The following is a 219444-nucleotide window of genomic DNA, read 5'->3' as shown; positions in this document are numbered from 1 at the left end:
CGCAATCTCACCACGGTTCGCTATCAATATCTTCTTAAACTCAGACATGGGGGTTCCTTGTAAGTGCAGGCAGGTCAGCGGGTCACGAATAGTTTTTGTTGCGCGACATTTTCCCGATACCGGGGTTCATGCTGTTGGTGGGGTCGACCGATTTATAGAAGGCCGCCAGATCGGGCTTGGCCGGGTAGAGGTGGCCGACATTGTGTTCGGCCGGGTATTCAGCGCCGCGTTTGTCCAGAATATCCAGCATTGCTGCTTTGAGCGCTTTCGGGTCTGCGCCTTTCTTGACGATGTAATCCTGATGCAGAACGTGGCACATGAAATGGCCGTAATAGAGCTTGTGAACCAGCTGATCTGTGATCTGTGGCGGCAAGTCTTCGAACCAGTTTTCATCATTGCGGCGCAGGGCGATGTCCAGCGCGATGATATCTTGGACCTGTTTGTGATGCACCGCCATATAGCGCACAGCGGCCCCGGCGGCGGCGAAACGGTGCAGGCCGGCGATCTTGCCCTCACGCGGGGTGCATTCAAAGAAACTGAGGCTGCCTTCGTCCTGCATTTGGGCCAGCAGCGCGCGGGCTTCGTCAATGCCCCCGTCGCGCATCTTGAGAATCAGGTGATGGGGATATTTTGCCCGGAAGGCGCGCATGCGTTTGGGCAGGATATCGGGCCAGAACCGCATCGCGAACTGCATGAACCGGTCGGTGAAATTAGCCATGCCCGGCACGTTGGCCAGACGGGCATCCACCGCGCCTTTCATGGCAAAGAACATCGGCAGGCGGTCGGTGCCCAGCTTGTCGATCATCACCATCGTGTCTTTGCCATAGAGGTCTGAGATATCGAACACCTCTTCGTGCATATATTCGGCACTGATCGGCAGGGTTTTGAAATCGGCCAGAATACGGCGGCGCAGGGCGGTCAGCGCGGCGGTGTCTTTGGTGCCGATATAGAAGCTGCGTTCCTGTTCGTTCTTTTCATAGGTGTCCAGACGCACGGCGAACACCGCCAGTTTTCCGGCGCAGCCTGCGGCCTCATAGAGGCGGCGTTTGTCGGCGTTGAACCGGGCGGGCGTGTCGGCATTAACATCGCGCACGCGTTGGGCATAGTCAGTATCGGAAGCCTTGCGATTGTCGGTGCTCACGCCTTGGGGCGCATAGGCGGCGTTTTCCAGATTGGTCAGAATTTCTTCGGGGGTTGTGCCCAGATCGACGCCCAGATGGTTGACCAGTTCCAGTTCGCCATCGCGGGTAATCCGGGCGTGCAGGGACAGTTCGGTATAGGCCGGGCCGCGTTCCACAAGTGAGCCGCCCGAGTTGTTACAGACCCCGCCCACAATGGATGCCCCGATGCAGGAACTGCCGATCACCGAATGGGGCACGCGGCCCAGCGGCGCCAACAGTTTTTCCAGCGCAAACAGCGTGGCGCCCGGAAAGCTGATCACCTGTTTGCCATCGTTGATCAGTTGCAGCTTGTCCATGCGGTTGGTGTTGATCAGCACCACATCGCGGTCATAGCGGCCTTTGGGCGTGGAACCTTCGGTCAGGCCGGTGTTGGCGGCCTGCATGATCACGATCTTATCGGCGGCAACGCAGGCTTGCAGGACTTGCCATTGTTGCAACAAGGTGGCCGGGCGCACAACGGCCAGCGCATCGCCCTCGCCCGAGCGAAAGCCTTTGCGGAACCGTTTGGTGGCCCGATCCGAGGTCAGAACATGGCGTTTGCCGCAGACCTGACGCAGGCGGGCCAGAAGGTCGTGATCGTTCATGCTGTCCTCTCCTTAGCGAAAGCGTAGGTTTTGAGGCCCCAGTTGATCAAGGGAAGTGACCCCCATCAGCTTCATGCCGCGCTCAATCTCTTCGCGCATCAGGCCCAGCGCGCGGTCGACCCCCGCCTGCCCCGCCGCCGCCAGCGGATAAAGATAGAACCGCCCGCCGCCCACGGCTTTGGCACCCAAAGACAGCGCCTTGAGCACATGGGTGCCGCGCTGAATGCCGCTGTCCATGATCACATCAATCTGGTCACCCACGGCATCGACCACTTCTTTGAGCTGATCAAACGGGGTGCGCGAACCATCCAATTGTCGCCCGCCATGGTTCGACAAAACGATGCCGGTACAGCCGATTTCCACGGCGCGTTTGGCGTCTTCGACGGTCATGATGCCTTTGAGGCAGAACTGACCATCCCAATCGCGGACCATTTCAGCGACGTCATCCCAGTTCATCGAGGGGTCCAGCATCTCGGTGAAATAGCCGCCGATCGAGCTGGCGCCGCCGCCCATGTCGACGTGGTCTTCCAACTGGGGCAGGCGGAATTTTTCATGGGTCACATAATTGATGCCCCACATCGGTTTGATCGCAAACTGGATCATCCCGCCCAGGGTCAGACGGAATGGGATCGAAAAGCCGGTGCGTTTGTCGCGTTCGCGGTTGCCGCCGGTGATGCTGTCGACGGTCAGCATCATCACATCCACCCCGGCCTCTTTGGCGCGTTGCATCATCGCCTTGTTCAACCCGCGATCCCGGTGAAAGTAAAACTGGTAAACCTGCGGCGTTTTGTGCTTTTGGCGCATTTCTTCAAGGCTGACCGTGCCCAGCGACGAAACCCCAAACATGGTGCCGTGTTTTTCGGCCGCTGCTGCCACGGCACGTTCGCCCTGATGGTGAAACAGCCGCTGCAACGCCGTGGGCGAACAATAGATCGGCATATCCAGCTTTTGCCCCATCACCGTCACCGACATATCGACCTGATCCACCCCGGTCAGCACCGAGGGCACCAGATCGCACCGTTCAAACGCGCCGGTGTTGTGGCGCAGGGTGACCTCGTCATCCGCGCCGCCATCTATATAGTTAAAGATGGGGCCCGGCAGGCGCTTGCGCGCCAGGGTGCGAAAGTCCTGAAAGTTGTGGCAATGGGTCAGACGCATGTGATTTTGCTCCGATCAGTAGGCGACAGATGGCAACCAGGTTGCCAGCGCAGGCCACAGGAAAACCAGCGCCAGTCCGGTCAACTGTAGCAGCACAAACGGGATGATGCCCTTGTAAATGTCGGTCAGCTTGATCTCGGGCGGGCAGACGCCTTTCAGATAGAACAAGGCAAAGCCGACCGGTGGCGTCAAAAAGCTGGTTTGCAGGGTCACAGCCACAAGGATCACGAACCACACGAGTGCCGGTTCATCAATCGCGCCAAAGCCGGGGATATCAAGGCCCAGCGCGTTGATGATCGGACGCATGAGCGGCAGCACGATCAGGGTGATCTCGATCCAGTCCAGCACGAAGCCAAGCAAGAACACGATCGCCAAAATCACGATCACCGTGCCATTGGGGCCAAGGCCGGTGCCGTGGATCATATCCTCGATCAACGCATCGCCGCCCAGTTCGCGCAGCACATAGGAAAACACCGTCGCGCCAAGGAAGATCGCAAAGATATAAGCGGTGGTGTTGAAGGTGGATTTCAGCACATTGATCAGCTTGCGCAGGGTCAGCTTGCGATAGCCCAGCGCCAGCAAGGTCGCCCCCAACGCGCCAACGCCCGACGCCTCGGTCGGGGTGGTCAGACCCGCAAAGATCGAGCCAAGCACCGCCAGGATCAGCGCAAGGGTCGGCAGCACCGCGATCAGCACGTCTTTGACGGCATCCCAATCGGGGGCCTTTGCACCCTCGGGCACGGGGGCCACATCCTTTTTGATCTGTGCGACGATGAAGATATAGGTCAGGTACAGGCCGCCGATGATCACACCGGGGAAGACCGCGGCCATGAACAGATCGCCAACGGACAGGGCCATCTGATCGGCCATGATCACCAGCATGATCGACGGCGGGATCAGAATGCCCAGCGTGCCCGAGGCCGACACCACCCCTGCCGCCAGCGACGGGTTGTATTTCTGTTCCATCATCGAGGGCAGCGACAACACACCCAGCAGCACGACGGACGCCCCGATGATACCGGTTGAGGCCGCAAGGATGATCCCAATCAGGGTCACGGTGATCGCCAGACCGCCGCGCACCGTGCCAAACAGCCGCTGCATCGACGTCATCAGACGTTCCGCCACGCCGGATTCATCCAGCATCAGCCCCATGAAGATAAACATCGGCAGGGCCACCAGAACCGCATTCGACATGGTCGCATAGACCCGGTTCACCACGGCGCCCAGTGTCAGGTAATCAAGCCCGGTCAGGGTTTCCTCGAGCCCGGTCCAGTTCATCATGCCGTTGTCGAACAGATAGGCCAGCCCGCAATAGGCCACGCCAACCCCGGCCAGCGTCCACGCCACCGGAAAGCCGGTGAACAAAAGCGCGATGAAGGTCAGGAACATCGCGATGACCAGCTTTTCCTCGGTGGTTTCCACAAGGAAGGTCAGCGCAAAGGCCACCACGCCAAAGCCGATCAGCGCCCAGGCAATCATCCGCAGCCCCCGGCCCCGGCGTTCCTCTTCAAGGTTTGCGGCAAGCGCGTGGATGTCGTGGACCAGCCGCGCCAGTGCGGCCAAAGCCAGCAGGATAAAGCTGATCGGGATCACCGATTTCAGCGCCCAGCGCGCTGGTAATCCGGTCGGGCTGTCCGAGCGTTCATTCACCCGCCAGCTTTCATAGAAATAGTCATAGCCCTGATCGACCATCAGATAGAGGAAGGGCACCAACAAGGTCAGGATGCCCAGAACCTCGATGATCCGCTGCGCGCGGCGCGACAGCTGCATATGCAGCAGGTCCACCCGTACGTGGCTGTCGGTGACCAAGGCATAAGAAATGCCGATCATCGTCACCAGCCCATAGAAATGCCACTGGATTTCATCCAGCTTGGGGTAGTTCTGGTTCAGCGCATAGCGCATGGAAACCTGTGCTACGATCGCTGCCACCAACAGCAGGTTGGCCCACATCACGACGTGACCAATCGCCTTGACGGTTTGATCCAGTGCGACGGCCGCTTTCTGGCGGTCTTTGTCTTCGTGTTCCTGGATCTGTTCGTAGATGTCTACCGGGTCGTCGTTTTGCGACAGCTGATCAGCCATGGTCTCCTCCTGAGGTCATGTCGGCCTTCGACCCGTCGGGGAAGGCTGAAAAAAAGCTGCGGGGGACGGGTGCCCCCCGCAGGTCGGTGTTGGTTGAAGCGGCTTACTTGCGCGGCAGGAAGGCGTTCTCTTTCCAGACGGCATAGCCATCGCGGAACTCGGTCAGATCCGCCAGAACCTTGGCGAAGAACGCGTCATTTGCGGCCTCTTCGGCGGCAACTTCATCCCACGTGGTACGGAAGGTGTTCAGCATGTCTTCGTTCCACTGTTTGATCTGAACACCGTTGTTTTCAACGTTGTCGATCAGGGCTGCGTGCTGAATGGCCTCGCCTTCAGCAAAGCTGTCAGCCATGGAGGCCTTACAGGTGGTTTCAATGATCGCCTTGTGCTGGTCGCTGGCTTCGTTCCAGACGTCTTTGTTGATCATCAGCTCAAACACCGTGGCTTGCTGGTGCCAGCCGGGGAAATAGTTGAACTTGACCAGTTTGTGGAAACCAAGACGCGCGTCGATGGCGGGCATCGAGAATTCAGTCGCGTCAATCGCGCCTTTTTCCAGCGCAGGGAAGATTTCACCGCCCGGCAGCAACGAGGTGGCAACGCCCAGCTTTTGCATGACTTTGCCGCCCAGACCGAAGAAGCGCATCTTCAGGCCGTCCAGATCTTCGGGGCTGTTGATTTCCGAAGCAAACCAGCCCGAGGTTTCCGGGGCGATGATCGCACAGGGCATAACTTTGACGTTATAGCCAGCTTGATCGTACATCTCTTGGTACAGGGTCATGCCGTTGCCATAGTAGAGCCACGCCATGTATTCGCCCGCTTCGGGGCCAAAGGGCACGGCCGAGAACAGCGGCGCGGCCGGGATTTTACCCGCCCAGTAACCAGCTGTGGTGTAGCCCGAGTTGATCTTGCCCGATGATACGGCGTCGAGGATTTCAAACGGCGGAACCAGCTTGCCCGGTTCATAAACTTTCATCTTCAGCGTCCCGCCGGACATCAGGTCCAGCTGCTCAGCCACGCGCGGAATGGGCGAGCCCAGCCCGGGCAGCGCGGTGGAAAATGCAATCGGGGTTTTCAGCAGAATCTTGTCGGCGGCCATTGCCGCGGGCGCGGCCAGCAGAGCAGCAGCGGCAGCAATCGTTGATAGGGTCTTTTTCATAATGTCTCCTCCAGAGTGACAGACGCCAAAGGGAGTTGGCGCTCGACGTGGTAACTATTGTTTACCAGTATAATCGGTCAATAATTTAATTTACCTCTGGTCGCAAAAGATGAGGTTTCTAAGTGCGCTTTAAGAGCAGGAAAAACTGGATCAATGTCAGGGTTTTTTTAGAAGTATCATTATTTTCATAGGGATATAAAATTTGACGCATCCGTATTTTTGGGTAGTTTCGAGTTGCCCCCAGCCCTTCAGGTGGTAAAATAAAAAGACAACCGAAAAGATATCAACCTGTGCTACCGTCGCCCCAACCATGACTGACTCAAGCCCATTTGAACCCATCGGCCACGAATCAATCGCCGAAGCTGTTGTCGAGCAAATCGAGACAATGATCGTTGACGGCATCCTGAAAGAGGGGCGCAAACTGCCCTCTGAACGCGAGCTGTCCGAGGTGATGGGCGTGTCGCGCCCCAAGCTGCGCGAGGCGCTGCAAACGCTGGAAAACCGAGGCCTTGTAAACGTGCGCCACGGTGAAGGCACGTTTATCGCCAACCTGACAGGTCGCGCCATGGCCCCTGCCCTGCTGGCGCTTTATGCCCGCCACGGTGAAGCATTTTACGACTATCTGGAATATCGCCGTGCGCAGGAAGCTTTTGCCGCGCGGCTGGCGGCAGAACGGGCGACCACGTCTGACAAAGCCCGTCTGGGCGACATCATCGCCGACATGGAGCAAGCTTGGGAAAAAGACGATCACGAAGCCTCGCAAGAGGCTGACATTCGTCTGCACAGCGCGATCGTGGATGCCAGTCAGAACACCACGCTGATCCATATGATGGCGTCAGTCTATGATCTGACGCGGCAGGGAGTTTTCTATAACCGGCGGTACCTGCGGTCTCTGGATGGGGCGGGTACGAAACTGCTGGCACAACACAAAACGCTGGTCGACGCGATCATCGCCGAAGACCCAGATGCCGCCGAAGCCGCCGCACGCGATCACATGGATTTTGTTGAACAAAGTTTCCGGGTCGGTCAGGAAAAGGCCCGCCGCGAGGCGCGCTCGGCCAAGCGGCGGCAGTTTTCGACCTGACCCCCGGCCACGCCGGACCCATCGCCCATACAAGGAAGACGGTTGCCTGAGCCGTTGGTCCTTGCCTAAGGTGTCGGGCAACATTGTGTTAAACTTATTTCGTGGTCAGAAGCAGGGAGCTTGTGGTGACCAGTCCAACCAAGCGCGCGCTTTCACATGAGGGCAATATCGCAACGCTCAAACGCAAGAAATGCGCACAGCAGTTTATGATGTTCGCCGGGCTCTGGCGCGACTATATGAGTGCCGCGCCTGACTTTCTGCGCAACAGCGGTATTTCGGATCGCAACACCATGGTGCTGCGCGACCCCTATGACACGTTTTATGAACGTGGTGTCAGCAGTGATATCTCGTCCAGCGAGTTGCTGACCGAATGGATTTACAATTATCTGCGCAAAGCCCCTCATATCCGCGAGGCCTATACCGTGGGCAATTCGGCCGGGGCCTATGCCGCCATTTATTTTGGCTGCAAGCTGGGCGTCGACGAGGTGTTTGCCTTTGCGCCATCAGGGCTGAATCGTCTGACGATCCTGATGGACGCCATTGAACAGGCTCCGTCACACACCAAGATCAACGTCTTCTACGACACGCGGCATGAGCGCGACACCTATTTTGCGACGCAGCTTGGGCAAAGTGATCGGGTCAAGCTGGTGCCCTCGCCCGAGGACGAGCCAGACGGTCATTGGGTTATGATCCGTAAGCTTGAGCGCAACCAGCTGCGTGATATCTTTCCGCCTTATCGAGCAGTCGATAGCGCTCCGGCCTCGGGCGGGTAAGAGCAGCCCTATTTAGGCTGTGCTGCGATTGCGCCCTGCAGGCGCGCAATGTCTTCGTCAGACAGTGCCAAACCAAGCCAATCATATACGATCCGCATCTGTTCCAGGGGGCTGGCGCGCATCGACTCGAACTGCAGTTCCAGCACCTGATCGCGCGGTATCGTGGGCGCCGCTTTTTCAAAGCGCGCCATACCCTGATTGAAAGCGTGCGCGCTTATTTCGTGAACCCGTGCCGGATCGCTGCGTCGGGCATAGATGTCATGATTGGCCTGAACGAGGCTGCTGTAAGAGGCGATCGAGTCTTGCGCCGGGCGTTTGATGCGAATGAACTGCGCGTCGGGATAGACCTGCATCAACCCCTCGGCCCCCCATAAATGGGTCGGGCATTTCAGCACCCAGCGCTGGTCCGTTGGGGGGAGGCTGCGCAGACAGGCATCATAAGCCTGATAGGCGGTCTGCATTTGTGCCAAGCCCAATCCGCCCAGCCAGTTCAGATAGGTTTCAAGCGGGGCCAGAAACAGAAATGAAGCAGAGGCGAAAGACGTTTCAAGAAACCCGGCGCATTCTTCGGGGCTTTGGGCATCTGTGGGATGCAGCGCTGACAGTTTCGGCGACATTTTATTGGTCTGCCGAATAAAGAGATCCACAAGCGCGACCCGCTCGGCCTTGGACAATGTTCCGTTTGGGCCGACGGGCGCAACGGCGACCTCCCAGGTTTTGGGGGCACGCAATCTTGGATCCTGACCCAACACGCGGTGCAAAAATGTTGTCGCGCTGCGATAGGGTGAGAGGATGAAGATCGGGCGGGAAATTTCTGGCGCCTGAGGCGGGCGGGACAAGGCCCAGCCCCGTTTGACCAGAGCGTCCAGCACCGCGTTTTGAACCAGCTTTTTGCCGGTGAAGCTGAGGCTTGGCGCGGCGGCTTCCAAGTCTGCGCACAACAGTTCAAAGCCCTGCTGCGCAACCTGATCAAGTGGCACACTGCCCCCCAGCCGGTCCTTTGCAACGTCCAAAAGCCGGGTTGGATCAAACAGCGGCGCCGCGCCAGAACCCCCCGGAGCCAAGCGCCCAAACGGGGCAGGTGTCGCCTTGGCCGTTGGGAAAACCTGTCGCGACATGACGCGCCTATGCGGATTGTTCGACGTAGCCCTGAACCACCGCGGCAAATGTGTCGAGATCCTTGAAGTTTTCAGGCAGAAAGTCGGCATCCGAAAATTCTATGTCGTATCGTTCTTCGATATGGCTGATCAGTTCGACAACGGCGAAAGAATCCAGCTCCAGCCCGCCTTCAAAAAACGGGGTTTGCGCGGTCAGCTTAATGTCGGTGATACGGGCTTCGAGATCGTTGTTAATAATGCCCTTCATCGCATCCAAAATCGCCTGTCGCATTGGTTTGAAATCCTTAGGTCGCCGCGCATCAATATCTGTCACTGTTGCGCATCCCCAGAAACGGGTCAACTCTCGCGCCGCGCCAGTTCAACCAGCGCCGGGCGGTCTGGTTTGCCTGATGCAAGACGGGGCAATGCATCCAGTTGTATGAAACGATCCGGCACCGCGCGGCTGGGCAAGGTGTCGATGCAATGACGGCGCAAATCTTCGCAAATCAGCGCCGCGCGTGGTTTGGGCGTGTAAAACGCCACCAGCCCATCGCCGCGCCGCGATTGCCCTGACACCACGACAACGGTGTCGGCCACGCCTGCGCACTGCGCAATACTGGCTTCGATATCACTGAGATGCACCAGCAGCCCATCCCGTTTAAGCGCGTGATCCCTGCGTCCGATGATACGCAGTTGCCCCCCCGGCAAAAGTAGGGCGATGTCGCCTGTTTCGTGCACGTCGGGTTGTTTGTTGGCTACCGCGCCATCGCTGCCCGCGATGCCAAGGCACATATCGGGATGACGCAATCGCAGGGGAAATGGCTGCTCAGGGTCTTGCGGATCATCGCCGAGCCTAACACCCGGAAGCAGGCGACCGGCGCTCTGGTGTCGGATGTCGGCAGTGTCTGAGGGGTCATTGGCCGCGGTTACCCCCGTTTCACTGGACCCATAGAGGCTCAGAACCGGGCCATGCAGATTTTCGCAGCGCGCGGCCTCTTCGGGGGACAGTTTATCCCCTGCAATACACAGGCCCGCATAGGGGCGTGGACGCCGACGCATCGCCAGAATTGAGCGCACCTGACTGGGTACGAAATAGGCGAAATTCGGGTCAAAGTCGCGTTCGGCCCCGAAGACCTCAAGCGGATTGCCCCGTTGCACAAGATGGATAGAGGCCCCGGTCAACAATGCAGGGATCAACGCCGCTCCCAGCCCGAACATGTGGTGGATCGGGACAGGAATCAGGATACGCCGTTGCGGGGTATGGCCCAATCGCTTGCCGGCAGATTGGGCGTTGCGGATCAGGCGCGCGGTGTCATGAACCAGCCACTTGGGGGCGCCGGTGCTGCCAGAGGTTGCCACATAAAAGCGCTCGGGATCGGCCGTGTTTCCGGCCTGCTCAAGCCGCTTTATTTCGGGGGGCTGTGCCGCGCCTGTCGAGGTCACGAGATGGTTGCAAAAGGGCGGCAGCCGCTGGTGCAGGTTCTGGCCCGGCGCGATCAGCGCAGTGGGCAGGCCCGCGTCCAGCGCCGCCAGCAAAAGCGAGACCCCTTCAAGGGTGTTTTCAGGGACAAGGCCAAGGCAGCTGTGTTGATCTTTGGGCAGCGCGGATTGCAGGCGGGCCGCAAGCGCCGCCAGTTCGCCATACCCCATTTGCGCCCGGGTATCAGAGATGGTTTGAGTGTCGCCGCGCGCCGCGATCATATCCAGCAGCATATATGCCCCCGTTTGCGCCCGCTTTTGGGCCACTTGCAGCCTAGCCCGCAGGGGGGGCGCGCGGCAATCTTAAGTTGTTGTGGCCCCGCCCGAGGCTCGCCTTTGGGCACCATTTCTGCTAGGTCCGGGCTATGATGGCGCTCGATAAGGGTAGCGAAAGGTCTGGACCATGCAGCAACGAGTGATCGGTGCCGGTACGCGCCGTGCTTTGGCGCAGACCATAGCCAAGATCGCACCCGCCGGTCCGGTTCTGGTGATGGGCGGTTCAAACAGTTATCCGGCACGCGCGTTGGCCGATGTGTTGGACGAACTTCCACATCGCCCTGCCCTGCTGCTGAGCAGCGGCGCGCTTCCCGACACCCAATCGCTGCGCCAATGCTGGGAACAGATTTCGGACCTACCGGGCTGTATCGTGGCTGTCGGTGGCGGGCGTATTATGGATTTGGCGAAATTGCTTTCGACGGGGCTGCGCAATGTTGATGATCTGCTTGATCGGGTCAAAGACGGCGCACCGCCCCCGCGCAAGTTGCCGCTAATCGCGCTTCCGACAACGGCAGGGTCGGGAAGCGAAAGCACGCCTTTCGCGGTGCTGTATGATCACGCCAGAAAGTATTCGCTGGATCACCCCAGCCAGCTGCCCGATGCCGCCATCGTCGATTGTGACCTGATGCGTTCGGCCCCGCAAAGGGTGCGGGCGGCGTCGGGGCTGGATGCCTTGTGTCAGGGCATCGAAGCGTTGTTGTCGCGCAAGGCAACAGCACAGAGCAACGCCTTGGCCCTGCGCGCGATCAAACAGGCCAAAGGCGCCTTGCTTGCAAGTTTGGCGGATGATCGAAAAGCCGCCGCAGAAATGGCACAGGCGGCCAATCTGGCGGGGCGTGCCATCGCGACCACCCGCACCACGGTGCCCCACGCCCTGTCTTATTCACTGACCCAGGAATATGGCGTGGCGCATGGGCATGCTGTGGCGCTCTCAATGGGGGCATATCTCCGGCATTTCGGCAACGCGTTGCGGCGAGATACGCATCTGAAGCCATGGACCGCATCTTATGGTGGCGTGCTTGAGATGCTGGATTGCAGCGCGCCAGACGAGATCCCGGCCACCTGGGCAACATTTCTGGCGCAAACCGGCCTAGAGCCAGATTTGACCTCGCTTCACCTGCCATCCAGTGCGCGGCTGGTGGCAGCGCAGGCCGTCAATCCTGACAGGTTGCGCAATTCACCCCTGTCGCTGGACACCGCGACACTGGCTGATCTATTCGCCTGACCGCAAGCCGTCCGCTGACCAATCTCCACCTTGTGGCGATTGTTGCTCTGCTGTTCGAAACGTGCAAAGCTTTTCGAATATTTGGGAATGATATTTACTTCAGAGGCTGGGGTGCACCCGCGCAGGTCGTTGTGTTTAGCGCTGAACCTGAGCGTTGTTTGGTGGACGCCCCATTTCATGGCTCAGAGCCCCTCTGCACGTCGCAAGGAGGCGCTGATTGATGACCAAGTCCGTTTATGTCGGAATGTCGGCGGATCTGATCCATCCGGGCCATATCAACGTCATACGACGGGCGGCTGAACTGGGCGAGGTCACGGTTGGCTTGCTGACAGACCGCGCGATCGCCAGTTACAAACGGCTTCCCTTCATGACATGGGATCAGCGGCGCGACGTCATCAGCGCCCTGCAGGGCGTGGCGCGCGTGGTCGAACAGACTACTCTGGATTACGGCCCCAACCTGCGCGAATACCGCCCTGACTTTGTCGTGCATGGCGACGATTGGCGCACAGGGGTGCAGGCCCGCACCCGTCAGGCGGTGATTGATACACTGGCAGAATGGGGCGGTGAGCTGGTTGAGGTCAGCTATACCCGCGGCGTATCGTCAACCGGGTTTCATGCCGCCCTGAAAGAGTTGGGCACGACGCCAGACCTGCGACGGCTGGCACTGCGTCGCCTGCTGAACGCCAAGCCGATGATCCGCCTGATGGAAGCCCACAACGGCCTGAGCGGATTGGTTGTCGAGGAAGCCGAGGTTGAGACCCCGGCAGGCCCGCGCAGGTTCGATGGCATCTGGTCGGGGTCTTTGACCGTGAGCGCCTCGAAGGGGAAACCGGATGTTGAACTGGTGGATACCTCGGCGCGGGTTGCCAACCTGAACGAGGTTCTGGAAGTCACCACCAAGCCGATCATCTATGATGGAGACACCGGCGGGCGGCCTGAACACTTTGGCTTCACGGTCAAAACGCTGGAACGTCTGGGCGTGTCGGCGGTGTTCATCGAAGACAAGATGGGCGCCAAGCGTAACTCTCTTTCCGCAGAGCACGTCGCGCATGAGCTGGAAGACATCGACGCCTTCTGCGAGAAAATCCGCACCGGAAAGGCGGCGCAATCCACCGAAGAATTCATGATCTTTGCGCGCTTGGAAAGTCTGGTTCTGGGGCACGGGCTTGATCATGCATTGCATCGCGCCGAAGCTTTTCTTGCGGCGGGCGCTGACGGGATCATGGTGCACAGCCGTCAGGAAACCCCGGATGAAGTCTTTGCCTTCTGCCGCGCGTATCATTCGCTGGGATTTGATCGCCCGCTTGCCGTTGTCCCGTCGACCTTTGACATGGTCGATGATCACGAATTCGAAGCTCACGGCGTGAACATCGTCATCTATGCCAATCAGCTTTTGCGCAGCGCGTATCCCGCGATGTATCAGGTTGCCCGCTCGATCCTGACGAACGGGCGCGCAGGCGATTGCCGTGCAGAACTAATGCCGGTCCGTGACCTGCTGGACCTGCTACCGGAGAAACGATGACCGTTCCCCCACAAGCATTTCTGACCGCTTTGAGGGGCGGCGAAACCGGGGTCATCACCGGCGTGCCGGATTCGGTTCTCAAGGATCTATGCGCGCATATCAGCGCGACTGTCCCGGGGGATCGGCATCTGATCGCGGCCAACGAAGGCGGGGCGATTGCCTTTGCGGTTGGGGCTTGGATGGCGACGGGGGAAACCCCGGTGGTCTACATGCAGAATTCGGGATTGGGCAATGCGGTCAATCCACTGATGTCGCTTGCGCACCAAAGCGTTGCCGCGGTCCCAATGGTCCTGATTATCGGATGGCGGGGTCAGCCTGGCCGCCCCGATGAGCCGCAACACCTTGCACAAGGGGCGGCGACGCCCGCCCTGCTTGAGGCTCTGGGGCTGCCTTGGCGGGAGCTGCCCCCTGAAGAAAACGCTGCCGTTTCCGTGGCCAGCTGGGCGCGGGAAACGGCGCAGGACCGGCAGGGGCCGGTTGCAATACTGGTGCCGCGCGGAACGTTTGATTCTTCGACGCAAAGCGCCAAAACCGCAGCCCAACCTGCTGGTTTGGCCAGCCGTGCTGCCATTCGCCGGGTGCTTGACGTGCATCGCGGCCCCGTTGTGGCCTCGACCGGATATACCGGGCGCGAGATTCTGGCGATCCGCGCTGAACAGGGGGCGCCTGACGATCAGGACTTTCTGAACGTGGGTGCCATGGGCCATGCCAGCCAGATCGCTTTGGGGCTGGCCACACAACGGCCAGAGCTGGATGTGTTGTGTCTGGATGGGGACGGTGCGGCGCTGATGCACCTGGGGGCACTGGCCATCAACGGCACGCAGCCCCGGGGGTGCATGCTTCATGTGGTGCTGAACAATGGCATGCATGCTTCGGTGGGTGGACAACCGACGGTGGGGCATCAGATCGACTTTTGCCCGCTTGCAACGGCCTGCGGTTATGACGCGGTCGAGCAGGTCTCGACCTTGCCCGCATTGGATCAGGCATTGACGCGCCTTCAGCCCCTTCGAGGCATGCGATTGCTTGAAATCCGCACTTTGGCGTCACAGGGTCCGCTGCCCCGCCCCGAAACACCGATTGCGCAGGCAACGCGCCGGTTTCAGGCGCGTTTTAGTCAGCCCGCGCAGGACGCAGATTGAATTACCTCGACGCATAACAGTTATGGATATCCGGATGAAAAAACTTGATTGGGACTATACGAATTTGGCCAAGGCCTATGTGAACCGGCCGGACTATTCGGATGCCGCGATTGACGCGATCCTTGCCATTGCCAAACCGGATGCGGATGCCCCGGTTTTGGACCTTGGTGCGGGGGCGGCCCACCTGACATTGAAACTTGCAGAACGCGGGCTGAATGTCACTGCGCTGGAACCCAACGACGACATGCGGGGTCAGGGGACCGCGCGAACCGCGCACTACCCGGATCTGGACTGGATCGACGGTATGATGGAGAACACCGGCCTGCGTGCGGGGCATTATGCGATGACGACCTATGGGTCCTCTTTCAGCGTTGTTGATCGGGGCGAAACGCTGGACGAGTCCGCGCGGCTGCTGTGCCCCGGCGGGTGGTTCGTTGCACTGTTCAATCACCGTGATCTGGATGACCCGTTGCAGGCGGAAATAGAAACGCTGATCAAGGACGCAACGACCGGCTATGCCTATGGTCCCCGGCGCGAGGATCAGACCCCGCATATCGACGCCAGCGGCCATTTCGGCCCAGTGCATCGGCTGGAATGCCCGATCCACCACGACGTGCCCAAGCAGACTTGGCTGGACGCGTGGCGCTCGCATGCCACGTTGCAGCGTCAGGCCGGGGCGCGGTTCGAAGAGATTTGCGCCGCGATTGACGCCCGGGTCGCGCAAGAGCCGGGCGACAGCTTGCGCATTCCCTATGTCACACGGGTCTGGATGGCCCAGCGGACCCGCTAAATGGCCAACCCTGTGATCGCTCCGCGCGCCTATACCCCCGGAGTCATTTGGCTTACCGGGCTGTCGGGGGCGGGCAAATCCACGCTTTCATCGGCGCTTGCGCAGGCTTTGGGCGCTGATGGATACGGGCCGGTGACCCTGTTGGACGGCGAAGAGGTTCGCCGCCGCCTGCCACACCGTTACGGTCACAGCCTAGAGGACCGCGCGCAGGTCGCCAGACACGTGATCGACCTCGCCGAGGCCGAACTGACGGCAGGGAACATCGTGATCGTTGCATCAATTTCCCACCAGCTTTGGATGCGTCAAACCGCCCGAACCCGGCTTGGCCGCTTTCTTGAGGTCTATCTGGATTGTCCGGCCCAGACCTGCGCGGCTCGCGATGTGAAGGGGCATTATGCCCGCGCCTATCGCGGCGAAGAAGCTTGCTTCATTGGGGTTACGCATGACTATGAATGTTCAGAGAAACCTGATTTGACCCTCAGCACAGGCACGCAAAGCATCGCGTCTTGTCAGGCTGAATTGCGGGCGCGGGCGCGAGATTTCCTGAACAACCCCTAAGGGCTTTTTCGGGCCTCGCGACGCTGGCGCATCAGATCGCGCAGGGTGTTCATATGTTGCGATGCCCCATCTGCAAACACCGCGTGCAAGGCTGCCAGATGATCCGCAAGCCCGGCATCAAAGGCGGTATCGAACTCCTGCAAAGCGTTCAGCAATGCGCGGCAGTCCGCCGGAGGATACCCGGCATCTTTGAGATCCTGTTCGCGCAGGTTGCGGGCGAACGACAGGATGCTTGCAGGCGCGGTTTCAGGCCCGCCTGTACCGGCGCGCACCCGCTCGGCCTGCGTGGTCAGGACAACACTGTTAAACATCTTCAGATGCCGCAGCTGCGCTCCATAGCGCGGCGCCGGGTCATCGACGTTTGCGGCCACTTCATAACCCAGTTCAGACAAGAGCGCCCCGCATCGGGTGCCAATGGTTTCAACGGCGGCCGCGATCTCCTCGCGGTTTTGCCAATCCCCGACTTTGCCGGCACGATTGGCCACCTCCCAGTCGCCCGGATGGCGTGCGCGATAGATCGCTTCGGCGGCTTTTGCCGCATCAAGGCTGGAGTTTTCAACCGCGCGCACAATGTCTTGGGGCGCATAGTCGAGGCGCAGATCAGCCAGAATTCGTGTCAGCAGCGCATGTGCATCCTGTTTGTAATCTTCAAACCGATAGACCCGATCGCCAACCATGGCCCGCCAGCACTGTGCGAACAGCAACCAATGATCCGCCATCGGCATCAACGAGTGTGGGTTCGGAAATTGGATATAGTCGCTAAACGGCATGTTCGCCTGACGCCGCCGGTAACGTGAATAGATCGCATCGCGCGGGTCGCGGATGAAAAACACCGGGGTTTCAGTAGCGTTTTGCGCATTGGGGAAATCCTGAACATAGTTCACGGCCACATCATCACGAAACTCAAACCGGTCTCGATGGACAAGGGTTGGCATCCACTTACCCAGCACCGCCGCGCGCGGATGCAGTTGCCATGTCTTGCCATCGCGCTGCCACAGGCGTTGTTCCGCAGGCACGTCACCCGAGCGCCGCCACAGGTTGCGCGCGCCGGGGGTGTGATCGACACGTATCCCCAGTTCAAGAAAACAGTTCACCAACCAGGAAGCGCCTGAAGGTTCAATTGGTGAGGCCAGCGTAATGGTACGGGGGGACATGTCGTGATAACCCTGAAAACGGTACTGGATCAATTTGGCCGCAGTTTGCCGCCCAAAGCAACTTTTATGGTGTCAGGACCATGCCTTTCGACATTTCCTGCACCTCGCCAACGCGGGCTTTCTGGCAAAGGTTTATTCAGGCACCACAACTGAACCAGTAAGAGCCTGTTTGCACCGTCCATATTCTGTGATGTCTATTGCTTAAGCGATGCGCCACATCTGGCGGCGTGCCCCCGCGCGACTTGTCCGCCCCACGACAAGTTGAGTTGCACCCGGGAACTTGTTGCGTGCAAAAGCGCTGAGACTTTGAAACCCGGGAACTTTCTATGACCGATCTTCGTGCCGCTGATGTGCTTGCAAAACGCTTATTTGATGCCGGGTGTCGCTGGGCCTTTGGCATGCCCGGCGGTGAGGTGCTGACTTTGGTCGATGCTTTGGAAAAAGCGGGCATCACTTTTGTTCTGGCCAAGCATGAAAACGCCGCAGGGTTTATGGCCGAAGGCACCTATCACCGCACTGGCGCGCCGGGCATTCTGGTGGCCACCGTCGGCCCCGGCGCGTTGAATGGGATCAACTCGGTCGAAAATGCCCGTCAGGATCGGGTGCCGCTGATCGTGCTGACCGGGGCGGTCGATGCCGATCTGGCACAGACCTATACCCATCAGGTGCTGGATCAGCCGCAGGTGTTTCGCCCGATCACCAAGGCGACGTTTACGCTTACGGCCGGTGCAGCCCATGTGATCGCAGACAAAGCCGTGACCATCGCAACCGAAGGCCAGCCCGGCCCGGTTCACATCGACATCCCGATATCCGTCGCGGACGCGCCCGCCAGCGGCACAGGCGTGCTGCGCGCCCCCGTCGTGCCGGTTGCCCCGGTATCGGCCGAGGCCCGCGCCGCGCTGGCCCGCTCCAAACGTCCTTTGATCGTGGTGGGGGTGGACGCCGTGCATCAAGGCGCCCAGAGCGCCGTTCTACACGCCGCCGAGACATTGCAGGCCCCTGTGATCACCACCTACAAGGCCAAGGGCATTATTCCTGAATCCCACCCTTTGGCTTTGGGCGGCGCTGGTTTGTCGCCCGTGGCCGACAAGACATTGATGCCCCTGATCGCACAGGCTGATGTGATCCTGGCGATCGGCTATGACCCGATTGAAATGCGCACGGGCTGGCAAAGCCCTTGGGATCCGGCGTACCAGACGGTGATCGACATCACGGCGGCCCCCAACCACCACTATATGCATCAGGCGACGTTCAATGTGATCGGGGATTGCGCGGCCTCGGTTCAGGCGCTGCTGCCGGATGCGCCGCTGGCCCAGACTTGGCCCGGCGGTGAGCCCGCCAGCGCGCGCGCGATGCTGCGTGAAACGTTTGCCCGCCGTGAAGATTGGGGGCCGGATGCGGTGATCTCTATTTGCCGCGAGGCGCTGCCCGCCGACACTTTGGCCACCGCCGATAGTGGCGCCCATCGCATTTTGCTATCGCAGATGTGGCAGTGCGAATTCCCGCGTGCTTTGACCCAGTCATCCGGGCTGTGCACCATGGGGGTCGCCGTGCCTTTGGCCATGGGCCAAAGCGTGGTCGAGCCGGACCGCTGTGTTGTGTCGTTTTCCGGGGATGCAGGGTTCCTGATGGTAGCGGGTGAACTGGCCACCGCCGCCGAGCGTGGATTGAAAACCATCTTTGTGGTCTTCGTCGATGCCTCGCTTGCGCTGATCGAGCTGAAACAGCGCCAACGCCAGATGGCGAATACCGGGGTTGATTTCGGCCATGTTGATTTTGCCGCCGTGGCGCGCGGGTTTGGCGGTGCAGGCCACCGTGTAACCAACGAAACGGAACTGCGCGAAGCATTGCAGGCCGCGCAAACCGCCGATACCTTCACCGTGATCGCAGCCGAGATCGAAAGGAAGGCCTATGACGGACGGTTCTAAGGGCGCGCTGACCGGCGTCGTTGTTCTGGATCTGTCGCGCATTCTGGCCGGGCCTACCGCAACACAGATGCTGGGCGATTTGGGCGCGACGGTTTACAAAATCGAGAATCCCAAAACCGGTGGCGATGACACCCGGGCATGGGGGCCGCCCTATGCAGAGACACAGGATGGCAACAGCGACTTGTCGGCCTATTTCATGGCCGCCAACCGGAACAAATACTCGATCCCTGCCGACCTGAGCACAAAAGAGGGCCGCGACTTGGTGCAAGCCATCGCCGCGCAGGCCGACATTGTGGTGGAAAACTACAAGCCCGGTGGGCTGGAAAAATACGGCTTGGATCATGCGACGCTCTGCGCGGCGCACCCCGGGCTGGTCTATTGCTCTATCTCTGGGTTCGGCCAGACTGGCCCAAACCGAGACAAACCCGGTTATGATTTGATGGCGCAGGGCTATGGCGGGATCATGTCCCTGACCGGTGATCCGGAAGGCGCCCCGACAAAAGTCGGCGTCGGGATCGCCGACGTGATGTGCGGCATGTATGCCTGCATCGCAATTCTGGCGGCGTTGCGCCACCGCGATGCGACTGGTGAAGGGCAGCACATTGATCTGGCTCTTGTGGACACGCAAATGGCGTGGCTGATCAATGAGGGTACGAACTATCTGACTTCTGGGCAAAATCCGCGGCGCCGGGGCAATGCCCACCCCAACATCGTACCCTATGATGTCTTCGCCACGCGGGATGGCCACGTGATCGTGGCGGTCGGCAACGACCAGCAATTCCAACGGTTCTGTCAGGCAGTGCAACGCCCGGATTTGGCGCAGGACACGCGCTATCAAACAAACGCTCAGCGCATCAAATATCGTAACATTTTGACCAAGGAATTGAGCGCCACGCTGACGAAGCTGGATCGGGACGCGATTATTGAAACATTACAGGCGGTGAAGGTGCCGTGCGGCCCGATCCACACGGTGGCGGATGCACTTGCATCGGATCAGGCGCAGGCACGCGACGCGGTGGTCAATATGCCCCGCGACGACACCACTGCAGGCAATGTGCAACTCCTTGGCAATCCAATAAAATTTTCCAAGACCCCGGTGCAGTACCACCGGGCGCCGCCGCGGTTTGGACAGGACGCACACCTGATTCCGGGGCTGTTAAAAGGCCCAAAACCACCCCAAAACTGACGCCCGCAATTGGGCTTGCTTCACGAAACAGTGAGGCATCTTCACGTTCCTGCAAGGTGCCGGGGACGTGAGGTGCCTCTTGGCGAACCGGCTTTTAGTTTTTGATCAACCGCAACGCCTAGCATCAGCCACGAGAACATACATGAAAACAGATATTTGCACCTGTCCAATCAGCCTAAGTTCTTCAACCGCATTGAAGCATTGGGATAACATGGTTCGGGGCTTTCTTGCCCATACTGCTGTGACACCCGAACACCTTGGTGCGGTGCTGCACGAAGAGCCCGGGTTCGCCATGGGAATCGCAGCGCGCGGGCTGTTTTCACTGATGTTGGGTCGGCGCGAAATGGTGAGCGTTGCGCGGGACGCGCATCGCGATGCTGTGGCGGCTCTGGCGCATGGAGGGGCCACCACACGCGAACAACTTTGGGTCTGTGCGTTGGGGGCGTGGCTGCAAGACGATCCTCGCGGTGCGGTTGATTGTATGGAACAGGCGATGCGGCTGAACCCTGCGGATACGCTATCGGCCAAAGTCAGCCATGCCATCCGTTTTATTCTTGGTGACAATCTGGGGATGCGCCGGTCGTTGGAACGCGTGCTGGACGCCCATGAGGAACATCCTTTGCGGGGCTATCTGCTGGGCTGTCTGAGTTTCGCCCAAGAGGAAACCGGCAGCTACAGACAGGCCGAGGCCACGGGGCTGGAAGGGCTTTCGCTGGTCGGGGATGACGCGTGGGGCATGCATGCGGTCGCCCATGTCTATGACATGACCCATGATCCGGCCAAGGGCATCGCCTTGATCGACTCGCACAAGACGGCTTGGAACCACTGCAACAACTTCCGCTATCACGTCTGGTGGCATAAGGCGTTGCTGCATCTGGATCAGGGCGAGTCAGATCTGGTTTTGTCACTTTATGACACCCGCATCCGACAGGATAAAACCGATGACTATCGGGACTTCTCGAACGCGTCTTCGTTGCTTTTACGCCTAGAGCTTGAAGGGGTTCACGTCGGTGACCGCTGGGAAGAGCTGGCCGATCTGGCCGAAGCCCGCGCGGATGACGGCTGCCTGACCTTTGCCGATCTGCACTATATGCTGGCCTTGGCTGGCGACAAACGCCACGACGCGGCCAACCGGATGATTGCCCGCGTGGCTGAGAAAGCCCATCTGCCGGGTCACACCACGCATGTCATGGGTGACCCCGGCCTTGCCGCCGCCGAAGGGCTGGCCGCATTTGGCGAAGCGCGCTATGACACCGCGTTCAAAAAGCTTTCAGCGGCCCAGCCGAAGTTTCAGGTGATCGGGGGCAGTCACGCGCAACGGGACGTATTCGAACGCGTCACCATTGATGCCGGGCTGCGTGCCGGGCATCTGGATCAGGTCGAAGCGCTGTTGCTCAAGCGCCGTGATCTGCGCAAGGGCGCCAGCGACACCTTCTCTGACACCCGGCTGAGCGCGATTGGAAAGCTGCGTAACATCAACCACGCGACGGCTGCACAATAAATGTCTCTTACTTTGTCTTACGAACAACAGGCCAAGGTCGCGGTGCCGCGCCCTCATGCCACGACCCGCGACCCGAGACTGGATTTCTTTCGCGGCATTGCGATGTTCATCATCCTGATTGCCCATATCCCGAACGACTGGCTGGCGCTTTGGATTCCGGCCCGGTTCGGCTTTTCAGATGCGACCGAGACCTTTGTGTTTTGTTCGGGCATGGCCAGCGCCATTGCCTTTGGCAAAGTCTTTCGTGACCGCGGGCTGGCCATGGGCAGCGCGCGCGTGGCCTATCGCGTTTGGCAGGTGTACTGGGCGCATCTGGGCCTGTTCTTTGCAATCGCCATGACCATGGTTGCGTTGAACATGGCTCTTCCTGAGGGACGCGATTATATCGCCCAGCTGAACCTCTATCCGTTCTTCAAAGACACCCAAGCACAGCTGGTTGGGCTGTTCACCCTGACTTATGTGCCCAATTACTTTGACATCCTGCCGATGTACCTTGTCATTCTGGCGATGATGCCGCTGGTTATTGGTTTGGCGAAACTGCACAAACTGGCCGCGGCCGCTTTCGTGGTCGGGCTTTGGGCCGTTACTCAGGTAAGCGGGCTGAACCTGCCGGCCGAGCCGTGGTCTCAGCGTCAGTGGTTCTTCAATCCGTTTGGCTGGCAACTGATCTTTTTCACCGGCTTTGCCTTTATGTCAGGATGGCTGCCCGCGCCGCCCAAAAGCCGTACTTTGTTCTGGATCGCGGTGGCTGTGATCGTTTTGTCGCTGCCCTTTGCCTATTTCCGCATCCTGCGTGCCGTCAGCTTCTTTGCCGAGACCCGCGCCCTGCTGGGTGATTTGATCGGCAAAACCAATTTCGGCCTGCTGCGGTATGTCCATTTCCTTGCCACGGCATATGTTGCTTGGGTGTTGGTTGGACCGAATGGCGACAATATTCGCGCAACGGATGGCCCCGGCTTGCTGCACAGCACCTGGCGCGCAGTGCTGGCGATGATCATGAAGGTCGGCCAGCAGTCGCTTGCAGTGTTTATCTCGTCGATGTTCCTTGCACGCTTGCTGGGCGTTCTCTTTGATCAGGTGGGGCGCAACGCGTTTTCGATGTTCTGGGTCAACCTGTTGGGCTTTGCCCTGATTGTCGGCGTGGCCTATGGCACAGCGTGGTTCAAATCTTCCCCGTGGAAACCCAAAAAACAAGAGTTGCCCAGATGATCCGCCGTGAATTTCTGGCAGGGGTGATGGCCCTTGCCGCGTCCCCTGCCCTTGCAACCGATGCCAGTCTCTCTGACCAGCCGCCTTTGCAGTTGGGCAAACCCGAGCCGTTTTCGCCCGACCAGATCATCGCCATGGCACGCCAACTGGCAAAGCGCCCTTATCAGGAACGCCCGGCAATTCCCCAAGCCTGGCAAAACATCAGCTATGACCAGTACCGGAATTTCCGGTTCGACACCCGGCGCGCGCTTTGGGCGGATGATCCGCAAAGCCCGCTGCGGCTGGATGTATTTGCGCCCGGCCTGTACTTCCCGCGCCCGATCTCGGTTCATGTGATTGAGGGAGAAGTGGCGCGCCCCTTGCTGTTTGACCCCACAGTCTTCAATCAAACCGGCGTCTTCAACGACCTGCCGATGGATGACACGCTGGGGTATTCTGGCCTGCGCCTGCGCAGCGAGCTGCGCCGCCCGGGGCAGTTTTCGGAATTCGCCGTCTTTCAGGGCGCGAGCTATTTCCGGGCCATCGGCACCGGCGACACCTACGGTCTGTCGGCCCGCGGTCTGGCGATCGACACGGCTGAACCCACCGGCGAAGAGTTCCCCGACTTCACCCATTTCTGGCTGGAACAACCGGTCATGGGCGATACGCGTCACGTCGTGCATGCCTTGCTGGACAGCCCAAGCTGCACCGGGGCCTATCGTTTCGTAATCCGACCCGGACAGCCATTGACCATGGAGGTCGAAGCGACGCTTTTCCCACGACAGGACATGCCGCATGTGGGGATCGCGCCGTTGACCTCTATGTTCCAGTTCGACGAAACCAACCGCGATAGGTTCTCGGATTTCCGACCGGCGGTTCATGACAGCGACGGTTTGTTGATCCGCAATGGCGCGGGCGAAACCCTGTGGCGACCGCTTGCCAACCCGAAACACCTGCAAATCAGCGCCTTTGTCGACACCAACCCCAAGGGGTTTGGCCTGATGCAGCGGGCGCGCAAGTTCAGCGATTTCGCCGACCTTGAAGCGCTTTATCACAACCGCCCATCGCTGTGGGTGGAACCCGGCGAAGGCTGGGGGCGCGGCGCGGTAACCTTGGTGGAAATCCCAACTGACCGCGAAATCTATGACAATATCGTTGCCTACTGGCGCCCGGATCAGCCCTTAACTGCGGGTCAGGAACATAAGCTCAGCTATAACCTGACCTGGGGTGCGGACAACGGCTTTGGCCGCGGGATGCGGGTGCTTAACACCCGGATCGGTGACGCGTTTGAAACCGGCATTATCATCGCGATTGATTTTGAACCCGGCCCTGACCTGCCCGAGGATCTGGACGATCTGACCAAGGTCATTCGCAGCAGCGCGGGGAAAACATCTCCGGGGGTGGTGCAGATCAACCCAGAAACCGGCGGTCCGCGTCTTGTGTTCAAGTTCGAACCCGAAGACGCGACGCTGATTGAGTTCCGCGCCGAGCTGCGCCTGGATGACCGGCTTTTGACTGAAACCTGGCTGTACCGGTGGACCGCATGACGCCCTATGCTGCGATACAGATGCCACCGCGCGCGCCACTTGCGCTTACCCAGCAGGATTTTGGCGATAGGCCCGAGCCACGTCGCAAATTCCGCAGCTCATGGCCGGATCGACTTTGGCGCATGGCCGCTTTTGGCCCCGCGCTTTTGGTCACCATCTCGTTGATGGTCGGCTTTTTCGACTGGTTTCAAGCCGGCGGAGTCACCCTCACAGAGACCGTAGCTGTTGCATTGATTGGCCTGACCTTTGTCTGGGTTTCGCTTTCTGTCAGCTCGGTCATGGTGGGATTGGTACGGCTGATCTTTGCGCGCCGCCCGCTGCGCCAAAGCCGCGTTCCACATGATCCGCAGACCGTGGCGCTGTTGGTTCCCGTCTATAACGAAGCCCCTGAGGATGTCTTTGGCAACCTGCAGGCAATGCTGAAAGAGCTGGCCCAAAAGCAAAGCCGCGATCGGTACTGTGCTTTCATCTTGTCAGACACCTTTGATCCGGTGATCGCGAAACAAGAAGAACAGGCCTTTGCCGCCCTTTTGCAACAGGCGCCCGCCGCGATTGACGTGTATTACCGTAGGCGGCTCAAGAACACCGACAAGAAGGTCGGCAATATCAGCGACTGGCTGGAAAACTGGGGCGGCGCGTTTGACGCCATGGTGGTTCTGGACGCAGACAGTTTGATGAGCGGCTCTGCCATCCGTCATTTAACCCGCGCCCTGGCCAGCGACCCCGAAGCCGGACTGATCCAGAGTTTTCCCATGGTGATCGGCTCGGAAACCTTGTTTGGCCGCATTCAGCAGTTTTCGAACACGATCTACGGCTGGCTGTTGGCCGAGGGCCTGTCGGCCTGGTCCCAGCGCGAAGGCAATTACTGGGGCCATAACGCCATCATCCGCACCCGCGCTTTCGCCGAAAGCGCCGCCCTGCCCTATCTGCGCAGCTGGCGTGGGCGTGAAAGCCTGATCCTTTCGCATGACTTTGTCGAAGCCGGGATGTTGCGGCGCGCAGGATGGGCCGTTCGTTTCCTGCCCCATGTCGGGGGCAGTTTCGAAGAGGCCCCTCAGACATTGATCGACTATGCGCTTCGGGACCGTCGCTGGTGCCAAGGTAATCTACAGCATTTGCGGTTGCTCTCGGCGCGTGGGTTTCATCCCATCACCCGCTTTCATCTGCTTCAGGGCGCGGTGGCTTTCCTGTTGTCCCCGGCCTGGCTGGCGCTGATCGCGATCTGGGCCATGATCGGTATGCATAGCGATGCGGCAGAGGGCTATTTCAACGCGGCCAACCCGCTGTATCCAATCTGGCCGCAGACCGAACAAATGGGCGGTGGCGGCTTTTTGATCTTTATCTATGCCATGCTGTTGATCCCGAAACTATCCAGCATGGTGGCGCTTGGGCTGAATCCGCGTGTGCGCCAAAACTATGGGGGGTTGCTGTCCTTTGTGGCCAGCGTTCTGGTCGAGATCATCCTGTCGATCCTCTATGCTCCCATCCTGATGGTGCAGCAAAGCATCGCGGTCTTGCGCGCCCTTCTGGGGCGCGGCGGCTGGAGCCCGCAATCGCGCGGTGCGGCGGGCTATGGGGTGGCTATGACGCTGCGGTTTCACATGTTGGAAACCGGGCTTGGGCTGGCGATGTTCTGGGGCATGCAAACCGGCGCCCTGTCATTCTGGCTGGTGCCGATCGCGACCAGCCTGACATGTGCGGTGCCGCTGTCATTGCTAAGCGGTGCGCGCATTGCCAACGGTCCGGTCCGCGCACTGCGGCTGGACACGCCACATAGCCTGAATGAGCCTCGGATTATGACCGCGGCGCGGGCCGAACGCCAAGTCTTGCGCGATCATTTGCAAGGCAGCGTGATCACCCCGGCAGAGTGATCCACCTTACAACAGAAAACCGCCCCTGCGAACAACGCCTGCAGGGGCGGTTCAACCCTTTCATCAAGGTTCAGAGCGTCAAAGGCTTTCGAACCAGTCCAGCACCATATCCGACCAGCCTGCCGGGATCACATGCCCGCCCGGGAACAGCGCAAATTCCAACGAAGATCCGGGCACGCAGCGATCCCACCCGCGAATCCAATAGGCGCCCTCGGTCTTCATCCGGTCGGCCTTTGCATGGATGCAATCATTGCTTTGGCGCCAAATATCCATGGCATGAAAAACATCTCCTTGGGCGAAAGCACCGATATCGTTGATGTCCTCGCCCCGGATCACCCGCCCTTCCAGCGGCACCGTGCCGTCATTCCATCCGTGCGTGTGAAACAAACGCACATCACCCTCGCATGTGGTGGGGTGCGGACGCCAGAAGCTGCCGCCAACGGGGGCATAGGCGTGGAAAGCATCAGGGGTCTGGCACGCCACATAGCTGGCCATAGAGCCACCAATCGAAAAGCCCGACAGCAAGATATCCTCTTGTGTGATGCCAAACCGCTCGATCACGTCATCCTTGACGGTGTGGATAAAGGCCACCTCATCGCGCCGTTGATACCGCTGGGGATGGAACGACCAGTTCCCGCCGTTGCGTCCCTCCATGGTCAGGCCATTGGGTGCGACCAACATATAACCGCGCTCTAATATGGCATTGATCATGCCCGAGTTGCGCAACACACCCGCAGCGCTGCTGCCATAGCCATGGATGAACATCACTGCGCCCTTTGGTGGCCCATCAGGAAGCGCGACAAGGTACTCGCCGCCCTCAACCGGGCAGGCGCTGTCAGGGCCGCAGGCGGACGCGCCGGTCGCGAAAAGCGCGACACCCGCCAGGGTCATCGCGGCTAGAGTCGTCTTGGTCTGGGTCATGGTTGATCCATCATCCTTGCTGAAACTCGAATGTCACGGGAAGCCCGCGGGCAAGCCAGCCCGGACCCGCGCGGGACCCAAGCATGCCTTCGGGGATATCAATGATGTTGCGCAGACCCTGCGCCTCCATCTGGGCCACCACTCTGCGTGACCGGACGCCACGTGCGCAAATCATTGCGACGGGGGTATCGGGTCGGGCGATGATTTGGGCCCGCACCGCTTGGGCGAAGTCTTCGCGCCGCATGTCCACCGCAACGGCGCCTTGCGCCACGCCGGTCGCAGCCCATTCATCGGGCCGGCGAATATCGACCAAAATCAGGGCGTTCCCCGCAACGGCATTCAGCGCCTGAGGCGGGGTCATCTGAACCAGCGCCTCGGGCGGGCGCGTCCAGTAATAGCCAGCCGCCCCAGCCGAAACCAGGGCGGCACCGCCAACAAGAAATCCACGCCGTTTCACGGGTTACTTCACCGGCGCCGGAGAGGTGAACTTGGGCACCTGAATGTCCGAAGCCGCATCGGGTTCGATGCCGACCCAGTTGTTTTCCGCCAAAGACAGATTGCCTGGGATGTCTTCTTCCCAGAAGCCAACAACCTGCTTGGTGATGTTCAGATACAGCTTGTCATCAACGATCCGCCACAGGTGCGGATTGCCCGGCACTTTGCCGCCACGCGACACGCCATAAGCACAGTGCCCATCATACTGGGGGGCGTATTTTTCAGGCGATGCAACGAACTTTTCCAAATTCTCCGGGGACGAGAACGCAAACTTGGCCCCGTTGTACTCTGCCGTCAAATCAGCTTTCCCGGGGATCGCTTCGGGCTGAGACTGACCAATTTCGGACTGTTCCAGAGAGAAATAGGCCACAACGTCATAACCCGACGCGGCGTATCCGGTTTGGTCCAGATACTGCGGCCCGGCGAATGCTGCACCGGACGTCAATGTGAAGGCGGCTGCCAGAGCGAGATGTTTCAACGTGACTGGTCCTTTTTGTTGAGAGGATGGCGAAAGCCTAGCCCAAGGGCCTGATACAAAACAGGCCGACACTGTTCACAACTACTGACGGAATCGTAAGCGGCTGATCACAAAACCAAGAGGTATGTTAAGCGCAGATAAATTTTCAAACCTGCCCCAAGGCGCAGGCTAAGGCCCAAGGTAAATGATGCCGCTTGTCAGTGCCCATTTTCGCGACCGGGGCGATCAGCGGACTAGACCAAAATCCTATTCTGCTCCCCTTGGATTAAGGTCATAGTCTGCGCATGAAAAAAGGTCTTTTCGTTGTTTCCGTCTTAGCTTTGGCGATGTCCGCGGTTTTGTTTCTGCGTCCAGATCCCTGGACCGTTGCCAAAGACTATGCCCGCCAAAACGCGGCAGAACTGATTGCGCTTGTTCCTAAGAATGACCTGATTGGCGTTCGGGTAGCCGAGCATGGCGCCTTGCTTCAACTGGCACTTTGGGATGCATCGGGGACGGTGCTCTATCCCTTGCCAGACAGCTTCAGCCCGCTGAAAAACGAGCTTGATCAGTATGATCTGAACGATGTGCGCGCGGTCTTGACCGAGGCCGATGAAACGATCTGGACCCCGTTTGATCGCGAAGGACGGCAGGTGCTCTATTGCCAACGCGCGCCTGCGGCCTGCCTGATTTATGACCGCGCAGAGCTTGCGGCGCTGCTTGGCTTCGCAAATCTGGACACGCAAAGCGCGCGCATCAGGCATGGGGCGGCGGTTGCGCTGGCCATGACTTCGGCTGCGCTGGCCGGTCTGGCCCTGTGGCGACAACGACAACAGAAGCCTGTTTCTGCAGGGTTTGAATTGCTCCCTGAACAATTCAGTGCCCGCCGGGACGGCCGGGAGATTCAGCTAACCAAACGAGATACCAAGCTATTGGTTTTGCTTCAGGCCCGCGCGGGCACTGTGGTGACCCGTGATGAACTTTATGATGAAGGCTGGGGGCGCGAATTCATGCCGAATTCACGCGCATTGGATCAGCATATCATTAACCTGCGCCGCAAGTTGGACCCGAACAAGGACCACCCCGAGCTGATCGAAACTGTGCGCGGGATCGGCTATCGCTTTGTCGGGTAGTTTTTGCGAATTTTTTGCAGAGATTTGGCGAGAATCTCACACAATCCCGGTCTGTTGATGCCCTGTTCGTCGTCGTAGCGACGAAGGAGGCAAAGCGTGACCCAGGTTGGACGCATTACAGAAATCTGCAGGTATCCCATCAAATCCATGGCCGGAGAAACGCTTGAGAGCGCTGACCTGACCAGCGCAGGCATTTGCGGGGATCGGGCATTGGCCATGCTGGACGCCGAAACGGGCAAGGTGGCCAGTGCCAAAAACGTGCGGGACTTTCCCGATCTCATGGCCTGTCACGCGGCGTTTGAAACACCGCCGATACCGGGCCAGCCGCTGCCGAATGTGGAAATCACTTTGGCCAATGGTCAGGCGCTCGACAGCAAAGCAGCAGACGCCGACCAGAGCCTGTCAGATTTCTTCGGGCGCGAAGTTCGGCTGATTGGTGATGCCCCTGATGACTTCATGGTGGACCAGTATCACCCTGACCTGCCTGACCTAAATCCAGCGGGCAATCGCGACATTGTCGTACCCCAACCCCTTGGCGCCAGTCTGTTTCGCGCGCTTGGCCAACAGGCCCCGCTGGGCCCTGAATCGTTGCAGGATTTGTTCCCGCTTTCGGTGATGACAACGTCAACCGTGAACGCGTTGCTTGATCGGGCGCCTTCGATGGACTTTTCCACTGCTCGGTTTCGCATGAATGTCATCGTCGAAACAACGGATGCGGGCCCGGTTGAAAACGGGTGGTGCGGACAGGCAGGCGCGCTGGGAGAGACCATAATCCATTTTGCCATGCCTGACCCGCGCTGTGTCATGGTGACCCGTCCCACCGGGGGCCTGAGCGAAGACACCGGCGTTCTTCGTTCGATCACTGCCGCAAACCGATTGGAAATCCCTGGGATTGGGGCCTACCCCTGTGCTGGCGTCTATGCCGTGATTGCGCAGGGTGGGCCGATCAGGCTGGGCGATACGCTGGCTCTGCAGGGCTGAGATATGGCACTTAGAATTCTTGCTTGGCTCCTCGCGCAATCCCTTCTTCTGGTCGTTGCCGCGCAAGCCGCGCTGGCCAAAGAGCCGCTTTCTCCGGATCAGATCGCGACCTATCTGCCGGTGGGGTATTCCGTGGGGGAATTGCTGTCTGATGATGGTGTCTACAGCTTGATCTCCTATACGGGATCTCAGGCTGGCTATGTGTTCGAAACTGGCCCGATCGCGCCATTATCCGGGTTCGCCGGTGCACCGATTGAGATGTTGGTGATGGTCGACAATGACGCGCGGTTCATCGACGTACAATTGATCGACCATTTCGAGCCGATGTTTGTCGCGGGGCTTGGAAATGCCCGGTTTCAGGCATTTCTGGACCAATACGCCGGGCAAGCAATCACCGAACCCTTTGTCGTGGGAAACCCCTTTGGCAGCGCCAAAGATCAACAGGCTTCGGCGCTGACCTACCTTGATGGGGTAACCACCGCGACGGCCAGCGTGCGGATCGCGAATGAAACGCTCCTGACGGCGGTTAAAAAGGTCGCCAAAGAACGGATGCAGGGCCTTTCGGCTGGCCCCCCTGCCCAGCCCGACCCTTTGGTTCAAGAAAGCCTGAGTTGGGACGATTTGGTGCGCCAGGGCATTGCCGCGCGCACGATCATCACCAACGCCGAGGTCGAAGAGGCCTTTGCAGGAACGATTTTCGCCGGGCAGGACCCAGAGGCTCTGGCCAACCCGCAAGCGCCCTATCTTGATTTGTGGATCGTAGACATTGGGCCACCTTCGGTGGCACGCGCGGCCCTGTCACAAGACACCTTGGCAGAGCTGGAAAGTTTCCATGATATCTATCCCAACGACGAGCCGATCCTGCTGATCGAAACGGCGCGCCATGGCCTTGTGACCGAGGACTTTATCCGCAACACGGTTCCGTCCCTTATTTCCGCCAAACAGGGCGGTTTTCCTTTCGCGCTACGGGATTCCGACCTGTTGCTGGAACTGGCCGATGACGCGCCTCAGGACGGGATTGCCATGGTTTTACGCACCGACAGGCGTTCGGGGTTCAACCCGATAGAACCTTGGGAAATTTCGCTGCAGGCAAAGCGGGAAAAAGGGGTTGTCCAGCCCAAGATCGGGACCATTTCCCTGACCACAACCTATGCCGCGCCGGCCCGGTTTTTCGTCACCCCCAAGCCGCCGCGCGTCGTGCCCCCGTGGGTCAGTGCGATAGAACAAAGATGGGTGGATATGGTCGTGTTGGCGGCTGTGTTGTTTGGTGTGTTTTTGCTGTTGCTAAGGCGCATGGAATGGCTTGCCGGATTGGCGATCTATACACCCGTTAGGCTGGTTTTTTTGGCCTGCATGATCGGGTTTGTTGGGTGGTATGGGCAGGGACAATTGTCAATTGTCACCCCTTTGGGGGCGCTGCGATCTGTGGCGGCCGGGCAGAACCTTGGGTTTCTGCTCTATGACCCGTTTTCGATCCTGATTTGGGGGGTCGTGATCTTTGGGTTTGTTGTCTGGGGGCGCGGACTGTTTTGCGGCTGGCTCTGCCCCTTTGGCGCGATGCAGGAATTCATGCATCACCTTGGTCGTTGGCTGCGCCTGCCACGTATTGAGCCGTCCCCGATTTGGGACACCCGCCTGAAGTGGCTGAAGTACGGGGTCTTGGCAGGACTGGTGATGGTGACGCTGCTTGTGCCCAGCGCAATGGACAAGGCAGCCGAGGTAGAACCCTTTAAAACGGCGATCTCAACCTACTTTAAGCGCGAGTGGTATTACGTCGCCTATAGTGCGTTCTGGCTGATCGCGGCGACGATGCTGTTCAAGGGGTTCTGTCGGTACGTCTGTCCGTTGGGGGCGCTGATGGCAATTGGCGGTTTGTTGCGCCGCCGGGAGTGGATCGCGCGGCGTTCCGAATGTGGAAGCCCGTGTCAGCTTTGCAAGGTCAAGTGCAACTACGGTGCGATCACAAAAACCGGGCGCATCCGATACGACGAATGCTTTGAATGCCTAGATTGCGTGACGATCTACAACGATAAGACCCAGTGCGTGCCGCTTATCCTCAAGTCGAAAAAGGAGCGTTTGTCATGAGGCGCCGTCATTGCGCCTGCTAACACCTCAACCTTTGGGGCGGCGGGAAGGCCGGGCCAAAGCGAGGCCCGGCAGATGGGCTTACCAGCTGTTATAAGACAGGTATTTTCCAGACATCTCGACTTTGACCCGGTCCCCCTTGGGGTTGGGGACGCGCGTGACCGTCATGTCAAAGTCAATCGCCGACATGATACCATTGCCGAATTTTTCTTCGATCAACGCCTTCAGAGTCGGGCCATAGACGCCAACAATTTCGTAGAAACGATAGATGCAGGGGTCGGTGGGGACAGATTGTTCCCAGACCTTGGTGGGCGGCTCTTCCAGCACGCTGGCGGCTTCCTGCGGCAGGGCCATGGCTGTGACCAATGCAGCGGCTTTATCGGCGGGAAAGGCGTTCATGCCCATGCAGGCTGAGTGCGTCCAGACCGGTGACATGTCGATCTTTTCAGCGATCTCCTCCCACGTCAGACCGGCCTGCTTCTTAGCTGACAGGATCATCATGGTGACGTCCTCTTTCGTCATCATCACGGGTACCTCAAAGCTGTCTTTCATCATCTACTCCTTTATGAATTCAGGGTCACAGACCAAGCTCGGTCAGGCCGGGGTGGTCATCGGGGCGCCGCCCTTGCGGCCACAGAAACAAGCGATCTGCTTCGGCGATGGGCACATCATTGATGGACGCATGGCGCACATCCATGTGGCCGGTCTCGGCGAACTCCCAGTTTTCGTTGCCATAGGCGCGATACCACTGGCCGTTTTCGTCATGGTATTCATAGCAAAACCGCACCGCGATCCGGTTTTCAGAATGCGCCCATATTTCTTTGATTAGGCGATAACCGGTTTCGGTGGCCCATTTGCGGGACAGAAATTCCTGCACTTCGGACCGGCCTTTAGGGAATTCAGACCGGTTGCGCCATCGGGTGTTTGGCGTATAGGCCAGCGCAACTTTTTCCGGGTCGCGGCTGTTCCATGCATCTTCGGCCATGCGCACTTTCTGCACGGCTTCGTCGTAGGTGAATGGAGGCACCGGCGGACGGTTTGCTTCTGTCGTCATGTCTATTACTCGTTCACCGCGCGCAAGGGCGCGGCAGGGTCTTCAGGAGCCTTTTCAGGCGGTTCAGTTTTGTCGATTGAAACGGCGGTGGGGCGTTGATCCGCCCCGCCCGAGGGTTGCCCGGCCAGTTCCTTGGAGCGCTGCCCAAGGAACTGCACCAAATGGTTGCGGATGGCGTAATAGTTCGGGTGATCGACGATTTCGGTCCGGTTACGCGGGCGCGGAATGGTGATCTCCACCGATTCCGCCACGCGTGCCAAAGGCCCGTTGGTCATCAACAGGATACGGTCGGCCAGCAGGATCGCCTCGTCGATGTCATGGGTGATCATGAACACTGTCTGTTCGGTCCCGCCCCAGATTTTCAGCAGTTCGTCCTGAATGGTGCCCCGTGTCAGAGCGTCAAGCGCGCCAAAGGGTTCGTCCAATAACAAGAGCTTGGGGTGGTTGGCAAAGGCCCGCGCGATGGAAACCCGCTGGCGCATGCCGCCCGAAAGCTGGCTGGGTTTGCGATGCACCACATCGCCCTCCAGCCCAACCATCGCAAGATATTCTCGGGCGTGCTCTTCGACCTTGGCTTTTGACCAGTCCGGGAAACGCGCCCGCACCCCGAAAGTTACGTTTTTCAGCGTCGAGAGCCAGGGCAGCAGCGAGTAGTTTTGAAACACCACACCGCGATCCAGTGAGGGGCCCGAGACCTCAAACCCGTCCATTTTCACGACACCCGAGGTCGGCTCGGCCAACCCGGCAAGGATGTTCATGATGGTGGATTTGCCGCAGCCCGAGTGGCCAAGGATGCAGACAAACTCGCCCTTTTCAATGCCGAAGGTGGCATCTTCGAACACGGTCAGTTCGCCGCCTTGACCGTCCGGGAATTTCTGCGTCAGACGCTCGATGGAGAGAAATGGTTTCGACATTGGTCGCTCCTTATTCCGCGTAGGCCACGGCGCGTTGCAGGATGCCGAAAGCCGCGTCCAGCAACATGCCCACGACACCGATCATCAAGATCGAGAAGATCACCGAGGTCAGGTCCAGATTGTTCCACTCGTTCCAGACGTAGTAGCCAATGCCAGTGCCCCCAACGAGCATCTCGGCCGCGACAATCACCAGCCATGCGATGCCGATGGAAATGCGCATCCCGGTGATGATGGTGGGTGCGGCGGCGGGCAGGATCACGGTGAATGCGGTTTTGATCGGGCTCAGCTCGTGGGTGCGGGCCACGTTGACCCAGTCTTGGCGCACGCCCGCGACGCCAAAGGCGGTGTTGATCAGCATCGGCCAGATGGAGCAGATGAAGATCACGAAGATCGCGCTGGCCTCGGAATCCTGGATGATGAACAGGGCCAGCGGCATCCACGCCAGCGGCGAAATGGGGCGCAACACCTGAATGAACGGATTGAAGGCCTTATAGGCGACCTGGCTCATGCCAATCAGGAACCCCAGCGGGATCGCCACCATGGCGGCAAGGAAATAGCCGGTCAAAACGCGATAGATCGAGTATCCGATCTGGATCCCGATCCCTTTGTCGTTCGGGCCTGCATCATAAAACGGGTTGCTTAACTGCTCCCACGCTTTGGCAAGCACCTGACTGGGCGGCGGCACACCGGCTTTGGGTGCGCCTCCCCCTGTCAGTCGTTCGTATTCTGTCAGCTCTTCGGCGGCCTTTTGTGCCGGGATGGCGGCCTCCCATATCAGGAGGCCCACCACCAGCATAATGATCGACAAAAGCGCTGCCTTGTGATTCACAGACAGAGTCTTCGTCATGGATCAGCCTTTCCCGATAGCAAAGCTGGAAACGTAGGCTTCGGGCTCGGCCGGGTCGAAGGTTTTGCCCATGATCGTGTGCGACTTGTAGGTAATGTCCGGGGCTTCATAGCCCAGATCATTCATCACCTTCTTACAGTCGGCGGCCAGATAGACCTCTTCGGCGACTTTCGAGTAGTCGACATCGCCTTCGATATAGCCCCAGCGTTTCATCTGGGTCAGGATCCACACGCCCATCGAGTGCCACGGGAATGGATCAAAGTCGATCCGGTCAGGCACTTGTTTCACCTCGCCCAGACCATCGGCATAGGTGCCGGTCAGCACCTGCTCGATCACCGGAACCGGCTGGTTCAGATAGTTGGTCGGGGCAATCGCCGCCGAGATTTCCTTGCGGTTTTCGGCCTTCGACGCGAATTGGGTGGCGTCGATGATCGACTTGAGCAACGCGCCATAGGTGTTGGGCAGCTCTTGCGCGAAAGACAGCGGCGCGGCAAAGGCGCAGCACGGGTGGCCTTCCCAGATGTCTTTAGTCAGCGTGTGCAGGAAGCCGATGCCTTCCCAAACGGCACGCTGGTTGAACGGGTCGGGCGACAGATAGCCATCAAGGTTACCGGCGCGCAGGTTGGCGACCATCTCGGGGGGCGGCACAACGCGGATCTGGATATCAACATCCGGGTCCAGACCGAATTCAGCCACGTAGTAACGCAGCAGGAAGTTGTGCATCGAGTATTCGAACGGCACACCAAAGGTGAAGCCTTTCCACTGTTTCGGGTCACGCTTGTCGAGGTGTTCGTTGGACAGAACAATCGCCTGGCCGTTGATGTTTTCAACGGCGGGCATGATGTAGGGCGTGGCGACCGAACCCGCGCCCAGCGACATCGCCAACGGCATTGGGGTCAGCATGTGGCTGGCGTCGTATTCGCCCGACAGCGACTTGTCGCGCGCAACGGCCCAGCCTGCGGTTTTGATCACCTGAGCGTTCAGGCCATAGCGTTCATAAAAGCCCATCGGCTGTGCCATGATGATCGGCGTCGCACAGGTGATCGGCACGAAACCGATGTTCAGATCGGTTTTTTCAGGCGCGCCCAGATCGTCCAGAATGGCGGCCTTGGCCTTGTCCATCGGAAAGACCGAGGCCAGAGCGGCGGCCATGGTGCCCCCGCCCATCATCCCCATGAACGAACGGCGGCTGATGTCGTTTTGACCAAAGACAGACCGCACTACCGCGCTTTCAATCGCACGGTCCAGCATGTCTTCGGAAGACATCTGTGTGGCTTCGATATGGTCTTTGTCGTGGCCGTGGCCCGACAGGCAGGTGTCGCAACCGCAGTCTGCACCATGGCGCAGATCGGTCTTTGCCGAGAATGGATTTCCAAGACTCTTGATCGTCATTTTCGTCCCCTATGTTGTGGCTTGCCTCATGTTGACACCGCCACGGGGATTAAAAAAACCCACTGCTTACTTTTTGATCAGCCCAATTATATCTTTATTATCAATATGTTGAATTGAAACCTCACGTGCAATAATTATGATTATTCATAATTTATGAAATTTCACAACACCATAAGGCAATAGCTCGTTAACGTTTGCACCATGACACCCGAAACTCTGCTTCCCGATTCCCTGCTGCATGCCCTGCCCGAAGCGGCAGTGGTTTTGGACACATCTGTTGATCAGATTTTGGCCTGGAATCCACCCGCCGCTGAACTGCTGGGCGCACAGGCCAGCTCAACGCCGATCCACTTCTCTCAGTTTGTCCGCAATGATTTGCCCAATTTCGTTGTTTTCGCCAGCGAGGTAGATCACCGCGGCGAAGGCTGGACACGTGACATCCGCCTGACCAAGCGCGACGGTACGCCATTGAAATGCGAAATTCGGGCCCGGCAAATCGCGGGTCACCAGAACTGCCTGCTTTTGCTGATAAGTGACTTGCGCGATCTGGAAAAAAGGGCCGAGATCACCGCAGCAGCAGAAATCTTTCGCGCCGGACTGGCAGATTGGAAGCGCACCGAAGCCTTTTTTGCCGAACTGGAGCGCCAGAACCAGTTGATCCTAAACGCCGCGGGCGAAGGCATCTATGGCGTAAACGCCGAAGGCAAAACCACCTTCGTCAATCGCGCTGCCCAAGAGATGCTGGGATGGACCTCCGAGGATCTCTTGGGGCATGACATTCATTCGAAAATTCACCACCAGCGTCTGAACGGTGAAAAGTATCACTCTCATGATTGCCCGATCTATCGGTCGTTCAGGTTTGAACAGGTGCATCGGATCGAAGACGAGGTGTTCTGGCGCAAGGATGGGAAACCCATTCAGGTAGAATATGTTTCGACCCCGATTTACGATCAGCAGGTGCTGGCTGGCGCGGTGGTCATTTTTCGCGACATCACAGAACGCAAAGAAGGAGAGCGCAAGCTGCGCGAGGCCATGGATGAAGTGGCCGAATTGCGGGATCGTTTGGAGCAGGAGAACGCCTATCTGCAAGAGGCCATTACCAGCGAACGCGCCCACCATGACATCATTGGCAACAGCCTGCCCACACGGCAGTTATTGACCAAGATTGATCTTGTCGGCCCGACAGACGCAACGGTGCTGATATCGGGCGAAGCGGGCACCGGCAAAGCCCTGATCGCAACGGCCATCCACAAGGCTAGCGCCCGCAGCCAGCGCCCTTTGATCCACTTCAACTGCGGCTCGGTCGCGCCCGACGCGCTGGAAGCCGAATTGTTTGGCCAGGTACGGGGCGGCTATCAGAACGCGTTGCGCGACAAGCCCGGAAAGCTGGAGCTTGCCCATGGGGGCACCCTGTTTCTGGACGATATCGAAGAATTGCCGCTGGAGGTACAGGGCCGCCTGCTTGATGCTTTGCGCAGCCGCACGGTCACGCGCCTTGGCGACACCCGCGCCCGAGACATTGACCTGCGCGTGATCGCCGCCACCTCTAAAGATCTGGAGCGCGCTGTTGCGGCAGCCCGATTAAGAGAGGACCTGTACCTTACCCTGAACGTATTCCCGATTACCTGCCATCCCCTGCGTTCCCGCAAAGAGGATATCCCCGAGCTTACGCTGCACCTTCTGGCCATGGCCTGCAAACGGCTCAATCGGCCGCTGCCGATCGTGACCGAAGGGGTGATCCAACGCTTGTCATCCTATGACTGGCCCGGAAACGTACGCGAACTGGGCAATGTGATCGAGCGCGGCATCATTGTTTCAAATGGTGGCAAACTGATCGTCGAGCTTGGCGATGGCAAGACACCAGAGCAAACCGGCATCAGCCACGCGAAAACCGAACACGAAATGCAGGCCGAAATACGCGCCAACTTACTGAACTGCTTGAAGGAAGCCGATGGCAAAGTTGCCGGACCAGGCGGGGCGGCGCAACTTCTGGGCGTCCCCGCGCCCACCTTTTACTCCAGATTGAAGCGCTATGGCTTGTCCAAGACGGAATTCAGCCCCTAAGCGGAACATGCTTTGCCGAACATGTGCCTCGTCCTTTGCTTCCAGAATTACCAAGCAAAGCGTCTACAAATCTACGGGCACCTCAGTGTGATCAGCCAGTCAGCGCCTCCAAACGGTCGACTTGGTAGACTGGAAGTTCGCTCGTCAATCCCGTCCTTGATTGACAAGGTCGTTGTTTACCCCAAGGAGGCTAGACAAGATCTTGTGAGAGATATTGAACTCACCGCTCCCAACGGTGGTGGTGGGGAAACGATGGTGCCTGGGGGGCAGCATATTTTTGTTGTTCTTCCCTGTCCGCCGGTGTCCGGAAGCGCCATCTACACATCTGATATTAATACACTAATTGTCTCAGCCTGTCTTGAACTGTACGGATCTATCCGCTACCTCTAGGGGGATAAAAAGGTGGATGCATGAGCATGGTGCACATGCGTGCGCGCAATCGACTTTCGGCAACATTCGTGAAGACCGCCCCGGTCGGCAAGCATTGTGACGGAGCTGGTCTGTGGCTCGTGAAGCGCGAGGACGGGGGCGCTCAGTGGGTGCTGCGAACGACCGTCCATGGCCGAAGACGCGAGATGGGCTTGGGCGGGTATCCCGATGTAAGCTTGGCCCATGCACGTGAAGCCGGGGACCGCTGGCGCGCCGTCGCCAAGTCCGGACGTGATCCGGTGAAGGAACGCGAGAAGGAAGCGAAGGCGGCGCGGAGGGAGGACATCTCGCTCTCGGTGATCACCCAAGACGCATTCGAAGCCCGCATGGCGGAGTTGAAGGGCGATGGGAAGGCGGGCCGCTGGATGTCGCCGCTCGAAAACCACGTCCTGCCGAAGCTGGGGAAGGTTCCGGTGACCGACCTCGACCAACGCGACATTCGCGACACACTCGCTCCGCTTTGGCACACGAAAGCCGAAACGGCGCGCAAGGCGCTGAACCGGCTCTCAATCGTTCTTCGCCACGCGGCGGCACTGGGCCTGGACGTCGACTTGCAAGCGACCGAGAAGGCAAAGGCGTTACTGGGCAAGTCCCGCCATGTTGCGAAGCACATCCCTGCGATGCCATGGCAAGACGTGCCGGACTTTTATGCCAGCTTGTCGGAACAGACCCCGTCGCATCTTGCCTTGCGGCTGTTGATCTTGACCGGCGCTCGCTCCGCTCCTTTGAGGACCCTGCATCTCGATCAGATCGATGGGGATGTCTGGACGATCCCCGGCGAGGCTATGAAGGGACGCAAGGGCGCGACTGAAGACTTCCGTGTTCCCCTGTCGAGCGAAGCTCTGCACGTGATCGACGCCGCCCGCCCCTTCGCCCGAAATGGCTTCCTCTTCGCCAACTCCCGCAAGGGCGTGATCAGCGACATGACGCTCTCACAGCTTATGAAGCGGCGGGAGCTGCAGGCTCGCCCGCATGGGTTTAGGACGTCGTTGCGGACGTGGCTGGCAGAAGCGACCGACGCCCCGCATGAAGTCGCGGAGGCGATGCTGGCTCATTTGACCGACAGCAACGTAGTGCGGGCTTATCGGCGGACCGACTATCTCGATCAGCGGCGGGAGCTGGCCGAACGCTGGGCCAACCATGTTTCCGGCAGTTGTAAATGATCAATTTCGGCAGATGTAAACCATTGATGTTTGATGTATTTTTTCCTTGCGCCATCTGATCGCACCTGATAGGAAAAACAAGCGATACGGCGCTCCCAAGGCTCGTCACATGGGGGTTAGCTCCCGTCCCGCGAGGGGGAGCAGCGTCATAACCTGACTAGACAGTTGGAGTATGACGTGATGGGCGATGTCCCAGACAACATTGAAGACTTGATCCGCGAGAGGGTCGACGAGCGCGTCAGCGAGGCTCTCGACCACGCCAGAGTCGTCGTGCCGATGTGGCTCAACACCTCGAAGGCGTCGGAATACCTTGGCATCAGCAAGAAACAACTTGAAGCGTGGCGATATGAGGGGCTTGGTCCCGAATACGTGAAGCGTGGTCGGCTGGTTCTCTATCCTCGCGTTGGCCTCGACCTCTGGCTTCGGGAGGGCACGGCATGAACAGGTATCTGACCCTCGCTGAAGTTCGCGAGAAGCTGGGAAACCGCTCGCGCTCTGCGATCTACGAAGACCTCAACGCTGGACGACTGCCCAAGCCGCTGAAGTTGGGCGGGAAGCTTTATTGGCCCGAAGGCGAACTCGACGAACACCTTCGCGACCTTCGCGAGAACGCGGGGGCATGACGATTGCAGACGAAAGACTTCCTCAACCGTTTGGGCATCACCCGCCCGACCCTCTCCTTTCGAAGCCAAGATGGCGTCTTTTGGACCCGGCAATATGACGGCATCGACGACGCGATCCGCGACGCGATCTATTGGAATGGGCGCGGCTGCTGTGTCTAATTCGTCCTAAACGATCACGACCGCTCGCCTCACGAGTGGGTCATGTCCGGACCGAGCGTCCGCCATGGGAAGCTCGCCAAGCCCAGAGAAATCGACGTTATTGCCGTTCGGGGTCTCGCCATCGACGTCGACAATGTGACCGACTGGATCGCCGCGAGGGCGCCGGTCGTGGACTACCTCCCGCCCACCTTGGGCTGGATCACTGGCGGCGGGATGCAGTTCGTCTGGCTCTATCCTGAACCGATGACCGACGTCCCGCGAGCCAAGGGTCAGAGCGAAGCGTTCACCGAAGAGATGCGCGAGGTCGTCGGAGAGTTGGGCGTCGTGGACAGTACCCAGAGCGTGGACCACGTTTTCCGACTGCCGGGGTTCGTGAACCGGAAGCCCGAACGAAAGGGGCGGCGCGCGCGTCTTCCTCGAAGACTGGGACCAGCGCATCGACCCCGACGAAATGTCGGAGGCGTCCGCCTCGGTTGGGCTGAAGGGGATCGTCCCTGTCAACCTGTCCATCGATCACGATGTCTGGGACGAAGAGGCAGTCCGGACAGTTCTGGATGCCTCTGAAGCTCCTGACCGACTGTAGCGGCTACGGCAGCCGGTCGGAGTGGATGTTCGCGTTCATCGGCGGGGTTCTGGGCGGGATGGATACGATCCCGGACGAGATGGAGGACATGGTCGCCTCCTGCCTTCTCAATCCGCGATGGCCGATCTCGGACTATGCCTACGTCGACAGCGCCGGGAAGCCCAGACGGGACCCGGAGGGCGAGATCGAACGACAAATCGGAAAATGGCTCGCCAAGAACGGCTTCAAAGCGGTGGAGGGCTGAACCATGGCACACGCTCGCACCGAAAACATGAAGGATCCCGTCGCCGTCGGTCAGATGATCGCGGAGACCGCGCCGCTCGTCGTCTTCGACGAGGATTGGCTGATGCACACCGGGGACCATTGGAAAAAGACCCGCCTCGGATCGATCAGCTTCAAGCAATTCGTGAACCGGTTCGCCGTCCAGTTGATGGGGGAGACGCCTAAGAAAGCCAAGTTCGCGGAGATCATCCACGCGATGGAGACGGCGGTCGAGATGCCAGAGGCGTTCGAGCCGGTCCCGGGGAAGATCGCCTTCCGGAACGGCGTCCTCGACATCGCCTCCAGGAAGCTGGAGCCGCATTCGCCCGAATTCCGGAACCGCCACGCGATGCCCTTCGATTTCGATCCCGATATCGGCGACGCAGTCGAGTGGTTGAAGTTCCTCGACAGCGTGTGGGATGGCACGCCGGACCTGATCGAGTTCCTTCAGCTCTGGATCGGATACAACCTCTTGGACGACACCAGCCAGCAACGGTTCGTGAACCTCGTCGGGAAGACCCGGAGCGGAAAGGGGACGATTGCCCATGTGATGACACGTCTCAACGGGTCGGCGAATGTCGCGGCGCTGGAACTGGAGGGGATGGAGGGCGCGTTTCCCTTCGAGGGCGCACATGGCAAGAAGATCCTGATCATGTCCGAGACGCGGATCGACCGGGCGGACGTTTCGACTATCGTCAACCGGCTCCTTCAGATCACCGGCGAGGACATCGTCGAGGTCAAGCGGAAGTATAAGCCGCCCCTGCCGACCGAGAAGCTCCCCGGACGGATCACGGTCCTCTCCAACGAGACGATGAAGCTCCGGAAGCCAGTGATCATGTCCCGGATGATCGTCCTTCCCATGCCCAAGAGCTTCTTGGGAAAGGAGGACCCCAAGTTGAAGGAGAAGCTCGACGCGGAGCTTCCGGCGATCCTTCACTGGGCGCTCGAAGGTGCTCGGAAGATGCTCGCCGGAGCGAGGCTCGAACAGCCGGAGAGCGGTCAGGCGGCTCGAGATGGGCAAGCGGACGACATGATGGGACCTGTCGCCCGGTTCGCCGAAGAGATGCTGATCAATACCAGCGAAACCAAGGGCGACGCATGGACCGCGAATAACAACCTCTACCGGGAGTTCCGGGAGTGGTCCGACCGGCGCGGGGATCGCCTTCCGGTGGCCCACGACACTATGATCGCCGAACTGCGGAAACTGGGCTTCGAGGAACGTGGTGCGAAGTTCGCGATGAAATCCCGGTGTGAAGCCCTTGCGACACCCCTGCGACGGGTCATGCGACAGGCCAAAGCCCAAGGAAACAAGCCAATGCGACACCTGCGACACCCTATCCAGAAAAGTTTGAAAAGATGAGTATGACGGCTGGAGAATTACACAGAGAGAGTTTCCCCGTTGGGGTGTCGCAAGGGTGTCGCTAGCCTTTACTTTCATGGCTTGGAGGGTGTCGCATTGCGACGCCTTTCGGCTCGATTTCCCGCCCAATTCGCTTGATCCGCCACCTAAAAGGCGGTAGAAATTCAAAGGGGGATATATAGGTGGATATAACTTTTACGATACTAAAATAAACGTATGTAATCAATATCTTCCTGATCCAACTTGGTGCCTTACATGGAAATCTAACCTGTCGCTGCAGTTAGCAGCGCAACGGTCTGGGCGGCCTATGAATGTATGGGGGCATTTGCTGCCTGAACCACCAGATAGGAGACGACGACATGTCGCCAGCCTTCGCCGACCGGTTTGGACCGCCCACTACGAAGTTTAGCGCCGGTTCAAAGCACCCCGACCTCAAGGAGGCTCTGAAGGAATGAGCGAACCGGCAGTCATAAAGAACGAAGGCGGCCACACTCGCCGCATCGGCAAGAAGGGCCTCCAAATGATCGAAGAGATGGCGGCTGGCGGGATGTCCATGACATCAATCGCCAAGACGCTGCGGATCGGGAGTCGCACGTTCTACGACATCCGACGGCGCCAGCCGGAAGTCGTAGAAGCACTGGAGCGCGGCTACTCTGCTATGGAGGATCAACTGGTGAGCGCTCTGAAGGAGCGCGCCCTCGACCCAGACCGAAAGGATAGCACGGTCGCCGCGATCTTTCTCCTGAAGTCGCGGCGCGGCTACGAGATAGGTGACCAGAAGATCCCGTCCCACCTGACCATCGTCAACAACGACAATCGCCAACAGGTGATCCAGCTACCCTCACCTGCGGATCGCCAAGCATACCTGAAGCGGATCGCGGAGGTCGAAGATGGAGCGACTTAGCGCATTTCAAGCCTCAACCCTAGAAATCCCAGAGACGATGAACCTCGCTCTCTTGGGCGCGCGGGGTGGCGGCAAGACGACTGCCGGTACGGCGATCTCCTTCCAGCATGTCGAACGCTACGGCTCCGCCGCCTCGGTCTTAATCGTCCGCCGGACCTATAAGGCGCTCGCGGACTTCGAGGACGAACTTCTGGGCATGGCGAACCAGCTCTTCGGCGGCTCGTTCACCTACAACCGCTCCGACAAGATTATGCGGCTCGCGAATGGCGCAAAGATCACCCTTCTCGCTCTTGAGCGGGAGAGCGACTATTTTGCGAAGGTTCAGGGCAAGAATGTCACGCTCCTGATCGTCGATGAGGTCACCGCTTACCAGTCGGAGCGCCTCCTTCGCATTCTGCGTTCAAACCTCCGCGCCCCACAAGGGGTTCCCACTCGAGTCGTGTATCTGGGAAACCCCGGCGGACCTCTCCATGCTCGCATCTTCGAGCGGCACGTCCGGGATCGGCGGAGCTAGGTCCCGTACACAATCCAGCACGAAGGCGACGAGAAAGGCGGCGAGGAATGGGTCACGGTCTTCTCCGGGCCAGCAGACAATCCATTCATTGACCAGCAAGCCTACATTCGGAAGCTCCGGGAGGCGTGTCACGGCGATCCAGTCCGGTTAGCTCAATGGCTTTTTGGAGACTGGACGCAGGGCCAGGGCTTGATGTTCCCAAGCTTCGATCCGGAGATTCACATCGCCCGTGCAGAGGTCGGCGCCATTGATCCAGATCGGTGGATCGTGAAGGTCGCCATAGACTGGGGCATCTCGTCTCCATCAGTTGGGCTGTTGGGTTCGTTCGCCAAGCGCGACATGAACTTCACCGATGGCAGCGTTCTACCTCGCGGGTCCGTCATCATCGAGGCCGAGGTAAATGATGCAATCTTCGGAGAGGAAAGTCTGAACAACTCAAAGGAGTGGACGGCGGACCGGCTCGCGGAGCGTATTACGAGCGTCTGCGCAGACTACGGCGTGAAACGTCCCCATGCGGTCGTCGATGATGCTCGCGGGCTTCAAGGCGAGAGCGTGATCGAGATGATGCGGTCGACCGGCGGCTTCTGGAACATCTCGAAACCCAGGAAGGGACGCCGGTCAGAAGGTTGGGCCCATATCAACTCGATGCTTCAGGCGGCGGCGGAGAAGAACCCGGCCCGCCCGCATCTCTACATTAACGAGCGCTGCAAGCTGCTTCTCGCCACCCTGCCGAATGCGGTTCGGGATGAAAACGACCCGGACGATTGGAACGACACTCCTCACTGTCCGGACCACGCGGGGGATGCACTCCGCTACCTGCTCGCAGAGAGCCTGGTCAAGCCCATCACCGTCGGTCGGACCGTCGGCCTTTATTGACTTCGCAGTTGGATAGAAACGAGTGCGAAGTGGTCAAATCAAGTGAGAGGATGATTGCTAAGCTTTTGGGCGCGCAATCAAGCGAGTTGAGTTCAGTGTTCTTGCAGATCTCCGGTCAATGCTCTGCGAAGTGCCTTGTGAATGGCAACCATCGCCCAGGTATCGAGTGTGCAGTATTCAACAAGATCAGCATAGACCTTCTCCCGCTCCGGGGTGTCCGGATCGGTTAGTGTCACGTTTTTCCAAAGGCGCGAAGCGCTTCCGCCTTCCTGGATATCGAGATCAGAGTATGTGACCTCCGGTACCAGTACCGGCAACACCGCCTTGATCGACGCACTGCCCCTAAACGCCGGATCAGTAATCATGCCTTCCGAAAAGGGTTTCATAAGATCGATCACGCGCGCGTTCACATCCTTCAAGAACGCAGCGTATTCAGGGAAGGTATCCGCCATCTCTTTGTTGCGGGCTTTCTCGAACCCCTCATACCAAACCAGGACCGAGCCCGTATCGCCGATATCTTCGCGCAGTCGCGACAAAAGGGCCGGCATCGGGTTGCTTCGATCGCGGTGCAGATACTCGCGATGCTCGATCTCGCCGCGAGGTTCTCGCTGAATGTGAAGCGCATACTGAAACGGCACTTGCTGATAAGGTCGCGTCCCATTCCAGGGCGGCAACAGGCTCTGCGATGTCTCGTAATCAAAGTAGTAGACTGGATAGACGATCTCGCTAAGAAAGCTGCTAAGCCTGTCCTTTTCGACACAGCGCTCTCCCCGCGCAAGGGCGCTTAAGTATCGCTTGGTCGACTTGCCAAGAATTGACGCATCCTCGATCTGATCGATCTCCGTGATCCCGGTCTCGATGAGCTTGTAGGCCTTTTCGGCGGTCATAAAGGGCAGCCTGTGAATGCTGTTGTCCTTAAGGGGCGGGTCGAGCTTCTCTCGGATCGTTAGCCACTCGTCGTAGGACTTCAGCTTGGCTCGCTCGGGCCCGGGATCAAACATGCTCCCGCTGGCGGCAACATCCAAGGCGTGGTCGATCCTTATCTTGGTCTTTTCGAGTTGGCCTTCAACTTTGTCCGTGATATCGGTGATGCTAACCAGTTGCCCAGGGTCGATCTCACCTTCTTTCACATACTTGTTGTTCACATGCGCAACTTCACTGCGTGTGATCGGAAACCCTGCGGCCTCAAGCACCACACGCTGAAAGGCGAGGTCGAAAGTATGTTCAGTCTTGGCTGACGTACTGCTTTTGATTTCTGTCAGGACGTAACCGTCACCATCGCGGCTTACGATGTCGGATATGCAGGTGATCGGTCCGTCCTCGTACCGACCTTGCGAGTTCTGTCTTGTAGAATGCCTTGTCCCGGTTGGGGCCGGAGCGCCGCCGAACCACCACGCAGGTGAGACGGAGTCATTTTATGTCATTGATGGACAGATTGGTTTCATGGTCGACGGCAAGGAAATCCTGGCAGGTCCTGGCGATCACGTCGCAATTCCTGATGGTGCCGTTCACGCGTTTCAGGCTGTTGGAGACAGACCGGCCCGCCTCTTGATCTTCAACGCCCCCGGACACATGCACGACAGATTCTTTACCGGAATCGGACAGCCGCTTGCCGAGGGCCAAACGGAACTGCCCGAACCCGGCGAGCCGGATATTCAATCAGTGTTATCCATCGCGGAGAGTGTTGGCATGACGTTTGTGGCTCCGGACGAAGCGCCGGCTTGATACGGTCCGCAAATCGTGAGCACGACAGGCACGGGACGCAGACAGCGCCCGCACATGCACTACCCAAACATGACAAAGTCGGCGTGTCCTGCAAATTGTGAGCTCAACCAGCCTCATATGCTTCCCTTGAAGAAATTGGCCGGTAAGCGGGCGGAGCAGATTGTTGTTTGCATCCGAGAGAGTGCGCGCCCGAAGCACAACGCCGCCCACGCCACAACAATGCCCAAGGTTGGCAAGGCGCCGTTCCGGGGGTCGGAACGGCGCCGATACTATCCCGATCCGATAGTGGCTTATTCGATCAGGCCGATTTGCTTGTAGAAAGTGTGATTGTCCCAGAACAGGTATTCTTCATCCATCACTCCTTCGTCTGTCCAATGGCCGATTGTGGCCATGGTCAGCTTGTAGCTTTGGCCGGTGGGTTGGATGAACTGGTCGCCACCGATCGGCATCGGCTCTGAAAACGTGCCTTCGATCACACCGACGACGCCGGTCCATTCACCCTGGCCGATGCGAACCGGGTGGGTCTCGATCCGGGTATCCGGTGCAAAGACGAAAAACGCCTTGAGGTCTTCGATGTGCACGTCGAGGCCTTCGGTCACGCGGCCATCGGGCCAGTGCAACTTGATGTCGTCGGCGTGGCTTTCATGCAGCCGGTCCCATTGCTGGTTCGAAAACACTTCGAAATCGAGCATGTCGAAGGTTTCCAGGTTCCGGGCTATGCGGGCGTCTTCGGCCTGGCGCTCGGCCAGTTCGGTCAGCGCAGCAATTGTGACCTCGTTGTCCTGTGCGGGGGCGACGGTGCCAAATGTAGCGGCCATGACGGCGGCGGTGATAAGGGTTGCGGTTTTCATTTCAGCTTTCCTTTGCTCTGTGACCTGCATCTCATTGATGCGATGAACGGAACATAGGACCGCTATTTTCGGCCTTAAATGTTGAATTTATGGTATCACTTGGAACAATTTATTCATAATATGCGACTACAACACATCCGAGGATTTTATGTCTTCGACGGCAAAGTCGATCAGCGCACGGATTTTCCGGGGCAGCGCCCGACCCTCCAGGTAGACGGCATTCACGGTGGTCGTGTCGCCGGCATAGTCCTGCATCAGTTCAACAAGTGTACCGGCCGACAGCCCGTCGCAGATTGCAAAACGCGGGGCATAGGCGATGCCGAGCCCGTTGGCGGCCAGTTCTGCCGCGGCGCGTGCAGAATTGACTTGGAAGCGCCCCTGCACCTGCACCTCCAGATCCTCTTGCGCCTTATGAAAGACCCAGCGCCGCGGCGCGCGGCGGTTGGTGTCGACGATGCAGGCATGTTGCACCAGATCCTCGGGATGTTCGGGCGGGGCTTGCGCGGCGAGATAATCGGGGCTTGCCACCAGACGGGAGCGCAACTCCCCCAGTTTGCGTTCCTTCAGCGAGAGCATGTCCGAACGGCCGATGCGAAAGGCCAGATCGATTCCGTCACGCGCGAGGTCCACATAAGCGTCGCTGAGACGCAGATCGAAGGTCAGGCCGGGATTGCCGTCGGCAAAGCGGCGCAGCATCCCGGCGACGTAGAGCTCGCCGAAAGTGACCGGCGCCGAGACGCGGATCACCCCGGTAAAGCCGCGTGACCCCTCCGACACCTCGGCCAACAGGTCATCAAGATCATCAAGCAAAGCAGGCACGCGCGCCAGAAGGTCCTCGCCTGCCGGGGTCAGGCCGACCTTGCGGGTTGTGCGCTGGAACAGCCGCACGCCAAGCCGCGCCTCAAGCTCGGCCACATATTTCGAGGTCAGACGGTTCGATACGCCAAGCTGATCGGCTGCAGCGGTGAAAGACCCGGTTTGAGCCGTCGCCACGAAGGCCTTGAGTTCATCGGTCAGGTCCATGGTAGCCCATTGCGAACAATTTGTGGATAGTCATTCTATAGCTTCGCTATTTTGTTGATTGTTTGCAAGCCGTAAATAGGGGGCAGACCACAGGCCACCGTGATGTGGCGAACGAAAGGAGTAAGGACATGAAAATCGCAGTTATTGGAAATGGTAATGTCGGGTCCGGCCTTACCGCAGTATTGGCCAAGGCAGGTCACGATGTCGCTGCCTATGGCAAAGAAGACGATCTGGCCGCCGCCGTTGAAGCCGCCGAGGCCGTGATCCTCGCCACGCCATTTGGCGCGGCCAAGGATGTGACTGGACGAGCGAACTTCACCGGCAAACTGGTGATTGACGTATCGAACCCGGTGACAGACGATTTCTCGGGCCTACAGGTCGCAGGCAACAGCTCTGCCGCAGAAGAGATCGCAGCTCTGTTGCCCGGTGCCTCGGTCGCAAAGGCGTTCAACACCATTTTCGCTCAGCACTACGGCTCCGGTTTGACCATCGGTGACCAGCCCCTGCAAACCTTTGTGGCCGCGGATGATGACGCCACGCGCGCGCAGGTGAAATCCCTCGCAAGCGAGATCGGACTTGTCCCGGTGGATGCCGGACCTCTGAAAAACGCCCGCTACCTTGAACCGCTGGGTTTCATGAACATCCAGTTTGGCTATGTGCTGGGGCAGGGCGCTGAGATCGCGCCGCAGTGGCAGGCCGCGTAACCCCTGAAAGGAGACAAAATCATGACCCACTCTTCCAATGCCGACTACGCGGCAACCGTCTTGCGCGTGTCCAGCGGCGTGCTTTTTCTGGCCCACGGGCTACTCAAGGTGAACGTTTTTACCGTTGCAGGAACCGTCGGCTATTTCGAAAGCCTGGGCCTGCCCGGCCTGTTGGCCTATCTCACAATTTTCGCTGAACTGGCCGGCGGTGTGGCCCTGATCTTGGGCGTGGCCACCCGGTTGACCGCGCTGGCGCTGATCCCGGTGCTGCTTGGCGCAACCTGGGTGCACTCGGGCAATGGCTGGCTGTTTTCGGCGGAGGGCGGCGGATGGGAATTCCCGCTCTACTGGGCCGTTGTGCTTGGCGCGACCGCCCTGCTTGGAAGCGGCGCCTTCGCATTGAAAACCCCTGGCCTGCAAAATACATTGGGCCGTTTCGCCTGAACATACAGGGGGCGTTTTCGAGCGCCCCCCAAAATCAACGGAGCACCGTTATGAACACCGCGCAATCCCTCAATGACCTCAAAGAGCGGCTCTCTCCGAGCGAACGGATGCCGCTGGTATTCCTTGGTCACGGCAGCCCGATGAATGCCATTGAAGACACAGAATACAGTCGCACCTGGACCGAGCTGGGCAAGACACTCCCCCGGCCCAAGGCCATTCTTGTCGTGTCAGCGCATTGGATGACCAAGGGTACAACGCTGGTGGATGTGTCGGCAATGCCGCGCACGATCCATGATTTCTATGGCTTTCCAGACGCCCTGTTTGCACAGCAATATCCCGCCAGCGGCGACCCGGAGCTGGCGCGCGAGGTGGTGTCGTTGCTGGCCAGCCACCATGCCGAAGAGGATGAGACCTGGGGTCTCGATCACGGGGCCTGGACGGTTCTGAAGTACCTGTATCCCGGCGCGGACGTGCCGGTTTTTCAGATCTCGATCGATATGCGACAGGATCTTGGCTATCAGCTTGAGATCGGTCAGACCCTGTCCGAGCTTCGCGACCGGGGAGTTCTAATTCTCGGATCGGGCAATGTCGTGCACAACCTCGGCGCGGTCCGCTGGGCCGCGGGCAGCGCGCCGCATGACTTTGCGCTCGAATTTGACAGGCTGTTTGCCGAAAGGTTGCAAGATCGGGATTTTGCTGCATTGGCGGATCGCAAGGGCCTTGGATCGCTGCTGCGCATGGCGCATCCGTCAGTAGATCATTATTTGCCCGCGCTGACCATCGCGGGGGCCTCGGACAATCGCGACGCCCTGAGCTTCATGACCGACGATATCGACCTCGGGTCGATCTCAATGCGCTCCTTTGTATTTCACGCGGCTTGAGGGGGACGAAACGATGCTCGTCGATGGCAAATGGATGGAAAACTGGCAGCCGGTGCAGAAAGCCGATGAAAAGGGACGCTTTATGCGGCAGGTGTCCAGCTTTCGCAACTGGATCACGCCCGATGGCAGCGCCGGTCCGACCGGCGATGCAGGCTTTAGGGCTGAGCCTGGGCGGTATCGGCTCTATGTTGCGCTGATCTGCCCATGGGCGTCACGGACACTGATCGCTCGCAAACTCAAAGGTCTGGAAGACATGATCCCGGTCACGGCGGTCAACCCGACGCTCAGCGATCAGGGCTGGGCCTTCGGCGGTTATCCCGGCAGCGATGAGGACCCCTTGTTCGGTGCGCAGTATATGCATGAAATCTACACACGGGCCGACCCGCATTTTACCGGGCGTGCTACAGTACCGGTGCTGTGGGACGAAAAGCTTCGCGTGATCGTGAACAATGAAAGCGCCGACATCCTGCGCATGTTCGATACGGCTTTCGAGCATATCGTGCCGTCCACCTACCGGCTGTACCCGGGGGCAAAGGCCGCCGAGATCGACGTGTTGAACGCTGTGGTCTACGAGAAACTCAACAATGGCGTTTATAAATGCGGTTTTGCCGGCACGCAGGAGGCTTATGACGAAGCTGTGGAAGGCGTGTTTTCAACGCTCGACATGTTGGAGGCCGGTCTGGACGCGGATTACCTGTTCGGCGACGACCTGAGCGAGACCGACATTCGCCTGTTCGTCACGCTGATCCGATTTGACGCCGCCTATCACGGCCTGTTCAAAACGAACCGCCGTCAGATCGCAAGTTACCCGCGGCTATCGGCGCTGATGGATCGTATCTATCGCCTGCCGGGCATCTCTGAAACGGTGAACATGGATCACATCACGCGCGGCTACTACTCGATCAAAGCGCTTAACCCAACGGGCATCCGTCCCGTTGGCCCCGCTCACATCACAGCGCTGATCTCGGAAAACTAATCGCGTGTGCACAGAGCCATTGATCGTTGTCCGTGTAGGCCAAAGGCCGCCGCTAAGTCAGGAACGCGCTTGCATCATCTGCATGCGAGGGCGTTTCAACTGCGCTTGGCCGCTGCAAGACCGGTCGCGGCGCCTTTGAGCATGGATTGATCAGATCCGCTTACGAACAATGTTATCCCCTTGTCATGCCAATCAGGGATGTGCGCGGCATTTCCAACAAACAGACCAATCGCTTTGTCATGTTTCAGGCCAGCTGCGACGACGCGAAGTATCGCCTCGTCCAGTTCGTCCGATGGGTAGCTAGCCTGCATCGACTGCGCCAGATCGGCAGGGCCGATGAAAAGCATGTCAACATCTTCGATGGCTGCAATTTCGTCCAGATGATCCAACGCGCTGGCGTCCTCGATCTGGACCATCACCACGCTGGAGGCATCGCAGTTGCTCCGATAGTCCGGGATGCTCATGCCGCCGTAGTTTCCGGCGCGGGGGGATGGAGAAAGCCCGCGTTTTCCGCGCGAAAACCGAACCGCATTGCAGACCGCCTCCGCATCAGGGCCGTCCATCACATGGGGCACCATGACCCCGGCCATTCCCAAATCCAGAAGTGGCGCGATCCAATCGCGGGATGCGCCCCAGCGGCGGGACAATATCGGCATCCCTACCGCGCGCGACGCCAGTGCCATCATATCCATCTGGGCAATGCCAATCGGAGCATGTTCCTGATCAACAACGGCGAAATCGAGCCCTGCCTCTCCCAGGATCTCCACAATATGCGGGGCCGGTGTCTTGATGAATGTGCCGATCAAAAGCTCTTTGGCTTTGATCCGGGACCTGAGGTCTTGCATCTTTGCCTCCTCAGTTGTTCAAGCCGATGACATCGGCGGCGTTGCTGGCCATCATCTGACGGATTTCATCATCCGAACAGCCGAGCGCAAGGCAGGTCGCAACCCCGCGCTGGAACCCTTGGAACGGCGCAAGCGTCCCGACCTGTCCCAGATCCGAGCACAGAATTGTCCGTTCCGCCCCGACCAGATCGATAAAGGCACGCAGCTCGTCATTGGTGCGGGTCCTGAACTTGGACCCTTCGAGAAAGAATGCAAGCGAGTGTTCAACATAAGCGCCCATATCGGCGATTTCCTTGGTGTCCTCCATTGAGGCGCCAACGATGTCCTCGGGATGGGTAAAGATCAGCCGCTCAACCCCGCGATTGCGCGCTTCGGCAAAGACGGCCTTGGTTTCCGAGACATGGATATGGCCGCTGGCAAGCGCCATGCCGGTGGCGGCCATCACATCCAGAAGGTCAAGAACTTCGGGCCGCAGCTTGCCGTTTTCAAAGAGAGGCACCGGTGAAGCCTGGCGGATTTTCAGTGTCGAGGCCGGATGCGCCCAGCCCGAGGATTTTTCCCATTCCAGGTGGTTTTCGGCGGCCAGTGTCGGAAGCCAGACGATCCGCCCGCCCATCGCGCCAGTATGTTCAACCGCATGGGGGTTGATGCCACCTACCACGTTATTCAGCACGATTCCCGAAAACACCTTGGTTTTGAGGTCAGGAAAATGATCCGCAATCATCCGCGCACAGATCACGCCGGAATAGTCGTGATCCTTGGTAACCATGGCGGCAAAGCCGTTCTCTGAATAGATGCGCGCCAGTTCCAGATGGTCGACCGCGCGTGGCGCGATAGAGGGGCCGGAATGCACATGTGGATCAACCGTGCCCTTGAGGAGCTCGGCAATGCGCGCGGCTTCGTTGATTTCGATCTGTTCGACTTCGCTCTTATCTGGCTCGCTCATGTCAGGGCCTCCTTTTCCGTGGGGTTCGATATGCTTTGGGCTGGTCTCATCCTTTGCGTGACCAGGCTTCTTCAGGGACACTGTCAAGGGCGGTGCGCCATGCATCGCTGCGCTCGCAGGGCTGTTCGGCCTGGGTCAGCGCGGCCTGGGTTGCGGCAGACAAATAGGCCTGGCGTGCGGTGTCATCGGTGCGCGGCACGCCATAGCTGACAACCGGCTCGGCCACGTCAAAGCCCATATATTCCAGCGCCAGTTTGCGGATTGGCATCAAAAGCGGGCCAATCGGCCCATAGGCCCCGCCCTCGGAAAACCTCTCGGGCGTGCCGCCTGTGGTGACACTGATCATGGCGCGCCGCCCGCGGAACAGGCCGGTGTCAAAGCGCCGCCCGTCGACATAGGCAAAACCATAGCTCAGCACCCGGTCAATCCAGCCTTTCATCAGTGCGGGCGGACCGCCCCACCACAGCGGAAATTGCAGGATCAGATTGTCGGCTTCGGCCACGCGCGCCTGTTCCCGCGCGATATCGGCGGCAAAGCCGTCATGGCGCGCCGCATGGGCCTGTGCGGCCTGAATATGAAACTGGTCCTGGTCGGCCATGTCCCGCATGTCGTGACGGCCAATATCGGCGCGGAATCCCTCGGCGGCCAGGTCGGACACCGTCACCCGATGCCCAGCCCCTCGCAGCCCATCGGCCATGGCGCCAACCAGCGCGTGATTGAATGAACCCGGCGCGGGATGGGCCACGACAATCAGAATGTTGCGATTGTCGCACATGGTCTAGAACTCCACCCGATCAGCACCCTTGAGGTTGAGCATGGCGCGCGCCTCGTCCGGCGTTGCGATCTCAAAGCCCAGACTTTCGGCCAGCTCGCGGGCGATGCGCACCTGTTGGGCGTTGCTTGTGGCCAGTTCTCCGCGATTGGCAAAAAGCGAATCCTCAAGTCCGACCCGCATATTGCCGCCCAGCAACAGCGATTGCAGCGCGACTGGCATCTGGTGCCGCCCGGCACCGAGAACCGACCAGTGATAGTCATCGCCAAACAGCCGATCCGCCGTGCGGCGCATATGGGCGACATCCTCGGGATGCGCGCCAATGCCGCCCAGAATGCCAAAGACGCTTTGCACAAAGAACGGCGGTTCGATCAGGCCCCGCCCGACAAAGTGATGCAGCGTATAGAGATGGCCGATATCATAGCATTCCACCTCGAACCGTGTGCCGCTGGCCGAACAGGTCCTGAGCACATGTTCGATTTCGGCAAAGCTGTTGTGGAAAATTCGTGACCGTGAGCCTTCGATAAAGTCTTCTTCCCAATCGAACTTGAAGTCCTCAATCTTGTCGAGAATGGGGTAGAAGCCAAAGTTCATCGTGCCCATGTTCAGCGACGCGATCTCGGGCTGGAAGGTTGCAGCGGGCCGCAGGCGCTCTTCCACGCTCATCTGAGGCGAGCCACCGGTGGTGATGTTGATCACCACGTCTGAGCGTTGCTTGATCACCTTCAAAAAGGGTTCGAACCGATCAGGCGATTGGTCCGGGCGCCCGGTTTCCGGGTCACGCGCATGCAGGTGGACAATCGCTGCCCCGGCCTCGCGCGCTTCCAGCGCGGCAGTGGCGATCTCTTCTGCCGTGATCGGCAAATGGGGCGACATGGACGGTGTGTGAATACCGCCGGTGACGGCGCAGGTTATGATGATTTTGGGTTTGGTCATATCGGCTCTCAGAACAGCGCGCGGGGAATGAACAGCGTGAGTTGCGGCACCAGCGCGATCAATGCCAGAACACCGAGACAGATACCCACAAGCGGGAGCGCCTCACGGATGACACGCGTGACGGGTTCGCCGGAAATGGCCGAGGCGATGAAAAGTAATATTCCCACCGGGGGGGTGGCCATACCGATCACCACATTGAGCACCACGACCGTGCCGAACTGCACCGGGTCCATGCCGATCAGGGCCTGCATTTTCAGCAGGATCGGCATGGTCAGGATCAGGATCGAGATCGGTTCGAGGAACATGCCCAGGACCAGAAGAAAAATGTTGAGCAGCAGCAGGATCATCCACGGGTTCTCGGTGATCTGCAGCATGGCGTTGGCAATCAGGGTCGGGACCTGTTCGAGCGTGAAGACGAAAGACACGATGCTGGCCATGGAAGTGATGAACAGGATCGAAGCAGAGACCAGCGCCGTGGCAATCAGCGCGTTCCAGACGCGTTCGATGGTCAGATCTCTGTAGATAAACCCGATGACCAGCGCATATGCGACGGCGACGGCGGCGGCCTCGGTTGGGGTAAAGATGCCAGCCTTGATCCCGACCAGAATGATCAGGGGCAGGATCAGGGCAGGCAGCGTGCGCCGGGTGGCGGCCAGCCTTTCGGCCAGACCCATTTTTTCGGTCACTGGAAAGCCGTCGCGCCGCGCACGCCAGCTTGCATAGATCAGCAGGCCCGTGGCAATTGCGATGCCGGGCACTACACCGGCCAGAAAGAGCTGGCCAATCGACGCCCCGGAGAGAACGCCATAGATGATCATGGTAATCGAAGGCGGAATGATCGGCCCCATGACCGAGCTGACAGCGATCAGCGCGGCGGCGTAGGCCGAAGGCATACCTTGTTTCGACATGGTGGGGATCAGGATGGTGCCAAGCGCCGAGGCCTCGGCCGTGGCGCTGCCGGATATGCCTGCAAAGAAGCCCGACGACAGGATCGATACAGAGGACATTCCGCCGCGCCGATGCCCCACCATGGCGCGGGCAAAATTGACGATCCGGTCGGTGACACCGCCTACGTTCATCAGCGACCCGGCCAACAGGAACAGCGGAATGGTCAGCAGGACAAACTGATCAATGCCCGCGATCATCCGCTGCGGCAACATCAAGGCCATCATGCCGTTGCCCGACAGATAGAGATAGGCTGTGCCGCCAATCCCCAGCGCCAGCGCGATGGGGATGCCACTGGCCAACAGACCCGCGAAAACCAGAAAGAAACTGCTCATCAAGACGTCCCTTCAGACGGGGCAGGGCCGTCACGTAATGTGTTGTTCAGGAATTCGGGTCGAAACCGCGCGACCAAATCCGCAACGACATGCAGGGCCATCAGCGACAGGCCAACGGTGACCGAAACATAGACCCAGCGGATCGACAGCCCCAAGGGTGCGCCCGTAAGGGACTCCCAGATGAAATCCAACGCCGGAATGGTCTGGCGATCAAAGCGTGAGGCAAAGTCGTAGCCGTGCCACGCCATCAGCCCCTGAAAGAACAGGATCGGCACCGCCATCACGGCACTGAGCAACCACTTCCCGCGCGGGGGCAGTTGCGCGGGAAGGAAATCCAGCGACACAAATTCACCGCGGGAATAGGCCAGTCCCAGAACCAGAAAGGTTTGCCAGATCAACAGATAGCGGCACAGTTCTTCGGCCCAGATCAGCGAGTCACCGATCACATAACGGGCAAAGACCTGTGCGATCATGATACCCACGATCAGTGCCATGCACAGGCCCGCCAATACGCGCACGGTGCGGACATAGGCGCGGATGATCCACGGGGGGTGGGACACAGATGTCATGACTGCCTTTCTGGTTGTGCCCCCGCGATTTCAGGCCGCGAGAGGCGTGGGCTGCGGCGATTAACCAGCGGCGGCGACCAGTTCAGCAATCAGCGGATCCTTGGCCGCCCACTCTGCGGTCATGCCCGACACCTTGGCGCGCATCGCATCCTGATCCGTCAGCGCCAGCACTTCGACCCCTTTGGATTTGAGCGTCTCGCGTCCTTCGGCATCCTGGGTCTTGGCATAGGTCAGCGTGGCGGTGACGGACCGGCGACCGGCTTCGGTCACGGCAGCCTTTTCTTCGTCGTTCAGCGTGTTCCAATACCGGTCCGACATGATGGTCGTCATATGCCAGGGATAGTGGCCGGTCAGGGTAAAGTGTTTGCCGACCTCCCACAGGTTTTCGCCCAGCATCGAAGAGACGTTGATCTCCACCGCATCCAGAACACCGGTTTCCAGCGCGCCGTAGATTTCACCATAAGGCAGACCGACAGGGGAGGTGCCAAGCGTTTCCCAGATCTGCTTATGCAATGGCACAGGCACAATACGGGTTTTCATACCGCTCAGATCATCCAACGACGCCACCGGGTCTTTCACAGACAGGAAATGGCGCTGGCCGGTGTCGGCGGTGGCCAGGCTGACCAGACCGGCTTCGCGCAGATCGTCCTGAATTTTCTGGCCGACTTCTCCCAGAGCCAGTTCGCCGAAATGGTCGTAGTCCCGGACAAGGAAAGGCAATTGCCAGGCGTTCATGCCCTGACGGCCTGTCACCAACGGGATCAAAACTCCGGACACGGCGGTAACATCCATCGTACCCGCCACGGTCCCTTCCAGAAGCTGTTTGTCCCCGCCCAACTGACGGTTAGGGAAAATGGTGACATTAAACGCGCCGGGCATCAGCTCTTCCAGCGTTTCGGCAAAGCTCGTGGCGAGCTTGTGCCCCGGATGCACTTCGTTGGCAGCGTGAGCGATCTTCATGGACTTGCCCGCAGCCCGCGCCACATGGGGGGCGGCAAGTGTTGCGGAAAAAGCGGCTGCGCCAGTCTGTAAAATGGCTCTTCTGGTGATCATCGGTTTCTCCTCCCAAGTGATCGAGTATATCTGATTACTCGCCGGATTTATCCGGCGATGTCGGTTTGGTCTGGTTATGTGTCCCCTGGCATGGGGTAATCGTCGGCGTTCAAGACCCAGCCCGGCTTCATTGAGAAATCCATGCGGGGCGGACTGAAAATGTCGATAAGCTCATTGCAGCCTGCCCCTGTTGCGCGAGTGGTGTGGATGACTGGAGGGGGAATCACCAACATCGAAGGCGACGTCATTTCGACGGCCTTGTCCTCGCGCCAATCTGCCATATCGCTGGTCCAAGCCCATCGCAGATAGTGGGTAAAACCACCCTGCAACGCCAATGACCCCTGTTCGAAATCGTCGTGGTGATGCGGTGACATCTTTGACGGGTCGCGGGGCCCCTCAAAGGGCTCGAGCACATTGATCATCAGCGTGGTGCATCGAAAAATGCGGCCGAAGCGGCCCTCTTCGGACGGCACATCCAGACTGTAGGCGTGGATTTTCCAACCGCCCTTGGGTTCCGGCCACGGTTGAAAAGGTGGGATATGGGTTCGGGGCGTGTCATAGGCCCGCGCGTTGCCGCAGGCCTCAGCCAGATCGGTGTTTTGGGTCGAGAAGAGCCGCACCAGAACCCCGCCCTCGGGCAGTGTTACCGTGCTGTCACCGGGTGGCACAAAAACAAGACTGTTGCCCGGAACATCCAGACGCGTTCCATTCCATTCGATCACCGCGCCGACCTTCGGCAGGATAACGGCATATTCATCGATCTGCGCTTTGCGTTCGAATGTAGCGCCCCGTGCTGCCTCGGAATAGGCGACCAAAAAGTTATGACCGCGGTGCAGCCAGCTTTTGCCGGCGTCGGTCAGGACTTGCGGATCAGAGGCATAGAAGTACCCCTCTTGCTGCTCGGCGATCAGCCCGGTTTGCGCCATCGCATTTGTCGATGATTTGGGCGCCAAAGAGGAGCGCGGGTCAGACTTGTCATACATCGCTCATTCCTCTCGTGAGATGTCGAAGAGAGGAGAGCGGTTGCATTGGTTTATGTCGAACATTTGCCGTTCCCCCCTTGAAAGTGTTTCGCTAGACGATACACTGTATCTAGATGCGAAACATATGATCTAATCGGGATTGCTGTCAAGCGTGGTAACCGACAGGCAATTCGCCCCCTCTGTCACAGGCGGTTTTATGAGGAGAACGACAATTGAGTTCGGAAATTGACGACAAATCAGATGTGATACAAAGCGTGGCTCTTGCCTTGCAGCTGCTTGAAACTTTGGCAGAAACCGACACCGAGATTGGCGTTACTGCCCTGGCGAACGCCCTTGGAACAACCAAAAGCCGCATCTATCGGCATCTGCGTACGCTGGTGAAGCTCGGCTATATCTCCCAATCCGAAGAAACTGAACGCTATCGAATCGGTGCCCGATTGATCGCTTTGGGCAAGGCGGCATCTGGATCGGCTGACCTGTCATCTGTGGCCCTGCCGCACATGCGCGTCCTTCGCGACATAACGGGACATGCGGTCAGCCTTGGACAAGTCGAACAAGACGGCATCCGTATCCTCAATACGTTGGCCGGCAACATGCAGATCGAAGTGGGCGTTCGCCCCGGTTCGTTGCTCGGATTCACCAATTCAGCACAAGGCAAAGTTGCGCTGGCGTCAATGTCTGACCAAGACCGTGCCGCCCTGATCCCCTCAGAGTTGCCCGCTTCCACAGAGTTCACCATCACAGACCAAGATGAGTTTGGGGCGCATATAAGCGCGGTTCGCGATCAGCGTTGGGCGACTGCACCCAGCGAAGCAATGCGAGGCCTCAACGCGTTGTCTTGCCCGATTTTCGATGCAGACGGGAACACAGTCGCTACGATCGCAATCGTCAGTCTGACGCAGTATATCGAAACCCCGCCTGATCCAATGCAAGTACGGGCCGTTTCCGAGGCTGCCGGGCGCATATCAACCCAACTCGGCTGCCCCAAATATATTTGGGAAATTTGACGGCCTGAGTCCTGACGACCAACGCAGAAAAACCTCCCGATCCGATAGCGGAGATGTTGATTGCGTAGACCGCCGCCCCCAAATTCGGCAGCGGGCGATCAGTTCCTCGGCCTCGAGACTATCGACTGTTTTGGAGTTTCCTCCCTCAAATCTCGCCGCGAATGGCCCCGACTCCAGAACATGGCAGGAGCCGCCAAAATGGCGACCCATCCTCGTCCGTAGATTCAATCCTGGGCCACTCCTGAGGTGGGTGGGCAGTGGGAAGCCATGAGCACTGGCTCAGGACCAAGTCGCAGTGTTAGCTGAAGGTTCATCGCGGGTTCCATCAAATCTTCGAAACCATCACGCGTCGAGGCGCTCGAGAATCGTCTGCGTCTCAGGCAACCGTTTCAATGAGTTGCCGATATGCTCCCGCCAGCGCGGTCCGACCTCCATGGCAGTATGATAGGCCAGCGACAGATCATCGGGCCGGTCCTCGGCCATCGCCTCGATCAGGAAAGCGGCCTGCTCCCGGTCCTTAGCGGATTTAAGGCTGCCTGCGGCTTTGTTGCACAAATCGGATGAGGGATTCACTGTTTGAATCCATGGTGGTAGCTGGCAGCCATGAGCAGTTGGTACCCCACGAAGTACAAGACGAAGAACTGGCGGTCGTATAATTCAGCACTGAAGCAGCGCGGTTCTCTTTCGATCTGGTTTGATCCCGAGATGCCGTGGCATGCGGCCCCGACTGGCAGGCGCGGGCGGCAACCTGAGTTCAGCGACGCAGCCATCCAAATCTGTCTCACGATGAAGGTGCTATTCGGTATGCCCCTTCGGCAGACCACCGGGTTCGTCGAAAGCTTATTGTTGCTGGCTGGGCTCGACTGGAAAGTGCCAGACTTCAGCACCCTATGCCGCCGTCAAAAGACACTCAACGTCGCCATCCCTTATCGTGGCGGATCTGGGCCACTGCATCTGTTGATTGATGCGACCGGGATCAAGGCCGAGGGTGAAGGCGAGTGGAACGCCCGCAAGCATGGCGGGCCAAAGAAGCGCCTTTGGCGCAAGCTCCATCTCGGCATGGACGAAGAAACACTGGAGATACGTGCGGTCGAGATCACGAGCAGCAATGTCGGCGACGCCCCGACGTTGCCTGACTTGCTGGAGCAAATCTCCCCAGATCAAGAGATCGCCACCGTCACCGCCGATGGAGCCTATGATACGCGCAGATGCCACAACGTAATCGCTGCTCGAGGGGCCACCGCCATCATTCCACCGCGTAAAAACGCCCAACTTTGGAAACCAACCACTGCAGGGGCTGTGGCGAGAAACGAAGCCGTAAGGGCCTGCAAATATCTGGGCCGCGCGCTTTGGCGAAAGTTGACCCGCTACCACCGCCGCAGCCGCGCAGAGACGAAAATGCACTGCGTCAAATTACTTGGCCAAGGCCTCATGGCGAGGGACTTCGACCGACAGGTCGCGGAACTCCAGATCAGGATAGCGGTGCTCAACTGCTACACAGCCCTTGGCATACCCGTCACAGAGCCCGTAGGATAAATCCGTCCGGGGAAAGGGGACGCTCGCACTTCAAACGATTTGTGCAACAGAGCCGATTTAGAGGATCAAGTTGTATCTCTTGTAGTTCCGCGAATTCGATTGCGCCGGTCATGCCTTTTCCAATTTGCCTCGCGGATTCAACTGTGTACAGCGAGACGCCCCATTGTAACAACGTGTCATCATCCGGAGCGTCTAGGTGTGCCCTTCCGGGCTAGCAGGTCGAGTCCGTTTCTTCTGAAAAGTTTCATCTTTAGACATGAATAGCTCAAGTCAATGCGTTTGTCCGGCAGATTTTCGCAAGAGCACATTATGGGACGTGCTGTCGCTAACCGCGCCTGTCTTCTACGATCTCGGCTGAGCGGATCGGATCAGGGATCCCTTTGCAAAAAGCCAGCTACAATTGGCAGGTCTTGCCCGCGGATGACTGGGCAGACTGAGAACCCGAGCGCGCGCGTCAGATGACTATAGATTAATAGGTGGGTATTTCGGGGGACAGCACCAGATTCAGTCTCTGTAAATACAATAAAATCAACAACTTGCGTGATTTAAGTGGTGCCCGGGGGCGGAATCGAACCACCGACACGAGGATTTTCAATCCACTGCTCTACCCCTGAGCTACCCGGGCATGGGTGAACGTCTTACGTTCGGGTCGCGGTGTTCTAGACGTGGGGCGGCTTGGTGTCCAGAGGGTTTTCAGGAAATAATCAGGTTTTTCCGCCTATCCGCCTACAGCGTCAATCAATGCGGTTTTCGGCTCTCATGCTCTAGGGCTTGGATGGCTTCTTCGAGGGATTGAGAATCGTCTGCAGGGGTGCTGTAACTGCCATTCAGCCACTTGGCCAGGTCCAGATCGGCGCAGCGGCTGGAGCAAAACGGGCGGTATTTGGCGACCGGATCTTTTTGGCAGATTGGGCAGCTCATTCAAACAGGCCTGTGTCGGTGGGCGCGCGTTCGCGCTTGCGTTGAAGCTCATAGTTACCCAGCGGTGTCCAACCGGCAAGCGAGGTGTCCACCGGATCGGATTTGAACGCCGCACGCAGGGTTTGTTCCAGCTGGCGGCGGTCTTTCTTGGGCATGGGGGCAAAATCAACCACCACCTGACCGCCCAACCCCAGCAAGCGTAGCTGGCGCGGCAGGTCGCGGGCGGCAGCCATGTTGGCCTTCAGTCCGGCGGCGGGAGAGGTATCGCCACCGGTGTTCACGTCTACGGCGACAAGGGCGCGTGTGGGTTCGACTGACATTGAACCACCGGATATCCGGCCCGAGGCCAGCCGATCCAGTGCGTCCAACACACCCGTGCGCTCGAAACTGCCTGGAGCATCGTCCAGCTGATCGGGCTGCGGCCAGTCGCGCCATGCGCTGAGATGTGCATCAGGTGCATCTATCAGCAGTTCAGGAGCGCCCTGCGCGTCGGCCAGCACCTGTTCAGCCATGGCCCGCATGCTGGCGATGTCTTCGCCGATTTCATCGCTGTCGGCGCCCAGACAGACTGAACGCAGGATCAGCCCAAACTCGCTGCCGTCCATTTCCTCATGAGCGATCTCTAGCAGGCGTTCGCGCTCGTCATCGTCCCGGATCGAGCGTGAAATATTCAGTCCCGGTGCATCGGGCGTGACAATGGCGTAGCGGCTTTTGAACAGCACTTTGGTTGTGACCGGCACCGCCTTGCCAGGTTCCGCCCAGCCGGTAACCTGCACCAGCAAAACCTGCCCCGGTGCAAGGCCCTTACTTTGCCGCAAGAATGCTTTTTGGCCCTCGGGCAGGTTCAAAAATACGCCCCCCTGCCCTTTCATCTGCCGATCAACAGACCCGCGGTAGATCGCGCCGGGGGCGGGGCGGTCATCAGAAGGGTCGGCTAGCAGGTCTTCCAAACGGCCATCGACCATCAGCGCAGCAACGCGACGGCCTTTGAGTTCATCCAGTGCTACCAGTGTGCCTTTCATCAGGCCTCCTTGCCCAGCGGATAGCCCGCCGCGCGTAACAGATTTGCGGTTTCAGCTAGGGGCAGGCCCACGACGGCCGAGAACGAGCCGCTGATCCAAGGCACGAATGCCCCCGCCGCGCCCTGAATGCCATAGGCGCCGGCTTTGCCTTCCCACTCTCCAGACTGCAGATACCAGTTCAGCTCATCGTCAGAGAGGCGCTTAAACTTGACCGCCGTTACCACGTCGCGCTCCCAAATCTGGTCCCCCAAACGCAGCGCCACGGCGGTAATCACCTGATGACGGCGCCCGCCAAGTGCGACTAGGTATTCGGCAGCCTGCGCCATGTCGTGCGGCTTGCCCAAAATGCGACGGCCCAGTGCAACGGTGGTATCCGCCGTCAGAACCAGTTCATCGTTTGCGGACTGCACCGCGCGGGCCTTTTCCACGGCCATGCGCGTGCAATAGGGGCGCGGCAGTTCCGACTTAGTGGGGGTTTCGTCAATGTCGGCAGGCCGGACATCATCCGGCACTACACCGATTTGTGCCAGCAAATCGCGGCGTCGCGGGCTGGCAGAGCCGAGAACAAGTTTCATCGGCCATCCATTTGGTTGGAAAAGGCCGCGGGCCAATACCCCAAAGGGTCTTTAAGCGCGCAGCCCATCAGTGCTTACTTGAAGCGATAGTTGATCCGACCCTTGGTCAGATCATACGGTGTCATTTCCACCTGAACTTTGTCGCCAGCCAGAACACGGATGCGGTTCTTGCGCATCTTGCCTGCCGTATGTGCGATAATGGTATGGCCGTTTTCCAGCTCGACCAGGAATGTCGCATTCGGCAGGAGTTCCTTCACGACACCGGGGAATTCGAGCAGTTCTTCCTTGGCCATGTTTACTCCATCATTGGTTACCCGCCAAAGTGCGGGCGTGGCCTTAAATGCGCCCGCAAGGGGCGATTTTCAAGGTCTAAATCCCTAAAGCCGATGTAAAAACCGCGTTTTCACCGGAAATTGCATCCCTTCCGCGGGGATCACTTTTGGTTCTTGGTTCGCGGTTTACCAAAACGCTGAACCAGTCGTTCCACGATCTGGTCCCGGGTCTGCCGATAGGCGTCAAGTTTTGCCGCGCGGCTTTCACCCATGCCTGTCGGATCAAGAATGGGCCAGTATTCAACATCGATATGGGCATAGCGCGTCAGTTCCAACGCAAGTCGCTGACTTGCCGGGGACAGGGCAATGATCAGATCATAGCTGGACAGATCATCCCCCCATTCTTTCATTTCCTCAAAGGAACGGCTTCGGTGACGGTCCAGCGATACGTTGGCTTCTTTGCAAACAGCAATGGCAAACCCGTCGATTTCAAGGTCGTTGTGCACCCCTGCGGACTGCACGAAAATCTCTGACCCATAAAAGCGCCGCGCCAGACCTTCAGCCATCGGAGAGCGCACCGCGTTGTGATCGCAGCAAAACAAGACAGACTGTGGTGCTCCTCCCTCTGTCACGTTCACCCTCCGAAGTGCAGAACACAGATTAGGGTGAAAAGGCGCCGCGCTGTATCGTGGTCGATCTCGGCCTTGCCCTCCAGTCGTTCGTCCAGAACCCGCGCGCCTTCATTGTGAATACCGCGCCGGGCCATGTCGATGGCCTCGATCTTGGCGGGGGGCAGGGTTTTAACCGCGTCGTAGTAGCTTTCGCAAATCTGGTAGTAGTCTTTGACAACCTGGCGAAACGGTCCCAACGACAAAAGGAACTGCGCGACGGGGTCGCTTTTTTCGGTTGTGACATCGAACACCAGCTTCTTTTCGCGGATTGCAAGGTTCAGATGGTATGGCCCCTCAGGCACCGTCTGCCCTTCCCGCCCCGGCAGGGCAAAGCTGTTTTCTTCCAGCAGGTCGAATATCGCGACCTTGCGTTCCTGTTCGATCTCAGGCGTTGGGGCGGCAAGGCCGGTATCATCGATCTCGACTTTTGTAAGACGATTGGAGTTGGTCATGATGCACCTTCATTGAGGCGGTCCAGGCGCGCGCGCACAGACAGACCATGGGCCTCAAGACTTTCAGATATGGCAAGGCATTCTGCGGCGGGGCCAATCGCCTTGAGCGATTGCGGAGTCATCCGCGCCAAGGTTGTGCGTTTGACGAAATCCATTACCGACAGGCCCGAACTAAAGCGGGCAGAGCGCGCCGTAGGCAAGACGTGGTTGGGACCACCGATGTAATCCCCAATGGCTTCGGGTGTCCATTGGCCCAGAAAGATCGCTCCGGCATGGGTGATCTGCTGACTCAGCCCTTCAGGGTCCTCGACACATAGCTCAAGGTGTTCCGGTGCGACACGGTTCGACAATTCAGCGGCTTCTGCCAGATCGCGCACAGTGATCACCGCGCCAAAATCACGCCAGCTGGGGCCTGCGATGGCGCGACGCTCCAGCGTTTCCAGACGCGTCTCAACCGCCTGCGCCACCGCGCGGCCAAAGCTGGCATCATCCGTGATCAGGATCGACTGGGCGCTTTCATCATGTTCAGCCTGGCTGAGCAGATCAACGGCGATCCAATCAGGGTCGTTGCGCTTGTCGGCAATCACCAAAATCTCAGAAGGCCCGGCGATCATGTCGATGCCAACTTTCCCGAACACACGCCGTTTTGCGGCTGCCACAAAGGCGTTGCCGGGGCCGGTAATCTTGTCGACGGGCGCAATGGTGTCAGTGCCATAGGCCATCGCCGCGATGGCCTGTGCGCCACCGATGCGATAGACCGTATCCACGCCCGACAGTTTTGCCGCCAACAGCACCAACGGGTTCACCACCCCGCCCGGTGTCGGCGCACAGATGATCAACCGCTCTACCCCGGCCACTTGCGCCGGGATCGCGTTCATAAGAACCGACGACGGATAAGAGGCCAGACCGCCGGGCACATACAGCCCTGCCGCCGACACCGGGGTCCAGCGCCAGCCCAGCTCGGCACCGCTGACATCGACCCAGCGTTCGTCCTTTGGCAATTGACGTTCGTGATATGCGCGGATGCGATCAGCCGCCAGTTCCAACGCAGCGCGTTCGTCAGCGGGCACTTTGGCGCATTCAGCCTCGATCTGTTCGGCACTGAACGCCAGAGTCTGTGGGGTCAGTTCCAGCTTGTCGAACTTGGTGGTCAGTTCAATAACCGCGTCATCCCCGCGGGCACGCACATCGGCAATAATTCCAGCAACAACATCATCGACATCGGGGCTGTCTTCGCGTTTCGCACCCAAAAGTGCGGCGAATTTCGCCTCAAAGTCGCTGTCTGAACTGTCAAGAAACTGGGGCATTGAATTCTCCTTGCGGCCACAGATACCTGTGGGCGACGCAAGCCTCAAGGGCTGGGCGGGTCAGTCGTGTTCAGGTGCCTTGCGCGACGGCGCGATATAGGGCCGAGTCACATCGCGCAGGGTGATATTCAGGCACTCTACATCCAATGCAATCGCGCCATCACCAGCAAGGGTCAGAACCACCTGCCCCTCCCCGTCGTCGCCCGGTTCAAACGCAATAGAAAGCACCGACAAAACCAAATCTGAATCGCTGCGGTCAAAACCTTGGGTGCGCACCGCTTGAACATCATCAATTGCCAGCACTGCCTGCACCCGCTCATAGGCACGGCCAAGACGTTCCGCAGCGGTTTTATCTTCCCAGCGAAACCGGTTGATCAACAGCGCAAACCGGCGCGCGGCGGATTGGTATTTCATCTCGGTCACCGGCAGGATCGCGTCCTGAGCCAGCGTAGAAATTACCTGCAAATCCTCGGCATCGGCGGCAGTCAGGTTCAGGGGGCGCTCTGCCCCGTCTTCAAAAGTTGCATCAACACTCATCCCAACTGCACCCGTTCAATATGAGCACCACAGGCGCTGAGTTTCTGTTCCAGACGCTCATACCCGCGATCCAGATGGTAGACCCGGCTGACAACAGTTTCCCCCTCGGCGGCCAAAGCCGCAAGGATCAGAGAGACCGAGGCCCGCAAATCAGTCGCCATCACCGGCGCACCTTTCAGGCGCTCGACTCCGGTCACGGTGGCTGTGCCGCCGTGCACGTCGATCACCGCCCCCATACGTGTCAGTTCGGGCGCATGCATGAACCGGTTTTCAAATATCTTTTCTTCCAGCACGCTAGCGCCCTCGGCCGTGCACAAGAGCGCCATCATCTGCGCCTGTAGGTCAGTTGGAAAGCCGGGGAAGGGTTCAGTTACCACATCCACCGCATTCACCCGCCCATTGCGGCGGCTGACTTTCAGGCCGCGCGCGGTTTCTTCGACATTGATCCCCGCGAGATCCAGCTTTTCAACAAAGCTTTGCACCAGATTCAGTCGGCCGCCGATGCATTCCACCGTGCCGCCGGTGATCGCGGGGGCCAACATATAGGTGCCCAGTTCGATACGGTCAGCAACCACGGGGTGGGTCGCGCCATGCAGCTTGTCGACGCCTTGAATGGTGATTTCCGAGGTGCCGTCGCCGTCGATCTGCGCGCCCATTTTGCGCAGGCAGTCGGCCAGATCAACGATTTCAGGCTCGCGCGCGGCGTTTTTGATAACTGTCGTGCCCTTGGCCAAGGTGGCGGCCATCAGGATGTTCTCGGTCGCCCCGACCGAAGCGAAGCTCAGCTCGACCAATGCCCCCTTCAAGCCGCCGGGGGCTTTAGCGTGCAAATAGCCATCTTTCAGTTCAATCTCGGCGCCCAGCGCCTCTAGCCCGTGAATGTGCAAATCCATCGGGCGCGCGCCAATGGCGCAACCACCGGGCAGCGACACAACAGCATGGCCCAGACGTGCCAGCATCGGCCCCAGCACAAGGTTCGAAGCCCGCATCTTGCGCACGATGTCATAGTCGGCCACGTGGTTGTCGATGTTGTGGCTGGACAGCGCTATCACTTGCCCGTCCTGCAAGACGCTAGCTTCGGCCCCCAGCGACCCCAGCAGCTCGATCATCGTGCGGATATCCGACAGGCGCGGCGCGTTGGTCAGCGTCAAAGGCTCTTCGGACAAAAGCGTCGCCGGCATCAGCGCCAGACAGGCGTTCTTGGCCCCGGCGATTGGAATCTCGCCATTCAGCGGACCACCGCCTTTGATAACAATCGAATCCATTTAATCTGCCTCTTTGTCCTGCTCGGATGCCGCCTTGCGTGCCCGCGTCTGTGCCTTGCGCCGCGCCAGATTGGCCTTGAGCGCCTGTTTCAGACGATCTTCGCGGGTCTGGGCCGTTTGGCCGGGTTTGGCTTTGCCGGGTGTGTCACTCATGGCGCATCTCTAACGCATGGGTCAAAACCCGTCCAGACTGGCTGAAACACCCAACCGCCGCCGTGCCATTTAGTGATCAGACAAAACAGCGCATTTTTGCAATCCAAACCTGCGGCTCAACTTTGCTGCTTTCAAGGCCTGGACCAGTGGATCGCTCAGGAACACCACGCGCCGGATGTAGGGATCGGTCCACAAATCCGCGCCCTTCAGGGCCGCGGCTCGAACGGCCAGATCTCCATCCTGCGGGTCTGGACGCAGGATCCAGGAATTTGGCTTGGCAAACCGTGGTATCTTGGCTCCAGGAGACTGCTCCGAGACTAAGAATTGCTGCCGCGCACCAAGGTTAAGGCAGAAATATTCGCCCTCCACAGGGGTTTCACGATCGAATTGAAACAACTTTGTTGGATAAACACAGCCTTCGCCCAAATCAAAACGCTGTAAAACCTCTGCCACCGCAGAGGAAACACACCAAAATCCACCACACAAAAAGATGTCAGGCTGTTTTTTGATCTTCTTGTGGCGACTGTCGGAATAGAACTCTTGGGGAAATGCTTCAGCAGCGATGTTCAGGCCTTCTTGATGCATTTCCATCCGTTGCAACGTCGCGTCTTTGTCGCGCTCAATCGCATCTGAGGTGAAGGCCTTGATCAACGTCGAATCCATCATGATGCGGCTGACCCAAACGGTGGGTTTTGCAGCGCTCACATTTGCGCCTTCGGATCATGGAAAAAACAAAGCATCTGCAGCCAACCTGTGAAACAATATAGCTTCAGAACACGACAGGACGCACAGCGCGTCAAGCGTTCATCACAGTCTGGGTTAGGAAATGGTGCTGCTGGAGAGAATTGAACTCTCGACCTCTCCCTTACCAAGGGAGTGCTCTACCTCTGAGCTACAGCAGCAGTGGGGGAGCGTTTAACTTCCCCGTTTGGCGCCTGCAAGCCCCTTTTTATCGTCATGCTGGATTTTTCCGAACCGCGATTGGGAAACCGCTACAGGTTGCTTGCACACGGATGAAGCGGTTTGGCGGGCGGGGCGGGATGGCGTTGCCCGAGCATGGCCAATAGCGCGAAAAAACCCACCAACGGCGCCGCTATCACGCCAACAAAAACATATGCCAGAACCGCGACCCAAATCGCCCCTCCGGCCAGGGCCACCAACACTGCTGCCAGCAACCCCATGGCGAAACCGATCACCAAAACACCCATTTCCTACCCTTTCCGCATGTTTGAACCGTTGTTCGAACCCTGCGCACCAAGGGTGGAGAAAAGATGAACCGAAACGCTAAATTCGGTCTAGCTGGCCTCCGCCCATTCCCAAGGCCGGGTGAATTCGCCCAGCAGGTGGGTAATTGCATCGCGGTCGACCTCGCCCTCGGCGACCAGCTGCGCCACAAGTCCGCGCTTCTTATCCTCGATCACGGCGGCGACATGCACGTTGTGTCCGGCGTCAGACAAGGCCTTATCGTAAATCCGGCTGATCGCACGTTTACGCAGATCAGGCTTAAATACCTTGCCCACGGCGGTTTTGGGCAGTTCGTCAAGGATTTCAACGTATTTGGGAAAGGCCGCGCGCTCGTGGATATGCACTTTGGCATAGTCTTTCAGCTCTTCGGCGCTGGCCTGCGCACCATCGACAAGTTCGACATAGGCGCAGGGCAGTTCACCAGCAAAGGCATCCGGCTGACCGATTGCCCCGACGAAAGCGACGGCTGGATGACCTGCAAGGGCCTCTTCGATTTCGGCGGGGTCGATGTTGTGGCCACCGCGGATGATCAGATCCTTGGCGCGCCCGGTGATATACAGATACCCATCCGCATCAATGCGGCCCAGATCACCCGTGCGAAGATAACGATCCTCGGCAAACAATCCGGTGTTCTTGGCGTCTTCGGTGTAGGTCGAGCCTTCAAAGACACCGGGGCTGGCGATGCAGATCTCTCCTACCTCGTCTACGTCGCATTCCTTGCCGACGTTGCCCATTTCATCGCAATGCAGAATCCGAACGTGCGTATGGGGAAAGGGTACGCCAACCGAGCCAATCTTCTTGTCCCCTTGTGGTGGGTTGCACGACACAAGACAGGTGGCCTCGGTCAGACCATAGCCTTCGACAATGGTCACACCTGTGGCTTTTTCAAACCGGTTGTAGAGCTCTATCGGCAACGGGGCCGACCCCGAGAACGCCACTTCCAACGAGGACACATCGGCATCCACCGGTCGCTGCATCAGCGCCGCGATCGCGGTGGGAACGGTGATTACAAACGTGATCTTCCAGCGTTCAACCAGTTTCCAGAAATTGTCGAACACGCCGTCACCGCGATAGCCCTGCGGGGTGGGGAAGACCACATGCGCACCAGAGGCAATCATCGACATCAAGATCACATGGCATGCGAAGACATGGAACAGCGGCAGAGGGCAGATAATGTTGTGATCTGGCTCAAACAGCAGTGTTTTCCCGATCCAGCCATTGTACAGCATGCCTGAATGCTTGTGCTGTGCCACTTTGGGCATGCCTGTCGTGCCACCGGTATGGAAATAGGCGCCGATGCGATCGGCATCCGGTTCCTGAAATGACAAGGCGTCAGCGCTTTCACCCGACATCTCGGCGACGAAATCCAGAACATCTGCGTGGTGACCGCCGGGGTTCTTGGGCCGGATCAGGGGCACGATCCAGCTTTTGGGTGGGGTCAGATAACGCAGCAGGTCGATCTCGAGCACGGTATCGACATTGGGTGCGTGTTTGACGGACTCGGCGACCTTTTGCGCCACATCGGTTTTCGGGAAAGCACGCAGGGTCACAACGACCTTGGCGTTCACCTCGCGTAGGATGGCGGCGATCTGTTCTGCCTCCAATAGCGGATTGATGGGGCAGACGATCCCGGCCGTCATGCCACCCAGCAGCGTATAGACCGTTTCATTACAGTTGGGCAGGATATAGGCGACTACATCATTTTCGCCGATGCCCAGACGGCGGAACATGTTCGCCGCCTGCGTGACCTTGCCATGCAATTGCGACCAGGTCAGGGTTTCAGCCTTGTCCTTGGGGCCCGAAAACATCTGATAGGATACCGCGTTGCGGGACCCGTGTTTTTGCGCCGTACGCGTCAGCATCCCAAAGACGCTGGACGGAAGATCGCGCTCCTCCCAGCTGCTTTCAGCTTCGATCGCATCGCGATCGGCCATTGAACAAAATTGTTTGGCCATGTGGTCTCCTCCCGTAAGCCTCTGGCGGGCTTTCATTGTGCTCAGGATGAAAAGAAACGAGACACGAAGCAAGCCCCGGCACAGGTCAATACGCAGCGTAAAACAGCAAACAGGGGCGACAGGCGCCCCTGTTCGTTACGTCACTATATCAGGGATTAGGCTTGCGGAATGCGCAAGACTTGGCCCGGATAGATCAGATCGGGATCTTTGAGCATCGGCTTGTTTGCCTCGAAAATCTCGGTGTACTTGGCACCGTTGCCCATTGTCTTCTCGGCGATTTTCCACAGGTTATCGCCCTTTTCGACGGTGTGGAAAACGGCCTCGGTGGCCTCGGCCTCAACCGCGGCCACGCCATCGACGTTGCCCACGGCCAGAATGACCTTTTCTTTCATTTCAGCGCTGACCGCATCGCCCGACACTTTCACGGTGTCGCCTTCGATGGTGATGTCCAGCCCTTCGGCGTCCAGCCCCAGATCAGCCACTTCTTTTAGCAGAACATCCTCTTGCGGCATTTCCGATGCTTCCGCCGCGCCGAACAGTTTCTTGCCGGAATCTTTTACAAAGCTCCACAGACCCATGATGTACCCTCTCTGTTATTGGTTGTTGGTCTGCTGCAAACTTAGCGGCAGGCTGTAACAGGTTTAAGGGGAATTCACGCCGCGTCTTCCGCCCCATGCGTAAATTGGAGCCGCGCCAAGCGTGCATACAAGCCGCCCTGCGCTACAAGTTCGTCATGGGTGCCTACTGCCACGATCTGGCCTTCGTCGAACACCACGATCCGATCTGCCTTTTTGACGGTCGCCAACCGGTGCGCCACAACCAGCGTGGTCCGGTTTTGTGACAGCTCTTCGACTGCGGCCTGCACAAGGCGTTCAGATTCAGCATCCAACGCCGATGTGGCCTCGTCCAGCAACAAAACCGGCGCGTCGCGCAGGAAGGCACGGGCAATGGCAAGGCGCTGCTTCTGACCACCAGACAGCATCACGCCCCGTTCGCCAACATAGCTGTCATACCCATCCGGCAACTTATCCAGGAATTCATGCGCAGCGGCGGCGCGCGCGGCAACCTCCACCTCGGCATCGGTGGCATCGGGGCGGCCGAAACGGATGTTTTCACGCGCGGTGGCGGCAAAAATCACTGGATCTTGCGGCACCAATGCAACGGCGCGGCGGAAGTCGTCGCGCGCCATGTCAGCAAGGTCGATACCGTCCAGCATCACCTGCCCCTGCTGCGGATCATAGAACCGCAAAAGCATTTGAATAACGGTGGATTTACCGGCGCCCGAGGGCCCCACCAGCGCAACGGTTTCGCCCGGCTTGACCTCGAGGCTGACCCCTTCTAGCGCCGATTGATCGGGGCGGGAGGGATAGTGGAAGGTCACATCCTTGAAACTGATCTGACCCTGCGCCGGTACCGGCAGAGCCTTTGGGGCGGCGGGGTCTTTGACGCTGTCTTCTGATCTCAGAAGCTCTACCAGACGTTCGGTCGCACCGGCAGCGCGTTGCAGCTCGCCCCAGATTTCAGACAGTGCACCGACTGAACCTGCCACCATGATCGAGTAGATCACGAACTGAACCAGCTCCCCTACGCTCATGCCTCCGGCACGCACATCACGGGCGCCAATCCACAGCACGGATACCACCCCGGCAAAGACCAGAAAGATCACGATCACGGTCATCAAGGCCCGTGTCCCGATGCGCTTTCTGGCCGAGACAAAGCTTCGTTCGGTTACATCGCCAAACTCGTCCCGGCTTTCGCCCAGATGTGTATAGGCCTGCACGGTCTGAACCGCGCCCAGCGCCTCGCTGGCGACGGCCGAGCTGTCTGCGATCAGATCCTGATTTTCACGGCTTAGTCCGCGCAAACGGCGCCCCAGCCCAACAATCGGCACAATGATCAACGGCACCAGCAGCAGCACCATCCCGGTCAGCTTGGCCGAGGTCAGCAGCATCAGCACCAAGCCACCCAAAAAGATCAGTACATTTCGCAGCGCGACCGACACTGACGAGCCAATCACCGACAGGATCAGCGTTGTATCGGTGGTGATGCGCGACAGGACCTCTCCTGTGCGGATGTTCTCAAAAAACGCGGGTGACATGCCGATAGTGCGGTTAAACACGGCCATGCGGATATCAGCCACAACACGTTCGCCAAGACGGGTCACCATGTAATACCGCAACCCGGTGCCCAGCGCCAAAAGCCCGGCAATCGCCAACGCGGCAAAGAAGTACTGGTCCAGCAGATGCGCGGCTTCGGTTTCAAACCCGTCGACCACCCGACGCACGGCCAAAGGCAGGATCAACGACACAGCCGCCGTCAACACCAGCGCCAGACCGGCAGCCACAATCATTAGCTTGTAGGGGGCCATGAAAGGCGCCAGGCCACGCAGCGCGCCAATGCGCTTCGACTTTGCGCGCTCTTCGCCGTTTACATTCGCGCCTCTGGCCATGCCTCTATATCCCCTAGTGTCCCGTTCCCTCCAAATAGGCCAACGCGCGACAGACAACAAGCAAGCGTTTCCCTGCGCAATCAAACCAGCCCTTTGGGAGGGTTTGGGGAATTTACATGGTGCTTTGGAAATTGCTGGAGCGGGTAGCGGGAATCGAACCCGCACCTTAAGCTTGGAAGGCTCTTATGATACCATTTCACCATACCCGCTCGAAGCCAGAGCTTCCTAGTTCAGCCTCTATGGGAGGTCAACAGGGACTTGCACTGTTGCCCGTTCCAGGCGCAACTGCCTAACGAAACATTGGGTTTACTCAGCAGCACTTTTAAGCGCAGCCATCAGGCTGTGGAACTTTTCGCCTTGAATCGCGACATGGCCACGCAGCGCATCGGCCGCGGCTTCGGGTTGTCCATTTTCAAGCGCTTCCACGATGATCCGGTGCTCTGCCATAGATTGATCCATACGCCCGCGCAGCCGCAGCTGTTGGCGGCGAAACGGTTTCAGGCGGCGGTGCAATGCACCGGCTTCAGAGGCCAGAAAACTGTTGCCCGATTGCTGATAGATGATGTGGTGGAAACGCTCGTTTTCAATGTAGTAGGTGTCAGGTTCCAGCGCGTCGATGGCCGCCTGACACTTGGCGTTGGCGTCATGAAGCTCTTGCAAAGCCGCATCCGAAATGCGCAGCGCGGCAAGGCGCCCGCACACGGCTTCGATCTCGGCCATGACTTCGAACATCTCCATCAATTCGACCGGTCCGGGCTGGCGCACAAACGCCCCCCGGCGCGGAATCAGCTCTACCAGACCTGAGCGGGCCAGCCTTTGCAGCGCCTCGCGCAGCGGGGTGCGCGACACGCCGAATTGCTCGGACAGGCGCACTTCGTCAAGACGGTCCCCATCCGAGAATGTTCCATCAAAAATACGCTCTTCCAGCGCTTCGGCGATGATATCAGCACGACGTTGCTCCATTCTTTTTTACTATTTCTTTCACATGTTAAATTCAAGAAGACTATTTTTGTATACAAGATTATTGACTAAAAATACAAAGCTTGCCTATGCTGAGAACGCCCCCGGAAACTACCGGGTCGGATTCGTTGGGAGGAAACTATGAAATCCATGCTAAAAACCGCCGTTGCCGCTGTCGCTCTGGTGTCTGCCGGTTCGATCGCGTCTGGTGCTGAACTGCGCCTGTCGCACCAGTGGTCGAACAAGGACATTCGCCATCAGGTTGCCCAGATCGTCGCGGATGAGGTCGCAGCCGCAGACGTAGACCTGGAGATCAAAATTTTTGGCTCGAAGTCGCTCTTCAAGCCGCGGGAACAATACAAGCCGCTCAGCCGCGGACAGTTGGATATGACGGTTCTGCCGCTGTCATATGCCGGAGGCCAACAGCCCGCTTATAACCTGACACTAATGCCCGGTCTGGTGAAGAACCACGATCACGCAGCCCGTCTGGCCGCATCGCCTTTCATGGAAGCGCTTGAGGCCAAGATGGCCGATGATGATGTGATGGTGCTGGTGCATGGCTATCTGGCTGGTGGTTTCGCGGGCAAAGACAAGTGCATAACCAAGCCCGAAGATGTGGCTGGCCTGCAAACCCGCGCCGCGGGCAAGTCGTTTGAACAGATGCTGGCGGGCGCGGATGCGTCGATTGCCTCGATGGCATCTTCAGAAATCTATAACGCGATGCAAACCGGCGTGCTTCAGGCTGCCAATACCTCGTCTTCGTCCTTCGTCAGCTATCGCATCTATGAACAGGTCAGCTGCTACACCCCGGCGGGCGATGTTGCGCTGTGGTTCATGTATCAGCCTCTGCTGATGAACAAGAGTACCTTTGATGGGCTGAACGACGCGCAACAAGCCGCGCTTCTGGCCGGTGCCGAAAAGGCCGAGGCTTACTATCTGGAAGAAGCCAAGAAACAGGATGCTGCGTCGGCTGAGGTCTTCAAAGAAGCCGGTGTGGAAATCGCTGAAATGTCGGCCGAAGATTTCGAAGCCTGGCGCGCGCTGGCGATGGAAACCTCGTACAAAAAATTCGTCGAAGAAGTGAAAGACGGGCAGGATCTGCTCGATCTGGCACTGGCCGTCGAATAAGCTGTCTGGCGGGCGGCCAAGGTCGCCCGCCACCGCCCCACTCACCTATAAAATTCAAGGAGGCGCAAATGGCTGGCCAAAGCTCTGCCGTTGCTTCCCATACTGGGAAAAACCCCTTTCTTCGCGCGGTTGCGGCGGCGTCCACTTTCGCGGGCTGGTGTTCTGCCGGGATGATCATGGCCGCCGTGGCGATCACCTGTCAGATGATCGTTGTGCGTTTCGTGTTGAATGGCTCGACCGTCTGGCAAACCGAAGCCGTGATCTATCTGGTTATCGCTGCCACGCTTGTGGGCCTGCCCTATGTGCAACGCCTGCGCGGGCATGTGAACGTTGATCTTATCCCGATCTCACTGCCCAAACGCGCGCGCTTCTTTATGGCGATCCTGACCTCGATTTTATCCATCACCATTGTCTCGATCATGCTTTGGTACGGCTATGAATACTGGCATTTCGCCTGGGATCGCGGCTGGCGTTCGGACACCGTCTGGGGCGTGCGTTTGTGGATTCCCTATCTGGCAATCCCGGTGGGCTTTGGCCTGCTGCTTTTGCAACTGATCGCAGATCTGGTCGCTGTGCTGACCGGAGTTGATAAACCCTTTGGGCTGGAGGACGTCTGATGGACCCGCTTTTGCTTGGTGGGATCGTGGCAATTGCCACCATCCTTGTACTGTTCTCGGGCGTGTCAGTAGCCATTGGCCTGCTGATCGTTTCTGCCGGATTCCTGATTATCTTTGACGGTCCCCGCTCGCTTGAGCTGATGCCCGAGATCTTCTTTGGCAAGCTGGACAATTTCGCGCTGCTGTCGATCCCGATGTTCATCATCATGGGGGCCTCGATTGCCTCGACCCGTGCAGGCGCTGACCTTTATGAGGCGCTGGAACGCTGGCTGACCAAAGTGCCCGGTGGGCTGGTCGTGTCAAACCTTGGCGCCTGCGCGCTGTTTGCTGCCATGTCGGGCTCAAGCCCGGCCACCTGTGCCGCCATTGGCAAGATGGGCATCCCCGAGATGCGTAAACGCGGCTATCCAGATGGGGTGGCCGCAGGCTCCATCGCGGCGGGCGGCACTTTGGGCATTCTGATCCCGCCGTCGGTCACCATGATCGTTTACGGCATCGCCACCGAAACCTCGATTGGCCGTCTGTTTCTGGCCGGTGTGATCCCCGGGTTACTGCTGGTAGGGCTTTTCATGGCATGGTCGCTGTATTCCACCTGGAAGTCGGGCGATGCCACGCGGCTGGGGTCGGGCAGTTACACATGGGCGGAACGGTTTGAGATTCTGCCCCGCGTCCTGCCCTTTCTGGCGATCATTCTGGGGGTTCTCTACGCCATGTACGGCGGCGTTGCGACGCCATCGGAAACCGCCGCAGTGGGGGCCCTGTTGTGCCTGCTGATCGCAATGGTGATCTACAAACTGTGGCATCCCCGTGCAATCTGGCACGTGCTGCGCGACAGCACCAAAGAGTCGGTGATGATCCTGTTCATCATCGCTGCCGCCGGGGTGTTCTCGTATATGCTCAGCTCGCTGTTCATCACCCAGTCGATCGCCGAGTGGATCGGCACGCTGGACGTGAACCGCTGGGTGCTGATGGGCGCGGTCAACATCTTCCTACTGATCGCCGGGTTCTTCCTGCCCCCCGTCGCGGTGATCCTGATGGCAGCGCCGATCCTGTTGCCGATCATCACCACCGCAGGGTTTGACCCGATCTGGTTCGCCGTCGTTCTGACCATCAACATGGAGATCGGGTTGATCTCTCCGCCTGTTGGTCTGAACCTCTATGTGATCAACGGCATTGCCCCAGACATCTCGCTGAAAACCATCCTCACGGGGTCCTTGCCCTTTGTGGCCTGCATGGTGATCGCGATTATCCTGCTCTGCCTGTTCCCAGGTCTGGCGACATGGTTGCCCGATGCGGTGATGGGAGCAGCCGTATGACCCTGCTTGCCGATCTTCTGAACACGGTGTTCGAACGGCGTCACCGCCGCCAGACACCGGAGACGGCCGAGGATGGCCGCCCGCTGACCGAACTGGCCATGGCGCTGGTTGGCTCGGCGGGCGAGACATCGGGCCTTGCGCTGGCGCGGGAAATCCTGTGCCGCTACGACCTGCTGGAAGACGCCGACAAGCTGGACTTCTTTCAGGTCCTTGCCTCGTCCATGAACATCGATCCTGAAACGGTGCGCTCGTCGCTTGACGAATACGAACGCAACCCGTCCAAATCCAGCTATCGCGCTTTTGCCAGCGCCGTCGAACCGGCGCGTCAGGAATTGATCCGCCGCCTGAACCGGGTGCCCGGTGCAACCGACAAACTGGTCAAAATGCGCGCTGATCTGCTGCGTCTGGGCGGCGACCAGCCCGAGCTACAGGCGCTGGACCTGGACTTTCGGCATCTGTTTGCCAGCTGGTTCAACCGCGGCTTTCTGGTGCTGCGCCCGATCAGTTGGGAAAGCCCGGCGCATATTCTGGAAAAGATCATCGCCTATGAAGCCGTCCATGCCATCGACAGCTGGGATGATCTGCGCCGCCGGCTGGAACCGACAGATCGCCGCTGTTTTGCGTTCTTTCACCCCTCGATGCCGGATGAACCGCTGATCTTTGTCGAGGTTGCCCTGACCAAAGGCATCCCCGGCTCAGTGCAGGCGCTTCTGGCCCAGGACCGCGCCGCCCTGCCCGCCGATGAGGCCGACACGGCAGCGTTTTACTCGATCTCGAATTGTCAGGCCGGGCTGGCCAGCATCTCTTTCGGGAACTCTCTGATCAAGCAAGTGGCCTCGGATCTGGCGGCAGAGCTGTCAAACCTGACCACCTTTGTCACCTTGTCGCCTATCCCGGGCCTGACCAAATGGTTGCACCAGACCGGCCTAAGCTGGAACCCGGAAGAACCAGATACCATGCAGGCGCTTGCAGCGCATTACCTGCTGAATGCCAAGTCGCGTGGCGGGCTTCCGTTTGACCCGGTCGCACGGTTCCATCTGGGTAATGGCGCGATTGTGCACGCCGTGCATGCTGATGCGGATGTGTCCGATAAAGGGCGCGCGCAATCGGGCGGCACCATGGTGAACTATCTTTACGACCTGCCCCGGGTCGCCCAAAACCACGAAAATTTTGCTAACACGCGCGAAGTCGTTGCGACAGCCGAGGTTCAGGCGCTGGCCGGCCCCGTTGCACTTCCCAAGACCGAAGAAAGGTAACCCCATGGCGAACCCCCTCTATGATGGTCTGTTCGGCATTCATGCCGGCAAATCCACACCTTTCCTGCACCTGCTTAATGGGCAGACGGTGACACATCAGGACTTCCTTTCGATGGCTGCACAGATCGCCAATGTGATGGTTCAGATCGGGCTGCAGCCGGGCGACCGCGTGGCCGTACAAGTCGAAAAATCCCCACAGTCTCTGGCGCTCTATGCCGCCTGTGCGCAGGCTGGTTTGGTGTTCTTACCCCTGAACACGGCCTATACGGTCGACGAGCTCAGTTATTTCATTGAAAACAGTGGCGCCGCCCTGATCGTTTGCGATGGCCAAAGCGAAGAGGCGCTGTCCAAGCTTGCTGCCGATCTTGGGGTGCAGGCCGAAACGCTGAACGCAGATGGGAGTGGCACCCTGATGGCACAGGCCCAGGCGATGCCGTCCAGCTTTGCCACTGTTGAGCGCAGCAAGGACGATTTGGCCGCGTTCCTCTATACCTCGGGCACCACGGGTCGCTCAAAGGGGGCCATGCTGACACAGGACAACCTTTTGTCCAACGCCCAGACCCTTGTGCAAGAATGGCGCTTTTCTGAAGATGACGTGTTGATCCATGCATTGCCGATCTTTCACACGCACGGGCTGTTCGTCGCTACGAATATCACGCTCGCGGCAGGTAGTTGTATGATCTTTATGCCTAAATTCGACGTGGACGCGGTTATTGCTCAGATGCCCAGAGCCAGTGTTTTGATGGGGGTGCCGACATTCTACACCCGCCTTTTGGGAGATGATCGGTTCACCAAGGATCTAACCATGCATATGCGCCTGTTCGTGTCAGGATCGGCCCCGCTTCTGGCTGAAACCCATGTGCAGTTCGAACAGCGCACCGGCCATCGCATTCTTGAACGCTATGGAATGACCGAAACCAACATGAACACCTCAAACCCCTACGAAGGCGAACGCCGCGCGGGGACGGTTGGCTTCCCGCTGCCGGGCGTAGACCTGAAAGTCACCGACCCGGAAACGGGCAACGCCCTGCCAGATGGCGAGGTCGGCCAGATTGAGGTGCGCGGTCCCAATGTCTTCAAAGGCTATTGGAAAATGCCCGAAAAAACCGCCGCCGAGCTGCGTGAAGACGGGTTCTTTATCACCGGTGATCTGGGGCGAATTGATGAAGATGGCTACGTGCATATCGTTGGCCGCAACAAAGACCTGATCATATCGGGCGGCTACAACATTTATCCCAAGGAAATCGAGCTGGTGCTGGACGACCAGCCCGGCGTTCTGGAAAGCGCGGTCATCGGCGTGCCCCACCCAGACTTCGGCGAGACTGTTTTGGGGGTGATCATTCCCGAGAACGGCGCAACGCCGGACACCGAAGCGATGATGGAGGCGGTGCGCCAATCTCTGGCGCGGTTCAAGCATCCCAAAGAATTGGTGGTGTTGAACGAATTGCCTCGGAACACCATGGGCAAAGTGCAAAAGAATATTTTGCGCGATCAGTATCAGGGGATGTTTACTGCGTGAACGCGCCCCTGCTTGATGAGCGTGTTCTCCCCCACGCTCATCATCCCTCCCTTTTTCAGGTTTCTAACGTTTGAAATCCCGCTTCGCCATTTCGATCTTGGCATCCATCAGCGACATTTCTTTCATGATCTCACGGCGACGGGTGCGGTCACCGGTCTCGGCAAGTTCATCCCGCAACCGCGACAGTTCGCGCGATAGCGATACATATTCCGGCGCCGCCCCGTTTTCCCGCAGAATGCGGTTCATCATCTCGGCGTCCGGATCATCAACGCGCGGCAAAGGCTTGCCCGCCCCTTCGAGATTGTCGAAGGCGCCGTCTGCCTCGGCCTGCTTGATGCGGGCATTGATCAGGTCAATCAGCGGGTGGTCCATGGGGGCAGAGTGCCCGGCGTTCTGCCAAAAGAAAAGCCCTGCCCGCATCATCGCGGACAGGGCACAATCTTGTCACGACAGTTACTGCGCGATCCGACCGTCGGTGTAAGGTTCATAGGCCCCCTGCGCAGCCATGTATTCCACCATGACCTCGGCCAAATCGGGGCCAAAGTCATAGACATTCATCGCCTCGGTTTCGAACATGCCATAGCCATCGCCACCATTGCGGACAAAGTCGTTTGAAACCACTCCGTAAACCTTTTCCGGTTCGACCGGCACCCAGGTTTCACCTTCCATCACCATCATGGCCGAGATCCGCTCGCCAAAGGGTTTGGCAGCATCAATGCTGTATTTCAGCCCCGAGACCTGCGGAAAACGCCCGTCCTTTTCGGGGTCATCATACTGACGCATCCCGTTTTCAAGCGCATCCTTCAGAACCGCCCCGGTCACCTGAAAGGTCGACAGGGTGTTTTGGAACGGCAGCACAGAGTAGACCTGCCCCATCGTCACCGGACCGGCCTCGATGCTGGCCCTTACCCCGCCGCTGTTTTGAAAGGCGATCTGGATGCCCTGATCGCGCACCCGGTCCAGCATGGCGTCGGCCACAAGATTGCCCATCGCACATTCTTGATGACGGCAGATATCGCGGTTGCCTTCGATGTTGGCCGCGGCTTCGGCCACGACCTTGTTGCGGATTTCATCCAGCGGCACGGCCAGTTCGGCAATCCGATCCACTGTATCAGCGTCTTCGGTCACGGCCGCATCCATGATCAAAGGCTCACCCACGGCCGCCGTCACAACCCCGTCGTCGTCGAAGGTCACGTTAAGTTCGCCCAGAAACTTGCCATAGGCATAGGCATGCACAATCGCCGTATCGCCCACCATCGTCGGGTACGGCCCCTCGGCCCGATCCGAGGTGTTGGACAGCAATGTATTCGTATGTCCGCCCACGATCACATCAACGCCGGTGGTGTTGGCAGCGACTTCTTTGTCGATGTTGTAGCCCGAATGGGACAGCAGGATGATCTTGTTCACCCCCATGGCAGTCAGCTTGTCGACCTCTGCCTGCACCGCTTCGGTTGGGTCCGTGAATTCGACATGCTTGCCCGGGTTGGAAATTTCATGCGTGTCTTCTGGTGTCAGCCCGATCAGGCCCAGCTTTTCTCCGCCACGCTCGATGATCGTGGATTTCAGCAGCTTGTCGGCCAGAAAAGGCTCATCCATGAATTCCGCATTGGACATCAATACCGGAAAATCCACCGCATCCATAAAGCCGCGCAAGACTTCGGGGCCATCGTCGAATTCATGGTTGCCCACGGTCATCGCGTCATAGCCCATCTTGTTCATCATCTCGGCCGCGACTTTACCCTTGTAATAGGTGTAAAAAAGCGTGCCCTGAAACTGATCGCCGCCATCCACCAGAATGTGGTTGTTGGTGCGCGCTTTGGCACTCTCCACCGCCGTGACCAACCGGGCCGAACCACCAAAGCACTTGCCTTCGGCATTATCCCCTTCGCGGCAGCCTGAGTTGTACTTTGAAATCGGCTCAAATCGCGCGTGGAAATCGTTCGTGTGCAGGACAGTCAGTGAGTAATCGGCAAGCGCAGCACCGGCATTCAAAGCAAGCGCCGCGGTCGAAGCCGCAAGCAGACGCGTAAACATGAGGAAACTCCCGGTTGGATGTATCATTTTTATGACCAAAGCGTGGGCGCAATTGACCAATGAGTCAAAGTTGACGCAGCGGCATGAGCCAATTCTGGCCGAAACTAAAATCGCGATGCATTTAAGTCAGGCAGATGATCCATCTGGCAGGCACCAGCCGCGCAAAACATCATGGGCCAGCTTCGCAGGGTCCGTAACCGCAATCCGCCCCGTCATCAGATGCATCCACGCATTGGCCATAATCAGATCCGCCAGCGCCTCGGAGTCGGTATCAGCCACGAGTTCGCCCCGCGCTTGGGCGCGGGACACCAGCGCAGTCAGATCCGCCAGACGTTCCTGACGATAATCTTGCAAAGCATCGGCGACATCCTCGTTTGATTGGGCCTCTGCGATGATCAGGGGGAAAAGTCGGCCCGCTGGTGTTTGCCAAAACCCAAAGACATAAGAATAAAAACCGGCGATGGTTTCAGGCAAGCTGCCCAGATCGGTATGGCGGTGTTCCCCCTTCGACGCATGATACAACGCCACCAGCAACGCCCCGCGGCTGGGCCACCATTTGTACAGGGTCGCCTTCCCGGCCCTTGCGCGTTTGGCCACGGCCTCCATCGTCAGCCCGCGCAGACCTTTTTCTTCGACCAGCTCCTGCGCAGCGGTCAGGATCGCGGCTTCGGTCTCGGGATTGCGACGCGCCCCGATGGAGCGTCTTTGCGGCTGTGCACACCTGTCTGTGTCACTGGGCACAGAACATCTCCTTTTCATATCAGAACGGATCGTTCACATATAACGGAACGCTTCGTCTTGTTAAGGATTATCACATGTCTGCCCCGCGCCCCAACCGTATTCGGTTTAGTCTTTTCGTCTTTATCTTCGTCTACCCGCTGGTCACTGGTGTGATCTATGCACTCGCGCCACTAACGACCGACTGGTCGGTCTGGCAACGTACGCTGATCATGGTCCCGATTATCGTCGTAGCGATGGTCTTTGTGATCATCCCTTCAATCTACAAACACCTGGGTCGCTGGCTGTAAGACAGCGACAGCCCATTGACCCGGCCGCGCAGCACTGGCATTCGGAAGCCATGCTGATTTTCAAAATCTTCCGCCGGTCCGAATGGCAGGACTTTCAGACCCAAGGCACCACCTTGGGCGCGCCAGTCGATCTGGAGGACGGGTTTATCCATTTCTCGACCGCTGCTCAGGTGGTCGAGACCGCCGCCAAGCATTTCGCTGAGATCAGCGATCTTGTGCTGGTGGCGTTTGATGATGGTGCCCTTGGCGACGCGCTGAAATGGGAACCCTCGCGCGGGGGGGCTTTGTTTCCGCATCTGTATCGGCCGCTCAAGCTGGACGAGGTCGTCTGGGATAAATCCCTGCCACTTGGGGCCAGCGGTCATATCTTTCCCGAAGGTGTTCTATGAACCTGTCTGAGCGTCTGGGCCTTGCCCTGCTGCATAAATTCGATCCCGAACGCGCCCATGCGATGTCACTTACAGCGCTGAATTGCGGGCTAGCACCACTGCCGGGTCCGATCACCTCGCGCCGTCTGGCGACTGAAATCGCCGGACTAAAGCTGGCCAACCCCGTGGGGCTGGCAGCGGGCTATGACAAGAACGCTGTGGCGCTGAAACCTCTGGCACAGGCTGGCTTCGGCTTTGTCGAAGTCGGGGCAGCCACGCCGCGGCCGCAACCGGGCAATCCGCGCCCACGCCTGTTTCGTCTGACTGACGATAAGGCCGTGATCAATCGGTTTGGCTTTAACAATGACGGAATGCAGGCGATTGGCAGCCGTCTGGCTCAGCGCCCACAGAACATGGTTCTGGGCCTGAACCTGGGTGCCAACAAAGACAGCGACGACCGCGCCGCAGATTTCGCCAAGGTGCTGGCCCATTGCGGCGGGCATCTGGATTTCGCCACGGTGAACGTTTCGTCGCCCAACACCGAAAAACTGCGCGATCTTCAAGGCAAAGAGGCGCTATCGGCGCTGCTGGCAGGGGTGATGGAGGCGCGTGCCGCGCTGACGAAACCCATCCCCGTCTTCCTGAAAATTGCCCCCGATCTGAACGATGCCGAACTGGCCGAAATCGCCGAAGTCGCGCTGGAAAGCGGCTTGGACGCGGTGATTGCCACCAACACCACACTGGACCGCACCGGGCTGACAAGCGCGCATAAAGACCAAGCCGGCGGCCTGTCCGGCGCGCCCTTGTTCGAGAAATCCACCCGGGTTTTGGCGCAGCTTTCCAAGCTGACCGATGGGCGCATTCCGCTGATTGGCGTCGGAGGGGTGGGTTCGGCGGCGCAAGCCTATGCCAAGATCCGCGCCGGTGCGTCTGCGGTGCAGATCTACTCGGCGATGGTCTATGAGGGCCTGTCGCTGGTGCCGCGCGTGGCGCAGGGCCTTGAGGCCTTGCTGGAACGCGACGGTTTCGCAAATGTAGCCGACGCCGTCGCCACCGGTCGGGAGGATTGGCTATGATCACCATCTGGCACAACCCGCGCTGTTCCAAATCGCGGCAGACTTTGGCCTTGTTGCAGGAACACGGCCATGCCCCGATCGAGAGGCGCTATCTGGACGATGCGCCCAGCGTGGACGAATTGCGCGCTGCGCAGGCCGCACTTGGGGTTTCAGCCCTGCAGATGTGCCGCACGAAAGAGGCCGAGTTCAAACATGCCGGACTGTCACGTGACAGCGATGACGAAACTGTGCTGGCGGCCATGGCTACCTTTTCGCGCCTGATCGAACGGCCCATCGTTTTTGCCAATGGCAAAGCCCGGATCGGCCGCCCTCCCGAAGCCGTGTTGGAAATTCTCTGAGGCCAAAGAAGTTACGCCACCGAATGCTCCATGCGGTGGTATTTGGCACCCAGGGTCAAAGCGCGTGTAACATTCAACACCATCAATGCCATCCAGAGCCCGTGGTTCCCCCACCATGGCACCAGGATGACCAATGCAAGCACATAAACTGCGCTGGATTGCATCGCCGCTATGCGCATCTCGCGCGTCCAAGTTGCGCCGATATAGACGCCATCCAGCATCCAGGCAGCAACACCCAAAACCGGTCCGGCCACCAGCCACGGTAAATACTGCCGCGCCGCTTCTCGGACATCGGGGGCGGTGGCCATCAAGTCGATAATAGCACCGCCGAACAGCCAAAAGACCGCCCCCAACAGCACGGCGCCGCCCAACCCCCACTGGGCCGAGATCACGGCCGCCCGGCGCAGGCTTGCGCGGTCACGCGCGCCCATGGCAGCGCCAACCAAAGCCTCGGCAGAAAAGGCGAAGCCGTCCATCGCAAAGGCGGTGATCTCTAGGAACTGCAATAGCACTTGATTGGCCGCCAGCGTGACGTCCCCAAGATCGGCACCCAGAAATAGAAAGGTGGTGAAAGCTGCCGTCAGCAGCACAGAACGCACCATAATGTCAGCGTTGACTGCCAGCATGCGTTTAAGACGTTCCGGGTTGAACACCCGCCCCCAGTCACGCCATTGCGCCCCGGAAAATGCGGCGCGGCACAAATACAGGCCCAGCGCGGCACCAGTGTATTCGGCGATCAGCGTGGCAGTTGCCACGCCCTCGACGCCCCAACCAAGGCCCAGCACGAACCACAGATCCAGCGCGATGTTCAGGCCATTCATCCATAGCTGCAACCCCAACACACCGCGGGTGCGTTCCATTCCGATCAGCCAGCCGGTGATAGCATAGATGCCGATCGCAGCCGGTGCGCCCCAAATGCGGATGGCCAGATAATCGCGCGCCAGGCCTTCGACCTGCTCGGACGCGGGCGCCAAGGCGAAGGCGCCCCAAAACAGCACCAGTTGCAGGGCCACCAAAACCACCCCACCTGTCGCGCCAAATAGCAACCCGCGCATCAGCAAGGCGCCCGTTTCGGCGGTATCCCCTGCGCCTTTGGCTTGTGCCACCATGCCAGTGGTACCCATGCGCAAAAACCCGAAGATCCAGTAGATAGACGACAGGATGATTGCGCCAATGCCCACCGCGCCAATCGGAGCCGCCCGCCCCAACTGCCCGACCACGCCGGTATCTACTGCGCCCAAAATGGGAATGGTCGCATTAGACAACACAATCGGAAGCGCAAGCCGCAGAACGCGGGCATGAGTCACATCGCCTGCAGGCATCTGTCAGCCGCCATTCTCTGGCATCAGGAAATGACCTGTTGCCTGGGCAAACAGGCGATCCCTTTGGTCTTGCCAACCTTCAACATGAACCGAGGCATAGCGCCGCCCCGAACGGTTCACCCGGGCCCGCGCATAGGCATCGCGCGGCAGACCTGAACGCAGGAAATCCACGGTAAAGTCGATGGTTTTGGGCAGCCGTGGCAGGTTCTCAGGGCCCAATGAGATCGGGTCTAACGCACCGCTTTCCATTTTGTCCCACATGATCGCCCAGCTTAGCCCGATGATCGCAGTGACCTCCAGAAAGGCCGAGGTGACCCCTCCATGCAGCGCGGGCAACATGGGGTTGCCGATAAGCTTGTCATCGTAAGGTAGGATCGCTGTCAATTCGTCCCCGCGACGATCAAATTCGATGCCCAGAAAATTGATATAGGGCACCCCGTGCACCAAAGCGGCCAGCGCTGCATCTCGGCGTTGTTTGACGACTTGCATAGGTTCGGGGCGGGGGCGGCTCATGGTTTCTTTCCGGGCAGACGTTCAACAGTAAACGCGCCCGAGGCCGATGCGACAGGCCGTGCCGTGTCTTCATCGGTCGCGACCGCGCGCACAAAAGCGACAGAACGGGTCATGTGATAGCATTCAGCCCGCGCGCTGATGCGCTGCCCCGGCGTTGCCGGGCGCATATAGTCGATCCGCAAATCAATGGTCGCCGTGCCTGCACCCGCGCCCGGATGCGACATCACCGCTGCGCCACCGCAGGTATCCATCAAAACGGACACCGCACCGCCATGAATAACGCCGGTTTCGGGATCGCCGACCAATTTTTCATCATAGGGCATAGAGATCTGGGCAACGCCTTCTTCAAGCTCGTCCAGACGCATCGACAGTGCCTGCGCATGAGGAATAGCCTCTATGAATTGACGGGCCATTTTGATCTTGGTGTTGTCCATCCAGACCTCCTTCTTAAGTTTATTGGGGGTTGCACTTGCAGCATCAAGTGTTATTTCTTGCTATTGAGAATTATTCGCAATTTAGGCTAAGCCAAGATGACCCAGGAAACGATGCCCTCGAACACAGACGTGACCGACGCGGCGCAGCCGGCTGCCACCTTGCGGTCCCTTGGCGCCCTGCGCCCCAAAAGGCTGCTGGTCGCTGCAGTCTTGGTCGCGCTTGCGCTCTTTCCCGGAGAGCTGGGTACATTGACGCGTGAGCTGCTGACCGATGCCTATGTGCAGGTCAGCGTTTTTGTCGCCGCGACATTGCTTTTGTTTTATGGGTCTGAACGGGTGTTCAACTATGATCTGGGCCAGACATTGCACAAAGCCAAAGGGCTGCAAGTGCCCTTGGCAGCGGTCCTTGGGGCGACACCCGGATGTGGTGGCGCGGTGGTCGTGGTTGCGGCCTATAGTTCGGGCAATGTTCGGTTTGGCGCGGTGGTCGCGGCCCTGACGGCAACTATGGGCGATGCGGCGTTTCTGCTGATCGCCACCCGCCCTGATGCTGCACTTGTTGTATTACCGCTTTCCCTTGCGGCAGGTATCATCACCGGATGGCTGTGTGACCGGTTCAACGCCGTTGACCCGTCCATGAACGCCAATACCGAGTGCGAGCTTGCCCCACGTATCGGGAAGCTGCGCCTGCGCGACATCGCCTATTTGATCCCCGCCGCTCCGGGCCTTGTTGTGGGCGCGGCACAGTTGGCACAAATAGAAATCGGTGCAGTCTTTGGTATCCCGGTCCTGTGGATTGCTTTGGCTGGAACGGCGATCGGGCTGTTCGTCTGGGCCACCTCGCCGCTTCAGGCAATGACCCACGCCAAAGATTCACCGCTAACCCGAATGGCAGAAGAAACCAGCTTTATCTCCATCTGGGTGATCGTCGCCTATCTGGCCTATGACTATGCCGCTGTGTTCGCCGGGCTGGACATTGAGACATGGTTCAAAACCATCGCCCCCTTGCTGCCGCTCATCGCGATTGTGATCGGCTTTGTTCCGGGATGTGGTCCGCAGGTTCTGGTGACTACACTTTACATCAATGGTGCGGTCCCGTTTGCTGCGCTGATGGGGAACGCGATCTCGAACGACGGCGATGCCTTGTTCCCGGCAATCGCTTTGAACCCTAAAGTGGCTGTTCTGGCGACACTCTATTCCGCCTTGCCCGCCCTTCTGGTTGCCTATGGGTTCTATTTCTTTGCGCCGGGCTTCATGAACTGATTTACAATCAGGCGGTGAACAGTCTACCGTTTAGCCGACACGAAGTCTGGGGAGAACCATGTCCGCCGAACGTCTTACCTTCAAAGAGATGTGCGACAAGTTCGAAGTAACGCCGCGCACGTTGCGCTATTATGAGTACATCGAGCTTCTGAGCCCCGAGAAAGAAGGGCGGTCTCGCTTTTATACCCCCCGCGAAACCGCGCGCATGACCCTGATCTTGCGCGGCCGGCGCTTTGGTTTCAGTCTGGAAGAGATTCGTCAGTGGCTGCTTCTGTATGAAGAAAAAGGCACGGACGAACAGAACCGCGCCTGGATTGTTATGGCGGATGAAAAGCTCGAAGACCTTATCAAGCAGCGTCAGGATCTGGACGAAGCCATCGAGGATTTGACCAGTTTGCGGGATCAGGTCGCCAGTGGCCTTGATACCTGACAGCGTTACCTGAACCTAGTGCTCAACTGACGACTCGGGCATGTGACGCAAAAGCAAAGACACCACGCGCGCACTGCTTTCACCGGTTGCCGGTCTGTCCTGCGCAGGTTTCAAATACATGTCGGTGGGCACCGGATGGTGCGTGTCATCCCATGAAAACCTGATGGCGCTTGCATCATCGGGCAGGAACATGCCCCCGGGGATCATCAACCTTGGCGTGACCATCACGATCAAAGGATTGCCGGTGAAGCCGAAGTTGTGAATCGCTGAAACCGTCAACGATTGTTCCCCCGAATCCATGTTGAACCGGCCATGCACCGGATCGGCCAAAATCGTGATCGCCTGAATTTCAGTGGTCATCCCCTGACGCCGCACAGGTGTCGCCGTCACCGGCGGCAGCCATGTTTCTTTGGCAATCAACAAGCTTTCAAAATGCTGGGACATGTCTGGTTGATCAAAGGCGCTAAACACCTCCATCTCGACCCCGTCGGGCACCCAAAGCGTCGGGACGTCCGCCGGATAATTTCCACCGCGCCGCCACAGGCCTTCGGTCAGCTCGGCCACATATTCTGACAGCTCTCCGCCTGCCGTCATGTGCAGCCCATCAATAAAGTATTCGGCGCGCGCCTGCATCGTGCCTGTCTCGGCGGCATAGGCCTGCGGAAGGTTCACAACCTCCAACTGATAGTGGCTACACATGTGAAGAATTCTGCTGGCGAACTCCTCTTGCTGAACCATCAGATGTTGAGGAAACGTGTCGATCAATACCGGAAGAAACCGCGCTCCGGCGGCGCGCGTGATCTGGATCATACGTTCCACCGCTTCCAACATACGGGCTTCGTCATAGGGGCGGCTGCTCAGACAAAAAGCATCGTTCGTCGCATTCGACCAGATGACCACATCGTCTTTTTTCAGGATGACATCTTCCATCAACCGGGTCAGAGCATTGATCGAATTGGTGGCACCAAGGGCAAGATTTTGAACCGGAACCCGGCGCATCACCTGTTGCGCGAACGAGGTCGCCCAGCCGTTTTTCATCGCGGTATTGGAACCACCAAAAATATAAACCGTCATTGGCGTATTGATCTTCCTAACAAAAGCACAGGTCGTGCTGAATAAATTGGCAGACCGAAAATGGCTAGGCCCCGCGCAATCAAATAGCCGTGTTTGCGATATGACGTGACGTTCTGTTTACGCGCACGTAAACTTTCGTTGTAGCCTCTCGTTGTCCGCCCGATATAAATGGGCAGGCTCCCCACCGTTCGGGGACAGGAAGGCGAGTACGATGACACAGGATCAGATGACCATTCGCGAAATGTGCGATGCGTTCGATGTAACGCCACGCACCTTGCGGTTTTATGAGTCCAAAGAACTGCTTTTCCCGATCCGGGAAGGGCAGAAACGATTGTTCACCAAACGCGACCGCGCCCGGCTCAAGCTGATTTTGCGCGGCAAACGGTTTGGCTTCAGCCTGGAGGAGATTCGCCAGCTGCTGGATCTTTATGACATCGGCGATCAGCAGGAAACACAGCTAAACCGCACGCTGGATGCAGCAGGCAAACACCTGAATGAGCTGGAACAACAACGCGAAGCGCTGGATGACGCGATTGAGGACCTCAGAAGCCAGATCAACTGGGTAGAGGACCGCCTGTCAGCGCTCAAAAAATAACGAACGAGAGGCTGAGACCTCTACGTTTGATACGACCAAGGGAGAGAAGAATGCCGGCTTATACCGCCCCCACCAAGGATATGCAGTTTGTACTGCATGATCTGCTTAAAATCAGCCAATCGGACATTCCCGGCTATGAAGAGCTGGAGTCGGATTTCACCTCGGCAATCCTCGAGGAAGCAGGCAAGATTTCTTCTGAACTGCTGATGCCCCTGAACACCGTAGGCGATACCGAAGGGTGCACCTATGAAAACGGCGTGGTGCGCACCCCGACCGGCTTTAAGGATGCGTTCGAGCAGATGAAAGCTGGCGGCTGGACCGGCCTTGACCTGCCCGAAGAATATGGCGGTCAAAACATGCCCTATCTGATGGGCACCGCAGTGGGCGAGATGTTCAGCGCTGCCAACCAGGCCTTTACCATGTATCAGGGTCTGACCCACGGTGCGGCTTCGGCCATTCTGGCGCATGGGACAGAAGACCAGAAGCAAAAGTGGTTGCCCAAGATGGTGTCCTGCGAATGGACCGGCACCATGAACCTGACTGAACCGCATTGCGGCACCGATCTGGGCCTGATGCGCACCAAAGCCGAGCCGCAGGGCGACGGCAGCTATAAGGTGACAGGGCAGAAGATTTTCATCTCGGCAGGCGACCACGACATGTCGGACAACGTCGTGCATCTGGTGCTGGCCAAAATCCCCGGCGGGCCCGAGGGCATCAAGGGTGTTTCACTGTTCATCGTGCCGAAGTTTCTGGTCGACGACGATGGCAATGTCGGCGCCCGCAACGGTGTTTCGGTCGGCAAGATCGAAGAAAAGATGGGCATCCACGGAAATTCCACCTGTGTGATGGATTACGACGCGGCCGAGGGATACCTGCTGGGCACTGAACACAAAGGCATGCGCGCCATGTTCACCATGATGAACGAGGCCCGTCTGGGCGTCGGGATGCAGGGGTTGGCGCAGGCTGAAGCCGCTTATCAGAACGCCGTGCTCTATGCCAATGACCGCCTGCAAGGGCGTGACGTAACCGGTGCGAAAAACCCCGATGGCCCGGCTGACCCGTTGATCGTTCACCCCGACATCCGCCGCAACCTGATGGATCAAAAGAGTTTTATCGAAGGTGCGCGCGCCTTTTTGATGTGGGGCGCGATGATGATCGACAAGGCGCATCGCGGGCAGGATGCCGACGCGGATGGGCTGATCTCTCTGCTGACGCCTGTCATCAAAGGCTTCATGACGGATCGCGGGTTTGAATGCACCGTGAATGCCCAGCAAGTCTATGGCGGCCACGGATATATCGAAGAATGGGGCATGTCACAGTTCGCTCGTGATGCCCGTATCACCCAGATTTATGAAGGCGCGAACGGCGTTCAGGCGCTTGATCTGGTAGGCCGTAAACTTGGCGCAGACGGCGGCAAGCACGTGATGGCCTTTTTTGAGATGGTTAAAGCCTTCTGCAAAGAAAACGGCGACGCAGACGGGATGGAAGAATTCATTGCCCCTCTGAAAAAGGCGTCGAAAGACCTGCAAGCCGCCGGCATGTTCTTCATGCAAAACGGTATGAAGAACCCCAACCATGCTTTGGCCGGTTCGTATGATTTCATGCACATGATGGGCCATGTCTGTCTGGGTCTGATGTGGGCACAAATGGCCAAGGCCTCGCTTGATGCGCTGGCAGACGGCGCCTCGGACGCGGCTTTCTATGAAACCAAGCTGGCCACAGGGCGCTACTACATGGCGCGGCAACTGCCCGCCACGGGGCTGCATCTGGCGCGTATCGAAACCGGTGCCGACACTGTGATGGCGCTAGAGGCCGCAAGCTTCTAACCTTGGTGGTGGGGCACCCTGCCCCACCCTTTAAGGAGACGAGAATGCCCAAACGCCTGCGCCTGACCCGCCGCTTTCCGATCGCGATGTCCGAGGATGGCTATCGCCGTCTGCGACGCTTCGCACAAGAGGCCGGCCTGGACGAAGGAGAAGCCCTGTCATTCCTGTTCGAAAACTTCGACAGCGTGACAGACCACACGAATTTGACCCACCGGCTTAGGCTGTTCAACGCCGAGCTGGAGGCCCGCAAACGCTGATTTAGCGCACGAGGAGACGCGCATGACCATTCAACTGTATTGCTTCGGGGAAAGCGGCCATTCCTACAAAGCCGCGCTGGCGCTGGAGCTGTCGGGACTGGACTGGGAGCCGGTCTATATCGACTTCTTCAACGGCGAAACCCGCACCCCCCAATACCGCGAAAACGTCAACGAAATGGGCGAGGCGCCGGTTTTGGTCGATGGCGATGTCAAGCTCACCCAATCAGCGATCCTTCAGGACTATATCTCTGAAAAGTCTGGCAAGTTCGACGGTAAAGACAAAGCCGAGGCACGCGAAATCCTGCGCTGGCAGATTTGGGACAACCACAAACTGTCGTCCTTTGCAGGCATCTGCCGGTTCATGATGAACTTCCTGCCCGAGAACAAACGCTCCGATGAAGTGATCGCGTTTCTGCAAGGCCGTCTGGCGGGGTCGTATGACATCCTGAACAAGCATCTTGAAGGGCGCGACTGGATCGTTGGCGACAGCGTAAGCAATGCCGATCTGACATGCTGTGGCTACTTGTTTTACGAAGAACCCTTCGGTTTTGACCGCGCCCAGTGGCCCAACATCGACCGGTGGCTGTCCAACATTCAAGCCCTGCCCGGCTGGAAACATCCCTATGATCTGATGCCCGGCTCGCCTGCCGACCGTGGCCTGTAAATGAGTGAGGCAAAGATGACCGAAGCCTATATCTATGACACCATCCGCACCCCCCGGGGCAAAGGCCGCAAGGACGGATCATTGCACGAGGTGACCTCGCTGCGCCTGTCCGCGCAGGTTCTGGACGCGCTCGCCGACCGTAACGATCTGAACGGCCATGCGGTCGAGGACGTAATCTGGGGCAACGTCACCCAGGTCGGTGAACAGGGCGGCTGTCTGGCGCGTTCGGCGGTTTTGGCGTCCAAGCTGGACCAATCCATTCCGGGCCTCGCGATCAACCGGTTTTGTGCCAGCGGCATGGAAGCTGTCAACCTTGCCGCCAACCAGGTGCAAGGCGGTGCGGGAAGCGCCTATATCGCGGGCGGCGTTGAGATGATGGGCCGTGTGGCCATGGGCAGTGATGGGGCCGCAATTGCCGTCGATCCCAGCCTTGCCATGGAAAGCTACTTTGTACCGCAGGGGATCTCGGCCGATATCATCGCGACCGAATATGGGTTCACCCGTGATGACGCTGACGCACTGGCCGCCGAAAGCCAGCGCCGTGCGGCAGAAGCGTGGGAAGACAAGCGCTTTGATAAATCGATCATCACGGTGCGGGATATCAATGGTCTGCCTATTCTGGATCATGACGAATACATGCGTCCGGGCACCGATATGCAGTCGCTGGGTGCCCTGAAACCGGCGTTCAAAGACATGGGCGAGGCCATGCCCGGTTTTGACAAGATCGCGCTGATGAAATACCCGCATCTGGAGCGCATTGAGCATATCCACCACGCCGGCAACTCCTCGGGCATCGTGGATGGCGCGGCGGGCGTGCTGATCGGCAACAAGGAGTTTGGCGAGGCCCACGGGCTGAAACCCCGCGCCCGTATCCGCGCCACCGCCAAGATCGGCACTGACCCGACGATCATGCTCACCGGCCCCGTGCCCGTGACCGAAAAGATCCTGGCCGACAGCGGCATGTCGATTTCCGACATTGATCTGTTTGAGGTGAACGAGGCTTTTGCTTCGGTGGTGCTGCGCTTCATGCAGGCGTTTGACGTGGACAGCGACCGGGTGAACGTCAACGGCGGCTCGATCGCCATGGGCCACCCGCTGGGTGCCACCGGCGCGATTATCATCGGTACCCTGCTGGACGAGCTGGAACGCACCGGCAAAGGCACCGGGCTGGCGACGCTGTGCATTGCCTCGGGCATGGGCGCCGCCACAATCATCGAGCGCGTCTGATGCCATTGATCGACAAAAGCACATGCCCCGTCAAATCTGGGTCGATCTATCCCGGGAAGCTGGCCGATGAGATGACGGGACGGTCGTCTTTGCGGCTGGGCGATGCCGGAGGATTGACCCAGTTCGGCGCCAATCTGGTGATGCTGGAACCCGGCGCGCTGTCTTCCTTGCGCCATTACCACATGGAACAGGACGAGTTCGTCATGGTCACCCAAGGCACCTGCACCTTGGTCGACGACAACGGCGAACATGAAATGCAGGTCGGCGATTGCGCCGCCTTCCCGGCGGGCGACGAAAACGGCCACCATTTCATCAACAAAACGCAGGCCCCTGCCGCCTTTTTGGTCGTGGGCACCCGTACCGAAACAGAGACCGCATTTTACAGCGATATCAACATGATGGTGAAGATGGGGCCAGATGGCGCCGCGTTCACCCGCAAGGATGGCTCGGCTCTTTCGACCGCCGAGTTGGGAGAGGACTCATGAAAGATTTCACCTACGAAGTGGACGCCGACGGCGTCGCCATCATCACCTGGGACGTGCCCGGAAAGTCGATGAACGTGATGTCGCTGGAGGGATTGGCCGAGCTGGAATCCTGCATTGACAAGGTGCTTGCCGACGACGCTGTGAAAGGTGCCGTGCTGACCTCGGGCAAAAAAGATTTCGCAGGCGGGATGGACCTGAACATCATCGCCAAGATGAAAGAAAGCGCGGGCGACAACCCCGCCAAGGGTCTGTTTGACGGTGTGATGGCTATGCACGCGTTGTTGCGCAAGATCGAACGTGCAGGCATGGACCCCAAAACCAACAAAGGCGGCAAACCGATTGTCGCGGCCCTGCCCGGTACCGCGCTTGGCATCGGGCTGGAAATTCCGCTGGCCTGTCACCGTATCTTTGCGGCCGACAATCCGAAAGCCAAAATCGGCCTGCCCGAGATCATGGTGGGCATCTTCCCGGGTGCGGGTGGCACCACCCGCCTTAGCCGCAAGCTTGGTGCGATGGCCGCTGCCCCCCTGTTGTTGGAGGGCAAGTTGAACGCGCCCAAAGGTGCCAAGAACATGGGCGTGATAGACGAGGTCGTCGCCCCCGACGATCTGCTGACCACAGCCCGCGACTGGGTCTTGAACGCCAAGGATGCCGATATCGTTAAACCTTGGGACCAGAAGGGGTATAAATTCCCCGGCGGCGCACCTTATCATCCGGCGGGTTTCATGACTTTTGTCGGGGCTTCGGCCATGATCAACGGCAAGACCAAAGGCGTTTACCCCGCCGCCAAAGCGCTGCTTTCGGCTGTCTACGAGGGCGCGCTGGTGCCCTTTGACACCGCCACCACGATCGAGGCGCGCTGGTTCACCAATGTGCTGATGAACCCTTCGTCCAGCGCGATGATCCGGTCTTTGTTCATCAACAAAGAGGCCTTGGAAAAAGGCGCGAACCGCCCCAAAGTCGACGACCAGACCGTGCGCAAAGTTGGCGTTTTGGGCGCGGGCATGATGGGCGCGGGCATCACGCTGGTGTCGGCCATGGCGGGCATCGAGGTTGTGCTGATCGACCAAGCGCAAGAGGCCGCTGACCGCGGCAAAGCCTATACCGAAACCTACATGGATAAGGGCATCAAGCGCGGCAAAGCGACGGCGGAAAAGAAAGAGCAGGTGCTGAACCTGATCACCGCCACCACCGATTACGCCGCCCTTGAAGGCTGTGATCTGATCATCGAAGCTGTTTTTGAGGACCCCGCCATCAAGGCCGAGGTCACCGCCAAAGTCGAAGCCGTCACCGGCGATGACTGCATCTTTGCCACCAATACTTCGACCCTACCGATCACCGAACTGGCCAAGGCCAGCAAACGGCCCGAACAGTATATCGGCATCCACTTCTTTAGCCCGGTGGAAAAGATGATGCTGGTTGAGATCATCAAGGGCAAAGAAACTGGCGATGTCGCCGTGGCCAAAGCTCTGGATTACGTCCGCCAGATCCGTAAAACGCCAATCGTGGTGAACGATGCGCGGTTCTTCTATGCCAATCGCTGCATCATCCCCTATCTGAACGAAGGCATCCGCATGGTCGCCGAGGGGATCGCCGCACCGCTGATCGAGAACGCCGCCAAGCTGGTTGGCATGCCTTTGGGTCCGCTTCAGCTGACCGATGAAACCTCGATTGATCTGGGGGTCAAAATCGCCAAAGCCACCAAACAGGCCATGGGCGACGCCTATGACGATGGCGCGGATGAGGTGATCTTTAAGCTGTTCGATGAAGAACGACTGGGTCGCAAATCCAGCGCTGGGTTCTACAGCTATGATGAGCGTGGCAAACGCACCGGGCTGTGGGGCGGGTTGGCCGAAAACTGGCCGCTGACCAAGGATCAACCCGAGCTGACCGAAGTCCAGCACCGGTTGCTTTTCAGCCAAGTGCTTGAAGCCGTGCGCGCGCTGGAAGAAGGCGTGCTGGAAGACATTCGCGAAGGCGATGTCGGCGCGATCCTGGGCTGGGGCTTTGCGCCATGGTCTGGCGGGCCGTTCAGCTGGCTCGACATCATCGGCGCAGCGCGCGCGGTGCAGATCTGTGACGACCTGACCGCAAGGCACGGTGCGCGGTTCACCGCCCCTGCCCTGCTGCGCGAAATGGCCGACAATGGCGAAAGCTTTTATGACCGCTTTGGCCCAGAGGCCGAAGCTGCAGCCTGATTAGTGCTGAACGGCGGGGGCCATCGCATAGCGGCGGGCCCAGCCCTCGGCGGCGGTTTCCGCCGTGCACCATTGGCCTTCGCGCGCCACCCAAACGGTGTCATAGGCATCGGCGTGCACTGTGATCATGCCCGGCTCGGATGTGACAGGGGTTGCGCTGATGATGTTCAGGAAAAGGGCCAAAGCCTCGGGTGGGATGCACATGGGATTGCTCCTGTGGCTGTCGAGGGCAGCTGCCCCCGGGTGGACCTCCCATGTCTTAGTGGGTCATAGCATATGACATATCGGCCCCGGCCCCACGCACCGGGGCTTCTACATCGTCAAAACAAGGGCGCGACGGTATCTCGTGCGCAGAAATGCGGCACTGTTGCCTTGAATTTAGCCATTCCAACGGCAAAACGCGGCCCTTGAGCCGCGTTTTACTTAGCCGTGGATTCGAGATTGGCTTAATGCACCGCCTGTGGCGCGGGGCGTTCAGCCGGGCGAGGCTCTAGATCCTGCACAATTGCCTGAGCCTGTAAGATATCCAAAACCTCATAGCTTCCCGAGCGCGTCATATCACCGCCAAGCGCCGCCGGACACAACACCAATGCCGACCCGTTCACGAAAACCACTTGTTCTTGTTCAAAATGCAGGGTGATGACCTCTTGTTCCATCTGCGGCGCGCGGCGCGCAATGCCCAGCCGACCTTCCAAGGCGCTGGCTGGGATCAACGCAAAGGGATCACCACTGTATTCCTCGGCCAGATCGGACTCTACCATGACCGTTTGATGCGGCATCAAGGTGAACTCTGCCTCGTTACCCAGCGCGCCAGCAGGCACCCAAAGCGGCCAATCCGTGCGCGCGCCGATATTGTGCGCATCGTCCAATACACTGCGGCGCAGCTCGGTGATCGGTTGCAGCCCGGCATCGAAGGTTAAAACCATATCTCCGGGGCAGAGATTTTCTACGGCGCACCATCCGCGATTGGTTGCCACCTGGGTGCCCACGGCAAGGCCGATTGGTGCTCCATAGCGGTAACGGTTCTGCTGTGCAGAAACACCAGCGTCCCATGCGCCGGTTGTCGACTCTGACATCCGCGCAGTAGACCGGCCACGGGTGGACTTCCAACTCATAAACATCGCCGCATTCCCTTCGTCCATTTACACCGCTGATCTTGTTGCGGTTGCTTTAAGGTTAATGAAACGTGGCGAAGGGTCGTCAATTCGGCGCAAATCCGTCTGAAATGTGGCATTGAGGAGGCGAAAGTGGACAATTCCGGCAAACCGCCGCCAGAGTTTCCCCTGTCGGGACAATCAGGGCGTGTTGTCGAAGCGATAGCCAAACCGCGTGATGTCGGACTCGCACAGCTGGTAAACCACGCGCGCCGATTCGTCAGAGTAGTACCTGCGGTAATCCCGCTTGCGGTCCGATTGATTGACCTTGGGTAAGGTCAGAGCAAACCCAAGGTGCGCTTCAAGGGGTTTTGCATCTGCAGAAAAATCTTCCAGTTTTATAAAGAGGTTACAGTGCTCTTGCCCATCTGGCCCTTGCACATATTGGCCATAGCTTTCCGCCGCGAACGCCGCCCGCGTCTGGGGGTGATTTAGGAATTCTTCAAAGGGCAGGCTTTGCGCCAGTTTGACCGACGGATGACTAAAGCTTTGGACTTGCAGCCAGTGATAGTAACTGACCATCCGATCCCAAGGGTTGCGCACAAGGGTGAACACAAACAGCTGATCAAGCTCTTCGGTCGAGACCAGCCCAATTATGTCGCTCAGGGTAGAGTGCTTCCACAATCTGCCTGCCGTCTGAACGTCTTTCAATCGACGCTTTCGGCGCTTTGCCTTGGGCGTATCACCAATAAGAATGTCATCTGCTTTGGCGCGATCTTCCAGCGCAAGCGCTAAAGAGGTCCCGCCAGTTTTGGGAATATGAACAAATATGTAACGCCGACCATGAGAGATAATCATGATCGCACTCTATCTTTTGAAAGAAACGCTCAATAGCCCCCTTTTCATTCCGCGTGCAACACGCCAAACTTTGGTCCCATAGACATTTGGGGAGGAATGGCTATGGGATGGCTGGTCGATGAAACCGGTTTGGAAAAATGTGCGGCAAACCATGTTGCGTTGTCGCCGCTTTCATTCCTGAAACGTGCCGCAGGCATCTATCCGCATCGCGAAGCTTTGCTCGACCGGTCCCGGTCGTTCACCTATGCGCAGATGCTGGCCCGCGTCACGCAGCTGGCTTCGGCGCTTGCCAAGCGCGGCGTGCGTCCGGGGGATGTGGTTGCCACGCTGTTGCCCAACATCACCGCTCAGGTCGAGGCCACTTGGGCTGTGCCAGCCTGTGGCGCGGTTTTGAACACGATCAACACCCGGCTAGAGGTCGAAACCGTCCAGTACATCTTTGAACATGCCGGGGCGCGCGTGGTTCTTGTCGACAACTCTTTGCTGCCCATCGCCGAAGCCGCCATTGCCCGCATGGACGCCCACGATGTCCCTCTGATTATCGAAGTCGCTGACCGCGAAGCCGGATTTCAGCCCGATGGCCGTCACCCCGAATACGAGGAATTCCTGGCCGAAGGTGACACCGGTTTCGACTGGATCCAGCCCGAGGATGAATGGGAAAGCATCGCCATCAATTACACCTCGGGCACCACCGGGCGCCCAAAGGGAGTCGTTTATCATCACCGGGGCGCCTATCTGGCGGCGATCGGCAATATGATGTCCTGGAATATGCAGCGTCACCCGCGGTATTTGACGATCGTGCCCCTGTTCCATTGCAATGGCTGGACGCACACGTGGATGATCCCGGCCGTCGCGGGCACGGTCATCTGCTGTCGCGATGTGACAGCCAACAATATCTACCATGCGATCTCAGTAGATGGCGCCACGCATTTTGGCGGCGCGCCAATCGTCCTGAACGCCATCGTCAACACCACCGAAGAAGAACGCTTGCCGTTTGACCATATCGTGCAGGTGTTCACTGCTGGCGCGCCGCCCCCGGCAGCAACCCTGGCCAAGATCGAGCCTCTGGGTTTCAACGTCACGCAGGTCTACGGATTGACCGAAGTATATGGCCCCGCCACCGAATGCACCTGGCAGGACGACCTTTGGAACGGTGTGGAACCGGCCGAACGGGCCGAAATCAAAGCCCGCACCGGTGTGGCCATGCCCGTGCTGGAGGGCGCGACCGTCATGGACGAGCACATGAACCACGTTCCCCACGATGGCGAAACCGTCGGTGAAATCATGATGCGCGGCAATATTGTGATGAAAGGCTACTATAAAAACCCGGCTGCGACTGCCGAGGTCTTCAAAGACGGCTGGTTCCACTCGGGCGACATCGCGTTTCAGCACCCAGACGGCTACATCAAGATCACCGACCGCGCCAAAGACATCATCATTTCCGGCGGCGAAAATGTCAGCTCTGTCGAAGTCGAGGGGGCCTTGATGCACCACCCCGCTGTCGAACTTTGCGCCGTGGTTGCCAAACCAGACGAAAAGTGGGGCGAAGTGCCCTGTGCCTTTGTTGAATTGCGTTCTGGCGCCAAGGCGACCGAAGCAGAGCTGATCAAATTCAGCCGCGAACATCTGGCCGGGTTCAAAACTCCAAAGCGCGTTGTCTTCGAAGACCTGCCCAAAACCTCAACCGGTAAGATCCAGAAATTCGCGCTGCGCGAACGAGCGAAAACCCTTGCGGATTGATCGCACCCCATTGTTTCACCCTTTGGTTCAGGGCTATCATGCAGCGTTGAGGACATAACGGGCAGGATAAGCCGCGCATGACGGCGCTTTCACAGTTTGATCGGCTAGAGGCCCCCGGCCTTTGGCGTGACACCGAGGACACGCAGCGCCGGGATGTGATCATCTCGTTTGGCGATGCATCTTTGGTGATCAGTGACCAGAATGAAACCGCTTTGACCCACTGGTCCTTGGCAGCGGTGACGCGCCTGAACCCCGGCGCACGACCGGCCCTGTTCAGCCCGGACCCCGACAGCGAAGAGACGCTTGAAATTGACGACGAGGTGATGATCGGCGCGATCAACAAGGTCAGCGCTGCCATCGAACGCGCCCGCCCCCATCCGGGGCGCCTGCGGGTGTGGCTTTTGGGCGGGGCGGCATTGGCCGTGACAGCGTTGGCAGTTCTGTGGTTGCCCAACGCCGTGCGACGTCACACGGCCTCGGTTGTTCCGGCGACAATGCAATCAGACATCGGCGGGCGTTTGCTGGGTCACATCACCCGGATCAGCGGCGCGCCCTGTCGCGCGCCTGAGGGACGTCAGGCGCTTTCCGTACTGGGCAGCCGTGTCTTGAAACGCGCTGACGCTGTGGTCGTTGTACCGGCAGGCGTGGCGCAGGCCGTACATCTGCCGGGCGGCGCGGTGGTTCTGAACCGCGCGATCATCGAAGACTATGACGATGCCGATGTTGCCGCCGGGTTCATTCTGGCCGAAGACGCCCGCGCCGCGCAAAAAGATCCGATGCTGGATTTGTTGGATCATGCCAGCTTTTGGACCAGCCTCAAGCTGCTTACGACCGGAAAACTTTCAGACGACGCCCTGCAAGCCTATGGCGAGGCTTTGCTGACCCGCGCGCCCACCCCCGTAAACGACGAAGCTCTGTTGGCGCGCTTCACGCAGGCCAAAGTGCCCTCAACCCCTTACGCGTATGCGCTGGACGTGTCCGGTGAAACGGTTCTGGGGCTGATCGAAGCGGATCCGATGCGCGGCCAATCACGGCCCCCGGTCTTGTCCGACAGCAACTGGGTGCGGCTGCAAGGGCTGTGCGGCGAATAGAAAACGCCCCGCCGATGAAGGACGGGGCGCTGTCTTAGAACCGGGAATTTGTTAACGCACAAAGGCGTCCCGGTACCCTGCCTTACGGACCGCGCCCAGCGCGGAATTCAGTTGCGAGCTTTTGACAGGCCCCGCGAAAATCACATCAACCGGTTTGCCCTTGATCTTGGCCTTGGAAACCCGCACCGGCAATCCCATCGCCTGAAGACGCTGGATCGTGGCCTTGGCATTGCGCGGGTCGCCGTAAGAGCCAACCTGGATCAATCGCGCAGATGTGGTCGCCTTTGTCTTTGGAGTCGGGGTCGCCAGAACGCGTTTTTTCTGAACCACCACCTTTGGTGCCTTGGGCGCGGATTTGGTGGAAACGCGTGCAGCCAAGGATGGCTCTGGGCTTGCCGCCACACGGACGCGAGGAACGGTCTGGCTCCAGACCTGATTCATCGCGGCTTCGCCCTGCGCCGTGCCAGTACCCCGGTTCGGGTTCAGCCGGTCATCGCTCCAGGCCACTTTATACCCTTTAGGGACCTGCGGGGCAGGCAATCGTGCCACCTGCCGCGTCCCATCGGGCGCTAGCAACGCGCCACTGTCATAGGGGCTGACGGTTTGAGGGCCGCAGCGTGCGCCGCCGTTAATATAACGCTGTGACAGCTCTGATGCGCCAGGGCAGACAACACGTTTCTTTTGCTGCGGCACGACCTTTTTCTTGATGACCTTCTTTTGGGTCGGCGCGGCGGGTGCCGGGGCTGCTGCCACCGGTTTGCGCACGACTTTCTTGATGGTCTTGGTCTGGGGCGCGGGTTTTGCCACGGTTTGGGTCTTGGCCTTTGGTGCAGGCTTCGCAACCGTCTTGGCGGCCGCGGCCTTAGGCGCCGGCGCTGCCGGTTTGGCCTTGGCAAAGGTTGGCCGGAACCCACACATGACGTCACGCCCGCGCGTCACGCGCGGCACCCAACTCACCTGTCCGGCATAGCCCGCGCGAATATACACGCAGCCTTTGCTGTCTACATACTGATCAGACTTATAGCTGGACGGAGGTAGCTCCGCCGGGCCATCGTCTTTCCTTAGGGTCTGCGCCTGTACGCCAACAGTGGCCATAAAGACCACCGTCGCGGCGAGGGCGCCCCGTTTTACTGCTCGCATCTGTGCCCCCACACATGATTAGGGCAACCATGCAGGTTCCGTGCGAATCAGTAAAGGGGGAAATTACCTTATTTTGTGCCGAACATACGGTCACCCGCATCCCCTAGCCCAGGGACAATATATCCATGGTCATTCAGCTTTTCGTCTACAGATGCTGTGACGATTGGCACGTCAGGATGGGCCTCTTGCATGCGTTTTATGCCTTCTGGCGCCGCCAGCAAGCACAAAAAGCGAATATTCGTGGCCCCTGCTTTCTTCAGCAAATCAATCGCCGCAACCGAGGAATTCCCTGTTGCAAGCATCGGATCCACCGCGATCACCATTCTGTCATCAAGGTGTTCAGGGACTTTGAAATAGTACTGAACCGGCTCCAGCGTCTCTTCGTCGCGGTACAGGCCGACAAAACCGACCCGCGCCCCGGGAACCAGTTCAAGGATCCCATCCAGCAAGCCGTTGCCCGCCCGTAGGATCGAGATCAGTGCCAGTTTCTTGCCCGCCAGAACCGGCGCGTTGATGGTCTCGATCGGCGTTTCGATCCGGCGGGTTGTCATCGCAAGTTCGCGGGTGACCTCATAGGCCAGCAACTGCGAGATTTCCCGCAGCAACCGTCGAAACTCGGCACTGGGTGTGTTTTGGTCGCGCATCAGGGTCAGCTTGTGCTGCACAAGCGGGTGATCCACGACAGTCAATGGGTCAATCATCTGTCTGCTCCAGTTTCTTAAGCACCCGTGCACGGGTCTCTGTGTCACAAAACGCGGCATGGGCCGCGACAATATTGAAGTCTCTAAAGCTGTCTTCATTCCAGCCAAAAGCGTCAGCCAGCCGGTCGTATTCGCGGGTCATCGTGGTATGAAAGAACGGTGGATCGTCGGTTGAGATCGTCACCTTTACCCCGCGCTCGCGCAGCCGTTCGATTGGGTGGTCCTGCCAGTCGGGGTACAGGCCCAACGCGATATTCGAACCCGGGCAAACCTCTAGAACGATTTCGCGCTCTGCCAGATGATCTACCAACGCGTCATCCTCTATGGCGCGCACACCGTGACCAATCCGTTCGACCCGCAGGTCGTCCAAAGCATCGCGTATGGATTGCGGGCCGCCCCATTCTCCGGCGTGGGTGGTCAGGCGCAAACCTGCCTCGCGCGCGCAATCAAACGCCCAAGCGAAGTCACCCTGCTTGCCCGACTGTTCATCGCCGCCCATGCCAAAGCCGGTGATGAAATCCCCCGCCGTCTCGGCCGCGCAAAGCGCGGTTTCGCGCGCCTTTTCCGGCCCAAAGTGGCGCACGCAGGTCACCACCGCGCGCAGAATAATCCCCATCTGCGCCTCGGCCTGTGCGGCGGCCTCCTGAATGGCGTGCAGGTATTCGCGCCAAGCAGACAAATCCCGCCCGCCGCAAAAGTCGGGCGACATAAAGCTTTCGGTATAAATCACCCCATGCGCGGCGCTTTCTTCCAACACGGCAAGCGTCAGGCGGTGGTAATCTTCAGGCGTGGTCAGGGTAGATGTCGCAGCCTCATAGACCTTCAGAAAATGCCAGAAATCCTTGAATGCATAGCCGCCATCCGGCGCGAAAACGCCGGAAATATCCATACCCTTTTCCTGCGCCAATCCACGGATGAAAGCGGGCGGGGCCGCGCCTTCCAGATGCGTGTGCAGCTCGACCTTGGGCAGTGACTTCAACGTTTCACCCTTCCTTGATTGGCGAAATCGCCAAATGATCAGCAACCAAGTTTGCAACCTCACTAAACCCAACCCGCCCCAGAGCGCGCGCGCCCACGCCATAGCCCAAAACCGGCACGCGTTCCCGGGTGTGGTCAGTGCCGCGCCATGTCGGATCATTGCCATGATCTGCGGTGAAAAGCATCAGATCACCGGGGCGCATTTTGTCAAACAAACTGGGCAGTTGACGATCAAACCATTCCAGCGCCCGGGCATAACCTGACACGTCGCGGCGATGCCCGTAGAGGCTGTCAAACTCGACGAAATTGGCAAAGGTCAGGCTCCCGTCTTCGGCACTGTCGACCAGATCAGACAAGTGGCCAATCAGTTCGGCATCCGTTCCCTTTCGGACATCATCAATCCCCTGCATTGAGAAAATGTCCCCGATCTTGCCCACGGCGTGAACTTTGCCCCCTGCCGCCTGCACCCAGTCACAGACAGTCGGCGCGGGCGGCGCAATCGCATAGTCATGCCGGTTTTGCGTACGTGTGAACCCGGTTTCGGCATCGCCGACAAAGGGCCGCGCGATCACCCGTCCAACGCGCATAGAATGTAGAAAAGGTGCAAGCTCGCGACAAAGCCGCAGAAGGTTTTCCAACCCGAAATGGTCTTCATGAGCGGCGATCTGAAACACGCTATCGGCCGAGGTATAGCAAATCGGCCAACCTGTTGCGCAATGTTCGGCGCCCAGTTGGGCAACGATTTCAGTGCCCGAGGCATGGCAATTGCCCAATGTTCCATTCGTGCCAGCGATTTTTTGTACCTGCGCCACCAGATCGGGCGGGAAACTATCCTGTGTATCGCGGAAATAATGCCACTCCCAGGGGACCGGCACGCCTGCCAGCTCCCAATGGCCCGAGGGCGTGTCCTTGCCCCGGCTTACTTCGGTTGCGCAGCCCCACAAACCATTGTGCCGCACCCCCAACCCCGGCACCGACATGCCCGAAGCCAGCTCAATCGCCGCGCCCAGACCCAGCCGGTCCAGCCTTGGCAGCCGCAACGCACCCGAGCGCCCTTCTTCGGCTTCGCCGCGCGCGCAGGCCTGCGCGATATGTGCCAGCGTGTTGGCACCGGTATCCGGCACGCCTTCGTTGAAAAACTGGTCCGCGTCCGGCGCTCCGCCACAGCCAACGGAATCCATCACAACCAAGAACACCCGCGCCATCACGCCACCTTCTGATAGATCAACGGCAGAGAGGTAACGGGCGCGGTGCCAATTGTATAGGCCGCCCGGACCATCGAAACCGCCCGTTCGGCCGTGGCCTCATCCGCGGCATGAACCATCGCCAAGGGGGTGCCCGGCCCGATCTCCTGCCCAATTTCCGTCAGCTCTGACAGACCGACCGACGGATTTATAAGGTCGCTTTGGCGTTTGCGCCCGCCACCTAGCTCGACCACGGTCATGCCCAACGCGTGGCCATCTATACGTTGCACAATGCCGGCTTGTGCCGATGCAACCGCTCGTATCACCGGCGCGGCAGGCAAGCGATCCGCCCAACAAGTTAAAAAGTCAGTCGGGCCACCCAAGGCGGCGACCATCTGCCTGAATTTTTCCGCCGCTGCTCCGCTGGACAAGGCTTTTGCAATTGCAGCTTCGCCCGCGACAGCATCATCGGCCAAACCGCCCAGCGCCAATACGGCGCCGCCCAAGGCGCAGGTCAACTCTGTCAACCGCCCCGTTGCGGTACCGGTCAGCGCCTTCATGACCTCGATCACCTCAAGCGCATTGCCCGCCGCGGGCACGACGGGCTGGTTCATATCGGTGATCAAAGCAATGGTCGGACATCCCGCACCCTTGGATGTGCGCACCAGACTACGCGCCAGTCGCTCGGCATCGGCCATGTCTGTCATGAACGCCCCTGACCCGGCTTTGACATCCAACACCAGCCCGTCCAGCCCTGCGGCCAGCTTTTTTGACAGGATCGAAGCCGTGATCAAATCAATGCTTTCGACCGTGCCCGTCACATCCCGGATCGCATAAAAGCGCCGATCGGCAGGGGCGATGTCGCGCGTCGTACCGACGATGGCGCAGCCAACCTCACCCACCACGCCGCGCAGACGTTCGATGCCCACCTCGGCGTGATAGCCGGGAATGGATTCCAGCTTATCAAGCGTGCCGCCTGTATGGCCCAAACCGCGCCCTGAAAGCATCGGTACATATGCGCCACATGCGGCCAGCGCCGGGGCCAACATCAGCGAAACGCAGTCACCCACCCCACCCGTGGAGTGCTTGTCCAACACCGGCCCCGGCAAATCCCAGTGCAGTATCTCACCGCTGTCGCGCATGGCCTTGGTCAGGGCAATGCGCTCGTCTTCTTCAAGACCATTCAGCACCACCGCCATGGCAAAAGCCGCCGCCTGAGCATCCGATACTTCTCCCGTTGCCAGACCCTTGGCAAACCACGTGATCTCGGCAGCACTTAGCAAGGCCTGATCGCGTTGTTTGGCAATGATCTGAGCGGCGTTCATCCCGGGGTCTTGTCCATATGGTCTGCCCCGAAAGCACCGGGCAGCAAATCTGATACCGTCACGGTTTTGTTGACGCCATCGGTGGTGGCCATCGTGACCTCGACATCGCCCGCAGCGAATTCTGCCAGTTTTTGGCGACACCCACCGCAGGGCGGGACCGGGGTCGGGCTGTCGGCAATTACCGCAACTTTGACGATTTTGTATTCACCTGCCGCGCACATCGCCGCAATCGCGCCCGCCTCGGCGCAGGTGCCTTCGGGGTAGGCAACGTTTTCAACATTGCACCCCACATAAATCTCGCCGCTTTCCGTTTGGATCGCAGCACCCACCTTGAAATTTGAATAAGGTGCGTGAGCCTTCTCGCGCACGTCGCGTGCAGCTTGCAGTAACAACATCGGCGAACCTCCTGTTCTCAATCTGCGGAGCAGAGGCCCCAGATGCAAGCCCGACCTGCGCCTGAGACGCTGGGTATGCCGACCTTGGGAACAATCCACCATTGTTGGCGTAAACATGGTACACAGGCTTGCGGCAGCTCTGAACCCGGCGTATGGGAGTGTCAGGGAACTAATTCAGCCATTAAACCAATTTTTTCGGGAGGGGAAAATGGACAACCAGAAAGCCAAGAGCAACCGTGATGCGGCGCTCCACTACCATGAAAACCCGCGCCCCGGGAAACTGGAAGTGCGGGCGACCAAGCCGCTGGCGAACGGACGTGATCTTTCTTTGGCTTATTCCCCCGGCGTGGCTGAAGCCTGCATTGAAATCAAAAATGCTCCAGAAACCGCAGCAAAATATACGGCGCGGGGCAATTTGGTGGCCGTCGTCAGCAACGGAACGGCTGTTTTGGGATTGGGAAACATCGGCGCCCTGGCCTCTAAACCGGTGATGGAAGGCAAGGCCGTCCTGTTCAAAAAGTTCGCCAATATAGATTGCTTTGATATTGAACTTAATGAAAGTGATCCCGAAAAACTGGCCGAGATTGTTTGCGCGATGGAGCCCTCTTTTGGTGCCATCAACCTCGAAGACATCAAAGCGCCTGACTGTTTCATCGTCGAAAAGATTTGCCGTGAGCGGATGAACATTCCCGTTTTCCACGATGATCAGCACGGGACCGCCATCGTGGTCGGCGCGGCCGCGACCAATGCTTTGCACGTCGCTGGCAAAAAGTTCGAAGACATCAAAGTCGTTTCTACCGGTGGCGGCGCGGCGGGCATCGCCTGTCTGAACATGCTGCTGAAGCTGGGTGTAAAACGTGAAAACGTGTGGCTGTGTGACATTCACGGACTGGTCTACGAAGGCCGTACTGAAGACATGAACCCGCAGAAGGCCGCCTTTGCTCAGAAATCGGATCTGCGGACTCTGGACGAAGTGATCGGTGACGCTGATCTGTTCCTTGGCCTGTCCGGGCCGGGCGTTTTAAAGCCTGAAATGGTCACAAAAATGACCGACCAGCCGATCATCTTTGCGCTGGCAAACCCGACGCCCGAAATCATGCCCGAACAGGTGCGCGAAGTCGCCCCTGACGCAATCATTGCCACTGGCCGGTCGGACTATCCCAATCAGGTTAACAACGTGCTGTGCTTCCCGTTTATCTTCCGCGGGGCGCTGGACGTCGGCGCAACCGAGATCAACGACGCCATGCAGGTAGGCTGTGTCGAGGGCATCGCCGCCCTTGCCCGCGCCACCACCAGTGCCGAGGCCGCAGCCGCCTATAAAGGGGAGCAGCTGACCTTTGGTTGTAACTACCTGATCCCCAAACCGTTTGACCCGCGTCTTATGGGTGTGGTGGCCAGCGCCGTCGCCAAAGCTGCAATCGAAAGCGGTGTTGCCAAACGCCCGATCGAAGATTTCGAAGCCTATAAAGAAAAGCTGGACGGCTCGGTCTTTAAATCCGCGCTGATCATGCGCCCGGTCTTTGCCGCCGCAGCCAAGGCCGAACGCGACATCGTGTTTGCCGAGGGCGAGGACGAACGCGTATTGCGTGCCGCGCAGGCAATGATCGAAGAAACCACCGACCACCCGATCCTTGTGGGCCGTCCCGATGTCATTGCCCAGCGTTGTGAACGGGCTGGTCTGACCATCAAACCCGGCACCGACTTCCGTATCGTGAACCCGGAAAACGACCCGCGTTATTACGACTATTGGAATGAATATCATAAGCTGATGGCGCGGCGGGGTGTCACGCCCGATCTGGCCAAAGCGATCATGCGCACCAATACCACCGCGATTGCGGCGATCATGGTGCATCGTGGCGAGGCAGACAGCATGATCTGTGGCACCTTCGGCCAGTATCTGTGGCACATGAACTATGTTCGTCAAATTCTGGCGCAAGGCGGGCTTCACCCCGTCGGCGCGCTGAGCTTGATGATTTTGGAAGATGGGCCGCTGTTCATTGCCGACACCCATGTTCACCCCGAACCTACGCCCGAGCAAATCATGGAGACCGTGATCGGCGCGGCGCGCCATGTGCGCCGTTTCGGGATGGAGCCAAATATCGCCCTGTGTTCACACTCGCAATTCGGCAATCTGGACATCGACACCGGCCGCCGGATGCGCGCCGCCCTTGAACTGTTGGAAGCCACCGAGCCTGACTTCTCATTCGAAGGCGAGATGCATATCGACAGCGCGCTGGACCCAGAATACCGCAACCGGATTTTCCCGGATGCGCGTCTGAATGGGCCGGCCAACGTGTTGGTTTTTGCCAATACCGACGCGGCCTCTGGCGTGCGCAACATTCTGAAGATGCGCGCGGGCGGGCTTGAAGTGGGGCCCATTTTGATGGGCATGGGCAATAAAGCGCACATTGCGACGCCTTCGATCACAGCACGTGGCCTGTTGAACATGTCGGCCCTCGCAGGTACGCCCGTCGCCCACTACGGCTAACCTCTATTCCAGCAACTCGAGCCGGTCGCTGAACACCTGAAACCGCTTGGCACAGGGTTCAGCACCGACCAGCCCGCAGGCCCCGCCGTGCAAATTCAGGGTGATTTGCCCTGACCCATCTGCAGACAAACCATGGATATTGCTGCGTAAAACCCGCACGTAGCGCCCGTTGTCCTGTCCGATCCAAAGCGAATGCAAGCAGCCCGCCGAGCCGCAGACCAGCGACGGCGCGTTCAGACAGGGCACAGCCCCGTGATTGACCAACAGGTCAATCGGGGGGATGCCGTCGGCATCGACCTCGGTCACGAATCCCTCTTGCGGCGCGCCTGGGGTGGTGCCCGCATCGCGACATTGTTCTGCCATCTCAAGACGCACCGCAGCTTGAGGATCATCCCGCGTGCGCCGTTCAAGATCACGCGCGGCAAAGTCAGGCAGGGGGCACGCCGCCAAAGCCGCATCAATTGCTTTGCTGGATCCTCTAAGCGACACAGGCCCCTTGGCGCCTTTCAACACCGGTCCCATCCAAAAGATCGCCTCGGCCCGACTACCGGCTTTCAGCCGGTCCAGCCCCGGCAGATGCCGCTCCTCGAATGGGGCGAAAAACAGCCCTACTTCCCCAGCCAACAGGAATTCGATCGCCGGAAGCAACTGCCGTGACACGCTAAGGTTCAAACGGATCTTGTTGGCCTCGGAAATTGTGGAATGCTCAAGCGCGTTCAGATGGAACATCAGATCGCCACCTTCAACACAGCCCAGCTCAAGACAGTACCGCCCATGGCTGACCTGTCCGCAGGACATCGCGCTGTGACTAAGAATCCGGCCGGGTGCATCAAACGCCCAATCAGCCAAAGCCATGTGTGGGAATAGGGAAATCAAGAATGCAAAGAGAAAACGCATGGGGCCACTCCGAAATAGATTGATTCAATCATTTAATCTTACGCCAATTCTACGTGGAATTCTCGATTTATTCGCCGCACAGCGATGGGCAGACCCTCAAGAAAGCCCCGCAAGGCACTGCGCGAAGTGAGCGGCAAAACGCAAATTCTGGCGCCTTTACCGCCCACGGAGGCTTCTTGCACATGTCGACCCTTGCAGGAACGCCCGTAGCCCATTACGGGTAATATTCAAATCTCTGCACAGAATCGCAGCGTACTCCTCCACACTGCGACGCGGATGATTTCGAGCATGATTGCACCAGGGACTCCGGATGGCGATCCGAAGGGCAGGTGCGGTCGCGGTGCTGCTATGCGCCGATGGTTTTGATGTCGCAGGAGCGTCGGGCCTTGCCCGGCTGATTTGCCTGCCACGGAGGAGAATACACATGTCGTACGCCGACGTTTATGCCGGTTGGAAAGCGGACCCCGAAGGTTTTTGGATGAAAGCCGCCGAGGAGATCGATTGGGTCAAGAAACCCTCCAAAGCACTGTTTGACGACAACGCCCCGATTTATGAGTGGTTTTCGGATGGCATGGTCAACGCCTGCTACAACGCCGTTGACCGCCATGTCGACAATGGCCGCGGCGAACAAACCGCCATCATCTATGACAGCCCGATCACCCACTCCAAGCGCGAGATTTCTTATATAGAGCTGCGCAATCGTGTGGCCTCTTTGGCGGGCGCTCTGCGTGCCAAGGGCGTCGAAAAGGGCGACCGCGTTATCATCTATATGCCGATGATCCCCGAAGCGCTGGAGGCCATGCTGGCCTGTGCCCGCCTTGGCGCCGTGCACTCCGTGGTATTTGGCGGTTTTGCGGCCAACGAACTGGCCGTGCGGATCGACGACGCCAAGCCCAAATGCATCATCGCGGCCTCCTGCGGGCTCGAGCCGGGCCGCGTGGTGCACTATAAGCCGCTGCTGGATGGGGCGATTGAACTGTCAGAGCACAAGCCTGACTTCACCGTGATTTTTCAGCGTGAACAAGAGGTTGCGCAGCTGGAGGAAGGTCGTGACTATAACTGGCATGGGTTCCAATACGGTGTTGAACCGGCGGAATGTGTGCCCGTCGAAGGCAACCACCCGGCCTATATCCTGTACACATCAGGTACCACCGGTCAGCCCAAGGGCGTCGTGCGCCCGACTGCGGGCCATCTTGTCGCGCTGAACTGGTCGATGAAGAACCTGTACAATGTTGATCCGGGCGATGTGTTCTGGGCCGCGTCGGACGTCGGTTGGGTTGTGGGCCACTCCTACATCACCTACGGGCCGCTGGTGCATGGCAACACCACCATCGTGTTCGAGGGCAAGCCCGTGGGCACCCCCGACGCAGGCACCTTCTGGCGCGTGATTTCCGAGCATAACGTCAAGAGCTTCTTCACTGCCCCCACGGCGTTCCGTGCGGTAAAACGTGAAGACCCGATCGGCGAATTTGTTGGCAAATACGACCTGTCCTGCCTGAATGCCGTCTATCTGGCCGGTGAGCGCGCCGACCCCGACACCATCACCTGGGCACAAGACCAGCTGAAAGTGCCGGTGATTGACCACTGGTGGCAGACAGAAACCGGCTGGGCCATTGCCGCCAACCCGCTGGGGATCGAAGAACTGCCCGTGAAACTGGGGTCGCCGTCGGTGCCGATGCCCGGTTACAATGTGCAAATTCTGGACGAAGGCGGCCACCCAATGGCCGCGGGTGAACTTGGCGCGATTGCCATCAAACTGCCCCTGCCCCCCGGCACGCTGCAAAACCTCTGGAACGCCGAAGCGCGGTACAAGAAAAGCTATCTTGAGCACTTCCCCGGCTATTACGAAACCGGCGATGCAGGCTATATCGACGAAGACGGTTACGTTTACATCATGGCGCGCACCGATGACGTGATTAACGTCGCGGGGCACCGCCTGTCGACCGGCGGTATGGAAGAGGTTCTGGCCGCCCACCCCGACGTCGCCGAATGCGCGGTGATCGGCGTCTCCGACAAGCTGAAAGGTCAGATGCCCATGGGCTTCTTGTGTCTGAACGCGGGCGCAGGACGTGACCACGGTGATGTGGTTAAAGAGTGCGTCAAAATGGTGCGTGATCAGATCGGCCCGGTGGCGGCCTTTAAGCTGGCCACGGTGGTGGATCGCCTGCCCAAAACCCGTTCGGGTAAGATCCTGCGTGGCACCATGGTGTCGATCGCCGATGGTAAAGATTACAAGATGCCTGCCACCATCGACGATCCGGTCATTCTGGATGAAATCACCGACGCGCTGAAGGCCATGGGCTATCCCGCGGCGGGCTAAGCCCTGCGCGTTTGAACACCGCTCTGACCTGTCTGAAATTACAGGTTGGAGCGCCCCCCCCATCTGCGCTAAACATAGTCAGTGCTGCAACTTAAGCGAGTACATGGGGTGAGGACTAAAAATATCGGGTTTGGGAGCATTCCGTGACATCTCCCGAATCCGAAAACCGTCACGATACAAAGCGTGCGGCATTGCTGGGACATGACATTCGCAATGCGGTGTCTGACATTCTTGGTGGGCTGGCACTTGCGGATCTGACTCCGCTTGATCTCCATTCTCAACAACAATTGCAACGGGTACGCAGCGCCGGCGAACAGCTGGCGCGCCTTAGCGACGAGTTTCTGGCCCTGATCATGGGGGACCGCGCCCCGCATATGGCGCAGATTTCAACGCTGATCCTGCACAGCTATCTGGATGAAATCGAGGCCCGCTGGAGCGCACGCGCGCGCGAAGCTGGTCTGAATTTCACGCTCGAGCTGGCCGCCGACCTGCCAACCGAAATCGGGACGGACAAAGGCGCGCTGGACAGGATTCTGACCAACCTGATCGGCAATGCCACCAAACACACCCCGAAAGGCGAGGTCATCCTCTCGGTCGGGATGCGCAGCCACGAAACCCTGTGTTTGAAAGTACGCGATACAGGCGCGGGCTTTAGCGACGACGCCCTTGCGATGCTGTTCGAAGTAGGCGGGCGCCCGGCCGATACCGAAGTGCCCGGCAGTGGTCTGGGGCTGCATATCGTCTATGAGCTGGCCGAGCAGATCGGCGGGCGGGTTGAGGTTTCAAACCACGCGTTGGGCGGGGCGCAGGCCGCCCTGTTGCTGCCGCGCAAAGCCTGGGCGCCGGGGATGACCTCTCCGACTGTCGCGCCCAGCGAGCTGCCCAATCTTGCGGGCCAATGTGTGCTTGTCGCCGAGGACAATCAGACCAATCAATTGCTTGTACGCCAGATGCTGGAAACCATGGGCGCGGATTGCCGGATCGCGTCTGACGGGGTGACCGCCCTTCACCTTTTGGAAGAACAGCATTTCAATCTGGCACTGATTGATATCGAGATGCCGCGCTTGTCCGGTCTGGACCTGATCCGGGTTCTGCGCGAACGCGAACGCGAACAAGGCCCTGATGCTATGGTGCTGCCGGTTTTGGCAATCACGGCCTATGTGCTGCGTTCGAACCGGGATGAAATATACGAGGCAGGCGCCGACGGCGTATTGGCCAAACCCATCATGAGCATCGAGGCCTTCGGGCATGCCATCAACGCGGTACTGGCCCGGCGGGCATCTGAAACCGCCACCCTGCCCCCCGCGCAGGACGACACCGCTGCATTGAACAACCTGCATCTGGACCGCTTGCTTGCCCTTGCCGGTGAACACAATAGCCGCGAGCTGCTATCACGTCTGCTGCAAGACTTTCGCACCGTGCAATCTGGTCTGTCTGAGGGCATGCAACAGACAGACTTTTCCCTGATCCGCGCCCGCACCCATGTGCTGATTTCGCTGGCCGGGGCGGTTGGTTCAGATCACCTGCAATGTCTGGCAGAGAACCTGAACAACGCCGCCCACAACAAGGATCACAATCTGACCCGTGTGCTGACCCCGCGTATATCGCAACAGATCGAACGTGTTCTGGATCGGCTTGAAGGCGAATTTGCCAGTCGTTTCAACACCGCGTACGATGCCTCAGAGGCAAACACATGACCCCGCTATTGTTGATCGAAGACACGCCGTCTTTGCAAATGGTCTATGAATCGGTGCTTAAGGGCGCCGGGTATGACGTGGTCACTGCGGGCACGGCGCAGGACGGTCTGCGCCACTTTCAGACCCTGCGCCCCAATGTGGTGCTGCTGGACCTGATGTTACCGGATCGCTCTGGCCTTGACCTGATGCGCGACCTGCTGGAGTTCCACCCTGAGACCCACATTATCGTGGTCACGGCCAATGGCTCGATCAACCGCGCGGTCGAAGCCATGCGCCTTGGGGCCTATGACTTTTTGCTGAAGCCGTTCAATGAACAGCGTTTCTTGCATGCCGTTGAAACGGCACTGGGCGATGCGGTGCGTCCCGGCGACCGCGTTTCCGACCGCAGCCCGGTTGCGTCTTTCGTGGGCAGCTCCCCCGTCATGACAGCGGTCTATGACCGGATCGCCTCGGTTGGGAAATCCATGGCAACGGTCTTTATCACCGGTGAAAGCGGCACGGGCAAAGAAATATGTGCCCAGGCCGTGCATGCGGGATCAAGCCGCGCTGCGGGCCCTTTTGTACCGCTCAATTGTGGTGCCATCCCAGCTGATCTGTTGGAATCCGAAGTCTTCGGGCATCTCAAAGGCTCTTTTACCGGTGCGATCGCAGACAAGCCGGGCGCCGCCGCGCTGGCCGATGGTGGCACGCTGTTTCTGGACGAAATCTGCGAAATGGACCTGAACCTGCAGACCAAGCTGCTGCGGTTTTTGCAGACCTCTTCGATTCAACCTGTTGGCGCGCCCAGCGCGCGCAAGGTCAATGCCCGTATCATCTGCGCGACCAATCGCAACCCTCTGGAGGAGGTCCGGCGCGGGCGCTTTCGCGAGGATTTGTATTACCGTCTGCATGTGGTCCCGATCCACCTGCCGCCTCTGCGCGAACGCGGCGAAGACCCGGTGTTGATCGCAGAACAGACCCTGACCCGCTTCGCCGCCGAAGAAGGCCGCAATTTCACCGGCCTCTCAGACGAGGTCAAAGAGCTGTTCCGACGGTTCCGCTGGCCCGGCAATGTGCGCCAGTTGCTGAATGTCCTGCGCCACGCGGTAGTCTTGAATGACGGCCCTGTACTGACGTTGGACATGCTGCCCATCGAGTTGCACCATGAACGCGAATGGTTGGATGACGCGCTCCCCAACGCGCCAATTACTGCTGAAGCTCCGCCTCAGGTCACGCTGGATGGGTTGATGGGGAAAACTCTGTCCGAAGTCGAACAACTGGTGATCGAAGAAACCATCGCCCGGCATGGAGGGTCTGTCCCCAAGGCCGCGCGGGTGTTGGATGTGTCCCCTTCGACGCTCTATCGCAAGCTCGAAGCCTGGAAACGCAGCGGCTAGGCGTCAGACGAACTGTTCGCGGATCAGGCGTTCTTCCAATCCATGTCCCGGATCGAAAAGAATGCTGTGGCTGACGCTTGGGTCGCTTTCAATTTCGACAGAGATCACCACGCCTGCGGTTCGGCTGTCAGCATCTGCCATGACCGGGCGTTTGCTGGGCTGAAGCACGTCGAATCGCACCTTTGCATCGGTGGGCAACAGCGCCCCGCGCCAACGCCGGGGCCGAAAGGCCGACATTGCCGTCAATGCCAGAACATCCGACCCAATCGGCAGAATCGGGCCGTGGGCAGAATAGTTATACGCCGTGGACCCGGCCGGGGTGGACAGCAACGCACCGTCGCAAACCAGCTCCTCCATGCGGACTTTTCCATCTATTGAAATCCGCAGTTTTGCAGCTTGCGGACCCGCACGCAGCAACGAGACTTCGTTGATGGCCCAGGCCTCGGTCACTTTCCCCTCGGGCGAAATCGAGCGCATTTTAAGCGGGTGGATCACCTCTTGCTCGGCCTCGGCCAGACGTTCCAACAGCCCGGGTTCGTGATATTCGTTCATCAGAAAGCCAACAGTGCCGCAATTCATGCCATAAACGGGTTTTCCCATAGGCTGCACATGCTGAAGGGTCTGAAGCATAAAGCCATCCCCTCCAAGTGCTACAACAATGTCCGCCTCTTGCGGGGGCAGGTTGCCATACTGCTTGCTCAGGTGACGCCACGCTGTCTGGGCCACCTCGGCATCACTGGCCATGAATGAGATCTTGGGATCAGCCATATACCTGTCCTTCCATGGGTCATTGATTTCAGGGCTTTGGGGCAAACTCAACCCCAAAGCGCGGGCGCAGGGGTGGCAAATGTTTCGCATAAGCGGCGCAGGTTTCGTCCAACCTGCGCACCTGCGCGGTTTTCGACCCTTTCGTGACAGTAATTTGTCAGTTAAAAGCGCGGCCAAATCGCTGCTTTCAGGAGAGCCTCATGACCGCCACCCACCGCGACGCCGGTTTCTTTACCGAAGCCCTGTCTGACCGTGACCCCGAGATCGCCAAGGCCATCGGCCTGGAGCTGGGCCGTCAGCGCGACGAGATCGAACTGATCGCGTCGGAAAACATCGTAAGCCGCGCCGTGATGGAAGCCCAGGGCTCGGTCATGACCAACAAATACGCCGAAGGTTATCCGGGGCGTCGCTACTACGGTGGCTGCCACTTTGTGGACATCGCGGAAAACCTGGCGATTGATCGCGCCAAGGAACTGTTTGGGTGTGAATTTGCCAACGTGCAGCCCAACTCGGGCAGCCAGGCCAACCAGGGTGTCTTCACCGCGCTGCTGCAGCCGGGCGACACCATCCTTGGCATGTCGCTGGATGCAGGCGGCCACCTGACCCACGGCGCCAAGCCCAACCAGTCAGGCAAGTGGTTCAACGCCATTCAGTACGGCGTGCGCAAACAAGACAGCCAGATTGATTATGATCAGGTGCAGGAACTGGCCACTGAACATAAACCCAAGATGATCATTGCCGGTGGCTCGGCCATCCCGCGTCAGGTGGACTTCGCCAAAATGCGCGAAATCGCCGACAGCGTTGGCGCCTACCTGATGGTCGACATGGCCCACTTTGCCGGTCTGGTCGCGGGTGGTCAGCACCCCTCGCCCTTCCCCTATGCCGATGTGGCCACCACCACTACGCACAAAACCCTGCGCGGCCCGCGCGGCGGCATGATCCTGACCAACGATGAAGCCATCGCCAAAAAGGTCAACTCGGCGATCTTCCCCGGCATTCAGGGCGGCCCGCTGATGCATGTGATCGCGGGTAAAGCCGTTGCTTTTGGCGAGGCCCTGCGGCCTGAGTTCAAAGACTACGCCGCCCAGGTCATCAAGAACGCGCAAGCGCTGGCGGATCAGCTGATGAAGGGCGGTCTGGACATCGTCACCGGCGGCACCGACACCCACGTTCTGTTGGTTGACCTGCGCCCCAAAGGCGTGAAGGGCAACGCAACCGAGAAAGCCTTGGGTCGCGCCTTTATCACCTGCAACAAGAACGGCATCCCGTTTGACCCGGAAAAACCGTTTGTTACCTCGGGCGTCCGTCTTGGCACCCCCGCCGGCACCACCCGCGGCTTTGGCGAGGAAGAGTTCCGCCAGATCGCCGACTGGATCGTCGAAGTGGTCGATGGCCTTGCCGCCAATGGCGAAGAAGGCAACGCCGAGGTCGAAGCCAAGGTCAAAGCCGAAGTTCTGGAACTCTGCGCCAAGTTCCCGCTCTATCCGGGCCTTTGATTGCCAAGGCATAAGTTGTTAAAGGGGCCTCTCTAGGCCCCTTTTTCTTTGGCACGATGACACAGCAGCACAGCTCTACCGCCCGTCTGGAACGGCTCTTAGGCGACCGCGCCCGCGCATATCTTCCGCATGGGTTGGCCGAGTTCGTGATGTTCGGCCTGAAACAGGGCTGGGCCTGTTTGTTTGGCGGATTGCTTTTGGCGGCGATCCTGATCTCCAAAGCCATCTGGCAGCCCGATTGGGCCTTGGCCCGCTATGACGCGCTGTTTGTGTTCGCCATTACCACCCAAGCCCTGTTCCTGATCTTCAAGCTGGAAACATGGGCCGAGGCGCGGGTGATCTTGCTGTTTCACGTCACCGGCACCTTGATGGAGCTGTTCAAAACCCATGTCGGCAGCTGGGCCTACCCCGAACCCGGGGTGTTCAAACTGATGGCCGTGCCGCTGTTTTCGGGCTTCATGTATGCCAGCGTCGGCAGTTACATCGCGCGGGTCATCCGCATCTTTGACATGCGGTTCGCCCCCTATCCGCCACTTTGGGCCAACTGGCTGTTTGGCGTGGCGATCTATGTGAACTTTTTCGCGCATCACTATCTGCCCGACATCCGGCTGGCGCTGTTTGCCACCAGTGTGGTCCTGTTTGCCCGCACCCGCATCTGGTTTCGGGTCTCGCGCCATCACTATTGGATGCCGATGCCGCTGGCGGCCCTCCTGGCCGCGATGTTCCTGTGGATCGCCGAGAATGTCGGAACCGCAACCGGCACATGGCTCTATTCCGGGCAACTCCCCGGCGAAATGGTCAGCTTCGCCAAACTCGGGTCATGGTATCTGCTGCTCTATGTGGCTTTTGCCACCGTCACCGTGGTCAGCCGTCAGGCGCTCAGCCGGACGCCTTGGCAGCCCTAGATAAATCCGCGCCAAGCCAGCACCCCGATCAGCAGCGTGAACACCACCACGACACTAATCGCCACACCGCCCAGAATAGAAAGGGCCATGTCTATGCGCGCTTTGTTGCGATCCACCGTGGCCAGCCAGTCTTCAACCCGGCTGGTGGCCGCTTTGACGGTTTCGATATCCAGCTGGCGCGATAGCTTTGGATGGGCGGCGATCTGTTGGGCATCAATCAGGGTCTGAATGTCATGCCTGATCCAGCCCGGCACCCGGCGTCCGGCACGTTTCAAACGCCCGCGCAGCCCTTTCCCCCCGACGCGCAGTTTCTGCGCCATCAGCGCCTCGATCCGCTGCGCCAGCATATCCACATCGCTGCCCTGCATCGTCATCCTTTGATATGGCCCTGCCCGGGCCAACACGGTATCACACCCCCATGCTTAACACCGTCCTCATTGGCTCCGCCACCGCTCATCCCCCACTTTTGATCGTGCATGGTCTGTTTGGTTCTGCCCGCAATTGGGGGGTCATCGCCAAACGCATGTCCGAGGACCGTCAGGTCATCACCGTTGACATGCGCAACCACGGCGAAAGCGCTTGGTCTGACGAGCACAGTTACAGCGCCATGGCACAGGATCTTGCGCAGGTGATCGCCGCCAATGGCGGACGCGCTGACGTGGTGGGGCACTCGATGGGGGGCAAAGCGGCGATGATGCTGGCGCTGAGCGCCCCGGACATGGTCAACCGTCTGGTTGTCGCCGACATCGCGCCCGTGACCTATACCCATGACAACGTGCCGCTGGTGCACGCCATGCGCGGGATTGATTTGTCTTTGATCGAGCGCCGATCAGACGCGGACAAACAACTGGCGCGATCGGTCGATGACCCCGGCATTCGCGCCTTTTTGTTGCAATCTCTGGACGTCAAAGAACGCCGCTGGCGGTTGAACCTTGATGTGCTTGAGGCGCAGATGGGCAATGTCATCGGCTGGCCCGAAGGCGTCAGCGGCTCTTACGCCGGTGCTGCGCTGTTTCTCTCGGGCGCGAACTCGGACTATGTGCTGCCCGAATATCGCACCACGATCAAAGAGCTGTTTCCGGCCGCTAAATTCGCCAAGCTGCCCGGCGCCGGCCACTGGCTGCACGCCGAAAAACCGCGCGAATTCGAAGCGGCGCTCAAGGCTTTCTTGCCGGTTTAAGCCGCCAGAACCGCCTTGGTCACGACCCATGTGGCCGGGATCGACAGGGCAAACCCGGCAGCAATAGCGATTAGCAAAGGCATCAACGTGGTGAAACCCGCGACAAGGGCGATCACAATACCCGTGCCCATCAATGTTGTGGAAATCAGCGAAAACAGGATCATCGCAAGACGCATCATTTGGGTTGTCTCCTAGACAGGCGCGTTCCTGACGCCTGCCTAAAGAGACATTGAAGATGCGACTTTGATCTGGCGCAAATTCTCGCGCCCTGCGACCGCGCGTCGCGGGGCTTAACCCTCCAAAGCGCGCAACCGGCGGATGAGGCTGGAGGTATCCCAGCGCCCGCCGCCCAGGGTCTGCACATCCTTGTAGAACTGATCGACCAAAGCAGTGACCGGCAGGCTTGCCCCGGTTTCCTCGCCCGTGGCCAGACAGATCGCCAGATCCTTGCGCATCCAGTCGACGGCGAAGCCGTGGTTGAACTCGTCATCCAACATGCTTTCAAACCTGTTCACCATCTGCCAGCTGCCCGCAGCACCTCCGCCGATCACATCGACCACCGCGCGGCCATCCAGCCCGGCTTTTTGGGCGAAATGCAGCCCCTCGGACAGACCCTGTACCAGCCCGGCAATACAGATTTGGTTGACCATCTTGCACAGTTGCCCCGCGCCACTGTCGCCCAATCGTTTGCACAACTTGGCATAGGCGTCGATCACCGGCTCGGCCCGGTCGTAATCGGCCTCAGTGCCGCCGCACATGACAACCAGCTGACCGTTCTCGGCACCCGCCTGCCCGCCCGACACCGGCGCATCGACAAAGCCAAACCCGGATTCGGTTGCGACCATCGAAAGCTCACGCGTGACCTTGGCTGACACGGTCGTGTGATCGACGAACAAAGCGCCCTCGTCCATCACAGAAAACGCGCCGTCGGTGCCCACGCAAACCTGCCGCAGGTCATCGTCATTGCCAACGCAAGCCAGAACCATATCAGCCCCCGCCGCAGCCTCGGCCGGGGTATCGCCCAGCGCGCCGCCATGTTCCTTGACCCATTTTTCGGCCTTGGCCGTGGTGCGGTTGTAAACGGTAACATCATGCCCGGCAGCGGCCAGATGCCCTGCCATCGGATAGCCCATCACCCCAAGGCCCAGAAATGCCAGTTTTGCCATGATCGCCTCCTTGTCTGATACAACAGACTTAGGCGCAAATCACCGCAAGGCCAAGGCAAAGGGCAGGTTCGCGGCCCCGTCACGATACCAGGCGCGCACCATGGCGCGCTCCTCGGGTTCCATATAGGTGATGTTACCGGGCGGCATCGCGTGGCTGACGCCCGATTGCAAATAAACCTGTTTTGCGGCGCGTGCGATGTCAGCAGGGGTCTCCAGCAACACGGCCTTTGGGGCGCGCACGATGCCATAGGATCCCGGCTCTCGCCCGTGGCACATCGAACAGCGCCCGGCAATCACACCCGCGACATCCTCGAACCCTTCAGCCTGGGCGAATACCGCCTCAACCCCGCGCAACTCGCGCGCCTCGGACTGTTCATAGGTGTCTTGGCGCAAGGGTGCGGTCGACAGCCACATGATGGCCAAAAACAGCAAAGCAGTGACCGCCCATGTCCATGTCGGTTCGCCTTTGCGGGCGTGCATAGAGTTAAAATAGTGCCGGATCGTGACCCCCATCAGGAACACCAGCGCCGCGATGATCCAGTTGTACTGGGTCGCAAAGGCCAGCGGGTAATGGTTGGAAAGCATCAAGAACACCACCGGCAAGGTCAGGTAGTTGTTATGGGTCGAGCGCAGCTTGGCGATCTTGCCGTATTTCGCATCCGGCGTGCGTCCGGCCTTAAGGTCATTCACCACGATGCGCTGGTTGGGCATGATGACGAAGAACACATTGGCCGTCATGATCGTGGCGGTGAACGCGCCCAGATGCAGCATCATCGCGCGCCCGGTAAAGATCTGCGCATAGCCCCAGCCCATCACAACCAACATGCCAAACAACAGCACCATCAACAGGGTCGGGGTCTCGCCCAGTTTGGACTTGCACAGCGCATCATAGATCAGCCAGCCGATGGTCAGCGACGCGGCTGAAATCGCAATGCCCTGCCACAGGCTCAACGGGCTTTCGGCCTCCAGCAGATAGAGCTCACCCCCGGCCCAATAGACGATCATCAGCAAGGCCGCCCCGGACAGCCAGGTGGAATAACTCTCCCACTTAAACCAGATCAGGTGTTCGGGCATGTTTTCAGGCGCGACCAGAAACTTGCGGATGTGGTAAAACCCGCCGCCATGCACCTGCCATTCTTCGCCATGGGCGCCAACGGGCAGGTCCGGCGCTTTGCGCAGGCCCAGGTCCAAAGCGATGAAATAAAACGACGACCCGATCCAGGCGATTGCGGTGATGACATGCAGCCACCGCACTGCAAAGCCCAGCCAGTCCCAGATGATTGCCAGATCCTGCATGTTTTTGGCTCCTTCTCATGCGTGGCCCGCGCGCTTGTGCATTAAAACCTGCTTACGCAGTCGGCAAAACTGCAGTATCTTAGGTGGGCCGTTCTGGCCCCTTTTCCGATCTGCGTTTGTCAGCTGCCCGCCCTGATGCCCAATCTTTGGGCATCGTCAAACAGATTGAGTCATGGATCGGAGATTTTCCTAAGGCCCGTCAAGCCTTTGTGGTTTATCAAATGGTAAAAAAATGACCGGAGATGAAAAATGAACCGCTACCCTCGTGATCTGCGTGGATATGGCCCCAATCCACCGCATCCCCAATGGCCCGGGGATGCCAAGGTCGCCGTGCAGTTTGTGTTGAACTACGAGGAAGGCGGCGAAAACTGTGTGCTGCATGGCGATGCCGCGTCTGAGGCGTTTTTGTCCGACATCCCCGGCGCCGCCCAATGGCCCGGACAGCGCCATTGGAACATGGAGTCTTTGTACGACTACGGCGCGCGGGCGGGGTTCTGGCGGCTGCATCGCCTGTTCACCGGCGCGGGCATTCCGGTCACCATCTATGGCGTGGCCTCGGCCCTTGCGCGCAACCCCGAACAGGTTGCCGCCATGCAATCCGCGGGGTGGGAGATCGCCAGCCATGGCCTGAAATGGGTCGAACACAAAGACATGCCGCCCGAGGATGAACGCGCCGCGATTGCCGAGGCCGTCCGCCTGCACACCGAGGTCACCGGCGAAGCCCCACGCGGCTGGTACACTGGGCGCTGTAGCGAAAACACCGTTGATCTGGTCACAGAACAGGGCAGGTTCGATTACATCAGCGACACCTATGACGATGACCTGCCCTATTGGCGCCAGCACGCTGGCCGCGATCAGCTGATCATCCCCTACACGCTGGAAGCCAACGATATGCGGTTTGCCACCGCCCCCGGTTGGGTGACGGGGCAGGACTTCTTTACCTATCTGCGCGACGCCTTTGATGTGCTCTATTCCGAAGGTCAGGCGGGCGCGCCCAAAATGATGAGCATCGGCCTGCATTGCCGCCTGATCGGCCGCCCCGGCAAGATCAAAGGCCTGATGCAGTTCATCGAACACCTTCAGGCGCATGAGGGCGTCTGGTGCCCGCGTCGTATCGAGATCGCCGAACATTGGGCCGCAACCCACCCGCCACAGGCGCGCACGCGGCCATCGACCATGGATCGCGATACGTTTGTCGGCGCCTATGGCGGGGTGTTTGAACATTCCGCATGGGTCGCCGAACGTGCCCACGATCTGGAACTTGGCCCCGCCCATGACAGCGCCGTGGGTCTGCACAACGCGCTTTGTCGTGCCTTCCGGTCTGCGACCGAGGATGAACGCCTTGGCGTGCTGCGCGCCCACCCCGATCTGGCGGGCAAACTGGCGCAGGCCAAGCGCCTGACGGCCGAAAGCACCGCCGAACAGGCAGGCGCCGGGCTGGATGCCCTGACGGATGCCGAACGCGATCAGTTCACCGCGCTCAATGATGCCTATGTCGCCAAACATGGCTTCCCCTTCATCATCGCCGTCCGCGACAATGATAAGGCAAGCATCCTGGCGGCGTTTACGCGCCGCATCGACAACCCCACGGAAACGGAACTGGCCGAGGCCTGCAAACAGGTCGAACGCATCGCGCAATTGCGGTTGGAGGACATGCTGTGACCCGCTACGCCTTCCCCCCCGGCGGTCACCCCGGCCAGAACCAAAACCCCGAAAGCACTGCCGTGTTCACCGAGGCCTACGCGGTGATCCCCGCCAGTGTACAGCGCGATATCGTGACCTCGTTCCTGCCGCGCTGGGTGGATACCCGTGCGTGGATTCTGGCCCGCCCGTTAACCGGCTTTGCCGAAACCTTCGCCCAATACGCGCTGGAACTGGCGCCCGGCGGCGGCAGCTCGGAACCCGAACCCGATGTTCATGCCGAGGCCGCCCTGTTCGTGGCCCACGGCACCCCGCGCCTGACGCTGGGCCAGGGCCGGTTCGACCTTCGCCCCGGGCATTACGTTTATATCCCGGCCTCGGCTGTCTGGACGCTCTGGAACCCCACAGATGAGACTTGCGGCGTGCATTGGATCCGCAAACGCTATCGCCGCATGCCCGATGCCAGCCCGCCCGAGGCCTATATCCTGCATGAAACCGATGTCGAACCGGCCTCCATGCCCGATTGCGACGGGCGTTGGGCCACCCAGCGTTTTGCGGATCCATTCGACATGCGCCACGACATGCATGTGAACATCGTCAATTTCCAACCCGGCGCCCGCATCCCCTTTGCCGAAACCCATGTGATGGAACACGGGCTCTATATTCTGGAAGGCACTGCCGAATACCTGCTGAACAAGGATTGGGTCACCGTCGGCCCCGGTGATTTCCTGTGGCTGCGCGCCTATTGCCCGCAGGCCTGTATCGCCACCGGTGATGGGCCGTTTCGGTATTTGCTTTATAAAGATGTGAACCGCCACCCGGAGCTGAAGCTTTGAGAACACTGTTCACCAAGCCCTTGACGATCGAAGCTTTCGCGCCCTTCGGCGACATCCTCGATTGCGCGGGCGAGGCAGACAAGATCATCAACCAAGGCAAATGCGGCCGCTTCCACGACCGCGCAGCGCTGGATTTCGGCGCTGACGGGCGCGCCGGGATCAGCCTGTTCAATGCCGAGCCGCGCCCCCTGCCCTATGAGCTGGACATGGTCGAGCGCCACCCGGATGGCTCTCAGGCGTTTATCCCGATGCATCAAAACCCTTGGCTGGTGATCGTGGCCGAGCCGGGCGATACACCGGGCCAAATCCACGCATTCATTGCGGGCACAGGCCAGGGTGTGAACTTTCACAAAGGCACATGGCACGGGGTGCTGACACCGCTGCACGCGCCGGGGCTGTTTGCGGTGGTCGACCGCATTGGCGATACGCCGAACTTGCAGGAATACTGGTTGCCTGAACCTGTTGTGATCGCCTAGGCGCGATGCGCGCCGTCTGACAGCGATTTGACAAAGGCCAGAACCTCATTCACCGGTTTGCCCGCACCGATTTGGCTGACAATGGCCGAGCCGACAACCGCGCCATCGGCGACCGATGCAATCGCCTCGGACTTTTCGGGCGTGTTGATGCCAAAGCCCACGATAACCGGCAGGTCGGTCGCTGCTTTGATCCGTGCAACCTCGGGGCCAACCTCACCGGCCTGCGCCTCGGCCGCGCCGGTGATGCCGGTGACCGACACGTAATAGACAAAGCCACTGGTGTTTTGCAGCACCTTGGGCAGGCGTTTGTCATCGGTCGTGGGCGTGGCCAGACGGATAAAGTTCATCCCCGCCGCCTGCGCCGGAATGCACAGTTCTTCGTCCTCTTCGGGCGGCAGATCGACCACGATCAACCCGTCGATCCCGGCGGCCTTGGCGTCGACCAGAAACTGATCCACACCACGGTTATAGATCGGGTTGTAATAGCCCATCAGTACGATCGGCGTGGTGTCATCCCCCTTGCGGAACTCCGCCGCCAGATCGAGCGTCTTTTGCAAGGTCATCCCCTGCTCCAGCGCCCGTTGCCCGGCCAGCTGAATGGTCGGCCCATCGGCCATCGGATCGGTAAAGGGCAAGCCCAGCTCGATCACATCGACACCCGCCCCCGGCAGGCCTTTGACCACTTCCAAAGAGGTCTCATAATCCGGGTCGCCCGCCATGACATAAGCCACGAAAGCCTTCTTTCCCTGCTCTTTTAGGGCGGCGAATTTAGCGTCGATACGGGTCATGGAGCGTCCTTCGGTCAATCACCCGCCCGATGTGCAGAAAATACGTGGGAAAATCAATGGTGGTCCGCTTAAAAAGCCCCCCGGATTGATACCGCCGCAGGCAAACGGCCAATCTGTAGCGGCCAGAGCGCCTCTCTGAATGCCCCCGCGCACCACTGATCTGGTTCTGACATCGCACCCACAAGAGTGCCCAAAAGAAATCAAATCTGTCCGTCGTCAGGGTTTTTGGAACCAATGGGGGCCAAAGATAAGAGAGATTTTGGCTCATCGGGTTGGTTTAATTATGCGGCTTGTTTGCGGTGATGCAAGCGTCGCGCTTCGAGTGTCTTCCGTTTGATCCTTTCCCTTTGCTTTAGAATGGCTTTGTCACGCCCGAAGTAGACGTCGGCGGGTGTGACGTTGTTGATGCTCTCGTGATATCGCTGATGATTGTAGTGATCGACGAAGGCTTCGATTTGCGCTTCGAGGTCACCCGGCAGGAAGTAGTTTTCTAGCAGGATGCGGTTCTTCAGGGTTTGGTGCCATCGTTCGATCTTGCCTTGCGTTTGCGGATGATATGGTGCGCCGCGTGAGTGCTTCATGCCTTTGTCTTTCAACCATTCTGCCAGGTCGCCTGAGACATAGCTGGACCCATTGTCGCTGAGCAGACGTGGCTTGTGAACGACATGCCTGATCACAGCCCGATGCCCCCAACGCCATGTCCAGCGTGTCGGTCACGTCTTGCGCCCGCATGTTGGTGCAGAGCTTCCACGAGACGATGTAGCGGCTGTAATCGTCGAGGACCGTGCTGAGATAGAACCAGCCCCAGCCCAGAACCTTGATGTAGGTGAAGTCGGTTTGCCAAAGCTGATTGATCGCAGTTGTTTTGTTTTTGAACTCGCTGGCGGCTTTCATGACGATGAAGGCTGGGCTGGTGATCAGGTCATGGGCCTTGAGCACGCGATAGACAGTGGATTCTGACACAAAGTACCGTTCTTGATCCGTGAACATCACTGCCAGTTCGCGGGGTGACAGCTCCGTCTCTTTCAAGGCGAAGTCGACAACATTGCGCTTCACGTCGTTAGGCACCCGGTTCCAGACGTGTTTTGGCTTGGGAGATTGGTCCTGCAATCCGGCCTCCCCGCGCTGAAGGTACCGGTCATACCAGCGATAGAACGTGGTGCGAGGGATGCCTAGCTTGCCCAAGGTCTGACGCGCTGACAGATGGCTTTCTTCAACCAGTCGGATGATTTCAAGCTTCTCAGATGCAGGGTATCTCATTCGTGGTCGCCCCCACCGTCGAACATGCTTTTTTTGAGAAGCCGCAGTTCGAGCGTCTGCTCCGCAACCACCTCCTTCAGGTCCTGAGCCTCGCGACGCAGTTCCTTGACCTCATCAGTGTTAGCGGCCCGTGCCGTGCCCCCAGCAAGCCGCTTCTTTCCAGCTTCCATGAAGTCCTTCGACCATTTGTAGTAGATGCCCTGCGATATCCCTTCACGGCGGCACAGCTCAGCAATGCTGTCTTCACCACGCAGACCATCCAACACGATCCTGATCTTCTCTTCAGATGAATAGTGCTTGCGCGTTGCACGTTTAATATCTTTCACGATCTTCTCGCCGGGGCTCTTCGTTGTCTTTCTCATCGTCCACTCCTCGGTGGCTACGATGAGCAACAAACCCTCTCTTAGCAAATAGCCCTAAATGGACCCATAGGCGCTGACGTCAGACAGAGGCATCTGGATTGCGACCATTGCGCCGCCTTCGGGCGGTGTCGGACTCGTAACATCATTGGCGGGTGCAGGGCGTAGTAAGAAATAGGCAGCAGCGGCTGTCACGGCGCATGCACCGATCAGGAGATATTTTCGGTTCATGTAGTAATCCTAACCATGTGAAACTTGGGCGAGCCGCGAACACGTCGCGGCACATCGGGACGCGTTCACAACCGTGAACGGCGTCGGAAATCTGTTTCAGAGGTTAGGTGGTCTGTCCGGGTTGTCCGGTTCTTCAAGCGTCGAGAGGCTTGAAACCTGCCAAGCCAAAGTGGCCTCAGACTGGTCAAAAACTGCTTCAGATGAAACTACGGTGAGCGCGAGACCATTGCACAATATCGGACTGCATTCATCATGCTCCATTGCGTGCGATCCTCGCGGGGTGCTATCCGTTGCTCCCCCCGAAACGGGTCCGGCATGGTGTTCCATAACGGTCGCGGACATGTGGTCATCGCAATGCCCGTTAGCACAATCATTCGACAACGCATGTGTTGCACCGCCCAGTCCCGTCACCAAGACCAGAAAAGCTACGAGCACCAATGAAATTATGTGTCGAAAGTATTTCACACGGAGAAGCTATATTAAGTCCCGTCGCACTGCAACGGGAGCCGACATTTGTGCATTACGCAACATTGGGCAAGTTGGCCTCGTTGCCGACCTCGGATGCGACGCAGCATCCTGTGATATGGTAGCATCGTCAACGTCGGGTTGTCGCTTTGGGAGCGCATGGCGGATCGGAGGGTCAGTCATGCAAACACCAAACCTACCAGCCATTCGTGCGCTTCGCCCTGCTTGGAACAAGGGACGCATCGTCGGTCAGAAGCGGCCACTGAAACCAAAACACGTCTGGGCAATCCGTGTTCGACTTGAACTGGCCGAGAACCATCGAGACCTCGCGCTGTTCAATATGGCAATCGACAGCAAGCTGCGCGGCTGTGACTTGGTGAAGATGAAAGTCGTGTACGTCATGGCGTCTGGTCAGATCAAAGAACGGGCATCGGTGCTACAAAGCAAGACACAGAAACCTGTGCGATTTGAGATATCCGAAGGCACACGCGCCTCTGTCGCCAAGTGGATGGAAGATGAGCTCATGGTCGGCTCGGAGTACCTATGGCCAGATCGGTTCCATGAACGTCTACACATCGCGACACGCCAGTACGCCCGGATCGTCAAGGATTGGGTCACGTCGATCGGTCTGGAGGCCAGCGCATACGGAACGCATTCGCTGCGGAGGACAAAAGTTACACAGATCTACAAGAAGACCGCCAACCTGAGGGCGGTCCAGCTGCTACTTGGGCACACAAAAATGGACAGCACAGTCCGGTATTTCGGCGTTGAACTGGAAGATGCTCTTGCGACTGCAGAGGCCATTGAAATCTAACAACTTGGCCGTCTTCACGTACGGCCCATTGCCGACATTTACATTTACCATCGTATGCTGCGGTGCGGACCTGCAACCAGACGTCCATAGCTGTAGCATGATCTCAACTAAGGATTTGCCTCGGAGTTTTTTTCCAGACTACCCAAGACGCACTTTGTTCCCGGCGGAGCAATGATGTATCAATTGCGCTGAAACTCATTCATTAAAGTTCATGGCCACCAGTTTCTCACTCAGCAAATATTATATGGATGCGGTCACGGAAGCGGGCGAATACTTCATCGGGTATTTCGCGGAGCTGCAGTTTGCCGGGCTATACCTTTGCTATGCTGATACCGTTCATTCGGTCGGCATTCGTGGTCATTCGCAAGGGCCCAAATTTGATCGCAAAGGGGCTCCGGTAGCTGCGGGGAAGTCCTTGAAATGGCATCATGCCGGATTGGGAGTGGATGGCCAATGGGAGCCGTTGTGCTATCCGGTGCACAAGGAGCTTCTCTCTAGCCCAGACGGGCGGGTGGATTGGCATTGCATGCAGCCAGGCTCCAGGGTGCATTTGTCCACTGCCGGCGGGATGCATGTGGAGGCTTTGGGCTATTGCGAACGGCTGGATTTGGACATTTTGCCGTGGCGACTTGGCTTGCAGGAATTGATCTGGGGGCGGTTCGTCTCGGAAACCGACACCATTGTTTGGATTGAATGGAAAGGCGAACACCCAAGGTGGCTGCTGTTTCACAATGGCGCGCCGGTGACACTTGCCAGTCTCTGTCAAAGCCACGTGCAGGGGCCGGATTTTCGGCTTGAGATTGAGCCGGTGGAAACGCTGCGTCAGGGCCATCTGGGGCCAAATATCCTGTCAAAAGTGCCCGCAGTACACAAACTGGCGCCGGCTGCGTTGCTGCAGGTCCACGAGCACAAACAGCTGGGCCGTGGCGCGCTAACTTTTCAGAACGGCAAAGTGATCGAAGGATGGGTAATCCATGAAACCGTTGTCTGGCCTGAATGAAACGGCCTTTTGGGGTAAGCTTCTATATGGATTGCTGTTTTGCCTGCTGGTGCCGGTGTTTCTGGTGATCTGGGCGATTAGGCTGGAGCCTCTGCAGACACCAATGGTCCCCGCTGTGCCCTATGTTGGCCTGTTTCTGATCGGTATCGGTCTCATTCTGATCGCAGCCGGGATGCAGGCGCTCTGGGTGCATGGGCGCGGGCTTCCGATGAATGCATATCCGCCAACGAACTATGTCCGCCAAGGTGTGTTCCGTTGGCTCAGCCATCCGATCTATGTGGGGTTTGTTCTGGCCTGTTTTGGTGTCTCTCTTGCGGCCGGTTCGGGCGCGGGATTGTGGGTGGTCACGCCAATCGTTGTCTTAGCCTGTACCTCTCTGGTCTGGGGCTATGAACGTCCGGATCTGGTTCGCCGGTTTGGTGATCAGGTGACAGCGCCGTGGCTGCGCTTGCCATCGGCCGGCACGACCGAGCCCAGTTGGCAGGACCGTATATCAGTGGTGGCCCTGGTTTTGCTGCCGTGGCTAATGATCTACGAAATGGTCGAATATATAGGCGTGGTCCAACCGGTGCTGACCTCTACGCTTACCTTTGAGACAGACCTGCCCGTCTGGGGAGCTAGCGTCATACCCTATGCCCTGGTCTACCCTTTAGTGGCCTTGGCGCCATTTGCAGCCCAGCGCCAGAGCGTGTTGCGTAATTTCGCGGTTGGAGGGCTTGTGGCCACGGCCCTGACAATTCCGTTCTACTTGACGGTCCCCGTGGTGGCGCCGTTCCGGGAGCTGGGCGCAAATACCCCACTCAGTGATCTGCTCTTGCTTCAGCAACAGTTCGATCGTCCTGTCACCGCATTCCCGGCGTTTCATGTCATCTGGCTGCTTCTGGCCGTCCGGCTTTATATCGGCACCTTCCCGGGTCTGCGCATCTGGCTTTGGTTGTTCGCAGGGTTGGCCGTGATCAGTTGCTGGACAACCGGCATGCACGCCATCGCAGATGTTGTAGCGGGCATTGCGGCCTATGTGGCGGTCACCGCACGCCAGCGCATCTGGCGTTGGGTGCTGGTGGGTACCGAGGGCATCGCGAACTCATGGAAGGAATGGCGCATAGGCCCGATCCGGATCATCAACCACGGGATATACGCGGGAATGGGGGCTACGGTTGGCTTTTTGATCGTGGGCTATTTCCTGGGGGGCGAGGCCTTCTGGGCGAGTCTGATGATCAGCGTCTCAATCGTAATTTGTGCCGGAATATGGGGGCAGATCCTGGTCGGCTCGAAAAAGCTTCTCAGACCTTTTGGGTATTATGGCGGGGTGATCGGGGCTGGGCTGGGCATTGTGCTGGCAAACTGGGTGTTCGCGCAAAATATGCTGGCTATCGGTGCGGCCCTAGCCATAGCCGCTCCCTGGGTCCAGGCCATAGGCCGCTTTCGTTGTCTGGTGCAGGGCTGCTGCCATGGTGCCAAGACCTGTGACAGTGCCGGAATTTGCTATCGGCACGAGCGATCAAGGGTTCTTCAGGTCTCGGGTCTGGAAGGGCAGCCTTTGCACCCGACCCCGGTCTATTCAATGCTGAGCAATGTGCTGATCGGTCTTATACTAATAAGACTGCTGCTGATCGGTGCCCCGGCCAGCTTTGTTATCGGGTGCTATTTGATGTTCAACGGTTTGGCCCGGTTCGTGGAGGAAGCTTATCGCGGTGAACCACAAACCCAGATCATTGGCGGCCTCAAGATCTATCAGTGGACTGCGTTGACCAGCTTCATGGCGGGCAGCATCTTCACCATGTTCCCAAGCGCACCGGTCAGTTTGCTGGATGTCGGTTTTACGTCGACGGTGTGGATCGGCTCAATCGCCATGGGGGTGTTCGTCTCCATAGCCATGGGTGTGGATTGGCCAGAGTCCAACCGGCGCTTTTCCCGCTTGATATAGAAGCGCTGGGATGCCGCGGACAAACGCTGTCGGGTAGTTCACCGCTGTATTGAGGCTTCCGGCACCTGTCGGGCTCCCAAACTAAACGGCCCAAAGCGGCCATACCAGCCCACTCGCCCAAATGTCCGCTCTGTGCTCAAGTTTAAAAGCTCAACTTTCCGAAATAGGCACCAGAAAAGATCTAGCGGCTTAACAAAAGCAAGGCACCGGTGAAAACCATCACCGCGACTACTGCATGACGCAGGTGTGGCCGCTCTGGACCTATGCCCAACAATCCGAACCCAACGGCCCAAATCGGGGTTGTCGAGATCAATGGAGCAACGACTGTCACCTCGCCATGCATCAATGCGAAGTTTACGCAAAGAATGCCCAAACCGTTGACCAGCCCGCTGAAAAGGAAGCGGTTCTTACCCGGCCCTGCGAAGACTGCTTGGCCGCCACGACCTGTTGCTACCAATAGGCAGAGCAATACCAAGGCTGAAACGCTTGACTGCAGGAGCGTTGCAAAAACCGCATTCCCACCGATCGACAAACCTGCACTTGTTACCGGCTGGACAATCCCCCGGGCCAAGGCCGCCCCCAAGGGCAAGGCTAATACCCAAAGCGGAAAACTGCGCGCAACACCCTCTTTCGGCCATGCGGCGAATATGAGCCCTCCAACCATCAAAGTCATGGCAAGCGTGCCCTGAAGACCCAATGACTCTTCAAGAAACAGGACCGCAGGCACTGCAGCAAAGAACGGGACAAATGATCCAATTGCGGCTGTAAGGGCGGGGCCGACCCGCTGGATCGAAAAGATTTGAAAGCTTTGCCCAAGTGCGGGAAAGACCAATCCACCAATCGCAAAGAAGATGGCTGGCGTTGACCAAAACCAATCTAACTTGATGAAGAACGGCGAGATTAGCCAAAACAATCCGGCCATTGCCGCGACAGAGTAAAACGCACCGACAAGAGGGTCTGTTGAGCCAAGCGCTGATCTTTGCACGTGGATGTTTGCCCCGAACAGGGCACCAGCAGTCAAGGCTGCAGCGGGTGCAAGAAGTGTATCCACTGGTCGTTGCGAGAAGCGCGAGGACTGCTTAATGTTGCGCGCTATCCGGCCTCCCAAATGCCAATACCAGCGGTTTCAATCAGTGGACCTTCCACCAGTCTTGAGGCTTGCCGATCCCATTCCTCGCGGATTCTGCCGACAGCCGCCATCGCGTTGACCTTGGTTTCCCAGACAGCAACCACAGTCCAACTGCCGTCCTCGTTCGGGACATGAGAGGTGCTAATCAGCCCTTCAATATTTTCGGGCCGGATATTGGCGCGCATTTCCCCTTCAAACTGGGCTTGCCCGTCAGGCGTGTCGAAATCCGGAGCAAGCCGGTAGGTGGTTCTGCGGATAAACACAGTTTTTTTCCTTCGCCGTGATAGGGTCCGGGGCCCCTCCTTGGGCCCCGGACGGCCGATGTTACTTCAGAACACCGACTTCTTTGTAGTAACGCGCAGCGCCAGGGTGCAGGGGCATGTTGGCCAGCGACTGAGCCGCGAACTCTAGGTTCAGCACTTTGGCCCAAGGCGCATCCGACGTGATGCCGCCGACGTTGTCCCAGAAGGCCTTGGTCACTTGATAAATGGTCTCTTCATCAAGGTCAGCGCGCACACCGATGCCCACGGCCGTGTCATTCGACATGACAGGACCTTCGTTGACTTGGTTTTCGTAGAGACCGTCCGGAATTTCCGCAAGATAGCGGAAGTTGCCCAAGAATTTGGTCACCGCTTCGCCTTCGTGGCTTTCCGGCCCAATGAAACGAATGCTTTCAGTTTCGGTAAACTGGATGAACTGCTGGCAGGGGTCGATGCAGCCGTTCACGTACATATCGATCTTGCCATCAAGGAAGGACTGAAAGCCGGTCGCCCAGTTGGCGGTGATGGCCTCGTAATCCTCTCCAGCGACAAGTCCCGTGGTTGCCGCGATCCAGCCTTTGGCTGCGTTGAATGCGCCGCCGCCTGCGGGGCCAAGGAAGACGGTCGCGCCTTCGATGTCATCCAGCAGTTCTAGGTCGCTGTCGCCGCGAACGGCGTAGTGATACTGGCCATAGGGGAACCACATCAGCAGGGCAAGGTTCTTTGACGCCTCGGCTGCGTCGGCCTCGTTCTTGTACATGGCCGCGCCTTTGGAGATGAAATTGTAGATGGTGGGAGACACCATGTACATGTCAAGGTTCCCGCGTGCGGTTTCCAATTGGTGGACGGTCGCGGCACCACCACCGGCGACCTCAATCTGAACATCGTCAAGATGTCCGTTCACCACGTTGGCGAAGGTGGCCATCGTAATGGCTTGGCCAAGGCTGGGCTCGATGGTGGCCATTTTAAGGGTCGTATCGGCGAGGGCGGCACCGGCCGTTAGGGTTGTGGCAGCAATGGCTGCAAGGGTCATGTTTCGCATCGGGTTTCCTCCCTATTCGGTGCGATTAATTTAGTTTAGTTGGTTGCAGGTCCTGCGTTCTTTGCCAAACGAGGCCCAATTACGATCAGGGCAAGCCCTGCTGCGGCTGTGGGCACCGCGATGGCCAGTTGCGGCAACAAGGCCGCGCCGCCAAGCGCGATGCGCAGGATGCGTTCGACAGGCGTCAATCGTTTTCTGTCGAATCCTGCCAGAGCTGAAGCGATCAACCACATGGCAAGAATAAAGGCGACGACGATCCATCCGAAGTCGAACCAAGTGACGGTCGAGACATCGATCATCGCTTTCGAGCTGACCCGGTCTTCACCAAACCACTCGAAGAGGACCTGTAGCTTGTACAGAACCGCCGGGTGATAGACGAAGACGAAGGGGATCAAGAAACCCGCAAGCGAGATCTTGGCTGCTTCGAACCCGGTGCGGATCGGGTCGGCCCCGGCGATTGGCGCGGCAGCAAAAGCGGCCAAGGCAACCGGGGGTGTTACCGTCGACATCATGGCGAAGAACACCACGAACAGGTGTAAGCTAAGCGGAGCGATGCCTACGGTGTCGATGCCCGAGCTAAGCGCGATCACAATGATAAAGTAGGTGGCACCCGGTGGCAGCCCCATCCCCAGAACGATGGCACCCAAGGCGACAACCAGCAACACGATTGGCATCGGCCCAGAGGCGACCTCTGCCAACAGCAGCGACAGGCGACCGGCAAAGCCAGAGGTTTGGATTAGCCCAACGATCAGGCCAATCGCGGTCACGATCACGACAATGGAAGCAGCCATGCGGCCTGCATCCACAAAGGCGCGCCAGATTTTGTCGCGCGAACGGAACTCGCGGAACAGTATCGTGGCGGACAGAAGAGCGACGATCAGACCATAGAAGCCAGCTTTCGGCACAGAGGGCTGGGCGAACAGAAAGTAGCTGAGCGTGCCCAGTGGTGCCACGAAAACAAGGCATTGCACCCTTTCCTTGCGGGTCAGTTTCGGACGTTCATGTTCTGGCAGGGCACCGATGCCTAGTTTGCGAGCCTCGAAATAGACCGCCAAAAAGGTGCCGAGATAATAGAAGATCGCGGGCAGGATCGCTGCAACGACGATATAGCGATATTCCAACCCGATCTGGCCAGCGACGAAGAAGGCGACGACGCCCATCACCGGTGGCATAATCTGGCCACCGGTCGACGCAGCTGCCTCGACGGCCCCGGCAAATGGTGGGCGAAAGCCTGCTTTGCGGATCACGGGGATGGTCATGACGCCAGTCGAGACCACGTTCGAGATCGCTGCACCTGACAGGGTGCCAAAGAGCGCCGAAGACGCAACGGCCGCATGTGCCGCACCACCAACGAAGCCTCCGGTTAGGCGGTTCGCGATTTTCATCAGCAAATCACCTGCTCCGCTGGCCATAAGCACGGCGCCAAAGACGATGAAAATCAGAACGTTGCCGGTTACCACCTGGATCGGTTGGCCGAACATGCCTCCGGTCTGCGCCCAGAACTGCAGGATCATCTGGCGCAGGTTCTGCCCGAAGGTGGATTCGGACCCGGCAAGGATGCCAGTCCATTCCGGCAAGAATCCTTTGACGAAGAAGTAGATCACCCAGAATAGACAAAAGGCCACGATGAACCCACCAAATAGGCGATAGGTCAGGTACAGGGTGATCACTGATGCGAGCGGGAACATGACATAGTCGAGCGCACGGGCCGACGGTAGAACACCAGCGTCGCTGGCAAAGATCACGACAATCCAACTGACGAACGCAGCGACGGCCAGACCAGCCATTGTCCAGTTGAGCCAGCGCAGACCTTCTTTGCGGTGCAGGGTCAGAAGTGTGACGACAAAACTAAGTACAATGGGCAGGCCGATGATCAGACCTGTTGGCAGCAGGAACGATTGCTCGAAGCTGCGATAGGTGCTTCCCAACCAATGTTCGCGCAAAAAGACGCGCTGGTCCCTGCGGCTCATTTCGTCAAACGCGGGCGTGGTCGTCTCGATAAACCAACGAACGAATTCGCTGATCGGACCAGATGCGGAATACAGGACGATGACTGCCGCGAAGAGAACAGCGATACGATCGGCAAAGTGTTTATCGAACACTTGGCCCTTGTTAGGGGGATCAATTTCCATGGTTTTCCTCCTCGCTCTGAGTCATTGGAACGAACGTCTGGCGGACTGGGCCGTGGTACTTCTGCGTCAGTTCAGCTGGTACTTCACTTCCATCAACAAGGAAGGGCATGATGCCCCGCCTCAGGGAGGCCCCGCGCATATTCTGAATATCCGTGTCAGACACCGTCACGCGTTGCGACATGCGCCGCCCCCAAGCGCCAAGGTAGCCATACAAGCGGTCGATTTGGTCCTGAAACGCGGGATCTGCGCCAAGATCTGTGAACTCATCAGGGTCTGTTTCCAGATCGAACAGCATCGGGCGGAATCCGCCTTCGAAATGGATCAGTTTCCAGCGGCCATCAAAGACCATGAACATGCGTGCATCGCGGGGGCTGACACCCAGGGCTTTGCAGCGCGGCGTGACCGAATAGTCATATTCGCTGATGACATACTCTCGCCAACCGTCGATCGTTTCACCACGCAGCCACGGCATCAAGGATTTGCCCTCAATGATATGGTCTGGCACCTCGCCACCTGCGGCTTCGACAAAAGTCGCCGCCAAGTCGATTGACTCTACCAGCGCATCGCACGTCGTACCGCGCGTAGAGTCTGCGCCGGCCCGGGGATCGAATATGATCAGAGGAATTTTAACGGCGGCCTCATGGAAGAAGTCTTTCTCGCCCAACCAGTGGTCGCCCAGATAGTCACCATGATCTGACGTCAAGACGATCATGGTGTCCTTCATCTGACCGCTGGCTTCCAGATGGTCCAACAGACGACCCAGCTGGTCATCACATTGTTTGATTAGTCCCATGTAGGCAGGGATGACTTTCTCGCGGACATCATCCTGTTGGAATGCAGTGGCTACGCGCGTGTCTTGATAGGCGGCCAAAACGGGGTGCGGCTTATCAAGCTCCGACGCATGACGCCGTGGCTGCTGAATTTGGTTGTGACCGTACATGTCGTGATACGGGGACGGCACAATATAGGGCCAATGCGGCTTAATAAACGAGACATGGGCGCACCAAGGGCCTTTAGTCTCGTCGATAAAACGTATCGCTTCCGAAGTGAGCCAGGGTGTTTCGCTGTCCTCTTCGCGGATATTGGCGGGTTTGTCGGCATTCCGGAACATCCAGCCAGAGGCGATCTGATCATCGCTAATCCCAGCATTTGCGTAGTCCGCCCAAGGGTTTTCCCCATCATATCCCTTGGATTTTAGATACTCGTTGTAAGGGGACCGCTTACTGTCATAGAGCCCATCGGGCCCTTGCCCCCAAAGACCATCATCGCGCGCCCAGGCATCGAAGCCGCAATCGGATTGCCGTGCACCTATGGTGCTGTCTGCCGACAGGCCAAGCCGTGCCATCCCTTTGGCATCAGCCTTCATATGGGTCTTGCCAAGAAGCCAGCAATCCATGCCGTGTTCTCGCAGGTGATCACCCAGCGTCACTTCTCCTACACGTAAAGGAAAGCCGTTCCACTGCGCTCCATGCGACGAGACATAGCGCCCGGTATAAAAGCTCATCCGCGACGCACCGCAGATTGGTGACTGAACATATGCGTTTGTGAACCGCACGCCATTTGCCGCGACGCGGTCGAAGTTCGGGGTATGTAAAAAGGGATGGCCCGCACAGCTGAGGTAATCAAACCGCAGCTGGTCATACATGATGAATAGAATGTTCATGTCTCCCTCCCCAATTTCCGGCAGCCCCAACGGGCGCTGATCCAGACTAGGAGAAACTACAGGACACGGGCCTCACCTGGGAGGTCTCAAATGTTTATGGATATTACCTTTAGGAATATGTCAGCCGAATTCGTTCTTTGACACCTGCAGCGCACAGTCGCAGAAATATTGAACCGCAGGTGTTGGGGGGCGTTCTGATGACATTGTAATGGCGACACGGGCGGATTGCAGCGGCTCGCGTAAATCAAGTGCCCTGATCCGCCATTTGGTCTCTGCCTCATCAAGCAACATTTCCGGAAAGGTGCACAGTAGGTCGCTGTCCTGAACCATTGAGAGCACGCTAATAATCGAATCTGATGTGATCATTGGCTCAGGCGGGGTTAGGCCAAGTCCAAAAAAGCGCTGCTGTAAAAACGGAAGCCGCGCGCGCGTTCCAATCATCAGCCAGTCCCCCTCAAGAACGTCCGCTAGCGAGGTTGCGTTCTTCCATTTCGACGTAGAACCAGTGATGACCACAATCGAAGTTTCCACCAAAAAATGTACAGACAATCCGGCAGAATCGGATTCATGCGGTTCCGGGCCAATCACAAGATCGACTTGCCCTTCGCGTACAGGACCAAAAGCCATCGGCTCATGCCCACTGCTGATCTGAACATGTACGCCCGGAAATTTGCGTTTAAACCGCTTGATGGTGCCGCCGACGATCCGACTGGCGGCAAGAGGGGACACGGTGACGTTCAGGCGCCCCGTCGCTAAACCGCGCCGTTGGTCCACGTCTTCCTGCAACTTTCGAAGTTCGGATTGGATAACCCGCGCGCGTCGAAGGACAACTTTGCCCTCTTCGGTAAGGACGACTCCGCTGGCCGCGCGTTTGAATATCGCAACGCCCAGTTCGGACTCTGCCTGACGCAACGCCTTGGTCACAGCGGGCTGTGTTTTGCCCAACAGCTTTGACGCCGCGCGAATGCTGCCCGCGCGATCAATCGCCAAGAGCATTTCGATATGCTGAACCTTGATCATTTAACCCTATATCCAAATTTCATACCCGTTACTTTTTCTGAACTACCCCCAACTTGGCAAGAACGATATCCGCACCCCACACGTAATAACGCCTGATCAGGCGCTTCTCTTGGTCAAGCGTCGTAAGTTGGAGGAGCCATGCACGGGATAGTGCGGAGTGCCGCCCGATATATTGCCAGCATTTCACTGTTCCCCGATTGGATCGGGCGGATCTCGCCGCGCAGCCTGCGCGCTGACCTCTTCGCGGGATTGACAGGCGCGTCACTGGTTCTGCCTCAGGGCGTAGCCTTCGCAGCCATTGCAGGACTTCCGCCAGAATACGGTTTCTACACGGCGATGATTACTCCGGTTGTCTCAGCCCTAACCGGGTCAAGCTGGCACGCGGTTTCCGGCCCAACGACAGCGATTTCTGTTCTTGTATTCGGAGCATTGGCGGGCACACACGCGCCCGGCTCACCCGAGTTCATCGCAAACGCAATCTTGCTGGCACTGCTTGTGGGTATCATTCAGCTTGCTCTGGGCCTTGCGCGGCTTGGGGCCTTGGTCGATTTCGTTTCCCACTCGGTCATGACCGGCTTTGTTACCGGTGCAGCGATCCTGATTGCGCTAAGCCAAATGGACAAGGCTCTGGGGATCGATCTGCCTCGCCCCGATGATCTTGGCGCCTACGTCAGTGGCCTCGCGCGCGGAATTGGTATGGCCGACTGGCGCGCGGTCACCATAACGGGCGCGGCATTTGGGGCGGGCCTTGCGGTCAAGGCATTTCGTCCGACGTGGCCCAATTATTTGATCGCATTGTTCCTCGCCACACTTCTGAGCCTTGGCATGGGTGGGGCGGAGACTGGGCTTGCCACGATCGGTCGTATCGACGGGGTCGTCCCCGAATTCTCCTTTCCTCAGATCAGTATAGGTGCTGTACAGGACCTGAGTTCTTCTGCCATGGCGATCGCCATCGTTGGCTTGCTTGAGGCGATGTCTGTCTCGCGCGCTATCGCGCTTAAATCTGGCCAGATGATCGATGGGAATCGAGAGTTCGTTGGGCAGGGCCTGTCCAATATTGTAGGCTCTCTATTCCGTTGCTATCCCGGGTCGGCTTCGTTCACGCGTTCAGGCGTCAACTATGATAGCGGCGCAGCAACCCCTCTCTCAGCACTCTTCGCCGCGATCTTCCTGTTCCTAATTTTGTTGTTCGTTGCTCCACTCTTTGCCTATGTCCCAATATCAGCGATGGCGGGCGTTATTCTTCTGGTGGCGCTCCGCCTTATTGATCTTCGAGAAATCCGTCACATCCTGACAACTTCAAAACCAGAAGCGGCGATCGCGCTGGTAACTTTTGGCTCTGCACTCTTGCTTGATCTAGAGTTCGCCATCTACGCGGGCGTCCTGCTGTCGCTCGGCCTGTTTCTGAACCAGACAGCTCACCCATTCGTCGGTGTCGGGGCGCCAGACCCGTCTACACCGACCCGTATGTTCAAGAACGCAGAATCGAACAACTTGCCAGAATGCCCGCAACTTATGATCTCGCGCCTTGATGGTCCGTTGTATTTTGGTTCTGTCGAACATATCCGGCGCCAGTTTCGGCGTTTTGAACAGGATCGCCCCCAGCAAAAACACATGATCTTTATCGTTAAAGGCGTGGGAGAGATCGACATGCCCGGCGCCGACTTGCTCATCGAAGAAGCAAAGCGCCGCCATGGCCGTGGTGGCAGTTTCCACCTGCAGACCAAAACCCCCAAGACGATCTCCAAGCTGGCTCGTTTCAAGGTCATGAAAGCTCTTACCAAAGAGCACATCCACCTTTCAAAACGCGACGCGATCGCCGAAGTTCTTCCGTTGTTGGACCCAAAGGTCTGTGCGAATTGCGAACACCGGGTTTTTCAGGAGTGTTCCGCAGTTGGTGTTGGAAAGGGAAAACTTTAGACAAAGATTTGTAGTCCTAGAAATCGAAACAGACCTTCAAGTTTATCGCAGCGAACGACCGCTCTCCGCCCACACAGGATGTTTAAACCGACACGTCAAACCAGGTTTCGTCTGACTGCACGCGACTTGGGCTATGCCACCCCGAAATCACTGACAAATCGGCAAAACCCTTGGTGGCTGCTTGGGCAGCGACCGGCGCCAGTCGTTGATGATCGGCTGCAGCTTGCGTTTGGGCCAGAACTTCGGCGTGCCGATTTTGCCCAAGCACGAGGCATTCCAATAAAGCCCCTCTGCGCCCAACGAACGCCCCTTTTGCACCGCGCGGGCGACGGCGTTGATGTCTTTGCCCTCGGGGTAAATATACAGCGCCGCCGGGTTGCCCTCGACCATCCCGACAATCTCGGCTGAAACCTCCTCGGACCATGTCGTACACCCGTTGCTGCGGCCACTGGTGTAATCCACCAGCCGCCCGTAAGGCACATACCCCTCCGCATCGGCATGAGAGCTGCCGGGGTTCTCAAACCGGCATTGCCAGCGCAAAAACGCCGCCCTGTGCCCACCGATGGCGCGTTCACGCGCGTTGCGGGTCTCGCCCTCACCATCGAACAGAATGAAGGTGCGGTAAAACGGCGTACGCTTGCCCGACTGGGTGTGATAGCCCTTGAACGAGGTCCGCGTTTCCGCCGTCACATAATTCCCGCCCGCCGTCAGTTTCGATCCTTCGGCATTGCTGAAATTGCGCGCGCATTCGCGGCCATTGGCGAAATTCGCGCGCTCCAGCTTGCGGCCATTCCCATAGCCCGAGGAGGTCGCGCGAAAGGTCCGGTCCCCCTCGCAGATCACGTAAAACCGCCGCCCCGGCTGACCGTCGCTGCCGGTGCTGGGGCGGGTGGCGTCCATGGCAAAGTAACACGGGTTGCGCACCGCACCCTCGGCCCGCTTACGTTGGTGCAACTCCCGCGCGCGCTGCAACACCACCGGCGCGATCTGGCCTTCCCCCACGCCCACATGCCGCTGCAACCAAGCCGGGATATCGCCCGAGGCCCACCCCGGCCCCGCCGCCAAAGACAGGGCGGCAATCACACTGAAACGACGCAATACGCTGATCATCACACGATCCCTTTGCAAACCTCACTGCCCCAGCCTACCGCAAAACCGCCCGGATTTCTAACGCACCGAGCAGACCTTACCCCGCCCGCCGCGCTTCGATCTTGGCGATGTTAGCATCAGTGATTGCCAGATACTGATTGGCCCCGGCCTGCGCGAACACCTCCCGCGCCGCCTGGGAGTGGTTCAACGCCTGATCCAGATGCTCGGCCTCATCCGTCACATCAAAGAACGCGAGATGTACATTGGCCAGATTGCCTTGGGTCTTCGCCCAACTCATCGGCACCCTATCTTGGCTGAATTCTAGAAGCGCATCCTCATGGGCCATTTGAGCCAGTTCAAGTTGGCCAGGATCGCCCTGGAGCATCCCAAGCAAACGTAGGGCGCTGCCCCGATTGTCTTGGGTCTCAGCCCAAGCAAGCGGCTGTTTCTCTCGCCGCCGCTCTCTCAAAGCAGACTCGAAGGCTTGCAACGCCAATGTAAGATAGGTTTGATCCTGCGCGTGTTTTGCAAGCTCAATATATGCTATTCCTAAATTACTTTGAGTTGCCGCCCAGTCGATTGGGTTTCGGGTAGGGTGTCGTTCCTGCAATGCCTTTTCAAACGCATCAACCGCAGCCCGAAGTGTTGCAGCACTGTTCTGGCGCATACCTAATTCTTGGAGTGCAGCCCCTAGATTGGTTTGCAGCAAAGCCCAGCGAGCTGGTGAGCGTTCTTGAGAGCAGGTTTTCAACCCATCTTTGAACGCGGAAACAGCTTGCGCCATCAGCGCTCCGCTGTCTTCGCGTCCTCCCAGTTGCCCCAGCGCAATTCCAAGATTGTTTTGGGTCATTGCGAGTTCTTCACGCGAGCAGCCATCCGCGGCAAATCCAAGCGCCTCTCGAAAGGCATCGACAGCCCGCTCCAATCCTGACGGATCAACTTGATGTGCTCCTGAGACCTGCAATGAGAGCCCGAGAATGTTCCAAGCTGCGCAGCGTGTCCCACTATCACGACTGCGCGAGAGTATTATCCGCGCCAAATCTATCGCGATGTTCAAATCCAACGCCAGCCCTTCGTCACGGCCTCTTTCGTAGAACGGCTTATGCAAAGCCCGTAGTTCTTGGTACCCAATTGAGCCCTCGGCCTCGGCCTGTTGCACCAGCAGCGCGGCGGTGCGGGCGCTGTCCCCGGCCAGCATCGCCATTTCAATGCCCGAGCGCAGCAGCCGGGCTTTCTCGGCCTCGACCTTGGCCAAAGCCTCGGCGATCTCATCCCCGGCCTGGGTGTATTCACCCTCCGCCGACAGCGCCGTCACGCGTTTCAGCACCTCATCCACGAAATCCCCGTGGTTTGACGGCACCCGCCCCTCCTGCTGCACTCGCACCGCGATATCCATGGCATTTTGCAGCTCCAGCCAGGCCCGGCCCAGATCGTCGGTTTCCCCCGCGATCCGCTGCGCCAGCCGGATGATGGCTTTCTCAGTTATGCCTTCATCGCGCATACGGTCCGCATCACCGGATTTTTCCGAGCGCGCCAGAAGCTCGGCCAGCATTCCTTCGATCAGCGTGTCGGGGGTCAGAAACGGGGCAAGGGTTTCGCGCATCACTTGTGCATATGCATCAAGTTCATCGTCGCCTTTATGGACCCCGTCGCGGGCATTTGCCGCCACAAATGCGCGCATGTTGTTCGCGATGGTGCTTGCCACCATGCTGCCTCGTGCCAGATCTTCGATCCCCGGCGGAAAGATCGACAACATCTGCGTGACGTGTTTGCGGCGGTCTTCGGGCATGTCGGCCTCCGCAATGCTGGCCTGCATCACATCCGTCATCTCTTTGGCCAGCGACTTTTGCGCGCGGTTGGCGTTTTTGAAAAGCTCGGTCCCCGATAGCGCGCCTGAGATCAACGCCCCTGCCACGCCAAGGGTCAAAGGGTCCGCCGCCGCGCTGGCAACGGTGGCAAAAGCAACGGCAACATTTCCGGTATGAAGCGATCTATCAAACATAAGCACCCCGTCCTGTGGGCAGCTTAACGCAGGTTCGGGGTCGATCAACCACCGGATGCGCGATCTGCGGGGCGTATGCATGGAATGTGCATCGGTTGTGCATGGGATGTGCATGCCCCGAAACGGCCCCTCGCGCGCGCAGCTAAGATTTCTTCGCGCGCCCCTCTTGCCCCCCGTCGCCAGTCTCGATAAACGGGTCGACGGAGACGTGGCCGAGTGGTCGAAGGCGCTCCCCTGCTAAGGGAGTAGGCGGGAAACCGTCTCGAGGGTTCGAATCCCTTCGTCTCCGCCACCATACAGTTTTGTGTGTTTGATTGGGTCGCCTCGGGCGGCCTTTTCTTTTGTTTTTCCGGACTTGAAGCAAACCCTGATTGCGTAGGATTTCTTTCGATTTCCCGCGCTTGCTTCCCTTGCGTGGCATGCGGGCGGTGGCAGCACTTTTCCTGAGTAAATTCTTGGTACTTTAAGCAAGAGCCACCGCATTTCTGCAAGCACGCCAGTCACTTAGGCTGATCGAGCACCAAGATGCGCAATCCGGGGCCCTTTTGGGGCCAGGACCGTCACAAGTCGACACCTTCCTTGCCTTGTTCTCCGCTTGGCACAGGAAACATCTCTTCTGGGAGGTATCAGGTATTGAACAAGAAGTGCATCACGTCGCCGTCTTGCACCACGTAGCCCTTGCCTTCCGCGCGCATTTTGCCGGCCTCTTTGGCGGCTTGTTCGCTGCCGGCGGCGATGAAGTCGTCATAGGCGATGGTTTCGGCGCGGATGAAACCTTTTTCGAAATCGCCGTGGATGACGCCTGCCGCTTGCGGGGCCGAGGCGCCGATGGGGATGGTCCAGGCGCGAGCCTCTTTGGGGCCGACGGTGAAATAGGTTTGCAGGTTCAGCAGGGTGTGCCCGGCGCGGATCAGGCGGTCGAGGCCCGCTTCTTCAAGGCCCAGTTCGCCCAGGAACATCTCGGCCTCATCCGCGTCCAACTGACTGATTTCCTCTTCGATCTTGGCGGAAATCACGACCGAGGCCGCGCCTTGATCAGCGGCCATCTTAGCGACAGCGGCAGAGTGTTCGTTGCCCTCAGACGCTTCGTCTTCGGCCACGTTGCAGACATAAAGGATCGGCTTGGTGGTCAGCAGTTGCAGCATGGCCCAGGCTTTGGCGTCTTCTTCGTCCACCTCAACCGTGCGGGCCGGTTTGCCGTTTTCCAGCGCGTCCATCGCGGCGCGCAGCAGGCGTTCTTGTTGAACCGCTTCTTTGTCGCCGCCGCGCACTTTGCGCACGATGTTTTGCAGACGCTTTTCGATGCTTTCCATGTCGGCCAGCATCAGCTCGGTCTCGATCACCTCGGCGTCTTCGACGGGGTTCACGCGGCCTTCCACATGGGTGACATCGCCGTCTTCGAAACAGCGCAGGACGTGGGCGATGGCGTCACATTCGCGGATGTTGGCCAGGAACTGGTTGCCCAGGCCTTCGCCCTTGGACGCGCCTTTCACCAGACCGGCGATGTCCACAAAGGTCATGCGCGAGGGGATGATCTGTTTGGAGCCCGCCAGTTCGGCCAGATTGTCCAGCCGCGCGTCGGGCACGGCCACTTCGCCCACGTTGGGTTCAATGGTGCAGAACGGGAAGTTCGCCGCCTGCGCCGCTGCGGTTTTCGTCAGCGCGTTAAACAGGGTCGATTTGCCCACGTTGGGCAGGCCCACGATACCGGTTTTGAACCCCATAGCGGGCCTCCATCATCTGATTTTGGGGCCTTCTATGCGTTTGTGGTCGGTTGCGCAATGCGGGCTGTGCTAGGCTGACGGGGCGAAAGGTTAAAATTACGAGGTTCCCATGCCCTTTATCCCCTATATCCATTTCGAGGACTGCTGCGCCGAGGCGATGGCGTTTTATATGAAGGTGTTTGGCGGTTCTGACATGATGTCGATGACCTATCACGACGCGCCCGAAGATGCAGGCATGCCGCCCTCGGACCGGATCATGCATGCGCAGTTCGCTTTGCCCGACGGGTCGTTGCTGATGGCCTCGGACAACCCGGTGGGCTTTCCGGGGTTGCCGCAGCAGGCGGTGTCGGTGTCGTATAGCTGCGACACGGTTGAAAGGGCCAAGGGGCTTTATGATCAGCTGAATGAGGGCGGCGAGGTCATCATGCCGTTTGAAGCCACGTTTTTCAGCCAGGGATTTGGCATGACCAAGGATCGTTTTGGCACCCATTGGATGATCATGGGGCCTGACGCCACCTAAGCCCTTCACCCCGAGAGTTTGTATATGCTCTGACAGCCCCACGTACGCCTGCTGATCCCGCCTAAGGGCCGTATACTTGCAACCGGTTGCGTTTCAACGCGCCGGCGTTCATGGTGCGGTCATCATCTGAACCGTCAACCCAATGGGGGCTGCTTGCAATGGCCGTCACGCTGAAAGAGGTCGCCGAACGTGCCGGAGTGTCCCGCTCGGCCGTGTCGCGCACTTTTACCGATGGCGCCTCAGTCTCGGCCAAGATGCGCCGCAAGGTGGAAAAAGCCGCAAAAGAACTGGGCTATAGCCCCAACGCGCTGGCATCGTCCCTGACCACCGGGCGCACGAAACTGATCGGGCTGGTGTCGAACAACTTCCACAACCCGATCTTTCTGGAGGTCTTTGACCGCTTTACCCGCGGCCTGCAAGACAGCGGATTGCGCCCACTGCTGGTGAACCTGTCAGACGAGGTAGACCCGGAAAACTCTGTCCGCATGATGCGGCAATATTCGGTGGATGGGGTGATCGTGGCATCGTCGACCTTACCAGCATTGTTTTCCAAAGCCTTCCGCGATGCGGGCATCCCGGTGGTGCATGCCTTTGGCCGGTCGGCCACAACCCCGCAGGTGCATGTCGTCGGGATCGACAACGTGGAATGCGGGCGAATGGCGGCGCGCGAACTGGTGGCGCGGGGGTACAGCCGGGTGGCGTTCCTTGGCGGGCCGCAAAGCGCCACCTCGACCCAGGATCGCCATACCGGGTTCATGTCACAAATGGCAAACCACCCGCAGATCGCAACCACTTCCAGCTTCGCCAGCGCTTATTCGTTTGACGCGGGCCGTCAGGCGATGATGCGCCTGCTGCAGGACACCCCGGCGCAGGCGTATTTCTGCGGCGATGATGTGCTCTCGATCGGGGCGCTCTCGGCGATCAAGGACAGCGGGCTGTCCTGCCCGGATGATATCGGGATCATCGGGCTGAACGACATGGAAATGTCGCGCTGGGAAAACATCAACCTGACCACGATCCACCAGCCAATCGGGCAAATCGTGGACTCCTCGATCGAACTGATGGTCGCGATGCTGGACACGCCCGAGCGTCTGCCCGAGGCGCGCATTTACCCCTGTTCAGTGATCGAGCGCGCCACCCTTCGGCCAAAGCCGTAAGCGCGCCCTGCTCTAATCCCTGAAGATCGAAGGCCGGGCGTCCAACCACGCTCCGCCCTCTTGGGCGGACGCCACCGCCGTGTGCACCGCCGCCATCGACCGCACGCCATCAGCGGCATTGGGCAACCCGTCGCGTGCCTCGCCCGCAATCGCATCTGCCAGATCGCAATAGATATTGGCCACGGCCAAAGGAAACCCTTCGGGGTGCGCGATGGCGACACGGCTCAGCCGCTGCGCATCTTCATGCAGCCCGCTTTCGCCTTTTTCGATGATCTGTGTGCGTCCCCCCACGGGGGTATAGATCAGCTGGTTGGGCTGTTCCGAGGCCCAGCGCAGCCCTCCGGTTTCCCCGAACACCTGAATGTCGAACCCGTGCTGCCGCCCAATCGCAACCGAGCTGGTCCACAACCGCCCCACCGTGCCGCCTTCCATCCGGAAATTGACCATCGCGTCATCCTCCAAGACGCGGCTTGGGATGGTTGACGCGAAATCGGCGCTCAGCGTTTTGACCTTATCATCGCAGATGAAACTGGCCATGTGCAGCGCATGAATGCCGCAATCGGCAAACTGGCCTGAAACGCCAGCCATCGCCGGATCATAGCGCCAGCGCACGCGCGGATTGTCGGCATCCGTGGCATCGCCGTGATGGCCGTGGGCGAAATTGGTCACGACCAGCCGCACCTTGCCGATCTCTGCTGCGCGCACCATGGCGCGGGCCTGTCGCACCATGGGATAGGCACTGTAGCAATAGTTCACGGCGCAGATCTTGCCGGATTTTTCGGCCACGCGGACGATCTCCTCGCCCTCCTCCACCGTCATGGTCATCGGCTTTTCGCACAGCACGTTAAAGCCCGCCTCCAGATAGGCTTTGGTGATCTCAAAATGCGTGGCATTGGGGGTGGCGACGGTCACCAGATCAATCCGATCCTTCCGGTCCTTTTCACCCGCCAGCATTTCCTGCCAATCGCCATAGGCGCGGTCGGCCGCGATCCCAAGTGTCCGGGCATAGGCGCGCCCGGCCTCGGGCCGATGATCCAGCGCACCCGCGGTCATTTCAAACCGCCCGTCTGCCAGCGCGCCCAACCGGTGTGCCGGTCCGATCTGGCTGCCTTCGCCGCCCCCGATCATGCCCCATTTCAGTTTCGTCATGGCATTGCTCCCTACTGCCAATCCGCACCGCGTATGCATGGGATGTGCATCGCTTGTGCATCACTTGTGTATCGCTAAAAACCGATGCTTTTCAGGTATTCGCGATTGTATCGGTTGTCCTCACGCGGGGTGACATCCAGCGTCGGGTCGATGTCCTGTTCGACTGTACACCAGCCGCTGAACCCCGCATCCAACAGCACCTGCCGCACCGCCGGAAAATCCACATCCCCCTGCCCCAGCTTGCAAAATATCCCCTGACCGCAGGCGTCATAGAACCCGGTGCGATTGGCGATTACCCCGGCCTTGACCTTTGGGTCTATGTCTTTGAAATGCATATAGGAAATACGGTCTGCATGCCGCTTCATGAAGGCCACCGGATCATAGCCCGCATAGGAGTGATGACCGGTATCGAAACAAATCTTTAGGATCTTTTCGTCAACCTCGTCCAGCAGGCGTTCCAGCTCTGGCTCAAAGTCGATGAACCCGGCGGCATGGGCATGAATACCAACCGTCAGGCCGTATTCCTCAACGCCGATGCGGGCGCTTTGGGCAATGCGGTCGCGAAAAGCGGCCCACTCTGCGGCCTCCATCTGCTCTGCCTCTGCCGCACGGCCCGCCGTGGGTGCACGGCGCGGCGAAATCGAGTCGATCAGCACCAGATGCTGCGCCCCATGCGCCCTCAGCGCACGGGCAGTGCGATGCGTAGCGTCCAGCACCTCGTCCCAGGCAGCCGGATCATGGAACGGGCGAAACACCACGCCGCCGACAAGTTCAAGATCATGCTCGGCCAAGGCGTCGCCTAGAACAGCGGGGTCTTCTGGCATGAAACCCACCGGGCCCAGCTCAATGCCGGTATAGCCCGCTTGGGCGCATTCTTTCAGCACCGTTTGCCAAGACGGGTTGCGCGGATCATCCGCGAATTCAACCCCCCAGGAACAAGGCGCGTTGGCAATCTTGATGCTCATTCGGGCGAGCCTCCATTGTTCAGAAGTCTTTGATAAACTTCCAAGTTTGCGCCGCATCCGAGGCAAACCCCGCTGCAATCACCCGGTTGACCTCGTGGCCGTCCCGAAAGGTGGGCCAGACCGGCGCGCCAGTTTCAATCGCCTGCAAAAAGTCTCGCGCTTCGATGATGATCTGATCCTGATAGCCCGTGCCATGGCCGGGCCCTTGGCAGAAGGGTTCGTAATCTGGGTGGGCAGGGCCGGTCAGGATTTTGCGAAAGCCACGTTCCGCCTCGGGCTCGTCCATCCGATAGAGCCACAGCGCGTTCTGATCCTCTTGATCGAAACGGATCGCGCCTTTTGTCCCTGATATTTCATAGGCATAACCCATCTTGCGCCCGGTTGCGATGCGGCTGAAATACATCGACCCCATCGCGCCATTGGCAAAACGCACCATCATCTGCGCGTGGTCGTCGTTCGTGACTTTGCCACCGGGTCGGGTCGCGTGAACGGTTTCAACCTCGGCCAACACGCGCTCTATTGGCCCCATCAGCGCCAGCGCGGCGTTGACCATATGTGGCGCCAGATCGCCCATCGTACCATTGGCCTTGCCGCTGGTACGCCAAGTCGCCGGGGTCTTGGGATCAGCATAGAAATCTTCGGTATGCTCGCCACGAAACCACGTGATTTCACCGATTTCCCCCGCAGCGATCAGCTGCCGGGCGTATTGGCTGGCCGGGGTTCGGATGTAGTTAAACCCGACCATATTTGCCACGCCTGCGGCCTCGGCGGCGGCGACCATCGCGGCACTATCGTTCAGTGACGCGCCCAACGGCTTTTCACACAAAACCGGCTTCCCCCTGGCAAAGGCAGCTTCGGCGATGGGGCGATGCATTTCCTGCGGCGTCGCGATGACAATGGCCTCGACCTTGTCGTCCTCTACCAACGCCCGCCAATCGCTAGTGGCACGCGCAAACCCATAGGACTGGCGATAGCGCTCGGCGCTTTCATCAGTCGTTGCGCACACCATTTCAAGCCGCGGCCGCAGCGCCGTATTGAATACAGCCCCGACCGAAGACATGGCCACGGCATGGGCCTTGCCCATGTAGCCACCCCCCAAAATACCAACGCCGATCTGAGTCACTCCTCGGTCCTCCCTGACTCATTTCACGGTTTGCAACCGGTTGCAAAAACCGTACCGCGAGTCTACAAAGCGCGCAAGCGCCATTCAGACGCCCGCCAAAGTTTTTTCCCAGACCGGGGCGACGGATGCAGGCGCATGAACCTGTATGGCAAGGCAAAAAGGGCTGCGCAGATGAAAGTTTTAGACGCCATTCGCAAAGGAGACTTCGCCGTGTTCGGGCGGGCGGGCATGGATGTTTTCGCTGATCCGGTTGGGGTAAAAAGCGAAGATGCCAAAGCGTTTCGCGCAGATTTAGGCGGCTCGTCTGCCAACATTTGCGTCGGGCTTACGAAACTTGGCTGCACCAGCGCATTGGTGACTTCGGTATCGGATGACGCGGTCGGGCGCTTTTGTATGAACCGGCTACGAGACTACGGCGTCGACACCCGCTATGTGCGCACCGTAGGGGGCGAGGCGCGAACCTCGCTGGCCGTTTATGAAAGCCGTTTAGAAGACTTTCAAAATGTCATTTATCGCAACGGGGCGGCCGACTTTCAGGTCACCGCCAAAGACATGGACGCGGTCGATTACACCCGTTTCAGCGCACTGATCACCGCCGGTACGGTTTTTGCGGCTGAACCTTCGCGCAGCGCTACTTTTCATGCGTTTGAACAGGGCCGAGCTGCCGGGTTGCCTGTGATCTTTGACATTGATTACCGCCCGTACAGCTGGCCTTCGGCGGATGTGGCGGCGCAGGTGTTAAGCCGCGCCGGCGACGAAAGCGATCTGATCGTCGGCAATGACGAGGAGTTTGGTTTTATGGCGGGCGGTTTGGACAAGGGGTTGGATAAGGCCCGCGAACTGGCCGCGAAAGGCAAACTGGTGATCTATAAAATGGGGCATCAGGGCGCGATCACCCTTACGGCACAGCAGGAAATCCGCACCGGCATCTTCCCCGTCACTGCCGTTAAACCTAACGGCGCCGGAGACAGTTTCATGGCCGGAATGCTGGCCTCTGTCGCGGCGGGGCATGACCTGCGCAGCGCGGTCCTGCGCGGCTCGGCCTGTGCGTCGATCGTTGTGTCACAGCCCGGCTGTGCTGGCGCCATGCCCACCACAGCCGAGCTGGAGACCTTTTTGGATTCGCATCCCGGCGCCACCGATTGCTGAAAGGACACGCCATGCATATTGCCCCTTACGACAACAAGAACCGGCCCATCGTCGATGTCGAGGACGCGCGGGTGCCCCTGAACTATTTCAACATCGTCAAACTGAACCGGGGCGAGGTGTTCGAGTACGCCCTGCCCGGCTATGAAACCTGCATTGTACCCGCCACCGGCACGGTGGATGTTAAGGTGGACGGTGCTCGCTTTCATGATCTGGGCAACCGCACTGCGGATGTTTGGGATGGCGACCCAGAAGGTGTCTATGCGCCGGTCGGTGCCAAGGTGCGCCTTACCTGTAAAACCGACACCACAGAGACCTTCATAGCCGGAGCCAAATACGACAAAGTGCTGGCGCCGTTCGATGTGCGCGCCGATCAGTTGGATGTGGTTCAGTATGGCTCTGACGACACCAAGACCCATCGCAAAATCAAGCATATTCTGGGCGCCGACTGCCACGACCGCGTCGGTCGTCTGCTGGTCAGTGAACTGTATACGGTTGGTGAAGGGGGCTGGTCGGGGTTTCCGTCGCATAAGCATGACACCGACCGCCGCGACGCGGATGGCACGCTGATCGAAACCCGCCATGACGAAACCTATAACTTTCGCTTCAAGCCGCAATATGGCTCGGGGCTTCAGATGCTTCAGCGCGCCGAGAACACGCCGGGTGACGCCTATCACGTCGTTGATGGCTCAACGGTCCTGATCGACAAAGGGTATCACCCCTGCGCCGTTTTGCCCGGATACCAGATGTATTACTTCACCATTCTGGGCGGGCTTAGCCAGCGATCACTGACGCAGTATTTTCAACCAACCCATGCAGCGCAGCTGCAAACAATTCCGGGAATTATGGATATGGTGGCAAAGTTCAAATGACCTTAGCAACACTGAAAGACGTCGTTCAACCAGCCCTGTCCGGGGGCTATGCGGTGGCCGGGCTGGTCACTTTAGGCTGGGAGGAAATGCGCGCCTATGTCGCCGCTGCTGAGGCCGAATCTGTGCCTGTGATCTTGCAGGCGGGGCCCAGTTGCCGCGACCACACGCCCCTGCCTGTGTTGGGAAAAATGTTCCGCCATCTGGCAGAACAGTCCAGCGTGCCCGTCGTGGCACACCTGGATCATGGCTATACGTTTGACGAGTGTAAGCAAGCGTTAGACAGCGGGTTCACCTCGTTGATGTTCGACGGGTCGCGCAAGCCGCTGAACCAGAACATCGACGAAACCGCGCGGATCGCAGAAATGGCGCATGATGCTGGGATTTCCTGCGAAGGTGAGATCGGGTTTGTCGGCTATTCAGGGGGTGAAAACTCGGCCGGGACCGACCCAGATGACGCCGCGCAATTTGCCCGTGAAACCGGAGTGGATGCGATGGCGATATCGGTGGGCAATGTTCACTTGCAGCAGGACAAAGAAGGCGGGCTGGATGAGCAGCGCATCCGCGCGATTGAGGCTGTCACCACGGTGCCATTGGTGATCCATGGCGGCTCAGGCGTGCCTGTGGCGCAACGCTCGGCACTGGCGCGCGGCTCCAGTATTTGCAAGTTCAACATCGGCACAGAGCTGCGCATGGCCTTTGGGCAGGCGCTGCGCGACGCGGTAAACGCTGACTCTGACCGGTTTGACCGGGTGCAAATCCTGAAAGACACCCATGATCCTGTCTTTTTTGCCGCGCGGCGCGTCCTTGCCGCGTTCAAGCCCGCCGAACCTGCGGACGCATCGAAACTGTAGTCAGAACACTGATCAAATCTTGGTCGCTGATGAATTTCGGCGACCAGACATTTCATCATTTCTCGCCGGACCACTTTACATTCCGCGTTCCAGCGCCTGTGATCATCGAAACGAAGACCACATGGAAGACCTCATGGCCATCAAGGCGAGCATCCACCACCTCACCCATTACAAATACGACCGCCCAGTTACGCTGGCGCCCCAGATCATCCGGCTGCGCCCGGCGCCGCATTCGCGCACGCGGGTGATCTCGCATTCGCTGAAGATCAGCCCCGAAGGACATTTCGTAAATCACCAGCAAGACCCGTACGGCAACTGGATGGCGCGCTATGTTTTCCCAGAGCCGGTGACCGAACTGAAGATCGAGGTCGATCTGGTGGCCGATATGACGGTCTATAACCCGTTCGATTTCTTCGTGGATGAAGAGGCCGAGAGCTTCCCCTTCGACTACCCCGAAGAGCTGATCGACGATCTGACGATCTATCGCACCCCTGAACCGGCCGGGCCGCGCCTGAAAGCGCTGCTGGACACGGTGCCGCGCGAAGCAGAACGCACGGTGGATTTTCTGGTTGGGCTGAACGCGCAGCTGGAAAAGGACATCGGCTATGTGATCCGCATGGAACCGGGTGTGCAAACCCCCGAAGAGACCCTGCAGCACGGGCGCGGTTCCTGCCGGGATACCTCGTGGCTGTTGGTGCAAATGCTGCGCCATCTGGGCTTTGCGGCGCGGTTCACCTCGGGCTATCTGATCCAGCTGAAACCCGATCTAGAGGCCTTGGATGGCCCTGCGGGCACCGACCACGATTTCACCGATCTGCACGCTTGGTGCGAGGTGTTCCTGCCCGGTGCGGGCTGGATCGGGCTGGACCCGACTTCGGGCCTATTGACGGGCGAAAGCCATATTCCGCTGTGCTCAGCCCCGCATTACCGTAATGCCGCGCCGATCAGCGGCATGGCCAGCTTTGCCGAAGTCGATTTCAACTTTGAGATGGAGGTGAAACGGGTCGCCGAACACCCGCGCATCACCAAGCCGTTTTCGGATGAAGCCTGGGACGCGCTGGACGCGCTTGGCAACAAGATCGACGACATCATGGCCAAGCAGGATATGCGCCTGACCATGGGGGGCGAGCCGACTTTCGTGTCGATCGACGATTTTGAGGCCGATGAATGGAACACAGGCGCTGTTGGCCCCACCAAACGTGATCTGGCCGATAAGCTGATCCGACGGTTGCGCAGCCGTTTCGCACCAAATGGCTTCCTGCACTACGGTCAGGGCAAATGGTATCCGGGCGAAACCCTGCCGCGCTGGACCTATTCGCTGTATTGGCGGCGCGATGGCAAACCGGTGTGGAAGAACCCTGATCTGGTTGCGGGGGAAACCCCCGATCCGTCCACGGCCACGCCCGAAAATGCGGATCAGTTCCTGACCAAATTCGCCGAAAACCTTGGGATCGGTCCCGACTACGTGCGCCCCACCTATGAGGACCCCGCCGAGTGGATCCTAAAAGAGGCCGGGTTGCCAGAAAATGTCACCCCCGAAGACTCCAAGTTGAAAGACCCCGAGGTTCGTGCCCGTATCGCGCGGGTGTTCGCGCGCGGTCTGGATACGCCTGCAGGCTATGCAATGCCCATCCAACGCTGGCAAAGCAAAGCAACGGGCAAGCGCTGGCGCTCGGAAGCATGGAAAACCCGGCGTGGGCATTTGTTCCTGATCCCCGGTGACAGCCCGGTGGGCTTTCGCCTGCCGCTGGGCACGCTGCCGCATGTCCCGCCCGCTGAGTACCCGTATATCTATACGACTGACCCCTCCGTTCCGCTTGCCCCCTTGCCTGACTTTCACGCCGAGTGGAGCCAGAAACGGCGGGAGATCATGGCAGAACTGGAACGCATCGCGCGCGAAGAGGCCGACACGCTCCCTGAGGTGACACCCGAACATGTGCAACCGTCATCGGCCCCGCGGGACGAAGGGCAACCACGCCAACGGATCATAGAGCAAGGCATTGATCCAAAAGATGGCGCGGTCCGCACCGCCATTGCGATTGAACCACGTGATGGCAAGCTGTGCCTGTTTATGCCGCCTGTCGAAGCGCTGGATGACTATCTGGAGCTTCTGGCGAACGCCGAAGCCACCGCCGAGGAACTGGGCCTGCCGATCCACATCGAAGGCTACACCCCGCCCGATGACGCGCGGCTAAGCGTGATCCGCGTGGCGCCTGATCCGGGCGTGATCGAGGTCAATATCCAGCCCGCCCACAGCTGGCAGGACTGCGTCGACATCACCACAGGCGTCTATGAGGACGCCCGTCAGACCCGTCTGGGGGCCGACAAGTTCATGATTGATGGCCGCCACACCGGCACCGGCGGTGGCAACCATGTGGTCGTAGGCGGTGAAACGCTACACGACTCGCCGTTCTTGCGGCGGCCCGATCTGCTGCGCTCGCTGATCCTGCACTGGCAACGCCATCCGTCTTTGTCGTATCTGTTTGCCGGGTTGTTCATCGGGCCGACGTCGCAGGCCCCGCGTATCGACGAAGCCCGCCATGACACGCTGTATGAGCTTGAGATTGCGCTGTCGCAGATCCCCTCGCCCGACGAAGGTGTTCCGCCCCAGCCATGGCTCCTGGACCGTCTGCTGCGCAACATCCTGATTGATGTCACCGGCAACACCCACCGGGCCGAGATTTGCGTCGACAAGCTGTTCTCTCCCGACGGCCCCACCGGGCGCTTAGGGCTTGTTGAATTCCGCGGTTTTGAAATGCCGCCCGATGCCAAGATGAGCCTTGCCCAACAAGTGCTGCTGCGCGCCTTGATGGCGCGGTTCTGGGACAAGCCGCTGAAGGGCAAACCGGTGCGCTGGGGCACGGCATTGCATGATCGTTTCATGCTGCCCTACTTCCTGTGGCAGGACTTCATGGATGTGCTGCGTGATTTGTCCGATCACGGGTTTGATCTGCGCGCTGATTGGTTTGAAGCCCAGCGCGAGTTCCGCTTTCCGTTTGCCGGCGAAGTGGAATACGACGGCGTGCATCTGGAGCTGCGTCAGGCACTGGAACCATGGCATGTGATGGGGGAACGTGGCGCAATTGGTGGCACGGTGCGCTATACCGACAGTTCCGTGGAGCGCATGCAGGTGCAACTGACCACAACCAACCCTGAACGCTATATCGTGGCCTGTAATCAGCGCCAGATTCCGCTGCATGCCACCGGCGAAAGCGGTGTCTCGGTCGGCGGGGTACGGTTCAAAGCCTGGCAACCGGCCGAGGCCTTACATCCGGTTTTGCCCGTCAACGCGCCGCTGATCTTTGATGTCTTTGACACCTGGACAGGGCGCGCGCTTGGCGGGTGCACCTATCACGTCGCGCATCCCGGTGGGCGCAACTATGACACGTTCCCCGTCAACACCAACGAGGCCGATGCCCGCCGTCTGGCGCGCTTTGAAAAGATGGGCCACACGGCGGGCAGTTACTGGCCCGCGCATGAATGCCCGCATCCCGAGTTCCCGATGACGCTCGATTTAAGGCGCGCGCCCGGACTATGATCCTTGGGGAATCCTTTCGCGGCAGGTAACAAGGCGGGATGAAAGCGTTGCTGAATCATTACGCGCCCCCAAGCGGGGTCGCGGACGAGCTGTTTGAAGACGGGGCTTTGCGCCCGGTCTGGTCGCCGCTGGTGCGCCATCTTGCAACGCAAAGTTCAGACCAACTGGCGGCCCGTTTTGCCCGGGGCGATCAATATCTGCATGACGCCGGGGTGTATTACCGTCAGTTCACCGGGCCGGAGTCCGCCGAAAGAGACTGGCCGCTTAGCCACGTGCCGGTGATCATCTCGGGCGACGAATGGCAGGGGGTGGCTGACGGCATCATCCAGCGCGCCGAGTTGCTGGAGCAGGTCGCTGCCGATCTCTATGGCGCGGGCACAATGGTGCGCGATGGGCTGCTGCCCGCAGAGCTGGTCGCGCGCAATCCCGAATGGCTGCGGCCTTTGGTTGGGGTACAGCCGCGGTCGGGCCATTTTCTGCATTTTCTGGCATTTGAGATTGGCCGTTCACCCGATGGTGGCTGGTTCGTTCTGGGGGATCGCACTCAGGCGCCTTCAGGCGCGGGGTTCGCGATTGAAAACCGCATGGCCACCAGTCGGGTCTTTAGCGAACTTTTTGCCAACTCCAATGTTGAAAGACTTGGCGGGTTCTTCAACCGCTTTCGCAGCGCGCTGAATGGGCTTCGCCAAGAGAGTGAGGGCCGCGTCGGTATCCTGACCCCCGGCCAGCACACCGACACCTATTTTGAGCATGCCTATATCGCCCGCCATCTGGGGTTTGACCTGCTGGAAGGCGGCGACCTGAAGGTCGAAAACGGCACCCTGACTGTACGCACCATCCACGGGCGCGAGCCAGTAGGCGTGCTGTGGCGGCGGCTGGACTCGCGTTTTGCCGACCCGCTGGAATTGGATGAAACCTCAGCCCTTGGCACGCCGGGGATGGTCTCGGCGCTGCAGTCAGGCGCGGTGGCAATGGTGAACTGCCTTGGCTCGGGCGTTCTGGAATCGCGCGCCCTGATGGCCTTTTTGCCGCGGATCTGCGAGCAGTTGACCGGCGCACAGCTAAAGCTGCCAAACATCGCCACATGGTGGTGCGGGCAAGAAAAAGAACGCGCTTTCGTTCTGGACAACCTTGACCGGATGATGATCGGGCCTGCGATGTCCTCGCAGCTACCGTTTGAACTGGGTGCAACCACCGCCCTTGGAGGCAAGTTCCGCGACACTGCCCAGCGCCCGGTCGCCGAATGGCTGGCCGCTGAAGGAGGCAAGCTTGTTGGGCAGGAAGCCGTATCGCTTTCGACGACGCCCGCCATGATCGACGGCAAACTGGTGCCCCGCCCGATGGTTGTGCGGGTCTTTGCCGCGCGCACCGAAAAAGGGTGGACAGTGATGCCCGGCGGCTATGCCCGGATCGGCAAAACCACCGACCCCACGGCGCTGGCGATGCAAAAGGGCGGCACGGTGGCCGACGTCTGGATCGTCACCGATCAGCCCGGCAAACAGGCAGCTCTGACCGATCATCAGGCCAAGAAACCCTTCATGCGACGCCTGCCCAGCCAGTTGCCCGCCCGCGCTGCAGATAACCTGTTCTGGCTGGGCCGCTATGTGGAGCGGGCCGAGGCCAGCATGCGCCTGCTGCGGGCCTATAACCGGCGGCTGGCCACACATGGCCCCGATGCTCTGCCTCTGGTCGAGTATTTCGCCGAGCATCTGACACAGTTTGGCCTGTCGCCAGACCGCGCAGTCCCTGACGGGATTCTGGACATGTTGGGGGCGTCGGTCGCGTGTGCTTCGGAAATCCGCGATCAGTTTTCCACCGATGGCTGGAACGCCCTGAACGATCTGCGCCGCGCCAGTGCCGATATCTCCACGCGGGCGCAACTGGGCGATGACGCGATGCATGCCATGTCAGTGCTGCTGCGCAAAACCGCTGGCTTCTCGGGCCTTGTGCATGAAAACATGTTCCGCTTTTCGGGCTGGCGTTTCCTGACCATGGGCCGCGCTTTGGAACGCGCGGATCAGATCGCCGCGACGCTGATCCGGTTTACCGCGCCCGATGCGCCCACCGGCAGCCTGGATGTGGCATTGGAAATCGGCGAAAGCACCTTGGCGCACCGGCGTCGGTATTCGGTGGAAAGCAGCCGCAATACGGTGGTGGATCTGCTGGCGCTGGATGATGACAATCCGCGCTCGATCCTGTTTCAGGCGCATAAACTGCATGACGAAGAACGCCGTCTGGCCAACGCAGTGCAGCGCGTAGCGATGTCGGATGTCGAACGGTTGATGCTGAAACTGCAAACCGATCTGGCCATTTCATCCCCACAGGAGATGACCGGCGAGCGTCTTGCAGGGGTACGCGGCGAACTGGCGGGAATTTCCGATGCCATCACCGCGTATTATCTGGGCTAGGGGGAGGATGCGATGCAGTTCGATATCCGTCTGAGAATCGCCTATGACTATGACACGCCCGCTGCCGTGCATCGGACATTGTTGCGCCTGCAACCCCGCATTTGCCCGGGGCAAAACCTTGTTTTCAGCAATGTCACCGCCACCCCGGCCGCCAGCAGCCGGGCCGAGCGGATTGATTTCTTTGGCAACAAACTGTCCGAACTGGTGCACGAGCGGCGCCTTGAACGGGTCGAGTTCACCTTTGAGGGCCGGGTGCAACGCGACGCCAAGGGCGGGAGGCTGGATCTTAGCTGCCCACTTGCCGGAATGGCGGCCGAGGTCGGCGCGGTGCAATCCATCGCGAACTGGTCCCCCCATCACTTTTTGGGCAAATCACCCCGCATCGCTTTGGAGCCCGACATCGCCGCCTTCGCCCGAGAGCTGGTGACGGCGGACATGTCAGTATTGGCCGCTGTCAAAACCGTCAGCCAAGCGGTGCATCAACATTTCAGCTTTGATCCAAGTGCCACGGATGTTTCGACCACGACGCTGGACGCGTTTCACGCCAAACGCGGTGTGTGTCAGGACCTCAGCCATGTGATGATCAGCGCGCTGCGCAGTCTGGGCATTCCGGCGGGGTATGTGTCGGGCTTTTTACGCACCGATCCCCCGCCGGGCCAACCCCGACTGGAAGGGGCGGATGCGATGCATGCCTGGGTACGGGCGTGGTGCGGTGCGGAAACCGGTTGGATCGAGATCGACCCGACCAATGACACCCTAGCGGCGAATGATCATATCTCGGTTGCGATCGGGCGAGATTACAGCGACGTCGCGCCGGTAAAGGGGGCGTTGAAGTCGGAGGGCGGTCATCAGACCGCCCATCAGGTGGATGTCATCCCGGTTTAGCCTAGCGCAGCGTGTTTTCGTCCGAGGACGGTACGGCAGGCACCAGCGCGCGCACCAAGTCTTTCATCTTCAGCACCCCGACGTCTTCGCCATCACGCTGCACCTTATAGGCATGGGTGGTGTCGCCGCCGGAAATCTCGATCAGCTTTTCCAGATTGTCATCGGCATCCACCACGCCCTCAAAGCTGGTGGTACCATTGATCGGCTTCATGACCGAGCGCACCCGCAACACCCGCGCCCGGTTAATATCGCTGACAAAGTCCTCGATATAGGGGTCATTGGGGTTCAGCAGGATGTGCTGCGGCTCGCCCTGTTGCACCACGTAGCCGTCTTTCAGGATGACCAGATGGTCGGCCAGTTTCAGCGCCTCGTCCAGATCATGGGTGATAAAGACGATGGTTTTATGCAGCTCTTCCTGCAGCTCAAGCAGCAGGTCCTGCATGTCGGTACGGATCAGCGGGTCAAGCGCCGAGAACGCCTCGTCCATCAGCATGATGTCACTGTCGCTGGCCAGCGCGCGGGCGATCCCGACACGTTGTTGCATGCCGCCCGACAGCTGATGTGGATAGTGATCCTCAAAACCCGCCAGCCCGACACGATCCAGCCACTTGGCGGCGGCTTTTTCGGCATCGGCCTCTTCTTCACCGCGCACGATCCGCGCCATGGCGGCGTTCTGCAAAACGGTGCGATGTGGCAAAAGCGCGAATTTCTGAAACACCATCGACATCTTTTCCTGCCGAAGGCGGCGCAGCTGGGCCTCGTCATAGTCCAGCACGTTTTCGCCATCGATCAGAACCTCCCCGGCGGTGGGTTCGATCAGACGGTTCAGGTGACGGATCAAGGTCGATTTGCCAGACCCTGACAAACCCATGATCACCGTGGTTTCCCCCGGGGCCATGTCGACGTTGATGTCCTGCAGGCCCAGCACGTGGCCGTGCTGTTCCAACAGATCGTCTTTGCCGATCCCGTCATAGACGGCGGACAACATGGCCTCCGGCGTGGCCCCGAAAATTTTGTACAGCCCCTTGATCGAGACTTTCGCTTGTTTGCTCATCTGTCTCTCTCCTTATCGGGGTTGCGCGGCGTTGATACGATTCAGCGAGGCCTTGGTGACGCGGTCCAGCAAGATCGCCAGAAGTACGATACCAAAGCCCGACACCAGCCCGACACCCAGCTCAAGGTTGCGAATGCCGCGCAGCACCAGAACGCCCAATCCGGGGGCCGACACCAGCGAGGCGATCACCACCATCGCAAGGCTCATCATGATGGTCTGGTTGACGCCTGCCATGATGTTGGGCAGCGCCAGCGGGATCTGAACGCCAAACAGTTTCTGCCGGCTGGTCATGCCAAAGGCATCGGCCGCCTCGATCACATCCTTATCGACCAGTCGAATGCCCAGATCCGTCAGGCGGATCACCGGCACGATGGCGTAGAGGATAATCGCCACGCCATAGAGTTTCGATTCCGTGACCGAGAACAGAAAGATCAGCGGGATCAGATACACAAAGGTTGGAAGGGTTTGCAGCATGTCCAGCACCGGCAGGGATATGCGCTGCAACGTGTCAGACCGCGACATCAAAATGCCGATGGGAACGCCCAGCGCCACGCTGAACCCGGTACAGACAAAGATGATCGACAAGGTCTGGATCGCAGGCGTGTAGTGGTCGATGAAGGCCAGAAACAGAAATGATACTGCCACCCCGCCCACCAGCGCCAAAGACCGCGTTGCAAACCAGACGATCAGCAACAATGCCGGGATCACGACAAACCACGGCAGGGTCTCAAACAACCAAAGTGAGCCATCCAGCGCCCAGCTGAGCGGTTGGGTGATTGGGTCGAGCACCAATTTCAGCCCGTCTTTCACAGACAGAAACAGGTTCTCTACCCAGCTGGTCATATCGCGCGTGCGGGCGATTGCGTCGCAGGACTGGTTCAGCTCATCCAGCGAAGGGAACGGGGTCTCCCAGAATGGGGTCTTTTCCTCGGCGCCGCCGTTACTTTGGGCCAGCAGCTGGGCCATGGTCATGGGGCCGCCAGAACTATCTTTTTCGCACCAGTCGCTCAGACCGAGTGCCTCGAACATGCCATCATAGGTGGCCATAAGGTATCCTCTTGTTCCGGACGCGTCCGCACCCGAAGCGCAGACAGCAAAGGGGGCGCCAACAGCGCCCCCACAAGTCCGGTGATTTTACTTCAACAACGCGGCCAGCTTGGCCTTGGCATCGTCGTTGATCCAGCCCGCCCACACATCTTTGTAGGTCGACAGGAAGTACACGGCGGCCTCTTCGTTGGAGGCGCTGTTGGCGTCTTTCCAGGCAAGCACCTCACCCATCTGCGCGTTGGTAAAGGCAACATTGCCCATCAGCGCCGCGATGTCGGGGTTCTTGGACGAGAAGTCCGTGGTCACCACGGTTTTCACAGGGCCAACCGGCCAGCTGGATTTGCCATCCGTATCGCATTCCGCGTCAGCGGCACACAGGAAAACTTCCTCGTCATAGGGCACACCCAGATCGATCGAGACCATCGGGTATTTGCCCAGCAACGCAGTCGGCGCCCAGTAGTACCCGATCCAAGGCTCTTTGTTTTCAAAAGCCGAGGCGATCGAGGTTGCCAGCGTTTCACCCGAGCCATGCAGGAATATTTCAAAGCCTGCATCGACCAGACCAAAGTTGCGGGTCAGCTCGTTGTTGGTGTTTTTACAGGCCCAGCCATCGGGGCAGTTGTGGAAACGGCCGCCCAGCAGGTCTTTGTTGGCCAGAACGCCCTCGACAGTGGCGAGTTCGGGGTGTTCATCGACCAGATACTGAGGCACCCACCAGCCTTCGATCCCGCCATCCGACAGCACGTCGGCGACAGTTTCGATCTTGCCTGCGTCCTGCAGTTCACCATAGGCCGGTGCGCCGTTCGTCCACAACTCGGTCACAATGTCGGGCGTACCGGTTTCGGCGACCGACACCAAAGCGGGAACGGTCGAAGAAGGCACGGTGCTGACGGTGCAGCCATAGCCTTGCTCCATCAGGAACTTGGAAACATGAGTAACCACTGCGCTCGACGCCCAGTTCATTTCTGTGATGGTGACTTCGCCGCATTCTGCTTGGGCCGCTCCGGCTGCACATGCGCTCAGAGCGATGGCCGCACAAGCTGTGCGGATTCGGAATGTCATATGGATTTCTCCCTGTGTCTTTGACATTTTTCGAAGGGTCGGACCTTCGTTTTTTTTCTAGTTACATCCAGCAACAGGAATCACCCCGGCCGGTTCGACACAGCTTATTATAGTGCCCCCAGACGGAATTTGTTGATTTTCTGGGAAAAAATTCCCCGTAAGCGACGAAAGCATCGATTCGGTTGGCCCTAACCTGCGGAAATCCGGGCTTGATTTCTTGGGGTTTACAAAGCCGTGTTCCTGTCAGTAACGTTACGGAAATCCGTTGGGGTGCCTGGGAAACCGGGCTGAGAGGCGCAGGCCAACCCATCGAACCTGATCCGACTAACATCGGCGTAGGGAACGGAGCTCGGCCTTGGGAAACCCCGCAAAAAGGCCGCGTGTCATCCGGTTCCTGCGCTTGGGAGAGAGCCATGACACAACACCCCGCAGCCCTGACAATTGCAGGCTCTGACAGCGGTGGCGGCGCTGGAATACAGGCCGACCTAAAGACATTTTCTGCGCTTGGCGTGTTTGGCACATCGGCCATCACAGCAATCACAGCGCAAAACACTGTGGGCGTTTTCGGGGTCGCGGCGATCGCGCCTGAGCTGGTGGCTTCGCAGATCAAAGTCGTGCTGGATGACATCGACATCGGCGCCGTGAAAATCGGCATGTTGGCCTCGGTTGAGGTGATCGAGGCCGTGGCGGGCGCTTTGGAAGGCTATACCGGACCCATCGTTCTGGACCCGGTGATGATTGCCAAATCCGGTGATGCTTTGCTGGCAAACGAGGCTGTCAGCGCGTTGCGTGAAACCCTGCTGCCCCGTGCCACCGTTCTGACCCCCAACATCCCCGAAGCCGCCTGCCTGCTAAACCAACCCGAAGAACTTTCGCCCAATGGTTTGCAGCGCCAGGGGCGGGAATTGCTGGCATTGGGGCCCAAGGCGGTGCTGATGAAAGGCGGCCATGGTGCCGGAGATATCTGCACCGATTGGCTGATCAATGGTGCTGAAATCGCGCTGAAAGCCGACCGGATCGAAACCCGCAACACCCATGGCACGGGCTGCACTTTGTCTTCGGCCATTGCTGCCGGGCTGGCGCGGGGGCAGTCTGTCGACACAGCCGTGCGCGCCGCGCACGGTTGGTTGCATCAGGCGATCCTGCGCGCCGATGACCTGAACATTGGTGCCGGGCATGGGCCGGTACACCACTTCCACAAGGTGTGGTCATGACCGCGCCGATCACCATTTTGGGTGCGGGCATCGTGGGCCTAAGCGTCGCCACGGAATTGCACGCCCGCGGCGTGGCCCTACGCGTCTATGATCCCGCACCCGCACCGGGGCCGCATGGCTGTTCGTGGTGGGCAGGTGGCATGTTGGCGCCGTTTTGCGAAGGCGAAAGCGCGGAAGAGCCTGTCGTGCGGCTTGGTCAGCTGGCGGCGGACTGGTGCGCGCAGCACGGTGTGGACGTTGTTCACAATGGCTCGGTCGCCGTCGCGTTAAGCCGCGACGCACAAGAGCTGGACCGGTTCGCCCGCCGTACCGAGCGCCATGAAACGCTGGATCGCAGCGCGCTATCGCAAATTGAGCCGCATTTGGCGGATCGTTTCGACCGCGCGCTGTTCTTCAAGGACGAGGCCCACATCAACCCGCGCCAGATGTTGACCCATCTGCGCACTCAGCTGGAAGACGGCGGGGTAGAGTTCATTTCTGAGGCGGGAACTGCGCAAGGTCAAACCATTGACTGCCGCGGATTGGCCGCCCGCGATGCTCTGCCCGATCTGCGCGGGGTGAAGGGCGAAATGGTGATCCTGAACGCGCCGGATGTCACGCTCAGCCGCCCGGTACGGCTGCTACACCCGCGCTATCCGCTGTACATCGTGCCCCGTGGCGACGGGCATTACATGCTGGGCGCCACGCAATTGGAAAGCGAAGACCGCAAACGCGTCACGGTGCGTTCGGTGCTTGAATTGCTTAGCGCTGCCTATGCGCTGCATCCGGGGTTCGGTGAGGCCGACCTAGTGGAAATCGGCACAGACGCCCGCCCGGCCTTTGCCGACAACCTGCCGCGCATTCGTCGTATCGGCGATGTGATCCACGTCAACGGTTTGTTCCGCCACGGTTATTTGCTGACCCCCGCCTTGGCGCAGTTGGTAGGCGATCTGATTTGTGACGGCAAAACCCCGGAGGATTTCTATGAAGATCACGGTTAACGGAACCGACACCGACGTGGCCGCAAACACGTTGGCACAAGCGTTGCATGAACTGGGCTATGGCGATCAGCGGGTGGCCACTGCCGTGAACGAAAACTTCGTCCCGGCCACCGCGCGCGACGCCCAGGAATTGGCAGAAGGCGACCGGCTTGAGATCGTCACGCCGCGACAGGGGGGATGAGCATGGTGGATTTTTACGGCACCCAAGTGGACTCGCGGCTAATGCTGGGCACGGCGATGTATCCGTCGCCTGCCATTCTGGCCGATGCTTTCCGGCGCTCTGGCGCTGGCATCGCGACCGTCTCGGTTCGGCGCGAAGCTGGCGGAGACCGCGCAGGCGGCGCCTTTTGGGATTTGATCGCCGATCTGGGCGTCAAGGTTTTGCCCAATACCGCAGGTTGCCACTCGGTACGCGAAGCCGTGACCACCGCCCAAATGGCGCGCGAGCTGTTTGATACCAACTGGATCAAGCTCGAAGTCATCGGCCACGCCGATACGCTGCAACCCGACCCATTCGGGCTGGTTGAGGCAGCCCATACCTTGGCTGAGGACGGGTTTCAGGTGTTTCCCTACTGCACCGAAGACTTGGTTCTGTGTGATCGGCTGGTCCAGGCCGGATGCAAGGTCTTGATGCCGTGGGGCGCACCGATTGGCACCGGGCTGGGGCTGAACAACCTTTACGGGCTACGCAGCCTGCGCGCCCATTTCCCCGACATCCCGCTGGTGGTTGATGCCGGTTTGGGCCTGCCCAGTCAGGCGGCTGCGGCGATGGAAATGGGCTATGACGCGGTGCTGTTGAACACCGCCGTGGCCAAAGCGGGCGATCCGGCCGCCATGGCCGAGGGCTTTGCCCGTGCGCTCGAAGCCGGGCGACTGGCCTATGAGGCCGACCCGATGTCGCCCCGCGATATGGCCGCGCCTTCCACCCCGGTTTTGGGAAAGGCATTTCTGGAATGAACCTGCACCCGTTTTACCCGATCTTCGATGATATCACCTGGCTGGAGCGCCTGCTGCCGCAAGGGATCAAGCTGGTGCAATTGCGCCTGAAAGACCGCTCTGAAGACGTGCTGCGCGATCAGATCACCCGCGCCCGCGACCTGTGCCATGAACACGGCGCCACATTGGTGGTGAACGACTATTGGCCACTGGCGATTGAACTGGGCTGTGATTGGATTCATCTGGGACAAGAGGACCTGGACGAGGCCGATCTGGACGCGATCCGCGCCGCCGGGCTGCGCCTTGGCGTGTCGACCCATGACCGCGCTGAACTGGACCGGGTGCTGGCGTTGCAGCCGGACTATGTCGCGCTGGGTCCGATCTATCCAACGATCCTGAAAAAGATGAAATGGCACCGTCAGGGCGTTGAAAAACTGACCGAGTGGAAAGCGCTGATCGGGGATATCCCACTGATCGCCATTGGGGGCATGTCGGTGCCGCGTGCGCCCGGCGCGTTTGAGGCCGGCGCGGATATCGTATCTGCCGTCACCGACATCACGCTGAATGACGACCCTGAGGCGCGCGTGCGCGAATGGCTTGAGGTCTGCGTATGAGCCGTTACGCCCGCCAGATTGCCGTGATTGGCCAGCCCGCGCAGGATCGCCTGCGCAAGGCCCGCGTGCTGATGGTGGGCGCGGGCGGGTTGGCCGCACCCTCCCTGCCCTATCTGGTGGGGGCGGGTCTTGGCGCGGTGCGTTTGGTGGATGCCGACGTGGTATCGCTGTCGAACCTGCACCGGCAGACATTGTTTGCCGAGGCCGATATCGGCCGGCCCAAAGTCACCGTCGCCGCCCAGCGCATGAAAGCGCTGAACCCCGACTGTACGGTCGAGCCGGCTCCGGAGGTGCTTGACCCGGCCAATGCCGCCGATCTGGTGGCAGGTTGTGACGTGGTGTTGGATTGCGCCGACAGTTTCGCGGCCTCTTACATTCTGTCAGACACCTGCCAAGCAGCGGATGTGCCACTGATCAGCGCCTCGGTCGTTGGGCTGGAGGGCTATGTCGGTGGGTTCTGCGCCGGTGCGCCCAGCTTGCGCGCCCTGTTCCCTGATCTGCCTGCGCGTATGGAAAGCTGCGACAGTGCCGGGGTGTTGGGGCCGCTGGTCGGGATAATTGGTGCGTTGCAGGCGCAGATGGCCGTGGCGGTAATTACCGGCGCACAGCCCAACCCGCTGGGCCAGCTGACCACCTATGATGCGGCCACGATGCGCTTTGGCGGCTTCCGCTTTGACAACGCGCCCGAACCGGCCCACCGCCCGGCGTTCATCGCGCGTACGGCCCTGTGTGATGACGACCTGATCATCGACCTGCGCGCCGCACACGAAGGCCCCCTGCCCCACAGCGCCGCGCACCGGATTGCGCCCGGCCAGCCAATGCCTGAGCCCGAACAAGGACAACGCATGGTGCTGTGCTGCCGCTCAGGCCTGCGCGCCTGGAACGCCGCCGAAGGCGTGGCGAAGCAAACGAACATAGAAATCGCATTACTCGCCCTTGGCGACGAAACAGGAGAAGGAAACCCATGAAACTCGCATCTATCGCCGCAGCTGCGCTACTGGCCGCCAGCCCGGCCTTTGCCGCCGACAAGTTCACCGTCATGCTGGACTGGTTCATCAACCCCGACCACGGGCCGATCATCGTGGCGCAGGAAAAGGGCTATTTCGCCGATCAGGGGCTTGAGGTCGAAATTGTTCCGCCCGCAGACCCGTCTGACCCGCCAAAGCTGGCCGCCGCTGGCAAGGCCGATCTGGCGGTTTCGTACCAGCCGCAACTGCACCTGCAAGTGGCCGAGGGCATGCCGCTGAAACGCGTCGGCACGCTGGTCGCCACCCCGCTGAACTGCCTGCTGGTGCTGGAAGACGGCCCCGTCAAAACCCCCGCGGATCTGAAGGGCGGCAAGATCGGCTATTCGGTTGCCGGTGTCGAAGAGGCCCTGCTGACCGCCATTTTGGCGAAATACGGTCTGGTGATGGACGATGTTGAGCTGGTCAATGTGAACTGGTCGCTGTCGCCGTCGCTGATGTCGGGTCAGGTGGACGCTGTTCTGGGCGCCTATCGCAACTTTGAACTGAACCAGATGGACATCGAAGGCGTCCCCGGCAAATGTTTCTACATCGAAGAAGAGGGCGTGCCGACCTATGACGAGCTGATCTATGTCGCCAACCCCGAGCTGATGGACAAAGACGCCGTGCGCCGCTTCCTGCGCGCCACTGAACTTGCCACCCAGTACATCGTCAACCACCCCGAAGAAAGCTGGGAGATTTTCGCCGGCACCTCGAAAGAGCTGCAAGACGAGCTGAACGCCCGCGCCTGGGTCGACACCCTGCCGCGTTTCGCCCTACGCCCCGAAGCGCTGGACGAAGATCGCTATGCGCGGTTTGAAACCTTCCTGAATGCCTCGGGTCTGGTTGAAGGCACCCGGATGGTGGACGATCTGGCCGTGGATCTGGGCGAACAATGACCGATTACGGCACAACCTTTCCCCAGTGGCGCGATGCCGCTGGGGAGGCATGGCCCGCCTATACCCGCCATGCCTTTGTCGAAGGCCTGCGCGACGGCACCCTGCCGCGCGCGGCCTTCCTGCATTATCTGGTGCAGGATTACGTGTTCCTGATCCATTTCTCGCGCGCTTGGGCCTTGGCGGTGACCAAGGCGGAAACGCTGGACGAAATGCGCGCCTGTGCGGCGACAGTGCATGCGCTGATCGACGAAGAAATGAAGCTCCATGTAAAAACCTGCGCCGAGGCCGGGATTTCTGAACAACAGCTGTTTGACGCGGTCGAGCGGCCCGAGAATCTGGCCTATACGCGCTATGTGCTGGACGCCGGGCATTCGGGCGATTTCGTCGATCTGCTGGCGGCCTTGGCGCCTTGCGTTCTGGGATACGGTGAAATTGGCGCGCGGTTACTGGACGAGAAAACCAGCGACGCATACGCCGAATGGATCGAAACCTATGGCGGCGAGGACTATCAACAGGTCTGTCGCGATGTCGGCGCGTTGATCGACGGCGCTGTGGCGCGCCGCGTGGGCGATGCCTCCAGCCCCCGTTGGGATGCGCTTTGCCAGACTTTCACCATCGCCACCCGGCTTGAGGTCGGGTTTTGGGATATGGGATTGCGTCCATGACCCCCGCCCCCGCCCTGCATCTTTCCGGCAGCGCGCGCTATGACGGGGCGCCGGTCTTTGGACCGCTTGAATTCACCGCGCCTGCGGGGACGTGGACCTGCCTGCTGGGCCCGTCGGGCGTGGGTAAATCCACCATGTTGCGGCTGTTTGCCGGGCTGGACAGTGGTGTGACATTTGAAGGTTCGTTGGGGGCCGAAGATGGCGCCCCCTTGCAAGATCGTATCGCTCTGATGGCGCAAAGCGATCTGTTGCTGGAATGGCGCACGGTGCTGGACAATGTCACGCTGGGGGCCGCGCTGCGTGGCGCAATGCCCGATACCGAGCGCGCGTTGCGCGTGCTGACCCGTGTCGGACTGGCAGATCATGCCAGCAAGAAGCCCGGCGCGCTTTCGGGTGGGCAGCGCCAGCGCGTGGCCCTTGCCCGCACGTTGATGGAAGACCGCCCGGTTGTTCTGTTGGACGAGCCGTTTTCCGCCCTTGATGCGCGCAATCGCTCCCTGATGCAGGATCTGTCAGCGGAACTGCTGGCGGGCCGCACCGTGGTGCAGGTCACCCATGACGCCGCCGAGGCCGCCCGCATGGGCGACAAAATTCTGGTGATGTCGCAGGACAGGCTGACCGAGGTGCCACCCCCCGCGACCACCCCGCCCCGCCAATTCGATGCCCCTGACACGCTGGTCTATCAAGGCCAGTTGCTGCGCCTGTTGATGGAGACCGCCTGATGACCCCGACCCAAATGATGCAATCCAAATGCACCGACGACTGGCACGCGGCCACCCACCACGCCTTCACCGATGCGCTGACCAATGGCACGATAGAGCGCGATATCATGGCGGGCTACCTGCAACAGGATTACCTGTTTGTCGAAGAATTCGTGCGCCTGCTGGCCTCGGCCGTGGCCCATGCACCGACGCTGGCGGACGGCGTGCCGGGCGCACAGTTTCTGGGCCTGATCTGCGGGCCAGAGAACACCTATTTCCTGCGCTCTCTCGAAGCCTTGGGCGTGCCCGAGGCCAACAAAGCCGCGCCCGAAACCGCAGCGTTTCAAGCGCTGATGGCCGAGGCCCGCACCTCGGGCAGCTATGCGCAGATGCTGGCGGTGCTGAGCGTGGCCGAAGGGGTGTATCTGGATTGGGCCTCCCCCTTTGCCGACCGCGCCAACGACCTGCCATTCTGGCTGGGCGAGTGGATCACCCTGCATTGTGGCGCAGGGTTTGAAGGCGTCGTGGCGTATTTGCGCGGGCAGTTGGACAAAGCCTGGCACAAGCTGGACGCCGCCGAGCAAGCCAAGGTCGAAAGCCTGTTCACCCGCGCCGTTCAGCTTGAGCGCGCGTTTTTCGACGCGGCATGGGCTGGTTTTGAGGTCGCCAAGTGATCGGCGCAGCGCGCCTTCTGGCAGCCGGGATTTTGGTTCTGGCGATCTGGCAGACGGTTGTCTGGATGACGGGCGTGCCCTCGTTCCTGTTACCCGCCCCCGCCAAAGTCGCCCAGACGATGTGGGACAGCCGCGCCTTGCTGGCCGAGCACAGCGTGGTCACCATCACCGAGGTGCTGGTGGGCATCGTTCTTGGCGCGGGGCTGGGCGGATTGTCCGCCATCGGGCTGGCGGCTTCGCCACTGGCGCGGGCGTTGATGCGGCCGATGTTGGTACTGTCGCAGGCGATCCCGGTTTTCGCACTGGCGCCTTTGCTGACCCTTTGGCTGGGCTTTGGGCTATGGTCGAAAGTGGCGATGGCGTTGATCATCATCTACTTCCCGGTCACATCGACCTTCTTTGACGCGCTGATGCGCACACCGCCGCAGATGCTGGAACTGGCCAAAGTGATGGGCGCTACGCCGCGCGCGACAATGTGGAAAATCCGCATCCCGGCGGCCTTGCCCGGCTTTACTTCGGGCCTGCGATTGGCGGCGGTTTATGCACCCATCGGCGCAATCATTGGCGAATGGGTTGGGGCCAGCAACGGGTTGGGATACCTGATGCTGCTGGCCAATGGTCGCGCCAAGACCGACCTGATGTTTGCCGCGCTGATCGTGCTGGCCGTCTTTACGGTCTGCCTGCATTACGCCGTCGACCGGGGGTGTACCGCCGCGCTGAACCGCCGACTGCGCTAGGCCTTGCCGCTGCGCATTTGGGTTGCTAGCAATGCCCTGAAATAGGGAGCCCTCATGCCTGTGATCACCTGCATTGATGACCTCAAACGCCTGTACAAACGGCGGGTCCCAAAGATGTTCTACGACTATGCGCAAGCGGGCAGTTGGACCGAACAAACCTTTCGCGAGAACACATCGGACTTTGAAAAGATATATCTGCGTCAACGGGTTGCCTTAGATATGGAGGGACGTTCGACCACATCGAAAATGATTGGTCAGGACGTTGCCATGCCCGTGGCCTTGGCCCCCGTCGGCATGACCGGCATGCAGCACCCGGACGGAGAGATAAAAGCCGCCCGCGCCGCCGAAAACTTCGGGGTGCCCTACACGCTTTCGACCATGTCGATCTGTTCAATTGAAGACGTCGCCGAGCACACCAGCACGCCCTTCTGGTTCCAGCTGTATGTGATGCGGGATGATGATTACATCACCCGGCTGATCCAGCGCGCCAAGGCGGCGGAATGTTCCGCGATGGTTTTGACGCTGGACCTTCAGATTCTGGCTCAACGCCACAAAGACCTGAAGAACGGCTTGTCGGCCCCGCCAAAGATGACCCTGCCGGTGATGGCCGATCTGGCCACGAAATGGCGTTGGGGTTTGGGCATGCTGGGCACACCGCGACGCGGGTTCGGGAATATCGTTGGCCACGCCAAGGATGTGGCGGATATGACCTCGCTGATGGATTGGACGCACAAGCAGTTTGATCCACGGCTTGATTGGGAAAAGGTCAAAGACTACCGCCGCCGCTGGGATGGCAAATTGATCCTGAAGGGCATTCTGGACGCCCAAGACGCGCGCTTGGCGCTAGAGGTCGGTGCGGATGCCATCATCGTTTCCAACCATGGCGGGCGTCAGATTGATGGGGCCCTGTCGGCGATCCGGGCTCTGCCAGAAATTCTGGACGCTGTGGGCGACAAGGTTGAGGTCCATCTGGACAGCGGCATCCGGTCAGGTCAGGACGTGCTGAAGGCTTTGGCCATGGGCGCGACCGGCACTTACATCGGCCGCGCCTACATATACGGGCTGGGCGCGATGGGCGAACAGGGAGTCACCAAAGCGCTGGAGATCATCCATAAAGAACTGGATACCACCATGGCCCTTTGCGGGCGCAAGTCGGTGCAAGACCTGAACCGCGACGTATTGCTTGTGCCCGAAGGTTTTTCGGGCCGTTGGGAGTAGCTCCTATACCGCGCGCGCTGCACGCCCCCAAGGCGGCAACGCCATGGCTACGATGGCTTTGATCCCCTGAAGGACCGGATTGGGAACTGCGCGCAACCGCAACCGCGCCACCACCATGTCTGCCACAGGCAGCAACCGAGCGCCCTGATGTTCTGCCACGGCCAGCATCGCCTGATTTTCCGGTGAGATCAGCAAGGTCACGCGCCTGATCCGGTGGTCTTGGGCATGGGTCAAAGCGGCCTCGGTCAAGGCAGCGCCCAGCCCTTTTCCGCGCCAGTCCCGCGACACGGAAACCGCCAGTTCAGCGCAGCGCGCCCAGCGCGGCAGGGTTGGGAAAAGTTCGGCCACCCCAACCAGTTGGGCGCCATCGAACTGACCAATCAGCACCGCGTGCCGCCAGTCGATCGCGTCTACATAGTCGGAAATCACTTCGTTGCTTGGTTGACCGCAAAAGCGCATTCGGCGCCCGTTTGGCCCCAATCCAATCAGGTGATCGCGCAGATAGCGCCGATCCCGCCGACCGAGGCGTCGCAAAACCAAGCGCCGCGCTGGGGCGTCGTCTGGTGTATTCTTTGGCATTTTCGAACGTCTGAGCATTGTGGAGACCTCGTTGTTAAAGTCCTCCTCCCGGCTCTTGGGCGGCTTATGACTGCTTCGCTTGGTTGTGCCACCCGATGTGTAAACAGCCTGCCAGCCCTGCGTGCGATTGCAATTTCCGACGCGCGGATACCGTAACTGCGCAAGTTCCCGCGCATCGCCCCCGCCCGATTCCCCGGCAAATCCGGCCTCTTGCTGAAATGTCAGGCAGCTCTCGCCGCTGTGAACAGGCCAAAAACAAGGGAAAACCAATGATTTTGACCGGGTTTCCCTCTTTCCAAATGCCTGATTGTGCCGTATACGCGCGGCTTCAATCGGGCATACACCCTGGAGGATGCCCATAACTTAGGAGTTAGAAACATGGCTGGTCAGATTCCTGATCTTGAAGTCACGGTTCGCGCGGGGACAGGCAAGGGAGCCGCTCGTCAAGCACGTCGTGAAAATATGGTACCCGGTGTCGTCTATGGCGGCGGCGAAGACCCTGTATCGATCAACATCCCCTTCAACGAGCTGTTCAAGCGTCTGAAGCAGGGCCGTTTCCTGTCGACGCTGTTCAACATGAAAGCCGAAGGCATGGAAGACGTCCGCGTCATCTGCCGTGGCGTTCAGCGTGATGTGGTCAAAGACCTGCCGATCCACGTCGATTTCATGCGCCTGCGCCGCAACTCGCGCATCAACCTGTTTATTCCGGTTGAGTTCACCGGCGAAGAAGTATCGCCCGGCCTGAAAAAAGGCGGTGTTCTGACGGCTGTACGCCCTGAGATCGAACTGAAAGTAACTGCTGGCGATATCCCCGAGAAGATCGCAATCGACATCAGCGAGCTGGATGTGGGCGATATTGTACACATCAACGATGTGACCCTGCCCGAGGGCACCCGCCCGATGATCACCGACCGTAACTTCGTCATCGCGAACATCTCGGCTCCGTCGAGCCTGCGTTCGGCTGATGATGAGGGCGAAGGTGGCGAAGAAGCAGCGACCGAAGAGGCAGCGACCGAGGAATAATCCTCAGCCTCTCTCAGATTTTCAAAAGCGCGGCCTTCGGGTCGCGCTTTTTTGTTAGGACGTGTCAGCTTTCGTGCAGAACCGTTTCAAAGCCTTCGAAGTTCGGATGTCCGGCCATGACCCCGCGGCTGCGTCCCTGCCCGGCATTCTTATGCGAGTCGCGAAACTGCTGAGATTTGGTCCATGCTTCGAAATCAGCGCGGCTGTCCCAGATCACGTGACTGGAATAAAGCGTATATTCGTCGGTCTTCGCGCCTTTCAGCAAGCGGAACTCCACAAAGCCTTTCATCTCTTTCAGGTTTCGGTCCCGGTTGCGCCAGATTTCTTCAAAATCTGCCTCACGGCCGGGGGTGATTTTAAAACGGTTCATCGCAATAAACGACATTTTGGGGGCTCCATTCTCAGGGGATAAATCTGGCTTGGAACGCACCGTGCGTCCTTGCTGTGCCGCAATAGATTGAATTCCTGCGGTCAGGTCAATATCGTCAGCCCGAATTCAATGCACCATCGGGGCAGGTTATGAAACTCTTGGTTGGGTTGGGCAATCCAGGCCCGAAATACGCGGGAAACCGGCACAATATCGGCTTTATGGCGCTGGATCGCATCGCCGAGGATCACGGCTTTGCGCCGTGGCGGTCCAAGTTTCAGGGGCTGTTGGCCGAGGGCCGTCTGGGGCGAGAGAAAGTACTTTTGCTAAAGCCCGAAACCTTCATGAACCGGTCCGGCCAATCGGTGGGTGAGGCCATGCGCTTTTACAAGCTGACACCCGAGGATGTCATCGTGCTGCATGACGAACTGGACCTGGCGCCGGGCAAATGCCGCGTCAAGCAAGGCGGCGGGCATGCTGGCCACAACGGGCTGCGCTCGATCCATGGGCATATCGGCGAAAGCTATGGCCGGGTGCGTCTGGGCATTGGCCATCCGGGCCATAAGGACCGCGTTTCAGGCTATGTGCTGGCCGATTTTACCAAGGCCGATCAGAGCTGGCTGGAAGACCTGTTGCGCGGGATCAGCGACGGCGCAGGCCACCTTGCCGATGGCGACAGTGGCAAGTTCATGAATGCCGTATCGCTGCGCACTGCACCGCCCCGGTCATCGACGTCAAAACCCAAGGAAAAACCAGCGCCCGTACAGGCTGTCGCGCCAGAAGACACGCGCTCGGCAATGCAAAAACTGGTCGACAAGTTCAAATAAACTCCTGACCTTGCGCCAAACCTGCAAACCTGACAGGCTACGCGCGCACCCGCTATGGAAGCTTACCCATGCAAATGGACCCGTCTGAAAACGTCTATGGTGACCCGCTTGAGCCCTGTGGCTACAGGCCAAAAACCGGGTTCTTTCGCGATGCACACTGCAATACCTGTTCGGAAGATGCCGGAAGTCACACCGTTTGCGCGGTGATGACGGCCGAGTTTCTGGCCTATTCCAAATATGTCGGCAATGACCTGTCTACGCCGCGCCCAATGTTTGAATTTCCCGGCCTTAAACCGGGCGACAGCTGGTGCCTTTGTGCCAGCCGTTTTTTGCAGGCCCATGACGAAGGCTGCGCGCCCAAGGTCAACCTGCGCGCAACCCACCGTCGCGCCTTGGCCATCGTACCTTTGAATGTGTTGGAGCTTTACGCGACCGCCTGATCTTTGACCAACGCGTCATCCATCAGGTCGTCGATGAACAGGCTCAGCAATTGCGGTCTGCCCGATACACCCGCTTTGCGGTAAATCGCATTGGTCTGCGCCTTCACCGTGCCCTCAGAGGTTTGGCGCAAAGACGCGATCTCTTGTGTCGACAGCCCCTTTATCGCGAACAGGGCAACGTCGCGTTCAGCTGGGGTCAGTTTCCAGTCGACAAATCGTTCTTCCATCAGCTCGATGAATGCGCCCGAGGCCAGCCGCAACTTCTCTTCGGCGGCCGCGGTTTGGCGCATGGTTCGGTGCAACGCGATCGCACCCAGCATCACGCCCAGGATCAACCCCAGTGCCGCGCCAATCTCCATCATCTCGCGAATGTGCCATGCAACCGGGCGTGCACGCGCACCAAATACGGTCAGCACGATATCGGATACAAAGAAGATCGCACAGGCAACCTGTACGCATAACACGACAATGATAAATCCTTTGCCGCTCACCTTCTCCCCCGGACCTTGTCTGTTGCTCTTTTCGTTTATCGCATTCACCTAGCGCCCAAAACGATCTTCTACTGCGTCACGCACATCACCCCTGTCGCGATCATCTCTTTCATCGTTTTCGTCATCTTCATCATCTTCGTCGTCTTCGTCATCATCTTCATCGTCGCCGTCGTCATCATCATCATCGTCGTCGTCGTCATCATCTTCATCGTCGCCGTCGTCATCATCATCATCGTCGTCGTCGTCGCCATCTTCATCGCCGCCAGACCCAGCCCCACCGCCGGACGCGCTTTCATGGTCATCATCATCGCCTGGGTTCAACAAAGGCAGATTGTCATCGTCGTCAATTTCCCAGAAATCTCTGAGTATTTCTCCGGTGCGCGGGTTGAAGATGATCTCGCGCTCGATCCCGTTGCCTTCAGCCTCCAACCGGACACGACCCAAAAAAGTCCGCGACCGTTCGATCCGCGTGTAGCCCTGCGCCTTGAGTTCGGCGATCAGGGCCTGCTCAACTGTTTGTGCAAAACCCGCTCCGGCCGAGGCCAGACTAAGCCCGGTCGCTAGCGCGATCCGCATCAGGTTTTGCGAGAAACTAGGCATATAAATCTCCGGTCATGACCGACGGACGATCCGATGGAGCGCGGTTGCGCGCTCCATCTTCACGATCCTGGTCAAACGATTAACCGCCGAAGCGACCACCCGATTTGCCATCACGGCCTTTGTCATCATCGTCGTCATCGTCGTCGTCGTCATCATCATCGTCGTCGTCGTCATCATCATCGTCGTCGTCGTCGTCATCATCATCATCGTCGTCGTCGTCATCATCATCGTCGTCGTCGTCATCATCATCATCGTCGTCGTCGTCATCATCATCATCATCATCGTCGTCGTCTTCGTCAGCTGGCTCAATCTCTTCTTTGATCAGATTGCCTTCGCTATCGTACTTGCGCTCAATCTTCTGACCATCTTCGATGATCTCTTCTTCGATCAAGTTCCCGTCTTTGTCGTAGGTGTACTCAGCTTTGCTGCCAGTTCCCCCCGACGCCTCAATCTCATAGGTGTTGCGCTTCTTTTCAACTTCGATCCGGGTATAGCCCTGCGCGGCCAGATCGGCGGCGATATCGTTCAGAACTTCGTCTGTGGTTTGAGCCAGCGTTGTGGTCCCCATCAAAGCAACCGTCGCAGTAACAGCCGAGAGTGTTTTCAGTTTCATAGTCCAATCCTTTCACAGTCAGCCCGCCCCATGCGTGCCGTCGCGAAAGAGATGCCAATCATCGCAAACCGAAAAAATCGGCCTCCGGTTTATTCTGACCTAATTAAACCGGGGGTCGAGGGCCATAAACTTGGGTTTAGGGCTGAAAAAAGAACCCCCCGCGCAATACGGCGGGGGTTTTGGGGGTTACTCGACCGTGCGCCCTTCAGTGTCGGACATGTCAAAACCAAGATGGGCCGCGACGGTTTGCACGTCTTTATCGCCGCGTCCGCACATGTTCATCACAAGGATATGATCCTTGGGCAGATCAGGCGCGATCTTCATCACATGGGCCAGCGCGTGGCTGGGCTCCAGCGCCGGGATGATCCCTTCGGTCGAGCACGACAGTTGGAACGCTTCCAGCGCTTCACGGTCAGTGATCGAGACATACTCGGCGCGGCCGGTATCATTCAGCCAGCTGTGTTCAGGACCAATGCCCGGGTAATCCAGCCCGGCCGAAATCGAGTGGCCTTCCAATATCTGGCCATCATCATCCTGCAGCAGATAGGTGCGGTTCCCATGCAGCACGCCGGGGCGGCCGCCGGTCAGGCTGGCGCAATGCTCCATCTTGTCATTCACGCCCTTGCCGCCGGCTTCGACACCAATGATGCGGACTGATTTGTCGTCAAGGAACGGATAGAACAGGCCCATGGCGTTGGAACCACCACCGATCGCAGCAATGATCGTATCGGGCAAGCGGCCTTCGCCTTCTTGCTCTTCCAACTGCCAGCGCACCTCTTTGCCGATGATCGACTGGAAGTCGCGCACCATCGCAGGATAAGGGTGCGGCCCGGCCACGGTGCCGATGCAGTAGAAGGTTTCGCGCACGTTGGTGACCCAGTCGCGCAGCGCGTCATTCATCGCGTCCTTCAGCGTGCCACGGCCACTGGTGACGGGCACGACCTCGGCACCCAGCAGACGCATGCGGAAGACGTTGGGCGCCTGACGCTGCACATCATGTGCCCCCATATAGACAACGCATTTCAGACCAAAGCGGGCACAAACAGTGGCGGTGGCCACACCATGCTGCCCTGCGCCGGTTTCGGCGATGATGCGGGTTTTACCCATGCGTTTGGCCAGCAAAATCTGACCCAGCACGTTGTTGATCTTATGCGCGCCGGTATGGTTCAGCTCGTCGCGCTTCAGGTAGATCTTGGCACCGCCCAGATGATCCGACAGGCGTTCGGCGTGATACAGCGGCGAGGGGCGGCCGACGTAGTATTTCCACAGATAGTCCATCTCGGCCCAGAAATCGGGATCGTCCTTGGCCTTATCGTACTCTTCCTCAAGGCTCAGGATCAGCGGCATCAGGGTTTCCGACACAAAGCGGCCACCATAGATGCCAAAGCGGCCCTTTTCATCGGGTCCGTTCATGAAGCTGTTGTACAGGTCATCGGCCATTTTGCTCTCCCGTGTGCTGCCCTAGCGCGTTTAAAGCCTATATAGGGCGCGGTAAAGCCACACACAGGAAAATCACTCGGCGTTCAGCTCTTCGAACCAGCTTTCAGCTGCTTGAGCCGAAGTGGGCAGCCTGAGAGAGGGATAGCTGATCGTTTGCGCTTCGGGCATCTCAGGGGTGAAGGCTGCGGCAGCCTCCTGATTGTCCCAGACGCTTAGCACAAAGACAGCCCCCTTTTTGTGAAACACCTTGGATGCGGTGTTGCCCGGGGTGGACTTTGCTGATCGGCACTGACGCCGCGCGCCGCCAAGCGCCGTGACTGTCGCCCCTAACCCCCTGACCTTTCGACCTGACACCAACACCGTATACATCGCCAACGCCCCCTCAGATCACTTCAGGCTGGGCACGGGGCCCGTTTGCGCGGCCTTGATAAAGGCGCGGATTTTGTCCGCGTCTTTTACCCCCGGCGCGCTTTCCACACCCGAGGACACATCAACCTGCTTGGCACCGGTCATCTGCACGGCGGTGGCAACGTTTTCCGGCGTCAGCCCGCCTGCCAGCATCCACGGCACGGCCCAGCGGCGCCCTTCCAAAAGGCGCCAGTCAAAGGACAACCCGTTGCCGCCGGGCAAGTCTGCGTTGCGAGGCGGCTTGGCATCGACAAGGATCTGATCGGCGACATAGGAATATTCGGCCAGCGCTGGCAAATCTTCGGCATCCGCGACGCCAACGGCCTTCATCACCGGCAACCCATAGCGCGAGCGGATTTCCTGCACCCGCTGAGGGGTTTCGGCGCCATGCAATTGCAACATGTCCAAAGGCACTTTGTCGGTGATCTGATCCAGCAGGGTATCGTCCGCGTTCACAACCAAAGCAACCTTGGCGACGCCCACGGGCACCTCTAACGCCAAAGCAGCAGCTTGTGCGACCGACACGTTGCGCGGCGACTTTGGAAAAAAGACAAAGCCCACATAGGCCGCACCGGCCTGTGCCGCCGCCGCGACATGGTCTGGCTGCGTCAGGCCGCAGATTTTGACACGAGTCTGGAGGGTCATATCGCGCGTTTAACGCGCAGCGCTGTCGCCATCAAGCAGCGCCAGCACATCATCGCCCTTGGCCGGGTCAGGCTGGCGCAGCTTTTTCACTTCGCGCTCCAGCTTTTTGGCATCGCGTTTGGCACGGTCGCCTTCGGCACGCAAACGCGCCTCACGCAGCCATTCCCAGACAAACCCGATCAACAAACCCGCGATGATCCCGCCAAAGACGACGACAAACATCGGCAGTTGGATATCCAGTTGCATGCCGGAAAAACCGGCGATGTCTTCGGGCAGCAGTTTAAGGTGAACAAGCTGGCGGTTGGCCAGTGCAACAGTGACAAGGCAAAGCCCAAGGGCTGCCAGAAACAAGTAACGCAGGTAGCGCAGCATAGATCAGTCCGATTCATTCCCATTGAGGCGGTCACGCAAAAGCTTACCCGTTTTAAAGAACGGAACAAACTTCTCTTCAACCTCAACAGCCTCGCCGGTGCGCGGATTTCGGCCAGTGCGCGCATCGCGCTTCTTGACCGAGAACGCGCCAAAGCCGCGCAGTTCAACCCGGTCACCATCGGCCATCGCCGAGATAATCTCTTCAAAAACGGTGTTCACGATACGCTCAACATCCCGCTGATAAAGATGTGGGTTTTCGTCTGCAATCTTCTGAATCAATTCAGACCGGATCATTGAAGCCTTCCCTCCCCCGTGACGCCGCGCGTTATTTCGCGTTCGAGCATGTCTTATAAGCCTGCCAACTATAGGCACTTTTTAAGCAGGCGACAAAGAGAAAGCGTTAATAATCAAAGAGAACCATGCGATTTCCTGCGATCTGAACGGCAAATGGCCCGCTCTTGCCAGCCCCTGCGACCCACCACAGCACCCCGACTGACCGATGCCGCGCTGCGGCCCGGGCTTTTTCCGCGCCTGCGAAGCCCTTGATTCGCAGCCCCGCCCGTGCGCGCCACGCCGCTTTCCCCTTGTCGCGCTCGGCCAGAGCGATACACCATCTGTCAAAAGACATGTCCAAACCAGGGACCAAGCCGATGGACTATGAAGGTATTCTGGCGCAAATCGCGCAAGAGATCGCGGCCCAAACCGATCGCGGCACCCCGGCGGACTATATTCCCCAGCTGGCCTGCGTGGACCCCGCCCATTTCGGGATGGCGGTAGCGTTAGCGGACGGACGGGTGTTTACAACCGGCGAAGCCGACACGCGTTTCTCGATTCAGTCTGTCTCCAAAGTGTTCACCCTGTCATTGGCCTTGGGGCGGTTCGGAGACCGGCTATGGAGCCGGGTCGGAAGAGAGCCCTCTGGCCTACCATTCAACTCGATCCTGCAGTTGGAACATGAACAGGGCATTCCAAGAAACCCGTTCATCAATGCCGGGGCGCTGGTCGTCACCGACGCCATTCTTGCCGGCCATGCCCCGCGCGAGGTGTTGGGAGAGTTGCTGCGCTTTATCCGCGCCTGCGCCGAAGACGAGGATATCCACATCGACGATGCGGTGGCGCGATCAGAAACCCGGCACGGGGATCGCAACTTGGCGCTGGCGCATTTCATGGCGGCTCATGGCAACCTTCATCATGTCCCTGCCCTGACATGTGGCACCTACTTTCACCAATGCGCCATTGAAATGACTCCGCGCCAACTGGCCATGGCGGGCAGGTTTCTGGTTGGGGCGTCAGGCTTTCCGTCACAGATTTCAACGGGCAGTGTGCGCCGCATCAACGCCTTGATGTTGACCTGCGGCCATTACGATGGTTCGGGTGACTTTGCCTATCGGGTCGGATTGCCCGGCAAAAGCGGGGTCGGCGGTGGGATTCTTGTGATCGCGCCGGGGCGGGCTTCTATTGCGGTCTGGTCACCGGGGCTGAACGCTCAGGGAAACTCGGCTTTGGGCACTCTGGCGGTTGAACGTTTCGCCCAGAAAACCGGATGGTCGGTTTTCGGATAAAACGGGCATAAAAAAGCCCCGCAGATTGCTCTGCGGGGCCAATTTTCAGATATCAGGCGAGGTTTACTCGTCGCCCTTCAGAGCGGCACCCAGGATATCGCCCAGCGATGCACCCGAATCCGACGAACCGTACTGTTCCACGGCTTCTTTCTCTTCGGCGATTTCGCGCGCTTTGATCGACAGACCCAGACGACGGGTTTTGCCATCTACGTTGGTGACACGTACGTCGACCTTGTCGCCCACGCCGAAACGATCGGGGCGCTGCTCGGCACGGTCACGCGACAGATCGCTGCGGCGGATGAAGGACTTCATGCCTTCGTAATCCACCTCGATGCCGCCTTCTTCGATCGCTGTCACTTCGACAGTGATGATCGAACCGCGCTTGACGCCTTCGACAGCTTCCGAGAACGGATCGCCGCCCAGCTGTTTGACCGACAGGCTGATGCGCTCTTTGTCGACATCGACCTCGGTGACAACGGCTTTGACAACGTCGCCCTTGCGGTAGTTCTGGATGGCTTCCTCGCCGCGCTGATCCCACGACAAGTCCGACAGGTGAACCATGCCGTCGATGTCGTTGTCCAGGCCGATGAACAGACCGAATTCGGTGATGTTCTTGACCTCGCCCTCGACCTCGGTGCCGACAGGGTTGTTGTCTGCGAACACATCCCACGGGTTGCGCATGGTCTGCTTGAGACCCAGCGAAACGCGGCGCTTGGAGGTGTCGATCTCCAGAACCATGACTTCCACTTCCTGGCTGGTCGAAACGATTTTGCCGGGGTGAACGTTCTTTTTGGTCCAGGACATTTCCGAGACGTGAACCAGACCTTCAACGCCGGGCTCCAGCTCAACAAATGCACCGTAGTCGGTGATGTTGGTGACGCGACCGGTGTGGACCGATTCCAGCGGGTACTTGCCTTCGACGGTGTTCCACGGATCGTCCTGCAGCTGTTTCATGCCCAGGCTGATACGGTGGGTTTCCTTGTTGATCTTGATGACCTGAACCTTGACGGTTTCGCCGATCGACAGGATCTCGGAAGGATGGTTCACACGGCGCCAGGCCATGTCGGTGACGTGCAGCAGGCCGTCCACACCACCCAGATCGACGAATGCGCCGTATTCGGTGATGTTCTTGACCACGCCGTCCACGGCGTCGCCTTCAGCCAGTTTGCCGATAACTTCTGCACGCTGTTCGGCACGCGACTCTTCCAGAATGGCGCGACGCGACACAACGATGTTGCCACGGCGACGGTCCATTTTCAGGATCTGGAAGGGCTGCTTCAGACCCATCAGCGGGCCAGCGTCACGTACGGGACGTACGTCAACCTGCGAGCCGGGCAAGAAGGCCACGGCGCCGCCCAGATCGACGGTAAAGCCGCCTTTGACACGGCCAAAGATAGCACCTTCGACGCGCTGTTCGTCGGCATATGCTTTTTCCAGGCGGTCCCAGGCTTCCTCACGGCGGGCTTTGTCACGGCTGACAACAGCTTCGCCACGGGCGTTTTCAACGCGCTCAAGGAAGACTTCCACGTCGTCGCCAACGGCAACTTCGGGGGCTTCACCAGGATTTGCGAATTCTTTCAGTTCAACGCGGCCTTCCATTTTGTAGCCGACGTCGATGATGGCCTGACCGGCCTCGATCGCGATGATCTTACCTTTGACAACCGAACCTTCGGCAGGGGTGTCAATTTCGAAGCTTTCGTTCAGGAGGGCTTCGAATTCCTCCATTGATACGTTTTGAGCCATGTGGTCTCAGGTTCCTTTTTCAAACGTTTTATCTGGCCGAGCGGTTGTCTCCGCCGGTCTTGGTTGGTGTCCGCCTTGGGCGGAACGAATTGGTCAGACGTGCCATAAACAAAGAGGGCCGGAGGTTCCGACCCTGCTCGTCTCTTGTTTTTATGGCGTTGTTCGCCTTGTCGACGCGCGTTCTATAGAGGGAATCGCCTATCTGGGCAAGCCCAATGGGTCATCGCGGCGCAATGTGGCGATTTCTGCGGCCTCCAGACGGGCCAGGGCCGCCTCGGCCCCGCCGTCCTGCACAGCTTTGTTCCAAATGCGCCGGGCAGAACGGGCCGACCATGGCAAACGCGCCTGCGACAGCCATTGGCGCAGTTCGGGCGGCAAGGCGTCGTACTCTCGCATCGGGTTCACGGAGCGACGGCGGCGCAGTTGGGAGGAAAGGTTTCGGATCGTCATGCCAGCTGTAATGTTATGTTATACCATAACATCACGGGGTCGCGGATTTTGCAAGCCATTGCCAAGCTGCATCGGGCACCGGCCAAAGGATACCTTGAGTCTTCCTCTGGCCGGCTTCTGCGCACCTAAGTTTAGTCTTGGGAAAGCCTAAGGTATTGTGACCCCTTAAAGATATAGCAGCGCCCCCATTTCGTGGAATCCAGGCCTGCATCCGGGTTGTCCCATTGCGTCCCGGTTGGCCAGCCATCGGGGGATTGCGGCATGATGCCACCGCCATCGTTTCCGTGGCCCATCCTGTAGCCCGCCCATCGGCCCTGCCCCATGAAAACCACGTCGCGGGACCCAGTAGACACGGCACATTTCGCGCTTCCGACATTCATCAAATGCCAACCGTTAAACTCGTTCGCGGTGATCTTGGGGTAGTCATCATCCACGCCGACACCCGGGGCGTAGCGAATGTATTCATCGCCCTTGAAGAAATAGACCTTGCGCTTGGAACCGCTGTAAAACGCCGCGTCCACACGGGTTTCGCCATCGTCGTTAATCCAGGAGCTTGGCCAGCCAGTCCATACATCCACGATATTGCGCGGATAATCGTCATCCATCGTGCGGCGCTTTGGATCGTAGCGGCAATATTCAGAACCTCTGAAAAAGTAGAACTTGCCATTTGGGTGATGCAGCGCGGCATCCAGCCGCGTCACGCCTGGTTCGATCAGCCAACTCTCGGGCCAACCACCCCAGTTATCCACGATGTTTTTGGGATAGTCTTCATCTACCTTCAGCTGAGAAAATTGATATGGAAAAATGTCAGTCACGGTTTCCTCCTCTTGTGTGAAGGGAACCCTAACCGATCCGCGCCGCGATCATAACGAATTTGAGCACATCGGGGAATGCGACGGGGTTTGGGGCTATGCCCGGTCGTCTTTGCGCTGCTCGATCAATGCCAACGCCTGGGCCACTGCATCATTGATACTAAGGGTGGATGTATCCAGAACTACCGCGTCATCTGCCGCTTTCATCGGCGCTGTCGCACGTTCAGCATCACGTGCATCGCGTTCTTTCACATCTTTCAGAACTTGCGCGCGGGTGACGTCCTGCCCTTTGTCCGCCAGCTCCAAATAACGACGTTCGGCGCGGACTTCGGCGCTGGCCGTGATGAAAAGCTTTGCCTCGGCGTCGGGGCAGATCACCGTGCCAATGTCGCGCCCATCCAAAACCGCACCGCCCGCACGCCGGGCGAAGGCACGCTGGAAATCGACTAGCGCCGCACGAACCTCGGCAACTACCGCCACTTTGGAAGCCGCCTGCGCAACGGCAGGCGTGCGCAGATCACTGCGTGCAAGCGCTTCTGGTGTCAGCGATTTGGCGGCCTTGATGGCGTCGAGCCCATCCAATGTCTGCGCTCCAACGGCGCGATACAGCAAGCCGGTATCAAGATGCGCAAACCCAAAATGCGCCGCCACAGCCTTCGAGATCGTGCCCTTGCCTGCAGCCGCAGGTCCGTCGATTGCTACGGTGAAGCTCATGGTTCGATCTCCTTGTCGCCGCGATCTTGCGCCCAACATGGCAACGCCTGCCCGGCGCGGTAATAGTCGCCTTTGTCGGCGTAAAAGATATGCCCGTCCATGGTCAGGCCGGTGTCGCCATCCAGCGTGCCTGCCATGATATAAACCTTACCGTCATACTCTTCCCAAAACAGGTACGATCCGCAATTGGGGCAAAAGCCGCGCCGCGCCTGAGGCGAGCTCTCGAACCATTTCAGCTCCCCTTCGACGGTGACATTTTCCCAATCTGCAGGCGCCGCAGCCACATAATGACCGCTGATCTTGCGGCATTGGGTGCAATGGCAGGCAGTGACCGGCCCAAGCGGCTGATCAACCGTGTAGCGCAGCGCGCCACACAGGCAGCTGCCATTGAAGCTCATTCCGAGCGTACCAGCTGCGCGCCCAGACTCTCCATTAATGGTTCAAACACCGGGAAAGAGGTCGCAATCGGCCCCGCATCATCGACCGAGATCGGCTGTTGCGATGCCATACCGCCGCACAGAAAGGACATGGCAATACGGTGGTCCAACCGGGCCTCGGCTGTGGCCCCACCGGGAACACCACCCGGCCCCATCCCATGCACGATCAGCGTGTCTTCGTCTTCTTCAATGGTCACGCCACAGGCTTCCAGCCCGCGCGCCATCGCGTCAATCCGGTCAGATTCCTTGACGCGCAACTCTTTGACGCCGCGCATGACAGTTTTGCCATGGGCAAAGGCCGCCACAACCGACAGGATCGGGTATTCATCAATCATCGAAGGCGCGCGTTCGGGCGGCACCTCAATCCCCTGCATGTTGTCCGAGAACCTGGCGCGCAGATCGGCGACAGGCTCGCCGCCCTCTTCGCGCATGTTTTCAAACACCAGCTCGGCGCCCATTTCCTGTAAGGTGGTGAACAGACCTGCGCGGGTCGGGTTCAGGCCAATGCCCGGCACCAAAACGTCCGAGCCTTCGACGATCAACGCCGCGCACACCGGGAAGGCGGCGCTGGAGGGGTCACGCGGCACGACGATGGTCTGGGGCTGCAATTCAGGCTGTCCGGTCAAGGTGATCACGCGGCCTTCATCGGTGTCTTCCACCTTCACTTGCGCGCCAAACCCGGCCAACATCCGTTCAGTATGATCGCGCGTGGCTTCTTTCTCGATCACCACGGTTTCGCCCGGCGCGTTCAACCCGGCCAGCAAAGCCGCCGATTTCACCTGTGCCGAGGGCATGGGCACAACATAACGCGCCGGTACGGGCTCTGCCGCGCCAACGATGGTCATCGGCAAACGCCCACCATCGCGGCCATAGGATTTTGCGCCAAACGCGGCAATCGGATCGGTGATCCGCTTCATCGGGCGTGATCGCAACGAGGCATCGCCAGTGAACGTGGCACTGATCGGGCAGGTCGACATGGCCCCCATAATCAGCCTGACGCCCGTGCCCGAGTTGCCGCAATCAATCACATCCTCAGGCTCGGCAAAACCGCCAACGCCCACGCCATGCACGGTCCACTCTCCGGGGCCGTGATGGGTGACTTCAGCACCAAAAGCCCGCATCGCTTTGGCGGTATCCAGCACATCCTGACCTTCCAGCAAACCGGTGATCTTGGTCTCGCCCACCGCCATCGCTCCCAGGATCAGTGACCGGTGCGAGATAGACTTATCGCCGGGCACCTGCGCCTCGCCCTTTAAAGGGCCGGATTTACGAGCGGTCATCGGGATCGGATCACCATGGCTAGACATGCACAACTCCCCTGTATCTTGCGGTGTTTGCCCTAACCCATGGCGCCGCAAGCGTCCACTGCAATTCTGCGCGACACCTCAATCTGCCCCCACCCGAGGGGCAGACAGCCCCGAGACGTCTCTTGCGCGCATCGCGCGCACCGCTTGGCAAACGATCAAACCTTGCGGAATGTCAGATAATGGGGCACCCGCCCTTCGCGCAGGGCTTTTTGCTCATAACGGGTCGAATACCAATCGCCCCATGGCGTGCGCCAATCGTCGGGGCGCTCGGCCAACCACTCAAACCCGTGCTTCGGCACCTGTTCCATCGTCTGGCGCACATAATCAGGAATATCCGTCGCCACGCGGAAAATCGCGCCCGGCTTTAACGCGCGGTGCAAAGGCTCCAGATACTCGGGTGTCACGAACCGACGCCGGTGATGACGCTTTTTGGGCCAGGGGTCCGGGTACAACAAAAACGCCTTGGAAATACTCTCATCCGGCAGCACATCAAACATGTCGCGCACATCGCCCGGATGTACAGCGACATTCTCGACCCCTGCCTCGCGGATTTTGCCCAACAGCATCGCCACACCATTGATGAACGGCTCGCACCCAATAATGCCGACATTGGGGTTCTGGCTCGCCTGATGCACCATATGTTCGCCGCCACCAAAGCCGATCTCCAGCCAGACATCCTTGCCGCCAAACAGCCCGTCCAGATCAATCGGGTTGCGCTCGGGGTTTTCCTCCCAGCCGACAGCGCCCGGTGACAGCGCGGTCAGATCCGTCTCAAGATACGACTTGTGATTGTCGCGCAGGGTCTTGCCATGAATACGGCCATAGAAATTGCGCCACGGCGCGCCGGGATGTTTGTTCGAGCTGGTCATGGCCGCGCGTTTAACAAGCCTTGGCCCGCGCGGCAACGGGGCCTAGGCCACGAACAGGGCGCGGCGTGCTTTCAGGTCGGCCCGGATCGCCTGACGCAACGCCGTCACCTTGGCCGAGGGCCAGACGTCGGGGTGCCCCACCAGCCAGATATCCATGTACGGTGTAGGCGGCAACAGCGGCACCTGTACAAGCCCGTCTAAGGACCGGCCCAGAAACATCGGCATCCGCACCACGCCCAAGCCTGCCTGCGCCGCACCAGCCAAGGCAATCATATCATCGAACCGATACCTGATCCGACTGCTGGGCGAGGTCTGCAACACATGTTTGGGCAAGGTCGCGTGGGCCTCATAAACGATCCAGTCAATGGGCGCGGTCGGGTCCTCGGCAATCCGCGCCGCCCAATCCGCGCTGGCAAAACTGGCACTGTCTTGCGCGGCCAGCCGCAGCCCCGTCAGCGTATCCCCCGGATCGCGACTGACGCGCACGCCCAGATCGGCCTCGCGCCGGGTCAGGTCCAACAAATCGTTGGTTGCCTTGACCCGCAGATCGACATTTGGATGCGCCTCTGCAAAGGTCTGAAGCGCGGGCGCCAGCACATGCGCAATCAGCAACTGCGGTGCGGTCAGGGTCAACGGACCAGACAGGCGTTCATCGCGTCCTGCCAAGTGCCGCAGCAGGGTGTCTTCGCTTTGCTGCATCTCGCCAGCGTGGCGGGCGACCAAAAGCGCTGCTTCGGTCGGCTGATAGCCATCGGCCAGCCGTTCAAACAAGACTTCCCCCAGCGCAGCCTCCGCCCGCGCCACACGGCGCGCGACGGTGGTATAATTCACCCCCAACTGCGCCCCTGCACTGGCGAGCGACCCATGCCGGACAAGCTCCAACACGGTTTTCAGATCATCCCAATGTAAATTCATGCATGCATTTTCGCACGTATTGCATGCAAACACACGCGTTTTCGCGCAATTCGGGACGCCGTAGTTTGCCCCCACCCAAGCAAGGAGACCCCAAATGATCTATGCAACCGTAGAACTGACCATCACCGCCCCTGAAAGCTTCGCCGCCTATGGCGCCAAGGCCGGGCCGGCCCTGTCGAAATACGGTGGCCAGCCGATCGCCATGTCTGGCGAAGCCATCCGCATCGAAGGCGACGCCCCTGTTCCCAGCCGTGCGGTGATCTTGTCTTTCCCTGACAAAGAAGCTGCTCTGGGCTGGATCAACGATCCTGAATTCGCAGAAATCCACGCTCTGCGCCGTGGGTCAGGCCAAAGCGAAATCCTGCTACTGGCCTAAGCTATGCAGCATGCAATCTAGTGATCGAAAAAAGAGGCGCGCCCCAAATGGGACGCGCTGAAAAGGGGTGGATTGATCTTTACACCGCGTTTTTCAACGCGTCCGCCAGATCGGTACGCTCCCAGCTAAAGCCGCCATCGGCCTGCGGGTCGCGGCCAAAGTGGCCATAGGCCGCCGTGCGTTGATAGATCGGGCGGTTCATGCCCAGATGTGTCCGAATACCGCGCGGGGTCAGGTCCATGACCTTGCCAATGGCGGCCTCAATCGCGGCGTCATCCACCTGACCGGTGCCCATGGTGTCGACATAGATCGACTGCGGCTCGGCGATGCCAATCGCATAGGACAGCTGCACAGTGCAGCGATCCGCCATCCCGGCAGCAATCACGTTCTTGGCCAGATAGCGCGCGGCATAAGCCGCCGAGCGGTCCACCTTGGTGGGGTCTTTGCCGGAGAATGCACCACCGCCGTGGGGCGCGGCGCCGCCATAGGTGTCGACAATGATCTTGCGCCCTGTCAGGCCCGCATCGCCATCGGGGCCGCCGATCACGAACTTACCGGTCGGGTTGACGTGCCACACGGTGTTGCCGGTCAACCAGCCATCAGGCAGGGTTTCGGTAATGTAGGGCTCAATGATGTCGCGCACATCTGCGCTGCTCAAAGCCTCGTCCATGTGCTGGGTCGATAACACAATCGAGGTAACCTCGACCGGTTTGCCATCGGCGTACCGCACCGAAAGCTGCGACTTGGCATCGGGGCCAAGCGCCGGTTCCGCGCCCGATTTACGCACTTCGGCCAAACGTTCCAGAATGCCATGGGCATACAGGATCGGGGCCGGCATCATCTGAGGGGTTTCATTGGTGGCATAGCCAAACATGATACCCTGATCACCGGCACCTTCGTCTTTGCCCTCGGCTTCGTCCACGCCTTGCGCGATATGGGCCGACTGTTCATGCAAAAGGTTGGTGACTTCGACGTCACGCCAATGGAACTTGTCCTGCTCATAGCCAATGTCGCGAATGCAGTCGCGCACGATACTGTCGACACTGTCCTTCATTTCGACCAGCTTGTCAGCGTCGCTCAGCCCCACTTCGCCGCCCACAACAACACGGTTGGTTGTGGCGAAGGTCTCGCAGGCGACGCGGGCTTCAGGCTCGACAGACAAAAACGCGTCAAGCACAGCATCCGAGATACGGTCACAGACCTTATCGGGGTGCCCTTCCGAGACCGACTCGGAGGTGAATACATAATTCTTACGGCTCATGAGAAGTGCTCCATTGATTATACCCCCGCCACGTCAGGAAGCCGTTGTGACGGTTAATCCACCCCCGATAGGCGGGGCAAGCGCCCGGGTCAATCAGAAAGTCGTCCTCGTCGCGCCACACAGGCAGCAAGTGCCATAAGGATCAGCACCAATGCAGGCCAATCTCCCCAGCGGGCATAGACGGTGGGCGGCAAGGCGGGCGGAATGGGGGCGGTCAGTTGCCCTGCGGTGTTCAGAGGCAAGGCATGGGTGACACGCCCTCGCGCGTCGATCACCGCCGAGACGCCGGTATTGGCACTGCGCAGCATCGGCAGGCCCTGCTCCACCGCGCGCAAACGGGCCTGGGCCAGATGCTGATAAGGCCCTGAGAAATTTCCGAACCAGGCGTCATTGGTGATCTGTAACACCCAGTCAGGCCGTTCGGGGGCTGCGCGCAGATCTTGGGGGAAGACTGCTTCATAGCAGATCAGAGGCAGCACTTTGCCAAGCGGTCCAAGGTCCCACACCTGTGCACCCGGCCCGGCAGAGTAACCATAGCCCTGCCCCGCAGCCAGACCGAACAGCCCGAAGCGGGCGAAGATGTCAGCAAAGGGCATGTATTCGCCAAAGGGTACGAGGTGATGTTTGTCATAGCGCTGAACGACCGTGCCGGTTGCATCAATAACCGCAGCCGAATTATAGGCCCGCCCCGCTTCGCGCCGCTGTACCCCAAATACAATCGGTTTACCTGCCCCGGCCCGCGCCATTTCGCGCAACAACGGCTCCGCGCTACGCAGGGCATAGGCCACCGAGGTTTCCGGCCAAACGATCAGGTCTGGTGTGCCCGGCGCCTGCGTCAGGTCAAGCTGGCGCTGGAAAAACACCGGTATCTGGTCGCGTTCCCATTTCAGATGTTGCGCCGCATTGGGTTGAATTAATCGAACGGAGGGGGCCGGGTCCGAGATGGATTCGACCGGCCCATTCAGCAACACACCCCAGCCCAGAACGCTGGCCAAAACCATTGCAGCAGCCACCCCACCTACAAGGCCGAACGCAACAGGAAGCATTGCGACCAAAAGCGCCAGCGCTGTCAGTAAGCTTGGCCCACCCAGCGCCGCCAGCTGCAATACCGGGCTGGCGATCCACAGATGGCCAATTGATGCCCACGGAAACCCGGTAAGCACATATGTCCGGGCCAGCTCTGCGGCGCAAAGCGTGGTGATCAAAGCAATGGATCGTGCCCGACGCGGCGCAAAAAGCCATGCCGCGGCAAAGGCTGCAGCTGCCCAAAACAGTGCCAGACCGAACCCAAGCAGAACGATGGCGAAAGGTGCCATCCACCCGTGACGCGCGATGTCGACCAGAAAGGGTTCGATGATCCAGCTTAGCGCAGCCATGAAATAGCCACCCCCGCCAATCCACATCAAACGCGCGGCGCGACCGGGGGTCTGGGCCGGAAGCACCAGCCAGAACAGCGCCGCAAATCCAAGCAAGGCAAGGGGCCACAGGTTCAGCGGCGCTTGCCCGGCAGCCGCCAGCCCCCCCGACAGGAAGGCCGCGAACATCGCGGGGCGGCGCGCTGAACCGTCGCTGATCGCCACGCGCCCGATTCTCATGAATTAGGTCGCTTTCTGGATGTCAGCGGGCAGACGCACCCGCAGCCGTTTGATACGGCGCGGATCGGCATCGACCACTTCGAACTCGGCCCCGCTTTCATGCTGAACAACCTCGCCCCGCGCGGGAACCCGGCCCGACAGCATAAAGACCAACCCGCCCAGCGTGTCGATCTCTTCTTCGTCCTCTCCATCCAACAGCTTGAAGCCCAGCTCGGTCTCGAATTCATCCAACGGGGTACGTGCGCGCGTCAGGTAAATTCCTGGCTTTTCAAGGGTCCAGAACCGGCCCTCGGCCACGTCATGTTCGTCTTCGATTTCACCGACGACCTGTTCGATCAGATCCTCGATCGAGACCAGCCCGTCCACACCGCCGTATTCGTCGATCACCAAAGCCAGATGCATCCGTTCGGTCTGCATCTTTTGCAAAAGCACCCCAATCGGCATGGACGGCGGCACGTACAAAAGCGGGCGCAACAAAGGTGCGATTTCAAACTCGTTGCCGACGCCGTTGAAGCCGTACTTCAGCGCAAAGTCCTTCAGGTGCACAAAGCCGCGCGGCGTATCCAGCGTACCGTCATAGACAGGCAAGCGGCTCTTGCCGCTGTCGCGGAATACATCCACCAAATCCGCTTTAGAGATGTCTTCCGGCACGGCCACAACCTCGACCTTGGGAATGGCCACATCATCCACGCGCAGTCGGCGTAGGTTGACCATGCCCGGTGCGGGCTGCTCAGGCGGCAGCGTCGTGGCAGGCAAATCTGGTTGAGGTTCTGTCGAAGAGAACATGGCGCTGACGCGGCTCCAAAAGCCGCTGTTGCGTTTGTTGGTTTCAAGCAGCGCGCTCTGCGCCGCGTTAGAAGACCCGTCGGTCTGGTCGCCCATCGTTCCTTACCAATTTATCGCGGTATCATGACCCGCTTTTATTCATATGGGTCTGAAATGCCCATTTTAGCAAGTATTTCAACCTCTAGCCGCTCCATCAACTGAGCATCTTTCGGCCGAATGTGGTCAAAACCCAACAAATGCAGGGTGCCGTGAACCAAAAGATGCGTGACATGGTCTGCGAAAGGCTTGCCCTGCTCTTGTGCTTCGCGGGTACAGGTTTCAAAGGAGATGGCGATGTCGCCCAGTTCCAAGGGCATATCCGGGAAGTCAGGTTCCGGTTGCGTGGGCTGCCCGCCGTCCGCTTGGGCTGCCAGCTCCTGTGCGGGCCACGAAAGAACATTGGTCGGTGTCGGCTTGTCACGGAAATCGGCGTTTAACACCGCAATGCGGGCATCATCACAGCCCAGCAGGCTGATTTCGGTGTTACCCAACCGCAGATGCGCAACTACCGCGCCACAGGCGGATCGCGCCAAAGGCCCAAGCTCCGCCGCGTCCCAGCGCGGCTCTTCGATCAGAATATCAAGCTCCATATACGCCCCATACTGCCGAAATCGGCGCAGGGAAAGGCATCAGGCCTTTTTGGCCTGCGACTTCATGTCTGCGGCGTCATAAGCCTCGATGATCTTGGCGACCAGCGGGTGGCGCACGACGTCTTTCGAGGTGAAGTAGTTGAAGCTGATCTTGTTGATGCCCTTCAGCAGGTTCTCGGCATCGCGCAGGCCCGATTGCACACCGCGCGGCAGGTCCACCTGGCTGCGGTCACCGGTGATCACCATGCGCGACCCTTCGCCCAGGCGGGTCAGGAACATTTTCATTTGCATGGTGGTGGCGTTCTGGGCTTCATCCAGAACCACAAAGGCATTCGCCAGAGTGCGCCCCCGCATAAAAGCCAGCGGTGCGATCTCGATCTTTTTCTCTTCGATCAGTTTAGTGACTTGCTTGGAAGGCAGGAAATCATTCAGCGCGTCATAAAGCGGCTGCATGTACGGGTCGACCTTGTCTTTCATGTCACCGGGCAGATAGCCCAGCTTTTCGCCCGCTTCGACGGCGGGGCGCGACAGGATGATCCGATCCACATGACCGCCAATGAACATGTTCACAGCAACCGCCACTGCCAAGTAGGTTTTACCGGTACCCGCAGGACCGATCCCAAAGGCCAATTCGTTTTCAAACAAGGACGTCACATAAGCCTTCTGCGCATCTGTGCGCGGCTCAATCGTTTTTTTACGGGTCTTGATCTCCACGGTGCCACCTTTGAACAGCTCCATCTGATCGCCGTCCCGCGTGCCAGTACCTTCGGCAGAATCTCCCATACGGATGGCGCCATCTACGTCACCGGCCTCGACCTGCTTGCCACTTTCGAGACGGGCATAGAGCTGTTGCAGCACCATGGCCGCCTGTCCGCGGGCCTCGCCATCGCCCACGATGGCAAGCTGATTGCCCCGCCGCAGAATATGGACACCCATCTTGTGTTCTACCTGAGCGAGATTGCGGTCAAATTCTCCGCACAAATCAATCAAGAGACGGTTGTCAGGAAACTCCAGAAGAAGTTCGTGTGCTGCTTCTGCGTTCGGCGGGGGTGTGAGAGCGCTTATGCCCAAAAAGGACTCCGTTGGTTAGATCCTACATAGATATGGTGGCCCTCAATATAGATTCACGCAAGCACTAGGTTTCGCATTTCACGAATTTGATACGAAAAAGGCCGCAACCCGGCGGGATGCGACCTTTTTTGAAACAGTTTTGATGCGAAATCAGATCGGATCTTCGATCGCAGAGCCACTTTTGTAGGGGCCGACGGCCGTTTCGGGCGGAGCAATGCCCGAACACACCGGTTTACCGTACTTATCGAGTCGCGCCGACAGATAGCCTTCGGCGCCGTCGTCGATGATCCAGTGGTCACAGCCCTGCGGATCAACCCAAATCCCGGCGCGCAGCTGGCTAAGATCCTTGCGGTCGATGCCATAGTCGCGGGTCTTGTCCCGTTTAGGGGCGTCGATACAGCCTGCCAGCAGCAAGGCCGACATGCCAAACGCGATTGCTTTGATCGGTTTCATGATCGCCTCTCCTTAACGCAAGCAGATGATTTCAACACGGCGGTTGCGCGCCATGCCGGATGCGGTCTTGTTGCTGGCCACCGGTTGGCGTTCCCCGTACCCGCGCACATCGGCAATGCGGGCACCCACGCTGCGGGCAACCGATGCGACCGAGTTCGCACGACGCTGCGACAGCGCCATGTTATATGAATCCGAGGCGCGGGCGTCTGTGTGTCCGACAATGATGAACGACGTCGCGCTGCTCTCATTGAAGAACTTCTGCAAACGCGCTTTGCCCGAAGCGGTGATGTGGTGTTTGTCGGTTGTAAACAACTGATCCGACGCAATCACACCGCAGGTATTGCCACGGCGGCAAACCGGAATGCCATCACGGTTGACGTGCGGGGTCATGTAGCCTTCCCAGCCATCATCCATAACCCAGTGTTCGCATCCGTCCGGGTCAACCCAAATCGTCGGCGTATAGCGTTCACCCTTGATAACCTTCTGCTGCGCCTGAGCAGCCCCCGCGCTCACGGTCAGGGCCATGGCCAGCGCTGCAGCGCCTCCTAGCCCAACCCGAGCTGCCTGAATAATCCTCGTCACCACTTTTCTATCCTTCGCAGAAAATCACCGGGCGCATTACATGATACGAACAGCGCCCACACCGCATCATTTGCGAAAGTCTAGCAAATTTTGTATGTATGTGAAGAAAGATTTACCACATATTGTATCAATTTTCGCAACAATTCCCGCAAACTGGCGAAATTTACCCCCAAATATGAACGATCCCCGCTGCAGCGCGGCGTTTGTGTCAGATCAATTCGCCGGCCAGAGAATTTGAGGACGTTCCGGTAATCCGCACACGCGCCACCTGCCCCAGCAGGCTTTCAGGTGCCTGAACGTAAACCGCATGCAAGTGATCCGACTTTCCGACCATCTGCCCGGGCAGCCGACCTTTCTTTTCAAACAGCACGCCAACCTCGCGCCCAACCATCGCGGCCTGAATCTCAGCCTGCTGCTGGTTCAGCAGCGCCTGCAACCGTTGCAGCCGCTCTGATTTCACGTCTTCGGGTAGCTGTTCACGCTCTGCCGCCGGGGTGCCGGGTCGGGTGGAGTATTTGAAACTATAGCATTGTCCATAACGGACCTGTTCAACCAGTTTCAGCGTGTCCTCGAAATCGGCATCGGTTTCTTCCGGGAAGCCGACGATGAAATCGCCCGAGAGCAGAATATCGGGGCGGGCTTCGCGAATCCGGTCAATCACCCGCAGATAGCTTTCCGCAGTGTGGCTGCGGTTCATCCGCTTCAAAATGCGGTCACTGCCCGACTGCACCGGCAAGTGCAGATAGGGCATCAGTTTTTCACAATCGCCATGGGCGCGGATCAGGTCGTCTTCCATGTCGTTGGGATGGCTGGTGGTATAGCGAATACGCTCCAGCCCATCGACTTCGGCCAGTTCGCGGATCAGTCGGGCAAGTCCCCAGTCACCACCCTGCGGTGCGTCGCCATGATAAGCGTTGACGTTTTGACCCAGAAGCGTGATCTCGGCTACGCCGCGTTCGACCAGATCGCGGGCCTCGGCCAACACACGTTCAGCGGGGCGCGACACCTCGGCCCCGCGGGTATAGGGCACCACGCAGAAGGCGCAGAATTTGTCGCAGCCTTCCTGCACCGTCAAAAACGCCGAAGGTGCGCGACGCGCTTTGGGGCGCGATTTCAGCTTCTCGAACTTGTCTTCCTCGGGGAAATCAGTGTCGAGCGCTTTCTCGCCTTGCTGGGTTTTCGCCTCCATCTCGGGCAGGCGATGATAGCTTTGCGGGCCAACCACCAGATCGACCAGCGGCTGACGGCGCATGATCTCTTCGCCTTCGGCCTGCGCCACGCAACCTGCAACCCCGATTTTCAGATCAGGTTTGTCCGCCTTCAGCCCTTTGAACCGGCCTAATTCAGAATAAACCTTTTCCGCCGCCTTTTCCCGGATATGACAGGTATTCAGCAAGATCATGTCGGCATCATCGGGGCTGTCGGTCGTGACATAGCCCGCGCCGCCCATGGCTTCGGACATGCGCTCGCTGTCATAGACGTTCATCTGACAGCCATAGGTCTTGATAAAAAGCTTCTTTGGGTCGGCCATGATCCTGCCTCGAGGTTTTCAAGGCGCCTGCTTACACAATGCCGCGGCGCGCCGCAACGCTTGCAATGTCAACCAAATTGCAGGACTTTTGCGACAAAGCCAAAGTGCGGGCAGCAGGGGCCATTTATGAAGTATCCGAGTTTGAACAAGTTTCTGGCTGATGGCACTGGCGTGCTGTCAAAGGGTCCGATTGCGCTGATCCTGGTGGAAGACCCGGTCGAGGTCGACACGACAATCCGCCATCATCTGAACATCGGCTTCAAAGCGGTGGTCGTTCTGGCGCCCGTCGGGATCGAGCTACCGGATGATGTCACCGATCGGGTGCATCACGTCACTCTGGACGTCTATCGCGAAGGCGCTTTCATTCGCGCCATCAACCGGATTATCGAATCCGCCCCCGGCCAGTGGTTCTATTACTGCTACAATGCAGAATACCTGTTCTTCCCGTTTTGCGAGACCCGCACCATCGGCGAGATGCTGACGTTCCATAACGAAGAACGTCGTGACGCGATGCTGACCTATGTCATCGACCTTTACGCCAAGGATTTGGATCAATACCCCGATGCGGTTTCCCTTGAGACCGCCCAGTTGGACAAATCAGGATATTACGCTCTGGCCCGCCCTGACCCGGGCAACAATGATCATCCCCGAGAGCGGCAGCTGAACTTCTTTGGCGGGTTGCGATGGCGGTTCGAAGAACACGTGCCTAAAGCGCGGCGCAAGATTGACCGCATTGCGTTGTTCAAAGCAAAGCCCGGACTGCGCCTGCGCGCAAATCACACCTTCAGCGATGAAGAGTACAATACCTATGCCTGTCCCTGGCACCACAACATCACTGCGGCAATCTGTTCGTTTCGAACTGCTAAAGCGCTGAAGTCAAACGCCGGGTCGACCTTCGATATTCACACCTTCACCTGGCACAATTCCACGCCGTTCAACTGGTCGTCGCAGCAATTGCTTGATTTGGGATTGATGGAACCCGGCCAGTGGTTCTAGGGCCGAAAACCTTGGTCGAACGTTATTCACCACATAATTTTCGACGGATGTTATGGCTGGGGTCTTAAGCTTTGCGCAGACGGATCACCACGTCGATGCGCGACAGTTCCGCCCCTTCGGGCAACTCGGGCAATGACGCAATGCGCAAACCATCCGCAGAAGCATCTTCCAAGGCGCCGTTCTCTTCCCAATAGAAATGCGGATGTTCATCCGTGCGGGTGTCAAAATAGCTTTTGGACCCATCCACCACGACTTCACGCATCAGCCCTGCGTCACAAAAAGCCTTGAGCGTGTTATAGACCGTCGCCAGCGAAACCTTCTCGCAGCTCTCTACCGAAGCGGCAAACAGACTTTCCGCGGTGACGTGGCGGTTCTGACCATCCCCGACAAGCAATGCCGCCAATTGCACGCGCTGCCGCGTGGGGCGCAGGTCTGCGCTTGCCAGCCATTTGGTACCACGTTCGATTGCGTCGGGTGTCATTCTGCCTATCCGCGAACTTCTCATGGCGCTTTATAAAGCCTTTTTGGGGATATTTTCAATGCACCTCAGCTTTGGTGCCCCAGCGCACCAGCTATTGCAACGCCTTCGAACGCAGTGTTACAGGAACATTGCAATGCAAAACGAACATAAGGGCGGGGGCTGAATGAGCGACTTTCCAAGTAGCTTTAGCAAAGATGATCTTCTGAAATGTGCACGTGGGGAGCTGTTCGGTCCGGGCAATCCCCAGTTACCTGCTCCGCCGATGCTGATGATGGACCGCATCACTGACGTAAGCGCAGAAGGTGGTGCCCATGGCAAAGGACACATCACCGCCGAGTTCGACATCTCCCCCGACCTGTGGTTCTTTGACTGTCACTTCCCCGGCAACCCGATCATGCCCGGCTGTCTGGGCCTGGACGGGCTGTGGCAGCTGACCGGCTTCAATCTGGGCTGGCGCGGCTGGAAAGGGCGCGGTTACGCCTTGGGCGTTGGCGAAGTCAAACTGACCGGCATGGTCCGCCCCGACCGCAAGATGCTGACTTACTATGTGGATTTCACCAAAGCTATCCAAACCCGCCGCCTGACCATGGGTGTGGCCGATGGCCGGGTTGAGGCCGATGGCGAGGTGATCTATCAGGTCAAAGACATGAAGGTCGCCCTCTCCGAGAGCTGAACCCAACAAAGAGGAGTGCGCCCATGCGCCGCGTCGTTATCACCGGGATGGGGATCGTCTCGCCGATTGGCAACACTGTTGCCGAGGTAGAAGCCAGCCTTCGCGCCGGCAAATCCGGCATCCGGGCCGAAGAGGAATACACCAAGCACGGCTTTCGCAGCCAAGTTGCCGGGATCCCGCAGATCGACCTGACCGCGGCCATCGACAAGCGCCAGCTGCGTTTCATGGGACCGGGTGCAGCATATAACTACATCGCCATGGAGCAGGCCATTGCGGACTCCGGTCTCGAAGACAGCGATGTTTCGAATGAACGCACCGGCCTGATCATGGGCTCGGGAGGCCCGTCCACCTCGAACTTCTTCTCGGCCCATAACATCGTGATCGAAAAAGGCGCGCCCAAACGTATGGGTCCCTTTATGGTGACGCGCTGCATGAGCTCGACCAACTCGGCCTGTCTGGCGACCCCGTTCAAGATCAAAGGGATCAACTATTCGATCACCTCGGCCTGTTCGACCTCGGCCCACTGCATCGGCAACGGTGTGGAGCAAATCCAGATGGGCAAGCAGGACATCGTCTTTGCCGGCGGCGGCGAAGAGGTCGATTGGACCCTGTCGTGCCTGTTTGACGCGATGGGCGCCATGTCGTCTAAATATAACGACGCGCCTGAAACCGCCTCGCGCCCGTTTGATGCCACCCGCGACGGATTCGTGATCGGCGGCGGCGGCGGTGTTGTGGTTCTGGAAGATCTGGATCACGCTCTGGCGCGCGGTGCGAAAATTTACGCCGAGGTCACCGGTTACGGCGCCACCTCGGACGGCCACGACATGGTTGCACCGTCTGGCGAAGGCGGCGAACGCTCGATGCGGCTGGCCGCCAGCACCCTGCCCGAAGGCCGCAAGATCGACTATATCAACGCCCACGGCACCTCGACCCCCGCAGGCGACGTGACCGAGGTCAAGGCCGTGCGTCGCGTCTTCGGCGAAGGCTCGACCCCGCCGATTGCCTCGACCAAGTCGCTGACTGGTCACAGCCTGGGCGCCACCGGCGTGCACGAAGCGATCTACTCGCTGATCATGATGCAGGGCAACTTCATCGCTGCCTCGGCCAACGTCACCGAGCTCGACCCCGAAATTAATGAGGGTGAAATCGTCACCGAGCTGCGCGAAAACGTGGAACTGGACAGCGTCCTGTCCAACAGCTTCGGCTTTGGCGGCACCAACGCAACCCTCGTCATGAGCAAATACCACGGGTAACCGATATGGCTGATCTGATGAAAGGCAAACGCGGCCTCGTAATGGGTGTCGCAAATGAACGCTCCATCGCCTGGGGCATCGCCAAAGCGCTGGCTGCTGAGGGCGCCGAGCTGGCGTTCTCTTACCAAGGTGATGCGTTTGGAAAACGGGTAGAACCGCTGGCGGCCAGTGTCGGCTCCAACCTGCTGCTGGATGTGGACGTCACCGACGACGCCTCGCTGGATGCGGCCTTCGCCAAGCTGGAACAGGAATGGGGCAAGCTGGACTTCGTCGTGCACGCCATCGCCTATTCCGACAAGAACGAGCTGACCGGCCGCTTCATCAACACCAGCCGTGAGAACTTCAAAAACTCGCTGGTAATCTCGTGCTACTCGCTGATCGACGTGGCGCGGCGCGCCGCCCCGCTGATGTCTGAGGGCGGCACGCTGCTGACCCTTACCTATGCGGGCTCCAACCGCGTCACCCCGTTCTACAACGTGATGGGCGTGGCCAAAGCAGCGCTGGAAAGCACCGTGCGCTATCTGGCCAATGACCTGGGTCCCGATGGCATTCGTGTCAACGCCATTTCGCCCGGCCCGATGAAAACCCTGGCCGGGGCGGCGATCGGCGGCGCACGCAAAACCTATCGCTACACCGAAACCAACGCGCCGCTAGGGTCGAACGCAACGCTCGAAGCAGTGGGCGGTACAGCCGTCTATCTGGCCTCGGACAACGGCGCTTGTACCACCGGCGAGATCATCAATGTCGATGGCGGGGTTCACGTGCTGGGCATGCCGCAGCCAGACAACCTCTAAGCCTGAACGCCCCCCTCACCGCACACACCAATCCGACGCGCCCCGACTAGGGGCGCGGAGACATCTCTTGCGCGCCTTGGCGCGTTCTATTTGGCAGGATGCTCTTCGCGCAGCTTCGCCAGCTCGGCACGTAAACGGGTCAACTCGCCGCGATAATCCCCCGCGTCGCCGTAATCCAGAAACCCGCCATACAGATCATGCGTGTCATGCAAACGCCGCGCATGTTTGATCGGGCACCAGTATTGCTCGGTCCGCGCGGCGATCTCGCGCACATAAGAGATCACCCCGTTGCAATAGCCGCAGTAGATACAATTGAGCCGTTGCAATCCGTTCAGATAGGCCAAGTGCTGACGATCAATTGCGATGTGATCCGCGCGCTTTACCTTGGCGATGCCATAAACCGGAAAACAGATCGCGTGATAGAGCGACACGAAACCGTCCAACAGCGCTATTGGCAGGATAAGCGCGTAAATCAATGGTGCGGTGACAATGACCCGGAGCTTCGCCCGAGACAGAAAGCTGCGCAGGCTTTCGCGCGCTTCACGGTGGGCGCGGCGCGCGTCTTGCTCAAACTCCACCCGGCCATGGCGCACGCGATATCGAAATCGTTCTCTTCGCGCTTCGATCTCTTGCTGCAACGCTTCGCGCAGCTCGGCGAGCCGGGCCCGGATGGTATCGATATTGGGTTCCATGTTGCGCCCTCCCCCTGCAGTTCACCACAGCTGGGGGAGGGGCGCCCATGATCTGGATCAGCCGATCTTTACGATCTCAAAGGCAAAGGTCAGCTCTTTGCCGGCCAGCGGGTGGTTGGCGTCCAGTGTGATATGGGTCTCGGTGACCTCGGCGATGGTCACCGGAATGACCTGCCCCTGCGGGCTTTGCATCTGCAGCTGAAGACCGACCTCTTTGGGGATATCTGCCGGGACCTGCTCAATCGGGACCTGCTGCATAGCACCCTCCTGCTGCGGGCCGTATGCCTCTTCAGGGGCGATGCTCACGGTCTTTTTCTCGCCAACGGTCATACCGGGAAGCGCTTTGTCCAGCCCCGGAATGATCTGACCCGAACCAACGGTAAATTCCAGCGGATCGCGGCCTTCAGAGCTGTCAAAGACCGAGCCATCTGTCAGCGTTCCGGTATAATGAATGGCAACCTTGTCGCCCGATTTCACCTGGGTCATTGGTGATTTCCTTGTATTGCGGATGAATTTGCAGAGGCCGCGCATCATCGCGCCGGGTGCTCTGGGCGTCGCGCCACCCTAGGGGTTCTTACCGGATTGTAAACCCCGGCCCCAAGGGGGCTTCCCCCGCTTCAAGCCTTATGCCAACGTGCAACACAGGAGGACACCGCATGCCCATCACGACTTGCGTTTTTGACGCGTATGGCACGCTCTTTGATGTCACCGCTGCTGCACGGCAGGTCGCGGCGGAACCCGGGTTTGAATGCCTCTCTCAGACATGGCCTCAACTGGCGGCCCACTGGCGCAACAAACAGCTAGAATACACCTGGCTGCGGGCTGTGACCGACGCGCATACGGATTTTTGGCAGGTTACCCAAGATGGGCTGGACTGGGCGCTAGAAGCCTGCGCCTTGTCTGATCAAGACCTGCGCGCGCGGCTTCTGGCCCTGTACTGGGAGCTTGCCGCATACCCCGAAGTCCCGGCGATGCTGGAGCAGCTGAAACAGGCCGGGATGAACACCGCCATCCTTTCAAACGGGTCTCCGGCGATGCTGGAGGGCGCGGTAAATTCCGCCGGTATTTCCGCACTGCTGGATGTCACGCTTTCTGTTGAAAGCGTTGGTGTCTTCAAACCCGCCCCCCGCGTTTATGATCTTGTCGGGCATCACTTTGGCTGCGCTAAATCCGAGGTTCTGTTTGTTTCATCCAACGGCTGGGATGCGGGCTGTGCCACTGGGTACGGCTTTACGACAGCTTGGGTAAACCGCGCCAGCCAACCGACAGACCGATTGCCATGGAAACCAGCTCATACGCTGTCCGACCTCTGCCCTATCCCCGAATTAGCGAGAACCCTTTGATGGAATTTTACAATGCCGATGACGGCGCCCGCATTGCCTATCGTATCACCGGTAAGGGGCGGCCCTTGCTTTGCCTTGCAGGCCTGACCCGCACCGTCGCTGATTTCGACTACTTAGCGCCCCACCTGAACGATGTTCAAATGATCTGCATGGACTACCGCGGGCGCGGAGCATCGCAATGGACTGGGGCGCAAACCTATAGCGTCCCGCGTGAGGCACAGGATGCCATCAACCTGCTGGACCATCTGGGGATGGAAACAGCGCCTATCCTTGGCACGTCTCGCGGTGGGTTGATCGCGCTGGGGCTGGGCGCAACCGTACCCGACCGCGTGACCGGGGTGTGTTTCAACGACATCGGACCGGTGATTGAACGCGCCGGGCTGGAGGCGATCTTTAACTATGTCGGGCGCAACCCAGCTGCCAAAACCCATGAAGAAGCCGCCCAAGGGCTGGCCCAGAACATGACAGGGTTTGCAAACCTGCCGGAAAACCGCTGGATGGAAGAGGCCTGTAAACACTACACCCAGACCGAAAACGGGTTGCAGATCACCTATGATCCGGCCCTGCGCGAGGCCTTTATCGAAGCCTTCGACGGCCCCGAAGTGGATCTGTGGCCGATGTTTGATGCGCTTGCAGGCAAGCCTCTGGCGCTGATCCGGGGCGCAAATTCAGACCTGCTTTCCCAAGAAACTGCTGATGAGATGCAGCGGCGACGCCCCGACATGCTGTTCGCCAACGTGCCGGACCGCGCCCATATTCCGTTTTTGGATGAACCTCCGGCGCTTAAGGTCATTGACGGCTTCCTCAAGGCGGTCGCGTGAACATCGACCTGATCCGCGCCGCCGCCGCGCGGTTGGAAGGGCGCACGCGCCGCACCCCGCTTTTGTCATCACCTTTTCTGGACGAAATCGCCGGGCGGCGGGTGCTGATCAAACCCGAATGCCTGCAACATACAGGCAGCTTCAAGTTTCGCGGTGCCTGGTCGGCCTTAACCGCCCTGACACCGCAAGAGCGCGCCAAAGGCGTCTTTGCATACTCGTCGGGGAACCACGCACAGGGCGTGGCCTTGGCGGCTAAATTGAATGGTGTTCATGCTACCATCCTGATGCCCCGGGACGCGCCGAAGCTTAAAGTCGCCAACACCCGCGCCCTGGGCGCCAAGGTGGTGCTGTATGACCGCGCGTCCGAGAACCGAGAAGAAATCGGCGTAGCGCTGGCCAAGGAAAGCGGCCAGACCCTGATCAAGCCATATGACAACCCGCAGGTCATTGCCGGGCAAGGCACCACCGGACTTGAGATCGCACAGCAAGCGGATGGCTGCGCAAACGCGCAGGTTCTGGTGCCTTGTGGCGGGGGCGGGCTGACGTCGGGCATCGCGCTTGCCCTTGAAGCCAAGGCGCCGCAGATGCAGGTGCGTCCGGTCGAACCCATCGGGTTTGATGATGTCGCACGATCGCTGATCAGCGGGACAATCCAAACCAATCCACGCACGACTGGCTCTTTGTGTGATGCCATCATCACCCCCGCGCCCGGGGATCTGACTTTCCCGATCCTGCAACGCCTTTGTGGCCCTGCCCTGACGGTCAGTGACGAAGACGCCCTGCGCGCCATGGCCGCGGCGTTCACCCGTTTGAAGATTGTTATCGAGCCGGGGGGCGCGGTCGCGCTTGCCGCCGCGCTTTATCACCCGGACACCATCACCGGCGACACTGTGATCGTTGTCGCCTCAGGCGGTAATGTCGACGCCGACCTGTTCACCCAAGCCCTTTCCCGTTTCGGAGACGGATCATGACTGATTTCACCATCGCCTCGTTCAATGTCAAAAACCTGATCGGACCGGAAAAAGAGTATTACCGGTTCGAACAGTACACCCCCGAAGAATATGCGTGGAAGAAGGACTGGCTGGCAGATCAGGTCATGACGATGAACGCCGATATCGTCTGCTTTCAGGAAATCTTTGAAGAAGAGGCTTTGCGCGATGTCATCGACGAGGCCGATAACCGTGGTCAGGCCTCAAACGAGGCCAGCGTTCCCAACAAGTCAAAGCGGTACCATAAGAAGGCGATTTTTCGCAAACTTGCCTATGACGATTACAGCGAGGCCGCGCTGGCCTTTGCGCCAAACGTCTCGGACAGTGGGCCGGGCAACCGCCGCCCTGGCGTGGCCACTCTGTCGCGCTTTGGATTTGCCGAACCGCCCGAGATTATTCAGGTGCAGGACCCACCGCTTGAGATCGAATTCCATGAATTAGGAGGCGGCGACGCGGGCAGCTATCGCATTTCGCGCACCTCGCGCCCGATCCTGAAATGCCGCATTCCGGTGGGGGATCAGGTCGTGACCGTGTTCAATTGCCACCTGAAATCGAAACTGGGCGAGTTCATCCGCCCACACGGCGCGCGCTTTTCACCCGAGGTCGATCTTTTGCAGTATCAGGCGGCGGGACGGTCCATGGGCGCCTTGCGCTCTGGTCTGCGCCGAATGGCCGAAGCCTGGGTGCTGCGTGATCTGATTTTGGAGGAACTGAAACTGGGGCGCCCGGTGATGGCTTTGGGTGATTTCAATGACGGCGAACACGCGGTGTCTTCGGAAATCATCACCGGAGAAGTGCCGTTCCGCAACTATGCCTGGATGCGCCGCCATGACGCCGAAGAAGCCGATCAGCGCTATAACAAACACGAGGCGGCACAGATCAACGAAAGCGTCGAACGCGTGCGCCTGCACTCGGCCGAGAAGCTATTTGTCCGCAAAAGCCTGCGCGACATGGTCTATACATCGGCTTTCGGTGGCGTATTTGAATCCATCGACCAGATTCTGATGTCTCGGCATTTTCACCCCGACTATGAAAAACGCATCGCCGAAATGGACTATTTCAGCGTGTTCAATGATCACCTGACAGATGGGTCTCATCCTGAGGCACCGTATAACAAACTGGCCTCGGATCACGGGCAGATCATGGCGCATATGCGGCTGGTCGACGGATGAAGACGTTAAATCTGAACGGTGTTCGTATCGCATATTCCGATGTCGGAACTGGTGCTCCGGTGGTGTTTGCCAATGCGCTGGGGACAGATATGCGGGTCTGGGACCCGGTGTTGGACCACCTGCCCAAGGGGCTGCGCATTGTGCGCTATGACATGCGCGGGCATGGGCAATCCGATTGTCCTCCTGGACCTTATGCCATGGGCACGCTGGTGCGCGACGCCGAGGCGCTATTGGATGCGCTGAATATCCGAGACTGCGTGTTTGTTGGCCTGTCGCTGGGCGGGATGGTGGCGCAGGGGCTGGCGGTGAAACGGCTGGATCAGGTGCGCGCCATGGTGCTGTCAAACACTGCTGCGAAAATTGGGACGGCAAAGATGTGGCACGACCGGGCCGATGCCGTATTGCGCGATGGGTTAGCGCCCGTGCTGGACCCGACCATGGAGCGTTGGTTTACAAAGTCCTTCCGCGCCTCGCCCCAGGCTTCTTTCTGGCGTGACATCGTCGCCAACCAAAGGCCCGAAGGTTATGCCGCCTGTTGCCACGCCATCGCTGGCACCGACTTTTACACCCCCACTGCCAGTCTGACCCTGCCCACCCTGGGCATTGCGGCCAGCCATGATGGCTCTACCCCTGCTGATATGGTACGGGAAACCACAGACCTGATCAAAGGTTCGCAGTTCGCGCTGATCCAGAACGCTGGGCACCTTGCCTGTGTCGAAAAACCGGCCACCTATGGCGGCCACCTGACAAGCTTTCTAAACGCTATCGGGCACGTATGATGGCCCCTCTGGTTCACCCAAGGGCCGGACAAGTCTGTTTGATTTGCGCGGCATCCAAGGCAAAGATGCGTCATGCGTGATCGACTTCCTTTGATCTTCATCTTCGCGACCATCACAATAGATGCGATGGGGATCGGACTGATCGTTCCGGTCATGCCAGACTTGCTGCAACAAGTGCAGGGCGCGGATCTGTCTTTGGCGGCAAAATGGGGTGGGGTTCTGGCGACCAGCTTTGCGGTCATGCAATTTCTGTTCAGCCCGTTGCTCGGCAATCTGTCAGATCGGTTCGGACGTCGCCCGGTGCTGTTGGTATCCCTGGCAGTGATGGCCGCGGACTATATGGTGATGGCATTGGCGCACTCGATCTGGTTGCTGTTGATCGCACGAATTGTCGGCGGGATCACAGCGGCGACCTCCTCGACCGCGACGGCATATCTGGCTGACATTTCTGCGCCCGAACAAAAAGCCGCCCGGTTCGGTCTGATAGGCGCAGCCTTTGGCTTGGGGTTTGTCATTGGGCCGGTGATCGGAGGGCTGCTGGGAGAGCTAGGCCCGCGTGCCCCGTTTTGGGCCGCGGCTGGCATTGCCTTGGCCAACCTTCTGCTAGGCCTTATCGCCCTGCCCGAGACCCTGCCCGCCAACAAGCGCCGTCGCTTTGAATGGACACGCGCAAACCCGTTAGGCGCCTTTCGCGCGATGAGCGCTCTGCCCGGGTTGCGGCAACTGTTGGGCCTGTCGTTCCTTTACGAGTTTGCCTATGGCGTTTACCCCGCCGTCTGGGCCTATTTCACCCAACTGCGTTTTGGCTGGGAGCCACGCACAATCGGCCCGTCCCTGGCGGTGTTTGGCCTGTCGATGGCGATCTGCCAAGGCGCCTTGATCCGGCCTATCCTAAAAAGGTTAGGGGAACGATACACAGCGATGCTGGGGTTTGTGATCTCGACCATTGCGATGGCGGCGATGGCATTCGTGACACAGAGCGCTCTGGCCTTCGCGTTGATCCCGCTTGGCGCTTTGGGCGCTGTCACCGGACCCGCGCTTCAAGGCATGATGTCACGGCGCGCAGCCGCAAGCCAGCAAGGTGAACTGCAAGGCGCTGTCAGTTCAGCGCGCGCCATCGCTATGATCCTGTCTCCGCTGGTGATGACACAAAGCTTTGCCCTGTTCACCCATGCGGACACACCGCTTTTCTTTCCCGGCGCGCCCTTCGTTGTGGCCGCTGCGGTTATGGCGCTATGCGCTCTAGGGTTAAGCACGATGAGACGCGCGGGCATTTAGCGAAAAATCCCGCCCTTCCTGCCCGTATATTTGGCGATTCCTCGCCAATAGGCGTATTAGGTGAAATTGTTCGCGCTATAGGGGTTTTTCTCTGCTGCGCAGCAGCATAAAACTTGAACAAAGTTCACCCACTTTCACCGGGAATCACCTGCCATGTCACCGAAATCCACGCCCAAGAAAGACGCTCTGCGCGCAAAGCTGCTTGAAGTCGCCGAAGCCGAAATCGAAAATGGTGGCATCGTCGCCCTGCGCGCCCGGGATTTGGCCAACGAAGCGGGCTGCGCCCTTGGGGCTATCTACACGGTGTTTGGCGATCTGGGCGAAATCGCGATCGAGATCAACCGCCGCACCATGCTGCAAATCGCCGATCACTTGCGCGGCTCGATTGAAGGCATGGAAAACGAAGACCCGGGCGACATGATCATCACCTTGGCACAGGCCTATCGTTCATATGCCGAGGATCAGCCCCAACGGTGGCGCACCTTGTTTTCCATCGGCCTGCCGCCTGCTGACTCTGCTGAAGGTTTTTATGATGCGCTGGCGCCGATCACCAATCTCTTTGCCGAGCAGCTTGACCGCCTTACCCGCCTGTCCACCACATCTGAACGCAACCGCAATGCCCGGGCGATTTTCAGCTGTGTGCACGGGATGATTTCGCTGGGCGAAGAGCCGCGCCTGTCGGCCATGGACCCACGCGATCTGGATCGGATGATTTCACGCGTGGTGGGCACGCTGTGCGATAAAGATCAAAAGCTGTAAGCGCTATTGGCGATCCCTGAAGGACTCGAACCCTCAACCTGCTGATTAGAAGTCAGCTGCTCTATCCAGTTGAGCTAAGGGACCGCACCCCGCTTCCCTAGCAATGGCGCTTTGCAGGGTCAATCCGACGACCGGATTCCATAGCCGTAAAAGATTACGCTTTCAGGCGCTTGGTGTTGATGTCGATCATCCGATCCACCAATCGCGGGTCAACGTAATCCTGTATCGCAATGTTCACTTTGTCCTCAAGCTCGGGCAGCGAAGCTGGGTTAAAGATCATCTTCGCCAACTCTGCGTTCGCCTGCATGCCGGGAAGCGGCGAAATTGATGTCAGGATGTCCTGTAAGACCCACAGCGCCGTCGTGTTTTTGGCCTTTGGGTTCGCATTGACGTAAGGCGCAAACTGTAACCGCTTTTTCAAAGCCGTCACCAGATCGTCGACGTCGTTGGTGTTTGGCCAGAACTTTGTACCATTCCAGCCTTTCGCAAAAAGCTTTTTGCCGTTCCAAAAATATTGAGAATCTTGTGGCGACGCGATGTGGGTTGGCGGATCAAACGGGACGCTCAGAATGACCCGGCGCCGGCCCGGCGCGCTCCACAGGTCGCTCATCAGAGGGGGCCAGCGGCCCAGATCACCCGAACCCGAAGCCCTGTTTCGGATCAGGTACTTCGTGAGGTCACAATTCCCGACTGCGGCTGCGAGATCTTCATACCCCAGATCATCGCTGTCTTCGTAGTTTTCAAAATGGGTAAAATCCAGGATCAGGATTTCGTTCTTTCGATTGTCCCAATCGCTTTCGTAAAATTCCTCGACCTGATTCTGCAGGTCCAGCATCGTCACAGACGCTTCGAAAGAGCCATGATGGAACCGGTGCCCGACAATCGCCGGCAGGTAACGGCCCATGAACTTTAACCGAAGATCCATATAGCGGATGCCCAGTTCCAACTGGCTTTTGAAATCCAGCGCCTGCGTTTCGGCCCAAAGTTCGATCACTTTCATCATGTCCCAGCAGGCCGTATCGTGCGAACCAGGGATCGCCGCCTTATGCAGCGGTAGCTTGCCGAAATTTGGATATTGGCTTTTCATCCGCCCCATCCAGTTTGCACTTAGCGGGGTCTTTATCTTGGTGTGATCATCTTCGATCTCACCGTCGTCGCTTTTACCGCTGTCCCAGCAGGCCCAGTTCGCCGTGCCCAGGCAGTATTCATACGATACCGGCACACCGCTGCGTTCATAATAACGCAGCCCGGAAAACGCCGATCCTTCGGCCGCATTGGGGCTGTGTATTCGGTTTGAAAACGTCAGATTGAACTGAAAGTCATTGGTCTTGACCCAAACCCCGGCGCGATCATTGTCCAGCAGCAACAGGGTGCGCGACTTTCCCGGGGGTGGCATATCTGCCTGACAGGGCGCTCTGAGCCAGTTTTCAGCACCATCGCTATTGTCATTCCAATAGCTGATCAGGCTGAGATCACTAATCAGCGAATTTTGCAGCGTGACGAAGGCCCGCACGTCGTCCAGTTTGGTTTCATCGCAGGTTACATCCTTGGTGTCACAGCTGTCGCGGCTGCTCCAACTGGCCTTGTTAGGCGTGCCCACTTTGTAGGTCAGCGTGCAGTGATCGTCTGATTTATAAGTTTGAAGACCCGCGTCAACCATATGCGGGTAGTCGCTGTTTGACCCTTCTGCAGAAGACTTACCAATCACCGGCGTATTGAAAGACATCGCAGCAAAACCTGCTTCGTCCCCAGAGGTGTCGATCACCCGAAACCAAAATCCACCGCGCCCGCTGGTATCCATCCGAAACGCCGTCGACGACTTTGGCGGAATGCTTTGTGGCGGTGTCGTCCAGTCACTGCCCCAGCAGCCCAGATACTCAAGCTGATACTCACCACTTTCAACCGTTCCGGAAACAGAATAGCCCGAGCTCATGACAAATCCTTTTGCGTTTGCAATGGGGGCGCGCTGTGAAAATTAATGGAATGCGCGCGATCTATCCCACCACCGTAACCCAGGTTGGACATGCGTCAAATGTTAAGACGCGCGGGGTGTGTCAGCAGATGGGCCTAAGTCCAGTTGCATAAACACCGACCATGGGTCCGGACCATAATCGCCAAACGGACCGCAAATACGAAAACCAACGCTTTCATATAGGCGGCGTGCCGGCAGAAAATCATCGGTAGAGCCGGTTTCCAAAAAGACGGCCGATGCACCTTTGGAGCGGGCCAAATCCAACAAATGCGCCAACATCGCGCGGCCCGCGCCCGATCCGCGCACCTCGGACTTGGTGTGCATGGATTTCAATTCGACCGCGCCAGAACCCAGCTTGGCCAATGCGCCCATCCCCATCACATCGCCTTCGAGTTCCAGCAGGAAAAAGTCGACGCCCGGTGTCTCAAGGCCGGAACTGTCCAGCGCATGACAACTTTCTTCAGGGGATTGGTCTGCCATTTGGCCAAGATGGCGGGCAATCAAAGCCTGCGCATCAGGTTCAGTTGGGCGCGCTGCGCGGATCGTGAAATCCGCAGCCAAGTCAGTGGGTCCAGACCTGACGCCGATCCGTCGCAAAGTTCTCACCATAGCCACGCGCACGGATGTTGGGCTTGCGGGTCTTGGGCTCGGTCACCACCGCGTCGATCCCGTTGTCACGGGCATAGTCCAGCGCGGCTTCCTTCGTTTCAAACTGCAGCTTCACCTGCGCCTGAGTATCGGTCGAACTGGTCCAACCCATCAGGGGATCCACCGAACGGCTGGCATCCGCAGCATATTCCAAAATCCAATGGTGGGTTTTGGCAGTGCCCGATTGCATCGCGTTTCTGGCAGGCTGATAGATACGTGCGGCCATGGGAGACTCCTGAAAATCCGTGCCTCTGTTATCCAGAATTTCGCACGCAGGGGCAAGGCCTGCGACCAAATACATCGACCTGATGGCGGATTCTGTCAGCAATGGTTACAAACCACCTTGAAAGAGAACAAAAACAGATCAAATCTTCTGCAATGTCTCAGGAGACCTCGATGGACACCCCGATCCTGCACGCGCCCGCCGCCGATGTGAAAAACCGCCCCAAGCTGGAAGGCGGCAAACGCTTTGTGATGCAAACAGAATTTGAACCGGCGGGCGATCAACCCACCGCGATCACAGAGCTTTCTGCCGGCGTGGCCGCAGGAGAACGCGATCAGGTTTTGCTGGGGGCCACGGGCACCGGCAAGACCTTCACCATGGCCAAGGTGATCGAAGAAACGCAGCGCCCCGCAATCATCCTGGCGCCAAACAAAACGCTTGCGGCACAACTTTACGGGGAATTCAAAGGATTTTTCCCCGAGAACGCCGTCGAATATTTTGTCTCATTTTATGACTATTATCAGCCCGAGGCCTACGTACCGCGCTCGGACACGTACATCGAAAAAGAAAGCCAGATTAACGAACAAATCGACCGCATGCGCCACTCGGCGACGCGGGCTTTGCTGGAACGTGACGATGTGATCATCGTGGCTTCGGTATCCTGCATCTATGGCATCGGCAGCGTCGAAACCTACGGCGCGATGATTCAGGATCTGAAATCTGGCGGCGAATATGACCAGCGCGCCATCATGACGGATCTGGTTGCCCAGCAATACCGCCGCAATGACACCGCGTTTCAGCGCGGCTGTTTCAGGGTGCGCGGCGATAGCCTGGAAATCTGGCCCGCCCACCTTGAAGACCGCGCCTGGAAACTTTCGTTTTTCGGCGAAGAGCTGGAAGCGATCACCGAATTTGACCCGCTGACCGGTGAAAAGACCGGCACGCTGGAACACATCCGCGTCTATGCGAACTCGCACTATGTGACGCCGAAACCGACGATGCAGCAGGCCATTCAAAGCATCAAGAAAGAGCTGCGTCAGCAGCTGGACCTGATGACCAATGAAGGCAAGCTGCTGGAAGCCCAGCGCCTTGAACAGCGCACTAATTTCGATCTGGAAATGCTGGAAGCCACCGGCGTGTGCAACGGCATTGAAAACTATTCTCGTTACCTGACTGGCCGCGCGCCGGGTGAGCCGCCCCCCACGTTGTTTGAATTCATCCCTGACCATGCCATTGTTTTCGCAGATGAATCTCATGTGTCCGTGCCCCAGATCGGCGGCATGTACAAAGGTGACTTCCGGCGTAAATCGACGCTGGCCGAGCACGGCTTCCGCCTGCCCTCTTGCATGGATAACCGCCCGCTGAAGTTCGAAGAATGGGACGCCATGCGGCCGCAATCGGTGTTCGTGTCCGCCACGCCTGCGAACTGGGAGCTGGAACAAACCGGCGGCAGTTTCACCGAGCAGGTGATCCGCCCGACGGGGTTGTTGGACCCCGAGGTCGAAATCCGTCCGGTTGAAACACAGGTCGACGACGTGATGGACGAAATCCGCCGTGTCACCGCCGATGGCTTCCGCGTGCTGGTCACCACGCTGACCAAACGCATGGCCGAAGACCTGACCGAATTCCTGCACGAACAGGGCATCAAAGTGCGCTACATGCACTCGGACATCGACACGATTGAACGCATCGAAATCCTGCGCGATCTGCGGCTGGGCGCCTTTGACGTGCTGGTGGGCATCAACCTGCTGCGCGAGGGGCTGGATATCCCCGAATGCGGGCTGGTTGCGATTTTGGACGCGGATAAAGAGGGCTTCCTGCGCTCCGAGACCTCTTTGGTGCAGACCATCGGCCGCGCCGCGCGAAACGCTGAAGGCCGGGTGATCATGTACGGCGACAAGGTCACAGGGTCGATGCAGCGCGCGATTGACGAAACCAACCGCCGCCGCGCTAAACAGATCGCCTATAACGAAGAACACGGGATCACGCCCGAGACGGTGAAAAAGAACGTCGAGGACGTGCTGGCGGGCCTTTATCAGGGCGACACAGATATGAACCGCGTGACGGCGAAGATCGACAAACCCATGCACGGCGCCAACCTGGAAGCCCACCTGGACGGCCTGCGCGCCGAGATGCGCAAAGCCGCCGAGAACCTTGAGTTCGAAGAAGCCGCCCGTTTGCGGGATGAGGTCAAACGTCTGGAAGCCGTCGATCTGGCGATATCGGACGACCCGCTGGCACGGCAAACGGCGGTGGCCGCAGCGTCCGAGGCCGCGGTGGGCCGGTCAACCGCAGGCAGACCGGGGCAACGGGGTGGGTTTAAGAAGAGGGGGAGGTGATTCACAGACACTTTAGTTCTAGCCGGAAGGTTTCTTCAACCTTGAAGCCTCAAAGAAGAGTTTGAGCGGGGTTTCCCCCAGTTCACCGTATAGCTCTGGCTCAAGATAAGGTTTTGTGGGCTTCAAGGCCCATTCCGGAAACCTCTCTCTTTGAACCCAAACCAAATAATCCGTGAAAAAGTGAGTTAGTACTTTCGATGCCGCAAGAGCCCACTCCACCCACTTTCGAACGTCTTCCATCGTGTGGGGGCGATCATACTCTTCCGCATAGTGACGCCCAATGCGCCCCAAGAAAACGAATTCTTCACCCAAAGGATAAAAACTGTTGCCTATATTCCTATGAAGAAAAGCCTTGGTTATCGCTTTGTCGGAAACGTGCTCAAGGTTCTTCTTCGTTTCCGATGGAAGGTAGTGGTTTGTGGCGTGATCACGAATATCTTTGGCTAATGAGTAAATAGGATCTGCCTTCAGCTCATCAAAACTCTCTGAAAACTCTACAAGTTTGTTTCGAACATCACTTAGGCCATTGCGATCGGCAAGACGCTGATACTGGTCGAATAACTTCACGGCTTCAAAAATTTTGGCACATAAAGCGCGAGTAATGGTGTTTTCTTGAATCGCATGGGCAATCCTTAGCTCTTCGGCCTCAGGTTTTTGTGCCTTCGCATGAACCAGAAGCTTCTGAAACACCGAAATCTCGTCCATTGCGAAGGCGAGCGTCGCTATGAATGCCCACTCGGTTTCATCCAGCTTCTCAATGTCAGCTTTGGGGATCGATAGCTCATATAAATGCATAATTATCTTGTTGGCCATTCCCAGACAGTAGAGATGCGTGAAGGCTCAACAAGTCAAAACTATCAGTTCAAGGGTAGCGCCCGAGCCTGGGTGGGCGTGAAGCGCCCTCCCGGGGGGAGGGTCGGGCGCTGCCCGGGCTATCGCCCGGGCGTAGGACTGGAAGGGTCGTGCCCAGCTCCCTATGTTAGGGCTATGAAATGGCGCGACCTTGCAGAACAGCAGATCAAAAAGGCACAGGCCGAAGGGCAGTTGGAGGGCCTCCGCGGGGCG

The 219444-nt window shown here is 59.0% G+C and carries 221 protein-coding genes, 5 tRNA genes, 1 pseudogene and 2 riboswitches (1 of these 229 only partly in view); of the genes and pseudogenes, 106 read left to right on the top strand and 121 right to left on the bottom strand.

Annotated features, from left to right (window positions below):
- Positions 1-82: 82 nt before the first annotated feature.
- The 4 genes from dld to ATO10_RS09960 all read right to left on the bottom strand — a co-directional run bounded on the left by dld (position 83) and on the right by ATO10_RS09960 (position 6161).
- On the bottom strand, positions 83-1765 hold the full coding sequence (gene dld, locus ATO10_RS09975) for a D-lactate dehydrogenase (protein ID WP_035251001.1): 1683 nt from the start codon (positions 1763-1765) through the stop codon (positions 83-85).
- A gap of 12 nt (positions 1766-1777) precedes the next feature.
- Entirely contained in the window at positions 1778-2923 is a 1146-nt protein-coding gene (locus tag ATO10_RS09970; protein ID WP_035250999.1) for an alpha-hydroxy acid oxidase, read from the bottom strand.
- Positions 2924-2938: 15 nt separating this feature from the next.
- On the bottom strand, positions 2939-5005 hold the full coding sequence (locus ATO10_RS09965) for a TRAP transporter large permease subunit (protein ID WP_035250997.1): 2067 nt from the start codon (positions 5003-5005) through the stop codon (positions 2939-2941).
- Between the two features lie 103 nt (positions 5006-5108).
- On the bottom strand, positions 5109-6161 hold the full coding sequence (locus tag ATO10_RS09960; protein WP_035250995.1) for a TRAP transporter substrate-binding protein: 1053 nt from the start codon (positions 6159-6161) through the stop codon (positions 5109-5111).
- Between the two features lie 310 nt (positions 6162-6471).
- Here ATO10_RS09960 and ATO10_RS09955 point away from each other — a divergent pair, with 310 nt between their 5' ends.
- Positions 6472-7245 (top strand): FadR/GntR family transcriptional regulator, encoded by a 774-nt coding sequence (locus ATO10_RS09955; RefSeq protein WP_035250993.1) that lies wholly within the window; start codon positions 6472-6474, stop codon positions 7243-7245.
- 125 nt (positions 7246-7370) lie between these two features.
- Positions 7371-8018, top strand: a complete 648-nt coding sequence (locus ATO10_RS09950; RefSeq protein WP_035250991.1) for a hypothetical protein — start codon at positions 7371-7373, stop codon at positions 8016-8018.
- An 8-nt stretch (positions 8019-8026) separates the two neighbouring features.
- Here ATO10_RS09950 and ATO10_RS09945 read toward each other — a convergent pair whose 3' ends face one another.
- From ATO10_RS09945 to ATO10_RS09935, 3 genes are all read right to left on the bottom strand, one after another.
- Positions 8027-9136 (bottom strand): sulfotransferase family protein, encoded by a 1110-nt coding sequence (locus ATO10_RS09945; RefSeq protein ID WP_035250989.1) that lies wholly within the window; start codon positions 9134-9136, stop codon positions 8027-8029.
- A 7-nt stretch (positions 9137-9143) separates the two neighbouring features.
- The gene (locus ATO10_RS16695; protein ID WP_035250986.1) at positions 9144-9407 is read right to left on the bottom strand and encodes an acyl carrier protein; all 264 of its coding nucleotides are present in this window, start codon (positions 9405-9407) and stop codon (positions 9144-9146) included.
- A 65-nt stretch (positions 9408-9472) separates the two neighbouring features.
- Positions 9473-10828, bottom strand: coding sequence for a class I adenylate-forming enzyme family protein (locus ATO10_RS09935; RefSeq protein WP_035250984.1), 1356 nt, complete (start codon positions 10826-10828; stop codon positions 9473-9475).
- Between the two features lie 169 nt (positions 10829-10997).
- Between ATO10_RS09935 and ATO10_RS15985 the strand changes: the two genes are divergently transcribed.
- The 5 genes from ATO10_RS15985 (at position 10998) to ATO10_RS09910 (ending at position 16104) form a co-directional block, all read left to right on the top strand.
- On the top strand, positions 10998-12095 hold the full coding sequence (locus ATO10_RS15985) for an iron-containing alcohol dehydrogenase (RefSeq protein WP_051598071.1): 1098 nt from the start codon (positions 10998-11000) through the stop codon (positions 12093-12095).
- Positions 12096-12315: 220 nt separating this feature from the next.
- Entirely contained in the window at positions 12316-13617 is a 1302-nt protein-coding gene (gene aepX, locus ATO10_RS09925; protein ID WP_035250982.1) for a phosphoenolpyruvate mutase, read from the top strand.
- Complete coding sequence (gene aepY / locus ATO10_RS09920) at positions 13614-14756, top strand: phosphonopyruvate decarboxylase (protein ID WP_051598070.1); 1143 nt, start codon at positions 13614-13616, stop codon at positions 14754-14756. Before aepX ends, aepY begins: the two co-directional genes overlap by 4 nt.
- A 34-nt stretch (positions 14757-14790) precedes the next feature.
- Positions 14791-15546, top strand: a complete 756-nt coding sequence (locus ATO10_RS09915) for a class I SAM-dependent methyltransferase (protein WP_035251073.1) — start codon at positions 14791-14793, stop codon at positions 15544-15546.
- The gene (locus ATO10_RS09910; RefSeq protein ID WP_051598069.1) at positions 15547-16104 is read left to right on the top strand and encodes an adenylyl-sulfate kinase; all 558 of its coding nucleotides are present in this window, start codon (positions 15547-15549) and stop codon (positions 16102-16104) included.
- On the opposite strand, the gene ATO10_RS09905 is transcribed toward ATO10_RS09910, so the two are convergent.
- The gene (locus tag ATO10_RS09905) at positions 16101-17258 is read right to left on the bottom strand and encodes a sulfotransferase family protein (protein WP_035250980.1); all 1158 of its coding nucleotides are present in this window, start codon (positions 17256-17258) and stop codon (positions 16101-16103) included. The two genes, ATO10_RS09910 and ATO10_RS09905, sit on opposite strands and share 4 nt — an antisense overlap.
- Before the next feature lie 326 nt (positions 17259-17584).
- Between ATO10_RS09905 and ATO10_RS09900 the strand changes: the two genes are divergently transcribed.
- The 6 genes from ATO10_RS09900 (at position 17585) to mdoH (ending at position 26479) form a co-directional block, all read left to right on the top strand.
- Positions 17585-19186 carry a thiamine pyrophosphate-binding protein gene (locus ATO10_RS09900; RefSeq protein ID WP_035250978.1) on the top strand — a complete coding sequence of 534 codons (1602 nt, stop codon included), beginning with the start codon at positions 17585-17587 and terminating at the stop codon, positions 19184-19186.
- Positions 19170-20372, top strand: a complete 1203-nt coding sequence (locus tag ATO10_RS09895) for a CaiB/BaiF CoA transferase family protein (RefSeq protein WP_035250976.1) — start codon at positions 19170-19172, stop codon at positions 20370-20372. The genes ATO10_RS09900 and ATO10_RS09895 overlap by 17 nt, the downstream gene beginning before the upstream one ends.
- Positions 20373-20514: 142 nt before the next feature.
- Positions 20515-21873 (top strand): tetratricopeptide repeat protein, encoded by a 1359-nt coding sequence (locus ATO10_RS09890; RefSeq protein WP_035250974.1) that lies wholly within the window; start codon positions 20515-20517, stop codon positions 21871-21873.
- Positions 21874-23082 carry an OpgC family protein gene (locus ATO10_RS09885; protein ID WP_051598068.1) on the top strand — a complete coding sequence of 403 codons (1209 nt, stop codon included), beginning with the start codon at positions 21874-21876 and terminating at the stop codon, positions 23080-23082.
- Positions 23079-24608 carry an OpgD/OpgG family glucan biosynthesis protein gene (locus ATO10_RS09880; protein WP_035250971.1) on the top strand — a complete coding sequence of 510 codons (1530 nt, stop codon included), beginning with the start codon at positions 23079-23081 and terminating at the stop codon, positions 24606-24608. The genes ATO10_RS09885 and ATO10_RS09880 overlap by 4 nt, the downstream gene beginning before the upstream one ends.
- Complete coding sequence (gene mdoH / locus ATO10_RS09875; protein WP_035250970.1) at positions 24605-26479, top strand: glucans biosynthesis glucosyltransferase MdoH; 1875 nt, start codon at positions 24605-24607, stop codon at positions 26477-26479. The genes ATO10_RS09880 and mdoH overlap by 4 nt, the downstream gene beginning before the upstream one ends.
- 78 nt (positions 26480-26557) lie before the next feature.
- Here the strand turns inward: mdoH and ATO10_RS09870 are convergent, their stop codons facing one another.
- Genes ATO10_RS09870 through ATO10_RS09860 form a run of 3 tightly spaced genes read right to left on the bottom strand, consistent with a single transcriptional unit; the run spans position 26558 to position 28373 of the window.
- Positions 26558-27400 carry a CE1 family esterase gene (locus ATO10_RS09870; protein WP_035250967.1) on the bottom strand — a complete coding sequence of 281 codons (843 nt, stop codon included), beginning with the start codon at positions 27398-27400 and terminating at the stop codon, positions 26558-26560.
- A 10-nt stretch (positions 27401-27410) separates the two neighbouring features.
- Positions 27411-27857 carry a rhodanese-like domain-containing protein gene (locus tag ATO10_RS09865; protein ID WP_035250965.1) on the bottom strand — a complete coding sequence of 149 codons (447 nt, stop codon included), beginning with the start codon at positions 27855-27857 and terminating at the stop codon, positions 27411-27413.
- Positions 27858-27860: 3 nt separating this feature from the next.
- A complete protein-coding gene (locus ATO10_RS09860) occupies positions 27861-28373 on the bottom strand; it encodes a YHS domain-containing (seleno)protein (RefSeq protein WP_035250963.1) in 513 nt (170 codons plus the stop codon).
- A gap of 284 nt (positions 28374-28657) precedes the next feature.
- Between ATO10_RS09860 and ATO10_RS15980 the strand changes: the two genes are divergently transcribed.
- From ATO10_RS15980 to ATO10_RS09845, 3 genes are all read left to right on the top strand, one after another.
- The gene (locus ATO10_RS15980; RefSeq protein ID WP_051598067.1) at positions 28658-29485 is read left to right on the top strand and encodes a winged helix-turn-helix domain-containing protein; all 828 of its coding nucleotides are present in this window, start codon (positions 28658-28660) and stop codon (positions 29483-29485) included.
- 96 nt (positions 29486-29581) lie between these two features.
- The gene (locus tag ATO10_RS09850) at positions 29582-30466 is read left to right on the top strand and encodes an MOSC domain-containing protein (protein WP_035250961.1); all 885 of its coding nucleotides are present in this window, start codon (positions 29582-29584) and stop codon (positions 30464-30466) included.
- 3 nt (positions 30467-30469) lie between these two features.
- On the top strand, positions 30470-32551 hold the full coding sequence (locus ATO10_RS09845) for a 4Fe-4S binding protein (RefSeq protein WP_035250958.1): 2082 nt from the start codon (positions 30470-30472) through the stop codon (positions 32549-32551).
- Positions 32552-32632: 81 nt separating this feature from the next.
- On the opposite strand, the gene cynS is transcribed toward ATO10_RS09845, so the two are convergent.
- From cynS to ATO10_RS09820, 5 genes are read right to left on the bottom strand one after another with little or no spacing between them, the layout of a single operon-like run.
- Positions 32633-33103, bottom strand: coding sequence for a cyanase (cynS, locus tag ATO10_RS09840; protein ID WP_035250956.1), 471 nt, complete (start codon positions 33101-33103; stop codon positions 32633-32635).
- A 25-nt stretch (positions 33104-33128) separates the two neighbouring features.
- Positions 33129-33605, bottom strand: a complete 477-nt coding sequence (locus ATO10_RS09835) for a nuclear transport factor 2 family protein (RefSeq protein ID WP_035250954.1) — start codon at positions 33603-33605, stop codon at positions 33129-33131.
- Positions 33606-33610: 5 nt separating this feature from the next.
- Positions 33611-34519: an ABC transporter ATP-binding protein gene (locus ATO10_RS09830; RefSeq protein WP_035250952.1), complete on the bottom strand. Its 909-nt coding sequence runs from the start codon at positions 34517-34519 to the stop codon at positions 33611-33613.
- A 10-nt stretch (positions 34520-34529) separates the two neighbouring features.
- Positions 34530-35366, bottom strand: a complete 837-nt coding sequence (gene ntrB / locus ATO10_RS09825; RefSeq protein WP_035250950.1) for a nitrate ABC transporter permease — start codon at positions 35364-35366, stop codon at positions 34530-34532.
- 3 nt (positions 35367-35369) lie between these two features.
- Positions 35370-36758, bottom strand: a complete 1389-nt coding sequence (locus tag ATO10_RS09820) for a CmpA/NrtA family ABC transporter substrate-binding protein (RefSeq protein WP_035250948.1) — start codon at positions 36756-36758, stop codon at positions 35370-35372.
- Between the two features lie 201 nt (positions 36759-36959).
- Between ATO10_RS09820 and ATO10_RS09815 the strand changes: the two genes are divergently transcribed.
- The 10 genes from ATO10_RS09815 to ATO10_RS09770 all read left to right on the top strand — a co-directional run bounded on the left by ATO10_RS09815 (position 36960) and on the right by ATO10_RS09770 (position 45694).
- The gene (locus tag ATO10_RS09815) at positions 36960-38822 is read left to right on the top strand and encodes a sigma 54-interacting transcriptional regulator (protein WP_035250947.1); all 1863 of its coding nucleotides are present in this window, start codon (positions 36960-36962) and stop codon (positions 38820-38822) included.
- Positions 38823-39232: 410 nt separating this feature from the next.
- Positions 39233-40414, top strand: a complete 1182-nt coding sequence (locus ATO10_RS09810) for a tyrosine-type recombinase/integrase (protein WP_420313639.1) — start codon at positions 39233-39235, stop codon at positions 40412-40414.
- 180 nt (positions 40415-40594) lie between these two features.
- Complete coding sequence (locus ATO10_RS16525) at positions 40595-40855, top strand: helix-turn-helix domain-containing protein (protein WP_035250945.1); 261 nt, start codon at positions 40595-40597, stop codon at positions 40853-40855.
- Positions 40852-41037 carry a helix-turn-helix transcriptional regulator gene (locus ATO10_RS09800; RefSeq protein WP_035250943.1) on the top strand — a complete coding sequence of 62 codons (186 nt, stop codon included), beginning with the start codon at positions 40852-40854 and terminating at the stop codon, positions 41035-41037. Before ATO10_RS16525 ends, ATO10_RS09800 begins: the two co-directional genes overlap by 4 nt.
- Before the next feature lie 3 nt (positions 41038-41040).
- Positions 41041-41196, top strand: a complete 156-nt coding sequence (locus tag ATO10_RS16405) for a hypothetical protein (protein WP_155886741.1) — start codon at positions 41041-41043, stop codon at positions 41194-41196.
- Between the two features lie 554 nt (positions 41197-41750).
- The gene (locus tag ATO10_RS09790; RefSeq protein WP_155886740.1) at positions 41751-42023 is read left to right on the top strand and encodes a hypothetical protein; all 273 of its coding nucleotides are present in this window, start codon (positions 41751-41753) and stop codon (positions 42021-42023) included.
- 3 nt (positions 42024-42026) lie between these two features.
- Positions 42027-43400: a DNA primase family protein gene (locus tag ATO10_RS15975; RefSeq protein ID WP_051598066.1), complete on the top strand. Its 1374-nt coding sequence runs from the start codon at positions 42027-42029 to the stop codon at positions 43398-43400.
- A 451-nt stretch (positions 43401-43851) separates the two neighbouring features.
- A complete protein-coding gene (locus ATO10_RS15970) occupies positions 43852-44304 on the top strand; it encodes a hypothetical protein (protein ID WP_051598065.1) in 453 nt (150 codons plus the stop codon).
- Positions 44291-44818, top strand: a complete 528-nt coding sequence (locus ATO10_RS09775; RefSeq protein ID WP_035250937.1) for a terminase large subunit domain-containing protein — start codon at positions 44291-44293, stop codon at positions 44816-44818. Before ATO10_RS15970 ends, ATO10_RS09775 begins: the two co-directional genes overlap by 14 nt.
- A 189-nt stretch (positions 44819-45007) precedes the next feature.
- Positions 45008-45694: a hypothetical protein gene (locus tag ATO10_RS09770; RefSeq protein ID WP_162174096.1), complete on the top strand. Its 687-nt coding sequence runs from the start codon at positions 45008-45010 to the stop codon at positions 45692-45694.
- Positions 45695-45786: 92 nt separating this feature from the next.
- Here ATO10_RS09770 and ATO10_RS09765 read toward each other — a convergent pair whose 3' ends face one another.
- Positions 45787-46986 (bottom strand): DUF2779 domain-containing protein, encoded by a 1200-nt coding sequence (locus tag ATO10_RS09765; protein ID WP_272945299.1) that lies wholly within the window; start codon positions 46984-46986, stop codon positions 45787-45789.
- Positions 46987-46993: 7 nt separating this feature from the next.
- Here ATO10_RS09765 and ATO10_RS09760 point away from each other — a divergent pair, with 7 nt between their 5' ends.
- Positions 46994-47419 carry a cupin domain-containing protein gene (locus tag ATO10_RS09760; RefSeq protein WP_238323449.1) on the top strand — a complete coding sequence of 142 codons (426 nt, stop codon included), beginning with the start codon at positions 46994-46996 and terminating at the stop codon, positions 47417-47419.
- 290 nt (positions 47420-47709) lie between these two features.
- On the opposite strand, the gene ATO10_RS09755 is transcribed toward ATO10_RS09760, so the two are convergent.
- Positions 47710-48270 (bottom strand): ester cyclase, encoded by a 561-nt coding sequence (locus tag ATO10_RS09755; RefSeq protein ID WP_035250933.1) that lies wholly within the window; start codon positions 48268-48270, stop codon positions 47710-47712.
- 126 nt (positions 48271-48396) lie between these two features.
- The gene (locus ATO10_RS09750; RefSeq protein WP_035250932.1) at positions 48397-49293 is read right to left on the bottom strand and encodes a LysR family transcriptional regulator; all 897 of its coding nucleotides are present in this window, start codon (positions 49291-49293) and stop codon (positions 48397-48399) included.
- Positions 49294-49421: 128 nt separating this feature from the next.
- Here ATO10_RS09750 and ATO10_RS09745 point away from each other — a divergent pair, with 128 nt between their 5' ends.
- The 4 genes from ATO10_RS09745 to ATO10_RS09730 are packed head-to-tail and all read left to right on the top strand — an operon-like array spanning position 49422 to position 52298.
- A complete protein-coding gene (locus ATO10_RS09745) occupies positions 49422-49997 on the top strand; it encodes an NADPH-dependent F420 reductase (protein ID WP_035250930.1) in 576 nt (191 codons plus the stop codon).
- Positions 49998-50018: 21 nt separating this feature from the next.
- The gene (locus tag ATO10_RS09740) at positions 50019-50441 is read left to right on the top strand and encodes a DoxX family protein (RefSeq protein ID WP_035250929.1); all 423 of its coding nucleotides are present in this window, start codon (positions 50019-50021) and stop codon (positions 50439-50441) included.
- 50 nt (positions 50442-50491) lie between these two features.
- Positions 50492-51322 carry a 4,5-DOPA-extradiol-dioxygenase gene (ygiD, locus tag ATO10_RS09735; RefSeq protein WP_035250927.1) on the top strand — a complete coding sequence of 277 codons (831 nt, stop codon included), beginning with the start codon at positions 50492-50494 and terminating at the stop codon, positions 51320-51322.
- A 13-nt stretch (positions 51323-51335) separates the two neighbouring features.
- Positions 51336-52298, top strand: a complete 963-nt coding sequence (locus ATO10_RS09730; protein ID WP_035250925.1) for a glutathione S-transferase family protein — start codon at positions 51336-51338, stop codon at positions 52296-52298.
- 95 nt (positions 52299-52393) lie between these two features.
- Here ATO10_RS09730 and ATO10_RS09725 read toward each other — a convergent pair whose 3' ends face one another.
- From ATO10_RS09725 to ATO10_RS09690, 8 genes are all read right to left on the bottom strand, one after another.
- A complete protein-coding gene (locus ATO10_RS09725; RefSeq protein ID WP_035250924.1) occupies positions 52394-53143 on the bottom strand; it encodes an HpcH/HpaI aldolase family protein in 750 nt (249 codons plus the stop codon).
- A 10-nt stretch (positions 53144-53153) separates the two neighbouring features.
- Complete coding sequence (locus ATO10_RS09720; RefSeq protein ID WP_051598062.1) at positions 53154-54089, bottom strand: DUF6282 family protein; 936 nt, start codon at positions 54087-54089, stop codon at positions 53154-53156.
- Positions 54090-54135: 46 nt separating this feature from the next.
- On the bottom strand, positions 54136-54864 hold the full coding sequence (locus tag ATO10_RS09715) for an NAD(P)H-dependent oxidoreductase (protein WP_051598061.1): 729 nt from the start codon (positions 54862-54864) through the stop codon (positions 54136-54138).
- A gap of 3 nt (positions 54865-54867) precedes the next feature.
- A complete protein-coding gene (kce, locus tag ATO10_RS09710) occupies positions 54868-55797 on the bottom strand; it encodes a 3,5-dioxohexanoate:acetyl-CoA acetone transferase (RefSeq protein WP_035250923.1) in 930 nt (309 codons plus the stop codon).
- An 8-nt stretch (positions 55798-55805) separates the two neighbouring features.
- Complete coding sequence (locus tag ATO10_RS09705; protein WP_035250921.1) at positions 55806-57077, bottom strand: TRAP transporter large permease; 1272 nt, start codon at positions 57075-57077, stop codon at positions 55806-55808.
- Entirely contained in the window at positions 57077-57646 is a 570-nt protein-coding gene (locus tag ATO10_RS09700) for a TRAP transporter small permease (protein ID WP_035250919.1), read from the bottom strand. Before ATO10_RS09700 ends, ATO10_RS09705 begins: the two co-directional genes overlap by 1 nt.
- Before the next feature lie 60 nt (positions 57647-57706).
- Entirely contained in the window at positions 57707-58699 is a 993-nt protein-coding gene (locus tag ATO10_RS09695; protein WP_035250917.1) for a TRAP transporter substrate-binding protein, read from the bottom strand.
- Between the two features lie 74 nt (positions 58700-58773).
- A complete protein-coding gene (locus ATO10_RS09690; protein ID WP_035250916.1) occupies positions 58774-59682 on the bottom strand; it encodes a cupin domain-containing protein in 909 nt (302 codons plus the stop codon).
- 242 nt (positions 59683-59924) lie between these two features.
- Between ATO10_RS09690 and ATO10_RS09685 the strand changes: the two genes are divergently transcribed.
- The gene (locus ATO10_RS09685) at positions 59925-60689 is read left to right on the top strand and encodes an IclR family transcriptional regulator (RefSeq protein WP_337588304.1); all 765 of its coding nucleotides are present in this window, start codon (positions 59925-59927) and stop codon (positions 60687-60689) included.
- 342 nt (positions 60690-61031) lie between these two features.
- Here ATO10_RS09685 and ATO10_RS09680 read toward each other — a convergent pair whose 3' ends face one another.
- Positions 61032-61262, bottom strand: coding sequence for a GSU2403 family nucleotidyltransferase fold protein (locus ATO10_RS09680; protein ID WP_035250915.1), 231 nt, complete (start codon positions 61260-61262; stop codon positions 61032-61034).
- Between the two features lie 30 nt (positions 61263-61292).
- Here ATO10_RS09680 and ATO10_RS09675 point away from each other — a divergent pair, with 30 nt between their 5' ends.
- Positions 61293-62225 (top strand): IS5 family transposase, encoded by a 933-nt coding sequence (locus ATO10_RS09675; RefSeq protein ID WP_035250913.1) that lies wholly within the window; start codon positions 61293-61295, stop codon positions 62223-62225.
- A gap of 550 nt (positions 62226-62775) precedes the next feature.
- Here the strand turns inward: ATO10_RS09675 and ATO10_RS09670 are convergent.
- The 18 genes from ATO10_RS09670 to ATO10_RS09590 form a co-directional block, all read right to left on the bottom strand.
- Positions 62776-62850, bottom strand: a tRNA-Phe gene (locus tag ATO10_RS09670).
- Between the two features lie 113 nt (positions 62851-62963).
- On the bottom strand, positions 62964-63146 hold the full coding sequence (locus tag ATO10_RS16215) for a DNA gyrase inhibitor YacG (RefSeq protein WP_081806486.1): 183 nt from the start codon (positions 63144-63146) through the stop codon (positions 62964-62966).
- Positions 63143-64168 (bottom strand): ribonuclease E/G, encoded by a 1026-nt coding sequence (locus ATO10_RS09665; RefSeq protein ID WP_035250912.1) that lies wholly within the window; start codon positions 64166-64168, stop codon positions 63143-63145. The genes ATO10_RS16215 and ATO10_RS09665 overlap by 4 nt, the downstream gene beginning before the upstream one ends.
- Positions 64168-64743, bottom strand: a complete 576-nt coding sequence (locus ATO10_RS09660; protein ID WP_035250911.1) for a Maf family protein — start codon at positions 64741-64743, stop codon at positions 64168-64170. Before ATO10_RS09660 ends, ATO10_RS09665 begins: the two co-directional genes overlap by 1 nt.
- A gap of 74 nt (positions 64744-64817) precedes the next feature.
- On the bottom strand, positions 64818-65036 hold the full coding sequence (gene infA / locus ATO10_RS09655) for a translation initiation factor IF-1 (RefSeq protein ID WP_008186030.1): 219 nt from the start codon (positions 65034-65036) through the stop codon (positions 64818-64820).
- 140 nt (positions 65037-65176) lie between these two features.
- A complete protein-coding gene (locus tag ATO10_RS09650; protein ID WP_051598074.1) occupies positions 65177-65581 on the bottom strand; it encodes an arsenate-mycothiol transferase ArsC in 405 nt (134 codons plus the stop codon).
- 68 nt (positions 65582-65649) lie between these two features.
- Entirely contained in the window at positions 65650-66138 is a 489-nt protein-coding gene (locus tag ATO10_RS09645; RefSeq protein ID WP_035250907.1) for a UPF0262 family protein, read from the bottom strand.
- Entirely contained in the window at positions 66135-67445 is a 1311-nt protein-coding gene (hisD, locus tag ATO10_RS09640) for a histidinol dehydrogenase (protein ID WP_035250906.1), read from the bottom strand. The genes ATO10_RS09645 and hisD overlap by 4 nt, the downstream gene beginning before the upstream one ends.
- 60 nt (positions 67446-67505) lie before the next feature.
- Positions 67506-67982, bottom strand: coding sequence for a DUF2948 family protein (locus ATO10_RS09635; RefSeq protein ID WP_035250904.1), 477 nt, complete (start codon positions 67980-67982; stop codon positions 67506-67508).
- Complete coding sequence (gene murA, locus ATO10_RS09630) at positions 67979-69247, bottom strand: UDP-N-acetylglucosamine 1-carboxyvinyltransferase (protein ID WP_035250902.1); 1269 nt, start codon at positions 69245-69247, stop codon at positions 67979-67981. The genes ATO10_RS09635 and murA overlap by 4 nt, the downstream gene beginning before the upstream one ends.
- Positions 69248-69400, bottom strand: coding sequence for a hypothetical protein (locus tag ATO10_RS16520; protein ID WP_202898653.1), 153 nt, complete (start codon positions 69398-69400; stop codon positions 69248-69250). It lies immediately after the preceding gene.
- A gap of 69 nt (positions 69401-69469) precedes the next feature.
- On the bottom strand, positions 69470-70105 hold the full coding sequence (locus tag ATO10_RS09625) for a hypothetical protein (RefSeq protein WP_035250900.1): 636 nt from the start codon (positions 70103-70105) through the stop codon (positions 69470-69472).
- Positions 70106-70227: 122 nt separating this feature from the next.
- Positions 70228-70302 (bottom strand) — tRNA-Thr (locus tag ATO10_RS09620).
- Between the two features lie 393 nt (positions 70303-70695).
- Positions 70696-72600, bottom strand: coding sequence for an acyl-CoA synthetase (locus ATO10_RS09610; protein WP_035250897.1), 1905 nt, complete (start codon positions 72598-72600; stop codon positions 70696-70698).
- Positions 72601-72755: 155 nt separating this feature from the next.
- Positions 72756-73178: a peptidoglycan-binding protein LysM gene (gene lysM / locus ATO10_RS09605; protein WP_035250895.1), complete on the bottom strand. Its 423-nt coding sequence runs from the start codon at positions 73176-73178 to the stop codon at positions 72756-72758.
- Between the two features lie 74 nt (positions 73179-73252).
- Positions 73253-75049 (bottom strand): ABC transporter transmembrane domain-containing protein, encoded by a 1797-nt coding sequence (locus tag ATO10_RS09600; protein ID WP_035250893.1) that lies wholly within the window; start codon positions 75047-75049, stop codon positions 73253-73255.
- A 135-nt stretch (positions 75050-75184) separates the two neighbouring features.
- Positions 75185-75258, bottom strand: a tRNA-Gly gene (locus ATO10_RS09595).
- A gap of 97 nt (positions 75259-75355) precedes the next feature.
- Entirely contained in the window at positions 75356-76012 is a 657-nt protein-coding gene (locus ATO10_RS09590) for a GntR family transcriptional regulator (protein WP_035250892.1), read from the bottom strand.
- Between the two features lie 138 nt (positions 76013-76150).
- On the opposite strand from ATO10_RS09590, the gene dctP reads away from it, so the two are divergent.
- From dctP to ATO10_RS09565, 5 genes are all read left to right on the top strand, one after another.
- Positions 76151-77137: a TRAP transporter substrate-binding protein DctP gene (gene dctP / locus ATO10_RS09585; RefSeq protein WP_035250890.1), complete on the top strand. Its 987-nt coding sequence runs from the start codon at positions 76151-76153 to the stop codon at positions 77135-77137.
- A gap of 68 nt (positions 77138-77205) precedes the next feature.
- On the top strand, positions 77206-77754 hold the full coding sequence (locus ATO10_RS09580; protein ID WP_035250888.1) for a TRAP transporter small permease: 549 nt from the start codon (positions 77206-77208) through the stop codon (positions 77752-77754).
- Positions 77754-79070: a TRAP transporter large permease gene (locus ATO10_RS09575; RefSeq protein WP_035250887.1), complete on the top strand. Its 1317-nt coding sequence runs from the start codon at positions 77754-77756 to the stop codon at positions 79068-79070. Before ATO10_RS09580 ends, ATO10_RS09575 begins: the two co-directional genes overlap by 1 nt.
- Entirely contained in the window at positions 79067-80326 is a 1260-nt protein-coding gene (locus ATO10_RS09570; protein ID WP_035250885.1) for a malonyl-CoA decarboxylase, read from the top strand. The genes ATO10_RS09575 and ATO10_RS09570 overlap by 4 nt, the downstream gene beginning before the upstream one ends.
- Before the next feature lie 4 nt (positions 80327-80330).
- Positions 80331-81845, top strand: a complete 1515-nt coding sequence (locus ATO10_RS09565; RefSeq protein WP_035250884.1) for a malonate--CoA ligase — start codon at positions 80331-80333, stop codon at positions 81843-81845.
- 63 nt (positions 81846-81908) lie between these two features.
- On the opposite strand, the gene ATO10_RS09560 is transcribed toward ATO10_RS09565, so the two are convergent.
- The 3 genes from ATO10_RS09560 to ATO10_RS09550 all read right to left on the bottom strand — a co-directional run bounded on the left by ATO10_RS09560 (position 81909) and on the right by ATO10_RS09550 (position 84620).
- Positions 81909-82217: a DnaJ family domain-containing protein gene (locus ATO10_RS09560; RefSeq protein WP_035251049.1), complete on the bottom strand. Its 309-nt coding sequence runs from the start codon at positions 82215-82217 to the stop codon at positions 81909-81911.
- 81 nt (positions 82218-82298) lie between these two features.
- Entirely contained in the window at positions 82299-83879 is a 1581-nt protein-coding gene (locus ATO10_RS09555) for a bifunctional metallophosphatase/5'-nucleotidase (protein ID WP_035250882.1), read from the bottom strand.
- Positions 83880-84005: 126 nt separating this feature from the next.
- Positions 84006-84620, bottom strand: a complete 615-nt coding sequence (locus ATO10_RS09550) for a TetR/AcrR family transcriptional regulator (RefSeq protein WP_035250879.1) — start codon at positions 84618-84620, stop codon at positions 84006-84008.
- Positions 84621-84694: 74 nt separating this feature from the next.
- Here ATO10_RS09550 and ATO10_RS09545 point away from each other — a divergent pair, with 74 nt between their 5' ends.
- From ATO10_RS09545 to arsC, 4 genes are read left to right on the top strand one after another with little or no spacing between them, the layout of a single operon-like run.
- Positions 84695-84907, top strand: coding sequence for a putative antibiotic biosynthesis monooxygenase (locus tag ATO10_RS09545; protein ID WP_035250878.1), 213 nt, complete (start codon positions 84695-84697; stop codon positions 84905-84907).
- Between the two features lie 50 nt (positions 84908-84957).
- Entirely contained in the window at positions 84958-85296 is a 339-nt protein-coding gene (locus ATO10_RS09540) for a DUF952 domain-containing protein (protein WP_035250876.1), read from the top strand.
- Positions 85293-86351: a quinone-dependent dihydroorotate dehydrogenase gene (locus ATO10_RS09535; RefSeq protein ID WP_035250875.1), complete on the top strand. Its 1059-nt coding sequence runs from the start codon at positions 85293-85295 to the stop codon at positions 86349-86351. Before ATO10_RS09540 ends, ATO10_RS09535 begins: the two co-directional genes overlap by 4 nt.
- On the top strand, positions 86348-86689 hold the full coding sequence (gene arsC / locus ATO10_RS09530) for an arsenate reductase (glutaredoxin) (protein ID WP_035250873.1): 342 nt from the start codon (positions 86348-86350) through the stop codon (positions 86687-86689). Before ATO10_RS09535 ends, arsC begins: the two co-directional genes overlap by 4 nt.
- Before the next feature lie 11 nt (positions 86690-86700).
- Here the strand turns inward: arsC and ATO10_RS09525 are convergent, their stop codons facing one another.
- From ATO10_RS09525 to ATO10_RS09515, 3 genes are read right to left on the bottom strand one after another with little or no spacing between them, the layout of a single operon-like run.
- Positions 86701-88011 (bottom strand): MATE family efflux transporter, encoded by a 1311-nt coding sequence (locus ATO10_RS09525; protein ID WP_035250871.1) that lies wholly within the window; start codon positions 88009-88011, stop codon positions 86701-86703.
- A 3-nt stretch (positions 88012-88014) separates the two neighbouring features.
- On the bottom strand, positions 88015-88524 hold the full coding sequence (locus ATO10_RS09520; protein ID WP_035250870.1) for a PaaI family thioesterase: 510 nt from the start codon (positions 88522-88524) through the stop codon (positions 88015-88017).
- Positions 88521-88958: a PaaI family thioesterase gene (locus ATO10_RS09515; RefSeq protein WP_035250868.1), complete on the bottom strand. Its 438-nt coding sequence runs from the start codon at positions 88956-88958 to the stop codon at positions 88521-88523. Before ATO10_RS09515 ends, ATO10_RS09520 begins: the two co-directional genes overlap by 4 nt.
- Positions 88959-89054: 96 nt before the next feature.
- Here ATO10_RS09515 and ATO10_RS09510 point away from each other — a divergent pair, with 96 nt between their 5' ends.
- Both ATO10_RS09510 and ATO10_RS09505 read left to right on the top strand, forming a co-directional pair.
- Positions 89055-90221: a putative manganese transporter gene (locus ATO10_RS09510; protein ID WP_238323447.1), complete on the top strand. Its 1167-nt coding sequence runs from the start codon at positions 89055-89057 to the stop codon at positions 90219-90221.
- 58 nt (positions 90222-90279) lie between these two features.
- Positions 90280-90651: a MerR family transcriptional regulator gene (locus tag ATO10_RS09505; protein WP_035250867.1), complete on the top strand. Its 372-nt coding sequence runs from the start codon at positions 90280-90282 to the stop codon at positions 90649-90651.
- Positions 90652-90666: 15 nt separating this feature from the next.
- On the opposite strand, the gene ATO10_RS09500 is transcribed toward ATO10_RS09505, so the two are convergent.
- A complete protein-coding gene (locus ATO10_RS09500; protein ID WP_035250866.1) occupies positions 90667-91725 on the bottom strand; it encodes an SGNH/GDSL hydrolase family protein in 1059 nt (352 codons plus the stop codon).
- 211 nt (positions 91726-91936) lie between these two features.
- Between ATO10_RS09500 and ATO10_RS09495 the strand changes: the two genes are divergently transcribed.
- The 7 genes from ATO10_RS09495 to ATO10_RS09465 are packed head-to-tail and all read left to right on the top strand — an operon-like array spanning position 91937 to position 98977.
- Positions 91937-92320, top strand: coding sequence for a MerR family transcriptional regulator (locus ATO10_RS09495; RefSeq protein WP_035250864.1), 384 nt, complete (start codon positions 91937-91939; stop codon positions 92318-92320).
- 50 nt (positions 92321-92370) lie between these two features.
- Positions 92371-94146 (top strand): acyl-CoA dehydrogenase C-terminal domain-containing protein, encoded by a 1776-nt coding sequence (locus ATO10_RS09490; protein WP_035250862.1) that lies wholly within the window; start codon positions 92371-92373, stop codon positions 94144-94146.
- Positions 94147-94190: 44 nt separating this feature from the next.
- Positions 94191-94403 carry a hypothetical protein gene (locus ATO10_RS09485; RefSeq protein WP_035250861.1) on the top strand — a complete coding sequence of 71 codons (213 nt, stop codon included), beginning with the start codon at positions 94191-94193 and terminating at the stop codon, positions 94401-94403.
- 22 nt (positions 94404-94425) lie between these two features.
- Positions 94426-95067: a glutathione S-transferase family protein gene (locus tag ATO10_RS09480; RefSeq protein ID WP_035250859.1), complete on the top strand. Its 642-nt coding sequence runs from the start codon at positions 94426-94428 to the stop codon at positions 95065-95067.
- 15 nt (positions 95068-95082) lie between these two features.
- Positions 95083-96294, top strand: coding sequence for an acetyl-CoA C-acetyltransferase (locus ATO10_RS09475; RefSeq protein WP_035250856.1), 1212 nt, complete (start codon positions 95083-95085; stop codon positions 96292-96294).
- Complete coding sequence (locus ATO10_RS09470) at positions 96294-96779, top strand: cupin domain-containing protein (protein ID WP_035250854.1); 486 nt, start codon at positions 96294-96296, stop codon at positions 96777-96779. The genes ATO10_RS09475 and ATO10_RS09470 overlap by 1 nt, the downstream gene beginning before the upstream one ends.
- A complete protein-coding gene (locus ATO10_RS09465; RefSeq protein WP_035250852.1) occupies positions 96776-98977 on the top strand; it encodes a 3-hydroxyacyl-CoA dehydrogenase NAD-binding domain-containing protein in 2202 nt (733 codons plus the stop codon). Before ATO10_RS09470 ends, ATO10_RS09465 begins: the two co-directional genes overlap by 4 nt.
- Here ATO10_RS09465 and ATO10_RS09460 read toward each other — a convergent pair whose 3' ends face one another.
- The 3 genes from ATO10_RS09460 to ATO10_RS09450 all read right to left on the bottom strand — a co-directional run bounded on the left by ATO10_RS09460 (position 98978) and on the right by ATO10_RS09450 (position 100929).
- On the bottom strand, positions 98978-99181 hold the full coding sequence (locus ATO10_RS09460; RefSeq protein WP_081806485.1) for a hypothetical protein: 204 nt from the start codon (positions 99179-99181) through the stop codon (positions 98978-98980).
- A gap of 242 nt (positions 99182-99423) precedes the next feature.
- Positions 99424-100092 (bottom strand): Hint domain-containing protein, encoded by a 669-nt coding sequence (locus ATO10_RS09455; RefSeq protein WP_162174093.1) that lies wholly within the window; start codon positions 100090-100092, stop codon positions 99424-99426.
- 180 nt (positions 100093-100272) lie between these two features.
- Entirely contained in the window at positions 100273-100929 is a 657-nt protein-coding gene (locus ATO10_RS09450) for a sulfotransferase family 2 domain-containing protein (protein WP_035250851.1), read from the bottom strand.
- 102 nt (positions 100930-101031) lie between these two features.
- Here ATO10_RS09450 and ATO10_RS09445 point away from each other — a divergent pair, with 102 nt between their 5' ends.
- Entirely contained in the window at positions 101032-102669 is a 1638-nt protein-coding gene (locus tag ATO10_RS09445) for an AMP-binding protein (protein ID WP_035250850.1), read from the top strand.
- Between the two features lie 77 nt (positions 102670-102746).
- Positions 102747-103760 (top strand): hypothetical protein, encoded by a 1014-nt coding sequence (locus ATO10_RS09440; RefSeq protein WP_035250848.1) that lies wholly within the window; start codon positions 102747-102749, stop codon positions 103758-103760.
- 51 nt (positions 103761-103811) lie between these two features.
- On the opposite strand, the gene ATO10_RS09435 is transcribed toward ATO10_RS09440, so the two are convergent.
- From ATO10_RS09435 to ATO10_RS09410, 6 genes are all read right to left on the bottom strand, one after another.
- Positions 103812-104900 (bottom strand): SPOR domain-containing protein, encoded by a 1089-nt coding sequence (locus ATO10_RS09435; protein WP_081806483.1) that lies wholly within the window; start codon positions 104898-104900, stop codon positions 103812-103814.
- A gap of 68 nt (positions 104901-104968) precedes the next feature.
- On the bottom strand, positions 104969-105601 hold the full coding sequence (gene upp / locus ATO10_RS09430; RefSeq protein ID WP_035250844.1) for a uracil phosphoribosyltransferase: 633 nt from the start codon (positions 105599-105601) through the stop codon (positions 104969-104971).
- Positions 105594-106580 (bottom strand): adenosine deaminase, encoded by a 987-nt coding sequence (locus ATO10_RS09425; protein ID WP_035250842.1) that lies wholly within the window; start codon positions 106578-106580, stop codon positions 105594-105596. The genes upp and ATO10_RS09425 overlap by 8 nt, the downstream gene beginning before the upstream one ends.
- Before the next feature lie 4 nt (positions 106581-106584).
- Positions 106585-107784 carry a phosphopentomutase gene (locus ATO10_RS09420; RefSeq protein WP_035250840.1) on the bottom strand — a complete coding sequence of 400 codons (1200 nt, stop codon included), beginning with the start codon at positions 107782-107784 and terminating at the stop codon, positions 106585-106587.
- Positions 107784-109088: a thymidine phosphorylase gene (locus ATO10_RS09415; RefSeq protein ID WP_035250839.1), complete on the bottom strand. Its 1305-nt coding sequence runs from the start codon at positions 109086-109088 to the stop codon at positions 107784-107786. The genes ATO10_RS09420 and ATO10_RS09415 overlap by 1 nt, the downstream gene beginning before the upstream one ends.
- Positions 109085-109483 (bottom strand): cytidine deaminase, encoded by a 399-nt coding sequence (locus ATO10_RS09410; protein WP_035250838.1) that lies wholly within the window; start codon positions 109481-109483, stop codon positions 109085-109087. Before ATO10_RS09410 ends, ATO10_RS09415 begins: the two co-directional genes overlap by 4 nt.
- Before the next feature lie 208 nt (positions 109484-109691).
- Here ATO10_RS09410 and ATO10_RS09405 point away from each other — a divergent pair, with 208 nt between their 5' ends.
- Positions 109692-111971 carry an NADP-dependent malic enzyme gene (locus tag ATO10_RS09405; RefSeq protein ID WP_035250837.1) on the top strand — a complete coding sequence of 760 codons (2280 nt, stop codon included), beginning with the start codon at positions 109692-109694 and terminating at the stop codon, positions 111969-111971.
- 3 nt (positions 111972-111974) lie between these two features.
- On the opposite strand, the gene ATO10_RS09400 is transcribed toward ATO10_RS09405, so the two are convergent.
- Complete coding sequence (locus tag ATO10_RS09400; protein ID WP_035250836.1) at positions 111975-112868, bottom strand: hypothetical protein; 894 nt, start codon at positions 112866-112868, stop codon at positions 111975-111977.
- A gap of 424 nt (positions 112869-113292) precedes the next feature.
- Between ATO10_RS09400 and prpE the strand changes: the two genes are divergently transcribed.
- From prpE to ATO10_RS09385, 3 genes are all read left to right on the top strand, one after another.
- Positions 113293-115188 (top strand): propionate-CoA ligase PrpE, encoded by a 1896-nt coding sequence (prpE, locus tag ATO10_RS09395; RefSeq protein ID WP_035250835.1) that lies wholly within the window; start codon positions 113293-113295, stop codon positions 115186-115188.
- Between the two features lie 143 nt (positions 115189-115331).
- On the top strand, positions 115332-116885 hold the full coding sequence (locus ATO10_RS09390) for a response regulator (protein WP_155886736.1): 1554 nt from the start codon (positions 115332-115334) through the stop codon (positions 116883-116885).
- Positions 116882-118261, top strand: coding sequence for a sigma-54-dependent transcriptional regulator (locus ATO10_RS09385; protein WP_035250833.1), 1380 nt, complete (start codon positions 116882-116884; stop codon positions 118259-118261). Before ATO10_RS09390 ends, ATO10_RS09385 begins: the two co-directional genes overlap by 4 nt.
- A 3-nt stretch (positions 118262-118264) precedes the next feature.
- Here ATO10_RS09385 and ATO10_RS09380 read toward each other — a convergent pair whose 3' ends face one another.
- Positions 118265-119029 (bottom strand): NAD kinase, encoded by a 765-nt coding sequence (locus ATO10_RS09380; RefSeq protein WP_035250832.1) that lies wholly within the window; start codon positions 119027-119029, stop codon positions 118265-118267.
- A gap of 200 nt (positions 119030-119229) precedes the next feature.
- On the opposite strand from ATO10_RS09380, the gene glyA reads away from it, so the two are divergent.
- Positions 119230-120525, top strand: coding sequence for a serine hydroxymethyltransferase (glyA, locus tag ATO10_RS09375; RefSeq protein ID WP_035250831.1), 1296 nt, complete (start codon positions 119230-119232; stop codon positions 120523-120525).
- A 56-nt stretch (positions 120526-120581) separates the two neighbouring features.
- Entirely contained in the window at positions 120582-121430 is an 849-nt protein-coding gene (locus tag ATO10_RS09370; RefSeq protein WP_035251041.1) for a DUF817 domain-containing protein, read from the top strand.
- On the opposite strand, the gene ATO10_RS15965 is transcribed toward ATO10_RS09370, so the two are convergent.
- Positions 121427-121798, bottom strand: a complete 372-nt coding sequence (locus ATO10_RS15965) for a hypothetical protein (RefSeq protein WP_051598058.1) — start codon at positions 121796-121798, stop codon at positions 121427-121429. The genes ATO10_RS09370 and ATO10_RS15965 overlap by 4 nt on opposite strands.
- A gap of 50 nt (positions 121799-121848) precedes the next feature.
- Here ATO10_RS15965 and ATO10_RS09360 point away from each other — a divergent pair, with 50 nt between their 5' ends.
- Positions 121849-122610: an alpha/beta fold hydrolase gene (locus ATO10_RS09360; RefSeq protein WP_081806481.1), complete on the top strand. Its 762-nt coding sequence runs from the start codon at positions 121849-121851 to the stop codon at positions 122608-122610.
- Here ATO10_RS09360 and ATO10_RS09355 read toward each other — a convergent pair.
- The 3 genes from ATO10_RS09355 to ATO10_RS09345 all read right to left on the bottom strand — a co-directional run bounded on the left by ATO10_RS09355 (position 122607) and on the right by ATO10_RS09345 (position 125072).
- Positions 122607-122789 (bottom strand): hypothetical protein, encoded by a 183-nt coding sequence (locus ATO10_RS09355; protein ID WP_035250829.1) that lies wholly within the window; start codon positions 122787-122789, stop codon positions 122607-122609. The genes ATO10_RS09360 and ATO10_RS09355 overlap by 4 nt on opposite strands.
- A gap of 111 nt (positions 122790-122900) precedes the next feature.
- Complete coding sequence (locus ATO10_RS09350) at positions 122901-123776, bottom strand: NAD(P)-dependent oxidoreductase (RefSeq protein ID WP_035250828.1); 876 nt, start codon at positions 123774-123776, stop codon at positions 122901-122903.
- Between the two features lie 39 nt (positions 123777-123815).
- The gene (locus tag ATO10_RS09345) at positions 123816-125072 is read right to left on the bottom strand and encodes a urate hydroxylase PuuD (protein WP_035250827.1); all 1257 of its coding nucleotides are present in this window, start codon (positions 125070-125072) and stop codon (positions 123816-123818) included.
- Between the two features lie 249 nt (positions 125073-125321).
- Between ATO10_RS09345 and puuE the strand changes: the two genes are divergently transcribed.
- The 3 genes from puuE to ATO10_RS09330 are packed head-to-tail and all read left to right on the top strand — an operon-like array spanning position 125322 to position 128025.
- Positions 125322-126734, top strand: a complete 1413-nt coding sequence (gene puuE / locus ATO10_RS09340; RefSeq protein WP_035250826.1) for an allantoinase PuuE — start codon at positions 125322-125324, stop codon at positions 126732-126734.
- Positions 126731-127549: a bifunctional allantoicase/(S)-ureidoglycine aminohydrolase gene (locus tag ATO10_RS09335; RefSeq protein ID WP_035250825.1), complete on the top strand. Its 819-nt coding sequence runs from the start codon at positions 126731-126733 to the stop codon at positions 127547-127549. The genes puuE and ATO10_RS09335 overlap by 4 nt, the downstream gene beginning before the upstream one ends.
- Entirely contained in the window at positions 127546-128025 is a 480-nt protein-coding gene (locus ATO10_RS09330) for an ureidoglycolate lyase (RefSeq protein ID WP_035250824.1), read from the top strand. The genes ATO10_RS09335 and ATO10_RS09330 overlap by 4 nt, the downstream gene beginning before the upstream one ends.
- Here ATO10_RS09330 and trpA read toward each other — a convergent pair.
- The 3 genes and pseudogenes from trpA to ATO10_RS16400 all read right to left on the bottom strand — a co-directional run bounded on the left by trpA (position 128022) and on the right by ATO10_RS16400 (position 130663).
- Complete coding sequence (trpA, locus tag ATO10_RS09325) at positions 128022-128813, bottom strand: tryptophan synthase subunit alpha (protein WP_035250823.1); 792 nt, start codon at positions 128811-128813, stop codon at positions 128022-128024. The genes ATO10_RS09330 and trpA overlap by 4 nt on opposite strands.
- Before the next feature lie 281 nt (positions 128814-129094).
- Positions 129095-130435 (bottom strand): annotated as a pseudogene (locus tag ATO10_RS09320) (IS3 family transposase).
- Between the two features lie 54 nt (positions 130436-130489).
- Complete coding sequence (locus ATO10_RS16400) at positions 130490-130663, bottom strand: hypothetical protein (protein ID WP_155886734.1); 174 nt, start codon at positions 130661-130663, stop codon at positions 130490-130492.
- A 646-nt stretch (positions 130664-131309) separates the two neighbouring features.
- Between ATO10_RS16400 and ATO10_RS09310 the strand changes: the two genes are divergently transcribed.
- From ATO10_RS09310 to ATO10_RS09300, 3 genes are all read left to right on the top strand, one after another.
- A complete protein-coding gene (locus ATO10_RS09310; RefSeq protein ID WP_035250822.1) occupies positions 131310-131942 on the top strand; it encodes a tyrosine-type recombinase/integrase in 633 nt (210 codons plus the stop codon).
- Positions 131943-132186: 244 nt separating this feature from the next.
- Positions 132187-132942 (top strand): hypothetical protein, encoded by a 756-nt coding sequence (locus ATO10_RS09305; protein WP_162174092.1) that lies wholly within the window; start codon positions 132187-132189, stop codon positions 132940-132942.
- Entirely contained in the window at positions 132917-134869 is a 1953-nt protein-coding gene (locus ATO10_RS09300) for a prolipoprotein diacylglyceryl transferase family protein (protein WP_051598057.1), read from the top strand. Before ATO10_RS09305 ends, ATO10_RS09300 begins: the two co-directional genes overlap by 26 nt.
- Positions 134870-135050: 181 nt before the next feature.
- On the opposite strand, the gene ATO10_RS09295 is transcribed toward ATO10_RS09300, so the two are convergent.
- From ATO10_RS09295 to ATO10_RS09270, 6 genes are all read right to left on the bottom strand, one after another.
- Positions 135051-135920, bottom strand: a complete 870-nt coding sequence (locus ATO10_RS09295) for an EamA family transporter (RefSeq protein ID WP_162174091.1) — start codon at positions 135918-135920, stop codon at positions 135051-135053.
- Between the two features lie 41 nt (positions 135921-135961).
- Entirely contained in the window at positions 135962-136261 is a 300-nt protein-coding gene (locus ATO10_RS09290; protein ID WP_035250819.1) for a hypothetical protein, read from the bottom strand.
- 61 nt (positions 136262-136322) lie between these two features.
- Entirely contained in the window at positions 136323-137300 is a 978-nt protein-coding gene (locus tag ATO10_RS09285) for a TAXI family TRAP transporter solute-binding subunit (protein WP_035250818.1), read from the bottom strand.
- 35 nt (positions 137301-137335) lie between these two features.
- On the bottom strand, positions 137336-139432 hold the full coding sequence (locus tag ATO10_RS15960) for a TRAP transporter permease (RefSeq protein WP_051598056.1): 2097 nt from the start codon (positions 139430-139432) through the stop codon (positions 137336-137338).
- Positions 139422-141095, bottom strand: coding sequence for a sulfatase-like hydrolase/transferase (locus ATO10_RS09275; protein WP_051598055.1), 1674 nt, complete (start codon positions 141093-141095; stop codon positions 139422-139424). Before ATO10_RS09275 ends, ATO10_RS15960 begins: the two co-directional genes overlap by 11 nt.
- Before the next feature lie 120 nt (positions 141096-141215).
- Positions 141216-142091: a LysR family transcriptional regulator gene (locus tag ATO10_RS09270; protein WP_238323453.1), complete on the bottom strand. Its 876-nt coding sequence runs from the start codon at positions 142089-142091 to the stop codon at positions 141216-141218.
- Between the two features lie 162 nt (positions 142092-142253).
- On the opposite strand from ATO10_RS09270, the gene ATO10_RS09265 reads away from it, so the two are divergent.
- A complete protein-coding gene (locus tag ATO10_RS09265) occupies positions 142254-144035 on the top strand; it encodes a SulP family inorganic anion transporter (RefSeq protein ID WP_035250816.1) in 1782 nt (593 codons plus the stop codon).
- Positions 144036-144182: 147 nt separating this feature from the next.
- Here ATO10_RS09265 and ATO10_RS09260 read toward each other — a convergent pair whose 3' ends face one another.
- Complete coding sequence (locus tag ATO10_RS09260; protein ID WP_035250815.1) at positions 144183-145145, bottom strand: murein L,D-transpeptidase catalytic domain family protein; 963 nt, start codon at positions 145143-145145, stop codon at positions 144183-144185.
- Between the two features lie 76 nt (positions 145146-145221).
- Positions 145222-147126: a tetratricopeptide repeat protein gene (locus ATO10_RS09255; RefSeq protein WP_035250814.1), complete on the bottom strand. Its 1905-nt coding sequence runs from the start codon at positions 147124-147126 to the stop codon at positions 145222-145224.
- A 202-nt stretch (positions 147127-147328) separates the two neighbouring features.
- Here ATO10_RS09255 and ATO10_RS09250 point away from each other — a divergent pair.
- Positions 147329-147418, top strand: a tRNA-Ser gene (locus tag ATO10_RS09250).
- Between the two features lie 334 nt (positions 147419-147752).
- Here ATO10_RS09250 and ychF read toward each other — a convergent pair.
- On the bottom strand, positions 147753-148850 hold the full coding sequence (gene ychF, locus ATO10_RS09245; RefSeq protein ID WP_035250813.1) for a redox-regulated ATPase YchF: 1098 nt from the start codon (positions 148848-148850) through the stop codon (positions 147753-147755).
- Positions 148851-148959: 109 nt separating this feature from the next.
- Here ychF and ATO10_RS09240 point away from each other — a divergent pair, with 109 nt between their 5' ends.
- Both ATO10_RS09240 and ATO10_RS09235 read left to right on the top strand, forming a co-directional pair.
- Entirely contained in the window at positions 148960-149370 is a 411-nt protein-coding gene (locus tag ATO10_RS09240) for a VOC family protein (protein WP_035250812.1), read from the top strand.
- Between the two features lie 158 nt (positions 149371-149528).
- Positions 149529-150527, top strand: coding sequence for a LacI family DNA-binding transcriptional regulator (locus tag ATO10_RS09235; protein ID WP_035250810.1), 999 nt, complete (start codon positions 149529-149531; stop codon positions 150525-150527).
- Between the two features lie 12 nt (positions 150528-150539).
- Here the strand turns inward: ATO10_RS09235 and ATO10_RS09230 are convergent, their stop codons facing one another.
- The 3 genes from ATO10_RS09230 to ATO10_RS09220 form a co-directional block, all read right to left on the bottom strand.
- Positions 150540-151676 carry a Gfo/Idh/MocA family protein gene (locus tag ATO10_RS09230; protein WP_035250808.1) on the bottom strand — a complete coding sequence of 379 codons (1137 nt, stop codon included), beginning with the start codon at positions 151674-151676 and terminating at the stop codon, positions 150540-150542.
- 74 nt (positions 151677-151750) lie between these two features.
- On the bottom strand, positions 151751-152641 hold the full coding sequence (locus tag ATO10_RS09225; protein WP_035250806.1) for a sugar phosphate isomerase/epimerase family protein: 891 nt from the start codon (positions 152639-152641) through the stop codon (positions 151751-151753).
- 19 nt (positions 152642-152660) lie between these two features.
- Entirely contained in the window at positions 152661-153764 is a 1104-nt protein-coding gene (locus tag ATO10_RS09220) for a Gfo/Idh/MocA family protein (protein ID WP_035250804.1), read from the bottom strand.
- Between the two features lie 171 nt (positions 153765-153935).
- Here ATO10_RS09220 and iolC point away from each other — a divergent pair, with 171 nt between their 5' ends.
- The 6 genes from iolC (at position 153936) to ATO10_RS09190 (ending at position 163464) form a co-directional block, all read left to right on the top strand.
- The gene (gene iolC / locus ATO10_RS09215) at positions 153936-154913 is read left to right on the top strand and encodes a 5-dehydro-2-deoxygluconokinase (protein ID WP_035251029.1); all 978 of its coding nucleotides are present in this window, start codon (positions 153936-153938) and stop codon (positions 154911-154913) included.
- 11 nt (positions 154914-154924) lie between these two features.
- Positions 154925-155782 (top strand): 5-deoxy-glucuronate isomerase, encoded by an 858-nt coding sequence (locus ATO10_RS09210; protein ID WP_035250802.1) that lies wholly within the window; start codon positions 154925-154927, stop codon positions 155780-155782.
- Positions 155779-156633 (top strand): class II fructose-bisphosphate aldolase, encoded by an 855-nt coding sequence (locus ATO10_RS09205; RefSeq protein WP_035250800.1) that lies wholly within the window; start codon positions 155779-155781, stop codon positions 156631-156633. Before ATO10_RS09210 ends, ATO10_RS09205 begins: the two co-directional genes overlap by 4 nt.
- A gap of 133 nt (positions 156634-156766) precedes the next feature.
- Positions 156767-160171, top strand: a complete 3405-nt coding sequence (locus ATO10_RS09200; protein ID WP_035250798.1) for a transglutaminase family protein — start codon at positions 156767-156769, stop codon at positions 160169-160171.
- Positions 160172-160209: 38 nt separating this feature from the next.
- On the top strand, positions 160210-162579 hold the full coding sequence (locus ATO10_RS09195; RefSeq protein WP_035250796.1) for a circularly permuted type 2 ATP-grasp protein: 2370 nt from the start codon (positions 160210-160212) through the stop codon (positions 162577-162579).
- Positions 162580-162591: 12 nt separating this feature from the next.
- Complete coding sequence (locus ATO10_RS09190; protein ID WP_035250795.1) at positions 162592-163464, top strand: transglutaminase family protein; 873 nt, start codon at positions 162592-162594, stop codon at positions 163462-163464.
- 1 nt (position 163465) lies between these two features.
- Here the strand turns inward: ATO10_RS09190 and ATO10_RS09185 are convergent, their stop codons facing one another.
- The 3 genes from ATO10_RS09185 to ATO10_RS09175 form a co-directional block, all read right to left on the bottom strand.
- Positions 163466-164518 (bottom strand): quaternary amine ABC transporter ATP-binding protein, encoded by a 1053-nt coding sequence (locus ATO10_RS09185; protein ID WP_035250793.1) that lies wholly within the window; start codon positions 164516-164518, stop codon positions 163466-163468.
- Between the two features lie 12 nt (positions 164519-164530).
- A complete protein-coding gene (locus ATO10_RS09180; RefSeq protein ID WP_035250791.1) occupies positions 164531-165565 on the bottom strand; it encodes an ABC transporter permease in 1035 nt (344 codons plus the stop codon).
- Between the two features lie 87 nt (positions 165566-165652).
- Positions 165653-166627 (bottom strand): ABC transporter substrate-binding protein, encoded by a 975-nt coding sequence (locus ATO10_RS09175; RefSeq protein WP_035250789.1) that lies wholly within the window; start codon positions 166625-166627, stop codon positions 165653-165655.
- A 256-nt stretch (positions 166628-166883) separates the two neighbouring features.
- Positions 166884-166986, top strand: a riboswitch (TPP riboswitch).
- A gap of 54 nt (positions 166987-167040) precedes the next feature.
- Here ATO10_RS09175 and thiD point away from each other — a divergent pair.
- From thiD to ATO10_RS09115, 12 genes are read left to right on the top strand one after another with little or no spacing between them, the layout of a single operon-like run.
- Positions 167041-167841 (top strand): bifunctional hydroxymethylpyrimidine kinase/phosphomethylpyrimidine kinase, encoded by an 801-nt coding sequence (thiD, locus tag ATO10_RS09170; protein ID WP_035250786.1) that lies wholly within the window; start codon positions 167041-167043, stop codon positions 167839-167841.
- Positions 167838-168821, top strand: coding sequence for an FAD-dependent oxidoreductase (locus ATO10_RS09165; protein ID WP_035250784.1), 984 nt, complete (start codon positions 167838-167840; stop codon positions 168819-168821). The genes thiD and ATO10_RS09165 overlap by 4 nt, the downstream gene beginning before the upstream one ends.
- Complete coding sequence (thiS, locus tag ATO10_RS09160; RefSeq protein ID WP_035250781.1) at positions 168805-169002, top strand: sulfur carrier protein ThiS; 198 nt, start codon at positions 168805-168807, stop codon at positions 169000-169002. The genes ATO10_RS09165 and thiS overlap by 17 nt, the downstream gene beginning before the upstream one ends.
- 2 nt (positions 169003-169004) lie before the next feature.
- Positions 169005-169778: a thiazole synthase gene (locus ATO10_RS09155; protein WP_035250779.1), complete on the top strand. Its 774-nt coding sequence runs from the start codon at positions 169005-169007 to the stop codon at positions 169776-169778.
- On the top strand, positions 169775-170371 hold the full coding sequence (locus ATO10_RS09150; protein ID WP_035250777.1) for a thiamine phosphate synthase: 597 nt from the start codon (positions 169775-169777) through the stop codon (positions 170369-170371). Before ATO10_RS09155 ends, ATO10_RS09150 begins: the two co-directional genes overlap by 4 nt.
- Entirely contained in the window at positions 170368-171339 is a 972-nt protein-coding gene (locus ATO10_RS09145) for a HesA/MoeB/ThiF family protein (protein ID WP_035250774.1), read from the top strand. Before ATO10_RS09150 ends, ATO10_RS09145 begins: the two co-directional genes overlap by 4 nt.
- Positions 171336-172274, top strand: a complete 939-nt coding sequence (locus ATO10_RS09140; protein WP_035250772.1) for an ABC transporter substrate-binding protein — start codon at positions 171336-171338, stop codon at positions 172272-172274. Before ATO10_RS09145 ends, ATO10_RS09140 begins: the two co-directional genes overlap by 4 nt.
- The gene (gene tenA, locus ATO10_RS09135; RefSeq protein WP_035250770.1) at positions 172271-172939 is read left to right on the top strand and encodes a thiaminase II; all 669 of its coding nucleotides are present in this window, start codon (positions 172271-172273) and stop codon (positions 172937-172939) included. Before ATO10_RS09140 ends, tenA begins: the two co-directional genes overlap by 4 nt.
- Positions 172936-173661: an ABC transporter ATP-binding protein gene (locus tag ATO10_RS09130; protein ID WP_035250767.1), complete on the top strand. Its 726-nt coding sequence runs from the start codon at positions 172936-172938 to the stop codon at positions 173659-173661. Before tenA ends, ATO10_RS09130 begins: the two co-directional genes overlap by 4 nt.
- Positions 173661-174314, top strand: coding sequence for a TenA family protein (locus tag ATO10_RS09125; RefSeq protein ID WP_035250765.1), 654 nt, complete (start codon positions 173661-173663; stop codon positions 174312-174314). Before ATO10_RS09130 ends, ATO10_RS09125 begins: the two co-directional genes overlap by 1 nt.
- Complete coding sequence (locus ATO10_RS09120; RefSeq protein ID WP_420313638.1) at positions 174311-175051, top strand: ABC transporter permease; 741 nt, start codon at positions 174311-174313, stop codon at positions 175049-175051. The genes ATO10_RS09125 and ATO10_RS09120 overlap by 4 nt, the downstream gene beginning before the upstream one ends.
- A gap of 54 nt (positions 175052-175105) precedes the next feature.
- Positions 175106-176269 carry an alpha-hydroxy acid oxidase gene (locus tag ATO10_RS09115; RefSeq protein ID WP_035250763.1) on the top strand — a complete coding sequence of 388 codons (1164 nt, stop codon included), beginning with the start codon at positions 175106-175108 and terminating at the stop codon, positions 176267-176269.
- Positions 176270-176272: 3 nt separating this feature from the next.
- Here the strand turns inward: ATO10_RS09115 and ATO10_RS16475 are convergent, their stop codons facing one another.
- Positions 176273-176803 (bottom strand): GNAT family N-acetyltransferase, encoded by a 531-nt coding sequence (locus ATO10_RS16475; RefSeq protein WP_162174090.1) that lies wholly within the window; start codon positions 176801-176803, stop codon positions 176273-176275.
- A gap of 423 nt (positions 176804-177226) precedes the next feature.
- On the opposite strand from ATO10_RS16475, the gene ATO10_RS09105 reads away from it, so the two are divergent.
- Positions 177227-177871, top strand: coding sequence for a 50S ribosomal protein L25/general stress protein Ctc (locus ATO10_RS09105; protein WP_035250759.1), 645 nt, complete (start codon positions 177227-177229; stop codon positions 177869-177871).
- 64 nt (positions 177872-177935) lie between these two features.
- On the opposite strand, the gene hmuQ is transcribed toward ATO10_RS09105, so the two are convergent.
- Positions 177936-178256: a heme-degrading protein HmuQ gene (hmuQ, locus tag ATO10_RS09100; protein WP_035250756.1), complete on the bottom strand. Its 321-nt coding sequence runs from the start codon at positions 178254-178256 to the stop codon at positions 177936-177938.
- 134 nt (positions 178257-178390) lie between these two features.
- On the opposite strand from hmuQ, the gene pth reads away from it, so the two are divergent.
- Together pth and ATO10_RS09090 are read left to right on the top strand one after the other, a co-directional pair.
- Positions 178391-179065 carry an aminoacyl-tRNA hydrolase gene (gene pth, locus ATO10_RS09095; RefSeq protein WP_035250753.1) on the top strand — a complete coding sequence of 225 codons (675 nt, stop codon included), beginning with the start codon at positions 178391-178393 and terminating at the stop codon, positions 179063-179065.
- A gap of 68 nt (positions 179066-179133) precedes the next feature.
- Positions 179134-179505: a DUF2237 family protein gene (locus ATO10_RS09090; protein ID WP_035250749.1), complete on the top strand. Its 372-nt coding sequence runs from the start codon at positions 179134-179136 to the stop codon at positions 179503-179505.
- Here the strand turns inward: ATO10_RS09090 and ATO10_RS09085 are convergent.
- From ATO10_RS09085 to ATO10_RS09045, 9 genes are all read right to left on the bottom strand, one after another.
- The gene (locus tag ATO10_RS09085) at positions 179490-179996 is read right to left on the bottom strand and encodes a helix-turn-helix transcriptional regulator (RefSeq protein WP_035250746.1); all 507 of its coding nucleotides are present in this window, start codon (positions 179994-179996) and stop codon (positions 179490-179492) included. The two genes, ATO10_RS09090 and ATO10_RS09085, sit on opposite strands and share 16 nt — an antisense overlap.
- A gap of 48 nt (positions 179997-180044) precedes the next feature.
- Positions 180045-180596 (bottom strand): hypothetical protein, encoded by a 552-nt coding sequence (locus ATO10_RS09080; protein ID WP_035250744.1) that lies wholly within the window; start codon positions 180594-180596, stop codon positions 180045-180047.
- 79 nt (positions 180597-180675) lie between these two features.
- Positions 180676-181209, bottom strand: coding sequence for a hypothetical protein (locus ATO10_RS16515; RefSeq protein WP_051598054.1), 534 nt, complete (start codon positions 181207-181209; stop codon positions 180676-180678).
- Between the two features lie 186 nt (positions 181210-181395).
- Positions 181396-182649: a tryptophan synthase subunit beta gene (trpB, locus tag ATO10_RS09070; protein ID WP_035250741.1), complete on the bottom strand. Its 1254-nt coding sequence runs from the start codon at positions 182647-182649 to the stop codon at positions 181396-181398.
- Positions 182650-182721: 72 nt separating this feature from the next.
- A complete protein-coding gene (locus ATO10_RS09065) occupies positions 182722-183018 on the bottom strand; it encodes a hypothetical protein (RefSeq protein WP_035250739.1) in 297 nt (98 codons plus the stop codon).
- Between the two features lie 18 nt (positions 183019-183036).
- Entirely contained in the window at positions 183037-183702 is a 666-nt protein-coding gene (locus ATO10_RS09060) for a phosphoribosylanthranilate isomerase (protein ID WP_035250737.1), read from the bottom strand.
- 9 nt (positions 183703-183711) lie between these two features.
- Entirely contained in the window at positions 183712-184071 is a 360-nt protein-coding gene (locus ATO10_RS09055; protein WP_202898655.1) for a lipopolysaccharide assembly protein LapA domain-containing protein, read from the bottom strand.
- Positions 184072-184077: 6 nt separating this feature from the next.
- Entirely contained in the window at positions 184078-184368 is a 291-nt protein-coding gene (ihfB, locus tag ATO10_RS09050) for an integration host factor subunit beta (protein ID WP_035250732.1), read from the bottom strand.
- Positions 184369-184474: 106 nt separating this feature from the next.
- On the bottom strand, positions 184475-184702 hold the full coding sequence (locus ATO10_RS09045; RefSeq protein WP_035250729.1) for a hypothetical protein: 228 nt from the start codon (positions 184700-184702) through the stop codon (positions 184475-184477).
- On the opposite strand from ATO10_RS09045, the gene ATO10_RS09040 reads away from it, so the two are divergent.
- Entirely contained in the window at positions 184701-185636 is a 936-nt protein-coding gene (locus tag ATO10_RS09040) for a glutaminase (protein ID WP_035250727.1), read from the top strand. The genes ATO10_RS09045 and ATO10_RS09040 overlap by 2 nt on opposite strands.
- 63 nt (positions 185637-185699) lie before the next feature.
- On the opposite strand, the gene rpsA is transcribed toward ATO10_RS09040, so the two are convergent.
- The 8 genes from rpsA to ATO10_RS09000 form a co-directional block, all read right to left on the bottom strand.
- Complete coding sequence (rpsA, locus tag ATO10_RS09035; protein ID WP_035250724.1) at positions 185700-187379, bottom strand: 30S ribosomal protein S1; 1680 nt, start codon at positions 187377-187379, stop codon at positions 185700-185702.
- Between the two features lie 198 nt (positions 187380-187577).
- Positions 187578-187829: a DUF6525 family protein gene (locus ATO10_RS09030; protein ID WP_035250720.1), complete on the bottom strand. Its 252-nt coding sequence runs from the start codon at positions 187827-187829 to the stop codon at positions 187578-187580.
- 131 nt (positions 187830-187960) lie between these two features.
- On the bottom strand, positions 187961-188644 hold the full coding sequence (locus tag ATO10_RS09025) for a hemopexin repeat-containing protein (protein WP_035250717.1): 684 nt from the start codon (positions 188642-188644) through the stop codon (positions 187961-187963).
- Positions 188645-188737: 93 nt separating this feature from the next.
- Positions 188738-189355 (bottom strand): (d)CMP kinase, encoded by a 618-nt coding sequence (cmk, locus tag ATO10_RS09020; protein WP_035250715.1) that lies wholly within the window; start codon positions 189353-189355, stop codon positions 188738-188740.
- Complete coding sequence (locus ATO10_RS09015; protein ID WP_035250713.1) at positions 189352-189753, bottom strand: GFA family protein; 402 nt, start codon at positions 189751-189753, stop codon at positions 189352-189354. Before ATO10_RS09015 ends, cmk begins: the two co-directional genes overlap by 4 nt.
- Complete coding sequence (aroA, locus tag ATO10_RS09010) at positions 189750-191099, bottom strand: 3-phosphoshikimate 1-carboxyvinyltransferase (RefSeq protein WP_035250709.1); 1350 nt, start codon at positions 191097-191099, stop codon at positions 189750-189752. Before aroA ends, ATO10_RS09015 begins: the two co-directional genes overlap by 4 nt.
- A 155-nt stretch (positions 191100-191254) precedes the next feature.
- Positions 191255-191968, bottom strand: coding sequence for a tRNA (guanosine(46)-N7)-methyltransferase TrmB (gene trmB / locus ATO10_RS09005; RefSeq protein ID WP_051598052.1), 714 nt, complete (start codon positions 191966-191968; stop codon positions 191255-191257).
- Positions 191969-192010: 42 nt separating this feature from the next.
- A complete protein-coding gene (locus ATO10_RS09000) occupies positions 192011-192883 on the bottom strand; it encodes a LysR family transcriptional regulator (protein ID WP_035250704.1) in 873 nt (290 codons plus the stop codon).
- Positions 192884-192977: 94 nt separating this feature from the next.
- Here ATO10_RS09000 and ATO10_RS08995 point away from each other — a divergent pair, with 94 nt between their 5' ends.
- A complete protein-coding gene (locus ATO10_RS08995) occupies positions 192978-193259 on the top strand; it encodes a DUF1330 domain-containing protein (RefSeq protein ID WP_035250700.1) in 282 nt (93 codons plus the stop codon).
- A gap of 79 nt (positions 193260-193338) precedes the next feature.
- On the opposite strand, the gene metK is transcribed toward ATO10_RS08995, so the two are convergent.
- From metK to miaB, 8 genes are all read right to left on the bottom strand, one after another.
- Entirely contained in the window at positions 193339-194520 is a 1182-nt protein-coding gene (metK, locus tag ATO10_RS08990; protein ID WP_035250697.1) for a methionine adenosyltransferase, read from the bottom strand.
- A 6-nt stretch (positions 194521-194526) separates the two neighbouring features.
- Positions 194527-194576, bottom strand: a riboswitch (SAM-SAH riboswitch).
- A gap of 33 nt (positions 194577-194609) precedes the next feature.
- Entirely contained in the window at positions 194610-196115 is a 1506-nt protein-coding gene (lnt, locus tag ATO10_RS08985) for an apolipoprotein N-acyltransferase (RefSeq protein WP_238323444.1), read from the bottom strand.
- A 3-nt stretch (positions 196116-196118) separates the two neighbouring features.
- Entirely contained in the window at positions 196119-196997 is an 879-nt protein-coding gene (locus ATO10_RS08980) for a hemolysin family protein (protein WP_035250694.1), read from the bottom strand.
- 38 nt (positions 196998-197035) lie between these two features.
- Positions 197036-197530 carry an rRNA maturation RNase YbeY gene (ybeY, locus tag ATO10_RS08975; RefSeq protein WP_035250692.1) on the bottom strand — a complete coding sequence of 165 codons (495 nt, stop codon included), beginning with the start codon at positions 197528-197530 and terminating at the stop codon, positions 197036-197038.
- 39 nt (positions 197531-197569) lie between these two features.
- Positions 197570-198601 (bottom strand): PhoH family protein, encoded by a 1032-nt coding sequence (locus ATO10_RS08970; protein ID WP_035250690.1) that lies wholly within the window; start codon positions 198599-198601, stop codon positions 197570-197572.
- 150 nt (positions 198602-198751) lie between these two features.
- A complete protein-coding gene (locus tag ATO10_RS08965) occupies positions 198752-199054 on the bottom strand; it encodes a hypothetical protein (protein ID WP_035250687.1) in 303 nt (100 codons plus the stop codon).
- Between the two features lie 12 nt (positions 199055-199066).
- Positions 199067-199579, bottom strand: coding sequence for an OmpA family protein (locus ATO10_RS08960; protein WP_051598051.1), 513 nt, complete (start codon positions 199577-199579; stop codon positions 199067-199069).
- A gap of 265 nt (positions 199580-199844) precedes the next feature.
- Positions 199845-201167 carry a tRNA (N6-isopentenyl adenosine(37)-C2)-methylthiotransferase MiaB gene (gene miaB, locus ATO10_RS08955; RefSeq protein ID WP_035250685.1) on the bottom strand — a complete coding sequence of 441 codons (1323 nt, stop codon included), beginning with the start codon at positions 201165-201167 and terminating at the stop codon, positions 199845-199847.
- Between the two features lie 126 nt (positions 201168-201293).
- Between miaB and ATO10_RS08950 the strand changes: the two genes are divergently transcribed.
- Positions 201294-202163: a hypothetical protein gene (locus ATO10_RS08950; RefSeq protein ID WP_035250683.1), complete on the top strand. Its 870-nt coding sequence runs from the start codon at positions 201294-201296 to the stop codon at positions 202161-202163.
- A 64-nt stretch (positions 202164-202227) separates the two neighbouring features.
- Here ATO10_RS08950 and irr read toward each other — a convergent pair whose 3' ends face one another.
- Positions 202228-202644 (bottom strand): Fur family transcriptional regulator Irr, encoded by a 417-nt coding sequence (gene irr / locus ATO10_RS08945; RefSeq protein WP_035250680.1) that lies wholly within the window; start codon positions 202642-202644, stop codon positions 202228-202230.
- Positions 202645-202807: 163 nt separating this feature from the next.
- Between irr and fabA the strand changes: the two genes are divergently transcribed.
- Genes fabA through ATO10_RS08930 form a run of 3 tightly spaced genes read left to right on the top strand, consistent with a single transcriptional unit; the run spans position 202808 to position 205364 of the window.
- Complete coding sequence (fabA, locus tag ATO10_RS08940; RefSeq protein WP_035250677.1) at positions 202808-203317, top strand: bifunctional 3-hydroxydecanoyl-ACP dehydratase/trans-2-decenoyl-ACP isomerase; 510 nt, start codon at positions 202808-202810, stop codon at positions 203315-203317.
- A 23-nt stretch (positions 203318-203340) separates the two neighbouring features.
- The gene (fabB, locus tag ATO10_RS08935; protein WP_035250674.1) at positions 203341-204570 is read left to right on the top strand and encodes a beta-ketoacyl-ACP synthase I; all 1230 of its coding nucleotides are present in this window, start codon (positions 203341-203343) and stop codon (positions 204568-204570) included.
- Between the two features lie 5 nt (positions 204571-204575).
- Positions 204576-205364: an enoyl-ACP reductase FabI gene (locus ATO10_RS08930; protein WP_035250671.1), complete on the top strand. Its 789-nt coding sequence runs from the start codon at positions 204576-204578 to the stop codon at positions 205362-205364.
- 86 nt (positions 205365-205450) lie between these two features.
- Here ATO10_RS08930 and ATO10_RS08925 read toward each other — a convergent pair whose 3' ends face one another.
- On the bottom strand, positions 205451-206056 hold the full coding sequence (locus tag ATO10_RS08925; RefSeq protein ID WP_035250668.1) for a hypothetical protein: 606 nt from the start codon (positions 206054-206056) through the stop codon (positions 205451-205453).
- Between the two features lie 57 nt (positions 206057-206113).
- Positions 206114-206542: an FKBP-type peptidyl-prolyl cis-trans isomerase gene (locus tag ATO10_RS08920; protein WP_035250665.1), complete on the bottom strand. Its 429-nt coding sequence runs from the start codon at positions 206540-206542 to the stop codon at positions 206114-206116.
- 170 nt (positions 206543-206712) lie between these two features.
- On the opposite strand from ATO10_RS08920, the gene ATO10_RS08915 reads away from it, so the two are divergent.
- The 7 genes from ATO10_RS08915 to ATO10_RS08885 all read left to right on the top strand — a co-directional run bounded on the left by ATO10_RS08915 (position 206713) and on the right by ATO10_RS08885 (position 213197).
- Positions 206713-207399 (top strand): haloacid dehalogenase type II, encoded by a 687-nt coding sequence (locus tag ATO10_RS08915; RefSeq protein WP_035250662.1) that lies wholly within the window; start codon positions 206713-206715, stop codon positions 207397-207399.
- Positions 207399-208220, top strand: coding sequence for an alpha/beta fold hydrolase (locus tag ATO10_RS08910; protein WP_420313637.1), 822 nt, complete (start codon positions 207399-207401; stop codon positions 208218-208220). Before ATO10_RS08915 ends, ATO10_RS08910 begins: the two co-directional genes overlap by 1 nt.
- Positions 208217-209191: a threonine ammonia-lyase gene (locus ATO10_RS08905; protein ID WP_035250656.1), complete on the top strand. Its 975-nt coding sequence runs from the start codon at positions 208217-208219 to the stop codon at positions 209189-209191. The genes ATO10_RS08910 and ATO10_RS08905 overlap by 4 nt, the downstream gene beginning before the upstream one ends.
- The gene (locus tag ATO10_RS08900) at positions 209188-210381 is read left to right on the top strand and encodes an endonuclease/exonuclease/phosphatase family protein (protein WP_035250653.1); all 1194 of its coding nucleotides are present in this window, start codon (positions 209188-209190) and stop codon (positions 210379-210381) included. Before ATO10_RS08905 ends, ATO10_RS08900 begins: the two co-directional genes overlap by 4 nt.
- Positions 210378-211160, top strand: a complete 783-nt coding sequence (gene pcaD, locus ATO10_RS08895) for a 3-oxoadipate enol-lactonase (protein WP_035250650.1) — start codon at positions 210378-210380, stop codon at positions 211158-211160. Before ATO10_RS08900 ends, pcaD begins: the two co-directional genes overlap by 4 nt.
- A gap of 72 nt (positions 211161-211232) precedes the next feature.
- The gene (locus ATO10_RS08890; protein WP_035250648.1) at positions 211233-212438 is read left to right on the top strand and encodes a TCR/Tet family MFS transporter; all 1206 of its coding nucleotides are present in this window, start codon (positions 211233-211235) and stop codon (positions 212436-212438) included.
- Positions 212439-212591: 153 nt separating this feature from the next.
- The gene (locus tag ATO10_RS08885) at positions 212592-213197 is read left to right on the top strand and encodes a TetR/AcrR family transcriptional regulator (RefSeq protein ID WP_035250646.1); all 606 of its coding nucleotides are present in this window, start codon (positions 212592-212594) and stop codon (positions 213195-213197) included.
- A 7-nt stretch (positions 213198-213204) separates the two neighbouring features.
- On the opposite strand, the gene ATO10_RS08880 is transcribed toward ATO10_RS08885, so the two are convergent.
- The 4 genes from ATO10_RS08880 to ATO10_RS08865 form a co-directional block, all read right to left on the bottom strand.
- A tRNA-Arg gene (locus ATO10_RS08880) sits at positions 213205-213281 on the bottom strand.
- Positions 213282-213351: 70 nt separating this feature from the next.
- Positions 213352-215130: a PI-PLC domain-containing protein gene (locus ATO10_RS08875; RefSeq protein ID WP_035250643.1), complete on the bottom strand. Its 1779-nt coding sequence runs from the start codon at positions 215128-215130 to the stop codon at positions 213352-213354.
- A gap of 102 nt (positions 215131-215232) precedes the next feature.
- Entirely contained in the window at positions 215233-215730 is a 498-nt protein-coding gene (locus ATO10_RS08870) for a GNAT family N-acetyltransferase (RefSeq protein WP_035250641.1), read from the bottom strand.
- A 1-nt stretch (position 215731) separates the two neighbouring features.
- The gene (locus tag ATO10_RS08865; RefSeq protein WP_035250638.1) at positions 215732-216043 is read right to left on the bottom strand and encodes an ETC complex I subunit; all 312 of its coding nucleotides are present in this window, start codon (positions 216041-216043) and stop codon (positions 215732-215734) included.
- A gap of 170 nt (positions 216044-216213) precedes the next feature.
- Between ATO10_RS08865 and uvrB the strand changes: the two genes are divergently transcribed.
- Entirely contained in the window at positions 216214-218379 is a 2166-nt protein-coding gene (gene uvrB / locus ATO10_RS08860; RefSeq protein WP_035250635.1) for an excinuclease ABC subunit UvrB, read from the top strand.
- Between the two features lie 18 nt (positions 218380-218397).
- Here the strand turns inward: uvrB and ATO10_RS08855 are convergent, their stop codons facing one another.
- Positions 218398-219192, bottom strand: a complete 795-nt coding sequence (locus ATO10_RS08855) for a hypothetical protein (protein ID WP_035250632.1) — start codon at positions 219190-219192, stop codon at positions 218398-218400.
- Between the two features lie 174 nt (positions 219193-219366).
- Here ATO10_RS08855 and ATO10_RS08850 point away from each other — a divergent pair, with 174 nt between their 5' ends.
- Positions 219367-219444 carry the 5' portion of a DnaJ family domain-containing protein gene (locus tag ATO10_RS08850; protein WP_035250630.1) on the top strand. Its footprint extends 249 nt past the window's final position, so 78 of the gene's 327 nt are visible here — the first part of the coding sequence; the start codon lies at positions 219367-219369; its stop codon lies off the right edge, out of view.

This window comes from Actibacterium atlanticum, from assembly GCF_000671395.1.
Lineage (GTDB): Bacteria > Pseudomonadota > Alphaproteobacteria > Rhodobacterales > Rhodobacteraceae > Actibacterium_D > Actibacterium_D atlanticum.
This window is presented reverse-complemented; position numbering and strand designations above follow the sequence as displayed.

What these genes read in the sequence shown, in the direction of transcription:
- dld (WP_035251001.1), bottom strand. Translation starts at nt 1,765, where the DNA reads ATGAACGATCACGACCTTCTGGCCCGCCTGCGTCAGGTCTGCGGCAAA.
- ATO10_RS09970 (WP_035250999.1), bottom strand. Translation starts at nt 2,923, where the DNA reads ATGCGTCTGACCCATTGCCACAACTTTCAGGACTTTCGCACCCTGGCG.
- ATO10_RS09965 (WP_035250997.1), bottom strand. Translation starts at nt 5,005, where the DNA reads ATGGCTGATCAGCTGTCGCAAAACGACGACCCGGTAGACATCTACGAA.
- ATO10_RS09960 (WP_035250995.1), bottom strand. Translation starts at nt 6,161, where the DNA reads ATGAAAAAGACCCTATCAACGATTGCTGCCGCTGCTGCTCTGCTGGCC.
- ATO10_RS09955 (WP_035250993.1), top strand. Translation starts at nt 6,472, where the DNA reads ATGACTGACTCAAGCCCATTTGAACCCATCGGCCACGAATCAATCGCC.
- ATO10_RS09945 (WP_035250989.1), bottom strand. Translation starts at nt 9,136, where the DNA reads ATGTCGCGACAGGTTTTCCCAACGGCCAAGGCGACACCTGCCCCGTTT.
- ATO10_RS16695 (WP_035250986.1), bottom strand. Translation starts at nt 9,407, where the DNA reads ATGCGACAGGCGATTTTGGATGCGATGAAGGGCATTATTAACAACGAT.
- ATO10_RS09935 (WP_035250984.1), bottom strand. Translation starts at nt 10,828, where the DNA reads ATGCTGCTGGATATGATCGCGGCGCGCGGCGACACTCAAACCATCTCT.
- ATO10_RS15985 (WP_051598071.1), top strand. Translation starts at nt 10,998, where the DNA reads ATGCAGCAACGAGTGATCGGTGCCGGTACGCGCCGTGCTTTGGCGCAG.
- aepX (WP_035250982.1), top strand. Translation starts at nt 12,316, where the DNA reads ATGACCAAGTCCGTTTATGTCGGAATGTCGGCGGATCTGATCCATCCG.
- aepY (WP_051598070.1), top strand. Translation starts at nt 13,614, where the DNA reads ATGACCGTTCCCCCACAAGCATTTCTGACCGCTTTGAGGGGCGGCGAA.
- ATO10_RS09915 (WP_035251073.1), top strand. Translation starts at nt 14,791, where the DNA reads ATGAAAAAACTTGATTGGGACTATACGAATTTGGCCAAGGCCTATGTG.
- ATO10_RS09910 (WP_051598069.1), top strand. Translation starts at nt 15,547, where the DNA reads ATGGCCAACCCTGTGATCGCTCCGCGCGCCTATACCCCCGGAGTCATT.
- ATO10_RS09905 (WP_035250980.1), bottom strand. Translation starts at nt 17,258, where the DNA reads ATGTCCCCCCGTACCATTACGCTGGCCTCACCAATTGAACCTTCAGGC.
- ATO10_RS09900 (WP_035250978.1), top strand. Translation starts at nt 17,585, where the DNA reads ATGACCGATCTTCGTGCCGCTGATGTGCTTGCAAAACGCTTATTTGAT.
- ATO10_RS09895 (WP_035250976.1), top strand. Translation starts at nt 19,170, where the DNA reads ATGACGGACGGTTCTAAGGGCGCGCTGACCGGCGTCGTTGTTCTGGAT.
- ATO10_RS09890 (WP_035250974.1), top strand. Translation starts at nt 20,515, where the DNA reads ATGAAAACAGATATTTGCACCTGTCCAATCAGCCTAAGTTCTTCAACC.
- ATO10_RS09885 (WP_051598068.1), top strand. Translation starts at nt 21,874, where the DNA reads ATGTCTCTTACTTTGTCTTACGAACAACAGGCCAAGGTCGCGGTGCCG.
- ATO10_RS09880 (WP_035250971.1), top strand. Translation starts at nt 23,079, where the DNA reads ATGATCCGCCGTGAATTTCTGGCAGGGGTGATGGCCCTTGCCGCGTCC.
- mdoH (WP_035250970.1), top strand. Translation starts at nt 24,605, where the DNA reads ATGACGCCCTATGCTGCGATACAGATGCCACCGCGCGCGCCACTTGCG.
- ATO10_RS09870 (WP_035250967.1), bottom strand. Translation starts at nt 27,400, where the DNA reads ATGACCCAGACCAAGACGACTCTAGCCGCGATGACCCTGGCGGGTGTC.
- ATO10_RS15980 (WP_051598067.1), top strand. Translation starts at nt 28,658, where the DNA reads ATGAAAAAAGGTCTTTTCGTTGTTTCCGTCTTAGCTTTGGCGATGTCC.
- ATO10_RS09845 (WP_035250958.1), top strand. Translation starts at nt 30,470, where the DNA reads ATGGCACTTAGAATTCTTGCTTGGCTCCTCGCGCAATCCCTTCTTCTG.
- cynS (WP_035250956.1), bottom strand. Translation starts at nt 33,103, where the DNA reads ATGAAAGACAGCTTTGAGGTACCCGTGATGATGACGAAAGAGGACGTC.
- ATO10_RS09835 (WP_035250954.1), bottom strand. Translation starts at nt 33,605, where the DNA reads ATGACGACAGAAGCAAACCGTCCGCCGGTGCCTCCATTCACCTACGAC.
- ATO10_RS09830 (WP_035250952.1), bottom strand. Translation starts at nt 34,519, where the DNA reads ATGTCGAAACCATTTCTCTCCATCGAGCGTCTGACGCAGAAATTCCCG.
- ntrB (WP_035250950.1), bottom strand. Translation starts at nt 35,366, where the DNA reads ATGACGAAGACTCTGTCTGTGAATCACAAGGCAGCGCTTTTGTCGATC.
- ATO10_RS09820 (WP_035250948.1), bottom strand. Translation starts at nt 36,758, where the DNA reads ATGACGATCAAGAGTCTTGGAAATCCATTCTCGGCAAAGACCGATCTG.
- ATO10_RS09815 (WP_035250947.1), top strand. Translation starts at nt 36,960, where the DNA reads ATGACACCCGAAACTCTGCTTCCCGATTCCCTGCTGCATGCCCTGCCC.
- ATO10_RS09810 (WP_420313639.1), top strand. Translation starts at nt 39,233, where the DNA reads ATGAGCATGGTGCACATGCGTGCGCGCAATCGACTTTCGGCAACATTC.
- ATO10_RS16525 (WP_035250945.1), top strand. Translation starts at nt 40,595, where the DNA reads ATGGGCGATGTCCCAGACAACATTGAAGACTTGATCCGCGAGAGGGTC.
- ATO10_RS09800 (WP_035250943.1), top strand. Translation starts at nt 40,852, where the DNA reads ATGAACAGGTATCTGACCCTCGCTGAAGTTCGCGAGAAGCTGGGAAAC.
- ATO10_RS09790 (WP_155886740.1), top strand. Translation starts at nt 41,751, where the DNA reads ATGCCTCTGAAGCTCCTGACCGACTGTAGCGGCTACGGCAGCCGGTCG.
- ATO10_RS15975 (WP_051598066.1), top strand. Translation starts at nt 42,027, where the DNA reads ATGGCACACGCTCGCACCGAAAACATGAAGGATCCCGTCGCCGTCGGT.
- ATO10_RS15970 (WP_051598065.1), top strand. Translation starts at nt 43,852, where the DNA reads ATGAGCGAACCGGCAGTCATAAAGAACGAAGGCGGCCACACTCGCCGC.
- ATO10_RS09775 (WP_035250937.1), top strand. Translation starts at nt 44,291, where the DNA reads ATGGAGCGACTTAGCGCATTTCAAGCCTCAACCCTAGAAATCCCAGAG.
- ATO10_RS09760 (WP_238323449.1), top strand. Translation starts at nt 46,994, where the DNA reads ATGCAGGTGATCGGTCCGTCCTCGTACCGACCTTGCGAGTTCTGTCTT.
- ATO10_RS09755 (WP_035250933.1), bottom strand. Translation starts at nt 48,270, where the DNA reads ATGAAAACCGCAACCCTTATCACCGCCGCCGTCATGGCCGCTACATTT.
- ATO10_RS09750 (WP_035250932.1), bottom strand. Translation starts at nt 49,293, where the DNA reads ATGGACCTGACCGATGAACTCAAGGCCTTCGTGGCGACGGCTCAAACC.
- ATO10_RS09745 (WP_035250930.1), top strand. Translation starts at nt 49,422, where the DNA reads ATGAAAATCGCAGTTATTGGAAATGGTAATGTCGGGTCCGGCCTTACC.
- ATO10_RS09740 (WP_035250929.1), top strand. Translation starts at nt 50,019, where the DNA reads ATGACCCACTCTTCCAATGCCGACTACGCGGCAACCGTCTTGCGCGTG.
- ygiD (WP_035250927.1), top strand. Translation starts at nt 50,492, where the DNA reads ATGAACACCGCGCAATCCCTCAATGACCTCAAAGAGCGGCTCTCTCCG.
- ATO10_RS09730 (WP_035250925.1), top strand. Translation starts at nt 51,336, where the DNA reads ATGCTCGTCGATGGCAAATGGATGGAAAACTGGCAGCCGGTGCAGAAA.
- ATO10_RS09725 (WP_035250924.1), bottom strand. Translation starts at nt 53,143, where the DNA reads ATGCAAGACCTCAGGTCCCGGATCAAAGCCAAAGAGCTTTTGATCGGC.
- ATO10_RS09720 (WP_051598062.1), bottom strand. Translation starts at nt 54,089, where the DNA reads ATGAGCGAGCCAGATAAGAGCGAAGTCGAACAGATCGAAATCAACGAA.
- ATO10_RS09715 (WP_051598061.1), bottom strand. Translation starts at nt 54,864, where the DNA reads ATGTGCGACAATCGCAACATTCTGATTGTCGTGGCCCATCCCGCGCCG.
- kce (WP_035250923.1), bottom strand. Translation starts at nt 55,797, where the DNA reads ATGACCAAACCCAAAATCATCATAACCTGCGCCGTCACCGGCGGTATT.
- ATO10_RS09705 (WP_035250921.1), bottom strand. Translation starts at nt 57,077, where the DNA reads ATGAGCAGTTTCTTTCTGGTTTTCGCGGGTCTGTTGGCCAGTGGCATC.
- ATO10_RS09700 (WP_035250919.1), bottom strand. Translation starts at nt 57,646, where the DNA reads ATGACATCTGTGTCCCACCCCCCGTGGATCATCCGCGCCTATGTCCGC.
- ATO10_RS09695 (WP_035250917.1), bottom strand. Translation starts at nt 58,699, where the DNA reads ATGATCACCAGAAGAGCCATTTTACAGACTGGCGCAGCCGCTTTTTCC.
- ATO10_RS09690 (WP_035250916.1), bottom strand. Translation starts at nt 59,682, where the DNA reads ATGTATGACAAGTCTGACCCGCGCTCCTCTTTGGCGCCCAAATCATCG.
- ATO10_RS09675 (WP_035250913.1), top strand. Translation starts at nt 61,293, where the DNA reads ATGAGCAGTTGGTACCCCACGAAGTACAAGACGAAGAACTGGCGGTCG.
- ATO10_RS16215 (WP_081806486.1), bottom strand. Translation starts at nt 63,146, where the DNA reads ATGAGCTGCCCAATCTGCCAAAAAGATCCGGTCGCCAAATACCGCCCG.
- ATO10_RS09665 (WP_035250912.1), bottom strand. Translation starts at nt 64,168, where the DNA reads ATGAAAGGCACACTGGTAGCACTGGATGAACTCAAAGGCCGTCGCGTT.
- ATO10_RS09660 (WP_035250911.1), bottom strand. Translation starts at nt 64,743, where the DNA reads ATGAAACTTGTTCTCGGCTCTGCCAGCCCGCGACGCCGCGATTTGCTG.
- infA (WP_008186030.1), bottom strand. Translation starts at nt 65,036, where the DNA reads ATGGCCAAGGAAGAACTGCTCGAATTCCCCGGTGTCGTGAAGGAACTC.
- ATO10_RS09650 (WP_051598074.1), bottom strand. Translation starts at nt 65,581, where the DNA reads ATGGCTGAAGGTCTGGCGCGGCGCTTTTATGGGTCAGAGATTTTCGTG.
- ATO10_RS09645 (WP_035250907.1), bottom strand. Translation starts at nt 66,138, where the DNA reads ATGACCAACTCCAATCGTCTTACAAAAGTCGAGATCGATGATACCGGC.
- hisD (WP_035250906.1), bottom strand. Translation starts at nt 67,445, where the DNA reads ATGCCCCAGTTTCTTGACAGTTCAGACAGCGACTTTGAGGCGAAATTC.
- ATO10_RS09635 (WP_035250904.1), bottom strand. Translation starts at nt 67,982, where the DNA reads ATGAGTGTTGATGCAACTTTTGAAGACGGGGCAGAGCGCCCCCTGAAC.
- murA (WP_035250902.1), bottom strand. Translation starts at nt 69,247, where the DNA reads ATGGATTCGATTGTTATCAAAGGCGGTGGTCCGCTGAATGGCGAGATT.
- ATO10_RS16520 (WP_202898653.1), bottom strand. Translation starts at nt 69,400, where the DNA reads ATGAGTGACACACCCGGCAAAGCCAAACCCGGCCAAACGGCCCAGACC.
- ATO10_RS09610 (WP_035250897.1), bottom strand. Translation starts at nt 72,600, where the DNA reads ATGGCCAAACAATTTTGTTCAATGGCCGATCGCGATGCGATCGAAGCT.
- lysM (WP_035250895.1), bottom strand. Translation starts at nt 73,178, where the DNA reads ATGGGTCTGTGGAGCTTTGTAAAAGATTCCGGCAAGAAACTGTTCGGC.
- ATO10_RS09600 (WP_035250893.1), bottom strand. Translation starts at nt 75,049, where the DNA reads ATGGCCAGAGGCGCGAATGTAAACGGCGAAGAGCGCGCAAAGTCGAAG.
- ATO10_RS09590 (WP_035250892.1), bottom strand. Translation starts at nt 76,012, where the DNA reads ATGGAGCAACGTCGTGCTGATATCATCGCCGAAGCGCTGGAAGAGCGT.
- dctP (WP_035250890.1), top strand. Translation starts at nt 76,151, where the DNA reads ATGAAATCCATGCTAAAAACCGCCGTTGCCGCTGTCGCTCTGGTGTCT.
- ATO10_RS09580 (WP_035250888.1), top strand. Translation starts at nt 77,206, where the DNA reads ATGGCTGGCCAAAGCTCTGCCGTTGCTTCCCATACTGGGAAAAACCCC.
- ATO10_RS09575 (WP_035250887.1), top strand. Translation starts at nt 77,754, where the DNA reads ATGGACCCGCTTTTGCTTGGTGGGATCGTGGCAATTGCCACCATCCTT.
- ATO10_RS09570 (WP_035250885.1), top strand. Translation starts at nt 79,067, where the DNA reads ATGACCCTGCTTGCCGATCTTCTGAACACGGTGTTCGAACGGCGTCAC.
- ATO10_RS09565 (WP_035250884.1), top strand. Translation starts at nt 80,331, where the DNA reads ATGGCGAACCCCCTCTATGATGGTCTGTTCGGCATTCATGCCGGCAAA.
- ATO10_RS09560 (WP_035251049.1), bottom strand. Translation starts at nt 82,217, where the DNA reads ATGGACCACCCGCTGATTGACCTGATCAATGCCCGCATCAAGCAGGCC.
- ATO10_RS09555 (WP_035250882.1), bottom strand. Translation starts at nt 83,879, where the DNA reads ATGTTTACGCGTCTGCTTGCGGCTTCGACCGCGGCGCTTGCTTTGAAT.
- ATO10_RS09545 (WP_035250878.1), top strand. Translation starts at nt 84,695, where the DNA reads ATGTCTGCCCCGCGCCCCAACCGTATTCGGTTTAGTCTTTTCGTCTTT.
- ATO10_RS09540 (WP_035250876.1), top strand. Translation starts at nt 84,958, where the DNA reads ATGCTGATTTTCAAAATCTTCCGCCGGTCCGAATGGCAGGACTTTCAG.
- ATO10_RS09535 (WP_035250875.1), top strand. Translation starts at nt 85,293, where the DNA reads ATGAACCTGTCTGAGCGTCTGGGCCTTGCCCTGCTGCATAAATTCGAT.
- arsC (WP_035250873.1), top strand. Translation starts at nt 86,348, where the DNA reads ATGATCACCATCTGGCACAACCCGCGCTGTTCCAAATCGCGGCAGACT.
- ATO10_RS09525 (WP_035250871.1), bottom strand. Translation starts at nt 88,011, where the DNA reads ATGCCTGCAGGCGATGTGACTCATGCCCGCGTTCTGCGGCTTGCGCTT.
- ATO10_RS09520 (WP_035250870.1), bottom strand. Translation starts at nt 88,524, where the DNA reads ATGAGCCGCCCCCGCCCCGAACCTATGCAAGTCGTCAAACAACGCCGA.
- ATO10_RS09515 (WP_035250868.1), bottom strand. Translation starts at nt 88,958, where the DNA reads ATGGACAACACCAAGATCAAAATGGCCCGTCAATTCATAGAGGCTATT.
- ATO10_RS09510 (WP_238323447.1), top strand. Translation starts at nt 89,055, where the DNA reads ATGACCCAGGAAACGATGCCCTCGAACACAGACGTGACCGACGCGGCG.
- ATO10_RS09505 (WP_035250867.1), top strand. Translation starts at nt 90,280, where the DNA reads ATGTCCGCCGAACGTCTTACCTTCAAAGAGATGTGCGACAAGTTCGAA.
- ATO10_RS09500 (WP_035250866.1), bottom strand. Translation starts at nt 91,725, where the DNA reads ATGACGGTTTATATTTTTGGTGGTTCCAATACCGCGATGAAAAACGGC.
- ATO10_RS09495 (WP_035250864.1), top strand. Translation starts at nt 91,937, where the DNA reads ATGACACAGGATCAGATGACCATTCGCGAAATGTGCGATGCGTTCGAT.
- ATO10_RS09490 (WP_035250862.1), top strand. Translation starts at nt 92,371, where the DNA reads ATGCCGGCTTATACCGCCCCCACCAAGGATATGCAGTTTGTACTGCAT.
- ATO10_RS09485 (WP_035250861.1), top strand. Translation starts at nt 94,191, where the DNA reads ATGCCCAAACGCCTGCGCCTGACCCGCCGCTTTCCGATCGCGATGTCC.
- ATO10_RS09480 (WP_035250859.1), top strand. Translation starts at nt 94,426, where the DNA reads ATGACCATTCAACTGTATTGCTTCGGGGAAAGCGGCCATTCCTACAAA.
- ATO10_RS09475 (WP_035250856.1), top strand. Translation starts at nt 95,083, where the DNA reads ATGACCGAAGCCTATATCTATGACACCATCCGCACCCCCCGGGGCAAA.
- ATO10_RS09470 (WP_035250854.1), top strand. Translation starts at nt 96,294, where the DNA reads ATGCCATTGATCGACAAAAGCACATGCCCCGTCAAATCTGGGTCGATC.
- ATO10_RS09465 (WP_035250852.1), top strand. Translation starts at nt 96,776, where the DNA reads ATGAAAGATTTCACCTACGAAGTGGACGCCGACGGCGTCGCCATCATC.
- ATO10_RS09460 (WP_081806485.1), bottom strand. Translation starts at nt 99,181, where the DNA reads ATGTGCATCCCACCCGAGGCTTTGGCCCTTTTCCTGAACATCATCAGC.
- ATO10_RS09455 (WP_162174093.1), bottom strand. Translation starts at nt 100,092, where the DNA reads ATGAGTTGGAAGTCCACCCGTGGCCGGTCTACTGCGCGGATGTCAGAG.
- ATO10_RS09450 (WP_035250851.1), bottom strand. Translation starts at nt 100,929, where the DNA reads ATGATTATCTCTCATGGTCGGCGTTACATATTTGTTCATATTCCCAAA.
- ATO10_RS09445 (WP_035250850.1), top strand. Translation starts at nt 101,032, where the DNA reads ATGGGATGGCTGGTCGATGAAACCGGTTTGGAAAAATGTGCGGCAAAC.
- ATO10_RS09440 (WP_035250848.1), top strand. Translation starts at nt 102,747, where the DNA reads ATGACGGCGCTTTCACAGTTTGATCGGCTAGAGGCCCCCGGCCTTTGG.
- ATO10_RS09435 (WP_081806483.1), bottom strand. Translation starts at nt 104,900, where the DNA reads ATGCGAGCAGTAAAACGGGGCGCCCTCGCCGCGACGGTGGTCTTTATG.
- upp (WP_035250844.1), bottom strand. Translation starts at nt 105,601, where the DNA reads ATGATTGACCCATTGACTGTCGTGGATCACCCGCTTGTGCAGCACAAG.
- ATO10_RS09420 (WP_035250840.1), bottom strand. Translation starts at nt 107,784, where the DNA reads ATGGCGCGGGTGTTCTTGGTTGTGATGGATTCCGTTGGCTGTGGCGGA.
- ATO10_RS09415 (WP_035250839.1), bottom strand. Translation starts at nt 109,088, where the DNA reads ATGAACGCCGCTCAGATCATTGCCAAACAACGCGATCAGGCCTTGCTA.
- ATO10_RS09410 (WP_035250838.1), bottom strand. Translation starts at nt 109,483, where the DNA reads ATGTTGTTACTGCAAGCTGCACGCGACGTGCGCGAGAAGGCTCACGCA.
- ATO10_RS09405 (WP_035250837.1), top strand. Translation starts at nt 109,692, where the DNA reads ATGGACAACCAGAAAGCCAAGAGCAACCGTGATGCGGCGCTCCACTAC.
- ATO10_RS09400 (WP_035250836.1), bottom strand. Translation starts at nt 112,868, where the DNA reads ATGCGTTTTCTCTTTGCATTCTTGATTTCCCTATTCCCACACATGGCT.
- prpE (WP_035250835.1), top strand. Translation starts at nt 113,293, where the DNA reads ATGTCGTACGCCGACGTTTATGCCGGTTGGAAAGCGGACCCCGAAGGT.
- ATO10_RS09385 (WP_035250833.1), top strand. Translation starts at nt 116,882, where the DNA reads ATGACCCCGCTATTGTTGATCGAAGACACGCCGTCTTTGCAAATGGTC.
- ATO10_RS09380 (WP_035250832.1), bottom strand. Translation starts at nt 119,029, where the DNA reads ATGGCTGATCCCAAGATCTCATTCATGGCCAGTGATGCCGAGGTGGCC.
- glyA (WP_035250831.1), top strand. Translation starts at nt 119,230, where the DNA reads ATGACCGCCACCCACCGCGACGCCGGTTTCTTTACCGAAGCCCTGTCT.
- ATO10_RS09370 (WP_035251041.1), top strand. Translation starts at nt 120,582, where the DNA reads ATGACACAGCAGCACAGCTCTACCGCCCGTCTGGAACGGCTCTTAGGC.
- ATO10_RS15965 (WP_051598058.1), bottom strand. Translation starts at nt 121,798, where the DNA reads ATGCAGGGCAGCGATGTGGATATGCTGGCGCAGCGGATCGAGGCGCTG.
- ATO10_RS09360 (WP_081806481.1), top strand. Translation starts at nt 121,849, where the DNA reads ATGCTTAACACCGTCCTCATTGGCTCCGCCACCGCTCATCCCCCACTT.
- ATO10_RS09355 (WP_035250829.1), bottom strand. Translation starts at nt 122,789, where the DNA reads ATGATGCGTCTTGCGATGATCCTGTTTTCGCTGATTTCCACAACATTG.
- ATO10_RS09350 (WP_035250828.1), bottom strand. Translation starts at nt 123,776, where the DNA reads ATGGCAAAACTGGCATTTCTGGGCCTTGGGGTGATGGGCTATCCGATG.
- ATO10_RS09345 (WP_035250827.1), bottom strand. Translation starts at nt 125,072, where the DNA reads ATGCAGGATCTGGCAATCATCTGGGACTGGCTGGGCTTTGCAGTGCGG.
- puuE (WP_035250826.1), top strand. Translation starts at nt 125,322, where the DNA reads ATGAACCGCTACCCTCGTGATCTGCGTGGATATGGCCCCAATCCACCG.
- trpA (WP_035250823.1), bottom strand. Translation starts at nt 128,813, where the DNA reads ATGACCCGTATCGACGCTAAATTCGCCGCCCTAAAAGAGCAGGGAAAG.
- ATO10_RS16400 (WP_155886734.1), bottom strand. Translation starts at nt 130,663, where the DNA reads ATGAACCGAAAATATCTCCTGATCGGTGCATGCGCCGTGACAGCCGCT.
- ATO10_RS09310 (WP_035250822.1), top strand. Translation starts at nt 131,310, where the DNA reads ATGCAAACACCAAACCTACCAGCCATTCGTGCGCTTCGCCCTGCTTGG.
- ATO10_RS09305 (WP_162174092.1), top strand. Translation starts at nt 132,187, where the DNA reads ATGGATGCGGTCACGGAAGCGGGCGAATACTTCATCGGGTATTTCGCG.
- ATO10_RS09300 (WP_051598057.1), top strand. Translation starts at nt 132,917, where the DNA reads ATGAAACCGTTGTCTGGCCTGAATGAAACGGCCTTTTGGGGTAAGCTT.
- ATO10_RS09285 (WP_035250818.1), bottom strand. Translation starts at nt 137,300, where the DNA reads ATGCGAAACATGACCCTTGCAGCCATTGCTGCCACAACCCTAACGGCC.
- ATO10_RS15960 (WP_051598056.1), bottom strand. Translation starts at nt 139,432, where the DNA reads ATGGAAATTGATCCCCCTAACAAGGGCCAAGTGTTCGATAAACACTTT.
- ATO10_RS09275 (WP_051598055.1), bottom strand. Translation starts at nt 141,095, where the DNA reads ATGAACATTCTATTCATCATGTATGACCAGCTGCGGTTTGATTACCTC.
- ATO10_RS09270 (WP_238323453.1), bottom strand. Translation starts at nt 142,091, where the DNA reads ATGCTCTTGGCGATTGATCGCGCGGGCAGCATTCGCGCGGCGTCAAAG.
- ATO10_RS09265 (WP_035250816.1), top strand. Translation starts at nt 142,254, where the DNA reads ATGCACGGGATAGTGCGGAGTGCCGCCCGATATATTGCCAGCATTTCA.
- ATO10_RS09260 (WP_035250815.1), bottom strand. Translation starts at nt 145,145, where the DNA reads ATGATCAGCGTATTGCGTCGTTTCAGTGTGATTGCCGCCCTGTCTTTG.
- ATO10_RS09255 (WP_035250814.1), bottom strand. Translation starts at nt 147,126, where the DNA reads ATGTTTGATAGATCGCTTCATACCGGAAATGTTGCCGTTGCTTTTGCC.
- ychF (WP_035250813.1), bottom strand. Translation starts at nt 148,850, where the DNA reads ATGGGGTTCAAAACCGGTATCGTGGGCCTGCCCAACGTGGGCAAATCG.
- ATO10_RS09240 (WP_035250812.1), top strand. Translation starts at nt 148,960, where the DNA reads ATGCCCTTTATCCCCTATATCCATTTCGAGGACTGCTGCGCCGAGGCG.
- ATO10_RS09235 (WP_035250810.1), top strand. Translation starts at nt 149,529, where the DNA reads ATGGCCGTCACGCTGAAAGAGGTCGCCGAACGTGCCGGAGTGTCCCGC.
- ATO10_RS09230 (WP_035250808.1), bottom strand. Translation starts at nt 151,676, where the DNA reads ATGACGAAACTGAAATGGGGCATGATCGGGGGCGGCGAAGGCAGCCAG.
- ATO10_RS09225 (WP_035250806.1), bottom strand. Translation starts at nt 152,641, where the DNA reads ATGAGCATCAAGATTGCCAACGCGCCTTGTTCCTGGGGGGTTGAATTC.
- iolC (WP_035251029.1), top strand. Translation starts at nt 153,936, where the DNA reads ATGAAAGTTTTAGACGCCATTCGCAAAGGAGACTTCGCCGTGTTCGGG.
- ATO10_RS09210 (WP_035250802.1), top strand. Translation starts at nt 154,925, where the DNA reads ATGCATATTGCCCCTTACGACAACAAGAACCGGCCCATCGTCGATGTC.
- ATO10_RS09205 (WP_035250800.1), top strand. Translation starts at nt 155,779, where the DNA reads ATGACCTTAGCAACACTGAAAGACGTCGTTCAACCAGCCCTGTCCGGG.
- ATO10_RS09200 (WP_035250798.1), top strand. Translation starts at nt 156,767, where the DNA reads ATGGCCATCAAGGCGAGCATCCACCACCTCACCCATTACAAATACGAC.
- ATO10_RS09195 (WP_035250796.1), top strand. Translation starts at nt 160,210, where the DNA reads ATGAAAGCGTTGCTGAATCATTACGCGCCCCCAAGCGGGGTCGCGGAC.
- ATO10_RS09190 (WP_035250795.1), top strand. Translation starts at nt 162,592, where the DNA reads ATGCAGTTCGATATCCGTCTGAGAATCGCCTATGACTATGACACGCCC.
- ATO10_RS09185 (WP_035250793.1), bottom strand. Translation starts at nt 164,518, where the DNA reads ATGAGCAAACAAGCGAAAGTCTCGATCAAGGGGCTGTACAAAATTTTC.
- ATO10_RS09180 (WP_035250791.1), bottom strand. Translation starts at nt 165,565, where the DNA reads ATGGCCACCTATGATGGCATGTTCGAGGCACTCGGTCTGAGCGACTGG.
- ATO10_RS09175 (WP_035250789.1), bottom strand. Translation starts at nt 166,627, where the DNA reads ATGACATTCCGAATCCGCACAGCTTGTGCGGCCATCGCTCTGAGCGCA.
- thiD (WP_035250786.1), top strand. Translation starts at nt 167,041, where the DNA reads ATGACACAACACCCCGCAGCCCTGACAATTGCAGGCTCTGACAGCGGT.
- ATO10_RS09165 (WP_035250784.1), top strand. Translation starts at nt 167,838, where the DNA reads ATGACCGCGCCGATCACCATTTTGGGTGCGGGCATCGTGGGCCTAAGC.
- thiS (WP_035250781.1), top strand. Translation starts at nt 168,805, where the DNA reads ATGAAGATCACGGTTAACGGAACCGACACCGACGTGGCCGCAAACACG.
- ATO10_RS09155 (WP_035250779.1), top strand. Translation starts at nt 169,005, where the DNA reads ATGGTGGATTTTTACGGCACCCAAGTGGACTCGCGGCTAATGCTGGGC.
- ATO10_RS09150 (WP_035250777.1), top strand. Translation starts at nt 169,775, where the DNA reads ATGAACCTGCACCCGTTTTACCCGATCTTCGATGATATCACCTGGCTG.
- ATO10_RS09145 (WP_035250774.1), top strand. Translation starts at nt 170,368, where the DNA reads ATGAGCCGTTACGCCCGCCAGATTGCCGTGATTGGCCAGCCCGCGCAG.
- ATO10_RS09140 (WP_035250772.1), top strand. Translation starts at nt 171,336, where the DNA reads ATGAAACTCGCATCTATCGCCGCAGCTGCGCTACTGGCCGCCAGCCCG.
- tenA (WP_035250770.1), top strand. Translation starts at nt 172,271, where the DNA reads ATGACCGATTACGGCACAACCTTTCCCCAGTGGCGCGATGCCGCTGGG.
- ATO10_RS09130 (WP_035250767.1), top strand. Translation starts at nt 172,936, where the DNA reads ATGACCCCCGCCCCCGCCCTGCATCTTTCCGGCAGCGCGCGCTATGAC.
- ATO10_RS09125 (WP_035250765.1), top strand. Translation starts at nt 173,661, where the DNA reads ATGACCCCGACCCAAATGATGCAATCCAAATGCACCGACGACTGGCAC.
- ATO10_RS09115 (WP_035250763.1), top strand. Translation starts at nt 175,106, where the DNA reads ATGCCTGTGATCACCTGCATTGATGACCTCAAACGCCTGTACAAACGG.
- ATO10_RS09105 (WP_035250759.1), top strand. Translation starts at nt 177,227, where the DNA reads ATGGCTGGTCAGATTCCTGATCTTGAAGTCACGGTTCGCGCGGGGACA.
- hmuQ (WP_035250756.1), bottom strand. Translation starts at nt 178,256, where the DNA reads ATGTCGTTTATTGCGATGAACCGTTTTAAAATCACCCCCGGCCGTGAG.
- pth (WP_035250753.1), top strand. Translation starts at nt 178,391, where the DNA reads ATGAAACTCTTGGTTGGGTTGGGCAATCCAGGCCCGAAATACGCGGGA.
- ATO10_RS09090 (WP_035250749.1), top strand. Translation starts at nt 179,134, where the DNA reads ATGCAAATGGACCCGTCTGAAAACGTCTATGGTGACCCGCTTGAGCCC.
- ATO10_RS09080 (WP_035250744.1), bottom strand. Translation starts at nt 180,596, where the DNA reads ATGCCTAGTTTCTCGCAAAACCTGATGCGGATCGCGCTAGCGACCGGG.
- ATO10_RS16515 (WP_051598054.1), bottom strand. Translation starts at nt 181,209, where the DNA reads ATGAAACTGAAAACACTCTCGGCTGTTACTGCGACGGTTGCTTTGATG.
- trpB (WP_035250741.1), bottom strand. Translation starts at nt 182,649, where the DNA reads ATGGCCGATGACCTGTACAACAGCTTCATGAACGGACCCGATGAAAAG.
- ATO10_RS09065 (WP_035250739.1), bottom strand. Translation starts at nt 183,018, where the DNA reads ATGTATACGGTGTTGGTGTCAGGTCGAAAGGTCAGGGGGTTAGGGGCG.
- ATO10_RS09060 (WP_035250737.1), bottom strand. Translation starts at nt 183,702, where the DNA reads ATGACCCTCCAGACTCGTGTCAAAATCTGCGGCCTGACGCAGCCAGAC.
- ihfB (WP_035250732.1), bottom strand. Translation starts at nt 184,368, where the DNA reads ATGATCCGGTCTGAATTGATTCAGAAGATTGCAGACGAAAACCCACAT.
- ATO10_RS09040 (WP_035250727.1), top strand. Translation starts at nt 184,701, where the DNA reads ATGTCCAAACCAGGGACCAAGCCGATGGACTATGAAGGTATTCTGGCG.
- ATO10_RS09045 (WP_035250729.1), bottom strand. Translation starts at nt 184,702, where the DNA reads ATGTCTTTTGACAGATGGTGTATCGCTCTGGCCGAGCGCGACAAGGGG.
- rpsA (WP_035250724.1), bottom strand. Translation starts at nt 187,379, where the DNA reads ATGGCTCAAAACGTATCAATGGAGGAATTCGAAGCCCTCCTGAACGAA.
- ATO10_RS09030 (WP_035250720.1), bottom strand. Translation starts at nt 187,829, where the DNA reads ATGACGATCCGAAACCTTTCCTCCCAACTGCGCCGCCGTCGCTCCGTG.
- cmk (WP_035250715.1), bottom strand. Translation starts at nt 189,355, where the DNA reads ATGAGCTTCACCGTAGCAATCGACGGACCTGCGGCTGCAGGCAAGGGC.
- ATO10_RS09015 (WP_035250713.1), bottom strand. Translation starts at nt 189,753, where the DNA reads ATGAGCTTCAATGGCAGCTGCCTGTGTGGCGCGCTGCGCTACACGGTT.
- aroA (WP_035250709.1), bottom strand. Translation starts at nt 191,099, where the DNA reads ATGTCTAGCCATGGTGATCCGATCCCGATGACCGCTCGTAAATCCGGC.
- trmB (WP_051598052.1), bottom strand. Translation starts at nt 191,968, where the DNA reads ATGACCAGCTCGAACAAACATCCCGGCGCGCCGTGGCGCAATTTCTAT.
- ATO10_RS09000 (WP_035250704.1), bottom strand. Translation starts at nt 192,883, where the DNA reads ATGAATTTACATTGGGATGATCTGAAAACCGTGTTGGAGCTTGTCCGG.
- ATO10_RS08995 (WP_035250700.1), top strand. Translation starts at nt 192,978, where the DNA reads ATGATCTATGCAACCGTAGAACTGACCATCACCGCCCCTGAAAGCTTC.
- metK (WP_035250697.1), bottom strand. Translation starts at nt 194,520, where the DNA reads ATGAGCCGTAAGAATTATGTATTCACCTCCGAGTCGGTCTCGGAAGGG.
- lnt (WP_238323444.1), bottom strand. Translation starts at nt 196,115, where the DNA reads ATGAGAATCGGGCGCGTGGCGATCAGCGACGGTTCAGCGCGCCGCCCC.
- ATO10_RS08980 (WP_035250694.1), bottom strand. Translation starts at nt 196,997, where the DNA reads ATGGGCGACCAGACCGACGGGTCTTCTAACGCGGCGCAGAGCGCGCTG.
- ybeY (WP_035250692.1), bottom strand. Translation starts at nt 197,530, where the DNA reads ATGGAGCTTGATATTCTGATCGAAGAGCCGCGCTGGGACGCGGCGGAG.
- ATO10_RS08965 (WP_035250687.1), bottom strand. Translation starts at nt 199,054, where the DNA reads ATGAAACCGATCAAAGCAATCGCGTTTGGCATGTCGGCCTTGCTGCTG.
- ATO10_RS08960 (WP_051598051.1), bottom strand. Translation starts at nt 199,579, where the DNA reads ATGGCCCTGACCGTGAGCGCGGGGGCTGCTCAGGCGCAGCAGAAGGTT.
- miaB (WP_035250685.1), bottom strand. Translation starts at nt 201,167, where the DNA reads ATGGCCGACCCAAAGAAGCTTTTTATCAAGACCTATGGCTGTCAGATG.
- ATO10_RS08950 (WP_035250683.1), top strand. Translation starts at nt 201,294, where the DNA reads ATGAAGTATCCGAGTTTGAACAAGTTTCTGGCTGATGGCACTGGCGTG.
- irr (WP_035250680.1), bottom strand. Translation starts at nt 202,644, where the DNA reads ATGACACCCGACGCAATCGAACGTGGTACCAAATGGCTGGCAAGCGCA.
- fabA (WP_035250677.1), top strand. Translation starts at nt 202,808, where the DNA reads ATGAGCGACTTTCCAAGTAGCTTTAGCAAAGATGATCTTCTGAAATGT.
- fabB (WP_035250674.1), top strand. Translation starts at nt 203,341, where the DNA reads ATGCGCCGCGTCGTTATCACCGGGATGGGGATCGTCTCGCCGATTGGC.
- ATO10_RS08930 (WP_035250671.1), top strand. Translation starts at nt 204,576, where the DNA reads ATGGCTGATCTGATGAAAGGCAAACGCGGCCTCGTAATGGGTGTCGCA.
- ATO10_RS08925 (WP_035250668.1), bottom strand. Translation starts at nt 206,056, where the DNA reads ATGGAACCCAATATCGATACCATCCGGGCCCGGCTCGCCGAGCTGCGC.
- ATO10_RS08920 (WP_035250665.1), bottom strand. Translation starts at nt 206,542, where the DNA reads ATGACCCAGGTGAAATCGGGCGACAAGGTTGCCATTCATTATACCGGA.
- ATO10_RS08915 (WP_035250662.1), top strand. Translation starts at nt 206,713, where the DNA reads ATGCCCATCACGACTTGCGTTTTTGACGCGTATGGCACGCTCTTTGAT.
- ATO10_RS08910 (WP_420313637.1), top strand. Translation starts at nt 207,399, where the DNA reads ATGGAATTTTACAATGCCGATGACGGCGCCCGCATTGCCTATCGTATC.
- ATO10_RS08900 (WP_035250653.1), top strand. Translation starts at nt 209,188, where the DNA reads ATGACTGATTTCACCATCGCCTCGTTCAATGTCAAAAACCTGATCGGA.
- pcaD (WP_035250650.1), top strand. Translation starts at nt 210,378, where the DNA reads ATGAAGACGTTAAATCTGAACGGTGTTCGTATCGCATATTCCGATGTC.
- ATO10_RS08890 (WP_035250648.1), top strand. Translation starts at nt 211,233, where the DNA reads ATGCGTGATCGACTTCCTTTGATCTTCATCTTCGCGACCATCACAATA.
- ATO10_RS08885 (WP_035250646.1), top strand. Translation starts at nt 212,592, where the DNA reads ATGTCACCGAAATCCACGCCCAAGAAAGACGCTCTGCGCGCAAAGCTG.
- ATO10_RS08875 (WP_035250643.1), bottom strand. Translation starts at nt 215,130, where the DNA reads ATGAGCTCGGGCTATTCTGTTTCCGGAACGGTTGAAAGTGGTGAGTAT.
- ATO10_RS08865 (WP_035250638.1), bottom strand. Translation starts at nt 216,043, where the DNA reads ATGGCCGCACGTATCTATCAGCCTGCCAGAAACGCGATGCAATCGGGC.
- uvrB (WP_035250635.1), top strand. Translation starts at nt 216,214, where the DNA reads ATGGACACCCCGATCCTGCACGCGCCCGCCGCCGATGTGAAAAACCGC.
- ATO10_RS08855 (WP_035250632.1), bottom strand. Translation starts at nt 219,192, where the DNA reads ATGGCCAACAAGATAATTATGCATTTATATGAGCTATCGATCCCCAAA.